This is a genomic window from Lentzea sp. NPDC058436, assembly GCF_042721515.1.
GTDB lineage: Bacteria > Actinomycetota > Actinomycetes > Mycobacteriales > Pseudonocardiaceae > Lentzea.
Map to the genome: position 1 here is coordinate 1 of NZ_JBHXLF010000007.1, position 224,591 is coordinate 224,591.

216 protein-coding genes, 1 tRNA gene, 1 rRNA gene and 1 pseudogene (1 of these 219 running past the window's edge) are annotated in these 224,591 nt (G+C 69.6%); 120 read left to right on the forward strand and 99 right to left on the reverse strand.

The genetic code is table 11. The annotated features are described in order from the left end of the window. A 5S ribosomal RNA gene (rrf, locus tag ACFWN2_RS25075) occupies positions 1-104 on the forward strand; the annotation flags it as partial. Positions 105-268: 164 nt separating this feature from the next. Next, entirely contained in the window at positions 269-433 is a 165-nt protein-coding gene (locus ACFWN2_RS25080; protein ID WP_177230081.1) for a hypothetical protein, read from the forward strand. Between the two features lie 2 nt (positions 434-435). Here ACFWN2_RS25080 and ACFWN2_RS25085 read toward each other — a convergent pair whose 3' ends face one another. Further along, positions 436-1,026, reverse strand: a complete 591-nt coding sequence (locus ACFWN2_RS25085; protein ID WP_382431201.1) for a hypothetical protein — start codon at positions 1,024-1,026, stop codon at positions 436-438. Then, the gene (locus ACFWN2_RS25090; protein ID WP_382431203.1) at positions 1,023-1,382 is read right to left on the reverse strand and encodes a nucleotide pyrophosphohydrolase; all 360 of its coding nucleotides are present in this window, start codon (positions 1,380-1,382) and stop codon (positions 1,023-1,025) included. Before ACFWN2_RS25090 ends, ACFWN2_RS25085 begins: the two co-directional genes overlap by 4 nt. 88 nt (positions 1,383-1,470) lie before the next feature. On the opposite strand from ACFWN2_RS25090, the gene ACFWN2_RS25095 reads away from it, so the two are divergent. Next, a complete protein-coding gene (locus ACFWN2_RS25095) occupies positions 1,471-2,283 on the forward strand; it encodes an NAD(P)H-binding protein (protein WP_382431205.1) in 813 nt (270 codons plus the stop codon). Here ACFWN2_RS25095 and ACFWN2_RS25100 read toward each other — a convergent pair. The 10 genes from ACFWN2_RS25100 to ACFWN2_RS25145 form a co-directional block, all read right to left on the reverse strand. Further along, positions 2,256-3,197, reverse strand: coding sequence for a hypothetical protein (locus ACFWN2_RS25100; protein WP_382431207.1), 942 nt, complete (start codon positions 3,195-3,197; stop codon positions 2,256-2,258). The genes ACFWN2_RS25095 and ACFWN2_RS25100 overlap by 28 nt on opposite strands. 62 nt (positions 3,198-3,259) lie before the next feature. Beyond that, positions 3,260-4,387 (reverse strand): hypothetical protein, encoded by a 1,128-nt coding sequence (locus ACFWN2_RS25105; RefSeq protein WP_382431209.1) that lies wholly within the window; start codon positions 4,385-4,387, stop codon positions 3,260-3,262. 19 nt (positions 4,388-4,406) lie between these two features. Then, positions 4,407-5,375 (reverse strand): helix-turn-helix domain-containing protein, encoded by a 969-nt coding sequence (locus ACFWN2_RS25110; RefSeq protein ID WP_382431211.1) that lies wholly within the window; start codon positions 5,373-5,375, stop codon positions 4,407-4,409. Positions 5,376-5,639: 264 nt separating this feature from the next. After that, positions 5,640-6,272 (reverse strand): hypothetical protein, encoded by a 633-nt coding sequence (locus ACFWN2_RS25115; protein WP_382431213.1) that lies wholly within the window; start codon positions 6,270-6,272, stop codon positions 5,640-5,642. A 179-nt stretch (positions 6,273-6,451) separates the two neighbouring features. Next, positions 6,452-9,079, reverse strand: a complete 2,628-nt coding sequence (locus ACFWN2_RS25120) for an AAA family ATPase (RefSeq protein ID WP_382431215.1) — start codon at positions 9,077-9,079, stop codon at positions 6,452-6,454. Further along, a complete protein-coding gene (locus ACFWN2_RS25125) occupies positions 9,076-9,912 on the reverse strand; it encodes an exonuclease SbcCD subunit D (protein ID WP_382431217.1) in 837 nt (278 codons plus the stop codon). Before ACFWN2_RS25125 ends, ACFWN2_RS25120 begins: the two co-directional genes overlap by 4 nt. Next, positions 9,890-10,306 (reverse strand): hypothetical protein, encoded by a 417-nt coding sequence (locus tag ACFWN2_RS25130; protein WP_382431219.1) that lies wholly within the window; start codon positions 10,304-10,306, stop codon positions 9,890-9,892. The genes ACFWN2_RS25125 and ACFWN2_RS25130 overlap by 23 nt, the downstream gene beginning before the upstream one ends. Next, positions 10,303-12,669: an AAA family ATPase gene (locus ACFWN2_RS25135; RefSeq protein ID WP_382431221.1), complete on the reverse strand. Its 2,367-nt coding sequence runs from the start codon at positions 12,667-12,669 to the stop codon at positions 10,303-10,305. Before ACFWN2_RS25135 ends, ACFWN2_RS25130 begins: the two co-directional genes overlap by 4 nt. Before the next feature lie 155 nt (positions 12,670-12,824). Beyond that, positions 12,825-13,181: a peptidase inhibitor family I36 protein gene (locus ACFWN2_RS25140; protein WP_382431223.1), complete on the reverse strand. Its 357-nt coding sequence runs from the start codon at positions 13,179-13,181 to the stop codon at positions 12,825-12,827. Positions 13,182-13,221: 40 nt separating this feature from the next. Next, a complete protein-coding gene (locus ACFWN2_RS25145; RefSeq protein WP_382431225.1) occupies positions 13,222-14,031 on the reverse strand; it encodes a DUF72 domain-containing protein in 810 nt (269 codons plus the stop codon). A 17-nt stretch (positions 14,032-14,048) separates the two neighbouring features. Between ACFWN2_RS25145 and ACFWN2_RS25150 the strand changes: the two genes are divergently transcribed. Beyond that, a complete protein-coding gene (locus tag ACFWN2_RS25150) occupies positions 14,049-14,783 on the forward strand; it encodes an arylamine N-acetyltransferase (RefSeq protein WP_382431227.1) in 735 nt (244 codons plus the stop codon). Here the strand turns inward: ACFWN2_RS25150 and ACFWN2_RS25155 are convergent. Then, positions 14,738-16,453 carry a glycoside hydrolase family 5 protein gene (locus ACFWN2_RS25155; protein WP_382431229.1) on the reverse strand — a complete coding sequence of 572 codons (1,716 nt, stop codon included), beginning with the start codon at positions 16,451-16,453 and terminating at the stop codon, positions 14,738-14,740. The two genes, ACFWN2_RS25150 and ACFWN2_RS25155, sit on opposite strands and share 46 nt — an antisense overlap. Positions 16,454-16,541: 88 nt before the next feature. Between ACFWN2_RS25155 and ACFWN2_RS25160 the strand changes: the two genes are divergently transcribed. The 4 genes from ACFWN2_RS25160 (at position 16,542) to ACFWN2_RS25175 (ending at position 19,242) form a co-directional block, all read left to right on the forward strand. Then, positions 16,542-17,099, forward strand: coding sequence for a helix-turn-helix transcriptional regulator (locus ACFWN2_RS25160; RefSeq protein WP_382431231.1), 558 nt, complete (start codon positions 16,542-16,544; stop codon positions 17,097-17,099). After that, entirely contained in the window at positions 17,096-18,403 is a 1,308-nt protein-coding gene (locus tag ACFWN2_RS25165; RefSeq protein WP_382431233.1) for an FAD-dependent monooxygenase, read from the forward strand. Before ACFWN2_RS25160 ends, ACFWN2_RS25165 begins: the two co-directional genes overlap by 4 nt. Positions 18,404-18,559: 156 nt before the next feature. Continuing rightward, complete coding sequence (locus ACFWN2_RS25170) at positions 18,560-18,847, forward strand: type II toxin-antitoxin system Phd/YefM family antitoxin (protein WP_382431235.1); 288 nt, start codon at positions 18,560-18,562, stop codon at positions 18,845-18,847. Beyond that, positions 18,835-19,242, forward strand: a complete 408-nt coding sequence (locus ACFWN2_RS25175; protein WP_382431237.1) for a type II toxin-antitoxin system VapC family toxin — start codon at positions 18,835-18,837, stop codon at positions 19,240-19,242. Before ACFWN2_RS25170 ends, ACFWN2_RS25175 begins: the two co-directional genes overlap by 13 nt. Here the strand turns inward: ACFWN2_RS25175 and ACFWN2_RS25180 are convergent. Further along, positions 19,233-19,868 (reverse strand): CPBP family intramembrane glutamic endopeptidase, encoded by a 636-nt coding sequence (locus ACFWN2_RS25180; protein ID WP_382431239.1) that lies wholly within the window; start codon positions 19,866-19,868, stop codon positions 19,233-19,235. The two genes, ACFWN2_RS25175 and ACFWN2_RS25180, sit on opposite strands and share 10 nt — an antisense overlap. Before the next feature lie 62 nt (positions 19,869-19,930). Here ACFWN2_RS25180 and ACFWN2_RS25185 point away from each other — a divergent pair, with 62 nt between their 5' ends. Both ACFWN2_RS25185 and ACFWN2_RS25190 read left to right on the forward strand, forming a co-directional pair. Beyond that, positions 19,931-20,434, forward strand: coding sequence for a DUF2199 domain-containing protein (locus tag ACFWN2_RS25185; RefSeq protein ID WP_382431241.1), 504 nt, complete (start codon positions 19,931-19,933; stop codon positions 20,432-20,434). Between the two features lie 130 nt (positions 20,435-20,564). Next, a complete protein-coding gene (locus ACFWN2_RS25190) occupies positions 20,565-20,891 on the forward strand; it encodes a hypothetical protein (protein WP_382431243.1) in 327 nt (108 codons plus the stop codon). A gap of 55 nt (positions 20,892-20,946) precedes the next feature. Here the strand turns inward: ACFWN2_RS25190 and ACFWN2_RS25195 are convergent, their stop codons facing one another. From ACFWN2_RS25195 to ACFWN2_RS25210, 4 genes are read right to left on the reverse strand one after another with little or no spacing between them, the layout of a single operon-like run. Further along, a complete protein-coding gene (locus ACFWN2_RS25195) occupies positions 20,947-23,055 on the reverse strand; it encodes a 3-hydroxyacyl-CoA dehydrogenase NAD-binding domain-containing protein (protein WP_382431245.1) in 2,109 nt (702 codons plus the stop codon). After that, entirely contained in the window at positions 23,052-24,323 is a 1,272-nt protein-coding gene (locus tag ACFWN2_RS25200; RefSeq protein WP_382431247.1) for a thiolase family protein, read from the reverse strand. The genes ACFWN2_RS25195 and ACFWN2_RS25200 overlap by 4 nt, the downstream gene beginning before the upstream one ends. Before the next feature lie 34 nt (positions 24,324-24,357). After that, complete coding sequence (locus tag ACFWN2_RS25205) at positions 24,358-24,807, reverse strand: ABA4-like family protein (protein WP_382431249.1); 450 nt, start codon at positions 24,805-24,807, stop codon at positions 24,358-24,360. Beyond that, positions 24,804-25,694, reverse strand: coding sequence for a hypothetical protein (locus ACFWN2_RS25210; protein WP_382431251.1), 891 nt, complete (start codon positions 25,692-25,694; stop codon positions 24,804-24,806). Before ACFWN2_RS25210 ends, ACFWN2_RS25205 begins: the two co-directional genes overlap by 4 nt. 69 nt (positions 25,695-25,763) lie before the next feature. On the opposite strand from ACFWN2_RS25210, the gene ACFWN2_RS25215 reads away from it, so the two are divergent. The 3 genes from ACFWN2_RS25215 (at position 25,764) to ACFWN2_RS25225 (ending at position 27,760) form a co-directional block, all read left to right on the forward strand. Continuing rightward, complete coding sequence (locus ACFWN2_RS25215; protein WP_382431253.1) at positions 25,764-26,414, forward strand: MerR family transcriptional regulator; 651 nt, start codon at positions 25,764-25,766, stop codon at positions 26,412-26,414. 99 nt (positions 26,415-26,513) lie between these two features. Further along, entirely contained in the window at positions 26,514-27,020 is a 507-nt protein-coding gene (locus ACFWN2_RS25220) for an RNA polymerase sigma factor (RefSeq protein ID WP_382431255.1), read from the forward strand. Beyond that, positions 27,017-27,760, forward strand: coding sequence for a hypothetical protein (locus tag ACFWN2_RS25225; RefSeq protein WP_382431257.1), 744 nt, complete (start codon positions 27,017-27,019; stop codon positions 27,758-27,760). The genes ACFWN2_RS25220 and ACFWN2_RS25225 overlap by 4 nt, the downstream gene beginning before the upstream one ends. A gap of 39 nt (positions 27,761-27,799) precedes the next feature. On the opposite strand, the gene ACFWN2_RS25230 is transcribed toward ACFWN2_RS25225, so the two are convergent. After that, entirely contained in the window at positions 27,800-31,003 is a 3,204-nt protein-coding gene (locus ACFWN2_RS25230; protein WP_382431259.1) for a S8 family serine peptidase, read from the reverse strand. Between the two features lie 178 nt (positions 31,004-31,181). Between ACFWN2_RS25230 and ACFWN2_RS25235 the strand changes: the two genes are divergently transcribed. Beyond that, positions 31,182-31,670, forward strand: a complete 489-nt coding sequence (locus ACFWN2_RS25235; RefSeq protein WP_382431261.1) for an HIT family protein — start codon at positions 31,182-31,184, stop codon at positions 31,668-31,670. Positions 31,671-31,686: 16 nt separating this feature from the next. Here the strand turns inward: ACFWN2_RS25235 and ACFWN2_RS25240 are convergent, their stop codons facing one another. Together ACFWN2_RS25240 and ACFWN2_RS25245 are read right to left on the reverse strand one after the other, a co-directional pair. After that, complete coding sequence (locus ACFWN2_RS25240; protein ID WP_382431263.1) at positions 31,687-32,184, reverse strand: GNAT family N-acetyltransferase; 498 nt, start codon at positions 32,182-32,184, stop codon at positions 31,687-31,689. Continuing rightward, positions 32,181-32,804: a TetR/AcrR family transcriptional regulator gene (locus ACFWN2_RS25245; RefSeq protein WP_382431265.1), complete on the reverse strand. Its 624-nt coding sequence runs from the start codon at positions 32,802-32,804 to the stop codon at positions 32,181-32,183. Before ACFWN2_RS25245 ends, ACFWN2_RS25240 begins: the two co-directional genes overlap by 4 nt. A gap of 56 nt (positions 32,805-32,860) precedes the next feature. On the opposite strand from ACFWN2_RS25245, the gene ACFWN2_RS25250 reads away from it, so the two are divergent. Beyond that, positions 32,861-33,508, forward strand: a complete 648-nt coding sequence (locus ACFWN2_RS25250) for an O-methyltransferase (RefSeq protein ID WP_382431266.1) — start codon at positions 32,861-32,863, stop codon at positions 33,506-33,508. 121 nt (positions 33,509-33,629) lie between these two features. Here the strand turns inward: ACFWN2_RS25250 and ACFWN2_RS25255 are convergent, their stop codons facing one another. Both ACFWN2_RS25255 and ACFWN2_RS25260 read right to left on the reverse strand, forming a co-directional pair. Beyond that, complete coding sequence (locus tag ACFWN2_RS25255) at positions 33,630-34,886, reverse strand: HRDC domain-containing protein (protein WP_382431267.1); 1,257 nt, start codon at positions 34,884-34,886, stop codon at positions 33,630-33,632. A 70-nt stretch (positions 34,887-34,956) separates the two neighbouring features. Then, entirely contained in the window at positions 34,957-35,610 is a 654-nt protein-coding gene (locus ACFWN2_RS25260; protein WP_181320591.1) for a response regulator transcription factor, read from the reverse strand. A 318-nt stretch (positions 35,611-35,928) separates the two neighbouring features. Here ACFWN2_RS25260 and ACFWN2_RS25265 point away from each other — a divergent pair, with 318 nt between their 5' ends. Next, on the forward strand, positions 35,929-37,071 hold the full coding sequence (locus ACFWN2_RS25265; RefSeq protein WP_382431269.1) for a dipeptidase: 1,143 nt from the start codon (positions 35,929-35,931) through the stop codon (positions 37,069-37,071). A gap of 7 nt (positions 37,072-37,078) precedes the next feature. Here the strand turns inward: ACFWN2_RS25265 and ACFWN2_RS25270 are convergent, their stop codons facing one another. Further along, positions 37,079-37,627, reverse strand: a complete 549-nt coding sequence (locus ACFWN2_RS25270; RefSeq protein WP_229905701.1) for a DUF3000 domain-containing protein — start codon at positions 37,625-37,627, stop codon at positions 37,079-37,081. A 72-nt stretch (positions 37,628-37,699) separates the two neighbouring features. Here ACFWN2_RS25270 and hemE point away from each other — a divergent pair, with 72 nt between their 5' ends. The 3 genes from hemE to hemQ are packed head-to-tail and all read left to right on the forward strand — an operon-like array spanning position 37,700 to position 40,877. Beyond that, positions 37,700-38,734, forward strand: a complete 1,035-nt coding sequence (gene hemE, locus ACFWN2_RS25275) for a uroporphyrinogen decarboxylase (protein WP_382431271.1) — start codon at positions 37,700-37,702, stop codon at positions 38,732-38,734. Continuing rightward, a complete protein-coding gene (gene hemG, locus ACFWN2_RS25280) occupies positions 38,734-40,161 on the forward strand; it encodes a protoporphyrinogen oxidase (RefSeq protein WP_382431273.1) in 1,428 nt (475 codons plus the stop codon). The genes hemE and hemG overlap by 1 nt, the downstream gene beginning before the upstream one ends. Positions 40,162-40,184: 23 nt before the next feature. Beyond that, positions 40,185-40,877, forward strand: a complete 693-nt coding sequence (gene hemQ, locus ACFWN2_RS25285) for a hydrogen peroxide-dependent heme synthase (protein WP_382431275.1) — start codon at positions 40,185-40,187, stop codon at positions 40,875-40,877. A 3-nt stretch (positions 40,878-40,880) separates the two neighbouring features. Here hemQ and ACFWN2_RS25290 read toward each other — a convergent pair whose 3' ends face one another. The 10 genes from ACFWN2_RS25290 to ACFWN2_RS25335 form a co-directional block, all read right to left on the reverse strand. Next, on the reverse strand, positions 40,881-43,958 hold the full coding sequence (locus ACFWN2_RS25290) for a S8 family serine peptidase (protein WP_382431277.1): 3,078 nt from the start codon (positions 43,956-43,958) through the stop codon (positions 40,881-40,883). A gap of 177 nt (positions 43,959-44,135) precedes the next feature. After that, complete coding sequence (locus ACFWN2_RS25295) at positions 44,136-44,507, reverse strand: hypothetical protein (RefSeq protein WP_382431279.1); 372 nt, start codon at positions 44,505-44,507, stop codon at positions 44,136-44,138. Next, positions 44,500-45,318 (reverse strand): DUF692 domain-containing protein, encoded by an 819-nt coding sequence (locus ACFWN2_RS25300; RefSeq protein ID WP_382431281.1) that lies wholly within the window; start codon positions 45,316-45,318, stop codon positions 44,500-44,502. Before ACFWN2_RS25300 ends, ACFWN2_RS25295 begins: the two co-directional genes overlap by 8 nt. Then, positions 45,318-46,085, reverse strand: a complete 768-nt coding sequence (locus ACFWN2_RS25305) for a TIGR04222 domain-containing membrane protein (RefSeq protein WP_382431283.1) — start codon at positions 46,083-46,085, stop codon at positions 45,318-45,320. Before ACFWN2_RS25305 ends, ACFWN2_RS25300 begins: the two co-directional genes overlap by 1 nt. Then, entirely contained in the window at positions 46,085-46,864 is a 780-nt protein-coding gene (locus tag ACFWN2_RS25310; RefSeq protein ID WP_382431285.1) for a TIGR04222 domain-containing membrane protein, read from the reverse strand. The genes ACFWN2_RS25305 and ACFWN2_RS25310 overlap by 1 nt, the downstream gene beginning before the upstream one ends. Positions 46,865-46,875: 11 nt before the next feature. Continuing rightward, positions 46,876-47,679 carry a TIGR04222 domain-containing membrane protein gene (locus tag ACFWN2_RS25315; RefSeq protein WP_382431287.1) on the reverse strand — a complete coding sequence of 268 codons (804 nt, stop codon included), beginning with the start codon at positions 47,677-47,679 and terminating at the stop codon, positions 46,876-46,878. Positions 47,680-47,769: 90 nt separating this feature from the next. Further along, entirely contained in the window at positions 47,770-48,672 is a 903-nt protein-coding gene (locus tag ACFWN2_RS25320) for a TIGR04222 domain-containing membrane protein (protein WP_382431289.1), read from the reverse strand. A gap of 257 nt (positions 48,673-48,929) precedes the next feature. After that, entirely contained in the window at positions 48,930-49,352 is a 423-nt protein-coding gene (gene msrB, locus ACFWN2_RS25325; RefSeq protein WP_382431291.1) for a peptide-methionine (R)-S-oxide reductase MsrB, read from the reverse strand. Between the two features lie 157 nt (positions 49,353-49,509). Next, the gene (locus ACFWN2_RS25330) at positions 49,510-49,800 is read right to left on the reverse strand and encodes a hypothetical protein (protein WP_382431293.1); all 291 of its coding nucleotides are present in this window, start codon (positions 49,798-49,800) and stop codon (positions 49,510-49,512) included. A gap of 332 nt (positions 49,801-50,132) precedes the next feature. Then, the gene (locus tag ACFWN2_RS25335) at positions 50,133-51,086 is read right to left on the reverse strand and encodes an asparaginase (protein ID WP_382431295.1); all 954 of its coding nucleotides are present in this window, start codon (positions 51,084-51,086) and stop codon (positions 50,133-50,135) included. 102 nt (positions 51,087-51,188) lie between these two features. On the opposite strand from ACFWN2_RS25335, the gene ACFWN2_RS25340 reads away from it, so the two are divergent. Both ACFWN2_RS25340 and ACFWN2_RS25345 read left to right on the forward strand, forming a co-directional pair. Beyond that, on the forward strand, positions 51,189-51,842 hold the full coding sequence (locus ACFWN2_RS25340; RefSeq protein ID WP_382431297.1) for a GntR family transcriptional regulator: 654 nt from the start codon (positions 51,189-51,191) through the stop codon (positions 51,840-51,842). A gap of 10 nt (positions 51,843-51,852) precedes the next feature. Further along, positions 51,853-54,174: a helix-turn-helix domain-containing protein gene (locus ACFWN2_RS25345; protein ID WP_382431299.1), complete on the forward strand. Its 2,322-nt coding sequence runs from the start codon at positions 51,853-51,855 to the stop codon at positions 54,172-54,174. Here ACFWN2_RS25345 and ACFWN2_RS25350 read toward each other — a convergent pair. After that, the gene (locus ACFWN2_RS25350; protein ID WP_382431301.1) at positions 54,105-54,488 is read right to left on the reverse strand and encodes an SsgA family sporulation/cell division regulator; all 384 of its coding nucleotides are present in this window, start codon (positions 54,486-54,488) and stop codon (positions 54,105-54,107) included. The genes ACFWN2_RS25345 and ACFWN2_RS25350 overlap by 70 nt on opposite strands. Before the next feature lie 221 nt (positions 54,489-54,709). On the opposite strand from ACFWN2_RS25350, the gene ACFWN2_RS25355 reads away from it, so the two are divergent. Continuing rightward, positions 54,710-56,635, forward strand: coding sequence for a LuxR C-terminal-related transcriptional regulator (locus ACFWN2_RS25355; protein ID WP_382431303.1), 1,926 nt, complete (start codon positions 54,710-54,712; stop codon positions 56,633-56,635). On the opposite strand, the gene ACFWN2_RS25360 is transcribed toward ACFWN2_RS25355, so the two are convergent. The 4 genes from ACFWN2_RS25360 to ACFWN2_RS25375 are packed head-to-tail and all read right to left on the reverse strand — an operon-like array spanning position 56,632 to position 60,259. Continuing rightward, the gene (locus ACFWN2_RS25360) at positions 56,632-57,192 is read right to left on the reverse strand and encodes a LuxR C-terminal-related transcriptional regulator (RefSeq protein WP_382431305.1); all 561 of its coding nucleotides are present in this window, start codon (positions 57,190-57,192) and stop codon (positions 56,632-56,634) included. The two genes, ACFWN2_RS25355 and ACFWN2_RS25360, sit on opposite strands and share 4 nt — an antisense overlap. Positions 57,193-57,211: 19 nt before the next feature. After that, a complete protein-coding gene (locus tag ACFWN2_RS25365; RefSeq protein ID WP_382431307.1) occupies positions 57,212-57,934 on the reverse strand; it encodes a MaoC/PaaZ C-terminal domain-containing protein in 723 nt (240 codons plus the stop codon). Next, positions 57,934-59,103: an acyl-CoA dehydrogenase family protein gene (locus ACFWN2_RS25370; RefSeq protein ID WP_382431309.1), complete on the reverse strand. Its 1,170-nt coding sequence runs from the start codon at positions 59,101-59,103 to the stop codon at positions 57,934-57,936. The genes ACFWN2_RS25365 and ACFWN2_RS25370 overlap by 1 nt, the downstream gene beginning before the upstream one ends. A gap of 10 nt (positions 59,104-59,113) precedes the next feature. Next, on the reverse strand, positions 59,114-60,259 hold the full coding sequence (locus tag ACFWN2_RS25375; protein WP_382431311.1) for an acyl-CoA dehydrogenase family protein: 1,146 nt from the start codon (positions 60,257-60,259) through the stop codon (positions 59,114-59,116). 40 nt (positions 60,260-60,299) lie between these two features. Between ACFWN2_RS25375 and ACFWN2_RS25380 the strand changes: the two genes are divergently transcribed. The 7 genes from ACFWN2_RS25380 (at position 60,300) to ACFWN2_RS25410 (ending at position 67,273) form a co-directional block, all read left to right on the forward strand. After that, positions 60,300-60,899: a TetR/AcrR family transcriptional regulator gene (locus tag ACFWN2_RS25380; RefSeq protein ID WP_382431313.1), complete on the forward strand. Its 600-nt coding sequence runs from the start codon at positions 60,300-60,302 to the stop codon at positions 60,897-60,899. A gap of 9 nt (positions 60,900-60,908) precedes the next feature. Beyond that, positions 60,909-61,910 (forward strand): non-homologous end-joining DNA ligase, encoded by a 1,002-nt coding sequence (ligD, locus tag ACFWN2_RS25385; RefSeq protein WP_382431315.1) that lies wholly within the window; start codon positions 60,909-60,911, stop codon positions 61,908-61,910. A gap of 31 nt (positions 61,911-61,941) precedes the next feature. Further along, on the forward strand, positions 61,942-64,365 hold the full coding sequence (locus ACFWN2_RS25390) for an NACHT domain-containing protein (RefSeq protein ID WP_382431317.1): 2,424 nt from the start codon (positions 61,942-61,944) through the stop codon (positions 64,363-64,365). A 10-nt stretch (positions 64,366-64,375) separates the two neighbouring features. Further along, positions 64,376-65,191 (forward strand): phosphotransferase family protein, encoded by an 816-nt coding sequence (locus ACFWN2_RS25395; RefSeq protein WP_382431319.1) that lies wholly within the window; start codon positions 64,376-64,378, stop codon positions 65,189-65,191. Between the two features lie 77 nt (positions 65,192-65,268). Continuing rightward, complete coding sequence (locus tag ACFWN2_RS25400; RefSeq protein WP_253327825.1) at positions 65,269-65,487, forward strand: hypothetical protein; 219 nt, start codon at positions 65,269-65,271, stop codon at positions 65,485-65,487. Positions 65,488-65,617: 130 nt separating this feature from the next. Beyond that, positions 65,618-66,313 (forward strand): DUF6319 family protein, encoded by a 696-nt coding sequence (locus ACFWN2_RS25405; protein ID WP_382431322.1) that lies wholly within the window; start codon positions 65,618-65,620, stop codon positions 66,311-66,313. A gap of 297 nt (positions 66,314-66,610) precedes the next feature. Further along, the gene (locus tag ACFWN2_RS25410; protein ID WP_382431324.1) at positions 66,611-67,273 is read left to right on the forward strand and encodes a hypothetical protein; all 663 of its coding nucleotides are present in this window, start codon (positions 66,611-66,613) and stop codon (positions 67,271-67,273) included. Between the two features lie 4 nt (positions 67,274-67,277). Here ACFWN2_RS25410 and ACFWN2_RS25415 read toward each other — a convergent pair whose 3' ends face one another. After that, positions 67,278-68,780, reverse strand: coding sequence for an alpha/beta hydrolase (locus ACFWN2_RS25415; protein ID WP_382431326.1), 1,503 nt, complete (start codon positions 68,778-68,780; stop codon positions 67,278-67,280). Between the two features lie 113 nt (positions 68,781-68,893). On the opposite strand from ACFWN2_RS25415, the gene ACFWN2_RS25420 reads away from it, so the two are divergent. Further along, positions 68,894-69,763 carry a DMT family transporter gene (locus ACFWN2_RS25420; protein ID WP_382431328.1) on the forward strand — a complete coding sequence of 290 codons (870 nt, stop codon included), beginning with the start codon at positions 68,894-68,896 and terminating at the stop codon, positions 69,761-69,763. Here ACFWN2_RS25420 and ACFWN2_RS25425 read toward each other — a convergent pair. Together ACFWN2_RS25425 and ACFWN2_RS25430 are read right to left on the reverse strand one after the other, a co-directional pair. Continuing rightward, positions 69,760-70,824, reverse strand: coding sequence for an ATP-dependent DNA ligase (locus ACFWN2_RS25425; RefSeq protein WP_382431330.1), 1,065 nt, complete (start codon positions 70,822-70,824; stop codon positions 69,760-69,762). The genes ACFWN2_RS25420 and ACFWN2_RS25425 overlap by 4 nt on opposite strands. Before the next feature lie 17 nt (positions 70,825-70,841). After that, positions 70,842-71,495, reverse strand: coding sequence for a dihydrofolate reductase family protein (locus ACFWN2_RS25430; RefSeq protein ID WP_382431332.1), 654 nt, complete (start codon positions 71,493-71,495; stop codon positions 70,842-70,844). Between the two features lie 66 nt (positions 71,496-71,561). Between ACFWN2_RS25430 and zapE the strand changes: the two genes are divergently transcribed. Continuing rightward, positions 71,562-72,551, forward strand: a complete 990-nt coding sequence (gene zapE, locus ACFWN2_RS25435) for a cell division protein ZapE (protein WP_382431335.1) — start codon at positions 71,562-71,564, stop codon at positions 72,549-72,551. Here the strand turns inward: zapE and ACFWN2_RS25440 are convergent. Then, entirely contained in the window at positions 72,540-73,691 is a 1,152-nt protein-coding gene (locus tag ACFWN2_RS25440) for a M48 family metalloprotease (RefSeq protein WP_382431337.1), read from the reverse strand. The genes zapE and ACFWN2_RS25440 overlap by 12 nt on opposite strands. A gap of 109 nt (positions 73,692-73,800) precedes the next feature. On the opposite strand from ACFWN2_RS25440, the gene ACFWN2_RS25445 reads away from it, so the two are divergent. Together ACFWN2_RS25445 and ACFWN2_RS25450 are read left to right on the forward strand one after the other, a co-directional pair. Continuing rightward, a complete protein-coding gene (locus tag ACFWN2_RS25445) occupies positions 73,801-74,046 on the forward strand; it encodes a DUF3040 domain-containing protein (RefSeq protein WP_382431339.1) in 246 nt (81 codons plus the stop codon). A 49-nt stretch (positions 74,047-74,095) separates the two neighbouring features. Further along, positions 74,096-75,691, forward strand: coding sequence for an ABC-F family ATP-binding cassette domain-containing protein (locus ACFWN2_RS25450; RefSeq protein WP_382431341.1), 1,596 nt, complete (start codon positions 74,096-74,098; stop codon positions 75,689-75,691). Here the strand turns inward: ACFWN2_RS25450 and ACFWN2_RS25455 are convergent. Then, positions 75,688-76,092: a GNAT family N-acetyltransferase gene (locus tag ACFWN2_RS25455; protein ID WP_382431343.1), complete on the reverse strand. Its 405-nt coding sequence runs from the start codon at positions 76,090-76,092 to the stop codon at positions 75,688-75,690. The two genes, ACFWN2_RS25450 and ACFWN2_RS25455, sit on opposite strands and share 4 nt — an antisense overlap. A gap of 53 nt (positions 76,093-76,145) precedes the next feature. Between ACFWN2_RS25455 and ACFWN2_RS25460 the strand changes: the two genes are divergently transcribed. Further along, positions 76,146-76,772 carry a hypothetical protein gene (locus tag ACFWN2_RS25460; protein WP_382431345.1) on the forward strand — a complete coding sequence of 209 codons (627 nt, stop codon included), beginning with the start codon at positions 76,146-76,148 and terminating at the stop codon, positions 76,770-76,772. Here the strand turns inward: ACFWN2_RS25460 and ACFWN2_RS25465 are convergent. Next, on the reverse strand, positions 76,732-78,117 hold the full coding sequence (locus tag ACFWN2_RS25465) for a DUF2252 domain-containing protein (protein WP_382431347.1): 1,386 nt from the start codon (positions 78,115-78,117) through the stop codon (positions 76,732-76,734). The genes ACFWN2_RS25460 and ACFWN2_RS25465 overlap by 41 nt on opposite strands. A gap of 79 nt (positions 78,118-78,196) precedes the next feature. After that, on the reverse strand, positions 78,197-79,426 hold the full coding sequence (gene rocD, locus ACFWN2_RS25470) for an ornithine--oxo-acid transaminase (protein WP_382431349.1): 1,230 nt from the start codon (positions 79,424-79,426) through the stop codon (positions 78,197-78,199). A gap of 140 nt (positions 79,427-79,566) precedes the next feature. On the opposite strand from rocD, the gene ACFWN2_RS25475 reads away from it, so the two are divergent. The 9 genes from ACFWN2_RS25475 to ACFWN2_RS25515 all read left to right on the forward strand — a co-directional run bounded on the left by ACFWN2_RS25475 (position 79,567) and on the right by ACFWN2_RS25515 (position 88,584). Next, positions 79,567-80,397, forward strand: a complete 831-nt coding sequence (locus ACFWN2_RS25475; RefSeq protein ID WP_382431351.1) for a PPK2 family polyphosphate kinase — start codon at positions 79,567-79,569, stop codon at positions 80,395-80,397. A gap of 190 nt (positions 80,398-80,587) precedes the next feature. Further along, the gene (locus tag ACFWN2_RS25480) at positions 80,588-81,643 is read left to right on the forward strand and encodes a lactonase family protein (RefSeq protein WP_382431353.1); all 1,056 of its coding nucleotides are present in this window, start codon (positions 80,588-80,590) and stop codon (positions 81,641-81,643) included. Positions 81,644-81,692: 49 nt separating this feature from the next. Next, a complete protein-coding gene (locus ACFWN2_RS25485; RefSeq protein WP_382431355.1) occupies positions 81,693-82,415 on the forward strand; it encodes an SGNH/GDSL hydrolase family protein in 723 nt (240 codons plus the stop codon). A 50-nt stretch (positions 82,416-82,465) separates the two neighbouring features. After that, positions 82,466-83,248 (forward strand): HipA family kinase, encoded by a 783-nt coding sequence (locus tag ACFWN2_RS25490; protein WP_382431357.1) that lies wholly within the window; start codon positions 82,466-82,468, stop codon positions 83,246-83,248. Beyond that, on the forward strand, positions 83,232-83,618 hold the full coding sequence (locus tag ACFWN2_RS25495) for a DUF3037 domain-containing protein (RefSeq protein WP_382431359.1): 387 nt from the start codon (positions 83,232-83,234) through the stop codon (positions 83,616-83,618). The genes ACFWN2_RS25490 and ACFWN2_RS25495 overlap by 17 nt, the downstream gene beginning before the upstream one ends. A 76-nt stretch (positions 83,619-83,694) precedes the next feature. Beyond that, entirely contained in the window at positions 83,695-84,714 is a 1,020-nt protein-coding gene (locus tag ACFWN2_RS25500) for an LCP family protein (RefSeq protein WP_382431361.1), read from the forward strand. 294 nt (positions 84,715-85,008) lie between these two features. Continuing rightward, positions 85,009-85,740: an SDR family NAD(P)-dependent oxidoreductase gene (locus ACFWN2_RS25505; protein ID WP_382431363.1), complete on the forward strand. Its 732-nt coding sequence runs from the start codon at positions 85,009-85,011 to the stop codon at positions 85,738-85,740. Positions 85,741-85,750: 10 nt separating this feature from the next. Continuing rightward, positions 85,751-87,043 (forward strand): MFS transporter, encoded by a 1,293-nt coding sequence (locus tag ACFWN2_RS25510; protein ID WP_382431365.1) that lies wholly within the window; start codon positions 85,751-85,753, stop codon positions 87,041-87,043. Continuing rightward, positions 87,040-88,584 (forward strand): helix-turn-helix domain-containing protein, encoded by a 1,545-nt coding sequence (locus tag ACFWN2_RS25515; RefSeq protein WP_382431367.1) that lies wholly within the window; start codon positions 87,040-87,042, stop codon positions 88,582-88,584. The genes ACFWN2_RS25510 and ACFWN2_RS25515 overlap by 4 nt, the downstream gene beginning before the upstream one ends. Here ACFWN2_RS25515 and ACFWN2_RS25520 read toward each other — a convergent pair. From ACFWN2_RS25520 to ACFWN2_RS25540, 5 genes are all read right to left on the reverse strand, one after another. Further along, positions 88,567-90,036, reverse strand: coding sequence for an APC family permease (locus tag ACFWN2_RS25520; protein ID WP_382431369.1), 1,470 nt, complete (start codon positions 90,034-90,036; stop codon positions 88,567-88,569). The two genes, ACFWN2_RS25515 and ACFWN2_RS25520, sit on opposite strands and share 18 nt — an antisense overlap. 2 nt (positions 90,037-90,038) lie before the next feature. Beyond that, positions 90,039-91,508: a GMC family oxidoreductase gene (locus ACFWN2_RS25525; protein WP_382431371.1), complete on the reverse strand. Its 1,470-nt coding sequence runs from the start codon at positions 91,506-91,508 to the stop codon at positions 90,039-90,041. Continuing rightward, positions 91,505-92,935 (reverse strand): aldehyde dehydrogenase family protein, encoded by a 1,431-nt coding sequence (locus ACFWN2_RS25530; protein WP_382431373.1) that lies wholly within the window; start codon positions 92,933-92,935, stop codon positions 91,505-91,507. The genes ACFWN2_RS25525 and ACFWN2_RS25530 overlap by 4 nt, the downstream gene beginning before the upstream one ends. Positions 92,936-93,026: 91 nt before the next feature. Further along, the gene (locus tag ACFWN2_RS25535) at positions 93,027-94,121 is read right to left on the reverse strand and encodes an NAD(P)/FAD-dependent oxidoreductase (RefSeq protein ID WP_382431375.1); all 1,095 of its coding nucleotides are present in this window, start codon (positions 94,119-94,121) and stop codon (positions 93,027-93,029) included. Continuing rightward, positions 94,118-94,438: a bifunctional 3-phenylpropionate/cinnamic acid dioxygenase ferredoxin subunit gene (locus ACFWN2_RS25540; RefSeq protein ID WP_382431377.1), complete on the reverse strand. Its 321-nt coding sequence runs from the start codon at positions 94,436-94,438 to the stop codon at positions 94,118-94,120. Before ACFWN2_RS25540 ends, ACFWN2_RS25535 begins: the two co-directional genes overlap by 4 nt. Positions 94,439-94,557: 119 nt before the next feature. On the opposite strand from ACFWN2_RS25540, the gene ACFWN2_RS25545 reads away from it, so the two are divergent. Beyond that, positions 94,558-95,328, forward strand: a complete 771-nt coding sequence (locus tag ACFWN2_RS25545) for an IclR family transcriptional regulator (RefSeq protein ID WP_382431379.1) — start codon at positions 94,558-94,560, stop codon at positions 95,326-95,328. Between the two features lie 332 nt (positions 95,329-95,660). On the opposite strand, the pseudogene ACFWN2_RS25550 reads toward ACFWN2_RS25545, so the two are convergent. Further along, positions 95,661-96,008: pseudogene (locus tag ACFWN2_RS25550) on the reverse strand (winged helix-turn-helix transcriptional regulator); the annotation flags it as partial. 72 nt (positions 96,009-96,080) lie between these two features. On the opposite strand from ACFWN2_RS25550, the gene ACFWN2_RS25555 reads away from it, so the two are divergent. The 5 genes from ACFWN2_RS25555 to ACFWN2_RS25575 all read left to right on the forward strand — a co-directional run bounded on the left by ACFWN2_RS25555 (position 96,081) and on the right by ACFWN2_RS25575 (position 102,051). Next, on the forward strand, positions 96,081-97,010 hold the full coding sequence (locus ACFWN2_RS25555; RefSeq protein WP_382431381.1) for an NADP-dependent oxidoreductase: 930 nt from the start codon (positions 96,081-96,083) through the stop codon (positions 97,008-97,010). A 154-nt stretch (positions 97,011-97,164) separates the two neighbouring features. After that, positions 97,165-99,531: an FAD-dependent oxidoreductase gene (locus ACFWN2_RS25560; RefSeq protein WP_382431383.1), complete on the forward strand. Its 2,367-nt coding sequence runs from the start codon at positions 97,165-97,167 to the stop codon at positions 99,529-99,531. Then, entirely contained in the window at positions 99,528-100,625 is a 1,098-nt protein-coding gene (gene solA, locus ACFWN2_RS25565) for an N-methyl-L-tryptophan oxidase (RefSeq protein WP_382431385.1), read from the forward strand. The genes ACFWN2_RS25560 and solA overlap by 4 nt, the downstream gene beginning before the upstream one ends. Then, entirely contained in the window at positions 100,622-101,734 is a 1,113-nt protein-coding gene (locus ACFWN2_RS25570; RefSeq protein ID WP_382431387.1) for an aromatic ring-hydroxylating dioxygenase subunit alpha, read from the forward strand. Before solA ends, ACFWN2_RS25570 begins: the two co-directional genes overlap by 4 nt. Positions 101,735-101,778: 44 nt before the next feature. Then, on the forward strand, positions 101,779-102,051 hold the full coding sequence (locus tag ACFWN2_RS25575) for a hypothetical protein (RefSeq protein ID WP_382431389.1): 273 nt from the start codon (positions 101,779-101,781) through the stop codon (positions 102,049-102,051). Positions 102,052-102,054: 3 nt separating this feature from the next. Here ACFWN2_RS25575 and secA2 read toward each other — a convergent pair whose 3' ends face one another. The 5 genes from secA2 to ACFWN2_RS25600 all read right to left on the reverse strand — a co-directional run bounded on the left by secA2 (position 102,055) and on the right by ACFWN2_RS25600 (position 109,495). After that, on the reverse strand, positions 102,055-104,340 hold the full coding sequence (gene secA2 / locus ACFWN2_RS25580; RefSeq protein ID WP_382431391.1) for an accessory Sec system translocase SecA2: 2,286 nt from the start codon (positions 104,338-104,340) through the stop codon (positions 102,055-102,057). Positions 104,341-104,410: 70 nt separating this feature from the next. After that, positions 104,411-104,803: a PIN domain-containing protein gene (locus ACFWN2_RS25585; RefSeq protein ID WP_382431393.1), complete on the reverse strand. Its 393-nt coding sequence runs from the start codon at positions 104,801-104,803 to the stop codon at positions 104,411-104,413. Further along, complete coding sequence (locus ACFWN2_RS25590) at positions 104,800-105,120, reverse strand: hypothetical protein (RefSeq protein WP_382431395.1); 321 nt, start codon at positions 105,118-105,120, stop codon at positions 104,800-104,802. The genes ACFWN2_RS25585 and ACFWN2_RS25590 overlap by 4 nt, the downstream gene beginning before the upstream one ends. Before the next feature lie 58 nt (positions 105,121-105,178). Further along, positions 105,179-106,480, reverse strand: coding sequence for an MFS transporter (locus ACFWN2_RS25595; RefSeq protein WP_382431397.1), 1,302 nt, complete (start codon positions 106,478-106,480; stop codon positions 105,179-105,181). 9 nt (positions 106,481-106,489) lie between these two features. Next, a complete protein-coding gene (locus tag ACFWN2_RS25600; RefSeq protein WP_382431399.1) occupies positions 106,490-109,495 on the reverse strand; it encodes a carboxyl transferase domain-containing protein in 3,006 nt (1,001 codons plus the stop codon). A gap of 181 nt (positions 109,496-109,676) precedes the next feature. Here ACFWN2_RS25600 and ACFWN2_RS25605 point away from each other — a divergent pair, with 181 nt between their 5' ends. After that, complete coding sequence (locus tag ACFWN2_RS25605) at positions 109,677-110,456, forward strand: sporulation protein (RefSeq protein ID WP_382431401.1); 780 nt, start codon at positions 109,677-109,679, stop codon at positions 110,454-110,456. A gap of 97 nt (positions 110,457-110,553) precedes the next feature. Next, a complete protein-coding gene (locus ACFWN2_RS25610; protein WP_253327788.1) occupies positions 110,554-110,826 on the forward strand; it encodes a GlsB/YeaQ/YmgE family stress response membrane protein in 273 nt (90 codons plus the stop codon). Here the strand turns inward: ACFWN2_RS25610 and ACFWN2_RS25615 are convergent. After that, a complete protein-coding gene (locus tag ACFWN2_RS25615) occupies positions 110,819-111,442 on the reverse strand; it encodes a TetR/AcrR family transcriptional regulator (RefSeq protein ID WP_382431403.1) in 624 nt (207 codons plus the stop codon). The genes ACFWN2_RS25610 and ACFWN2_RS25615 overlap by 8 nt on opposite strands. Before the next feature lie 93 nt (positions 111,443-111,535). On the opposite strand from ACFWN2_RS25615, the gene ACFWN2_RS25620 reads away from it, so the two are divergent. The 9 genes from ACFWN2_RS25620 to ACFWN2_RS25660 are packed head-to-tail and all read left to right on the forward strand — an operon-like array spanning position 111,536 to position 119,503. Further along, positions 111,536-112,681 (forward strand): acyl-CoA dehydrogenase family protein, encoded by a 1,146-nt coding sequence (locus tag ACFWN2_RS25620; RefSeq protein WP_382431405.1) that lies wholly within the window; start codon positions 111,536-111,538, stop codon positions 112,679-112,681. 12 nt (positions 112,682-112,693) lie between these two features. Further along, positions 112,694-113,890 carry an acetyl-CoA C-acetyltransferase gene (locus ACFWN2_RS25625; protein ID WP_382431407.1) on the forward strand — a complete coding sequence of 399 codons (1,197 nt, stop codon included), beginning with the start codon at positions 112,694-112,696 and terminating at the stop codon, positions 113,888-113,890. Next, positions 113,890-114,648, forward strand: coding sequence for an SDR family NAD(P)-dependent oxidoreductase (locus tag ACFWN2_RS25630; protein ID WP_382431409.1), 759 nt, complete (start codon positions 113,890-113,892; stop codon positions 114,646-114,648). Before ACFWN2_RS25625 ends, ACFWN2_RS25630 begins: the two co-directional genes overlap by 1 nt. Before the next feature lie 14 nt (positions 114,649-114,662). Then, positions 114,663-115,778 carry a hypothetical protein gene (locus tag ACFWN2_RS25635; RefSeq protein WP_382431411.1) on the forward strand — a complete coding sequence of 372 codons (1,116 nt, stop codon included), beginning with the start codon at positions 114,663-114,665 and terminating at the stop codon, positions 115,776-115,778. Continuing rightward, a complete protein-coding gene (locus tag ACFWN2_RS25640) occupies positions 115,775-117,193 on the forward strand; it encodes a VWA domain-containing protein (protein ID WP_382431413.1) in 1,419 nt (472 codons plus the stop codon). Before ACFWN2_RS25635 ends, ACFWN2_RS25640 begins: the two co-directional genes overlap by 4 nt. Beyond that, positions 117,180-117,887, forward strand: a complete 708-nt coding sequence (locus ACFWN2_RS25645) for a hypothetical protein (RefSeq protein ID WP_382431415.1) — start codon at positions 117,180-117,182, stop codon at positions 117,885-117,887. Before ACFWN2_RS25640 ends, ACFWN2_RS25645 begins: the two co-directional genes overlap by 14 nt. 22 nt (positions 117,888-117,909) lie before the next feature. Next, complete coding sequence (locus ACFWN2_RS25650) at positions 117,910-118,455, forward strand: exonuclease domain-containing protein (RefSeq protein ID WP_382431417.1); 546 nt, start codon at positions 117,910-117,912, stop codon at positions 118,453-118,455. 59 nt (positions 118,456-118,514) lie between these two features. After that, a complete protein-coding gene (locus ACFWN2_RS25655) occupies positions 118,515-119,321 on the forward strand; it encodes a helix-turn-helix domain-containing protein (protein WP_382431419.1) in 807 nt (268 codons plus the stop codon). Positions 119,322-119,329: 8 nt separating this feature from the next. Then, entirely contained in the window at positions 119,330-119,503 is a 174-nt protein-coding gene (locus tag ACFWN2_RS25660) for a DUF397 domain-containing protein (RefSeq protein ID WP_382431421.1), read from the forward strand. On the opposite strand, the gene ACFWN2_RS25665 is transcribed toward ACFWN2_RS25660, so the two are convergent. After that, positions 119,493-120,548: a DUF2855 family protein gene (locus ACFWN2_RS25665; protein WP_382431423.1), complete on the reverse strand. Its 1,056-nt coding sequence runs from the start codon at positions 120,546-120,548 to the stop codon at positions 119,493-119,495. The two genes, ACFWN2_RS25660 and ACFWN2_RS25665, sit on opposite strands and share 11 nt — an antisense overlap. A 38-nt stretch (positions 120,549-120,586) precedes the next feature. Between ACFWN2_RS25665 and ACFWN2_RS25670 the strand changes: the two genes are divergently transcribed. Then, positions 120,587-121,153: a TetR/AcrR family transcriptional regulator gene (locus ACFWN2_RS25670; RefSeq protein WP_382431425.1), complete on the forward strand. Its 567-nt coding sequence runs from the start codon at positions 120,587-120,589 to the stop codon at positions 121,151-121,153. Here the strand turns inward: ACFWN2_RS25670 and ACFWN2_RS25675 are convergent, their stop codons facing one another. Both ACFWN2_RS25675 and ACFWN2_RS25680 read right to left on the reverse strand, forming a co-directional pair. Beyond that, on the reverse strand, positions 121,154-121,606 hold the full coding sequence (locus tag ACFWN2_RS25675) for a MaoC family dehydratase (protein WP_177230067.1): 453 nt from the start codon (positions 121,604-121,606) through the stop codon (positions 121,154-121,156). A gap of 11 nt (positions 121,607-121,617) precedes the next feature. Beyond that, a complete protein-coding gene (locus tag ACFWN2_RS25680; RefSeq protein WP_382431427.1) occupies positions 121,618-122,370 on the reverse strand; it encodes an SDR family oxidoreductase in 753 nt (250 codons plus the stop codon). 128 nt (positions 122,371-122,498) lie between these two features. On the opposite strand from ACFWN2_RS25680, the gene ACFWN2_RS25685 reads away from it, so the two are divergent. After that, positions 122,499-123,299, forward strand: coding sequence for an SDR family NAD(P)-dependent oxidoreductase (locus ACFWN2_RS25685; RefSeq protein WP_382431429.1), 801 nt, complete (start codon positions 122,499-122,501; stop codon positions 123,297-123,299). A 2-nt stretch (positions 123,300-123,301) separates the two neighbouring features. Then, positions 123,302-124,273, forward strand: coding sequence for a zinc-binding alcohol dehydrogenase family protein (locus tag ACFWN2_RS25690; protein WP_382431431.1), 972 nt, complete (start codon positions 123,302-123,304; stop codon positions 124,271-124,273). A gap of 91 nt (positions 124,274-124,364) precedes the next feature. Here ACFWN2_RS25690 and ACFWN2_RS25695 read toward each other — a convergent pair whose 3' ends face one another. The 5 genes from ACFWN2_RS25695 to ACFWN2_RS25715 all read right to left on the reverse strand — a co-directional run bounded on the left by ACFWN2_RS25695 (position 124,365) and on the right by ACFWN2_RS25715 (position 128,007). Further along, the gene (locus ACFWN2_RS25695) at positions 124,365-124,817 is read right to left on the reverse strand and encodes a DUF6319 family protein (protein WP_382431433.1); all 453 of its coding nucleotides are present in this window, start codon (positions 124,815-124,817) and stop codon (positions 124,365-124,367) included. 93 nt (positions 124,818-124,910) lie between these two features. After that, positions 124,911-125,132: a hypothetical protein gene (locus tag ACFWN2_RS25700; RefSeq protein WP_382431435.1), complete on the reverse strand. Its 222-nt coding sequence runs from the start codon at positions 125,130-125,132 to the stop codon at positions 124,911-124,913. Beyond that, positions 125,129-126,292 carry a S8 family serine peptidase gene (locus ACFWN2_RS25705; RefSeq protein ID WP_382431437.1) on the reverse strand — a complete coding sequence of 388 codons (1,164 nt, stop codon included), beginning with the start codon at positions 126,290-126,292 and terminating at the stop codon, positions 125,129-125,131. The genes ACFWN2_RS25700 and ACFWN2_RS25705 overlap by 4 nt, the downstream gene beginning before the upstream one ends. Positions 126,293-126,355: 63 nt before the next feature. Further along, the gene (locus tag ACFWN2_RS25710; protein ID WP_382431780.1) at positions 126,356-127,507 is read right to left on the reverse strand and encodes a cation:proton antiporter; all 1,152 of its coding nucleotides are present in this window, start codon (positions 127,505-127,507) and stop codon (positions 126,356-126,358) included. 26 nt (positions 127,508-127,533) lie between these two features. Beyond that, entirely contained in the window at positions 127,534-128,007 is a 474-nt protein-coding gene (locus tag ACFWN2_RS25715) for a cation:proton antiporter regulatory subunit (protein WP_382431439.1), read from the reverse strand. An 18-nt stretch (positions 128,008-128,025) separates the two neighbouring features. Here ACFWN2_RS25715 and ACFWN2_RS25720 point away from each other — a divergent pair, with 18 nt between their 5' ends. The 5 genes from ACFWN2_RS25720 (at position 128,026) to aroH (ending at position 131,620) form a co-directional block, all read left to right on the forward strand. After that, positions 128,026-129,141 carry a DUF1015 family protein gene (locus tag ACFWN2_RS25720; protein WP_382431441.1) on the forward strand — a complete coding sequence of 372 codons (1,116 nt, stop codon included), beginning with the start codon at positions 128,026-128,028 and terminating at the stop codon, positions 129,139-129,141. Between the two features lie 63 nt (positions 129,142-129,204). Further along, positions 129,205-130,149, forward strand: coding sequence for a hypothetical protein (locus tag ACFWN2_RS25725; protein ID WP_382431443.1), 945 nt, complete (start codon positions 129,205-129,207; stop codon positions 130,147-130,149). Continuing rightward, complete coding sequence (locus tag ACFWN2_RS25730) at positions 130,146-130,886, forward strand: ATP-binding protein (RefSeq protein ID WP_382431445.1); 741 nt, start codon at positions 130,146-130,148, stop codon at positions 130,884-130,886. Before ACFWN2_RS25725 ends, ACFWN2_RS25730 begins: the two co-directional genes overlap by 4 nt. Positions 130,887-130,896: 10 nt before the next feature. Next, positions 130,897-131,226 (forward strand): STAS domain-containing protein, encoded by a 330-nt coding sequence (locus ACFWN2_RS25735; protein WP_382431447.1) that lies wholly within the window; start codon positions 130,897-130,899, stop codon positions 131,224-131,226. Between the two features lie 31 nt (positions 131,227-131,257). After that, positions 131,258-131,620: a chorismate mutase gene (aroH, locus tag ACFWN2_RS25740; RefSeq protein WP_382431449.1), complete on the forward strand. Its 363-nt coding sequence runs from the start codon at positions 131,258-131,260 to the stop codon at positions 131,618-131,620. Here aroH and ACFWN2_RS25745 read toward each other — a convergent pair. The 3 genes from ACFWN2_RS25745 to ACFWN2_RS25755 all read right to left on the reverse strand — a co-directional run bounded on the left by ACFWN2_RS25745 (position 131,610) and on the right by ACFWN2_RS25755 (position 134,005). Continuing rightward, the gene (locus ACFWN2_RS25745; RefSeq protein ID WP_382431451.1) at positions 131,610-132,530 is read right to left on the reverse strand and encodes a homocysteine S-methyltransferase family protein; all 921 of its coding nucleotides are present in this window, start codon (positions 132,528-132,530) and stop codon (positions 131,610-131,612) included. The genes aroH and ACFWN2_RS25745 overlap by 11 nt on opposite strands. A 69-nt stretch (positions 132,531-132,599) precedes the next feature. Next, positions 132,600-133,040: a pyridoxamine 5'-phosphate oxidase family protein gene (locus ACFWN2_RS25750; protein ID WP_382431453.1), complete on the reverse strand. Its 441-nt coding sequence runs from the start codon at positions 133,038-133,040 to the stop codon at positions 132,600-132,602. A gap of 86 nt (positions 133,041-133,126) precedes the next feature. Further along, positions 133,127-134,005 (reverse strand): hypothetical protein, encoded by an 879-nt coding sequence (locus ACFWN2_RS25755; protein WP_382431455.1) that lies wholly within the window; start codon positions 134,003-134,005, stop codon positions 133,127-133,129. A 137-nt stretch (positions 134,006-134,142) separates the two neighbouring features. On the opposite strand from ACFWN2_RS25755, the gene cmk reads away from it, so the two are divergent. From cmk to ACFWN2_RS25835, 16 genes are all read left to right on the forward strand, one after another. Next, on the forward strand, positions 134,143-134,829 hold the full coding sequence (cmk, locus tag ACFWN2_RS25760; RefSeq protein ID WP_382431782.1) for a (d)CMP kinase: 687 nt from the start codon (positions 134,143-134,145) through the stop codon (positions 134,827-134,829). Continuing rightward, a complete protein-coding gene (locus ACFWN2_RS25765) occupies positions 134,826-135,458 on the forward strand; it encodes a lysophospholipid acyltransferase family protein (protein ID WP_382431457.1) in 633 nt (210 codons plus the stop codon). Before cmk ends, ACFWN2_RS25765 begins: the two co-directional genes overlap by 4 nt. After that, complete coding sequence (gene der / locus ACFWN2_RS25770) at positions 135,455-136,876, forward strand: ribosome biogenesis GTPase Der (protein ID WP_382431459.1); 1,422 nt, start codon at positions 135,455-135,457, stop codon at positions 136,874-136,876. Before ACFWN2_RS25765 ends, der begins: the two co-directional genes overlap by 4 nt. A gap of 75 nt (positions 136,877-136,951) precedes the next feature. Then, positions 136,952-137,584 carry a response regulator gene (locus ACFWN2_RS25775; RefSeq protein ID WP_382431461.1) on the forward strand — a complete coding sequence of 211 codons (633 nt, stop codon included), beginning with the start codon at positions 136,952-136,954 and terminating at the stop codon, positions 137,582-137,584. After that, positions 137,581-138,693 carry a sensor histidine kinase gene (locus ACFWN2_RS25780; RefSeq protein ID WP_382431463.1) on the forward strand — a complete coding sequence of 371 codons (1,113 nt, stop codon included), beginning with the start codon at positions 137,581-137,583 and terminating at the stop codon, positions 138,691-138,693. Before ACFWN2_RS25775 ends, ACFWN2_RS25780 begins: the two co-directional genes overlap by 4 nt. 173 nt (positions 138,694-138,866) lie before the next feature. Continuing rightward, positions 138,867-138,940, forward strand: a tRNA-Pro gene (locus tag ACFWN2_RS25785). 788 nt (positions 138,941-139,728) lie between these two features. Further along, positions 139,729-140,388 (forward strand): response regulator, encoded by a 660-nt coding sequence (locus ACFWN2_RS25790; RefSeq protein ID WP_382431465.1) that lies wholly within the window; start codon positions 139,729-139,731, stop codon positions 140,386-140,388. Continuing rightward, a complete protein-coding gene (locus tag ACFWN2_RS25795) occupies positions 140,375-142,606 on the forward strand; it encodes a sensor histidine kinase (protein ID WP_382431467.1) in 2,232 nt (743 codons plus the stop codon). The genes ACFWN2_RS25790 and ACFWN2_RS25795 overlap by 14 nt, the downstream gene beginning before the upstream one ends. 104 nt (positions 142,607-142,710) lie before the next feature. Further along, positions 142,711-143,811: a hypothetical protein gene (locus ACFWN2_RS25800; protein WP_382431469.1), complete on the forward strand. Its 1,101-nt coding sequence runs from the start codon at positions 142,711-142,713 to the stop codon at positions 143,809-143,811. Next, positions 143,808-144,392, forward strand: coding sequence for a hypothetical protein (locus ACFWN2_RS25805; RefSeq protein WP_382431471.1), 585 nt, complete (start codon positions 143,808-143,810; stop codon positions 144,390-144,392). Before ACFWN2_RS25800 ends, ACFWN2_RS25805 begins: the two co-directional genes overlap by 4 nt. A gap of 207 nt (positions 144,393-144,599) precedes the next feature. After that, the gene (locus tag ACFWN2_RS25810; protein WP_382431473.1) at positions 144,600-144,734 is read left to right on the forward strand and encodes a hypothetical protein; all 135 of its coding nucleotides are present in this window, start codon (positions 144,600-144,602) and stop codon (positions 144,732-144,734) included. 91 nt (positions 144,735-144,825) lie between these two features. Next, positions 144,826-145,200: a hypothetical protein gene (locus ACFWN2_RS25815; protein WP_382431475.1), complete on the forward strand. Its 375-nt coding sequence runs from the start codon at positions 144,826-144,828 to the stop codon at positions 145,198-145,200. Then, a complete protein-coding gene (locus tag ACFWN2_RS25820; protein ID WP_382431477.1) occupies positions 145,197-146,120 on the forward strand; it encodes a hypothetical protein in 924 nt (307 codons plus the stop codon). The genes ACFWN2_RS25815 and ACFWN2_RS25820 overlap by 4 nt, the downstream gene beginning before the upstream one ends. 76 nt (positions 146,121-146,196) lie before the next feature. Next, positions 146,197-147,156, forward strand: a complete 960-nt coding sequence (locus ACFWN2_RS25825) for a hypothetical protein (protein WP_382431479.1) — start codon at positions 146,197-146,199, stop codon at positions 147,154-147,156. A 2-nt stretch (positions 147,157-147,158) separates the two neighbouring features. Next, entirely contained in the window at positions 147,159-148,208 is a 1,050-nt protein-coding gene (locus tag ACFWN2_RS25830; RefSeq protein WP_382431481.1) for an ImmA/IrrE family metallo-endopeptidase, read from the forward strand. A gap of 115 nt (positions 148,209-148,323) precedes the next feature. Beyond that, positions 148,324-150,339: a hypothetical protein gene (locus ACFWN2_RS25835; RefSeq protein ID WP_382431483.1), complete on the forward strand. Its 2,016-nt coding sequence runs from the start codon at positions 148,324-148,326 to the stop codon at positions 150,337-150,339. Positions 150,340-150,380: 41 nt separating this feature from the next. Here ACFWN2_RS25835 and ACFWN2_RS25840 read toward each other — a convergent pair whose 3' ends face one another. From ACFWN2_RS25840 to ACFWN2_RS25850, 3 genes are all read right to left on the reverse strand, one after another. Next, the gene (locus ACFWN2_RS25840) at positions 150,381-150,968 is read right to left on the reverse strand and encodes a hypothetical protein (RefSeq protein WP_382431485.1); all 588 of its coding nucleotides are present in this window, start codon (positions 150,966-150,968) and stop codon (positions 150,381-150,383) included. Positions 150,969-151,180: 212 nt separating this feature from the next. Continuing rightward, positions 151,181-152,449 (reverse strand): hypothetical protein, encoded by a 1,269-nt coding sequence (locus ACFWN2_RS25845; protein ID WP_382431487.1) that lies wholly within the window; start codon positions 152,447-152,449, stop codon positions 151,181-151,183. Positions 152,450-152,613: 164 nt separating this feature from the next. Then, the gene (locus tag ACFWN2_RS25850; RefSeq protein WP_382431489.1) at positions 152,614-154,698 is read right to left on the reverse strand and encodes a BTAD domain-containing putative transcriptional regulator; all 2,085 of its coding nucleotides are present in this window, start codon (positions 154,696-154,698) and stop codon (positions 152,614-152,616) included. Between the two features lie 396 nt (positions 154,699-155,094). On the opposite strand from ACFWN2_RS25850, the gene ACFWN2_RS25855 reads away from it, so the two are divergent. Beyond that, positions 155,095-156,870: a tetratricopeptide repeat protein gene (locus tag ACFWN2_RS25855; protein WP_382431490.1), complete on the forward strand. Its 1,776-nt coding sequence runs from the start codon at positions 155,095-155,097 to the stop codon at positions 156,868-156,870. Here ACFWN2_RS25855 and ACFWN2_RS25860 read toward each other — a convergent pair. Next, positions 156,860-158,053, reverse strand: coding sequence for a hypothetical protein (locus ACFWN2_RS25860; RefSeq protein ID WP_382431492.1), 1,194 nt, complete (start codon positions 158,051-158,053; stop codon positions 156,860-156,862). The two genes, ACFWN2_RS25855 and ACFWN2_RS25860, sit on opposite strands and share 11 nt — an antisense overlap. Before the next feature lie 1,070 nt (positions 158,054-159,123). Here ACFWN2_RS25860 and ACFWN2_RS25865 point away from each other — a divergent pair. From ACFWN2_RS25865 to ACFWN2_RS25880, 4 genes are all read left to right on the forward strand, one after another. Continuing rightward, a complete protein-coding gene (locus ACFWN2_RS25865; RefSeq protein WP_382431494.1) occupies positions 159,124-159,489 on the forward strand; it encodes a YbaB/EbfC family nucleoid-associated protein in 366 nt (121 codons plus the stop codon). Positions 159,490-159,644: 155 nt separating this feature from the next. Beyond that, positions 159,645-159,944 (forward strand): hypothetical protein, encoded by a 300-nt coding sequence (locus tag ACFWN2_RS25870; RefSeq protein WP_382431496.1) that lies wholly within the window; start codon positions 159,645-159,647, stop codon positions 159,942-159,944. A 71-nt stretch (positions 159,945-160,015) separates the two neighbouring features. After that, positions 160,016-160,999, forward strand: a complete 984-nt coding sequence (locus ACFWN2_RS25875) for a hypothetical protein (RefSeq protein WP_382431498.1) — start codon at positions 160,016-160,018, stop codon at positions 160,997-160,999. After that, on the forward strand, positions 160,996-161,484 hold the full coding sequence (locus ACFWN2_RS25880) for a DUF6346 domain-containing protein (RefSeq protein ID WP_382431500.1): 489 nt from the start codon (positions 160,996-160,998) through the stop codon (positions 161,482-161,484). Before ACFWN2_RS25875 ends, ACFWN2_RS25880 begins: the two co-directional genes overlap by 4 nt. 83 nt (positions 161,485-161,567) lie before the next feature. Here the strand turns inward: ACFWN2_RS25880 and ACFWN2_RS25885 are convergent, their stop codons facing one another. Together ACFWN2_RS25885 and ACFWN2_RS25890 are read right to left on the reverse strand one after the other, a co-directional pair. Next, on the reverse strand, positions 161,568-162,398 hold the full coding sequence (locus tag ACFWN2_RS25885; protein WP_382431502.1) for a CPBP family intramembrane glutamic endopeptidase: 831 nt from the start codon (positions 162,396-162,398) through the stop codon (positions 161,568-161,570). Between the two features lie 97 nt (positions 162,399-162,495). Continuing rightward, complete coding sequence (locus ACFWN2_RS25890) at positions 162,496-163,041, reverse strand: helix-turn-helix domain-containing protein (RefSeq protein WP_382431504.1); 546 nt, start codon at positions 163,039-163,041, stop codon at positions 162,496-162,498. Positions 163,042-163,384: 343 nt separating this feature from the next. On the opposite strand from ACFWN2_RS25890, the gene ACFWN2_RS25895 reads away from it, so the two are divergent. Beyond that, positions 163,385-164,002, forward strand: coding sequence for a hypothetical protein (locus ACFWN2_RS25895; protein ID WP_382431506.1), 618 nt, complete (start codon positions 163,385-163,387; stop codon positions 164,000-164,002). Positions 164,003-164,006: 4 nt separating this feature from the next. Here the strand turns inward: ACFWN2_RS25895 and ACFWN2_RS25900 are convergent, their stop codons facing one another. Beyond that, positions 164,007-164,765, reverse strand: coding sequence for an aminoglycoside phosphotransferase (locus ACFWN2_RS25900; protein WP_382431508.1), 759 nt, complete (start codon positions 164,763-164,765; stop codon positions 164,007-164,009). A gap of 257 nt (positions 164,766-165,022) precedes the next feature. Here ACFWN2_RS25900 and ACFWN2_RS25905 point away from each other — a divergent pair, with 257 nt between their 5' ends. Together ACFWN2_RS25905 and ACFWN2_RS25910 are read left to right on the forward strand one after the other, a co-directional pair. After that, complete coding sequence (locus ACFWN2_RS25905) at positions 165,023-166,465, forward strand: MFS transporter (RefSeq protein WP_382431510.1); 1,443 nt, start codon at positions 165,023-165,025, stop codon at positions 166,463-166,465. An 86-nt stretch (positions 166,466-166,551) separates the two neighbouring features. After that, positions 166,552-167,100 carry a 2-keto-4-pentenoate hydratase gene (locus ACFWN2_RS25910; RefSeq protein ID WP_382431512.1) on the forward strand — a complete coding sequence of 183 codons (549 nt, stop codon included), beginning with the start codon at positions 166,552-166,554 and terminating at the stop codon, positions 167,098-167,100. Here ACFWN2_RS25910 and ACFWN2_RS25915 read toward each other — a convergent pair. After that, entirely contained in the window at positions 167,081-168,556 is a 1,476-nt protein-coding gene (locus ACFWN2_RS25915) for an MDR family MFS transporter (protein WP_382431514.1), read from the reverse strand. The two genes, ACFWN2_RS25910 and ACFWN2_RS25915, sit on opposite strands and share 20 nt — an antisense overlap. 198 nt (positions 168,557-168,754) lie before the next feature. Then, on the reverse strand, positions 168,755-169,363 hold the full coding sequence (locus tag ACFWN2_RS25920; protein ID WP_382431516.1) for a TetR/AcrR family transcriptional regulator: 609 nt from the start codon (positions 169,361-169,363) through the stop codon (positions 168,755-168,757). A gap of 144 nt (positions 169,364-169,507) precedes the next feature. Between ACFWN2_RS25920 and ACFWN2_RS25925 the strand changes: the two genes are divergently transcribed. The 8 genes from ACFWN2_RS25925 (at position 169,508) to hcaB (ending at position 176,586) form a co-directional block, all read left to right on the forward strand. Beyond that, entirely contained in the window at positions 169,508-170,293 is a 786-nt protein-coding gene (locus ACFWN2_RS25925) for an IclR family transcriptional regulator (RefSeq protein WP_382431518.1), read from the forward strand. 160 nt (positions 170,294-170,453) lie between these two features. Beyond that, complete coding sequence (locus tag ACFWN2_RS25930; protein ID WP_382431520.1) at positions 170,454-171,350, forward strand: VOC family protein; 897 nt, start codon at positions 170,454-170,456, stop codon at positions 171,348-171,350. Positions 171,351-171,381: 31 nt separating this feature from the next. Then, positions 171,382-172,737 (forward strand): Rieske 2Fe-2S domain-containing protein, encoded by a 1,356-nt coding sequence (locus ACFWN2_RS25935; RefSeq protein ID WP_382431522.1) that lies wholly within the window; start codon positions 171,382-171,384, stop codon positions 172,735-172,737. 14 nt (positions 172,738-172,751) lie between these two features. Next, complete coding sequence (locus ACFWN2_RS25940; RefSeq protein WP_382431524.1) at positions 172,752-173,294, forward strand: 3-phenylpropionate/cinnamic acid dioxygenase subunit beta; 543 nt, start codon at positions 172,752-172,754, stop codon at positions 173,292-173,294. A 28-nt stretch (positions 173,295-173,322) separates the two neighbouring features. Then, positions 173,323-173,637, forward strand: coding sequence for a bifunctional 3-phenylpropionate/cinnamic acid dioxygenase ferredoxin subunit (locus tag ACFWN2_RS25945; protein ID WP_382431526.1), 315 nt, complete (start codon positions 173,323-173,325; stop codon positions 173,635-173,637). Between the two features lie 5 nt (positions 173,638-173,642). After that, positions 173,643-174,893, forward strand: a complete 1,251-nt coding sequence (locus tag ACFWN2_RS25950) for an NAD(P)/FAD-dependent oxidoreductase (RefSeq protein WP_382431528.1) — start codon at positions 173,643-173,645, stop codon at positions 174,891-174,893. Between the two features lie 41 nt (positions 174,894-174,934). Beyond that, the gene (locus tag ACFWN2_RS25955) at positions 174,935-175,783 is read left to right on the forward strand and encodes an alpha/beta fold hydrolase (protein WP_382431530.1); all 849 of its coding nucleotides are present in this window, start codon (positions 174,935-174,937) and stop codon (positions 175,781-175,783) included. After that, positions 175,783-176,586, forward strand: coding sequence for a 3-(cis-5,6-dihydroxycyclohexa-1,3-dien-1-yl)propanoate dehydrogenase (hcaB, locus tag ACFWN2_RS25960; RefSeq protein ID WP_382431532.1), 804 nt, complete (start codon positions 175,783-175,785; stop codon positions 176,584-176,586). The genes ACFWN2_RS25955 and hcaB overlap by 1 nt, the downstream gene beginning before the upstream one ends. A gap of 10 nt (positions 176,587-176,596) precedes the next feature. On the opposite strand, the gene ACFWN2_RS25965 is transcribed toward hcaB, so the two are convergent. After that, positions 176,597-177,532: an NADP-dependent oxidoreductase gene (locus ACFWN2_RS25965; protein ID WP_382431534.1), complete on the reverse strand. Its 936-nt coding sequence runs from the start codon at positions 177,530-177,532 to the stop codon at positions 176,597-176,599. 123 nt (positions 177,533-177,655) lie between these two features. Here ACFWN2_RS25965 and ACFWN2_RS25970 point away from each other — a divergent pair, with 123 nt between their 5' ends. From ACFWN2_RS25970 to ACFWN2_RS25990, 5 genes are all read left to right on the forward strand, one after another. Next, a complete protein-coding gene (locus tag ACFWN2_RS25970) occupies positions 177,656-178,150 on the forward strand; it encodes a MarR family winged helix-turn-helix transcriptional regulator (RefSeq protein ID WP_382431536.1) in 495 nt (164 codons plus the stop codon). A 273-nt stretch (positions 178,151-178,423) separates the two neighbouring features. Continuing rightward, entirely contained in the window at positions 178,424-180,349 is a 1,926-nt protein-coding gene (locus ACFWN2_RS25975) for an FAD/NAD(P)-binding protein (RefSeq protein ID WP_382431538.1), read from the forward strand. A gap of 14 nt (positions 180,350-180,363) precedes the next feature. Continuing rightward, a complete protein-coding gene (locus ACFWN2_RS25980; RefSeq protein ID WP_382431540.1) occupies positions 180,364-182,079 on the forward strand; it encodes an AMP-binding protein in 1,716 nt (571 codons plus the stop codon). Between the two features lie 49 nt (positions 182,080-182,128). Then, on the forward strand, positions 182,129-182,548 hold the full coding sequence (locus ACFWN2_RS25985) for a cupin domain-containing protein (RefSeq protein ID WP_382431542.1): 420 nt from the start codon (positions 182,129-182,131) through the stop codon (positions 182,546-182,548). 110 nt (positions 182,549-182,658) lie between these two features. Beyond that, complete coding sequence (locus ACFWN2_RS25990; protein WP_382431544.1) at positions 182,659-183,951, forward strand: MFS transporter; 1,293 nt, start codon at positions 182,659-182,661, stop codon at positions 183,949-183,951. 139 nt (positions 183,952-184,090) lie between these two features. On the opposite strand, the gene ACFWN2_RS25995 is transcribed toward ACFWN2_RS25990, so the two are convergent. From ACFWN2_RS25995 to ACFWN2_RS26080, 18 genes are all read right to left on the reverse strand, one after another. Further along, on the reverse strand, positions 184,091-184,300 hold the full coding sequence (locus ACFWN2_RS25995; RefSeq protein ID WP_382431546.1) for a hypothetical protein: 210 nt from the start codon (positions 184,298-184,300) through the stop codon (positions 184,091-184,093). Positions 184,301-184,446: 146 nt separating this feature from the next. Then, positions 184,447-185,250 (reverse strand): isocitrate lyase/phosphoenolpyruvate mutase family protein, encoded by an 804-nt coding sequence (locus tag ACFWN2_RS26000; RefSeq protein ID WP_382431548.1) that lies wholly within the window; start codon positions 185,248-185,250, stop codon positions 184,447-184,449. Positions 185,251-185,254: 4 nt separating this feature from the next. Beyond that, positions 185,255-186,676, reverse strand: coding sequence for an adenylosuccinate lyase family protein (locus ACFWN2_RS26005; protein ID WP_382431550.1), 1,422 nt, complete (start codon positions 186,674-186,676; stop codon positions 185,255-185,257). Positions 186,677-186,998: 322 nt separating this feature from the next. Further along, on the reverse strand, positions 186,999-188,975 hold the full coding sequence (locus tag ACFWN2_RS26010) for an FAD/NAD(P)-binding protein (protein ID WP_382431552.1): 1,977 nt from the start codon (positions 188,973-188,975) through the stop codon (positions 186,999-187,001). An 88-nt stretch (positions 188,976-189,063) separates the two neighbouring features. Next, positions 189,064-190,122: a 3-deoxy-7-phosphoheptulonate synthase gene (gene aroF / locus ACFWN2_RS26015; RefSeq protein ID WP_382431554.1), complete on the reverse strand. Its 1,059-nt coding sequence runs from the start codon at positions 190,120-190,122 to the stop codon at positions 189,064-189,066. Between the two features lie 98 nt (positions 190,123-190,220). After that, positions 190,221-191,900, reverse strand: a complete 1,680-nt coding sequence (locus ACFWN2_RS26020) for a class I adenylate-forming enzyme family protein (protein WP_382431556.1) — start codon at positions 191,898-191,900, stop codon at positions 190,221-190,223. Continuing rightward, positions 191,897-192,790 carry a prephenate dehydrogenase/arogenate dehydrogenase family protein gene (locus ACFWN2_RS26025; RefSeq protein WP_382431558.1) on the reverse strand — a complete coding sequence of 298 codons (894 nt, stop codon included), beginning with the start codon at positions 192,788-192,790 and terminating at the stop codon, positions 191,897-191,899. Before ACFWN2_RS26025 ends, ACFWN2_RS26020 begins: the two co-directional genes overlap by 4 nt. Beyond that, positions 192,787-194,823 (reverse strand): aminodeoxychorismate synthase component I, encoded by a 2,037-nt coding sequence (gene pabB / locus ACFWN2_RS26030; protein ID WP_382431560.1) that lies wholly within the window; start codon positions 194,821-194,823, stop codon positions 192,787-192,789. Before pabB ends, ACFWN2_RS26025 begins: the two co-directional genes overlap by 4 nt. Positions 194,824-194,857: 34 nt before the next feature. Then, positions 194,858-195,163 (reverse strand): chorismate mutase family protein, encoded by a 306-nt coding sequence (locus ACFWN2_RS26035; RefSeq protein ID WP_382431562.1) that lies wholly within the window; start codon positions 195,161-195,163, stop codon positions 194,858-194,860. A gap of 434 nt (positions 195,164-195,597) precedes the next feature. Beyond that, positions 195,598-196,209 carry a DsbA family protein gene (locus ACFWN2_RS26040; RefSeq protein ID WP_382431563.1) on the reverse strand — a complete coding sequence of 204 codons (612 nt, stop codon included), beginning with the start codon at positions 196,207-196,209 and terminating at the stop codon, positions 195,598-195,600. After that, complete coding sequence (locus tag ACFWN2_RS26045) at positions 196,206-197,423, reverse strand: PLP-dependent aminotransferase family protein (protein WP_382431565.1); 1,218 nt, start codon at positions 197,421-197,423, stop codon at positions 196,206-196,208. The genes ACFWN2_RS26040 and ACFWN2_RS26045 overlap by 4 nt, the downstream gene beginning before the upstream one ends. An 85-nt stretch (positions 197,424-197,508) precedes the next feature. Next, positions 197,509-198,567 carry a histidinol-phosphate transaminase gene (locus ACFWN2_RS26050; protein ID WP_382431567.1) on the reverse strand — a complete coding sequence of 353 codons (1,059 nt, stop codon included), beginning with the start codon at positions 198,565-198,567 and terminating at the stop codon, positions 197,509-197,511. Beyond that, a complete protein-coding gene (locus ACFWN2_RS26055) occupies positions 198,564-199,823 on the reverse strand; it encodes an MFS transporter (protein ID WP_382431569.1) in 1,260 nt (419 codons plus the stop codon). The genes ACFWN2_RS26050 and ACFWN2_RS26055 overlap by 4 nt, the downstream gene beginning before the upstream one ends. Continuing rightward, a complete protein-coding gene (locus ACFWN2_RS26060; RefSeq protein ID WP_382431571.1) occupies positions 199,820-201,055 on the reverse strand; it encodes an ATP-grasp domain-containing protein in 1,236 nt (411 codons plus the stop codon). The genes ACFWN2_RS26055 and ACFWN2_RS26060 overlap by 4 nt, the downstream gene beginning before the upstream one ends. Then, positions 201,052-202,371, reverse strand: coding sequence for an ATP-grasp domain-containing protein (locus ACFWN2_RS26065; protein ID WP_382431573.1), 1,320 nt, complete (start codon positions 202,369-202,371; stop codon positions 201,052-201,054). Before ACFWN2_RS26065 ends, ACFWN2_RS26060 begins: the two co-directional genes overlap by 4 nt. Before the next feature lie 259 nt (positions 202,372-202,630). After that, positions 202,631-202,825, reverse strand: a complete 195-nt coding sequence (locus ACFWN2_RS26070) for a hypothetical protein (protein ID WP_382431575.1) — start codon at positions 202,823-202,825, stop codon at positions 202,631-202,633. Further along, entirely contained in the window at positions 202,822-203,475 is a 654-nt protein-coding gene (locus ACFWN2_RS26075) for a hypothetical protein (protein WP_382431577.1), read from the reverse strand. Before ACFWN2_RS26075 ends, ACFWN2_RS26070 begins: the two co-directional genes overlap by 4 nt. Before the next feature lie 55 nt (positions 203,476-203,530). Beyond that, positions 203,531-204,415, reverse strand: coding sequence for a hypothetical protein (locus ACFWN2_RS26080; protein WP_382431579.1), 885 nt, complete (start codon positions 204,413-204,415; stop codon positions 203,531-203,533). A gap of 188 nt (positions 204,416-204,603) precedes the next feature. On the opposite strand from ACFWN2_RS26080, the gene ACFWN2_RS26085 reads away from it, so the two are divergent. After that, the gene (locus ACFWN2_RS26085; RefSeq protein ID WP_382431581.1) at positions 204,604-204,810 is read left to right on the forward strand and encodes a hypothetical protein; all 207 of its coding nucleotides are present in this window, start codon (positions 204,604-204,606) and stop codon (positions 204,808-204,810) included. Between the two features lie 86 nt (positions 204,811-204,896). On the opposite strand, the gene ACFWN2_RS26090 is transcribed toward ACFWN2_RS26085, so the two are convergent. Further along, complete coding sequence (locus ACFWN2_RS26090) at positions 204,897-207,971, reverse strand: BTAD domain-containing putative transcriptional regulator (protein ID WP_382431583.1); 3,075 nt, start codon at positions 207,969-207,971, stop codon at positions 204,897-204,899. A 162-nt stretch (positions 207,972-208,133) separates the two neighbouring features. Here ACFWN2_RS26090 and ACFWN2_RS26095 point away from each other — a divergent pair, with 162 nt between their 5' ends. The 9 genes from ACFWN2_RS26095 to ACFWN2_RS26135 all read left to right on the forward strand — a co-directional run bounded on the left by ACFWN2_RS26095 (position 208,134) and on the right by ACFWN2_RS26135 (position 219,087). Then, positions 208,134-209,360 carry an MFS transporter gene (locus ACFWN2_RS26095; RefSeq protein ID WP_382431585.1) on the forward strand — a complete coding sequence of 409 codons (1,227 nt, stop codon included), beginning with the start codon at positions 208,134-208,136 and terminating at the stop codon, positions 209,358-209,360. A 108-nt stretch (positions 209,361-209,468) separates the two neighbouring features. Continuing rightward, positions 209,469-210,071, forward strand: coding sequence for a serine O-acetyltransferase EpsC (gene epsC, locus ACFWN2_RS26100; RefSeq protein WP_382431587.1), 603 nt, complete (start codon positions 209,469-209,471; stop codon positions 210,069-210,071). Further along, a complete protein-coding gene (locus tag ACFWN2_RS26105) occupies positions 210,068-211,024 on the forward strand; it encodes a PLP-dependent cysteine synthase family protein (protein ID WP_382431589.1) in 957 nt (318 codons plus the stop codon). Before epsC ends, ACFWN2_RS26105 begins: the two co-directional genes overlap by 4 nt. Next, positions 211,021-212,304, forward strand: coding sequence for an ATP-grasp domain-containing protein (locus ACFWN2_RS26110; RefSeq protein WP_382431591.1), 1,284 nt, complete (start codon positions 211,021-211,023; stop codon positions 212,302-212,304). Before ACFWN2_RS26105 ends, ACFWN2_RS26110 begins: the two co-directional genes overlap by 4 nt. Beyond that, positions 212,301-213,545, forward strand: a complete 1,245-nt coding sequence (locus tag ACFWN2_RS26115; RefSeq protein WP_382431593.1) for an acetyl-CoA carboxylase biotin carboxylase subunit family protein — start codon at positions 212,301-212,303, stop codon at positions 213,543-213,545. The genes ACFWN2_RS26110 and ACFWN2_RS26115 overlap by 4 nt, the downstream gene beginning before the upstream one ends. Beyond that, on the forward strand, positions 213,542-213,679 hold the full coding sequence (locus tag ACFWN2_RS26120; protein WP_382431595.1) for a hypothetical protein: 138 nt from the start codon (positions 213,542-213,544) through the stop codon (positions 213,677-213,679). The genes ACFWN2_RS26115 and ACFWN2_RS26120 overlap by 4 nt, the downstream gene beginning before the upstream one ends. Then, entirely contained in the window at positions 213,676-214,896 is a 1,221-nt protein-coding gene (locus ACFWN2_RS26125) for an MFS transporter (RefSeq protein WP_382431597.1), read from the forward strand. The genes ACFWN2_RS26120 and ACFWN2_RS26125 overlap by 4 nt, the downstream gene beginning before the upstream one ends. Before the next feature lie 145 nt (positions 214,897-215,041). Beyond that, positions 215,042-218,878, forward strand: coding sequence for an amino acid adenylation domain-containing protein (locus ACFWN2_RS26130; RefSeq protein WP_382431599.1), 3,837 nt, complete (start codon positions 215,042-215,044; stop codon positions 218,876-218,878). Next, on the forward strand, positions 218,866-219,087 hold the full coding sequence (locus ACFWN2_RS26135; protein WP_382431601.1) for a tautomerase family protein: 222 nt from the start codon (positions 218,866-218,868) through the stop codon (positions 219,085-219,087). Before ACFWN2_RS26130 ends, ACFWN2_RS26135 begins: the two co-directional genes overlap by 13 nt. Positions 219,088-219,138: 51 nt before the next feature. Here ACFWN2_RS26135 and ACFWN2_RS26140 read toward each other — a convergent pair whose 3' ends face one another. Continuing rightward, complete coding sequence (locus tag ACFWN2_RS26140) at positions 219,139-219,840, reverse strand: TetR/AcrR family transcriptional regulator (protein ID WP_382431603.1); 702 nt, start codon at positions 219,838-219,840, stop codon at positions 219,139-219,141. A gap of 78 nt (positions 219,841-219,918) precedes the next feature. Here ACFWN2_RS26140 and ACFWN2_RS26145 point away from each other — a divergent pair, with 78 nt between their 5' ends. The 5 genes from ACFWN2_RS26145 to ACFWN2_RS26165 all read left to right on the forward strand — a co-directional run. Further along, a complete protein-coding gene (locus ACFWN2_RS26145) occupies positions 219,919-221,400 on the forward strand; it encodes an FAD-dependent oxidoreductase (RefSeq protein ID WP_382431605.1) in 1,482 nt (493 codons plus the stop codon). Continuing rightward, a complete protein-coding gene (locus ACFWN2_RS26150; RefSeq protein WP_382431607.1) occupies positions 221,397-222,119 on the forward strand; it encodes an alpha/beta fold hydrolase in 723 nt (240 codons plus the stop codon). The genes ACFWN2_RS26145 and ACFWN2_RS26150 overlap by 4 nt, the downstream gene beginning before the upstream one ends. After that, a complete protein-coding gene (locus ACFWN2_RS26155; RefSeq protein WP_382431609.1) occupies positions 222,112-223,029 on the forward strand; it encodes an ABC transporter ATP-binding protein in 918 nt (305 codons plus the stop codon). The genes ACFWN2_RS26150 and ACFWN2_RS26155 overlap by 8 nt, the downstream gene beginning before the upstream one ends. Further along, positions 223,026-223,820 (forward strand): ABC transporter permease, encoded by a 795-nt coding sequence (locus ACFWN2_RS26160; protein ID WP_382431611.1) that lies wholly within the window; start codon positions 223,026-223,028, stop codon positions 223,818-223,820. Before ACFWN2_RS26155 ends, ACFWN2_RS26160 begins: the two co-directional genes overlap by 4 nt. Before the next feature lie 214 nt (positions 223,821-224,034). Next, positions 224,035-224,591: the 5' end (the start) of an alpha/beta hydrolase family protein gene (locus ACFWN2_RS26165; protein ID WP_382431613.1), read on the forward strand. The gene runs 874 nt beyond the window's last position; the window shows 557 of its 1,431 coding nt (coding positions 1-557); its start codon is at positions 224,035-224,037; its stop codon lies off the right edge, out of view.

Sequence of the window (224,591 nt, forward strand, 5' to 3'; positions counted from 1 at the left end):
GCGTTGGGGAAACACCCGGTCCCATTCCGAACCCGGTAGTTAAGCCCTTCTGCGCCGATGGTACTGCACTGGTTACGGTGTGGGAGAGTAGGTCGCCGCCGAACTTAATTTGCCCTGCGGGTCGAGCGCCACAAGCGCTCCCCGCAGGGCTTTTTCATGTTCTTTTGCAGGTGGCGCTGTGCTCATTGAGCGGCTGACCGGGTGATGAGACCCCGGCGAGCGGGTGACGCGCCTCAGGCCCGGCTGGTTCCTCCCTACCGTGATCGTCATGAACGAGCAGTGGGCAGGGGAGGCACCTTTGCGGTGGCGAGCGCGCAGGAGGCGGGGCAGGCACGCCCGCGAGCCCGCGCCGTCCTCGCAGTCGGTCCTGCCCGCAGTGCTCGGCGTCGTGCTGCTGGTGTGCCTGATCCTCCTCCTGCTGACGTACCTCTAGTCCTAGCGGGACTGCAGCGCGTCGAGCGCCACGGCCTGAGCGATCACGAGCCGGCGGTCGACGCCAGGATCCTGGATCGTGACCAGGTAGTGGTCGCGGACCCAGGTCTTCTTGTCGACGCTGAACACGGGAGCACCGTTCTCCGTCGCGAAGTCGAAGTGATACCGCATGGGGAACGGTGCATCTCCGATGTACGGGATCCACTGCCACAGCCGGCGGAAGCCCGCGAGCCACTTGTTGCGTTCGGCACCGGTCGCGGTGCCCAGGCCCGGCTGCTCCAGGTGCCAGGTCGACCGCAGCAGCGACTTGCCGAAGTCCTTGCGGAACAAGCCGATCGACCTGCCCTGCTCGTCCGTCACGTCGTAGCCGCTGCCGAGATCGATCACCTTGCGGGCGTTGAACTCGAACAGCACCTGGTTCTTCGACGAGTCGGTGTAGATCGTGATCCGTTCCTTGATCTTGAGCCTCTTCTGCTCGGCGAAGCCCACCAGGGCGCCCGGCGCCCCGTTGTCGTCGAGGAAGACCTCGTAGCGGTTGACCATGAACGTGACCTTCTGGTGCACGTGCAGGGCCTGCGCGTTGTGCAGACTCACAACTCCCCCTTCTCCACCGGCACGGGAGTCAGACTCCCGGTCGGGAACCGCCGCTCGTTGCGGTCGATCTTGGCGAACGCGGCCTCGACGAGGTCGACGTCGAGCTTGTCCGCGAGCCTGGTGAGGTAGTGCATCACGTCCGCGAGCTCGTCCCGGACGTTCCAGGCGAGATCGGGATCCTTCATCGCGTCCTTCGCCTCGTCGGGCGTCAGCCACTGGAACAGGTCGGTGAGCTCGCCGACCTCCGCGGACAAGGCCATCACCAGGTTCTTGGGTGTGTGGTAGCTGTCCCAGTCACGGGCAGCGGCGAACGCGCGCAGGGCGTCCCTCAGGTCCACAAGGTCACGCTGACTCATGCACCACTGACTACCACGTGGACGAACGAGCAAGGACGGCGGCTGATCAAGCATGGATCGTCCGCGTCAACGTTGATTAGCTCTAGTCATGTCAACATTGAGCGCGATCAACACCTCGTCGGAAGACGACACCGTCCTCGTCCTCGGCGCCACCGGCAAGACCGGTCGCCGCGTGACCGCCCTCCTCGGCTCCGCCGCCCGTCCGGCGTCGCGGTCCGCGTCCACGAGGTTCGACTGGTCCGAGCAGGACACCTGGGAGCCCGCGGTCAGAGGCACGACCGCCGTCTACGTCGTGCCGCCGGAGAACCCGGTGCTGCTGAACGACTTCGTGGACGTCGCCGTGAAGGCCGGCGTGACCCGGCTCGTCCTGCTGTCCATGCGCGGCGCACCCGACGACGACCCGTTCGAGGCGGCGGTCAAGGGTTCGGGGACCGAGTGGACGATCCTGCGGCCCACCTGGTTCATGCAGAACTTCGACGAGGACATCTTCGCGCCGTCCGTGCAGCAGGGTGAGCTCGCCGTCCCCGCCGGCGACGGCGTCCACCCGTTCATCGACGTGGTGGACATCGCCGAGGTCGCCGTCGCGGCGCTGACCCAGCCCGGTCACCACGGTCAGACCTACGACCTCAGCGGGCCAGAGGCGTTGTCGTTCCCCGAGGTGCTGGCACGGATCAGCGAGGTGACCGGCAGCCCCGTCCGGTACGTGGACATCGCGCCCGAGGAGTTCACCGCGGTGCTGCGAGAGGTCGGCTACTCGGAGGAGATCGCGGATCTCGTCACGATGCTGATCCTGCTCATCCGCAAGGGAGAGGAGGCGCACGTGTCCGACAGCGTGCGCCGGGTTCTCGGGCGTGAGCCGCGGACGTTCGCCGACTACTTGGGCAGCAGCAAGTTCGCCTGAAGGCCGCGCGTGCCCTCGTTGGTGATGACGGCCTCGCAGAGCGCCCGCCCCGTGCGGGCGCGCCACTCCTGCACGACATCGCAGTAGCGAAGCCCCATCGCATAGGTGAGCTGTCCGATGCTCTCGCCTTCTAGAAGGACTTCGAGAGTGTGTTCACCGGTGTGAGAGCCTCTAGCGATTCTGCAGTCGCGGAGTTCGGCGATGACGTGGGCCGGCGTGCGGCCGTCGACGACGCGGTGCAGCACGTGCTGGTGGACCTGCTCACCGACGACGGCGACCTGGTGTTCGGCGGTCAGCGTCGGTGCCGTGCCGAGCGCCTCGTGGTCGAGCAGCAGGAGCCGCGGGGCGCCGAGGTGCAGGTGCACGCCGAACCGCTGATCACCGCCGATGATGCGCGCCGGGCACGAGCCGACCTCGCCGCGGTCGGCCAGGTCGAGCAGGAGCGGCCGGTAGTCGGCGGCCTGTTCGGCCCGCAGGTAGCCGGCCGTGATCGCGGAACCGTCCCCGCGCAGCAGGTCGACGCGCACCGACGCGTGGTCGTACCGGGTGGCGGGTTCCGGCACCAGCACCGCGGTGGCGGGGACCGTCGAGCCGCCCGCGTCTTCCGGGGTGTTCTCCTGCGTGTCTTCGCGAGTGGCGAGGCGAACGATCTCCGCGATGGCGTCCTGGTGGTGCGACTCGCCGACGATCGAGACCCGCCCGGCCGTGGACAGGCGGCGGAGGCGGGACCGCGTGCGCACAGGGGTGATCTGGTCTGCCGTCTTGTTCTTGGTGCCGACGAACATCAGGGCGAACAGCGCGAGACCGATGACGAAGCCCAGAGGGCCGAAAGCAACGGTCAGAACCAGTGCGAGCACGGCGACGGCGATCAGTACGGCGGCCGGGGAAGGTTCTGTGCGTTGCTGCATCGTCATGGGGCATCCTCACGACTCGGCGTCCCGTCACTCTCAGTGTCGGTCATGCCGGGCGATGCGTTTCACAAATCGCTCGTTTGGCCCAGCGTTGCAGGTCGGGGACTCCAGCCCGTGACGGGAAGCCGGCGCGGATCGGGATCGTCGCTCAACGGCGACACCGGGTTCTCCTCGGTGAGCTTGTAGGTGACGCCCTGGCGGAACCACACGTGCGTCGCGATCCACGCGATGATGCCGAAGAACAGCAAGCCGACGAGGTAGTACCAGCCGTCGGTGAAGATCCGGTAGACGGAGTAGAGCGTCATCGGCGTCGTGAGTGCGGAGATGAGCAGTGCGGACCAGCGGTTCCCGTGGTTGACCTTGCGGTCGTTGCGGACCGGCGGTTCCTGGCCGGCGAGGTCCCACAGCAGCTTGGCGTGGAACCAGCTGCCGTCTTCCAGCGGTGGCCGGGGATCCGGCTTGGCGCGTGCCCTCGACCGTCGCGAGACGAGCAGGCCCACGCCGTCGGCGTCGTCGACCGGCAGCAACCACTCCTGCCCGCCACCGATGATCCGCAGCACCGGGCCGGGCGTGATCGTGAGCTCGCTGGTGTTGGCCAGCCGCCACTGCGCGGGCGTTCGCACGTCACCCGCCTCGACGCTGCTGATCCGGTCGAACCGGAGGGCGACCCGTCCGATCGGGCTCATCGGGTGCACGGGCGGCGGCAGCCGGTCGAGCAGCAGACGCCGGGACTGGACCCGCAACCGACCGCCGCCGCGCAGACCCACGGCGACCTCGACCGCGGATCGTCGCACGTCATCACGGACCGGCCGCGTCACGACCTGAGCGGCGAGCCACGCGAGTCCGAACGCGACCAGCGGCGCCGCGACCCCCGCCGCCGCGTGCTCCCCGCCGTCGAGGAGCCCGAAGACGAGACCGCCGAACGCGGCGGGCACCGACGGCACCAAAGCGATCTTCGGCCACGCCGTGGTCATCCACCAGAACACGACGAGCAGCACGAGCGCCAACGCCGTCGGCCACAGCACGACAGTCTCCGTGAGGGAGTCGCGGAACTCTCCGGCGAAGTCGAACCGACCGTCACGCAGCTCGCGCCGGAACAGGTAGGACGAGACCACGTGGTGGCCGGTCGGCACCCCTATGCCGGCGGCCAGCAGCAACGGCGCGGCCACCAGGAACCGCAGGAACACCAGCACGACTTCCCCCAGAAGTTGATCAGTGCACCAGGGTAAGGCGTGCGCGTCCTCTCGGTCCGGGTTCTCCGCCACCTGGCAGCGCGGTCAGCACCAGCCCGAACACGAGACCGTTGAGCTCCTCCAGCCCCAGGTTCAGTTCCTTGGCGACGTGCAGCGGTGTCGTGCCGTGCTCACGGAGGACCTTGAACACCTTGGTGAGCAGCTTTGACGTCTCGCGGCGCGTCATGCCGCCCTGCACGAGACTGTGGACGTTGGCCCACTTCGTGAACTGGTCCCTGCCCACGTGCCAGTGGCGGTGATCGGTGCCGGCCAGAAGCCGCTGCGGCATGAGGAACTCGGCGGCGAACTCCCGCGGCTCGTCGTGCCCGAGCAGCACGGCGAGCTGGACGGCGGCGTCGAACCGCGCCTGCTCCGGCGTCGCCGTCGGGGTGAGGAACACGAACGGCGTCCCGTTGTGCCAGCAGGAGAACGCCTCCTGCCCGGCGCAGTCGACCGGCAGCGAGAACACCCGCACGCCGTGGGACTCCAGCAGCTGCACCATGTTCGGCGCGGGCCCGGAGGCGAGCCGCCACGAGTCGCGCGTGCTCTTCGGCGGAGTCTTGGGCGCTGGCAGATCGGGCTGGGGCAGCACGAAGAGCCGTTCCAGCCAGCCGTTGAACTCGATCGCGAGCTGCGCCGCGGCCACGGCCTGCGCGTCGAGCGGCTCGGTCCGCGGCACGATCTGGGGCCGGGGCGGCTCCGGCGCGGCAAGGAACGAGGCGGGGAAACCGAGCGCTCCCGCCAGCGACTCGACGGTGGCGGGCTTGGGCGAACGAAGCCCGCGCTCGTACTCCGCGATGGCCCGCGCCTGCACACCGGACTTCCGCGCCAGCTCGGCGGCGGTGAGTCCGCGCCGGGTGCGGGCGAGCGTGAGTCGCGTGGGCGTGAGCATGATCCGGTCATTGTCGCCCTTGGCGTGGCGCGGTGCCAGGCGGGTCCTGGTGCGCACCGGTCAGGTCAGCGGCGGCTCGTCTTGGGCGTGGTTGAGCCGTTGCGAGCGAGGTTTGATCCGTCGGTGTGGGGTGTGGGGTGTGGGGTGTGGGGTGTGGGGTGTGGGGTGTGGGGTGTGGGGTGTGGGGTGTGGGGTGTGGGGTGTGGGGTGTGGGGTGAGGTGGGCGCGTCGAGGTGCGCGGTCTGCGCGTTTCCCAGGTTCGCGGTGGCGTTGACCGCCTAACCGGTGCCCGAACTCTCCTGGCCGGCGCCAGAGCTCCGCTCACCGGCGGAGCGAGATCGGGAAGTCCACCTCCTCCGGACCGTCCACATTGGGCGCCTTGAGCTGCGGGAACTCCATCGGCGGCAACGGGATCCGGCGCGCCCACCGCTCGATGATCTGGTTCTGCGGTGTCGGCTCCGGCTGCGACACCTCGCGCAACACCACGAGCCTGTCCTCCAGCTGCAACGGGTACGTCACCAGGAACCACAACTTCAGCCCCTCGCTGCGCACGTTCTCGAACAGCGCGAACTGGTCGTGGTCGTTGTCCCGCATCATCGCCGCGATGGCAGGACCCTTCGCGTAGTCGCTGCGCAACGGCGCGTCCGGCGACCCCGTTCCCCGGTTGCCCTGCAACGTGCCCAGCAGCACGGGCCGCGACGGGTGCCGGATGAGCCCCGCGTTCCAGTGGTCGAGGCGCTGCCACCCCTCCGCCGCCAGCAGCTGCCGCAACGTGCCCACCCGGTGGATCCAGTCGAGCAGACCCGGCGCGTTCGTCGGGCCGAACGGCGGCGAGGCGGCGCGGGCGTCGATGCCGGCGGCGATCGCGCGGTCCAGGACGGCCTGTCGCAGGCCGAGGTCGGCGAGCTGCTCGTCGCTGGTGGGGGTGAGCTTGCGGAAGGCGGCGTTGGTCATGGGGCGACGGTAGCGACGGGGTCTGACATTTCCGGGAACCGCTACGCCCGGCGGGTGCGATCGTGGGGTTGGACGCGATCGATGGGCGACCACCGTCTGAACTGCGCGTGCAGGTCCGCAGGTGAAGTGAGGTGCCCGGGGGAGAGGCCCGGGCACCTCACCGGCGGCCCGTCTCCCGGTCAGGCCGCCACCGGCGTGAGCTGGTGCAGCACGTCCCGCTCACCCAGTCGCTCCCGCGCCCACTCGGCCACCGCGGTGTCCTGCGCGAACAGCACGATCTGCCGGTCCGCGGAGAGTTGCAGCAGCAGGTCCATGACGGCGTGGGTGCGCACCGAGTCGGCCTGCACGGTGACGTCGTCGAGCAGGAGGGGGCACGGTTCTGTCGCGAGGTGCTGGGCGAGGGCGACGCGCAGCAGAAGGTAGATCTGCTCCGCCGTGCCCAACGAGAGGTGCGAGGCCTCGTGCCACGCGTCGGAGGCCGTGCACACGCGCACGGTCAGGGTTGACGCGTCCACTGCGGCGTCCACGTAACGGCCGTCGGTGATCGAAGGCAGCCACGTGCGGAGCGTTTCCTCCAGGGCCGGGGCGATGGTGCTGTGCACCTTCTCGCGGGCGACGGTCAGGTACTGCGAGGCCAGGTCGATGGCTTCCACCTCGGCGGTCACCTCGGCCAGAACCGCGGCGGCCGCCTGCACGGTCTCCTCGGCGTCCGGGACGCTCGGCAACGAGCGGGCCATCTCCGCAACGGTGGCCGCCAGCGAGTCGGCGGAGGGTGCCAGGGACGGGTCGGCGTCGCAGGCCGTGTACCGGAGAGCTGCCTCCTGCAACGAGACCAGGTAGGTCTGGGCCGCGGAGAGAGTCGCTTCGAGGTCGTCGGGGGTGCCGGAGGCCAGCAGGGACTGGAGTTCCGCCCACGCGTTGCGCTCGTCCTCGGCCTCGCGGAGCAGGCGGTCCCAGTCGCGTTGCCACTCGGCGATCGCGCGCAGCAGGTCCTCGGGGCGTTTGCCGGTGCGGCCGATGGCCTTCACCGCCTGCCGCAACAGGTCCAGCGCTCGGGTGTGGGCGGCGGTGGCCTCGGCCACGGTCGCCTCTGCCAGGCGGCGGTCTGCCAGGGTCTGGGCCAGCAGTGGGCGTTGGGCTGCCATCAACGCCTGGCGGCCGCGCACCTTGCAGTCCGTCTCGTAGTCCACCAGCAGGTCCGGCACGGAGATGGCCGCGTTGGTCTTGCCCCGGGCGGCCAGTTCCACGCGGATGGCCTTCTCGGTGCGTGCGACCTCCGAGACGAGGTCGGCGTGTTCGGCCTCCCACGCGCCGCGGTTCGCCAGGCGCCACAACGTCTCGCGGTCCGCGGGGATGCCCAGGGCCGCGCAGCCGGAGACGGCCTCGTCGTGCACCCGGACTGCCTCGGCCGCCACGGCGCGCTGGCCCTCGGCCTCGGCCAGGGTGCGGTCCGCGGTGAAGAGACGGCCGCGGGACTCGGTCGCGGTGGCGGCGCGTTCGGCGGCGAAGACCACGGCGGCCTCGCGTTCGGGGGCGTTGCCGCGGGACATGGCGCCGGCGACACCGGCCACCAGTGCGGCCACGAGGACTCCGGCGGCCGCGATGTGCTGGTCCGTGAGGATCAGCAGGCCGCCCACCAGAGTCGTCAGGCAGCTGAGAGCCAGCAAGGCGTTGCGCAGGAACGGGTTCGGCATCGCGATCTCCTGCACGTGCGCCGCGGCCACGTCGGCCTCGACCTGCGTGCGGGCCGCGTCGGCCGCCGCCTCGTCCTGGTGCACGCGCGCGGCGTCCACCTCGATCGACGCGCTGGTCAGACGGCCACCGGCGGCGGGGTCGAGCCGCGTGGCCAGGCCGCGCAGCACCGACGGTTCCGCGGTGGTCGGCGGTGACGGCCTGCGTTCGTTGTGCGCGACGGCGACGGCGGACGCGGTCGCGTAGGCCGAGGCGACGACGCGGAGCTCGTCGTCGAGCGCGGTCTCGCCGACCGGAAAGCCCGGCAGGGCGTCGAGTTCCGCCTGCAACGCCTCCGCCGACGGGCCCGTCAGCACGCGGGGGTTCGGTGCGGCGCGCCATGCGGCCGTCGCGCGATTCACGAGGCGCGCCAGTTCCTCCTGCGCGGCGATGCCCGACGGCGGCGAGTCGCCGAAGCGCTCCTGCAGCTCACCGATCCGCGCCACGCGGGACACGAGCGCCTCGACCGACGCACCGTGCTCCTCGACCTCCAGCCGGGCACGGGCGGCCGCCGCGGAACGGGCCTGCGCGCTCAGCTCCAGGTACCGGGCGTGTTCACGGCGCGCCACGGCGAGGTCCGTCTCGGCCTCGCGCACCCGGTTGCGCGCGTCCTTCAACGCGTCCACCGGCGCGGTCAGCCGTTGCAGCGCCTGCTCCACCGTGCCGTCGGTGCCCGCGGTGGCGGCCGCGCGCCGCAGGTGGTCCTGCAGGCCTCCCGCCGCGTCCTGCACGGTCAGCAGCTGCGCCTGGTCCACGCACGCCGTGGCCGTGAACGACGTGCGGTCGAGACCCAGCCGGCGCGACACGTCCGGCACCGAGTCGTCGTTCAGGTCGCGGTCCACCGCGACGACCTCACCGGACTCCAGCGACACCATCGCCGCCACCCGCCACGACTCGCCCTCCCAGGGGCGGTGCCGCGCGGACGGGTCACCGCACAGCGCCGCGCGGATGGCGGCGTGCCACGACGACTTCGCCGACTCGTTCACCCCGGACACCACGGTCAGGCCGGGCGCCAGCGGCAGCGTGCGGTCGTGCAGCGGCCCGAACGCGTGCGCGGTCACGGACTCGATCTTCATCGTTCCTCCAACGCACGAAGGCCGGTGGCGAGCACACGGCCGCGCAGGGCCTCGTCCAGAGCCGCGTCCGCCAGCACGTCGCGCACGAACTGGCCGCGCACGGTCCGTTCCGCTGCCACGGAGTCGAAGTCCAGCAACGGGAACGTCTCCTCGGAGTCCAGCCAGTCGAGCGACTTCGACGCCGACACGTCGAACACCTCGCGCGACACCGAACCGTCGTCGTGCACCGTGCACAGGACGGCTCCGCGTTCGCCCGTCTCGCCCGGCGTCAACGGATCCGGGTTGCCGGGGAACGTGTAGTTCACGGCGTGCTCCGGCGTGTGCACGTGCCCGAGGAACGCGTGGTCCAGCCCGGTGATCGCGACGTCGCCGGGCGCGGAACCGTGGCACAGGGCCAGGTTCACGCCGCCGCGGGTCACCGCGAAGCCGTCGAGGACGTCCCGCGCCGGACCGGGCCCGACGTGCGCGGCGCCCCACAGCGTGACGCCGTCGGCGAGGTCCACGGGCGTCATCGACTCCGACGAGAAGACGTGCACGTTCGGCGTCCAGTCCACCTGCTGGTAGACCGACTGCGGGCCGTACCAGTCGTCGTTGCCGGGAGCCAGGAACACCGGCACGGAGCAGTCGAACGACGACCGCAGGAACGAGGCGGTGGACGGGGAGCAGCGGTCGTGCTCGTACAGGTCGCCGGCGCAGAGCACCGCGTCGGCGCCGGTCTCCCCGGCGAGGTCGACGATGCGGCCCAACGTGTCGCGCAACGCCTTCCGCCGCACCGGACCCGCGCTGGGGAAGCGCGAGTCCAGGTGCAGGTCAGCGAACAGCAGCAGTTTCACCGGTGCCTTCAGGTATGTCGATCGTGCCGGACAGGGTCAGGTGCAGCTGGAGGGCCTCGGCCACGTCGGCGGTGTCGGCGTGCCAGCCGGTCAGTTCCTCGACGGTCGGGGTCAGCTCGTAGCCGTGGTGGCGGATCGCGCGGCTCAGCGCGTGCCACAGCTGCGAGACGTCGTGCGCCACGTCGACGTCCACGTGGGACGCCAGGTTGATCAGCAGTGCCTGCACGGGTTCGTCGGAGTTCTCGGCACCGCACGCGCGGGCGACCGACCGCTCCACCGCGGTGCGCAGAAGCTCGGCGCAGCAACGGATGCGCACGCCGTCGAGCTGGTCCGGGCGCGCCAGCAGGTTCGCCACGCAGGTCAGCCGGTCCTGGACGTCGGAGGAAAGGGTCATCGCTGCAACCATCCCGCGAGCAGTTCGGTGTCTCTGATCAGCACGTCCAGATCGCCGCTGTCACCACCGACCCGGCACGCCTGCAGCAGGTCGACGGCCCACGACCCGACGACGTCCTCCAGGTGCGGCAACAGCTTCGCCGGCTCCCCGAGGTCGTCGAGCACGGCGAGCGCGAGCTTCTGCCTGGTCGTCATCGCGAGCTCGAGCCGGCGTTCGACCTCGGCGTGCGGCATGCCGCGGACGAGCCGTTCGCGCCGGAACCTCGCGTGGGAGGCCGATTCCAGGGCCGTGCGGCAGCACGACGCCACGAGCTCGGCCCGCAGCGCGTCCGGCAGGCTCTCGTCGACGCGCATCGCGCGGGCGTCGCTCAGGCACCTGCCGACGGGGTCCTCGGCCATCCGCACCTGCACGACGGACTCCTCGCCGCGGCAGACCTCCCACACGGTGCTGCTCAGCCGCAACCGCCGCAGCGCCTCCACCAGCCGTTCGTCGTGGGTGAAGACCACGACCTGACGGGTGAGCCCGACGTCCGCGAGCACCTGGGCGAGACCATCCACTTTGGACGCGTCCATCGCCTGCACGGGGTCGTCGATGAGGACGAACCGGAACGGGCTCTCGTCGACCATCGCGCGCGGCAGGAACAGGGCGAGGCCCAGCGAGTGCAGCTCTCCCTGGCTCATCACCGCGAGCGCCGAGTTCGACACGCCGTCGACCGACACGTCCAGCTCGACGTTGCGGGTGCCGCCGAGCCGCACCGCGCCCAGGTCGACGTTGCTCTGCTGGCGCAACCGCTGCCAGATCCGCTGGGACTCCTTGGCGAACGGCGCGCTGCGCTCGGCCCGCAGCCTGGCAGCGGTCTTGCGGATCCAGTTCTCCGCCTCGGTGACGTCGGCGAGCACCTCGGAGTCCGCGAGCGCCTGCTGCGCCTGGGAATGCCACTCGAACAACGCGATCGCCATCGGCCGCCACACCAGGTCGTGGCGCTCGATCTGCTCGCGCGCCACGGACTTCAGCTGCTCCACGGCCTGCGCGAGCTCGGCGTACCGGTCGAACACGACCTGCCGCAGCCGCACCGGGTCGTCGACGGACACGCAGGCCTGCCACGCCTGCCAGGCCTGCACCACCGCCGTCGTGTCGAGCACGTCCTGGACCTCGGTCAGCACCTGCGGCACCGGCTGGCACAACGCCCGCGCGGCGGCGACCGCCAGGTCCAGCCGGTCCGCCGCCTCGTGCAGCTCCGCCGCGGCCCTGGCGAGGTGCTCGGCGCGCTTCTTGGCCTTGCTGAGCCACTTCCCGTCGAGCTTGCCCAGGTTGCAGACCGGGCACTCCTGGTTGCCGCCGGACTCCTGCAGCTGGACCGCGAGCCGCAGGATCTCGCTGCACCGCAACGAGTCCTGCGCGTTGGCCGTCGCCACCTCGGTCACCGTGCCGAGCGCGAGGTCGAGGGCCTCGCGGACCCTGTCGACCTCGTCGGCCGGCGGCAGCGTCACGTCCATGATCTGCTGCAGGAGGCTCGTGCCGGTGCCGACGTCGGCCCGCAGCGCGAGGTCGGCGATCGCGTCGAGGTCGGGGGAGTCGCTGCCGAGCAGCTCGGCGGCGCGGTGGGCGCGTTCGTCCTGCGACGCCGCCAGCTCCGCCCGCACCCGTTCCCGCCGGTCGTAGGGGCGGGCGACGATCTCGGCGAGGCGCTTGCGGTGCTCGGCGAGCGCCTGCTGCGCCTCGGTGATCGCCTCCAGTCCAAGAAGGCGGTGCATCGCCTCGTAGAGGTCTTCGGGCTGTGCGTCGAGCACGGTGCCGAGCTCGCTGTAGGGCAGGAACGGCCGGTAGGTCTCCAGCGCGTCGTGCCACCTGCGGTCGTCGAACGGCTCGTCGTCCTGCGTCCACTCTCCCTGTGTCGGCTCCTCGTGCGGGGCCCAGCGTCTTCGGATCGTCGTCCTGCCCTGCCGCTGGGCGTGGACGAGGTCCAGCTCGACGGCGGTGTCGGTCTGGTGCAGGTTGCGCCAGCCCTGCCGCCACACGTCGTGCCGTGCCCGCGCCCAGCGCGCGTTGTAGCCCGTCAGCGCCAGCTCTGCGGCCTCGGCGAAACTCGACTTGCCCGAGCCGTTGCGCCCGGTGACGACGGTCAGCCCCGGACCCGGTGCGAGCGGCAGGCGTGCCTGGGGACCGATGCCCCGGAAGCCGCGCACGCGGATCTCCGACAGGTAGATCCCCTGGCCGGGGCCGTCGGAACGCTCGTGAGGGGCCTGCTCCTCGGCGGGCACACCGGCGAGCGCGCGGTCCAGCGCCGCCTCGCCCCGGCACGCCGCCAGCACCAGTTCTGCCGCACGTGGGGTGAGTTCGTATTTGGCCAGTCGCCCGGCCATAAGTTCGAGTAACCCGGCTTCACCCGCCACGGTCACATTTCCTCCAGCTGCCACCACTCGATAGGGCGGCAACTTAGGCACGAAAGGGGACCTACTGGTGAGTACTCACACGATCGAGTGGTGTTACATAGGGTGACTAAAGGTGGTCCCGGTCGTTAAGGACCCCACACCTGCAGGCCCCTGATCACGAAGTAGGCGTCCGGCACGTAGGTGCCGTGCTTCGGATAGGTGGTGAACTCGGCCTCCGTCGAGCAGTTCTCGCGCTGGTACACGGTCGCGTCCCTGCTCAGGCGGTTCGCGAACGACTTGCCGGTCACCGTGAGGGTGATGCACTCGCCGGGGTTGGCCGATTCCACGTCGAGGCGCTGCACGGCGCCCGTGTAGTCCGGCCCCGCCCACACGCAGAACTCGCCCTTGTCGCAGCTCTTGTCACTCTGCGCTACAGCGATCCCACTGGAGGCGACCGCGCCCGCAGTGATCGCCAGGGCGGCGATGAGGCTCTTCAACGACATGGGCGCACCTCCGTCGCAGACGAGTGTGCGTCCGTTCGGGTCAATCGGCCAGACGATCTTGGAGCGCCTTCGCGTCACGCGGGGCGTAGGCCTTCGCGTCGTTGTCGAAGTAGACGAACACGTCCCCCTGCTCGCGCCACGCCCTGACCTTCTCCGCCCACCGGTCGAGACCCTCGTCGGTGTAGCCGCTGACGTAGAGCTCGTCGTGGCCGTGCAGACGGACGTAGACGAAGTCGCTCGTCACCTCCTCGATCAGCGGGTACTTGCCGGCGGCGTCGGCGACCACGAGCGCGACGTCGTGGCGCCGGAGCAGGTCGGTGAACTCGCGAGTGGCGTAGCTGTCGTGGCGCACCTCGACGGCGTAGCGCATCGGCCGTTCCGCGTCGGTGGTCGTGTGGGCCGGGTCGACGCGGTGGTCGTGGCGCTTCGCGACCTCGGCGGCCTCGGTGGTGGTGCGGGGGAGGCTCTCGAAGAAGCTCGTGAGCAGGTCCGCGTCGAACCGCAGCGTGGGCGGGAGCTGCCAGAGGATCGGGCCGAGTTTCGGGCCCAGGGCGAGGACTCCGGACGCGAGGTAGTTCGCCAGGAGCTCGTGGCCGTCCTTCAGGCGCTTCATGTGCGTGATGAAACGGCTGCCCTTGACCGAGAACACGAAGTCGTCCGGCGTCTCGGCGGCCCACTTCTGGTAGCTCGACGGGCGTTGCAGCGAGTAGAAGGAGCCGTTGATCTCCACGGAACCGAGCTGCTCGCTCAGGTAGGCCAGCTCGCGCTTCTGCGTGACGCCCTTGGGGTAGAAGACCCCGCGCCAGGGCGGGTAGACCCAGCCCGACGTGCCGATCCTGACCTCACCCATGCGGCTATCGTGACACGGTGGACGACTACCTACAGCGCATCGGTGCCTCGCGCACGTCATCGTTGGCGGAGCTGCACGAACGGCACCTGCTGAGCGTCCCGTTCGAGAACCTCCACATCCACATGGACGAGCGGATCGTCCTGGAGATCCCGTGGCTGCACGACAAGATCGTGGTGCAGCGGCGCGGCGGGTTCTGCTACGAGCTCAACGGGATGTTCGCGGAGTTGTTGCGGCACTTGGGACATCACGTCGACGTGCTCGGGGCGCGCACGATCGGTGAGCGCCGGCCGCTCGGCCCGCCGCTCGACCACATGGCGCTGGTGGTGGACGGCGCCTGGCTCGCCGACGTCGGGTTCGGCTCGTTCACGCTGCACCCGCTCGACTGGAAGTCGCGTGAGGACCAGCACGACCCGTTCGGCGTGTTCCGCCTGGTGGACGTGGGCGACGACGTGGAGGTGCTGATGGACGGCGAACGCCGCTACCGGCTGGAGCGCCGCCCGCGCGAGCTCGCCGAGTTCGTCCCGACCTGCTGGTGGCACCAGACCGCGCCGGAGTCGCACTTCCGCGCCGGGCCGATGGCGTCACTCGCGTTGCCCACCGGGCGGATCACCGTGACGGACAAGAAGATCGTGCGAACGGAGAACGGCCGCAAGACCCTGACTGACGTCGAGGATCCCGCGGCCGCTCTTCTGGAGCACTTCGGACTTCACTTCCGGCAGAGCAACGCGTCCGGCGTCCTGCGCCAGTTGTAGGCGACACCGGCGATGTGCTCGTCCTGCGCGCACTGGCCCTTGTAGTGGCCGTTGGCCCAGTCACCGCCCTGGTCCGGCCGGTTGTCACCGCGGTCGAACCAGAGGACGCGCGTCTGGTTGCCCTGCGCGACGGGCGCGCAGACCAGGGTGAAGTTCGCGTAGCCGACGGCCGCGTTCCCGTTCGGGCACTGGAGCTTCGTGTACCCGGACGCCCAGTCGTTGGTCACGTGCTGCTCGTTGGTGACCCTGGTGGTGTTGCTCCACTGTGGACCGCTGACGCACAGGCCGCGGTTGCCGGTGTGGCTGATGCCGACCAGCTTCTCGCTCTGCGGGCACGATTCCTTGAGCAGCTGGTTGAACCGCGTCTCGCGCGGAACCTGACCGGTGCGGCTCGGAGCGTTGACGAGGCGGTTCCACGCCCCGGCGCGCCAGTCGTCACCGTCGTTGACGCCCATGCGGTTGCCGGCGGCGTCCCAGTGCAGCAACGCCCATCCGTTGCCACCGCGGTCGGTGTGGAAGCCGACCAGCGGCCAGTAGGCGAAGTCGGTGTCGTTCGCGACCAGCTGGTTCACGAACCGCTCGAACCAGTCGCGCGCCTTGAGGTTGTTCTCGCCGCGGCCGCCGACGCCGAACTCGCTGATCCACAACGGTGCGGTGAAGTGCTTCTGCGCCTCGGTGATGAAGAACGCCTGGCGCTGCAGGACGTTGATGTGGTCCTGCGGTGACAGGTCCTGGTAACGCGGGTCGGTCGTCTCGCCGACTCCCGTGGCACCGCTGTGGTTCGGGCCGGTGTAGCCGTAGAAGTGGGCGGAGTACACGAGCTTCTCGGGGTTGGCCAGCGTGTGGCTCAGGAAGCGCGCCGGTTCGAGCGTCGGACGCCCGTGCGCGAACCCGTCGACCGGGATGCCCGTCCAGTTGATGCCCTCGACGATCACGAGGAGGTCGGGCGCGACCTGCTGGAGGCGGTCAGCGGCCTGCTGCGAGGCCTTGTGCCAGTCGTGGTCGTTGCCCCAGCCCCAGTTCGGGTCGTCCCAGACGTTGCGGCGCACCTCGTTGTAGAGGTCCGCGCCGACCACGCGCTTGTTGGCCTTGTAGCGGTCGGCGACGAACGCCCAGTCGTTGATCCACTGGTCGGTGCTCTGACTGGTGTTCCAGCGCTCGTTGCCGTCGACGCCGCAGCACCAGCGCGAGGTGGTGGTGTGGTTGTTGAGGATGACGGCGAGGTTGTTGCGGGTCAGCTCGGCCACGACGGCGTCGTAGACCTCCAGCGGCCGCTTGCCGTTGAGCTGCGCGTCCTTCAGACCGTTGACGGGGTTGGTGTCCTTGAGCATCTGGTTGGAGAACGGCAGCCTGATGCTGTTGACGCCGATCTCCTTGAAACCGCTGATGATCGTGGCCATCGTCGCGCGGTCGAGTCCGAGCGGGACCTGGGCGGCCTTCTCGCCGGAGTGGTGGTTGGCGGGGTCGTTGATGTCGCCGGACCCGGTGTAGGTGCCGCTCGCACCGTGCCAGTTGCCGGACTTGAGCTTGAAGCGGTCGCCGTTGGCGTCGACGATCCATCGGCCTCGGGTGCTGAGGGGACCTGTCCAGGTCGCCTCGTCCGCGTTCGCTTCCGCAGGGGCGGCTTGCGCGGGCGCCACGAGACTCGCGGCCAGGAGCAGGGGAGCCAAGACGCGAATCGTTCTCATATCTGAACAGGCTAGTTGACAACCGGGGTGGCTCCACAAATACTCGGATCCGAGCGATCGGAGCCGAGTGATGAAGAACCCGCTGGGTATGGCGGTGCTGGGACTGCTGCTGGAGTCGCCGCTGCATCCGCACGCGATGGCGTCGGCGCTGCGCGAACGCGGTATGGACAGGGCTTTCAAGGTCACGACGGGGTCGCTCTACGACGTTGTGCGCGCTCTCATGCGCGAGGGGTGGATCGAGGCGCGTGAGACGGTGAAGGTCGGCGCCCGGCCGGAGCGGACGGTCTACGGGCTCACCTCCGCGGGACGCGAGGAGTTCGTCCGCTGGGTCGACCGGCTGGTGCGCGAACCGCAGGCCGAGTTCCCGAAGTTCCTCTCCGCCGTCAGCTACCTCGGAGCGCTCGGGCCGTCCGGCGCGGTGGAGGCGTTGCGGGAGCGGGCGGAGGGGTTGCGGGGGTCGCTGGAGGAGATGCGCGGCGGTCACCGCGACGCGCTGGAGCAGGTGCCCCGGCTGTTCGTCGTGGAGGTCGAGTACGCGGTCCGGATGGCCGAGGCCGAGCTCGGCTGGGTCGAGGAGATCATCGGCGACGTCGAGTCGGGCCGGCTCGCCTGGCCGGAGGAGGGGTGACGGCGGTCCTGGTCGCCGGCGCGGGTCCGGCGGGGTTGCTGCTGGCGGCGGAACTCGCGCTGGCCGGCGTCGAGGTCGAGGTGGTGGACGCGGCGCCCGCCCGGTGGCCGCACCCGCGCGGCTTCACGTTGTCCGCGCGCAGCCTGGAGCTGCTCGACCGGCGCGGCCTCGCCGAACGGTTCCTCGCGGAGGGACCTGTGGTGACGTACGGGATGTTCGTGCCGGGCGTGTTCCTGGACCTGTCCACCATGGACACCGATCACCCGTACACGCTCGGCATCGCGCAGAACCGGGTCGATGAACTGCTGGAGGAGTGGCTCGCCGAACTCGGCGTGCGCGTGCGGTGGGGGAGTGAGGTCGTCGGCTTTTCACAAGACTCCGACGGGGTCGACGTCGTGGTGGGCGACGAGCGCCGCCGCTTCTCCTACCTGATCGGCTGCGACGGTAGCCGCAGCTTCGTGCGCAAGCACGCGGGCATCGCGTTCCCCGGTGTGGACGCGACCTCGTACGGGCTGATCGCGGACGTCGAGGCCGACTACGACGCGCTCGCGACGGGTGAGGTGTTCGTGCTGCCCCGGCCCGGCTACGTGCGGATCGTGCTGGAGGAGCCCGAACCGCGGTCCGGCCCGGTGGAGTTCGAGTACGTCCGCGAGCTGCTGAACGCGCGACTCGGTCGTGAGGTGCCGCTGGGAAGGCCCTTGTGGCTCACCAGGTTCTCGGACGCGGCCCGGCAGGCCGAGCGGTACGTGCACGGCCGGGTGGTCCTGGCGGGCGACGCCGCGCACGTCCACCCGCCGGCCGGTGCGGTCGGGGTGAACGTCGCGCTGGCCGACGCGATGAACCTCGGCTGGAAGCTCGCCGCGACCGTCTTGGGCAGGGCGCCGGCAGGGTTGCTGCAGACCTACCACGACGAACGGCATCCGGCGGGCGCGCGCGTGCTGCGGACGACGCGGGCCCAGTCGTTGTTGGGTGGTGAGACCCTCTCACCGGTGCGAGAGCTGCTCGCAGACCTGAACGGTGTCGCGGGAAAGCATCTCGCTGAGCTCGTCACCGGCGTCGACACGCGGTATGACGCTCGTATACCGGGTGCACACCCGTTGCTCGGCAGACTTGCGCCGAACGTCGCGGTGGAGGTCGGCGGCAGGTCCACCACCGTTGCCGAACTGCTGCGCCCAGGTCGGCCCGTGCTGCTCGACGACCTCGACGGTCACGGCGGTGTGCTGATCCGGCCGGACGGTCACGTCGCGTGGGTGGCCGATCCGGCGACGCTCACCACGGCGATCGAGACGTGGACCGGGCCGTGAGGTCCGGCGCGTTGTACGGCGTCGCGCATGGTGTTGTCGAAGTAGGCGTCGGTGCGGAACGACTCGTGGCGGGGCTTTCAGCACGTGTCGCGGATGGCCGGGACGGCCTGTAGCCACTCTGTAGCACTTTTTGGCGTACTGCGCTACGGTGGTGGCATGCAGCAGCTCAAAGCCATCGGCCAGCGTGAGCTCCGCAACGACAACGCGGAGATCATGCGACGCGTCGAGGCGGGTGAGAGCTTCGTCGTCACCCGCAACAACAAACCCGTCGCCCAGCTCTCGCCGTACCGGGAGGACCCCGTGAGCCGTCCGCCGCTCGGTGACGTGCAGGTGCTCTTCGGCACCCTGCCGCCCGTCGACGCGGACCGCTGGGAGGCCGACCGGCGCGCCGCCGACCAGGTGTTCGGCGAGGACGACCCGCTGGACGACCCGTGGCAGAGCTGAGCTGTCTGCTCGACACCTGTGTGCTGATCAGGCTCGAGCGGGCGAATCTGGGCGAGTACCTCAACGCCCAGCCGTTCCTCAGCGCCGTCACGATCGCGGAGCTCGCGTTCGGGCTCGACACCGAGGACCCGGTCGAGCGGTTCGCGCGCACGGAGCGGTACTACGCGGCGCTGCAGACGTTCGAGGTGCTGCCGTTCGGCGTCGAGGAGGCCAAGGTCTACGGGCAGATGGCGTCGCTCGTGCGGCGGGCCGGCCGTAGCCCGCGGCCGCGGCGGATGGACCTCCAGATCGCGGCCACCGCGGCGGTCGCGGGTCTGCCGGTGCTGACGATGAACGTCAAGGACTTCAAGGACGTCGCCCGGCTCGTCGAGGTCGTGCCGATCCGTCAGGTCTGAGCTCCGTGGAAGAAGTACTGGCCGAGGCCGACCGTGAACACGAGCACGCCGTACAGCGCGTGCTCGACCGACGCCGCCAGAAGTGACCGAGTGCGCCGGTAGCGGGTGGCGAAGAGCCAGCCGCCCGCTGCCGACAGCACCACGGACACCCAGCTGCCGAACACGATGTGCACGAACCCGAACGCCGCCGCGCTCGCCGCGACAGTCCAGGTGCCGAACGCCGGCCCGTAGCGTTCGAACAGGAACGCGCGGAACACCAGTTCCTGCGGGTACACGCTGAGCAGCGGGTAGAACACCATCACCGCCAGCCACAGCAGCGGTTGCTCCTTCGGCAACTCGAACAGCCGGTCCGGGAACAGCGCCGCGACGACCGCTGTGGCGGCCACAGCGGCGACGGCCCAGAGCGTCAGGATCGGCCTCAGCCCGACTTCCTCCCCGCGCCACAACGATCTGCGGTCGAACGCGGGGGAGCGCAGCAGGTACGCGACGCTCGCGCCGCCGAGCACCAGCAGCACGGGGATCGGGCTCGTGCCGCGTGCCAGGAAGAAGTAGACGAGGGCCAAGCCGAAGAAGACGGCGACGTACTCGGCCGTCAGGTAGGCCCGGCGCTGCGCGGTGATCGGCACGGCGGTGAGGGTAGGTGGGCGAGGTGAACTGGAGGCGTCCGCGAACCTCTAGGCTGCCCGCCATGATTTCTCCGGCGTTCACCTGCGGGAGCTGTGGTCAGGTCCACGACGGCCTGCCGTTCGCCTACTCGATGCCCGCTCCCGCGTACTGGTCGGCCGAGATGGCCGAGAACCCGGCGAGCGTCCTCGGCGAGGAGCAGTGCGTGATCAACGACGAGCACTTCTTCGTGCGCGGCCGCATCGTGCTGCCGGTGCGCGACGCCGACGAGGACCTGGAGTGGGGCGTGTGGGTGTCGCTCTCGCCGGCGAACTTCTCCCGCATGGCCGAGGTCTTCGAGAACCCGGCACGGGTGCACGAGCCGCCGTACTTCGGGTGGCTGTCGACCGTCCTGCCGGGGTACGAGCCGACGACGCTCAACCTCAAGACCAACCTGCACACGCAGGAGATCGGCGTGCGCCCGGTGATCGAGCTCGAACCCACCGGCCACCCGCTGGCCGTGGAGCAGCGCGAGGGGATCACGGTCGCGCGGGTGCGGGAGTTCGCGGAGATCGCGTTCCACCAGTGAGGAACGCGGACGAGTCCCACCCCGAGACCGGAAGAAACCGTACGTACGGACGGTTCGGTGCCGCGGAACATGACCTGATCGAAACATCCGAAGTGCTAATGATCCGGCCATTGATCCCGATACGTGACACATGACTGTCACGGACATCGCGGCGTGGAGCACGGCGGACCACGTGCGAGCCGCGCTCGAACGCCACCTCGAAGGCGCGCTGGTAGAAGTTCCCGGGGACGAGGAATCGCCCCGCTGGGCGTTCGGCGAGGCGCTGCGCAGGTCGTTGATGCTGCGCCAGACGCACCCGTTCGACACCGTCGCCATCGGCCTGCCCGACCTGCCGCGCTACCGGGAGCTGGTGGCGGGCTCCGAGGTGACGCTGCGCGCGACGAACATCGACGCCTACTTCATCTGCAAGGCCGGTGAGGTCGAGCTCCACGAGCCGGAGATGGTGCCGGAGGTCTAGACGTGGCGAAGCCCCGGCTCCGTCGAGGAGGAGCCGGGGCTTCGGCTGCCCGGAACTAGGCGGGCACGGAGGCCACGCCCGGCGCCAGGAAGCGCCTGCCCGTGACCTTCTCCGAGATGCCGGTGCGGTCCAGGTACGGGGTGATGCCGCCCAGCCAGAACGGCCACCCGGCGCCCAGGAGCATGCACAGGTCGATGTCCTGCGCCTCCGCGACCACGCCCTCGTCGAGCATGATCCGGATCTCCTCGGCGAGTGCCTCCAGCGCGCGGTTCTTCACCTCGTCGCCGGTGAGCGGCGCCGAGCCGAAGTCCCACAGCGCCAGGACCTCGGGGTCGACGGTCTGGTTGCCGGACGAGTCCCACTGCCAGACGGCGCCCTTGCCCGCGGCGACGAACTTCTTCATGTTGTCCGACACCGAGAAGCGGTCCGGGAACGCGCCGTGCATCGTCTCCGACACGTGCAGCGCGACGGCGGAACCGACCAGCTGCAGCAGGATCATCGGCGACATCGGCAGGCCCAGCGGCTCGGTGGCCCTGTCGGCGACCTCGAACGACGTGCCCTCGTCGACCGACTTGATGACCTCGCCCATGAAGCGGGTCAGCAGGCGGTTCACGACGAACGCGGGCGCGTCCTTCACGAGCACCGAGGACTTCTTGAGCTGCTTGCCGATCGAGAACGCCGTGGCGAGAGTGGCGTCGTCGGTCTGCTCGGCGCGCACGATCTCCAGCAGCGGCATGACCGCGACCGGGTTGAAGAAGTGGAAGCCCACGACCCGCTCGGGGTGCTTGAGCTTCGACGCCATGTCCGTGATCGACAGCGACGACGTGTTCGTGGCGAGGATGGCCTCCGCGGAGACGTGCTCCTCGACCTCGGCGAACACCTGCTGCTTCACGGCGAGGTCCTCGAACACGGCCTCGATCACGAAGTCGGCGTCGGAGAACGCGGCCTTGTCGAGCGAGCCGGAGACCAAAGCCTTCAGGCGGTTCGCCTCGTCGGGCGAGACGCGCTTCTTCGACGCCAGCTTGTCGATCTCGCTGTGGACGTAGCCGACGCCCTTGTCCACGCGCGCCTGGTCGATGTCGGTCAGCACGACCGGCACGTGCAGGCGGCGGATGAACAGCAGCGCCATCTGCGAGGCCATCAGGCCCGCACCGACGACACCGACCTTGGTGACCTTGCGCGCCAACGACTTGTCGGGAGCACCGGCCGGCCGCTTCGCGCGCTTCTGCACCAGGTTGAACGAGTACAGGCCCGCGCGCAGCTCGTCGCTCATGACGAGGTCCGCGAGGCCCTCGGTCTCGGCGGCGTAGCCCTTGTCGAGGTCGTTCTCGCGCGCCAGCTCCAGCAGCTCCAGCGCCTTCAACGCGCCGGGCGCCGCGCCCTTGGTCTTGCCGTGCACGATGCCCTTGGCTCGCGCGACGGCCGCGTCCCACGCGTCACCGCGGTCGATCTCCTTGCGGGGCACGGAGATCTCGCCGCGCACGACGCCGGACAGCCACAGCAGCGACTGCTCCAGGTAGTCCGCGGAGTCGAACAGCACGTCCGCGATGCCGAGGCCGAGCGCGTCCTTCGGCTTGAGCATCTTGTTCTGGTTCAACGCGTTCTCGAAGATCACCGTCACGGCGTCGTTGGCGCCGATCAGGTTCGGCAGCAGCTGCGTGCCGCCCCAGCCGGGGAACAGGCCCAGGAACACCTCGGGCAGTGCGATCGCGGCCGCGTTCGACGCCAGCGTGCGGTAGTGGCACGAGAGCGCGAGCTCCAGGCCGCCGCCCATGACCGCGCCGTTGACGAAGGCGAAGGTCGGGATGTCCGAGTCGGTGAACTTCTTGAAGACCTCGTGGCCCAGCTTGCCGATCGTGACGCCCTGCGAGCGGTCCGTGGCCTGCTCGACGGCGGTCAGGTCGGCGCCGACGGCGAAGATGAACGGCTTGCCGGTGACGGCGATCGCGGCCGGTGAAGCCGCGTAGGCCTCGTCGAACGCGGCGCCGAGCGACACCAGCGACTGCGGACCGAACGTCGACGGACGCGTGTGGTCCAGGCCGTTGTCGATCGTGATGAACGCGACCGGCTTGTCGAGGCCGGGCACGCTGATCAGACGAGTCTTGGCGTGAGTGACGACCTCGTCGGGGAAGATCGCCTTTGCTTCCTCAGCGGTGATGGTCACTTGCCACTCCAGTTCGGGTTCTCCCAGATGACCGTTCCACCCATGCCGATGCCGATACACATGGTGGTGAGGCCGTAACGGACGTCCGGACGCTCAGCGAACTGGCGCGAGAGCTGCGTCATCAGGCGCACGCCGGAGGAAGCCAGCGGGTGGCCGGTCGCGATCGCGCCGCCCCACTGGTTCACGCGGGCGTCGTCGTCGGCGATGCCGAAGTGGTCGAGGAACGCGAGCACCTGGATCGCGAACGCCTCGTTCACCTCGAACAGGCCGATGTCCTCAATGGACAGACCGGCGCGCTGAAGGGCCTTCTCCGTCGCGGGAACCGGGCCGATGCCCATGACCTCGGGCTCGACACCCAGGAACGAGTAGCCGACCATCCGCATGCCGACGGGCAGGCCGAGCTCGCGCGCGGTCTCCTCCTCGGCGAGGATGCAGCCGGTCGCGCCGTCGTTCAGACCGGCCGCGTTGCCCGCGGTGATCCGGCCGTGCGGGCGGAACGGCGTCTTGAGCTTCGCCAGGTCGTCGACCGTGGTGCCCGGACGCGGCGGCTCGTCGGCCGTCGCGAGGCCCCAGCCGTTCTCCGCGGAACGGGTCGCGACGGGCACGAGCTCCGGCCCGATCTTGCCGTTCTTCAGCGCGTCGGCGTACTTGGCCTGCGAGGCGGCCGCGTAGGCGTCCGTGCGCTCCTTGGTGATGTGCGGGAACCGGTCGTGCAGGTTCTCCGCGGTCTGCCCCATGACGAGCGCGCTGGTGTCGACGATGCGGTCCGACAGGAAGCGCGGGTTCGGGTCGACGCCCTCGCCCATCGGGTGGCGGCCCATGTGCTCGACGCCGCCCGCGATGGCGATGTCGTAGGCGCCGAACGCGATGCCGCTCGCGGCCGTGGTCACGGCGGTCATCGCGCCGGCGCACATGCGGTCGATCGAGTAGCCGGGGACCGACTTCGGCAGGCCCGCGAGCAGTGCGGCGGTGCGTCCGAGCGTGAGGCCCTGGTCGCCGATCTGCGTGGTCGCGGCGATGGCGACCTCGTCGACCCGCTCCGGCGGCAGCTCGGGGTGCCTGCGCAGCAGCTCCCGGATGACCTTGACGATCAGGTCGTCGGCACGGGTCTCGGCGAAGATCCCCTTGGGACCGGCCTTGCCGAACGGCGTGCGTACGCCGTCGACGAAGACCACGTTCCGAACGCGTGCCGGCGCTGCTGGTGCGGCCACGGCGTCTCCTCCACTTGTGGTGACAACTCTGTCCACTCCGGCGGGGGAGCGCGACATCCCTACCGGTCGGTAACGCCAACTCTAGCCCTAGTTACTGGTGAGTAACCACAGCGGTACCCCTGTTCTTTGCGTCACACACCTTGCGCACGATCAGGAACAGCGGCAACCCGACCGGGGCCAGGAGGATGGTGATCACCAGAACGGGTGCCATCACCAGCGGGTGGACGTCGAGGCGGCGTCCCTCCAGGTACATCCAGCGTCCGACGAACAGGTCCCACGCGAGCATGTGCGCCCACACCAGCGCGGTGCCGGCCGGTGTGGCCAGGTAGTCCGCCAGCGGGCCGATCTCGGGCCGGGTGACCAGTGGCAGCACCGTGGTCAGCTCCGGGACCAGCAACACGACGTAGATCAGGGCCGGTGGCAACACGATCAGGTACGACTCGGCGATCCTCTTCGTCCACGACCACTTCGGCGCGAGGATCATGAGCGCCCAGAACGGCGCGGCCACCAGGAACGTCAGGTCGAACAGCAGGGCGGTCATGCGGACACGAGCTCCTTCTTCGGTTCACGCGCCCACACCAGTCCCAGTGCGGTCGCGACGACGATTCCGGCCAGCGCGAGCAACGTCGTGCCGTCCGGCTGGACGAGGGACTGGCCGCGCAGCGCCTGCCAGGTCACGAGCAGGAAGATCCCCAGGAACGACGCGCTGGTGACCCAGGCGATCTTCGTGTTGGCGCGGGCGCCGAGCAGCGCGATGATCACCGGCAGCACCTGCAGCGCGTGCATGCCGACGAAGTGGCCGACCCGCAGGTCGCCGTGCTCGGTGCTCCACCCGGTGATCGCCATGTAGGCGCCGCCGTCGGCCGCGCCGATGGTGTGCGAGCCGAGGGTGTCGCCGTCGAGCGCCTGGCCGGGCTTCGGGCTGGTCATCAGGAACCCGACGCCGAGGCCCAGGAACGAGATCAGGAGCCCGAGCCGGATCGACCACGCGAGCGCCTTGTTCTCGAACTCGGTGCGCCACAACAGGATCGCGACGATCGCGTGGGTCACCCACAGCACGACGATGGTGGAGCCCATGATCGAGAACAGCGTCGTGTCGAGCGGCGTCTCGAAGTTGAAGTGGCTGCGCCGACCGCGGATGACCTGGCCGACGATCACGACCATCTCAAGGGCGCCCGCCGCCGCGAGGATGGTGCCCGCCCACCATCCGACGCGCTGGAACCTCTTCAGGTAGGTCAGCAGCCACGCCAGCGTGAACGCGTAGAGAGCGAGCGACACGGCGAACTTGAACGGCTTGAGCCAGATCGGCGAGTTGACCACCGTCCGGTCGTCGAGCAGCAGTCCGACGAGCGCGATCGGGATCAGGAGCACCATCAGTGATCCGAAGACCACTAACGGCCGGTGCCAGTTCTGCGCTGCCTTCAGCATTCGAGCCCCCTCGAACGAATGGATAGCGGCACTCTCCGCTATCGACAAACGGGAAGGTACACTATCCATATGCGTGTTGGCGAGCTTGCGAAGCGAAGCGGCGTCCCGGTGCCGACGATCAAGTACTACCTGCGTGAGGGACTGCTGCCCGCCGGCGTGCTGACCAGCCCGAACCAGGCCCACTACGACGAGGAGCACCTGCGCCGGCTCAAGCTGGTCCGCGCGCTCATGGAGGTGGGCGGCCTCTCGATCGCCACCGTGCGCGAGGTCCTGACCGCGATCGACACGCGCGACGAGTCGCTGCACCACAAGCTCGGCGCGGTGCAGGAGGCCATCAGCCAGCCCGGCCCGGCCGAGCTCGACCCGCTGGCGATCAAGGACGTCCAGGAGTTCTTCGGGCGCCACGGCCAGACCGAGTGCGTCGACGTGACCGAGTCCAACGTGACCCACATGCTCGCGGCGGCCCTGTCCGCGGCCCGCTCGCTCGGCCACAACGACTTCAGGGACCTCCTCGACCCCTACCTGGAGGGGCTGCGGATCATCGCGCAGGCCGACCTGGAGTACGTCGTCCGGCACACCTCGCCCGACGACGTCATCGAGGCGATGGTCGTCGGCACCCTCATGGGCGACACGGTCCTCAAGGCCGTCCGGCGGCTCGCCCACGCCCAGGTGTCTGGTGAGGTGCTCAGCGACCGGATCGTGCCTGGTGAGGGCGTCTGACCACCGTGACACCCTCTAACTGATATATCGGCCGACTGATATATCGGCGCGGGGGTGAAAGAGCGGGCGTCCTGCCGGACATGACCTGGGGTGGAGCAGGTGGACGTGGAACCGCGCCAGACGGGGTTCGAGGCCGTCGCGCAGGAGCTGATCGAGCCGCTGCGCCGGTACCTGGCGCGGCGGACCGACGCCGCGACCGCGGACGACGTGCTGTCCGAGACGCTGCTGGTCGCCTGGCGGCGCCGCGACGACATGCCGGCCGAACCGCTGGCCTGGGCGTACGCGGTGGCGCGCAACTGCCTCGCCAACGCGGAACGGTCGCGGCGCAGGCAGGACCGGCTGCTCGTGCGGATCTGGCAGCTCGCCAGACCGCCGGAGCACGCGCCGGCGCGCGACGACCCGGATCCGGGGCTGGCCGGAGCGCTCGCGCGGCTGTCCTCCGCGGACGCCGAGCTGGTGCGGCTCTGGGCGTGGGAGGAGCTCGGCCCCGCGGAGATCGCCCAGGTGGTCGGCATGAGCGCCAACGCCGTGAGCATCCGCCTGCACCGGGCACGCCGGAAGTTGAAGTCCCTGCTGGACGAGCAGGCGGAAGGAGAGCGGCCGTGACCGACGACGACCTGCGCGACCGGATGCGCCGCGCCGATCCGGCGCGCTCGTTGCGGCCCCTGCCGGAGGACGAGGCGCGGCGGCGCGTCGCCGGTGCCGCGCTCGACGTTCCCGTCGCGCCGAGATTCCCCTCGCGACGGCTGCCGCTGCTCGTCGGCGCCGCGGCCGTCATCGCGGTGGTCGCCGGAGCGTTGGTGCTGACCGGCGGGGACTCCGAGCGGGCACCGCGGCCGGACGTCGCGTTGCCGACGACGACGCAGCCCGGTCTGGAGAACGGGCACGGGCTGCCCGACACCAGCGGGGGACGGCCGGCGACCAGCGCTCAGCCGTCGCCCGGCACCAGCACGTCGCAGGCGCCGGCGACGACCACGACGTCGTCCAGCGGCCGCAAGACCACGATCGCCGTGCTCACGGCGGGGCCTGCCGACGGGGACGTCCGGTGCCGTCAGCCCGAGGCGGCGGTCCTCGCCGAGCAGGCGCAGATGGCGTTCGAGGCCACCGTCCTGCGGGTCGAGGGCGACGTCGTGACGCTCCAGGTGCATCGCGCCTGGACGGGGGAGGCCGACCTCGTCGAGGTCAGGAACACCACCGGCGCGCCCGTGCTGCTCGGGTTCGAACCCGAGACCGGCCGGAGGTACCTCGTCGCGGCGAGCGACCTCAAGGTGATGGGCTGCGGGTACAGCGGGATCGACGAACCGTCGTTGCGCGCGCTCTACGACGAGGCGTTCCCGAAGCGCTGAGACGGCGGGCGCCCGGTCCGGGCGCCCGCCGCACTCGCACTACTTCGTCAGGTAGGCGTTGACCACGGTCTGGGTGACCGACTCACCGCTCCTGCCGACGGCCGTGGCCCGCAGCGAGACGCTGCCGCCCCGGCCCGGGTTGATCACCAGCATCGAGTCGCCGACGACCAGTGTCCGCTGCCAGGTGCGGCCCTTGTCGTAGGACACCTGCGCGGACAGCGACTTCACCTTGCCCTGCACGGTCAGCGGGATCGGCTGGACCCGGTACGCGGGCAGCGTCCCGTCGAGGCCGAGCGCCGGCGTGAACCGGACCATCGGCAACGACAACTGCGTGACGGCCGGCGTCGTGGCCGAGTCGAAGCCCCACGTCGTGGTGACCGAGGTGCTGATCGCCGCGACGCCCGAGCGGTTCGCCGTGGTGGTCAGCTCGAACCGGCCGGGAGCCTGCGGCAGCGAGAAGAACGTCTCCAGGTCCAGCGGCCGGTCGGTCGAGTCGACCACCTTGCCGCCCTGCCGCAGCACCGTCGACCCCGAGTCCACGACCGAACCGCCGGAGCGGCCCTGCCCGTCGGCGAAGAACGGCAGGCTGCCGAAGAGGACGTCCCCGTCGCGGTAGAGGCCGACGCGGCGTTCATTGGTGAGCGCGGGGCCGAAGACTCCGGTGTTGAACGTCTTCTTGTAGGTGCGGCCCGGCTTGAACTGCTCGTCCTCCGCGGCCCAGTACGCCTCGGTGCCGGCGCTGCCGTCCTGCTCGAAGCGGAAGCCCCAGGTGTGCTTGGGCGAGTAGAGGTACATCTTCCTGGTGTGCGGCAGGGCGTGCCCGAACGCGACGCCGAACAGCGGGCTGTCCCCGACGGCGGCGCTGGCGAACAGGTAGCCGGTGCGGTCCGGCGCGGTGGTGCCCGACGCGGCCTCGATGGTCACGACGTCCTGGGACCTCAGCTGCTTGCGGTAGCCCGTCCAGAACTTCGTGAGCGTCGTGGACTGGTCGGCGAGGTGGAACTCGTCGCGGCCGGCGCCGGTGTAGGAGGCGACGAGCAGCTCGTTCATCTCGCCGGCCTTGCCCTCCGGACCGACGTGCGCGGTGCTGAGGAACTGCAGCGGCACGCCCAGCAGACCGAAGCCGTACTCCGTCACCGGCATCTTGTGGCCGACCCTGATGTACGAGTGGCGCTCCTCGGGGGTGCCACTCGGCCAGTCGACGTCGACGGGCTTGGCCTGCCGGGAGTCGAGCGTGATCGAGGTGTCGGCCTTGATGTCGATGTTCGTGCCGTTGAACCAGTTGTAGTTCGGGTTCGGCTGGTCCGGCGAGACCCACTGGCGGCCGGTCAGCAGGTAGCGGCCCTTCGGCACGCGCAGGGTCTCCAGGCCGGTGCCGAGACCGGCGAAACCGCCCTGCGCGTCCCCGGTGACACCCTGCAGCTCCGCCCGCCAGTCCGCGGCGGGCTTGCCGTCGCGGCCGATCGCCTTGATCGTGAGGGTGTAGCGCTCGTCCTCGCGCGTCACGGCCGCGGGGGTGACGACGGACTGGCCGCCGCCGCTCGCGTTGACGTACGCGCTGAACGCGCCGGACGCGTCGCCACCGATCTTGGTGTCAGTGGTGAGCGTGGTGGTGGCCGTGCCGTGCGCGGGCACGGTCAGAGTGGCGTCCTTGAGCGTGAAGAAGCCCTGCGGTGCCGCCGTGTCGAGCTTGAGCGCGAGCGTGACCGGCTGGTCGCCCTCGTTGCGGTAGACGACGTCGCGCGTCATCGGGACGTCGTCGTGGTGCGGCCACAACGCCGTGCCGAACGAGACGGAGTTCGAGGTGACGGTCTGCTTGATCGCCTTGGCGACGTCCGTACGGCCCGAGCCCTGCTCGAACGGGGTGTACGCGCCGGGCTTCGCGCTCGCCGTCAGCGCGGCCTTGATCTGCTCGCCGCGCCAGTCCGGGTGCACCTGGGCCAGGATCGCCGCGGCGCCCGCGACGTGCGGGGTCGCCATCGACGTGCCGCTCAGCGCGATGTAGCCGTCGGCGGGCTTGGGCCTGGTCTCGCCGAGCGCGCCCGCCGCGGCCGCACCGATCTCGACGCCGGGCGCGGTGATGTCGGGCTTGATCGCGCCGTCACCGTTGCGGGGACCGGTGCTGGAGAACGGCGCGAGCTTGTCGTCGCGGCCCACGGCACCGACGGTGAGCGCGGCGTCCGCGCTGCCGGGCGAACCGACGCTGTTCGGCCCCGCGTTGCCCGCCGCGATGACGAAGAGCGTGCCGGTCTCCTGCGAGAGCCTGTTGACCAGGATCTCCATCGGGTCGAGCAACGGGCTGTCGTCGCCGCCGAGGCTCATGTTGACGACGTCCGCCTGCTGCTCGACGGCCCACTCCATGCCCGCGAGGATCCCGGACTCGAAACCGGACCCGTCGTCCCCGAGCACCTTGCCGTCGAGAATGCGCGCGCCGGGAGCCACGCCCCTGAACTTCCCGCCCGACTTCGCCCCGGTGCCGGCGGCGATGGACGCGACGTGCGTGCCGTGCCCGACGCGGTCTTTGTTGTCAGGGGACTCGGTGAAGTTCTTCTCCGCGATCTCCTGCGTGGCGAGGTCGGGATGCGTGTTGTCGACACCGGTGTCCAGCACGGCGATCTTCACGCCGGTGCCGTCGAACCCGGCCTGCCACGCCTGCGGCGCGCCGATCTGGGCGGTGCTGCGGTCGAGCGCGGCCTTGCGGACGGCGTCCAGCCAGATCGTGGTCTTCGCCGCGCGGGCGTTCGTCAGCGACTTCCACACGTCCGGCGCGGTCTCGGCCGTCACCGTGACGGCGTCCACGCCGATGCGGCTGAACTGGCGTGCGTTGCGCAGGCCGGTGCCGCCCGAGACCAGCACGCCGAGACCCTTGCGCTTGGTGTACTCGGGCCTGCTGAGCAGCGCGAGGTCGAACAGGCGCTGGTCCAGCCTGCCCTCGGTGATCATCGCCTCGACGTCCTGAGGCACGGCGTAGAGGTGCTCGCCGTCCTCTCTTGTGGCGACCATGACGTGTTCACGGCCGGGCGCGGGCTTCCACTGCTTCGGCTTGCCCTTGGCGTCGGTCAGCACCTGGTCGCCGGTGATCAGGGTGATCCACTGCCCGGACGCCGGCTGGTCTGCGGGGGCGGCGGTCGCGGACGTAGTCGCTGCGGTGGTCGCAGATGTTGTCGCGGCGGCGGGGGTGGCGCCGCTCAGGGCTGTGGCCAACACGACGCCGGCCACGGCGAGGGGGAGGTTTCGCTTCAACGGAGGCCTCTCTGGGACGGACAACTCCTCGGCGGCATATGTCCGTCAGCCGGCCCCGATATTTCGCAATGGCAACTGTCAACAGTTCCGGCAGCGCTTCCGGGGTAGTGCAGTGCTTCCGGCGGTGCGTCTGGCAGTGCTTCCGACATCGCCGTTGGCACGCGGGTAGACGTGGATCATGACCACTCGTGTGCCCTGGGACACCGACGGCTACCTCGCGCTCGCCCGGCGCGCCTGCTTCGTCTGCGAACTCCTCGCCGGCAACCCGGACTACCCGCACCACGTCGCCCACCGGGACGACGTCGCGATCGTCTTCGCGAGTCGGTTCCCGTCGGTGACCGGGCACTTCCTCGTGGCGCCTGTCGAGCACCGCGAACACGTCGTCGCCGACTTCACGCCCGACGAGTACGCCGCTCTGCAACGGGTCGTGCACCGGGCGGGCAGCGCGTTGAGCGAACTGCTGCCCGTCGAACGGCTCTACGTCCTGTCGCTCGGCAGTCAGCAGGCCAACCGGCACGTCCACTGGCACCTCGCCCCGCTGCCGCCGGGCGTGCCCTACGAGGACCAGCAGATCGCCGTGTTCGAGGCTTCTCGCGGGCACCTCGAGTTGCCCGACGACGACGTCGCGGACCTCGCTCGCAGGCTCGGTGAGCGCATGGCCGACTGATATATCGGCCGATATATCAGTCCGCGTGTGGCGGGGTGAGGTGGAGCAGCCAGCGGACTTCGCCGTCGTGCACGTCGCCGGTGGCGGTGAGGCCGGCCGAGGCGGCGACGGCGGCGGACGCGTGGTGCTCGGGGTGGACGTGGGCGATCACGGTGCGGACTGACTGGGTGCCCAGCCACGTGACGAGGCCTCTGGCCGCCTCGCGGGCGATGCCCCTGCCCTGCCACGGGGTGCCGACGACCCAGGCGATCTCGGCGGTCCCGCCGTCGACGGTCGCCTGGACGGTGCCGGCGAGGCTGTTCTCGTCGCGCAGGCTGATCACCCAGTTCAGCCAGCGGACGGCGGGGTCGGGGGAGCCCGCCACCAGTCGTTCGTAGCGGGCTCGGAGTGCTTCGGCGGTGAGCGGGGCGCCGCCGGTGAAGGTGTGCAGGGCCGGGTCCGCGAGCACCTCGGCCATCTCCGCGGCGTGCCGGACGGCCAGCGGGACCAGGTCCAGGCGGTCGGTGCGGATCATCGCGGGCCGTGCTCCCAGGCGTGCAGGAACGCGGCGACGAGGGCGTTGGTGAACTCGCGGGTGACCGGGGCGCCGGTGACCAGGACGCGGTAGTAGATCGGGCCGACGAGCCGGTCGAGGGCCAGGTCGACGTCGAGGTCGGCGGGGAGGTCGCCGCGTTCGACGGCGCGGCGCAGGGGGAGGGCGTCGCGGGCGCGCTGGTGGCTGAGGTGGTCGTCGCGCAGGCGGGTGGCGAGCTGCGGGTCGTGCTGGGCCTGGCCGGTCAGGGCGCGGAACACGGCGCCGGGGTCCGACTCCGTCAGGAACTCGGCCAGGCGGGCCAGGTGGACGCGCAGGTCGGCGCCGAGGTCGCCGAGGTCCTCGGGGGTGAGGTGCTCGGCCATGTCCTCGGTGAACGCCTCCAGCAGGACGTCGACCTTGGACGGCCACCAGCGGTAGATCGTCTGCTTCGCGACGCCCGCCCGTGCGGCGATGCCCTCGATCGTCACGCCGGCGAAGCCGCGTTCGGCGAGGAGGTCGTCGGCCGCTTCGAGGACGGCCTGCCGGGCTTCCTCGCTGCGGCCGTGCCTGTTGCCCCGATGTGTACCGGTGCTGCTTGTGCCGGCCCTGCTGCTCGCCATCGCCCAACCTTAGTGTGATCTAGTCAAGACGCAACGTTGCGTCTAGTCTAGCCGCCATGGTGAACACATTGCGGGAGCCGCGGGTGCGAACGGTGCTCGACCGGCTGTTCGGTGCTGCCGACGGCGACGACGACACCTTCGGGGCGCTGGAGTGGGACGCGGTGCGGCAGGCCGGGCCGCAGGAACGAGCCGATCTGCTGGCCGGGGTCTACATGCCGATCTCGGCGCGTGGCGGGGACCTGCTCTACGCGCTGGTGCGGGCGAGCAGGCCGGAGACCGTCGTCGAGTTCGGCACGTCGTTCGGCATCTCGACGCTCTACCTCGCCGCGGCGGTCGCGGACAACGGCACAGGGCACGTGTACGGGACGGAGATGTCCGAGGTGAAGGTCGCCACGGCCAGGAAGAACCTCGACGAGGCGGGGCTCGGCGGCGTCGCGACGATCCTGCCCGGCGACGCGCGCCGCACGCTCGCGGACCTGAAGGGGCCGATCGGGCTGGTGCTGCTCGACGGGTGGAAGGACCTCTGCCTGCCGGTGCTGCGCGATCTCGAACCACGACTCGCTGACGGCGCGATCGTCGTCGCCGACGACATCGACCAGGACTCGATGGCCGGCTACCTCGCCTACGTGCGCGACCCGGCGAACGGGTACGTCAGCGTCGCGTTTCCCGTCGAGGACGGCATGGAGATCAGCTGCCGGGCGTGAGCACGGCAGCGCGGGGGAGCGCGGTCGACGTGGTGACGACGGCGCTCGGCGGCGCGCCGGGACTGTCCCGGCGCGAGTCGAGGCCGTCGTCCACCCTCAGAAAGTACTGATATATCGGATATCAGTTGTCGGGCGTGGGCGCTGATGCGGCCAGCGCCTTCGTCAGTGCTTCCAGCGTGAGGTCGATCTGCCACGACCGGGCCCCGCCGTCGCGCAGCACGGCGGCCACGGATTCGGGGGAGAGGTCGGCGGGCGGTTGCCAGCAGGTGCGACGCACCAGGTCGGGCAGCAGCAGGTTCTCCACCGGGAGGGTGTTGGCCTCGGCGATGGTCGCCAGCGCCGCGCGGGTCGCGGTCAGGCGTGCCGCGGCGTCCGGGTCCTTGTCCGCCCAGCGGTTGGGCGGCGGCGGGCCGTCGTGCTGGCCCGCGGGTTCCGGGAGCTCCGACTTGGTCAGCGCGCCCGCCTTGCGCAGGGCGTTCATCCACACGCCTGCCATGCGGCGCTGGGAACGGCCGCGGAAGACGGGCAGGGCGAGCAGCTCCGCCTCGTTGGCGGGGTTGCGGGCGGCGGCCTCCATCAGCGCGGAGTCCGGGAGGACTCGGCCGGGAGCGATGTCGCGTTCACGGGCCACGGTGTCGCGGGCTTCCCACAGGCCGCGCACGAGGGCCAGTTGCCGCTGGTTGCGCACGCGGTGGATACCCGATGTGCGCCGCCAGGGGTCGGTGCGGGGACGCGGCAAAGGCGCTGTCCGCACCGCCTCGAACTCTTCGAGCGCCCAGGCGAGCTTGCCCTGGCGCTCCAGTTCGGCTTCGAGAACGTCGCGCAGCTGCACGAGCAGCTCCACGTCGAGAGCGGCGTACGTCAGCCAATCGGCAGGAAGGGGCCGGCGCGACCAGTCGGCCGCGCCGTGCCCCTTCTCGAGCCTGTAACCGAGTAGCCGTTCCACCAGCGTGCCCAAGGCGACGCGTTCGAACCCAGCCAGCCTGCCCGCCAGCTCGGTGTCGAACAGCACGCCGGGACGGAGACCGAGTTCGGCGAGGCACGGCAGGTCCTGAGACGCCGCGTGCAACACCCACTCAGTGCCCTCCAACGCCTGCACCAGCGGGTCCATCCGACCGCCCAGGGCGATCGGGTCGACCAACCACGTGCCGGCGCCTTCCCGGCGCAGTTGCACCAGATAGGCACGCTGTGAGTAGCGATAGCCCGAGGCTCGCTCGGTGTCCACCGCGACCGGGCCCTTCGCCCCGGCGAGCGCGTCAGCGGCTCGCCGGAGCGCAGCTGGATCGGCGACCACTGGCGGGACCCCATCAGCAGGTTCCGTCAGCGGTACCGGTTCTGGTCCGGTTGGTGCGGTTGGCTCGTCGGCGGGTACATCCACAGCGGATGACCCTACGACGATCGCACCACTCACAGGTGTTCTCGGCCGGTTCAGTGCTTCAAACCGGTATCTAACGGATCACGCCGGCACGCATGGCCAGCGCGACCATCTGAGCGCGATCTCCTGTGCCCAGCTTCCGGCCGATCCGCGACAGGTGAGACTTCACCGTCAACGCGGACAGGCTCAGAGCCTCGCCGATCTCCTTGTTGCTCTGGCCATCGGCGACCAGCTGGAGCACCTCGACCTCACGCGCGGAGAGTTCCCGCGGCGTGTTGTCCGTGCCCGGCACCCGAGTACCCGCTGCGAGTACTGGTGCCACGCTCGGATCTGCGTAAACGCCGCCGTCGAGGACCCTGCGCACCCCGTCGGTGACCACCATCGGCGAGGCGGACTTCAGGAGGTACGCCTGGGCGCCCGCCTGGAAGGCCGACCTGACCGCGTAGGGGTCGTCGGAGGATGCGAGGACCACGATGCGGGGCCAGCCCTGGGCACGGAGTTCCGTGACCAGGTCGATGCCGGTGCCATCCGGCAGGCCCAGATCGAGGATCGCGAGGTCGCAAGGACCGGTTGCAAGTGCCCGCGCCCGAGCCTCTGCCACCGATGCGGCCTCATGCACTGTCCCGGCTCCCATTTGGGTGAGCCGAGCTGATATCGCCTCCCTCAGCAGTGGGTGGTCGTCGACCACCAGCACTGAAAAAAGCTCTTCCCGCGGGTGCGGGACCATGTTCGCCGGCAACGAGCCGGCTGGCGTGGTACGAACGGCCTGACCTAAGCCGACGGCAGCCACGTCACTACCTCCCTGGAGTCGGTCGTGCCCCCCGACCGGCACCGGAGACTTTCGTCCAATCAGCCGCGCCACTGATCGACCGAAAGTGGTGTCGTCTGGGGCAGCGTAGCCGCCCATGCGGGTCTACGGGACGATCAATCGGGTATCTATCCCTATTGAGTTGTGACAGATGGCCTCATGTGTCACACGATTGGATGACAACTGGATAGGGGGTGTAACGCGAGCACCTCTCAGAACGACATCTAGGAGTTGGTTGTGCCGAGCAGTTCAGGTCTCGAACGAGCGCGGGCTTTGCTGCAGCGTGTGCCCCTCGTCGACGGCCACAACGACCTGCCGTGGGCTCTCCGCGAGTTCGGTGAAGGAACGGGCGAGGACGTCTACTCGACGGCCGCCAAGATCGATCTGACGGAACGTCATCCCAGCCTGCACACGGACGTCGTGAAAATGCGCGAGGGCGGCCTGGGGATGCAGTTCTGGTCCGTCTGGATTCCCGGCAGGCTGGCAGGAGACGGAGCCGTCACCGCCGTCCTGGAGCAGGTCGAACTGGTCTACGAGCTGGCGGAGCGGTACTCCGAACACCTCGGCCTCGCGACCACCGCCGCCGAAGCTGAAAATGTTTTCGCCACCGGGCGTGTCGCGTCCCTCCTCGGCGCCGAGGGCGGACATTCCATCAACTCTTCACTCGGTGTTCTGCGCGCGTTGCGCCGCCTGGGCGTCCGCTACATGACACTGACCCACAACGACAACACCCCGTGGGCCGACAGCGCCACTGACCAGCCGGAACACGGAGGCTTGACCGAGTTCGGCCGCGACGTCGTGCGCGAGATGAACCGGATCGGCATGCTCGTCGACCTGAGCCACGTCGCGCCCAGCACGATGCACGACGCGCTCGACACCAGCGTCAAGCCCGTCATCTTCAGCCACTCGTCGTGCCGCAAGGTTGCGGACCACCCGCGCAACATTCCGGACGACGTGTTGATCAAGCTGAAGGCCAACGGCGGTGTGGCCATGATCACATTCGTTCCGGACTTCGTCTCACCTCGTGTCGCTGAATGGGACGCAGCCCTTCGTGAGGCCATGACGGAGGCCGGCGCGAGCCACGCCGACATGGACGAGCGCAGGACGTTCGCCGAGAAGTGGGCGGTCGGGAACCCGAAGCCGGCCGCGACGCTCGACGACGTCGTCCTGCACCTCGAGCACGCCCGCGAGGTCGTCGGCGTCGACCACCTCGGCATCGGCGGCGACTACGACGGCGTCCAGTCCCTCCCACAGGGCCTGGAGGACGTGTCGACCTACCCGAACCTCTTCGGCGCGCTGCTCGACGAGGGCTGGTCCGAGGACGACCTCGCGAAGCTCGCGGGCGCGAACGTCCTGCGGGTGCTCCGGGACGCCGACTGACCTATTACTAGGGCTGGCGCTGCCCGAAGAGGGTGACGCCGACCGGCGGCAGCCCCACGGCCGTCGCCATCAGCTCGTAGAACGCGGTGCCGTGCTCGGCGAGTTCCCCGTCGAGCGCGGTCCACGACGCGCGCAGCTCCAGGTCGTCGGTGCGCGCGGGACCCGCGATGTCGCCGAACCGGGCCGACGACGTCTGCGTCACGGTCCCGCCCAGGGCGGTGAACCCGGCGCCGGACTGCTCCAGCGCCTCGGTCAGCCACGACCACCCGACCTCGGGCAGCAGGGGATCCGACGCCAGCTCGTGGTCCAGCTCGACGCGCACGTACGCCACGACGCGCAGGACACCGCCCCACGCCTCGTCGCCGTCCGGGTCGTGCAGCAGCACGAGCCTTCCTGTCGACAGTTCGTCCGACGGGCCGGTGACCTCAGCCGTCAGCGCGTACGCCCACGGGGCGAGCCGCTGCGGTGGGCGAACTTCGGTGAGTTCGATCTCGGGCCTGTGGCGAACCGACTTGAGCGTCCCCACCGCCCGGCGGAAGATTTCCGGCTCGGTCACACAACTGACTGTATGCCTCGCAATCCGGCCGAGTGACGGCGGCACGCCGGGACGTGGGACCATGAAAGAGATATGAGCACTCAAGTTCCCCTCCTCGTGGCCGCAAGTGGCGGCACCCCGTCGCACACCCCTGTCTGGTTCATGAGGCAGGCGGGACGGTCGCTGCCCGAGTACCGGGCTCTCCGCCAGGGCACCGCGATGCTCGACGCGTGCATGGACCCGGAGATGGTCTGCGAGATCACCATGCAGCCGATCCGGCGGCACGGCGTCGACGGCGCGATCCTCTTCTCCGACATCGTCGTGCCGCTCAAGGCCGCCGGTGTCGACCTCGACATCGTCGCGGGCACCGGTCCCGTGGTCGCGAACCCGGTCCGCACGCTCGCGGACGTGCAGGCGCTGCCCGAGCTGCACGCCGAGCAGGTCCAGCCGGTCCAGGACGCGATCGGGTTGCTGCTGAAGGAACTCCCGGCCGAGGTCGCGCTGATCGGGTTCGCCGGAGCGCCGTTCACGCTGGCGAGCTACCTGGTCGAGGGCGGCCCGAGCAAGAACCACGAGCGCACCAAGGCGCTCATGCACGGCAACCCCGAGCTGTGGCACGCGCTGCTCGCCAAGATCGCCGACGTCACGGCCGCGTTCCTGCACGCGCAGCTCGACGCGGGCGTGCAGGCCGTGCAGCTGTTCGACTCGTGGGCGGGCGCGCTGTCCGAGCGCGACTACCGCGAGTTCGTCCTGCCGCACTCGACGCGCGTGCTGGAGACGATCAGCACCGTCCCGCGCATCCACTTCGGCGTCGGCACGGGCGAGCTGCTGCCCGCCATGCGCGAGGCCGGCGCGGACGTCGTCGGTGTCGACTGGCGAATTCCCCTCGACGTGGCGGTCGAGCGACTGGAGAAGGCGGCTCCCGAGCTGCCGAAGCCGGTCGTGCAGGGCAACCTCGACCCGGCGCTGTTCTTCGCGGGCTTCGAGGCCGTCGAACGCGAGGTGCGCCGCATCCACGCCGAGGGCAAGGCCGCCGCGGGCCACATCTTCAACCTCGGCCACGGCGTGCTGCCCGACACCGATCCGGAGATCATCACCCGGACCGTCGAACTGATCCACAGCTTGTAATGCACGCCAGAGCGCCGCACGTCGCTGTAGTCGGAGGCGGAGTCTCCGGCCTCGCCGCCGCACACCGGTTGCGCATGCTGCTCGGTCCCGACGCCAGGGTCACGGTGATCGAGCAGTCCGACCGGCTCGGCGGCAAGCTCCGCACGACCGAGCTCGCGGGTGTGCGGTTCGACGTGGGCGCGGAGGCGTTCCTGCACCGCAAGCCCGAGGCGCAGGAGCTGATCGCCGAGATCGGCCTGCAGGACCACGTCGTGCACCCGACGGACGCGAAGGCGAGCGTCCACGCGGCCGGGCGCACGCACCAGCTGCCGGCGCACACGTTCATGGGCGTTCCGGCGAGCGTCGAGACGGTGCGGCACATGCTGTCGTCCGAGGGCGCGCTGCGCGTCGAGATGGAACCGACGCTGCCGCCGGTCGAGCTCAGGGGCGGCGACGTCGCCGTCGGCACGCTGATGAAGGAGAGGTTCGGCCCGGAGGTCGCCGACCGCCTGGTCAGCCCGCTGCTGGGCGGTGTCTACGCGGGCCGCGCGGACGAGCTGGGCCTGCGCGCCACGATGCCGCAGATCGCGACGCTGCTGGACAAGGGCGTCGGCTCGCTGCTCGCGGCCGCCGCGACGATGATGCCCGCGCCGCCACAGCCCCGCGCCGCCCGTCCGCCGGTGTTCGCCAGCCTCGCGAACGGTGTGTCGTCGCTCGTCGACCGCCTCGCCGAGATCGCGCGGCCCGAGGTCCGGCTGGGCCTGCCGGTGCGCGTGCTGTCGTGGCTCGGCGACGGCTGGCGCCTGGAGATCGGCTCGGCCGCGACGCCGGAGTACCTGGAGTGCGACGGCGTCGTGCTCGCGGTCCCGGCGCCGTCCGCGCGCAAGCTGCTGCACGAGATCGCCCCGCAGGTGTCCGCCGCGTACGGCAAGGTCGAGGTCGCCTCGATGGCGGTCGTCGCGCTGGCGCTGCCGCCGGGCACGGAACTGCCGCGGCGCTCCGGGATCCTGATCGCGGAGGGGGAGCGGTACGGCGACCGCATCACCCCGTTCACCGCCAAGGCGTTCACGTTCTCCAGCCGCAAGTGGTCGCACTACGGCGAACCGGTCATCCTGCGCGGCTCGGTCGGCAGGCACGGCGAGACGGCGCTCCTGCAGCGCAGCGACGCCGACCTCGTCAAGGCCGTGCGCAACGACCTGCAGGAGTTGACCGGGATCAAGGCCGCGCCGATCGACTACGTGGTGCAGCGCTGGGGCGGAGGACTGCCGCAGTACGGCGTCGGGCACGGCGACCTGGTGGACACGATCGAACGCGGCATCGCCGACGTGCCGGGCCTCGCCGTCGCGGGCGCCACGCTGCACGGCGTCGGCGTTCCGGCCTGCATCGCGACCGCCGACGCGGCCGCCGCCCGTGTCGCAGCACACCTGCTGGGCCGCGTTCGCCGTTGAGGGCCGCGTGCCAAGATGGACGTATGGCGCGCCTGAACTACAACGAGCTCAACGACACCATCCGCTACACGATGTGGTCGGTGTTCCGGGTCGAACCCGGCAAGCTTCCGGACGACCGCTCGGCGGCCGCCAGCGAGACCCAGAACTACCTGGACGCGTTGGAGGGCAAGGGAGTCGTCGTCCGCGGCGTCTACGACGTGGCCGGTCTGCGCGCCGACGCCGACTTCATGATCTGGTGGCACGCCGAGGAGATCGAGCAGGTGCAGCAGGCCTACACGGGCTTCCGCCGCACGCCGCTCGGCAAGGTCTCCACGCCGGTCTGGTCGCAGGTCGCGCTGCACCGCCCGGCGGAGTTCAACCGCAGCCACATCCCCGCGTTCCTCGCGGGGGAGGAGGCGCGCAAGTACATCTGCGTCTACCCGTTCGTGCGGTCCTACGAGTGGTACCTGCTGCCGGAGGCCGACCGCCGCAAGATGCTGGCGGACCACGGCAAGGAGGCGCGCGACTACCCGGACGTGCGGGCGAACACCGTCGCGTCGTTCGCTCTCGGCGACTACGAGTGGCTGCTCGCGTTCGAGGCCGACGAACTGCACCGCATCGTCGACCTCATGCGGCACCTGCGCGGCACCGAGGCGCGGCTGCACGTGCGAGAGGAAATCCCCTTCTACACGGGCACCCGCGTCCCGGCGGCCGAGCTGGTTCTCAACCTGCCCTAGGGATCAGGATCCGACCTTGTAGGCCCGGATCACGGTCAGCTCGACCGTTCCACCCCTGGCGTCCGTCGCAGTGGCCTTCAGCGAAGTCCACTGCGCGTTCGCCGGGTTGTACACCAACGCGCTGTCGCCGACGACACCCGCGCGACGCCACGTCTTGCCGTCGTCGTGCGAGTACTGGACTCCGGTGACGCGCACCTTGCCCGCGTCGCCCTGCGTCTGCGTGAGCAACCCGATGCGCTGCAACGTGCCCGCGGGCACCGCGCCGTTCTCGTCGAGCCTCGGTTCGAAGCGCACGACCGACAGCGGCGGCGACTCGACCTCGCCCTCGACACCCTGGGACTTGAACGTCCACACCGCGGACACCTTGGTGCTGAACTCGAACTGCGAGCTCCGGTCGAGGCTCACCTCGGCGCGGAAGTCGCCCTGAGGCAGCGGCACGTTCGAGAACAGGCCACCCGGCGTCGTCGTCTCGCCGAGCAGCACGCCGTTGCGGTACAGGGCCGCCCTCGCGCTGTCCACAGTGGACGAACCGGTGCCGTGCGTGCCGTCGCTCGTCATCGGCGGGCTGACGTAGAGCTGCGAGCCGTACCGCTCGACGAACCCGTACGGCGACTCGGGCAGCCCCGGTGAGAACACCGGCCGGATCTCCCGTTCCTGATAGGTCTTGCCCGCCTTGTACTTGCGGATCCCCGAGGTGATGCGTTCCTGGGATCCGTTGGCGTGGCGCGTCATGACCGCCGACTGCCAGCGCACGTCCTCGGTCGACACGTAGTCGACCGAGGTGGCGCCGACGGCCACCGGGTAGAGCGCGGTGCCGCTGCTCACCCCGAGCGCGGTGACCGGCAGTTCGCCCTTCTGAGCGGTGCTGTCCGGCTTCAGGCCACCGATCGTGGACTCGACCCTGGCCAGGTCCTTCCTGGCCGGCGCCTTGTCCAGGCCGACCGGGAAGCCACCGGGAACCGGGTAGGCGAGCCGGTAGAACGTGTGCGGGTCGGCGGTGGTGTTGGCCTGGAGCATCGCGACCGAGGACAGGTCGGCGGGCGGCAGCGGTCCGCCGGCCTGGGCGACCGAGAGGCCCTCGAAGCCGCCGAACATGAACAGCGTGCCTCCCAGGCGGTCCTGTCCGTTCACCGAGCGGCGGAAGCTGATGACGCCCAGCGTGAAGTCACCGGTCTCCTCCGGCGCCTTCACCGACACCGGCCGGGCCTGGCGGGCGTCCTGCGTGATCGTCAGGTCGCGGGTGAGTTCCACGTTCGGCTGGTACAGCAGGTCGAGGCCGCGCTCGCCGTTGGTCAGGGAGGTCTCGACGAAGTACCTGCCCTTGGGCAGGCGCACCTTCAGGTCCCCCGCCCCGCCGACGGGCTTGAACACGCTGTTGTCCAGGCCGACGAGGAGCGAGAACGACTCGGCGGGGTCCGCGCCGTCGCGGCCGGTCGCGTCGATCGTGAGGGTGTAGCTCTCCACCTCGCGGTCGATGCCGACGAGCGTGCGGACGGTGTGCGTGCCGGACGTGGCGACGACCTCGCCCGAGTACGCGGCGTCCCGCGTGCCGACGCGGGTGTCCCCGGTGACGTTCACCGACGCGGTGCCCTTGGCCGGCACGGTGACCTTCGTGGCGCCCAGCGCGAACAGGCCCGCCGGGGCGGTCGTCTTCAGCGCGAGGTCGAGAGTGATCGCCGCGTCCGTCGGGTTGGAGTAGGAGATCGGCTTGGTGACCGGCTTGTCGTCGCCGTGAGGCCACTCCTGCAGACCCAGGTTGACGGTCACCGTGCCGGTCAGCACCTGGTCGATCGCCTTGGCGACGTTGATGCGGCCCGCGCCCTGGTCGAACGCGCTGAGGCCCTCGGTGGGCTTGGCCGAGGTCGCGAGCACCGACTTGAGCTGCGCCGGCGTCCACTCGGGGTGTTGCTGTTTGAGCAGCGCGGCGGCGCCCGCCACGTGCGGGGTCGCCATCGACGTGCCGCTGAACGCGACGTGGTCCGAGGAACCGGCCTTGGCGGCGACGATGTCGACACCCGGTGCGGTCACCTCGGGCTTGAGGCCGCTGTCTCCAACGCGAGGGCCTCTGCTGGAGAACGGGGCGATCTTGTCGTCGCGGTCGACGGCGCCGACCGTCAGGGCCGCGTCGGCCGAACCCGGTGAGCCCACCGAGCCCGGCGAGCCGGAGTTGCCCGCCGCGATGACGAACAACGTGCCGTACTGGGCCGTCAGGTCGTTGACCGCCTGCTCCAGCGGGTCGACCTCCGGCGAGTCCGTGCCGCCGAGGCTCATGTTGATGACCTGGGCGCCCTGCTCGGCGGCCCAGCGCATGCCGTCGAGGATCCAGGACTCCTGGCAGCCGAACTCGACGCAGACCTTCGCGTCGATCAGCTGCGCGCCCGGCGCGACACCGCCGTACTTCGCGTCGTGGCTCGCGACGGTCGACCCGACGTGCGTGCCGTGGCCGACGTTGTCGGTGTTGTCGGGGTCAGTGGTGAAGTTCTTCTCCGCGATCTGCTGACCTGCGAGGTCGGGGTGCTTCTCGTCGACGCCCGTGTCGACGATGGCGACCTTGATCCCCTTGCCGGTGATGCCCTTCTGGTGCGCGGCCGGCGCGCCGATCTGGGCGACGCTGCGGTCCAGGCTCGGCTTGCGGATGCCGTCGAGCCACACCTTCTCGCCCTGCTGGGCCGTGGACTTGAGCGCCGTCCAGTCGTTCGACGACCTGGCGCCGAGTCTCGCCCGGCCGTCCACGATCAACGGCATGCGGTCGCGGTAGCCGAACTCCAGCAACGTGGTGACGTCGAAGAGTCTGCGGTCGAGCCGGCCCGCCGCCAGGGGCTCGAAGGCGTCCTTCGGCACCACCATCTGGTGTCCGTCCGCGGTGCGGGCGGTCTTGAAGACCATCTTCTGGCGGCCCTCGCCGGGCTGGATCGCGACGACCTGCCGGTCGTGGCCCAGCAGGACCTTGTCACCCGTGACGAGCGTGACCTCGTCGACGGCCCTGCCGGGTGCGTTCGCCGGTGCCGCTGTGGCGACGGCCGGCGCCGCAGTCAGGGCGAGCGCCGCGACGGCGCCCAGCACTTTCGTTTTTCCGCGCATTCGAATCCCCTCGACGGTTCGAATTTCTGCGCGCTGTGGTCCGCGCAGGCCGGAAGGGCCTTGGCGGCGAAGATGACGCAATGGAAAAAGGGCCCCCCGACCCTTTTGAACGTATCGATGGAGGTCTGGACCACACAGGGCCGAACGGGGGATTCTGGCCCCCGAATCGTTCGCCCGTCAGTTCGACCGCCAGAACTTCCAACGCACCTTGCGCTTCTCCGGCAGTTCTCCGCGGGCGCGGCACCATTCCGCGAACGCGGCGGCGTCTTCGCGCGCGCGAGAGCCCGCGCGACGTGGGTGTTCGACGGCGTAGGCGTCGAAGAGCGGCCGGAACCGGTCGCCGAGCTCGTCGGCGACCGCCGGTCCGAGCATCCGCACGATGCCGCGCCGTTTCGACAGCAACGCGCGGCGTTCGACACCCAGCCGTTGTTCGTCGAATCCCGCCGGAGCCGGACCGTTCGCGAGCAATGCGTTTAGCAGCTCGGTCTGCCGGGTGGCAAGCCTTTCGCGTGCAACCGAAAGTTCATTCTCGTTCACAATTTCAGCCACGGTGCTTGTCCACGACGGCGCGGATCGCGGCCAGTTCGCTCGCGATTTCGGTGTCGGACGGGTAGTTGTCGTCGCGTTCCAGCAGAACGCCGGGTGGCGCGACGCGAGAGCACAGTTCGTCCAGCACTCCGAGCACCTCCGGCAGAACCGCGTGGGCGTGCGTGTCGTGGTAGATGTCGCCGTGCTGCTCGCCGCCGGCCACGTGGACGTAGGCCAGGCGCTCCAGCGGGATCTCGTCCAGGAACCGCTCGGGGTCCGTGCCGATGTTGCGGGCGTTCGCGTACAGGTTGGCGACGTCCACCAGCAGCCAGCAGTCCGTGCGCTCCACCAGTTCGGCGAGGAACTGGCCCTCGGACAGCTCGCCGTCCGGCCACTCCAGCAGCGCGGCGACGTTCTCCAGCGCGAGCGGGACGGGCAGGTTCGCCTGGGCGAGCTTGACGTTCGCGACGAGCACGTCGAGCGCGTCCCTGGTGCGCGGCACCGGCATCAGGTGGCCGGAGTCGAGACCGCCCGCCCGCACGAAGCACACGTGGTCGCTGACCATCGGCGCGCCGACCGCCTCGGCGACCGCGCCCAGGTGCTCGACGCGGTGCAGGTCGACGGGATCCGCGCCGCCCAGCGACAGCGACACGGCGTGGGGGAGCACCGGGACGCCGCGTTCCAGCAGCAGCGTCACCGACTCCGGCAGGTGTCCGATGTGGAGGTTCTCGGCGACGACCTCGACGAAGTCCACGCCGGGCAACCGTTCCACGGTCAGGTCGATCTCCGAGCGCCAGCCGATGCCGACGCCCAGGTCCTTGATGCCCGCCATCAGTCGCCTCCACCTCCGCCGCCACAGCTGCTGCTTCCTCCACCGCAACTGCTGCCTGACGAACAACTGCTACTGCTACCACAACTGCTGCCGCCACACCCGCTGCCGCATCCCGCGGTGCTCGTCGCGGCGCCGCCGCCGGCCCTGCCCTTCCTCTTGCGGGGCAGGGTCTTGACGACGCTCTGCGGGAGGTCGAAGAGGTCACCGACCGGCCGGCCGCTGACCTTGCCGCGGAAGCCTTCCAGCGCCACCGCGATGACCCGGTCGCGCGTGCTCGCGCCCTCCAGCGCCGCCCTGCCCGCCCTGGTGAGCGGTTTCGCGCCGTACGTCCACCAGGCGGTTCCCAGGAAGCCCACCGTGCCGATGAGCAGCCACACCTGCGTGAGCGAGGCGAGGGCCAGGACACCCCCGATCACGAGGAAGATCCACCACACCGAGAGCTGGGGACGGGCCTTGCGGGTCAGCCCCTCGGCCCGCAGCCGGTCGTGCAGGTCCCGCATCTCCTTGCTCTTCGCGGCGTTGCGCACGACCGCGTCGAACCGGGCGGGCTTGTTCAGGCCGGTGAGGATGCGCACCTCGACCGGCGTGGTGGTGTCGTAGGAGCCCTGGTGCACGGCCGAGACGAGCCCGTCGCGCGACACCCGGACCAGGCCGGCGTCGAGCAACCTGGCCAGCGCCGTCTCCGCCGCCCTGCCGGGCCCGGCCGTCAGGTAGCCGATCCGCTCCGGGGGAACGCGGGTTCCCCTTTCCGTCGCCGGTGTCGCCATCAGTCTCCTCCGCCACCGCCGCAGCTGCTTCCGCCGCCGCAACTGGAACCGCTCGAACCGCCGCAGCTACTGCTGGAACCGCCGCAGCCACTGGAAGTGCTACCACATCCGCTGACGTAACCCGCCGTGCCGCACGAGCCGCCGTACGAAGAGGACCGCCGCTTGTCCTTGCGCGGCATCATCTTCACGATCGGCCGCGGGAGCTCGAAGAGCTCACCGACGCTCTCGTCGCCGACGTTGCCGGAGAACCCGTACAGCGCCACGGCGTGCACCCTGTCGTGCGCGATCACGTTCTTCAGCGCGTCTTTGCCCGCCTTGGTGACCGGGCTCCTGCCGTACTGCCAGACGAAGAACCCCAGTGCGATCGGCACCCCGAGGAAGAACGCCGGTGCCGCGAAGCCCGCCAGGGTGAGCAGACCGGCGACCGCGAGGGAGAACCACCAGCCCTCGTTGCGACGGCGCGGCCGCTGCATCAGTCCGCAGTCGAGCAGGTGCCGGTGCAGCCGCGTCATCTCGGCGCTGTTCGTGGCGGACCGCACGATCGTGGTGAAGCGGACGGAGGTCCGCGCGTGGCTCAGCATCCGCGCCTCGACCGAAGTGGTGGCGCCGTGACCGTTCTGGTGCACGGCGGAGACGAACCCGTCGCGCGAGACCCGCACCAGTCCGGCGTCGATCAGCCTGGCCAGCGCCGTCTCCGCGGCCCGCCCGGGACCGGCCGTCAGGTAGCCGGCCTCCTCCGCGGACAGCCGCGTTCCCCGCGCCGCTGTCGGTGTTTCCATCAGTTCCCCCTCTAACTGCTGGAACTGCTGCAGCTGCTGCTACTGCTGCTGCAACTCGAACTGCTGCTGCTACAACTGCTGCTACTGCTCGAACAACTGCTGCTCGAACTGCCGCAGCCGCTGGAACTGTTGCAGCTGCTGCTCGAACAGCTCGATGAACCCCCGCAGTTGTGGTGGTCCCAGTCGTAGGAGCTGCAGCTGCTCGCGACGTACGAAGTGGACGTTGCCGCGTTCATGCGCTGTTTGCCCCTGCGCAATCCGAACAACGCCACCGAGTCCGCACCGCTGCGCGGATTCCTCAGCGCGTGCATCCACACGCTCTTGCCGTTCCTGGTGAGCCTGCCCGGTTTGCGCAGCAGGATCGCGACGAACACCAGCAGTGCCGTCAGCAGGAACAGCCTCGTGTCGATCGCGAACGCGACGAAGATCGAGACGAACGCGAGCAGGAACAGCACCACCCGCAACGCGATCTTGCCGCTGCGGGGCCGTCCCCATTGGCGGTGCACCATCCCGCGCTGCACGAGGCTCTCGTGGAGGGCGCCCATCTCGTGGCTCGCCATCGCGACCTGCACGACCTGCTTGATCGGACGGGCGGTTCCCCTGAGTCCGGCGAGGACGTACGCCTCCAGCGGGCTCGAAGCGCCGTAACCGTTCTGGTGGACGGCGGTCACGAGCCCCTCGCGTGAGATGCGCACGAGACCGCCGTCCAGCAACCGGGCGAGGACGGCCTCCGCCGCCCTGCCCGGTCCCCCTGACAGGAACCCGATCTCCTCAGCGGACCACGTGGCCCGGTGAGCTGCCGAAGACTGGGACATCAGCACTCCCCTCACTGGTGTCAGTGCATCTTCGACGTGAGATCTACCCCTGGGTTCCAGTCGTTACCTGAACAGGACCGAACGAACGGATCAGCTGCCGCCGCCGCAACCCCCGCCGCAGCCGCCGCCACCGCCTCCGCCGCCACAACTGCTTCCGCTCGAACACGAAGAAGAACTGGTCGAACACGTGCTGTAGCTACCACTGCTGTAGCCGCCGGAACCGGAGGAGGCGAGCAGCGAACTGCGCACCGCCAGGTCCGGGTAGACGACGAGGCCGCCGAACAGCACAGCGCCGGCCGCGCCCGTGTACATGACCTCGTCCAGCGTCCCGGCCCGCGCCTTGGAGCTGTTGCTCGTGCGGGCGGCGTCGAGGACGCTGTTGCCCTTGCTGGTGCGCATGACCTTCTTGCCGCGGCGCGTGAGCAGCAGGATCAGCAGGCCCGTGAGGACGAGCTGGAGCGTGAGCCAGCCGATCGCGGCACCGAGCGCGATGCCGTTGACCCAGCGGGCGATCCCGATCGCGAGCAGCACCCACAGAGCGACGGATCCCTTGCGCACCGCGCTTTTCACGACGTCCGGGTTGACCAGGAGACCCATGTCCTCCAGTCGCCGGCCGATCCCCGTGACCACGTCTTCCTTGGCCACCGCGGGGATCATCAGGTTGACGGTGCGGTTGGTGTAGCGCTGGCTGTCGGTGACGACGGCGCGGTCCACCGCGTTGAGAGACTGGGTGCTGGACGTGACCTGAACGGTGCCACGCCGTGAAGTCCTGAGCTCACCCGCGGTGAGCAGCCGCGCGATGGACGTTTCGACCACGCGCCTTGGACCGCCCGCAAGATATGCGAGCTCGTCCATGTCCAGGGAGCGCACGGGCTGGGTGCTCCGACCCGCCCGCACGCGTACCCGGACGACGATCGAGACCAGCACCGCCAGCGCCAGCCCGATCCAGTACAGCTGAAGGAACTCCGGTCCGGACAACCCCCAAGGCTCCATGCGACCCACCCCCTGACTGCCCCGAAAATGCTTCGGTGAGTCAATGGTGTGGTCCGTGCCACAGGCTCACAAGCCTTGTTGACGAAGCCTTAGGGTTCTCGGCCGTCTGCCCTCGTCTTGCGCTTATGGCTCGCTCAGCGGCTAGCTGGACGAACCGCCGTCGACTCCGCTGGAGCCTTCACCGTCGGTACCGAAGAAGATCATGATGCCTCCCAGGGTGTGTCCGGCCAGGGGGTGGCCGCACTGAGCCCAGTCTCCTATTCGGACGGAACGAGTTTCAAGGAGACGGAGTTGATGCAGTACCGCTGGTCCGTCGGAGTGGGGTACCCCTCGCCCTCGAAGACGTGCCCGAGGTGGCTGTGGCACGCGGCGCAGAGCACCTCCACGCGCTTCATGCCGAGCGCGCGGTCCTCGCGCAGGATGACCGACTCACCGGCCAGCGGGGAGAAGAACGACGGCCAGCCGCAGTGCGAGTCGAACTTGGTGTCGCTGCGGAACAGTTCGGCTCCGCACGCACGGCACTCGTAGAGGCCTTCCGTCTTGGTCTCGGTGTACTCGCCGGTCCACGGACGCTCGGTGCCTGCCTGCCGCAGCACCGCGTACTCGGCGGGGTTGAGCTGGGCGCGCCATTCCTCTTCGGATCGCACGACTTTCGGGGTGGCGCCGACAACAGGTTCCATGACTCTTTATAACTCCGCGAGGGTCGTTGAGCTTCCCGGGCAGGGGTTGCCCGCTTGAGGCTGTAAGACGTCGTTAAGGAGTCGTTCTCGTTTGGTCCGGAAGGTCTGGCCGGGCCTGGGCGGTCCGGCCTGGGAGATCTGGCTCGCGCGATCTGGCTCAGAAGATGATCGCGATGATGTCGCCCAGGGCGAACCAGATCGTGAGCAGCACTCCCAGCAGGATGAGGCCCACGACGATGACGGCGACGAGCCGTTGGTGGCCCGTCGTGCGGTTCGCCGAGTCGGCGAAGTCCTGCACACCCCGCAGGTACCCCTCGACGGTGTAGCCGGGGCCCTGCCGCTGCATCCGGTCCAGGTGGTCGGCGAACGCCTTCGTCTCGGGGTCGTGGGGGTCGAGGCCGATCAGCTCCTCCTGGAACTTCTCGCTCTCGTCCTTCGAATCGCCCATAACCCCCAGCCTAGTGGGAGGGGGAGGAGGTTCCCGTGTGCCGGACGTTCACGTCGGGTGTGACGGTCAACGTTGACGCGGTGGTCGACAGGTTGATTGGCAATGTTGACTGGACGGACATGTTGACGCGTCCAGGTGCAGGTGGACGCGTCAACCCCGGATCAACCCTTGTCAGCGGCCGATCAACCTCGCGTCAACTCAACGTCGACCGATCAACCCCGCGTCAAGCCCACCTCGGTCGGATCAACCCCGCGTCAAGTCAAGGTCGACGGATCAACCCCCACATCGACTTGACGTCGACTCGACGTTGACCGATCAACCCCGTGCCGGACTCAGCTCGCGAGCGCCAGCGACGGCTTGACGGCGCCGACCGCGCGGCCGTGTCCGAGGACCGGCACCGTGGCGAGGCCCTCGACGTCGCTGACGTCCACCCCGAGGCGCTTGAGCACCGCGATGACGACGACCGCGCGGGCGCGAGACGAGCCGTCGGCGATCTTCAGGGCCACGCCCTCACCGGTGGGCAGGCCGACGGCGTAGACGCCCTCGGCGCCGTCCTTGGCGATGACGCCGGGCAGGGCGTCCATGAGCGCGGTGACGTCGCGGCCGGTGCCGCCGACCCACTGGGGGTGGGCGTTCATGGCGGCGGCGACGCGGTGTTCCAGCGTTCCCCCGGGGGCGCTGGCCAGGCGGCCGAACGCGCGGGCGAGGCCCGTGAGGCTGATGGCGAAGATGGGGGCGCCGCAGCCGTCCACGCCGACCTGGGCGACGGGCTCGCCGGCCACGTCCTCGATCGTCTCTCGGGTCGCGACCTGCAACGGGTGAGTCGGGTCCAGGTAGTCGGACGTGGACCAGCCGTTGGTCACGCAGGTGGCGAGCATGGCGGCGTGCTTGCCGGAGCAGTTCATGTACTTCGGCGCGGCGGTCAGGCCTGCGGCGAGGTGCTGGGCGCGCGCCGCCTCGCCGAGCGGCAGGTCGGGGGTGCACTGCAGGGCGTCCTCGGTCAGGCCAGCCGAGGCCAGGATCCGCAGGGCGCCGCTGACGTGGAAGTCCTCACCCGAGTGGGAGGCGCAGGCCAGGGCGAGCAGTTCGCCGTCGAGGTCCAGGCCGCTGCGCAGCATCGCGAGGGCCTGCAGGGGCTTGTTCGACGACCTCGGGAACGCGACGTCGCCGGGGCGGCCGACCGAGAGCACGGGGGAGCCGGACGGATCGGTGGCCACGACGGTGCCGTGGTGCACGGACTCCAGGAAGTCGCCCCGCCAGACCTCTGCCAGCACTTCGTGTCCCATGTCGCCCTCCCAGTCCCGAGTAAAACTGCCAACTGTCGACAGTTGACATGTTCGCTAGTTTAGCGGGAGGACGGCCGGTGCCGTCCAGATCAGGAGACGAAGGTGACACCCCCGACCCCACTGCACCTGAGCCTGGCCGGACAGGCCGTGGACGTGCTGCGCGAGCAGGTGCTCACCGGGGAGATCCCTCCCGGCTCGCGGGTCAACGAGGTCGAGGTGGCGCAGAAGCTCGGCATCAGCCGCGGTCCGCTGCGCGAGGCGATCCGGCACCTGGCCTCCGAGGGGTTGCTGACGCTGGTGCCGCACCGGGGCGCGTTCGTGCCGGACGCCAGTCCTGAGGACGTCAAGGCGCTGTTCGAGCTGCGCACCGCGCTGGAGTGCGCGGCCGCGGAGCTGGCGGCGTCGCGGCGGACCGACGTCGACCTGGTGCGGTTGCAGGACGTGTGCGCGGAGAGCCGGCGCGACTACCGGACCGGGCAGCCGTTCCCGTACCGTCTCGACCTCGCGTTCCACCGGACGCTGCTCGACGCCGCCCGCAGCCCGTACATCGCCGAGCAGGTGCGGCTCGTGCAGCAACGCGTGGTGCTCCTGCGCAGCGCGTTGGACGACGACCCGCCGCACCAGCAGGCGTCGCTGGACGACCACGACGAGCTCGTCAAGGCGATTGCGCACGGCGACGCGGCGAAGGCGTCGACGGTGATGCGCCGGCACCTCTCACGGGTGTGTGCGCAGATGCTCACGAGTTTGAACCACTAACTTCCGTGACATGACCTTCGGCGTCCGGCTCCTGCGGCACCGCAAGAGCGCCGGGCTCAGCCAGGAGGAGCTCAGCGAACGGTCCGGCGTCAGCGTCCGCGCCATCAGCGACATGGAACGCGGCCGGGCCCGTTCCCCGCAGCGCCGCACGACCGAGGCCCTGCTCGACGCGCTCGGGCTCGACGAACGCGACCGCGCCGAGCTGCGCCGCCTCGCCCGCACCGGACGGGTCGCACCGGCGAGCCCGGTCTGGTCGCTTCCGCTGTACGTGGCAGACCTCGTCGGCCGTGACGCCGAACTCGACGTCCTCGCCCGCAAGCCCCACGGGCTCGTGGTCGTTCATGGGGCCGCGGGCTCCGGTAAGACGAGTCTCGCCGTGAGGGCCGCCCATCTGCTGGAGGGTCGCTTCCCGGACGGTCAGCTGTTCATAGACCTCGAAGGCGCCGCGCAGCCACTGCAGCGGTTGCTCAAGGACCTGGGCGTACCCGCCGAGCACGTGCCCGAGGACGTCAACGGCCAGACACGGCTCTACCGGTCGTTGACAGCCGGCAAGCGCTTGCTGCTCGTACTCGACGGCGCGCGCACGGAGGACGAGATCCGCACGCTCAGGGCGGATCCTGGCTGCCTCACGATCGTCACGTCCCGCCACAGGCTCGCCGGCGTCCCGGGCGCCACCTGGCTCCGGCTCGGCGGTCTCACCGAACCGTGCGCCGTCGAGCTGCTCGCGTCGATCGTCGGAACGGACCGGGTGGACGCCGATCCCGCGAACGCACGACGGCTCGTCCGGCTGTGCGGGACGTCGCCGCTCGCCCTCCGGATCGCGGGCAACCGGCTCGCCAGCCGTCCGCGTTGGCCCCTGAGCCACCTCGTGGAGCAGATCGAGGAACGCCGCCTGGCCGCGCTCACCGCGGGCGACCTCGACGTGCGCGGAGCGTTCGAGGTGTCGCTGGCCCACCTGCCGGACCTCGCGCGGCTGCTGTTCCGGCGGCTCGGCCTGCTGGTCGGCACCCACGTCACGCCGGACCTCGCCGCCGAACTGGCCGGCCTCACCACCGCCGAGGCCGAGCAGGCGTTGGACGAGCTCGCCGACGTCAGCCTCCTCGACCCCGACGACCGCGGCTACGCGATGCACGGCCTCGTCCGCACGTTCGCGAACGGCCTGATCGACGCCACCGACGCCGGCGCGGACCGCCGGATGCTCGCCTGGCTGCTGGAGACGACGGTGGCCGCGGGCGTCCTCTTCGGGCAGACGGGCGACGCGCGGAGGGTGAGTCCGCGGCGGACGCCCTTCCCCGACGTGGCGACGGGACGGCGCTGGCTGGACGCGCACCGCGACCTGCTGCCCGAGATCGTCGAACGGGCACAGGCCAAGGACCTGCACGACGAGGTGGCCCGCGCGGCGATCGCACTCTCGCACTACGCCGCCATCGAACCCGGCCTGGTCTGGGAACGCGTCTACCGCCTCGCCCTCGCCTCCGCCCGCGAGCCGTGGCAGGAGGTCGTCGTGCTCGGCCAGCTCGGCTGGGTGCTGTTCGACGTGGCGCACCGGCCAGGACCGGCGCTGGAGGTGCTGACCCGCGCCGCACGGGTCGCGGAGGAGTCAGGGGAGACCGGGCACCTCGGCTGGGTGTGGCTGATCGCGTCCGCCGCGCACAGCGGACTCGGTCACTTCGACGAGGCCGAACGCGTGTGCCTCAAGGCGATCGACTCGATGCACGAACCCATGGACGAGCACTACGCGCGGTCCGTCCTCGGCGTGCTGTGGCGCTTGATGGACCGCCCGATCGCCGCCGTGACCGCTCACGAAGAAGTAGCGAAGGAACAACGCGCCTACGCCGGCACCATCTACGAACTCTCCGCACTGGGGCGCACGCTCGGATGGCTCGGCCTCGCGCTGATAGACGTCGACAGGCCGGACGAAGCTGTGGCGGCACTAACGGAGGCCGAGGACGTCTACAAGCGCGCACAGATGGCTTCATGGCTCGCGACGACGTCGTGGCACCGCGCCCTCGCGCACCGCGCGGCGGGCCGGCTCGCCGACTCCGACGAGGACCTGGGCCGGGCGCTCACGGGGTTCCGCGCGATCGGTGACGGCGCCGGGGAGATCGAGATCCTGCGGGCGCTCGCGGACAGCGCCGAGTCACGGGGCGACCAGAGCACGGAGCACCGTCATCTGCGAGACGCGCTCGCGGCGTGCGACCGGTGGGACACCGACGCGACCCGCGAGATCGCCGCCGAGGTGCGGAAGCGGTTGGCGGGTGGTCAGCGCAGCACGGTGCTCAGGAACGCGTCGGCGTCGAACCGCTCCGAACCGGGCGGCACGAGCCGGTAGGCGGCGTCGAGGAAGTTGCGCAGCGTGTCCCAGGGCAGCCGGAACACCGTCATGTGCCGGTCCGAGACCAGCTCCAGCAGCAGCACGCGGCTCGACAACGGCCGCAACCGCACGTCGCCGTCGCCCGCCTTCATGCCGAGGCCCTCGGCGAGCAGGTCCCTGCCCATGACCCACGTGGCGACCTTGCCTCCCGAGCGGAACCGCATCGTCACCGCGAACGGGTCTTCTGCCTGGTAGATCAGCTCGGTCTCGACCGGGGCGGTGGAGCCGTCGGGCCGGACGAAGTCGAAGACGGTGCGTGACGCGACCCGCATCGGAACTCCCCTGAGGTTTGTGATGCCTACCTAAGACATCACGTAATGGACGTCTAATTGGTTCAGAGTCTGTTGTTGTCATTACCAATTGATTGGTCGAAATCTTTTCGCGTTCGCGCGGGTGCTTCGGCGGCCGATGCTGTGCGAAGGGGCAGACCTGCGGAACTTCTGCCGGTGCTTCTGCATGGTCCCGTGCGGCCACCCGCGATTTGCTGGTCGGCATGGTCACCCCACTTCGCCCCGGCCTCGTCGGCAGCGCCGTGCGCCACGCGGGTGGGCTGCTCCTGGGCCGTGAGCGGGAGATGGCCGTGCTGACGGACGCGTTGAGCGGTGGCGCCCGGTCCTGCGTTGTGCATGGCGCGACTGGTATGGGCAAAAGCGCATTGCTGTCCGTTGCTTCTTCGATCGCGGTGCGCAGCGGGTCGCGGCCGGTGCGCGGATTGCGGGCGTTGACCGGCGTCGACCGTCACGCGGTGCTCGTGGTGGACGACGTCGAACGGCTTTCCGGCGACGAGGCCGAACGGCTGGCGCGATTCCGGGGCGCGGTGCTGCTCGCGGGGGACTGCGATCCGGACGTCCTGCCCTTCGTCGACGCCGTGCGGGTGCCGTTGCGGCCGATCGGCGCCGAGGCCGTGGCGGAGATGATCCGGCGGCGGTTCGACGCGGAGGCGCCTTCTGACGTGGCCGCGCTGTGTCTGGAGTTCAGCGGCGGCGCGCCCGGCGTGCTGAGCGACGTGCTGGACGTGGTGCCGGACCTGGACTCGCTGCGCGACGTGCTGCCCGGGCTGCGGCTGCCGCGCCTGCTGCGGGCCGTGCGGCGGAGCTGGGAGGTGCTGGACGCCGAGGCGGTGGCCGTCGCCCGCGCGCTGGCCGTGCTCGGGACCGCGTCGCCGGACGTGCTGTGCGAGGTCGCGGGAACGGGATCGTTCCGGACGCTGGCCGCGTTCGAACGGCTCGTCGACGCACGTCTCGCCGTCGCCGGCCCGATGCGCGTGCGTTCGCCGGCACTGAGCCACGCGATCCGGCACGAGATGGCACCCGAAGACCGCGAACGCCTGCACCGCGCGGCCGCCGGGGTCTTGCACCGGCGATGTGATCCGTCCGCCGCCGAACATGTGGTGGCGTGCGCGGAACCCGTCGGGTCCTGGGCGGTTCCGGTGCTGCGCGACGCGGCACGCGTGCACCGGGCGGGCGGACGGCCCGAGCAGGCGATCAGGCATCTGCGCGCCGCCCTGCGCGAACCGCCGGCCGGTGAGGCGGAGCGGGTGGCGGTGGCGATGGCGGATCTCCACCTGCGGTGCGGGATCGCGCCCCGAGCAGGCGAGCTCGCCCGGCAACGCGGCGCTTTGGGGGAGTGGTTCGACGCCGTCGTCCTCGACTGGCAGTGCGACGAGGACCTGCTCGGCTTCGCGAGCACTCCAGTCCTTCCCGACGATCCCGAACGGGTGCTGCGTGACCTTCCGGAGAGCGGACCGCGAGTCGTCTCGCTGGCGCTGGCCGGATTCGGGCTCCTGCAACGGGGTTCCGAGAAGGTCGTGCTGGATCTTGCGCCACAACTCCGCCCGCGTCTCGCCGGCGCGGAGCGGGACTGGCTGACAGCGCTGGAGATGTGGGCGCTGCGCGACGACCACACCGCGGTGTCCCGGCTGATGCGCGAACTCGCCCAAGCGTCACCGTTGCGCGGCTGCGTGGCGTTGGGCGCGGCGGCGTTCGTGGCGTCCTGTGTGGATGTTGGACGGCCCGGTGAGGCGCGGGAGATGTTGGTACGGCTCGGTTACACGGGATCGTTGCCGCCGGTGTGGACGTGCACGACGTTGTTGACGCAACGCGCCCGCATGCATCTCGCCCTCGGCGCTCCTCGTGCCGCACTGGCCGACGCTGAACGGGCGGGAGCCACCGAGCTTGCGGACCAGGCGAGGGCGGCACTGGTCCACCGGCCACGCCCGATGCGGTCGGCGGCGTGGGACGGGCTGACACCGCACGAGTCGCGAATCGTCTCGCTGGCGCTGGAAGGCGAGACGAACCGCGCCATCGCCGAGAGGTTCAACGTCACGCCACGAGCGGTCGAACTGCACCTCACCCGCGTCTACCGCAAGGTCGGCATCAGCAGGCGAGTGCAGCTCTCGTCCGTCTTCGGCACCGCCTAGAGCAGACCGGACCGCAGCGCCCACGCCACCGCGTGCACCCGGTTGCGCAGCCCGAACCGTTCCAGCAACTGGTGCAGCGCGTACTTCACGGTCCGTTCCGAGCAGAACAGCCGCGCGGCGACCTCCGCGATCGTCGCCCCGTCGGCCAGCAGCCGCAGCAGCTGCAGGTCGCGGTCGTTGAGCACCGGCGCGCGTTCCTGCACGGCCTGGCCGCCGACGAGCAGTCTGGTCAGGCGTTCGGCGTTGACGTCGGCCCGCCGCAACGGGACCGCGAGGCCCGCCTGGGCCGCGATCGACGGGGTGAGGTCGTGCACGCGGGCGGCGATCACCACGATCCTGGACGAGCCGCAGGCGCGCAGCCGTGCGGCCTGTTGCGCGCACAGCTCGTTCACCAGCGCCAGCAACACGTGCGCGTCCGTGCGGTCCTGCACCACCCGCACGCGCGGCGAGCTCTTCAACAGGTGCGTCACACCGGCCGCGCTGATCAGGTCTCGGGACTCCACCGCCACGCGCACCGGTTCGATCCCGGAGTCCGCGGTCGCCAGGGCAGCACTCATGACACGATCGTGCGGATTCTCAGCGGCCGTCCACTTCGGAAAACCGAACCCATCCGATCAGCACCTGTTCACCGTTCGCGAAGGTGCGGAACTCGCCGGTCGGCCAGCGCTCGATCCGCAGCTCGTCGCCGGGGGTCACGGGCGCGGTGAACCGGGCGTGCAGCTCGGTGAAGTCCAGGCCGCTCACGGTGATCCCGAGCGTGCACAGGCCGTGCAGGATGGGACGGGCGAACCCGGCTCGTCGCGCGAAATCCCGGTCGTGGTGCATCGGGTTCACGTCGCCGGTCTCGCGGTACCGCAACGCCTGGTCGCGCGTGGTCTGGAAGAAGCTGATCTCGTGGAGCTCCTCGGGGACGGTGAACCGGCGCGTCGCACCGCGTTCGCCGCCGAACCCGCCCTCGCCCTTGATGAAGCACGACGAGCGGGTGGTCGCGTGGTCCGACTCCCACCTGCTGACCACGAGAGCGCCGGAGTCCTTGTCGTGGATGTGCTCGACCGTCTTGGTGACGATGGACGACCCGTGCGCGGGCAGCCTGCCGTGCAGCCACAACGACTGCTCGGCGTGCAGCACCTGCGTCATGTCGGCGCCGGTCAGCCCGAGCTGCGGGCCGCCGTGCTGCAGCAACGGGATGGCGAACGCGGCGGAGTAGCCGCCGGTCGCCGCCGCGTACACCTCGGCGTCGCCTGCCGACCAGGTGCGCACCTGTCGTTCGACGACGCCGAGGATCGTGTGGTCGAGCACTAGCCCAGTGTGCCCCGGATGCTCGCGTGGCCCTTCAACAGGTTGCGGGCGATCGTGCGGCGCTGGATCTCGTCGGTGCCCTCGTAGATGCGCAGCAGCCGCAGCTCGCGGTACCAGCGCTCGATCGGCAGCTCGCGGGTGTAGCCCATGCCGCCGTGGATCTGCAGCACGCGGTCGACGATCTCGTTGGCCTTGATGCCGCCGTAGAGCTTCGCGATCGACTGCGCCTGCCGCGAGTCCTTCTTCTGGTCGACGAGCCACGCGGCGTGCAGCACGAGCCAGCGCAGCGCCTCGATCTCGACGGCCGAGTCGGCGATCATCCACTGGATGGCCTGGTACTCGGCGATGGGCTGGCCGAACGTGACGCGGTTCTTGGCCTGCTCGATCGCCATCTCGACCAGGCGTTCCACCGACCCGAGCGCGCGGGCGGGCAGCAGGTAGCGGCCCTGGCCGATCCACTGCATGGCCAGGTTGAAGCCCTTGCCCTCCTCACCGAGGATGTTCTCGTGCGGCACGCGGACGTTGTCGAACACGAGCGCCGCCGGACCCCACTGGCCCATGGTCGGGATGGGCTCGGACTTCCAGCCCATGTCGCGGTCGACGAGGAAGCACGTGACGCCGCCGTCGGCGCCCTTCTCCTTGTCCGTCACCGCGAACACCATCACGAAGTCGGCCTCGTTGCCCTGCGTGATGAACGTCTTCTCGCCGTTGATCACCCACTCGTCGCCGTCGCGGACGGCGGTGGTGCGGATGGCCTTGGCGTCACTGCCGGCGCCGGGCTCGGTGATCGCGAAGCACGAGACGCGTTCACCGGAGATCGTCGGCAGCAGGTAGCGCTGCTTCTGCTCCTCGTTGCCGTGGAACAGGATGTTGTCCGCGTAGCCGCCGAAGCGGAACGGCACGAAGCTGCGGCCCAGCTCGGCCTCCAGGAGCGCCGTCATCACCGCGCCGAGGCCCATGCCGCCGTACTCCTGCGGCGTCAGCACGCCGAAGAACCCGGCCTGCTTCGCCTTGTCCTGCAGCGCCTTCAGCTCCTCGCGGGTGAGACCCGGCTGGCCCGCGCGTTCGCGGCGCAGCACCTCGGGCTCCAGCGGGATGATCTCCTTGCGCACGAAGGTCCGCACCCAGTCGCGGATCTCCTTCTGCTCCTCGTCGAGCGTGAAGTCCATTGCTTTCCTCTCAGATGAACGCGTTGACGCCCGTGAGCGCGCGACCGATGAGCAGTTTCTGGATCTGGCTGGTGCCCTCGTAGAGGGTGGTGACCCTGGCGTCCCGCAGGTACTTGCCCACGGGGTACTCGTCGATGTAGCCGTAGCCGCCGAAGACCTGGATGGCGCTGTTGGCGACCTTGACCGCGGCCTCGCTGGCGAAGAGCTTCGCCATGCTGGCCTCCGTGCCGAACGGTTCCCCGCGGTCGGCGAGGTCCGCGACGCGCCACGTCAGCAGGCGGGCGGCGTCGGTCTCCACGGCCATGTCGGCGAGCAGTTCCTGGACGAGCTGGAAGCCCGCGATGGGCCTGCCGAACTGCTCGCGTTCCCCGGCGTACTTCAGCGCGGCTTCGAGGGCGCCTCGCGCGGCGCCGACACAGCCCGCCGCGACGGACATGCGGCCCTTGTCGAGCGCGCCCATCGCGAGCTTGAAGCCCTCGGTGCTGAGCAGGGCGTCGTCCGGCACCTCGACGTCGTCGAGGGTGATCTCGGCGGTGGCCTGCCCGCGCATGCCGAGCTTGCCCTTGATCTCGGTGGCGGTGAAGCCGTCGGTGTCCGTGGGGACGAGGAACGCGCTGATGCCCTTCGGACCCGGTCCGCCGGTGCGGGCGAACACGAGCGCGACGTCGGCCCACGTGCCGTTGGTGATGAAGACCTTGCGACCGCTGATGCGGTAGCCGTTGTCGGTCTTGGTGGCCTTGCTGACGAGGTTGCCCGCGTCGCTGCCGGTGCCGGGTTCGGTGAGCGCGAAGCAGCCGACCAGCGTGCCCGAGGTCAGGCCGGGCAGCCAGCGCCGCTTCTGCTCTTCCGTGCCGTGCTTGGCGATCGACTTCGCGACCAGGCCGAGGGAGACCGAGATGATGCCCCGCACAGCGCTGTCCCCGCGCGCGACCTCTTCGAGGACGAGGCAGTAGGCGAGGTTGTCGCCGCCACTCCCTCCGTACTCCTCGTCGATCCCGAGCCCGAGGAACCCGACCTCGCCCAGGGCGGGGACGAGGTCCCTGTCGATCGCCTCGTCGCGGTCCCAGCGCGTGGCGTGCGGCACGATGCGATCGTCGGTGAACCGCCGGGCCAGCTCCCTGAGCTGCCGGTGTTCGTCCGAAAGCGTTAGATCCACGAACCCTCCCGACTAACCGAACAGTGTTAGGTTAACTCACATGCCCCGGCCGAGCACCCCTCTGCTGAGCCCCGATCGCATCAGGTCGGTGGCTCTGGCCATCATCGACCGCGACGGCCTCGACGGCCTGTCCATGCGCAAGCTCGCCGCCGAGCTGGGCGTGCAGGCCGCGTCGCTCTACGGGCACGTCCGCACCAAGGACCAGCTGCTCAACGACATCGCGTCGTCGATCCTGTCCGCGGTCGACGTCTCGGGGTTCTCGGTCGACTGGCGCGAGGGCCTGATCCGATGCGCGCGCTCGTACCGTGCGGCGCTCTCATCGCACCCGAACATCGTGCCGTTCCTCGCGTACGGCCCTGCCGGTCGTGACGAGTCGCTGCACCGCCTCGACCTGCTGCACGGCGCCCTGGTCGACGCCGGCTGGTCGCGCCGCGAGGCCACGATGATCGCCGCGGGCCTGATGTACATCGTGTTCGGCTCCGCGCTGAGCTCGTTCTCCAGCGGGTTCTCGTCCGACCCCGCGGACTACGTCGACCGCTACCCGCACCTCGACCGCGCCCACCTGCTGCCGGGCGTGGCCCGCGAGCTCGACCGCGACAGCTTCGAACTGGCGCTCGCGGCGTTCGTCCGGGGCCTTTAGTGTGCTGGCGTGGCTTCCAAGGCGATCGAGCTAGAGGTCGGTGACCAGCTCGTCCGGGTGTCCAACCCGGACAAGTCGTACTTCCCCGCGCGCGGCATCACCAAGGGACAGGTGGTCGAGTACTACCGCACCGTCGCGCCCGCGCTGCTGTCGGTGCTGCGCGACCGCCCGGTGGTGTTGAAGCGCTACGTCGACGGCGTCGAGGGCGAGGCGTTCTACCAGAAGCGCGTGCCCAAGGGCGCCCCCGAGTACGTGGAGACGGTGCAGGTCCGCTTCCCCTCCGGCCGCCCGGCCGACGAGATCTGCCCGACCTCGGAGGCCGTCATCGTGTGGGCCGCGAACCTCGGCACGTTCGACTTCCACCCGTGGCCTGTCCGCCGTACCGACGTCGACCACCCGGACGAGCTGCGCATCGACCTGGACCCCCAGCCCGGCACGGACTTCTCCGACGCCGCCCGCGTGGCGCTGGTGCTGCGCGAGGTGCTGGCCGACGCCGGCCTGACCGGCTACCCCAAGACCTCCGGCGGCCGCGGCATCCACGTCGCCGTGCGCATCCGCCCCGAGTGGGACTTCATCGACGTCCGGCACGCCGTGATCGCCCTGGCCCGTGAGGTCGAGAAGCGCGCTCCCTCGCTGGCCACCTCGGCGTGGTGGAAGGAAGAACGCGGTGAGCGCGTCTTCATCGACTTCAACCAGGCCGCCCGCGACCGCACGATCGCCTCGGCGTGGTCGGTGCGCGGCACCCCTCGCGCGACCGTCTCCACCCCGGTCCTGTGGGACGATCTGTCCACTGTGGACCCGGACGACTTCGACGTGCTGACCGTGCCGCAGTACCTGAAGGAGCGCGGCGACCTGCACGCCGGGCTGGACTCCGAGGCGTTCGGCATCGAGACGCTGCTGGAGTGGTACGCGGCCGATCCGCGCGGTGAGATGCCGTACCCGCCGGACTACCCGAAGATGCCCGGCGAGCCGATGCGCGTGCAGCCGTCCCGGGCCCGCAAGCAGGAGTAACAGGAGACCGTTTGGTGCCGATCCTGTCTGCGTGACAGCGATCGCGACCGTCGTCGGCTACCTGGCCGAGACCGCCGTGCGCTGGGTGAACGCCTCGTCCGCGCCGATGTCCGGTCTGCTGCGCGGCCGCGTCGAGGCGTACCTGCGCGGGCCAGACTGCGCTTCGCTGCTGGAACTGCTGTGTCAGCTCGACTACACCGAAGAGGGCAAGTTCTACCAGTCGGTGGACCGGGGAGAGCTCGCCGAGGCGTTCCGCCGCGAGTTCCAGCGGGCCGTGCGCAACGAGAGCGCGAGGTCCGCCGACTTCGCGGCGTCGTTGTGGTCCGTCGTCGAGCAGGACGTGCCGTTCCGCGCTGTCGACAGCCGCGACCGGATCCGGATCAACGTGACGGGGCCCGACCGGCCGATCGCGGAACGGCTCGGCCTCGCCGCCGACGTCGGCAGGTGGGCCGCGGCGCGTGCCGCGGGCGAGGTGATCCGTGCCGCGACGGGCCGCGTCCACGGCCGGTTGGTCATGCCGCACTCGAAGGCCGACTTCCGCTTTCCGGTCGACCAGATCTACGTTCCGCGCAAGCTGCTGTGCGGCGACTCCCTCGTCGACGAGGACGAGGTGGCCGACCGGCGGTTCGTGGTGGTGGGGAATCCCGGTGCGGGCAAGAGCACGTTCATCCGGCGGTTGTTGCACCGCGCGGCCTTGGTGCCGTTGCTGGTGCAGCTCAAGCAACATCAGAGGCCTGCCGGCGACTTCGTGACGATCATCGCCGAGGAACTGCGCACCCTGACCCAGCGGGTCGAGGATCCCCGGCACGTGGCGGACCTGCTGGACGCAGGGGAGGCCCTGGTGGTCTTCGACGGGCTGGACGAGGTCGGTGACATCCAGGCCCGCCGCGCGGCGGTGGCGGCGATCGAGGCGTTCGCGGCGCGCTTTCCGCTGGCGCGCATCGTGGTGACGTGTCGTCAGGAGAGCTACCCGGTCGCGAAGCTCGACGCCACGACGTTTCCCGTGCACTGGCTGCCGGACTTCGAACCCGATCAGGTCGCGCGTTACGTGCGCACCTGGTTCGGCCTGGTGTACGCGCCGATGCGGGCGAAGGCGTTCCTGCGCGACAGCGAGCACCTGGCCGATCTCCGGTCGAACCCGCTGATGCTCTCCCTGCTGTGCATGCTCTACCAGAACGACGGCTACATCCCCGAGAACACGGCCGACGTCTACCGCGAGTGTTCCGAGCTGATGCTCGTGCGGTGGGACGCCGTGAGCCAGGTGCCGTCGGTGATCCGGTCGGTGAAACTCGCGAAGTTCCTCGTGCAGGAGTTGGCACAGCACTTCTTCTTCGCTCTCAACGGACAGGGGGACGAGGGCGAGAAGACGCTGGAACGCCTCGTGGTCGCCCACCTGCGCGAGCGTGAGGAGGAGGGCAGGCAGTCGTACCACCAGCAGGCGCGCGAGTTCCTGGACTACTGCGCCGAACGCGCGTGGGTGCTCACCCAGGTCGACACCTCTTTGGACGGTGAGCGGCGGTTCGGCTTCACGCACCGCACGTTCATGGAGTACTACACGGCCTGCTACGTGTTGCGTGCCGAGGAGACCGCCGAGGACATCGTCGAACGCCTGCTGCCGATGATCACGTCGGGCAAGAGCATGGTGGTTCCGCAGATCGCGTTGCAGCTGTACGACAGCTATCGCGCCGATGGTGGTGACATGTGCATCGGACTGCTTCTGCAGAAGGCGAAGCGCGACCCCAAGGTCACCACGTTCTGCGTGGCGTTCCTGGAGCACAACAACCTGCGCAGGGCGACGGTGGAGTCGTTGCTGGAGCACGCTTTCTGGATGCTGGGGCGCACGGGTGACGAACGCCTGCTCGCCGCGCTCAAGGCGGTGCGGCGAGTGAAGCGGACGCGCACCGCCAGCGTCGGACGGGCCGTGCTGGCCCGTGCCGAGCCCGGCAGTGATCTCCGGCTCGGTGCCGCCCTGGTCGTCCGCGTGCCGTCGCTCGCACACGAGGTGCGGCTGGGGGAGGCGCGGCACGGCCTCATGTCGGCAACCGAGTTCGTGCGGGCACACGGGATCCAGGCCGCGGTCTACACCCGTCTGCCTGGCGTCGACGGCTACGTGCCCGGACCCGCCGCCAAGTCGTACGGGGACAGCTGGATGGCGAACGACCTGTTCCGGCACCTGCAGACGAGCTGGCACCTGGTGCTGCCGATTCCCGCCTCCGTGCTGCCCGCGATCAGCGAGGAGCTCCGGCGACCGAACCGGGCCGCAGCGGCCGCGTCGCGCACGCCGGGGCCGCTGATGTTCGTCGCGATCGTCGAGGCCGCGATCGCCGGTCCGAGTCCCGAACTCGCCCGGCAACTGCTGGAGCTCTGCCCGGTGCGCGTCGAGCTGGAGCCGTTCCGCGTCATGGTCGAGAGGTGGGGGCGCGGAGAGGTGGCGTTCGTCGATCCCGATCGGTGATGATCACGGCATGGATCCGGGGCCGCAGGACGCCGAGGCGTACCGCGACAGGCTGGGTCTGCACGGCGACGTGGTGCGGTTCGAGGACGGGTCGCTGCCCGTCTTCGCCATCGGGGACGAGCTGGTGCTCAAGCTGTTCCCGCCGCGGTACCACGACGAGGTGGCGGTCGAGGTCGCGGTGATGGAGGCGGTGCACGGCAGGCTGCCCGTGCCCACGCCTCGGTTGCACGACACCGGGTTGCTCGACGACTGGGCGTACGTGCTGATGTCGCGGCTGCGCGGTGACGAACCCCGCGTACCGGACGTCGAGGTCAGCGCGCAGGTCGGTGACATGCTGAAGGCGCTGCACGCGATCGCGCCGCCGGAGGTGCTGGGGCCGCGGGACTGGGCGGCGTTCGTGGGGGAGCAGCGGGCCACATGCGTTGAACAGCAACGGAAACACGGTCTTAACAGGTTGTGGTTGGAACGGATCTCCGAGTTCCTCGACGGTGTCGAGTTCGGTGACGAACCTCCGGTTCTGTTGCACACCGAGGTGATGAGCGCGCATCTTCTGTCGCGGAACGGGAGGCTGTCCGGGCTGTTCGACTTCGAGCCGGCGATGCGCGGGGCGTTCGAGTACGACTTCGCCAGCGTCGGTGTGTTCGTGACGAAAGGCGATCCGCGCTGCTGGAAGGCTTTGGTGGACGCGTACGGGCGGGTGCCGCGGCCGGAGCGCGTGATGGCGTACGCGTTGCTGCACGTGTACTCGAACATGCCCTGGTACATGCGTGAGATGCCGGGCGGTGACTCGTTCGGTGAACTCGCCGCGCGGTGGTTCGGTGCGTGAGTGAGCCAACCGGCTGTATCGGGAACGGATCTACTCGCCGTTCTCGTAGACTGGACGAAACGCGAGAGGAGGTCGTGATGTCCCAGCCTTATGTCGTGCGGTACGTCGGCGGTCCCCTCGACGGCAGGGTCGACTCGCTGCCGTCCACGCCGGACGACCCGAAGCAGACCGTCACGTACGTGCACCTGCACGGCGGGCCCAAGATCGTGCACGTCTACGACCTGTCGTACGCCGTCGAGTACGGGTGCGAGTACCGGCTGCGCGCCGAAGAGGTCGAGAAGGCCGAAGAAGCCTGACCCTCCCAGTCGTGGGAGCGCTCTCGCGACTCTTTCCCCTGATGATGATCTTGAGCTTGACCCTGTGCTCAGAATTGTCGGGGGTGTAGGGCATGCTGGGGCACAGGTGTTCGATTGGGGAGGCAGCGCGATGGCGAAGAAGAGCGGGCTGTCGGTGGAGGACGTCGCCGATCTGCGCGCGCAGTTGGACGAGGGCACTCAGCCGATGGTGTGGTTCACGGCGGCCGCGGTCGGCATGGAGGAGGGCAGGTCGGCGAAGCTGCTGGCCGTCACGGATCCTCCCGAGGGCGACTTCATCCAGGTCCGGCCCACGGGCTCGAAGGACGAGATGTCGTTCGGCCTGGCCGAGCTGACGCTGGAGAAGCCCCCGCCCCGCAAGAAGCCGGCCACCCCGCCTCCGGCGCCGGTGGAGCCGCCGCGCGAGACTGAGGTCATTCATCCCTACGTTCCGGAGGCGCCGGTGAAGCCCGCGGCCCCCAAGCCGAAACCCGCACCCGCTCCGGCTCCTGTCGAGCAGGCGCCGGTGAAGCCCGCCCGCAAGCCCGCGGCGAAGAGCGCCACCGTCCCCGAGGTCACCGTCACGCTGGTGACGACAGGCGAGGGCGAGTGGTCCGTGGAGGTGCTCCAGGGCACCCGCAGGGCGGTCAAGCCGACACCGGTGCCGCCCGCCGCCGTGGCCCAGGCCGCGAAGCTGCTCACGCCCGAGGTCGCCGAGATCGTCGAGGGCGTCCTGAACGCGGCGCGTGCCCAGCAGCTCGCTCGGGTGGAGCAGTTGCGCGCTGAACTGGAGGCAGCCCAGAAGGCCCTGGAGGACCTGGGCGCGTAGCGGTATCACGCGCTGCGACGCCCCGGTGGTTGTGCGGACGCGTTCGGGTGAGAGGGGTTCCCAGGGCTGGTGCCGGGGCGGACCGTGAGGTGCGCGGATGTCCCGCGGCAGGTCCGGCTTGGAGGACGGGGAGGCCCTGATGGGTACGTGTGGGTGCTGTTCCGGGTGCACGGGTCCCGGCTGCGGCTGCTGTTCCAGCTGCTGACACGAGGATTTGGGCGGGGAGCCTTCAACGCGTCGTGGTCACGCGAAAGGCTCCCCGCGCCATGTCCGGGGCGGGACTGCTTGGATGGCGGGGTGACCGCGTACGACGTCGCCCAGCGCCTGCCCGCCATCAAGGAACTCCGCGCGCTGTGTCGTGTGCTCGGCGCGCTGGACGTGGTGCTCGACCCTGAGAGCGAGGACCGCTACCACCTCCACGACCTCGCGTGGGCTCCCGGACAGGAGCTGGCGTCGATGCGGGACGGCTCGGGCAACGAGTACTCGATCGTGTTCACGGCCGCGGGGGCGTACGTGCGCGGGTTCGACCACGAGTCGCCGATGAGTCCTTACGCGACCGACGACGAGCAGCCGTGGCCGGGTGTCCTCGACTCGGTGCCCGGCGTGTTCCGCGAGTGCGTGGAGGAACCGGCGTTCTCGGACGAGTCCGGCACGCCGTACGTCACGGTCTGCCTGTGGCGCGAGCACGGTGACACCGCCTGGCACCACGGCGACATCACGTTTCCCGAGACCGGCCAGGACGGGGCCGACTGGCTGTTCGGCCTGCTGACCGACCGCACGCCCGAGGCGTTCCGGAAGTGGGCGCAGGACTACTACGAGATGCCGGTCGACCTGGACGCCGTGCGGCACGTCTACGCCGGGCGTCCGCTGACCGAGGAGGTCGTGACCGCGCTCAACCCGGCCACGACCCTCGCCGCCGTCGCCGACGAGGTCGCCGCGACCGGTCACCCGGTCGGCTGACCGGTCAGGGCGGGCAGACGGTGCCGTTCGACGGCACCTTCGCGTCGACCAGGTAGTCGCGGACCGCCGTCGTCGCGCATCCCGACAGGCCCAGGGCGCCGTGCCCGCTGCCCTGCCAGCCGATCAACGACGACCCCGGCAGCCGCTGCGCCGCGTGCTCGGTGCCCGGCGCGGGGGTGGAGACGTCGTTGGCCGTGCTCAGGACCACGATCGGCGGCGCGCTCTTCAGCGGCTCGACCTTCTCGGCCTTCGGCGGCACGAACGGGTTGCAGTGCAGCAGCTGGCGGGCGAACAGCGCGCCGAACATCGCGTGCTTCGACTGCCAGTCGGCGGTGAGGGCCTTCACCCGGTCCGGCGGGATGCGGGTGGAGGTGTCGTTGCAGCCGATGATCAGGCCCGCGTCGAAGCGCGGCGGGTTCTCGTCCAGGTCGTTGACCAGCGGGTCGAGCAGGGCGAACAGGCCCGTGCTGTCGCCGGCGCGTGCCTTCACCAGCGCGTCGGCCAGCGCGGGCCACTTCGCGCGGTCGGCCAGGCCCGCGACGATCGCGTTCAGCGCGGAGCCGGGGGTCATGTCGATGTAGTCGCCGCGCACGCGTCCGGAGCGCAGCTGGGTCAGGAGCGCGGCGACGTCCTCACGCGGGTTGGCCAGGGCGCAGCCGCGGGTCTTGCAGTCGCGGGCGAACGCGTCGAACGTCGCCTCGGCCGCGACGGCGCGGGACTCCAGGACGCCGACCTGGTCGAGCGACGGGTCCGGGGCGCCGTCGAGGACGGTGCGGCCGATGCGGTTCGGGTAGCGCTGCGCGTAGGTGGTGATGACGCGCGAACCCTCGCCGAGGCCGATGGCGTTGAGTCGCTCGGAGCCGAGGAACTCGCGGAGCCGTTCGAGGTCGGCGGCCGCGCGCCACGAGTCGAACGCGGTCAGCCTGCCCTCCAGGTCGAGCACGCACTCCTGCGACGCCTCACCGGCGGCCACCACGAGGTTCGACTGCTCGGTCTCGGCGGGGTCGTACTCCATGAGCAACGCGCGCGTTGCCGGCGGCACGCACGACATGCCGTCCGAACGGCCCGTGCCACGCCGGTCCATGCCGATGATCGTGTACGTGCTGAGGACGTCCTTCGGCAACGCCGCAGCCAGCCGCGCGGCCTTCAGCGTGCCGGGCTCACCGCCGGGGTCGTTGACCACGACCAGCGCGCTCTTGCCCGTGCCGATCCGCGTCAGCGCGATGCCGAGCTGACCGCGGCCGGGACGTCCCGGCGGGTCGAGCACGGCGGTCATGCGCGCGCATTCGTACTTCTGGTCGCCCTGGGGAGCATCCGGGCCGAAGCGGTCCTTCATCTGCTCGTTGCACTGCGACCACTGCAGCGAGTCCGTCTTGTACTCGCCGAGCGGCGGCACGGGCTGAGGCCCGGCGAGCGCGCTCTGGTCGACGGGCTGGTTCTCCTCGCCCTTGACCGCGATCACCGGCCGGTTCGAGGGACCCGCGCTGCACGCCGTCAGCACGCTCACTGCCAGTAGGGCCAAGGCAGCGCGACGCACAGATTTCCTCACTCTCATCCACACTCCGGGAGGCCGAGCCTCGCATGCCACAGGTGAATTGAAGGTGAGACAGGATGGGGGGCATGGATCACGCCGACCGGCTGCCCGTCGCCCGTCTCACGGGCGGCGTCCCGCCGACGGCGCTCGTGCTGCTCGGCATCGTCAGCGTGCAGGTCGGCGCCGCCTTCGCCAAGCAGCTGTTCGCGGTCGCGGGCTCGGCGGGCACGGTGACGTTGCGCCTGGTCATGGCCGCGCTCATCCTCGTCGCGATCTGGCGCCCGTCGCTGCGGCTCGACCGCAGGACGCTCGTCACGATCGCCACCTACGGCGCGGTGCTCGCCGCGATGAACCTCTGCTTCTACGCGTCGCTCGCCCGCATCCCGCTCGGCGCGGCCGTCACGATCGAGTTCCTCGGCCCGCTCGCGGTGGCCGTCGCGGGGTCGCGGCGCTGGCTCGACGGCGTGTGGGTGCTGCTCGCCGCCACCGGGGTCGTGCTGCTCACGGGCGTGCAGGGCGGTCTGTTGTGGACGGGCGTGCTGTTCGCGCTGGCCGCGGGCGGGTGCTGGGCGGCGTACATCCTGGTGACGGCCAAGCTCGGCAGCCAGACGACGGACGGCAAGGGGCTCGCGCTCGCGATGGTCATCGGGTCGGTGATCGCGCTGCCGTTCGGCATCACGTCGGCGGGCACCGCGATGCTCGACCCGGTGCTGCTCGCGGCGGGGTTCGCGGTCGCGCTGATGTCGTCGGTGATCCCGTACTCGCTGGAGCTGGAAGCGTTGCGCCGCATGCCACCGCGTGTGTTCGGGATCCTGATGTCGATGGAGCCGGCCGTCGCCGCGCTCGCCGGTCTGCTGCTGCTCGGCGAGCACCTGAAACCCGCGCAGTGGGCCGCAGTCTGCTGCGTCGTGATCGCGTCCGTCGGTGCGACGCGATCGGCCAAACCGGACGTCTAACGGGCTCGGAGCTCACCCTTCAGCACCGACGCCACGTCGTAGCGGGCCGGGATCTCCAGCTGGTCGTAGCGGCACGACAGCGGTTCGCGGTCCGGCCGCCACCGTGCGAACTGACCGTTGTGCCGCAGCCGCACCGGGTGCTCGCCCTCGGTCTGCGTGTAGTGGATCTCCAGCACCCGCTCGGGTCGCAGCGCCACGTACTCGGCCTGCTTGCCGCGCCACCGGTTGATCTCGCCGGGAATCCGTTGCCCCTGCTGGGGATTCGCCCACGGGTGGTCGTCGCCCGTGGTGATCAGCGGCGCCAGTTCGGCGGCGAGCTCACGCCGTTCGGCCGCCTTGAACGAACCGCACACGCCGATGTGGTGCAGCAGGTCGTTCGAGTCGTACACACCGAGCAACAACGAGCCGACCGCCGTGCCCGGCTCCGTGTCCTTGTGCCAGCGCAGGCCCGCGAGCACGACGTCGGCGGTGCGGGCGTGCTTCACCTTGATCATCGAACGCTTGCCCGGCGTGTACGGGCCGTCCGACGGCTTGCCCATCACCCCGTCCAGCCCGGCGCCCTCGAACAGCGTGAACCACTGCTTCGCCGTCTCGACGGACGTCGTCGCGGGCGTCACGTTCAGCCCGCCGAGGTTCAGCAACGCCTCGCGCCGCGCGACCGTCGGCGACTCCAGCAGCACCTCGGACCCGAGCGCCAGCAGGTCGAACGCGACGAACGTGGCCGGCGTCGACTCCGAGAGCAGCGCCACCCGCGAGGCCGCCGGGTGGATGCGCTCGGACAACGCGTCGAAGTCCAGCTCGTCGTTCTTCGCGACCACGAGCTCGCCGTCGACGACCACGCGGTCGGGCAGCACGTCGAGCATCGACGCGGCGACCTCGGGGAAGTAGCGGTTGAGCGGCTTGCCGCTGCGCGACTGCAGCAGCACCTCGTCGCCGGCGCGGAACACCACGCACCGGAACCCGTCCCACTTCGGTTCGAAGAACAGGTTCGCGTCGTCCGGGATCCCGTCCACCGCGGTGGCGAGCATCGGCTGCAGAGGTGGCGTCAGCGGTAGGTCCACGCGGACATCCTGCCTCTTCAGCTGGAATTTCGCCGCTGGTAGCGCAACAACAGCACGTCGTCCGCGCGCAGCACCGACGCCAGCGCGAGGTCCACCGGCGGGGTCACCGAACCGTGCGCGATCCGCGACGCGTCCCCGACCGCGAGCACCGGCGCCACGGTGAGGTTCAGCGCGTCCACCAGCCCTTCGGCCACCATCGACCCGAACAGCCGCGGCCCGCCTTCGAGGTTGATCCGGTGCAGCCCGCGTGCCGCCAGTGCGGCGACGGCCAGCCCCAGGTCGACCTCGGTCTCCCCGGCGACGACCACGTCCGCCGGCAGCGCGGGCAGGTCCGCGGCCTCGGTCGTGATCACGATCGGCGGCACGGCGGTGTCGGTGAACAGCGGCAGGTCCGGCGTCAGCGACCCGCGGGCCGTGACCACGGCGATCGGCAACGGCCTGGCGCGCCGCGCACTCCGGTACCCCTCGGCCAGCACGGTCCCCGCACCCACCAGCACCACGTCCGCGAGCTCGCGCCCGAGCTGGTAGATCCGCTTGTCCGCAGGCGACCCGAGACCCGCCGATCGCCCGTCGACCGACACCGCACCGTCCACGCTGGACACGAAGTTCGCGGTCACCCACGTCCGGTCCGGCGGGTAGGCGTAGAGCGACTCAAGCGCTGTGTCGGTCATCTCAACGCCCGGTGAGGGCCACAACATCTCCACTGAGCCATCCCATCACGCCGATAAGCTCCCGGCATGCGCTTGTCCGACCGGGATCCCGTGATCAGTCCAGACGAGCTGATCGAGAACCTGGTGCCGCCACCGAGGTTCGACACCGTCAGCTTCGACACCTACATCCCCAACCCGGACGAGCCCTCGCAGGCCGCCGCGGTCGAGGCGGGCCGCGTGTTCGCCGCGCGGGTCAGCACCCGCCGCAGGAAGTGGTCGCTCTTCGGCTCCCGCGACGACGAACCGGGCAAGCTCGGCCTCTACCTCGACGGCGGCTTCGGCGTCGGCAAGACCCACCTGCTCGCCTCCCTCTGGCACGCCGTCCCCGGCCCGAAGGCGTACGGCACGTTCGTCGAGCTGACGAACATGGTCGGCGTCCTCACCTTCCCCGAGGCCGTGAAGCGGCTGTCGGCCCACAAGCTGCTCGCCATCGACGAGTTCGAGCTCGACGACCCCGGCGACACCATGCTGGTCACCCGCCTCATCAAGGAGCTGATGGCGGCGGGCGTCCACATCGCCGCCACCTCGAACACGCTGCCGGACAAGCTCGGCGAGGGCCGCTTCGCCGCCGCCGACTTCCTGCGCGAGATCCAGTCGATGTCGTCGAAGTTCGACGTCGTCCGCGTCGACGGCCCCGACTACCGCCACCGCGGCCTGCCGGACGCCCCCTCACCGATGTCAGACGGTGAACTGGTCGTTAGAGCCTCTAACACCGAGAACTCGACCCTCGACGACTTCGACGACCTGTGCAAGGCGCTCGGCCGCATCCACCCGTCGAAGTACGGCAGGCTGCTCGACGGCGTCAGCGCCGTGCACCTCAAGGACGTCAAGCCGGCGCCCGACCAGAACGTCGGGCTGCGGCTCGTGGCGTTCGGCGACAGGCTCTACGACCGCGACATCCCGGTGGCGGTGTCGGGGCAGCCGCTGTCGGAGCTGTTCACCGACGAGATGCTGCGCGGCGGTTACCGCAAGAAGTACTTGCGGGCGGTGTCGCGGCTCGTCGCACTAAGCCGCTGACCAGACGACGTCACGGCCCGCGCGGGCGTAGAAGCGGTGCAGTTCGGCGTCGATCCGCGCCGAGTCCGCGTCGCTGAGCACGACCGACGGGTCGGTGTGCGGCCACGATCGGACGATCCGGGCGCGCAGCCCGGCCGGTGGGTGTTCACGCCACAGCGAGGACTCGGCGATCGACTTCTCCGCCGCGGCCTCCACGTCGACCGAAGCGCGCCACGCGTTCACGGCCTCCCGCCACCGCGCCGCGCCGGGGTGGTTGCGGCGGGCCGTCTCGGCGTTCGCCTGCGTACCGCGCTCGGCGGCCGCGATCGCGCCGCGGAGTTGTTCGCCGGTGGTGAGGTCCGTCATCAACGCCGCCGTGGCGGCCGACCCGGCCAGGCGCACGGCGAGCGCGTCGGCGCAGTACTCCGCTCGCTGGTGGTCGCGCGAGGCCACCGCCATGACACCGATGGCGAGGGCCACGAACAGCTTCTCCAGCAACACCTGGAACGGCCACAGCGCGCGCTCGGCCAGCTGGCTCAGCAGGTTGTCGCTGACGAACGAGTCGGACGGCCGGACCAGGTCGGCCAGGATCAACGGTGTGCGCACCGCGGGTTCTGTCAGCAGGCCGCGCGACGGGTCGCCGTTCACGAAGTGCCCGAACTCGTGCCCGAGCAACGCCACCCGCTGCTGCGGCGAGAGCACACCGAACAACGGCAGCCCGATCGTCAGCGTCCGCCGCCGGAGCCATCCGTGGGCGCCCGCCGAGGCGTTGAACTCGGCGTCCAGCGCGATCCGGTCCGGCAGCCGCGTTCCGGCCGCCGCCGCGACCCGGTCGAGCAGTGCGAACAACACGGGCGCGTCGTCGCGGTGCAGCTCGTGCCACACGTCCTCCGGGCTCCACAGCCGCGGTCGCAGCGCCCAGGCGACCAGCAGCAGCGGCACTCCGGCGACAATCGGGAAGAACGACGGGAAGTCCCGCGTCACGAGCCACACGCTGAACATGGCGAGCGCGGCGACCGAAGCCACCAGGACCACGGAGATGGCGGCCAGTGCCGCGCGTGCCGCGGTCCACTGCGGGCGGGTGGGCGGAGTGCCCTCGTACGCGGCGTACTGCGCGGCGTCGAGTCTGAGCGCGAGCTTCTTCGAACATCCCCCAGGCATGCGCGGGAGTATGACTGAACCCGTTCGGCGAGTTTGACTCCGGCGGCGTTCGAGTATCCACTGGAAGCGGGCGGGAATGATGACGTCCCGACGCCCTCCGGAGGCACTGATGCTGAGTGAAGCCGAACGCCGCTCGCTCCAGGAGATCGAGCAGCGGTTGCTGGCGGACGAGCCGAGACTCGCCCGCACGATGAACCGCCAGGTGCGGCCCTGGCTGTTCTACGGACTCCTGCTGGTCTTCGGCGGCCTCGCGGTGCTGCTGACGGTGATCGGCGCGTTCGGCCCCGCCTTCCAGTGCCTGCTGGTCACGGCGGCGGTGCTGGCGTTCCGCAAGTTCCCCTACCGCATCCGCTAGCCGCGAAACTCGCTGGCTTTCCCGGCCTCTGCCCCCGACCATCTCGGGCGTGGGTTATCTGGAAGCGAACGGGCTCGCGTACACCTTGCCTGACGGCAGGGAGCTGTTCCGCGACGTCTCGTTCAAGGTGAGCGGCGGGACCGTGGTCGCGCTCGTCGGCGCGAACGGTGCCGGTAAGACGACGCTGCAGCGGATCCTGTCGGGGGAGCTCACCCCGAAGCAGGGCAGCGTGCACGTGCAGGGCGGGCTCGCGGTGATGCCGCAGTTCATCGGCTCGGTCCGCGACGACAGCCTCGTGCGCGACCTGCTGCTCTCGGTCGCTCCGGAGGCGCTCCGCAGGGCCGCCGAGGAGCTCGACCTGGCTGAGCTCGCGCTGATGGACACGGACGACGAAGCCGCCCAGATGCGTTACGCCAACGCCCTGACCAGCTACGGCGAGGCCGGCGGGTACGACGTCGAGGTCCTCTGGGACACCGTCTCCGTCGCCGCCCTGGGGCTGCCCTACGACCGGGCCCGGTTCCGCGAGGTGCGCACTCTTTCGGGTGGAGAGCAGAAGCGGCTGGTCCTGGAGACGCTGTTGCGCGGCCACGAGCAGGTCCTGCTGCTCGACGAGCCCGACAACTACCTCGACGTCCCCGGCAAGCGCTGGCTGGAGGACCGCCTCAGGGCCACCGACAAGGCCGTGCTCGTCGTCAGCCACGACCGCGAGCTGCTGGCCAACGCCGCCACGCACGTCGTCACGGTCGAGGCCCACTCCGCGTGGACGCACCCCGGATCGTTCGGCACCTGGCACGCCGCCCGCGCCAAGCGCATCGAGAAGCTCGAAGAGGACCACCGCCGCTGGAACGAGGAGCACGCACGGCTCAAGGAGCTGGTGAGGACGCTCCAGGAGCAGGCCAAGTTCTACGAGTCGATGAGCTCCAAGTACCGGGTGATGGTCGGCAGGCTGCAACGCTTCGAGGACGCGGGGCCGCCGCCGGAGATCGCGACCGACGAGAAGGTCACCCCTCGCCTGAAGGGCGGCCGCACCGGCATCCGCGCGATCACGTGCGAGCAGCTGGAGCTGACCGGCCTCATGAAACCGTTCTCGCAGGAGATCTTCTTCGGCGACCGGGTGGCGGTGCTGGGCTCGAACGGCTCCGGCAAGAGCCACTTCCTGCGGCTGCTCGGCGGCGACGACGTCCGGACGTCGGGTGCCTGGAAGCTCGGCGCGCGGGTCGTGCCCGGCCTGTTCGCGCAGACGCACGAGCACCCGGAGTGGATCGGCCGCACGCTCGTGGACATCCTCTGGCACGGCGAGGGCCAGCGCACCGGCAAGGACCGGGGCGCCGCCATGGCGGTGTTGCAGCGCTACGGCCTGCACCAGGCGGGCGACCAGCGCTTCGAGAACCTCTCCGGCGGCCAGCAGGCGCGGTTCCAGATCCTGCTGCTGGAGCTGTCCGGGGCGACGTTGCTGCTGCTCGACGAGCCGACCGACAACCTCGACCTGGCCTCGGCGGAGGCGTTGCAGAACGCGTTGAACGACTTCGAGGGCACGGTCGTCGCGGTCACGCACGACAGGTGGTTCGCGAAGTCGTTCGACCGGTTCCTGCACTTCCGCGCGGACGGCAGGGTGTCCGAAGTGGACGAACCCGTCTGGACCTAGAGCTCCCAGGAGACGAAGGCGCCGTCGTCGACCGACCCGCCCGCCTTCTTGTAGGTGGCCTGCGCCGCCGCGTCCCCCGCGGCGGCGCCGGTCCACATCGCGTAACAACCCCGTTCCACCGCAAGGGCTTTCAACGCCTCGACCAACGCGGTGCCGATGCCGCGCCGCAGGAACGCGTCGTCCACGCCCAGCTCGTAGAGGAACATCTCGGTGCCCTTGTCCGGGTGCGTGGTCTCCACGCCGGACACGAACCCGGCCGGCCGGTCGCCGACGTACGCGATCAGCAGGTGGCTGTGATCCTGCGCCACGAACCGGGCGGTGGCGTCCGGCCGCGGCGGCGCGTCGAACAGGTGCGCGGCGGCGAACACGTCGTCGGCGGAGGCGGCGCGGCGGATCTTCATACCGTCAGGCTAAGCAATCTCGGTGTTCATCTCCGTGCGGTAGAACCGCTGGCGTGTCGGTCGACGCCTACTGCGAACGCCTCGGACCCGGCCTGTGGGCCGAGCCGCTCAACGCCCTGACGAACCTCGCGTTCCTGCTCGCGGCGCTCCTGCTGCTCAGGAGGCAGGCCCCGCCGAGCCTGCGAGCGCTCCCGGTCCTGCTCGCCCTCGTGGGTGTCGCGAGCCTGAGCTTCCACACGTTCGCGACCCGGCTGACCGGGGCGCTCGACAGCGCGTTCATCGCGGTGTTCGTCCTGTACTACGTGGTCGTGTTCGCGCACCAATACCGCAGGATCCCCTGGTCACAGGCCTGGATCGCGGCACCGGTGTTCATCGTGTTCGCGATCGTTGTCGGCCTGCTGGTGCGCGTGGGCCCCGGCATCTACCTGCCCGCGTTGCTCGCCCTGCTGGTCCTCGCGCCGCTGTCCGGGCGCGACTGGAGGTGGTTCGCGGGCGCGGCCGCCGTGTTCGCGGCGTCGCTCACGCTCAGGACCCTCGACGACCCGCTGTGCGGCGCGATCCCGAGCGGCACGCACTTCCTCTGGCACGTCCTCAACGCCGTCACGCTGTGGCTCGTGTCCGAGGCGATCATCCGCCGGGTCAGCGGTCCTCGACGAGCGCGGGCAGCTTCCCGTTCCTGACGAGCTTCGTCAGCTCCTCGTGGTCCGCCTCGGTCTGGTCGGCGTAGTCGAACGCGTACTTCGCGAAGGCCTCGTCCAGGTCGTTGCCGCCGCCGTTCTGGAAGTACCCGGCCAGCAGCCGGGGGTCCAGCGAACGGGTGTGCGCGCGGGCCAGCAGCGCGCCGGCGAAGCGGCCGTAGTCGTCGAGGTCGTCGCGCTTCAGCGTCGTGGCGTCGATCTCGCCCTTGCGGTTGCGGAACTGCCGCACGATGAAGTGCCGGCCCTCGATCGTGGTCCAGCCCAGCAGGATGTCGGTCTCCGCCTGCACGAGGCGGGCACCGTGCACGATCCGCTTGCCCTCGTGCTTGGCCGGTTCGACGTCCAGGAACGGCTGCAGCGCGGAGGGCCTGGCCTCCTTGGCCTGCAGGACCAGGGCCTCGGAGCCGTTGCCGTGCAACAGGATCAGGTAGTTGCGCAGGCCGACGCTGCCGGTGCCGACGACGCGGAACGCCACGTCCGACACGCCGTAGCGCATGATCAGGTTGGTCCGCGACTCGCGCAGGGTGTCCACGTAGGACGGCAGCGAGGCGATCACGGCCGCCGCGGTCGGGGCAGTGGCCTCGGTGAAGGTCGGCGGGTTCGTGATGAACCGCCACTTCTCACCGTCGTGCGCGGTCCACTTCGCGGCGAACTTCGCGCTGGTGTTCTTGCGCGACTTCTCGGCGGCCTTGGAGAAGTCGTTGATCAGGTCGTCGGCCTTGACCTTCGACAGCGTCGACTCGTCGCCGAGAGCCGTCCACGAGTCCAGGAACGGGACCTCCGCGAGCTTCTTGATCACCGCCCGGTAGGCGCTCACGGCGTCCTCGGCGGCGTCGCGGCAGCCCTTGTCGGACACGCCGCCGACGCGACCGGCCAGCACCAGCGAGGCCACGAGCCGCTTGAGGTCCCACTCCCACGGGCCGGGCAGCGTCTCGTCGAAGTCGTTGATGTCCATGACGATCTGGCCCTCGGGCGTGCCGTAGAGCCCGAAGTTCGCTGCGTGTGCATCACCGCACAACTGAGCGTGAAGTCCCGTCGAGCAGCCGGCGGCGAGATCACCCGCCTGCAGCCCGGCGGAACCGCGGAAGAACGCGAACGGGTTCTCCAGCATCCGGCCGATCCGCAACGGGATCAGGTTCTCCAGCCGGCCCTCGTTGGTGGCGCGCAGGAACTCCAGCACGGACGGGCGCGACGCGGCGAGCGACATCGAGCGGTGCGCCTTGAAGTCCACTGAGGACCGCAGCGCGCGTCCCTCCGCGTAGACCTCTTCCGGCTCAACCCATCTGCCCAGAGCGGCAGCGGCCCGCGCACGCACCCTTTCACCCATACAGGTCATGATGCATGCGGCGGACGGGCAACGTGGCCCGTCCGCCGCATTTGTGACCTAGCCAGGCGAAGAAATCGCCCTAAACAGGACGAACGACGTCCGCGATCGCCTGCACGCCCAGGTCGATCTCGTCACGGGTGATCACCAACGGCGGCGCGACGCGCAACGTCGACGCGTGCGTCTCCTTGCACAGCACCCCGCGCGTGGCCAGAGCCTCGGACGCGGCACGACCGACCGGCCCGCCCGGCGCGATCTCGACACCGGCCCACAGCCCGCGCCCGCGCACCTCGGCCACCCCGTGCCCGACCAGCTGACCGAGCGACGAGTGCAGGTACTCGCCCATCGTGCGCGAGCGCTCCTGGAACTCGCCGGTCGCCAGCAGCCGCACGACCGCGCGGCCGACGGCGCAGGCGAGCGGGTTGCCGCCGAACGTCGACCCGTGCTCGCCCGGCTTCAGCACGCCCAGCACCGCGCGCGACCCGACCACGGCGGACACCGGCAGGATGCCGCCGCCCAGGGCCTTGCCCAGCGTGTAGAGGTCCGCGCGCACGCCCTCGTGGTCCAGCGCGAACAGCTCGCCGGTGCGGCCGAGCCCCGACTGGATCTCGTCGGCGATCATCAGCACGCCGTGCTCGTCGCACAGGCGGCGGATCCCGGCCAGGTACCCGGCGGGCGGCACGACGACGCCGGCCTCGCCCTGGATCGGTTCGAGCAGCACGGCGGCGGTCCTGGGCGTGATCGCGGACTCGATCTCGTCCAGCGCGCCGTACTTCACGACCTTGAAGCCGGGCGTGAACGGCCCGAAGTCGTTGCGCGCCGTCTCGTCGGTCGAGAACGACACGATCGTCGTGGTGCGGCCGTGGAAGTTGGAACCCGCGACGATGATCTCGGCCGTGCCCTCCGGCACGCCCTTGACCTGGTAGGCCCACTTGCGCGCGACCTTGATCGCAGACTCGACGGCCTCGGCGCCGGAGTTCATCGCGAGGACCATCTCGGTGCCGGTGAGCTGGGCGAGCTCCCGGCAGAACAGGCCGAACTGGTCGTGGTGGAACGCGCGGCTGGTCAGCGTGACGCGGCCGAGCTGCTCGACGGCGGCGGCCACCAGGGCGGGGTGGCGGTGCCCGAAGTTCAGCGACGAGTAGCCGGACAGGAAGTCCAGGTAGCGGCGGCCCTCGACGTCGGTGACCCAGGACCCCTCGCCGTGCGAGATGACCACCGGCAGCGGGTGGTAGTTGTGCGTGCTCCACTCCTCGTCGAGTGCTACGAAGTCCGCGCTGGTGGTGGTGTTGTGCTCAGCGATGGCGGTCATCCTCCAAGGCTAGGGGCCGGAACAAGCGATTTCAGCCGCCAAGCATTGCGCACGGCCTCAGTTCGTTGCGTAGATTCACCATTCGGTGGTGATGTCTTGCACAGCAGGCGGACTGGACGGTGAATCGCTACGGTCTGGTGATGGCTAAGAAGTCGGTGCGTGACGCCCTGCGACTCGATGAGGTGGACCTCTCCACCCTCGACCCGGCCGGTCGGCCGGTCGGCCCCAAGAACAAGAAGGAGGCGGCCGAGGACCTCGCCGCCACCGGAGCCGAGCTGGACGCCCTGCAGGAGGCGCTCTACGCGGAGGATTCTCGCGCGGTCCTGCTCGTGCTGCAGGGCATGGACACCTCCGGCAAGGGCGGCGTCGTCAGCCACGTCATGGGTCTGGTGAACCCCCAGGGCGTGCGCATCGCGTCGTTCAAGAAACCGACTCCCGCCGAACGTCGTCAGTACTTCCTCTGGCGCATCAGGAAGGTCCTCCCCGAGAAGGGCCGCATCGGCGCGTTCGACCGCTCCCACTACGAGGACGTCCTCGTGCCCAAAGTAGAACGCCTGCTCACGGCCGCGGAGATTCGAGGGCGTTACAAGGAGATCAACGCCTTCGAGCAGGAGCTCGCGGACAACGGCGTCGTGCTCGTCAAGTGCTTCCTGCACATCTCGCCGGAGGTCCAGAAGGAACGGCTGCTCGCGCGGCTGGACGACCCGAAGAAGAACTGGAAGTACAACCCGGCCGACATCGACGTCCGGTCGAAGTGGTCCAGGTACCAGGACGCCTACACGCAGGCGCTGAAGAACTGCCGGGACACGCCCTGGTACGCCGTTCCCTCTGACCGCAAGTGGTACCGGAACTGGGCGATCAGCCGGTTGCTGCTGGAGACCCTGCGCGAGATGGACCCGAAGTTCCCGCCGCCCGCCTACGACCTGGAGGCCGAGAAGGCCCGGCTGGTCAACAACGACCCGTTGAGGTGAACGAGACGGACCGTCTCGTCTCGTCGGAAACGTTGCGCTGACTGCAATCTTGATTGCACCTATTGCCTGGCCGTAGTGGTCTAGGCCAGTGTGGGCTGCGCCGCCGCCGAAAGTTGATCCCGGAGGTGCGGACGTGGGTGTGGACCGGCGACGTTTTCTCGGAGCCATGGGCGTAGGAGCTGGACTGCTGATGACCGGAGGAACCGCTGAGGCGGCTGCCGCCACCCGGAGAGTGTTCTTCGGCGCCTACACGACGTGGAGCGGGGGCGCTAAGGGCATCGGCATCGGCACCTACGACACCGCGACCGGGCAGCTGAAGTCGACGGGCGTGATCCCGGGCGTGGTCAACCCGTCCTTCGTGATCGAGTCGAAGGACGGCAGGTTCCTCTACGCCGTCAACGAGAACACCGCCGGCGAGGTCACCGCGATCAACGCGGCCACGCTGAAGGTGATCAACAAGCAGGCGACCGGCGGCGCCGACCCGTGCCACCTCACGCTCGACCCGTCCGGGAAGTTCCTGATCACGGCCGACTACTCGTCCGGCTCGCTCAGCGTCTTCCCGGTCAACGCGGACGGCAGCCTCGGCGCGCGCACGCAGAAGGTCCAGCACAAGGGCTCCGGCCCGGACCCGGAGCGCCAGCAGGGCCCGCACGCGCACCACATCGTGTTCGACCAGGCGGGGAAGTACGCGGCGGCGGTCGACCTGGGCGCGGACTCGGTGTTCGTGTACTCGTTCACCGGCGGGAAGCTGACGCAGGTCTCGCAGGCGAAGGTCAAGCCGGGCGCAGGACCGCGGCACATCGCGTTCCACCCGGACGGCAAGACCGCGTACGTCGCGAACGAGCTGGACTCGACCATCGTGACCTGCGCGTACGCCGACGGGAAGCTCGCGCCGGGCCAGGTGCTGCCGACCGCGCCGTCCGGTGGGGTGAAGAACTACCCGGCCGAGGTGCTGGTCTCTGCCGACGGCAAGTTCGTCTACCTGTCGAACCGCGGGCACGACAGCGTCGCGCACTTCGCGGTCGACGGCGCCGGGCTGACGCTCGTCGGCACCACGCCGGTCGGTGGCAAGTACCCGCGGCACATCACGTTCGACCCGTCCGGGTCGTTGCTGTTCGCAGCGAACCAGAACTCGAACAACGTCACGTCGTTCAAGGTGGACAGGGCGACCGGCAAGCTCACCCCGTCCGGCACCGCGCTGCAGACCGCCATCCCGGTCTGCGTGCTGCCCACACGTCTGGGTTAACCGACTACAAGTCGACCGTCCACAGTGGTAGTCCGGCTTCATGGGTTTCATGGCTGGAGTACTCGCTGTCGCACTGCTGGCGCCCGCACCGATCGCACCGGAGTACGTCGCACTCGGCGACTCCTACGCGTCCGGGGCGGGCGCCGGTTCCTATGTGGAGGGCTCGTGCCGCCGCAGCTCGAACGCCTACCCGGCGTTGCAGGGCACGGAGTTCCCGTCGTTCAAGTTCGTGGCGTGCAGCGGCGCGACCACGAAGTCGCTGAAGTCGCAGTTCCGCGCGCTCACGGCCGCCACTACGCTCGTCACGATCACCATCGGCGGCAACGACCTGGGGTTCGCCGACGTCCTGACCGCGTGCACGCTCAAGGGTGACGCGGCCTGCTCGGCGCGGGTCGCCACGGCGGTCGCGTTCGCCCACGAGCAACTGCCCGGCCGGCTCGACACCACCTACGCCACGATCAGGGAGACCGCGCCGAACGCCAGGCTGGTCGTGCTCGGCTACCCGCGGCTGTTCACGCCGGACGACGACTGCCGGACGCTGTCGGCGGTCAAGCGCGCGGCTCTCAACGACGCCGCCGACCAGCTGTCCGGCGAGATCGCCAAGGCCGCCGAACGGGCCGGCGCGCGGTACGTGGACGTGAGGGAAGCGTTTGCGCACCACGGCGTGTGCTCGCCCAAGCCGTGGATCAACGGGTTGACCAACCCGACCGCCGACTCCTACCACCCGAACAAGGCAGGTCAGGCCGCGTACTTCCAGGCGCTGGCGGCCTAGGGCCTGAATCCCGCTCGGCTTCGGGAGGGTCTTCGTGTGATCATGCGCGGGTGAGTCTTCTGAGGGAGGTCACGGCCACCCGCTACGTCACCCCGTTCCGCGAGGGCGGGTCGATGCCGGGACTGGTCGAGGCCGACGACCTGGGTATGTACGTGGTGAAGTTCCGAGGCGCCGGACAGGGCGTGAAGGTGCTGGTCGCCGAGATCGTCGTCGGTGAGCTGGCGCGCGGGCTGGGCTTCCGGATACCCGAGATCGTCCTGGTGCACCTCGACCCCGAGCTGGCGCGCGCCGAACCCGACCAGGAGGTCCAGGAGCTGCTGCGGGCCAGCGGCGGCCTCAACCTCGGGCTCGACTACCTGCCCGGCTCGTTCGACTTCAACCCGGTCGTGCGCGACCCCGGCGTCGAACTCGCCACGAGGCTGCTGTGGTTCGACGCGCTGGTGCTCAACGTGGACCGCAGCTGGCGCAACCCGAACATGCTGCTGTGGCACCGCGAACCGTGGCTGATCGACCACGGCGCCGCGCTCTACTTCCACTACTCGTGGAGCGAGGGATCCCGGCCCACCCCAGAATGGAACATGCGCGACTACCGCTACGACGCCTCGGACCACGCGATGCTGCCCAACGCGGCCTCGGTGTCCGAAGTGGACGCCGAGATGGCGCGGCGGGTCACGCCGGAGCTGCTCGACGAGGTGCTCGCGCTCGTTCCCGACGAGTGGCTCGAAGGCGATCCCACCGAACTCCGTCAGCGCTACAAGGACTTCTTCACCTACCGCCTCGCGAACCGCGGCTGGGTCGACTCGCTGGAGGCCGCGCGTGCCGCACGTGTTTGAGTACGCGCTGCTGCGGGCCGTGCCGCGGCAGGAGCGCGGCGAGTTCATGAACGTCGGCGTCCTCGTCTACTGCGCGCCGCTGGACTTCCTGTGCGCCAAGACCTATGTGGACGGTGACCGGCTGAGGGTGCTGGACCCGCACCTCGACGTCGAGATGCTCGAAAGCAGCCTGGAGCACCTCACCAACTCGTGCGACGGCAGTCCCGCCGCTGGTCCGGTCAGCGGGACGACGATCGGGCAGCGGTTCCGCTGGCTGACCGCGCCCCGCAGCACCATCGTGCAGACCTCACCCGCTCACACTGGCTGGACCGACGACCCGTCCGCCGAGGTCACCAGGCTTTTCGAGGCGTTGGTGCTGCCACCCCGGTAGGTTTCCTCGCAACCTAACGGGACGAACGGCGTCCCTAGTTGCAAAGCGAAACTGATGCGATCGGGGTTGGCGACACATGAGCGCTGGGTATCACCACGGCTACCAGCAGCCGCGGCGTCCCATGCCGCCGCAGCGGCCGATGAAGAAGAAGAGGCGTCCGGGACGCGTCATTCTGGTGCTGCTGCTCGTCCTGGTTCTGGGAATCGTCGGATTCGGGTTCTACGTCGACTCGACGCTGACCCGGATCAACGCGCTGCCGGACTACGAGGGCCGGCCGGCCGAGACGCCGGGCACCACCTGGCTGCTCGTCGGATCGGACGCGCGGGAAGGCCTGACGCAGGAGCAGAAGGACGCGCTCGCCACCGGTGACGCCGGCGGACGGCGTACCGACACCATCATGATGCTGCACCTGCCGGACAACAGCGCCGCCAAGCCGGTGCTGGTGTCGATCCCGCGTGACTCCTACGTCGCGATCCCGGACAACGGGCGCAACAAGGTCAACGCGGCGTACGCGTTCGGCGGGCCGCAGATGCTCGTGCAGACCGTCGAGGGCGCCACCGGCGTGCGGATCGACCACTACATGGAGATCGGCTTCGGCGGGTTCTCCGACATGGTCGACGCGGTCGGCGGTGTCGACATCTGCCTCGACGAGCCGATCAAGGACCCGCTGGCCGGCATCGACCTGGCAGCGGGCTGCCAGGAGCTCGACGGGCCGCAGGCGCTCGGGTTCGTGCGGACCCGCGCGTTCGCGACCGCCGACCTGCAGCGCGTGCAGAACCAGCGCAAGTTCCTGTCGGCGCTCTTCGAGAAGGTGAAGAGCCCGGCGACGCTCGCGAACCCGTTCCGCGTCATCCCGCTGATGAACGCGGCGTCCGGAGCGGTGTCGGTCAACGAGGACGACCACGTGTGGCACCTGGCCAGCGTCGCGTTGAACATGAGCGACGCGACGAGCGGAACGGTGCCGGTCGGGTCCACGCCGACGGTGCCCGGTGCGGGCTCGGTCGTGCAGTGGAACAAGGAGAAGGCGTCCGAGCTGTTCGACCTGATCAGCAAGGACCAGCCGGTGCCCGCCGAGCTGATCGCCCCTCCGAAGTAGTTCCCTACGACTTGACGGGCTCGGGAGTGGGCTCCGAGTCGGTCAGACCGGCCTCCTGCGCGATGCCTTCGAGCTCGCGCAGGAGGTCGTCGTAAATGGGTGTTGTCGACATGGGTGTGTCCCCCTCGTAAAGATCTTCCCCCGTTCAGGTGACGGGAGCCTACGCCTCTTTACCCAGTCGCCCGGCACATATGCCTATTTCCTGCTAAATGTCGACTAAAGCCACCCGTTGACCAGGCGTTATGTGGGTGAGCCACATGTCACGTCCGCCCTGACACGCCTACCGTTCTCGGCATGTCGAGTGTCACGGGTCACACCGCGCTGGTCACCGGAGCCGCGAGCGGCATAGGCCTCGCCTGCGCTCGCAGGCTGGCCGACGAAGGCGCCGAGGTTCATCTGGTCGACCTCGACCCCGAGGTTCACTCCCTCGCGGAAGAACTCGGTGGCGTCGGTCACGTCCTCGACCTGACCGGACCGGTCGACTCGCTCCCCACCGGGATCGACGTCCTGGTCAACAACGCCGGCGTGCAGCACGTCGCGCCCATCCACGAGTTCCCCGTCGAGCGCTTCTCGATGATGCTCGACCTGATGGTGGGGGCCGCGTTCCGCCTCACCCGCCACGTGCTGCCGCACATGTACGACCGCGGCTGGGGCCGGCTGGTGCACATCACCAGCGTCCACGGCATCCGCGCGTCCGCGTTCAAGTCCGCCTACACCGCCGCGAAGCACGGCCTGGAGGGGTTCTCCAAGGTCGCCGCGCTGGAAGGCGCGCCGCACGGCGTCACGTCCAACTGCGTGGCACCCGGTTACGTGCGGACCCCCTTGGTGGAGAAGCAGATCGCGGACCAGGCGAAGGTGCACGGGATCCCCGAGTCGGAGGTCCCGGAGCGGATTTTCCTCCAGCGCAGCGCAGTCAAACGGATGATGGAGCCTTCCGAGGTGGCCTCCGCGGTGCTGTGGTTGTGCGACAACAGTTTTGTCACCGGTACGTCGTTGGCCGTCGATGGCGGCTGGTCAGCTCAATGAGGAGTTGTCGATGATCAAAAAAGTGGTAGGCGCTTCGCTCATCGGAACAACTGTCGAGTGGTACGACTTCTTCCTCTACGGCTCGGCAGCCGCTCTGGTGTTCAACAAGCTCTTCTTCCCGACGGCGGACCCGTTGAACGGCACGCTGCTCGCGTTCACGACGTACGCGATCGGCTTCCTGGCGCGGCCGCTGGGCGGTGTGGTCTTCGGCCACTTCGGCGACCGGCTGGGGCGCAAGAAGTTGCTGGTGCTGTCGTTGCTGCTGATGGGTGGCGCGACGATGCTCATGGGCGTGCTGCCGACCTATGCGTCGGTCGGCATCCTGGCGCCCTTGCTGCTGACGTTCCTGCGCCTGGTGCAGGGTTTCGCGCTCGGCGGTGAGTGGGGCGGGGCCGTGCTGATCGTCTCCGAGCACGGTGACGCGAAACGACGCGGGTTCTGGGCGTCGTGGCCGCAGGCCGGTGTGCCGTGCGGGAACCTGCTGGCGACGGGTGTCCTCGCGATCCTGGCGGCGGTGCAGTCGGACGAGGACTTCCTGGCGTGGGGCTGGCGCATCCCGTTCCTGCTCTCCGGTGTGCTCGTGGTGATCGGTCTCTGGATCCGGCTGACGGTGTCCGAGTCGCCGATCTTCCTGGCGGCGCAGGAGAAGCGCGCGAAGGAGCCCGTCGAGGAGAAGGCGCCGGTCCTCGTGCTGCTCAAGCACAACTGGCGCGAGGTGCTGATCGCGATGGGCGCCCGGTTCGCCGAGAACGTGTCCTACTACGTGATCACCGCCTTCATCCTGGTCTACGTGGTGACAGGGCTCGGGTTGTCGAAGTCGGTGGGGCTCAACGCGGTGCTGATCGCCTCGGCCGTGCACCTGGTGTCGATCCCGGTGTGGGGTCATCTGTCCGACAGGTTCGGGCGGCGGTCGATCTACCTCGTCGGCGCGGTCGGCATGGGCGTCTGGATCTTCGCGTTCTTCGCGTTGCTCGACACGAAGGACCCGGTGCTGATCACGTTGGCGACGACGATCGGGCTGGTGCTGCACGGCGCGATGTACGGGCCGCAGGCGGCGTTCTTCTCGGAGCTGTTCGGGACGCGGGTGCGGTACTCGGGCGCGTCGGTCGGCTACCAGCTGGCGTCGATCGCGGCGGGCGCGCTGGCCCCGTTGATCGCGACGGCGTTGCTGAAGGAGTTCGGGGCCTCACTGCCGATCTCGATCTACGTGGTGGCCACGTGCGTGATCACGGTGATCGCGATCCTGCTGGCCAAGGAGACCCGTGGTGCGGATCTGGAGGATCGTGACAGGGTTGGGGTGTGACACGACGGCGTGAGGCCGAACTGGCGGCGTTGTTCGAGACCGCGTCCGAGCTCGCGGGCATCCGCGACCCGGACGCGGTCCTCCGCTCGATCGTGCGCAGAGCGCGGACGCTGCTCGGGACGGACGTCTCGTACCTGTCGATGAACGACCCGGCCGGCACCTACATGAGGGTGACGGACGGGTCGTTCTCGCCGTTGTTCCAGAAAGTGCGGCTGGGGCTCGGCGAGGGTCTTGGTGGACTCGTGGCGCAGACCGCCCGTCCTTACGCGACCGCCGACTACTTCGCGGACGCCCGGTTCAACCACACCCGGCCGATCGACGTGGCCGTGCGCGACGAGGGCCTGGCGGCGATCCTGGGCGTGCCGCTGAAGCTCGACTCGAAGGTCATCGGCGTGCTGTACGCGGCCGACCGGACCTCGCGGGAGTTCCCGCCCGAGGAGGTCGCGCTGCTGCAGTCGCTGGCCGACCACGCGGCCATCGCGATCGACACGGCGTCGTTGTTCGCGACGATCCAGTCGCACAACCAGGCCATGAAACGGGCCGAGGAGGCCCACGACCGGCTCACCGACCTGGTGCTGCGCGGCGGTTCCTCGGCCGAGGTCGCCGCCGCGGTGGGGGAGTTGCTCGGCGGACCCGTCGACGTGTTCGACGTCGTGCCTCCCGCCGCGGTGCGGGCCAACGGGCGCGCGGTGCTGCTCGGCGAGGTGTGGGTGTGCGCCGTGCTGGCCGGGTCCGAGCTGCTGGGCGGGATCGCGTTGTCCGGCCGCCCCGACCTGACCGACGCGGACCGCAGGGTGTTCGAGCGGTCGGCGGCCGTGACGGCGTTGCTGTTGCTGCTGCGCCGGACCGTGGCCGAGGCGGAGAACAAGGTCCGCGGCGAGCTGATCACCGACATCCTGGACGGGCGGGACGCGACCGGGCTGCTGGCGCGAGGGCGCCGGGTCGGGGTGGAGCTGTCGGAGCCGCACGTGGTCCTGGTGGCGGACGGCAACCTCTCCGGTGCCACGCACTACGCGTCGGTCCACAGAGGACTGGCGGGGTCGCGCGGGCGGGACGTCGTGCTGGCGCTGCCCTCGGCGTCCACGGACGTCGCGCGTGAGGTGGCCAAGGCGCTGGACGCGACGGTCGGCGCGTGCGGTCCGGTCGCGGGACCGGCGGCGATCGCCGAGGCGTACGAGGAGGCGCGGCGGTGCCTGAAGGCGTTGCGGCAGCTGGGCCGGGAGAAGGACGCCGCGACGATGGCCGACCTCGGGTTCGTCGGCGTGCTGCTCGGTGATCGGGCGAACGTCTCCGGCTACGTGCGGTCGGTGCTCGGGCCGGTGCTCGACTACGACGCCGAACGCGGTACGGACCTGGTGCACACGCTGGAGGTCTACTTCCGCTGCGGCGCGAACCTCAGCCGTGCCAAGGCGGAGCTGCACCTCCACGTCAACACGGTCACGCAACGGCTAGATCGAGTCACGTCGTTGCTCGGCGACTGGCAGTCGCCCGACCGCGTGCTGGAGGTGCAGCTCGCCCTGCGCCTACTCCGCCTGCAGTGAGTCCTTGACGGGTACCGCATCGCCCGCGGCCGCGTCGGAGTTGCCGAACGGCTTGGCGATCAGCATGTACACCAGGCCGATGCCGACGACCAGGACACCGCTCAGGATGACGATGTAGTTGTCGTACCAGGGTGCGTCCGGCGTGCGCGGCCACACCATGTTCACCATCGCCGCCACGCCGTACGCGAGCGCCAGCACGTTGACGACGAGACCCCACCGGCCGAGCGTGAACTCGCCCGACGGCGTCCAGCCCTTGAGCCGCGCCCGCAGCGCCGCGAACACGACCATCTGGAAGCCCAGGTAGATGCCGAGCGTCGCGAACGACACGATCTTGTCCAGCGCGTTCGTGGACAGCATCGACGCGACCACGATGACCGCCGGGATCACACCGGCGAGCGCCAGCGCGTACGGCGGGATGTGACGCTTCTTGTTGAACCTCGCCAGTGCCTTGTGCCCGAACACCATCTTGTCGCGGGCGTAGGAGTACGTCAGCCGGGAGGCCGCCGCCTGCAACGACATCGTGCAGGACAGGAACGAGATCAGCACGACACCGATCACGATCTTGTAGCCGACCGGGCCGAACGCGTTGGTCAGGATGTTCGTGACCGGGTCGGCGTCCTCGCCGCTGATGACCTTGCCGAAGTCCGGCACCGCCAGCAGCAGCGACAGGCACGCGAACGTGGCCGCCGCGCCGCCGATGTAGATGGTGCGGCGCATGGCCTTCGGGATGACGCGGCCGGGGTCCTTGACCTCCTCCGCGGTGTCCCCGCACGCCTCGAAGCCGTAGTACTGGTAGAGGCCGATGATGCCCGCCGCGAAGAACGCCGGCAGGTAGCTGCCCGAACCCTCCGCGCCGAAGCTGTCGAACAGCACTCCCAGGCCGTGCACGCGGTTGTCGACGAGCAGCCAGATGCCGACCACCAGCGCGCCGACGATCTCCGCGGCGAACCCGAAGATCGCGGCCCAGGACAGCACCTTCGTGCCCGCGTAGTTGATCAGCGTCGAGACCGCGATGATCGCGATCGCGCACAGCACCGTGTTGCCGACGTTGGCCGTGTAACCGAGAAGCGTTGCCAGATAAGGGCCCGCGCCGTAGCTGACGGACGCGATGGTGACCAGCAGGGCGATCATGTAGACCCAGCCGGTCATCCACGCCCAGCGCTTGCCCCACAGGCGGCGCGCCCAGGGGTACACGCCGCCCGCCACCGGGTACTGCGCCACGAGCTCGCCGAAGATGAGCGCGACCAGGAACTGGCCGACGCCCGCGACGACGAAGCTCCAGATCATCGGCGGGCCGCCCAGGGCGAGGGCGACGCCGAACAGCGTGTACGTGCTGACCACGGGGGAGAGGTACGTGAACCCCAGCGAGAAGTTCGCCCAGGGACTCATGTCCCGCTTGAACTCCGACGTGTACCCGAGGTCCTTGAGCCGGTCTTCGGCTGTCGCCGTCATCGTCACGCCCCCTTGATCAGGTCTGCGGCGCGTTCTCCGATCATGAGCACCGTGACCATGGGGTTCACGGTGGGCATGGTCGGGAACACGGACGCGTCGACGACGCGGAGGCCTTCGAGTCCGATGACCTTCAGGTCACCGTCCACAACGGACCCGATGGCGCACGTGCCCGCCGGGTGGTAGACGGTGTGCGCCGCCTTCCGGCCGTACTCGGAGAGGGCCTCGTCGCTCGTGACGTCCGGTCCGGGCGCGATCTCCCGCTTGAGCCACGACTTCAGCGGCTCCTGCTCGGCGATCTGGCGTGCGATCTTGAAGCCGTCGACGAGGGTCTGCTCGTCGTAGCCGTCCGGGTTGGTGAAGTACCCGAAGTCGAGCGCGGGCTTCTCGGCCGGGTCGTTCGACTTCAGCCACAGCCTGCCCTTGCTGTGCGGCCTCGGGATGTTCGGCGTCATGCAGACCCCGTGCTCCACCGCCGGGTAGCCGAGGCGTTCCGTGTTGGTGGTGAAGGGGATCTGGTAGAAGTGGAACATCAGGTCCGGCCTCGGGTCGGACTCGTCGCGCCGGACGAACAGGCCGGCGTCGGAGTCCATCACCGAGTTCTCCGGCAGCGGTTTCGTGGTCTCCCAGACGATCACCGACTCCGGGTGGTCGAGCAGGTTCTCGCCGACGCCGGGCAGGTCGTGCTTCGGGGTGATGCCGATGCTGTTGAGGTGCTCGGCGTCGCCGACACCCGAGAGCATCAGCAGCCGGGGCGTGTCGATCGCGCCCGCGCAGAGCAGAACCTCTTTGTTGGCCTCGACATAACCCTTGTCGGTGTGCACCCCGATCGCGCGGTCGCCGTCGAACTCGATCCTGCCGGCCCACGTGTTGAGCAGCAGCGTGAGGTTCCTGCGTTCGAGGATCGGGTGCACGTAGGCGGTGCTGGCGCTGGACCGCTGGTTGTTCTTCTCCGGGTGGTAGGCGATGGAGAAGAAGCCGACGCCGTCCTCGAACGGCGCGGCGTTGAAGTTGTCGACCTCCGGGACGTCGACGGCCTTGCGCGCGGCCGCCACGAAGTCCTTGGCGATCGGGTTCCTGTCCTTCTCCACCACCGGGATGATGTTGAGCTGGACCTTGTCGAAGTACGGGCCGACGGCGTCCCACGTCCAGCCGTGGCCCCAGTCGTCGAGGTCCTGCGGCAGCGGCTGGAAGCAGATCAGCGTGTTGTGGCTGGAACACCCGCCGAGCACCTTGGCGCGGCTGTGCCGGATGTGCGAGTTGCCACGCGGCTGCTCGACCGTCGGGTAGTCGTAGTCGTACTCGGTCTCCAGCAGGTTGATCCAGTTGCGCAGGTTCAGGATCTTCTCGTCACCGACGTCGGACGGCCCGCCCTCGATCACCGCGACCGTGGTCGAGGGGTCCTCGGTCAGCCTCGCGGCGAGGACGCAGCCCGCGGTGCCGCCGCCGACGATCACGTAGTCGTACGCGGTCACTGGGAGTCCCTTCGCGCGAACCAGTTCTGGGGTTGTGGCTTGAGGTTCTGGTACACGTGCTTGGGCTCTGTGTACTCGTGCAGACCGGCGGTGCCGAGCTCGCGGCCGACGCCGGAGCGCTTGAAACCGCCCCACTCGGCCTGCGGCAGGTACGGGCCGAACTCGTTGATCCAGACCGTGCCGTGACACAGCTTCTTCGCGACGCGCTGCGCCTTCTCCAGGTCCTGGCTCCAGACGCCGCCCGCGAGGCCGTACTCGGTGTCGTTGCCGAGCCGGACCGCCTCCTCCTCGGTGTCGAAGCGCTCCGCGGTGATGATCGGGCCGAACGTCTCGTCCTGGACGAGCCTCATGTCCCTGGTGCAGTCCGCGTAGACGGTGGGGCGGAAGAAGAAACCGTTCTGCAGCTCGGCTTCGTCGGGGCGTTTGCCGCCTGCCTTGAGGGTCGCGCCCTCCTGCTTCGCGATGTCGACGTAGCTCTCGACCTTCGCGCGGTGCTCGGCGCTCACCAGCGGACCGGACTCGGTGTCCTCGTCGAAACCGTTGCCCAGCTTGATGAGATCGGCCCTGCGCGCGACCTCGTTCACGAAGTCGTCGTAGACGCTGCTGTGCACGATGAGCCTCGTGCCCGACGAGCAGACCTGGCCCGCGTGGAAGAACGCGGCGGTGAGCGCGTAGTCGACGGCGACGTTGATGTCGGCGTCCGCGAAGACGATGTTCGGGTTCTTGCCGCCGAGTTCGAGGGCGACCTTCTTCACGGTCTTCGCGGCCGACGCCATGATCCGCTGACCGGTGGCGAGGCTGCCGGTGAACGAGATCAGGTCGACGTCCGGGTGCTCGGACAGCGGAGCGCCGACCTCCGGCCCGGTGCCGAGCACGAGGTTCGCGACGCCGTCGGGCAGCCCGGCCTCCTGCAGCAGCTCGAACAGCTTGATCGTGCTCAGCGGGGTGATCTCGCTGGGCTTGGCGATCAGCGTGTTGCCCGCGAGCAGGGCCGGCGCGATCTTCCAGGAGACCTGGAGCAGCGGGTAGTTCCACGGCGCGATGAGGCCGCAGACGCCCACGGGTTCGTAGTCGATGCGGCTGATGACGTCGTCCGGCACGCCCTGGACGACCTTCGGGTGCAGCAGCCCGGCGAGGTTGCCGTAGTAGCGGAACACGGCGGCGACGTCGTCCACGTCGATGCGGCTCTCGACCAGCGTCTTGCCGGTGTCGAGCGTCTCGGTGCGGGCGATGTCCTCCTTGTCCCGCTCCAGGAGGTCCGCGACGCGGTGCAGCACGGCGGCGCGGTGCTCGGGGCTGGCGTGCGGCCAGTCACCGTGGTCGAAGGCGTCTCTGGCCTTCCCGATCGCGGTGATCGCCTGGTCGCGGGTTTGGTCCTCGACCTCGGTGAGAACACTCTGGTCATAGGGGTTGATGATCTGCCGCACCGGCGACACTCTGGCCTCCCTGTTCGTCTGTCCACGAAGGACATCGGGGTGTAGCCGGTCGCCGGTGGCGGTAAACCGTGACGACCGTCTCCTACTTCAGGTTCCTGCGGAGCCTGGTGAAAAGCCGTGCGTTGCTCATGGCCACGATGCCGACGACGCCGTCACCGTCTCGATAGGTCGCCACGAACTTCCTGTCCTCGATGGACCCATCTTCGACGCGAACGTCACGCGTCGCTCGTCCGATGAACTGGATTCGCACGCCGTACTGATCCGACCAGACGTATCCGCCGCCGGTGTGGGTCGTGACGGTCTCGCCCGCGAGCAGGTTCCGGGTGGCAACTTGTGCCTGTTCGGTCGCGGACGTCCAGTGCTCGGCGCGATGGCCCGCGCAGTTCGCGACGTCGCCGACCGCGACGATGTTCTTCACGTTCGTCACGCCGCCCGCGTCGCACAGGACGCCGTTGTCGAGGCGGACCGGCCCGCCGGCGAGCCAGTCGGTCGCCGGACGCGTGCCGATGCCCGCGACGACGACGTCAGCGTTGACTTGACGGCCGTCCGCGAGGTTGATTCCGCCGTCAACGTTGACTGAATCAACGTTGATTCCAGTAATCAACGTTGATCCATGGTCGCCGTGCAGATGTCCACATGCGGCACCCATCTCGGCGCCGAGAACGCGCGTGAGAGGCGTGGGAAGCGCCTCGACGACGGTCACGTCCTTGCCGAGAGCGCGCGCACTGGAGGCGATCTCGGCACCGATGAACCCGGCGCCGATGACACCGACGTGCTGCGCGGTGCCGAACGCCTCGCGGAGCTTGACGGCGTCGTCCAGCGTGCGCAGGACGTGCGTGCCGGGGATCGTGCGCGGCAGGCCGCCCGTCGCGATGACGATGCCGTCGGCCTCGACGGTCGAGTCGTCGCTGAGCGCGACCTCGCCGGTGGAGAGCAGCCCCGTCGCCCGCACGCCGAGCCGCCACTGCGCGCCGAGCGCGTCGATGTCCTCCTGGTCGGCGAGCGGCACCGCCTCGACCTTGCCGAGCAGGAAGTCCTTCGAGAGAGGAGGCCGGTCATAGGGGAGGTGGATCTCGTCGCCCACGACGACGAGCCGTCCGTCGAACCCCTGCTGGCGCAGTGCCTGCGCCGACCTCAGACCGGCCAGTGATGCGCCGATGATCGCGATCGTCTTCACGCCACGTCCTTGTTCACTTCGACATCGACATAGACCTCTCCATCTTTAACAAAAACGGAGTAGGTCCTCACCGATCTTTTGGCGGGCAGACAAGTCGGCTCGCCGGTGCGAAGGTCGAAGGCGGCGGCGTGCAGCGGGCACTCGACGAAGCACCCCTCCAGCCAGCCCTCGCTCAGCGAGGCGTCCTGGTGCGTGCAGGTGTCGTCGATGGCGTAGATGACGCCGTCGGCGTTGAAGACCGCTATCGGCGCGTGAGGACCGACGATGCGAACCGCCTCCCCTGGGGGCAGGTCCATGAGAGCGCAGGCACGGATCATCGTCGGCCTCCGTTGCGTAACACGGCACACGTTCCGAATGACGCAACACAATGTGCGGCCCAGACGACCCGCCGTCAAGAGTCCAGCAGACTGTTTTGCCTGTCGATTACTGTTGCGCGATGAGCAACTCCGACTCGGCAGCTCAGGTGCAGTCCGTGGACAGGGCCATCAGCGTGCTCGAACTCCTCGCCCAGGGCGAGGCCGGTATCACCGAAATCGCCGGTGAGCTGGGCGTGCACAAGTCCACGGTGTCCAGACTCGTCTCCGTGCTGGAGTCGCGCGGCCTGGTCGAACAGCTCGGTGAGAGGGGCAAGTACGCCATCGGCTTCGGCGTCGTGCGGCTGGCCGGCGCCGCCACCGGCCGCATGGACCTCACGAAACTCGGCCAGCCCGTCTGCCAGACCCTCGCGGACTCGTTCGGCGAGACCGTGAACATCGCCGTGCACGACGCCGGCGTCGCCATCAACATCACCCAGGCCCGAGGCTCGGCGGCAGTGTCCGCCGTGAACTGGATCGGCCAGCGCACACCCCTGCACGCCACGTCGTCCGGCAAGGTCCTGCTCGCGTACCTGCCGTCGGACGAACGCCGCCGCCTGGTCGCGCTGCCCCTCGACTCGTACACCGAGAAGACCGTCGTGGACGGCGCGACGCTTTTGAGCGAGCTGGACGCGGTGGCGTCCCAGGGGTTCGCGGCGTGCTTCGAGGAGCTGGAACTGGGGCTGCACGCGGTCGCCGTGCCGGTGCGCGGGCACCGGGGTGAGGTGGTCGCGGCCATGAGCGCGTCCGGGCCGTCGTACCGGCTGTCTCGGCAGCGGGTGGAGGAGATCGTGCCGACGATGTCGACGGCGGCGGCGGACCTGTCGGCGCAGCTCGGGTACTTCGCCGGGTAGGGGCGGGGAGCCGGGAGCAGGGGCTCAGCGTTCGCCGGCGACCGGTTCAGGATGGCTGGCGGGTGTCGGGATGGGCTGGCGGCGGGCTCGGGGCGGCTGGTGGGCTCACGGGATGGGCTGAGGTGCTCGGCGGACGCGTTGGCTCGTTCTCCCGGCGGGCGCTGTGGGGCCGGCCCGGGGTTGCCGCCGAGCACCGGATCGCAGCCTGCCGGGCGTGGGTCGAGCAACTGCTAGGAGTGGCCGGCGGGAGCGTTGGGCCTTGACCCGGGGTGGCCGGCGGCCGAGTCGGGCGCCGGCACGTGGTCGCCTTCGAGCACCGGTCCCCGCTCCCCGTCGAGAGCGTCCAGCACCGCGTCGCCGTTCGCCCTCGCCCAGTCCGACAGCGCCCTGATCGGGTCGATCAGCGTCGCCCCCAGCGGCGTGAGCTCGTACTCGACGCGGGGCGGCGCCTCGGCGTAGGCGTGGCGGCGGATGAGGCCGTGCGTCTCCAGCCTGCGCAACGTCTGGGTGAGCACCTTCCGGGAGATGCCGCCGATCAGCTCGACCAGCTCGCCGTGGCGCACCGGGCCCTCGCTGAGGCCGGAGAGCACGACCACCGTCCACTTGTCGGCGATCAGTTCGACCGTCAAGCGTGCCGGGCAGTCGGCGAGAAAAGGCCCGCCGGGGCCGAACCCGCTCATGACCTCGAAGGGTACCCGCGGGTTCCTTTCGGCTTCCTAGCGTGGGGTTTTCCCTCACTGCCAAGGAGAGTCATGCGAGTCATCACCCAGCACGCGCTCGGCGGTCCCGAGGTGCTCACCGTCGTGGACGCGCCCGAGCCCCGGCCCCTGCCGACCGAGGTCCTCGTGCGAGTCAGGGCGATCGGGCTGAACCCGCTGGAGGCACGGCTGCGGGCCGGTGAGTTCCCGCTGATCGGGCGGCCGCCGTTCGTCCTCGGCTGGGACGTCAGCGGCGTGGTCGAGGACGCGCCGCAGACGTGGCGGTTCAGGCCCGGTGACGAGGTCTTCGGGATGCCGCTGTTCCCTCGCGCGGCGGGCGGGTACGCCGAGGTCGTGGCTGCGCCGGCGTTGCACCTCGTGCGCAAGCCCGCGTCGCTCTCGCACGTCGAGGCGGCGGCGCTGCCGGTCGTCGGGCTGACGGCGTGGCAGGGGCTCGTCGACCTCGGCAACGTGAGCGAGGGCGATCGGGTGCTGGTGCACGGCGGTGGTGGAGGGGTCGGGCACGTCGCGATCCAGATCGCGAAGGCACTGGGGGCGTACGTGATCACGACGGCGAGCAGGGGCAAGCGGGAGTTCGTCGAGAGGTTCGGGCCCGACGAGGTCGTCGACTACGGGGCGGTCGACTTCGCCGAGGTGGTCCGCGATGTCGATGTCGTCCTCGACACGATCGGTGGTGAGACCGTCGAACGATCGTTAGAGGTTCTCAGGCCCGGTGGACATCTGGTGACGGCGACCGCCGAGGACGACCCTGCGCTCATCGCCCGGTACGAGGCGGCCGGGATGCGCTTCAGCGGGGTGGCGGTCGACCCCGATCCGGTGGCACTGCGCGGTCTCGTCGACCTCGTCGAGGCGGGCCGGCTCCGCGTCCACGTGCAGCGGACCTTCCCGTTCGACCGCGTCGCCGACGCGCATCGGGTGCTCGACGGCGGCCATCTCCAGGGCAAGCTCGTCCTCACCGTCTGAGCCTGCGGCGAACCTTCCCGTTTGCCCGGTTTCACGCAGCGTCAGACCCCGGACGCGCGAACGGCGGTATTGACAGCCGGACGCGCTGGCCGCAATTTGTTGCTGATAGCGGAACGAGTTCTGCGACTCGCAACTGCGGCGAAGGGGTGTCCTGATGCCTGGTGAAGTGCCTCGCGTGGTGCTCGTGGGTGCGGGGATCGTCGGATGCGCGCTGGCCGACGAGCTCACCGAACGGGGCTTCACCGACGTCACGGTCCTCGACCAGGCCGCCGGTCCGGCGGCGGGCGGGTCCAGCGGGCACGCCCCCGGCCTGGTCTTCCAGACCAACCCGTGCCGCAGCATGACCCAGTTCGCCCGCTACACCGTCGAGAAGTACACCGCGCTGGGCTGCTTCGACCAGGTCGGCGGCCTGGAGATCGCCACGAGCCCCGACAGGCTCGCCGACCTCTCCCGACGGCACGGCTGGGCCACGTCGTGGGGCGTCGAGAGCCGGCTGGTCGACGCGGACGAGGTCGCGCGGCTGCACCCGTTGCTGGACCGGGAGCAGCTGCTCGGCGGGTTTCTGATCCCGAGCGACGGCCTCGCGAAGCCGGTGCGAGCGGCCGAGATCCAGGCGCAGCGGGCGATCGAACGCGGTGCGCGGTTCGTGTACGGGCAGAAGGTCGTCGCGATCGAGACGAGGGGCGACCGCGTCACCGGCGTGCGGACCGAGACCGACGTGTTCGAAGCGGACGTCGTCGTGTCGTGCGCCGGGATGTGGGGACCGGTGCTGGGCGAGATGGTCGGGCTGACCGTGCCGCTCGTACCGATGGCGCACCAGTACGCGTTCACCGGCGACCTGAACGCCGACGCGGACGCGTTGGCACGCCAGCCGATCCTCAGGCACCAGGAAGCCGACCTGTACTTCCGCTCGCACGGCCAGGCGATGGGCATCGGCGCGTACGGGCACAAGCCCATGCCCATCGCAGCCCACGACATCACCGGCTCCGAGCTGCCGTTCACGGAGGAGGACTTCAAGGCCTCCTGGGAGTCGGCCGTCGAGCTGATCCCCGCGCTGGCCGAGGCCGGGGTCGACCGCGGCTTCAACGGGCTGTTCTCGTTCACCAGCGACGGGATGCCGTTGCTGGGCGAGCACCCCGGCCTGAAGGGATTCTGGGTCGCGGAGGCCGTGTGGATCACGCACTCCGCGGGCGTCGCGCGGTCGATGGCCGAGTGGATCGTCGACGGGCAGCCGGAGCTGGACCTGCACTCCAGCGACCTCAACCGGTTCGAGCAGGTGCAGCTCGCGCCCGACTACGTGCTGGAACGCAGCTGCCAGAACTTCGTCGAGGTCTACGACCTGCTGCACCCGTTGCAGCCCATGGAAAGCCCGCGGCCGATCCGCACGAGCCCGTTCTACAGCAGGCAGCAGGAGCTCGGCGCGTTCTTCCTGGAGGCGTCCGGCTGGGAGCGGCCGCACTGGTACGAGGCCAACGCGGACCTGCCGGAAGTGGCCGAGGTACCGGAACGCGACGAGTGGGCGAGCCGGTACTGGTCACCGATCTGCGGCGCCGAGGCCTTGGTGACGCGCAAGCGGGTCGCGCTGTTCGACATGACCTCGTTGAAACGGCTGGAGGTCAGCGGTCCGGGCGCGCCGGAGTTCCTGCAGCGCATGACGACCAACAACCTCAATCGCAAGCCCGGCGCGGTCGTCTACACGTTGCTGCTCGACGAGCAGGGCGGTGTGCGCAGCGACCTCACGGTCGCACGTCTCGACGCCACGACGTTCCAGATCGGCGCGAACGGCAACCTCGACCTCGACTGGCTCACCCGCCACGCGCCGGACGACGTCTTCATCAGGGACATCACGGCCGGAACGTGCTGCATCGGCCTGTGGGGCCCGCTCGCCCGCGACCTGATCAACGACATTCCGCACACCCTGGACACGAAGAAGGGCTATTTCACCGCACAAAGGGCGTTCGTCAAGAACGTTCCGGTGACGGCGCTGCGACTGTCCTATGTGGGCGAACTCGGCTGGGAGCTCTACACCACCGCGGACCTCGGCCCGAAGCTGTGGGACACGCTGTGGGAGGCGGGACAGCGGCACGGCGTCATCGCGGCCGGGCGCGGCGCGTTCAACAGCCTGCGCCTGGAGAAGGGCTACCGCTCCTGGGGCACGGACGTGACGACCGAGCACGACCCGTTCGAGGCGGGGCTCGGGTTCGCGGTGCGCCAGGACAAGGAGTTCCTCGGCAAGGGATCGCTGCACAACCTCACCTCGACCAAGAAGCTCACCTGCCTCACGATCGACGACCCGCACAGCGTCGTGCTGGGCAGCGAACCCGTGTTCCACCAAGGCGAACCCGTCGGTTACGTGACGAGCGCCGCCTACGGCTACACGACCAGCCTGAACATCGCCTACGCCTGGCTGCCCAGCGAGATCGACGACGAGGTGGAGATCGAGTACTTCGGACGCCGCGTCACCGCCCGCCCGGCCCCGGAACCGCTGTTCGACCCCGAGATGAAGCGGCTCCGCGGATGACGTACGACGTCGTCGTCATCGGGCTCGGCGGCATGGGCAGTGCCGCCGCGTACCGGCTCGCCCAGCGAGGCCTGCGCGTGCTGGGACTGGAGAGGTTCACGCCCGTGCACGCGCGGGGATCGAGCCACGGCGGGTCGCGCATCACGCGGCAGGCCTACTTCGAGGACCCGGCGTACGTGCCGTTGCTGCTCAGGGCCCACGAGATGTGGGACCAGATCGAACGGGACAGCGGCGAGCGGATCTTCCACCGCGTCGGCGGCATCATCGTCGGCGGGCCGGACTCCGAGGCGATCGCGGGCAGCAGGGCCAGCGCCGAACAGTGGGGCATCAGGCACGAGCTGCTCGACGCGGGGGAGATCCGCGTCCGCTTCCCCCGGCTGAACCCCTGGCCGGACGAGATCGCGCTGTACGAGGACGGCGCCGGGCTCGTGGTGCCGGAAACGGCCGTGCGGGCGCATCTCGCGCTCGCCGAACGGGCAGGCGCCGAACTGCACTTCGAAGAGCCCGTGACGCACTGGGAGCCCGGCAGGGTCACGACGGCCAAGGCGACCTACGAGGCCGAGCACGTCGTCGTGTGCCCAGGCCCGTGGGCGCCGGAGTTGTTGGGACGCCTGGGAATCCCGTTTGAGATCGAACGTGCCGTCCAGCACTACTTCACGCCGGCCGAGGACTTCCGTGACCACCCGATCTACATCTGGGACCGCGCCGACGGCACGAAGTTCTACGGCTTCCCCGAGCTCGACGGCGCGGTGAAGGTCGCGTTCCACCACGGCGGACAGCCGTGCACGGCCGACACCGTCGACCGCACCGTGCACGCCCACGAGGTCGAGGCCATGGCGAACGCGACGAGGTCGCCGATGCCCGGCCTCGCGGGATCGTTCCAGCGCGCCGCGACCTGCCTGTACACCAACACCGCGGACCGGCACTTCGTCATCGCCCGCGAGGAGGGCGTGACGGTGGCGTGCGGCTTCTCGGGGCACGGCTTCAAGTTCGTGCCCGTCGTCGGCGAGATCCTCGCCGACCTCACGATCGACGGGGCCACGCGGCACCCGATCGCCCTGTTCGACCCTGCTCGTCTGAGAGGCGGAGCATGACCGGCAGCCTGATCTCCACCCTTGAGGGCCGCTACTACACCGATCCCGCGATCTTCGCGCGGGAACAGGCGGCCATCTTCGAGCGGATGTGGTTCTGCGCCGTCCGCTCCGGCGACCTCCCGAACGCCGGCGACTTCCGCACGGTGCAGGTCGGCCGGGAGAGCGTGCTCATCGCCCGTGACCGCAAAGGCGGCCTCAACGCGTTCCTGAACGTCTGCCGGCATCGCGGCGCGCGGATCTGCGTCGACGAGGCCGGAAGCGTCAAACGCGCGTTCCAGTGCCCTTACCACGCCTGGACGTACGCGTTGGACGGAAACCTGATCGCCGCACCCAATCTCACCTCGATGCCGGACGTCGATCGCGTTGCGTACGGACTGACGAAGGTGCACTTGCGCGAGTGGCTCGGGTACGCCTGGGTGAACCTGGCCGACGAACCTCCGAGCTTCGAGGACGACGTGCTGAGCGCCGTCACCGAACGTTTGGGAACGCTCGACGGCATCGACGGCTACGAGATCGACCAGTTGTCCGTGGGCAAACGAATCGTCTACGACGTCAAGGCCAACTGGAAGCTCATCATCGAGAACTTCATGGAGTGCTACCACTGCGCGACGATCCACCCCGAGCTCACGGAGGTGCTGCCCGAGTTCGCCGACGGCTACGCGGCGCAGTACTACGTCGGGCACGGCGCGGAGTTCGGCGACGACATCAAGGGTTTCACCGTCGACGGCAGCGAGGGATTCGAGAAACTCTCCGCCCTGGAAGAGGAACGCGACAGGAAGTACTACGCCATCACCGTCAAACCGCAGGTGTTCATCAACCTCGTGCCGGATCACGTGATCGTCCACCGGATGTACCCGCTGGCCGCGGACCGGACCGTCGTCGAGTGCGATTGGCTCTACGCCAAGGAAGTCGTCGACACCGGCCGTGACGTCACTCGCTCGGTCGAGCTGTTCCACCGGGTGAACGAACAGGACTTCGAAGCCTGCGAGCGATGCCAGCCGGCGATGGCCTCCCGCGCCTACGCGCAGGGCGGGGTGCTGGTGCCGTCGGAGCACCACATCGGCGGTTTCCACGCGTGGCTGGTCCACAAACTGGAATCAGCCGACTAGGGGATCGACTCGTCACCCGTGCACGGCGAAAGCTGGCACGGGTGATGGAGCAGAGCAACCTCTTGCTCCCCCAAGGGGAGCCCGATCTCCTCCGCCGCATCCGGCTGTTGGCCGAGCGAGCGGAACGGACGGCGCACGACAGGTCCAACTTCGTGGGACCGCCGCCGTCGCAGGAGCACCTTGACATCCTCGCGGAGATCAAGAAGCTGACCGACGAGATGACCGCGGCCGCGGTGCCCGGAAACGTCAGACGGGCCGAGACGTTGCCCCGGCCCGCCAGACCCGCGGACGACCTCGTCGTCCCCGGGAAGATGTAGCTGTCAGCGGCGCTGCCCGCGCACCATCTTCACGAGACCCTTCATCGACTCCTCGAGCCCGGAGCCGAACGGGTTGTCGTGCACCAGGTACGTCCACGTCGAGCTGGGGCGCTTCACCCCGGCGTCGGCGAGGTCGTAGCCGTCGTCGGTGATCTTGGCCGCCTCGTACTTCTCCTTGGTGAGCTCCCACGACTCCGGCACGATCTTGTTGAACGCCGGGATGGCCTCGCGGTGGAACTCGTCCAGCGGGTTCTGCCGCGCCAGCGCCCGCAGGTGGATGCCCTCGCGCAGGTCCGACAGGAACGTCAGGTGGTGCGTCCACAGGTCGTCGAGGAAGAACAGCGTGATCTTGCGGGCGGCTTCCGCGGCCACCTCGTCGGACGCGCCTTCCTTCTCGCCGACCTTCTCGAACGCCGCGTCGGTGCGCAGCACGACGTCGCGGTGCCGCAGCAGGATGTCCCGCTGGTGCTCGATCAGCTTGTTGTAGCGCCACGTGTTGCGGTGGATCTCCAAGTTCACGCCCTCGGCCACGCGCTGGGCGTGCTCGAAGGTGTGCAGCAGGCCCTTGTCGTGCACCCGTCCGTCGTTGTCCACTTCGGACGGGTCCTCGGCGTCCGGCGCGTACTGGGTGATCAGGTCGTCCTGCATGGACGAGAAGAACACAGAGCCGCCGGGGTCGCCCTGACGACCGGCGCGGCCGCGCAGCTGGTCGTCCAGGCGCGACGACGAGTGGCGCCCCGAGCCGATCACGTACAGGCCGCCGAGCTCGGCGATCCGGTCGTGGTCCTCGCCCTCGTGGCCGCCCAGGCGGATGTCGGTACCGCGACCGGCCATCTGCGTGGAGACCGTGATGCGCTGGTACGAACCCGCGTCGGCGATGATCGACGCTTCCTCGGCGTCGTTCTTCGCGTTGAGCACCACGCACTCGATGTCGGCGGCGCGCAGCTTCGAGGAGATCCGCTCGGACTCGGCGACGTCGAGCGTGCCGACGAGGATCGGGCGGCCCGTCTCGTGGACCGTCTTGATCTCCTCGACGATCGCGTCTTCCTTCTGCTCCAGCGTCGCGTAGAGGCGGAAGTGCTCGTCCTCGCGGATGTTCTCCTTGTTCGGCGGGATCACGAGCACCTCGAGCTCGTAGAACTCCCGCAGCGTCTCGGCGACGGCGACGGCGGTACCGGTCATGCCGCAGCGCGTCGGGTAGCGCGACAGCAGCGCCTGCACCGTCATCGAGTCGAGGATCTCGCCCGACTCGGTCGTCTGGACGTTCTCCTTGGCCTCGACCGCGGCCTGCAGGCCGTCCGGCCACCGCTGCAGCTTCGCGACACGGCCACGCGTGTCGTTGATCAGGTGCACCTTGCCGTCACGCACGATGTAGTCGACGTCGCGGTGCAGCAGCACCTGCGCGTGCAGCGCAACGTTGACCTTCGACAGCGTGGACGTGACGTGCTCCTGCGAGTACAGGTCGATCTCGCCGAGCGCGCGCTCGACGGCCTCCGACCCCGCACCCGTGAGGAAGACGTTGCGCTCCTCGTCGTCGATCTCGAAGTGCAGCTCCTGCCGCAGCCGCTTCACCAGGTCGGCGATGACGGGGTCGGCCGCCTCCGCGCTGGTCGAGCCGGCGAGCACGAGCGGCACGCGCGCCTCGTCCACGAGCACCGAGTCGGCCTCGTCGATGAGCGCCACCTGCTGCTCGGGGACGATCTGGTCCTCGGGGCTCGTGACGATCCGGTCGCGCAGGACGTCGAACCCGATCTCGCTGACCGGCGCGTACGTGACCTCGCACTGGTACGCCTCGCGGCGCTCCTCGGCCTTCGACGAGCCGTTGATCCAGCCCACCTCGACGCCGAGCAGCCGGTACAGCGGCCCCATCCACTCCGCGTCGCGCTGGGCGAGGTAGTCGTTGACGCTGACCACGTGGACGCGCTTGCCCTTGATCGCGAACCCGGCCGCGGCCATGGCGCCCGCGAGCGTCTTGCCCTCACCGGTCGCCATCTCGACCACGAGGCCGCTCAGCATGCCCAGCGCACCCAGCACCTGCACGTCGAACGGCCGCTGCCCGATGGCGCGTTCCGCGGCTTCTCTCGTGAGGGCGACGAGCTCGGTGTCCGTGCTCTTCTCACGCAGCTTCTTGGCGTGTTCCGTCAGCTCCTCGTCGCTGAACGCCTTGAACGCGTCAGCGTGTTTCTCCACGTCCGCGAGCATTGCCTGGAACGGGGCGAGGTCGACAGAGCCCGGTTTCTGCGCGAACCTGCGCATCCGCTGCTTGAAGCGCGCCATGAGAGTGGTCACGACGCGCCAACGTACGGCATCGGCTCCAGGTTCCGCAGAGGTCTTGACTGTGAAGGCCCGATTTGTCCCGTCAGACGACGATGAGAGGGACTTTCACGCCTGCGGCGTCCGCGAGTTTGCCCATGTCACCTGGGTCTGAGGTGAGCACGGCGCAGTTGTGGCTGACCGCCGCGATGACGACGGCCGCGTCGACCACGTCCGACGTTCCCGCCAGCGCGAGGAGCCGGCCGACCGCCTCCGCGACGTCCTCGGTGAACGGGACGGGTCTGCACATCCGGCGCAGCATCGACACCGGCGCCTGCCTGGCGGTTCCGCGCCAGACCTGGGCGAGCACGACGCTGGGCAGCAGCGCGCGGGTGCCGGAATCCAGGGCGTCACGGCACGCCCCGTAGACGCGGCCCCTCGGGTTTCCCTCCACGTGGATCAACGCTCCGGCGTCCAGGACGAGGCCTCGTGCGCTCACCTCGCCTGCCTTTCCTCCGGCAGTCCCAGGAGCCGTGCCAGCGCTGCGGCACGTTCGGCGGCGTCGGCCGGCGACTCGGGAGCACCGACGCCCGCCTCCGCCAGGTCCGCCCGGATCGCGTCCAGTTCGGCAGGATCGGGCTCGCCGAACTTCTCGGCGTAGTCCTGCGCGGCCGCCTGCGCCTCGGCGAGGTCCGCTGCGGCTTCCGCCGCTTCGGCGAGCCAGGTGGACAGCGGCACGCCTGCCCGGTCCGCGGCGCGCCTCGCCCTGGCGACGACCACGCCGGGCATGGACACGCTCAACTTCTCCACCGCCATGGTTCTGATGGTAACTCGATTGGTGCTACCACGGTAGCACCAATCGAGTCGCGTGCTGTCAGGCCCGTTCCGGCTGGTGGGTCTCCGGCAGCTTCAGCACCGACACCAGCGTGCACAGACCCATGACCAGCAAGAACGCCGAGACGGACATCGACGTCCCGGTGGCCCCGAGCAGTGCGGTCATCACGAACGGCGTGCCGCCGCTGACCAGGATCGACGCCAACTGGTACGCGAGAGAGGCGCCCGAGTACCGGACGTGCGGCGCGAACAGTTCACCCAGGTAGGCGGCGATCGGCCCGTACACGAGAGAGGACGCGATGCCTCCGACCGTGTTCGCGACGAACAGCAACACCAGCGAGCCCGTGTCCACGAGCAGGAAGTACGGGAACGCCCACACGATGAGGCCGACCGTGCCCGCGATGATCAGCGGACGCCGTCCCAGCCGGTCGCTCAGCGCACCGGCGTAGAGGATCACCGGGACGCTCACGAGAGAGGACAGCAGGCTCACGACCAGCACGGACTCGCGAGAGAGGCCGAGCGTCGTGGTCGCGTACGACAGGACGCCCGCGATCGACACGTAGAAGATCGCGTTGGACGCGAACATCAGGCCCGCGCCGAGCAGGATCGGCTTGCGGTGCGTGCGGAGGGCCTCCTTCAGCGGTGCGTGGACCACGGCCGGTGCGTCCGCACGGCGCTGTTGCATCTCCTTGAAGACAGGGCTGTCCTCGACCTTCAACTGGATGAACAGCACCACGGGGAAGAGGAGTGCCGACGCGAGGAACGGCACGCGCCAGCCCCACGACGCGAAGGCTTCCGGCGAGAGAGAGGTCGTGGCGCTGATGAAGGCGACGTTGCCCAGCAGCACGCCGATCGGGACGCCGGCCTGTCCGAACGTGCCCGCGAAGCCGCGTTTGCGCGGACCCGCCGACTCGGTCAGCAGCAGGACCACGCCGCCCCACTGCCCGCCGACCGCGATGCCCTGCAGGAACCGCAGCAGGACCAGCAGCACGGGCGCGCCGACGCCGATGGACGCCGTCGTGGGCAGCAGGCCGATGAGGAACGTGGCCGCGGCCATCAGCGCGAGGCAGATGACGAGGGCCGGCTTGCGGCCGACCCTGTCGCCGACGTGCCCGAACACCAGGCCGCCGAGAGGGCGCGCGATGAAGCCCGCCCAGAACGTGCTGAAGCTGAGCAGCAACGCCACGATCGGCGTCGCCTCGGGGAAGAACAGCTTGGGGAACACCAGCGCCGCGGCTGTCGCGTAGATGAAGAAGTCGTACCACTCAAGACTGGACCCGACGAGTCCGGCAGCCATGAGTTTGCGCAGGGTCTTCTGTTCCGCAGGGGCTACGCTGACCACGGAATCTCCTCACCACGTGTCGATGAACGGGCGTTTCTTCCCTTGGGGACGGGAAGTTGCGGGGGCCAGCGCCGTGGCGATCCAGCGGCGGGTGTCGGCCGGGTCGATCACGTCGTCGATCTCGAAGACCGAGGCGACGTTGAGGGCTTTGCCGTGCTCGTAGGCCATCGCGACCATCTGGTCGTAGCGCTGCTGACGTTCGCGCGGGTCCTCGATGGCGTCGAGCTCTTTCCGGAAGCCGAGTTTGATGGCGCCTTCGAGGCCCATCGGGCCGAACTCCCCGGTGGGCCAGGAGATCGCGAACTGCGGCACCTTCAGGCTGCCGGCCGCCATGGCCTGGGCGCCGAGGCCGTACGCCTTGCGCAGCACGACGAGTCCGAAGGGGACGGTCAGGTTCGCGCCCGTCACGACCATGCGGGTGAGGTGGCGGACGGTGGCGGTGCGTTCGGCCTCCGGGCCGACCATGAACCCCGGCGTGTCGGCCAGGGAGACCACGGGGAGGTCGAACGCGTCGGCGAGCTGGAGGAAGCGGGCGCACTTGTCGGCGGCGTCGGCGTCGATGGCGCCGCCGTTGACCCCGGGGTCGTTGGCGATCAGGGCGATGGGTCGGCCTTCGACCCTGATGAGTGAGGTGACGATGGCCCTGCCGAAGCCGGCGCGGAGTTCGAGGACGCTGTCGGTGTCGGCGAGGGTGGTGATGAGGGCTCGGATGTCGTAGGCGCGGAGGCGGTTCTCGGGGACGGCGTGGCGGAGGAGGCGCTGATCCGCGCAGCTCCAGGAATTGTCGGTGCTGTCTGGGAGAATTGAGTTCAGGGGTCCCCCCGGCGGCGCGGACGAAGGCTGCGCGCTCGGCGAGGGGACGCCTGCGGGAGCCTGGAAGTACGAGAGGTACTTCTTCGCGACGGCCACCGCTTCTTCCTCGGACCCGACCACGACGTCCACGACGCCGTTGGGCACCTGCACGTCCAGAGGCCCGATCTCCTCCGGCCGGAACACCCCGAGCCCGCCGCCCTCGATCATCGCCGGCCCGCCCATGCCGATGTTGGCGCCCTCGACCGCGATGATCACGTCGCACGTGCCGAGCAGCACCGCGTTGCCCGCGAAGCACCGCCCCGCGACCAAGCCTACCAGCGGCACCTGTCCGCTGAGCTGGGCGAACGCGTGGAACGAGCCGCAGTCGAGGCCGCTGACCATGCTGTGGTCGGTGTCGCCGGGGCGTCCGCCGCCGCCTTCGGCGAACAACACCACCGGCAGGTTCTCCTGCTGCGCCAACGCGAAGAGCCGGTCCTTCTTCTGGTGGTTGCGCAGGCCCTGCGTGCCGGCGAGCACGGCGTAGTCGTAGGACATCGCCACGACCCGAGAGCCGTTCACGACACCGATGCCCGCCACCATGCCGTCGGCGGGCGTGCGTTCGATCAGGTCCGGTAGCGAACGGCGTGCGCGTTGGGCGGCGATCGCGAGGCCGCCGTACTCGACGAAGTCCGAACAGAGGTCGGCGATGTTCTCCCGTGCGGTCCGCCCGCCCGAGGCGTGCCGACGAGCGGCAGCCTCCGGGCGGGAGAAGTCGTGCCGCGCCAACACCTCGGCGAGATCCGGTCGCACGACCCCAAGATCCGCCGCTACGACGTCCTCAATGGACTCACCGACGCCGGACGCCAGCACCTGACCCTCGGACACGGTGTCGCCCACCGACACCAGCACCTCGCCGGACACCCGCACGACGTGCTGCATCTTCATCGCTTCCAGCACCACGGAGTCAGGAGAAACGTCCACCACCGTGCCGGCCAACGGCGCCCGCATGCCCGAGACCGGTTCCTCGACCACGAAGTCGGTCGTCGCGCCCACGACATCGCGCTCCAAGAGCCCCCGGAGGAACTCCAAGTTCGTGGGAACGCCCTCGATCCGGAACTCGCCCAGCGCACGCCGCGCCCGGTTCAGCGCGACGTCCAGGTCCTCGCCGTGCACCACGAGCTTCGCGAGCAGCCCGTCGTACCGCGTCCCGACCCGGTAGCCGACGTACCCGTGCGTGTCGACGCGGACACCAGGCCCGGACGGAAGCGCGAAGGCGCCGAGAACGCCACCAGAGGTCTGGTTGACCCGCACCTGCACGGCCGCGCCGCGATCCGACGGCGTGAAGTCGACGTCACCGCCCCAGGCGAGCAGGAGTTGCGTGCGCACGAGGTCCACTCCGGACACCATCTCGGTCACCGTGTGCTCGACCTGCAACCGCGGGTTCACCTCCAGGAACGCGAACGAGTCCCCGGACACCAGGAACTCGACCGTGCCGACCCCGGTGAACTCGACGGCCGAGGCGATCGACACCGCCGCCGAGTGCAAGGCCTTGCGCAGCAACGGGTCCAGCAGGGGAGCGGGCGCGATCTCCACGAGCTTCTGGTGCCGCAGCTGCAACGAGCAGTCGCGGTCGCCGATCACCGAGGTCCCGACCAGCTGCACCTCGACGTGCCGGGCGGCGGGCATCAGCCGTTCGAAGTAGACGTCGTCGTTCCCGAACGCCGCCAGCGCCTCCGCCCGGCACGCGGCGACGGCGTCGTCGAGCTCCTCCGCCGAGAACACCGCCCGCATGCCCTTGCCGCCACCACCGGACACGGCCTTCACCATCACCGGGAACGTGTCGGGAGGCGCGTCCAGCACCGGAATCCCCAGCGAGGCAGCCAGTTCCCGTGCTCGCCGTTTGTCACCGAGCAGTTCCAGAACGTCAGCGGACGGCCCCACGAACGTCAGTCCGCGCGCGGAACACGCCCGAGCGAACGACGCGTTCTCGGACAGGAACCCCCACCCCGGATGCACCGCGACGCACCCGTCGGCGGCGTCAAGGATCTGCTCCACGTCCAGGTAGGGAGCCGGGCCGCGCAGCGCCACGGCACGGTCGGCGAGGGACACGTGCAGCGAGGAAGCGTCGTCCTCCGCGTACACCGCCACGGTGCGTATCCCCAGGTCAGCTGCCGCGCGCAGCACGCGGACGGCGACCTCACCCCGGTTGGCGACGAGCAGCACGGGCAACCTCCTGAGCGACCGCTTAGTATGTGACGGCGGTCGCATGTTGCCATCTGAAGTCAACGGAAGTCCATACGGAACCGATCGTGGTGCTGAGGCGTCAACGGAACACTTCGCCGCGAATGGGCGATCCAGTTGGCAGACTCCCCGCAAACATGCGAAGGGCATTCAGGAGGCCGCAGTGGTGTTCAAGAGGATGATGCGCGCGTTCGGTGTGGGCGGGCCGACTGTCGACACGGTGCTGACGAACCCGAACGTCCGGCCCGGCGAGGTGCTGTCCGGCGAGGTGCGCATCGCGGGCGGCGACCACCCGGCCGAGATCGACCACGTCACGCTGGCGCTGCTCACCCGCGTCGAGATCGAGAGCGGCGACAACGAGTACAACACCAACATGGAGTTCCACAAGTTCTCCGTGGGTCAGCGGATCCTCGCCCAGCCGCACCAGAACCTCTCGCTGCCGTTCCAGTTCCAGGTGCCGTTCGAGTGCCCGATCAACGTCGTGGGCGGCGGGCAGTTGCACGGCATGCAGCTCGGCCTGCGCACCGAGCTGGAGGTCCGCGGCGCCGTCGACCCCGGTGACCTCGACCCGATCTGGGTGCACCCGCTGCCGTCGCAGGACGCCGTGCTCCAGGCGTTCGGGCACATGGGCTTCCGCTTCACCAAGGCGGACAACGAGAAGGGCCGCATCTACGGCGTCCCGCAGCAGCTGCCGTTCTACCAGGAGATCGAGTTCTACCCGCCGCCGCAGTTCTCCGGCCGCCTCAAGCAGGTCGAGCTGACGTTCGTCACGACGCCGCAGGAGCTGCACGTCATCCTGGAGGCCGACAAGCGCGCCGGCCTGCTCCGCTCCGGTGGCGACGCGTACGGCCGCTTCGCCGTCTCGCACCAGCAGGCCGTCGGCACCGACTGGACCGCGACGATCAACCAGTGGATGGCGCAGGTCTCCGGCAGCCGCTGGTAACCCGAACGGTCGATGACGTTACGCCTCACGCTGCGTGATCTGTGCTCTGAAGGGATGATCTCGGCCAAGATCCGAAATCATCGCGGAGGAGGCGGTCATGGGCATCGGCAGCATCATCGGTGCGCTCGTCATCGGTCTGATCCTGGGCGTGCTCGGCCGGCTGTTCGCGCCGGGCAAGCAGAGCATCCCGATCTGGCTGACGATCATCGTCGGCATCGTGGCGGCGTTCATCGGCACGTGGATCGCGCGGCTGCTCGGCGTGGAGGACACGCCCGGCATCGACTGGATCGAGCTGATCGTCCAGATCGTGGTCGCCGCGGTCGGCGTGTCGGTCGTGGCCGGCGTGTACGGCCGCAAGTCGGTCAGCTAGCCGGACGGACCATCCTCAGGACGAGGTCGGCGTACATCGCGCCGATCTCGTCCGGGGTGCGTTTTCCCTCCGGCTGGTACCAGCGCGCGACGTCGATGCACAGCGACAGCACGGCCAGGGTCGCGCCCTTGAGGTCGGGCACGTCGAACACGCCCTCCCGCACGCCGTCCGCGATGTAGGACCGCATCCGCTGCTCGATCTGCCGGCGCAGCTCCGCCACCTGCCCGTGGTGTTCCGGTGAGAGCGCGCCCAGCTCGTACTGCACCACCCTCGCCGTCGTGTGGAACTCCGCGTGCCATCCCGCGAACGCCGCCACGGCGTTCTTCAGCCGCTCCACCGCGCCGTCGCCCTCGATGCTCGACAGCAGCGCGAGCGACGTCTCGTGGCCGACGAGCGAGATGTTGAACAGAAGCTCCTCTTTGGACCGGTAGTGGATGTACACGGCCGCGGGGGACATTCCGGCCAGTGAGGCGATGTCCCTGGTCGTCGTGGCGTGATATCCCTTGCCCGCGAACGCCTGGACGGCCGCGATGAGCATCCGGCGGGCGGCCTCGGGCGTGACGGTGCTCCACGTCTTGTCGAGCAGCGCGAACCCGTCCAGTCCGGTCGTGGTCATCGGGCGGCTCCTAGCGTGTTGACAGGTGATGGATCGTACTGCACGCTAAGCGTGCGCTTAGATCTAAGCAACCGCTTAGTATGGAGGTTAGTCGTGCAGCGGACGCTGTTCAACGAGGATCACGCCGCGTTCCGGGAGTCGGCGAAGGCGTTCGTCGAGCGCACGATCACCCCGAACGTCGAGAAGTTCATCGAGCAGCGGGTGATCGACCGCGACGTGTGGCTCGAAGCCGGACGCCAGGGCCTTCTGGGTCTGGAGATCCCGGAAGAGTACGGCGGCAGCGGCGCGAACGACTACCGCTTCAACACCGTGTTCGCCGAGGAGCTGTGCCGGGTCAACGCCGCGGTCGCCTCGTCGCTGGGCATCCACGGCGACGTCGTGGCGCCCTACCTCGTCGACCTGTGCACCGAGGAGCAGAAGCAGCGCTGGCTGCCCGGCATGTGCACCGGCGAGATCAAGACCGGCATCGCGATGACCGAGCCGTCCGGCGGCTCCGACCTCGCGGCGCTGAAGACCAACGCCGTGCGCGACGGTGACGACTGGATCCTCAACGGCTCCAAGACGTTCATCACCAACGGCTACACCGCCGACATGATCGTCGTCGCGGCCCGCACCGACCCGTCCAAGGGCTCGCGCGGCATCTCGCTGTTCGCCGTCGAGACCGGCATGGCGGGCTTCGAGCGCGGCCGCAAGCTCGACAAGGTCGGCCAGCACCCGTCCGACACCGCGGAGCTGTTCTTCTCCGACGTGCGCCTGCCCGCCGCCAACCTGATCGGTGACGAGGGCCAGGGCTTCATCTACATGATGGAACGCCTGCCGCAGGAGCGGATCGGCGCCGCCATCTCGAACCTCGCGCACGCGCAGGGCATCTTCGACGAGACGCTCGAGTACGTGAAGGAGCGCAAGGCGTTCGGGCAGTCGATCGGCAAGTTCCAGCACAACAAGTTCCTGCTGTCCGAGCTGCGCACCAAGCTCGACGTCACGCAGGCGTTCGTCGACACGCTGACGATGCAGCACGTCCGCGGCGAGCTGAGCCCGGTCGAGGCGGCGCAGGCGAAGTACTGGAGCGCCGACATCGAGAACGAGGTCATCGACGCCTGCGTGCAGCTGCACGGCGGCTACGGCTACATGACCGAGTACCGCGTCGCTCGCGCGTGGATGGACGCCCGCGTCACGAAGATCTGGGCGGGCTCCAACGAGATCATGAAGGAACTCATCGGCCGCGAACTGGGCCTGTAGGAGGAGAACGACATGCCGGAAGCAGTCATCGTCTCCACCGCCCGGTCACCGATCGGCCGTGCCCGCAAGGGTTCCCTCGCGTCGATGCGGCCCGACGACCTGGCCGCGCAGGTGATCTCGGCCGCGCTGGGCAACATCCCGGCGTCCGAGATCACCGACCTGCACCTCGGGTGCGCCGAGCCGCAGGACGAGCACGGCCAGAACATCGCGCGCCGCGTGGCCGTGCAGCTGGGTCACGACTCGCTGCCGGGCACGACGGTCAACCGGTTCTGCGCGTCGTCCGTGCAGACCGCGCGCATGGCCTTCCACGCCGTCAAGGCGGGGGAGGGCACCGCGTTCATCTCGGCCGGCGTCGAGTGCGTCTCCCGGTACATGCACGCCGGCGCGCCCTCGTTCAACCCGCTGTTCGCCGAGGCGCAGCAACGGACCCTGGACACCGCCGCGTCGAACGCGCCGTGGACCGACCCGCGCCTGGACGGCCAGGTGCCCGACTACTACATCGCGATGGGCCAGACGGCCGAGAACGTCGCGACGCAGCTCGGCATCTCGCGGCACGACCAGGACGAGTTCGGCGTGCGGTCGCAGAACCTCGCGGAGAAGGCGATCGCGGACGGGTTCTTCGCCCGCGAGATCACGCCGGTCACCCTGCCCGACGGCACCGTGGTCTCCGCGGACGACGGACCGCGTGCCGGGGTGACCTACGAGGCGGTCTCCCAGCTGAAGACCGTCTTCCGTCCCGAGGGCACCATCACGGCCGGCAACTGCTGCCCGTTGAACGACGGCGCGGCCGCTGTCGTGATCATGAGCGACGTGCGGGCACGTGAGCTGGGCCTGACCCCGTTGGCGCGCATCGTGTCCACGGGCGTCTCCGGCCTCTCGCCGGAGATCATGGGCCTCGGCCCGGTCGACGCCACGAAGCAGGCGCTGGGTCACGCCGGTCTGTCCATTTCGGACATCGACCTGGTGGAGATCAACGAGGCGTTCGCGGTGCAGGTGCTCGGCTCGCAGCGCGCGCTGGGCATCGACATCGACAAGCTCAACGTGCACGGCGGCGCCATCGCGCTCGGGCACCCGTTCGGCTCGACCGGCGCGCGGATCATGACGACGCTGATCAACGGCATGCAGGCCCGTGACGCCCAGTTCGGCCTGGAGACCATGTGCGTCGGCGGCGGCCAGGGCATGGCGATCATCCTGGAAAGGCTTTCGTAGTGGGAATCCTCGACAAGTTCCGCCTCGACGGGAAGGTCGCGATCGTCACCGGCGCCTCTTCGGGGCTCGGCGTCGCGTTCGCCAAGGGCCTCGCCGAGGCCGGGGCGGACATCGTGCTCGCGGCCCGCCGCGCGGACAAGCTGAAGGACACGGCCGCACTGGTCGAGGCCACCGGTCAGCGCGCGCTGGTCGTGCAGGCCGACGTGTCGAAGCCGGAGGACTGCCGCGAGGTCGCCCGTGCGGCGGCCGAGTTCGGCACGGTCGCAGTTCTGGTGAACAACGCGGGTGTGGCGTCGGCAGTGCCCGCGTCGCGGGAGACGCCGGAGGAGTTCCGCGGCGTCATGGACGTCAACCTCAACGGCGCCTACTGGATGGCCCAGGCCGCCGCGTCGGTCATGAAGTCCGGTGGCTCGATCATCAACATCTCCAGCGTCCTCGGGCTCGTGACCGGCGGTATTCCCCAGGCCGCGTACTCGGCGTCCAAGGCGGGCCTGCTCGGCCTGACGCGGGACCTGGCGCAGCAGTGGACGGGCCGCAAGGGCATCCGCGTCAACGCGATCTGCCCCGGTTTCTTCGAGTCGGAGATGACCGACCAGTACCCGCCCGGGTACCTGGAGAAGATCCAGGCGACTCTGCCATCCGGGCGAATCGGTGACCCGGAGGAGCTCGCTTCCGCCGTTCTGTTCCTGGCCTCCCCGGCGGGCGGTTACGTTACGGGCGAGACGCTCGTCGTCGACGGTGGTGCCGTGATCGTCTGACTCCAGGGGGAGCCGTGCGGGAGCCCGAGTTCAAGGTCGTCGACCCGCGAAGACGGTTCCTGCTGTGGTTCGTGCCGCCGCTGGCGGTGTTCGTGTTCGGGCTGGTGGTGCTGCTCGTTTCGGGGCACGTCACCGGCCCGTTCCGGTCTGTGACGGTCGTACGGGCGCTGTTCGCCTCCAAGCGCGACTTCTTCCAGGACGAGCAGGTCAAGCGGATCCTGATGGCCCGCGGCTACCAGGTGCACGTGACGCCCGTCGGGTCCCGCGACCTCGCGAACAAGCCCGACCTCGACTCGTACCACTTCGTCTTCCCGTCCGGGCACGTGGCGAACGAGCACGTGAAGTCGCGCCGCGCGGGCAAGCACGTGGTGCCGTACCGGCCGTTCTTCACCCCGGTCGTGCTGGCGACGTTCCGCGAGTACGCCGAGGCACTGGTGCAGGCCGGCGCCGCGACCCGCAACGGCGACCTCTACTACGACCTCAAGATGGACGAGTTCAAGAAACTGGCCGACGGCCGCAAGCGGTGGAACGACTACGGCCTCTCCAACGAGAACCGGATCACCGTGCAGTCGCCGGACCCCTGCAAGGCCTACTCGGGCGCGACGCTCGTCGGGTTCTTCGCCACCGCCTTCGGTGACGAGCCGCCGCAGACCGTCGAGGCGGCGGAGAAGCTGGCGCTGGAGGTCAAGCCGTACGTCGACGCGCAGGGCCAGGCCGGCGAGGACATGGCCCCGAAGTACTTCGTGCCGGAGGGCCGCACGCACGCCGTCATCGCGGTGATCTACGAGCACCAGTTCATCGCCTACCAGTTGCGGCAGAAGAACGTCGACACCGAACGCGTCCTGCTCTACCCGGAGAAGCAGCACCAGAGCACGCCGGAGCTGATCTCGTTCACGCCGGAGGGCGACCGGATCGGCGAACTCATGATGAACGACCCCGAGCTGCGTCAGCGCGCGGTCGAGCTGGGCTTCCACTCGCTGGGCTGGAACGGGGAGACCGGCGCCGACTTCGGGGCCTACATCGCGTCCCGCGGACTGCCGGAACCGCCGGCAGGGGCGAAGGGCAGGGTGGAACTGCCCAAGGCGGAGCTCTTCGAGCGCATGCTCGACGTCGTCGGCGAGTGCAAGTGAGGGTGCTGGCGGCGGTTCTGCTGCTCCTGCTGACGGCGTGCACGTCCAGCACGCCGCCGGTCCGGCTGAAGGTGCTCGCGAGCACCGAGCTGGCCGACCTCGGACCGGTGCTGGCGGAGCTGAAGAAGGCCACCGGCGTCGAGCTGGCCGTGGAGCACCGCGGCACCGTTGAGGCCAGCAGGTCGCTCGACGGGTTCGACCTGGCGTGGTTGTCCACCAACAGGTTTCTGCGGCTGCGCGGTGCCGAGCCGGAGCTGGCGGCGAGCATCATGACGTCCCCTGTGGTGCTCGGGGTGAAGCGCGGCAAGCGGGCGGTGCTGGGAGAGCGGCCGACGTGGGCGGACGTCGCCGACCGGGCCGCGCTGGGCCAGTTCCGCTACGGAATGGCCGATCCGCGCGTGTCCGGCGGCGGCATGGCGGCGTTGATCGGCGTCGCGACGGCGGCCGCGGGCACCGGTGCGCCGTTGCGTCCCGAGGACGTGAGCTGCGACCGGTTGCAGGGATTCCTGTCCGGACGGGCGTTCGACGTGCCGGACCCGGTCGCGGAGTTCGCGCGCCGGTCCGATGTGGACGGACTCGTCGCGCACGAGTCGGAGTTGTTGTCCCTGAACGCCTCCCTGCCGGAACCGCTGGAGATCGTCTACCCGCGCGACGGCATCGTCCTGTCGGACTACCCGCTGATGCTGGTCAAGCCCGAGCACCGAGCGGTGTACGACCGCGTTGTCGAATGGCTTCGAGCGCCTGCCGCCCAGCAGATGATCGCCGACCGCACGTGGCGCCGACCGGTCGAACCCTCGGTGCAGCGCAACGAGAAGCTGCGCGCCGACCTCGGCACAGCCCTGTACTTCCCGGACAGGCCCGAGGTGATCGACCGGCTGCTGCTCTTCCACGACCGCGCGGGCGAGGGCCGCCAGGTGGTCTTCGTGCTGGACTACTCGACGTCCATGCGGGGCCCGCGCCTGGCCGGGCTGCGCGAGGCGTTCGCGTCGCTCAACGGTTTCGACCGCTTCTACGTCGGAGAGACCGTGACGATCGTGCGGTTCGCGGGCACGGTGCTGGAGGAACGCTCGATCACCGTCCGCGGTCGCGAGGACCTCGACGCGCTGCTGGCCGTCGTCGCCTCCGAGGACCTGCGGGACAACACCGCGATCTGGGCCGCGCTGGAACGCGGCCTGCAGCTGGCGAGAGGCGAGACGGCGGTCGTGCTGATGACCGACGGCGAGAACAACGCGGGACCGTCCGTGGACGAGTTCCTGAGGGTCGGCAGGGGAGAGGTGCCGGTGTTCCCGATCCGGTTCGGCGAGGCCTCCACGGCGGAGCTGGACCGGGTGGCGCAGGCGAGCGGTGGCCGTCTCGTGGAGGCCGGCGCGAAGTCGTTGCTGGAGGCGGTGAGAGAGATCCGTGGCTGTCGATAGGGCTTTGTGGTGGTCGGTCTCGTGGGGCTGGATCCTGCTGTGGGTGGCGACGCTGCTCGCGTTGATCGTGGTGGTCGGTCTGGGCTGGCGGTGGCTGCGCCGCCGTGAGCCGGAACCCGAGGTGCCCGGCCTGCTGTTCTACGTGCACGGCCAGCGCATGATCAACCTGTGCAAGGTCGGCCGCTACGACGACGCCGTCACCCGGCAGTTCGTCAAGCAGATCACCGTCACCAAGGGCGGCAAGCTGCAGGTCGGCCCCAGCGAGTTCGGCATCGGCGTCGACGGCTCGGTCGTCGAGCAGAACACCGACACCTACGAGAAACCCGCCACGGAGATCGACGTGATCGGCGTCGTGCTGGCCGGCCTGCGCGCGGGCCACGGCGTGGTCGACGTCGACCTGACCACCCGGACCATCACCGCCGACGAGTCGTGGCGGCGGGGAAGAGCGCGGCGCCTCAACGACATCCGCGACTACGTGTCGCTGCACGGCCGGTTCGAGGCCAGCGCCGACGAGGACCCGGCGGTGCTCATCGCCCCCGTCGGCGAGCACCGCGTCCGGGTGGAGTGCGACCGCGCGAGCCTGCGCGACACGTTGCCACCGGGCCAGTTCAACGCCCGATGCCTGGGGAAGGTCCAATCGTGGAACGCGGCCACCGGTGAGATCGTCGTGCTGCCGGTCGTCGTATTCCAGTAGACGCGTGGGGGACGATCAGCGCGTGCTGGTTTCATTGGACGAGGTACTCGTGGTCGACGTCGAGTCGACGTGCTGGGAGGGCTCTCCGCCTCCCGGCGAGGTGTCGGAGATCATCGAGATCGGGATCTGCCCGCTCGACGTGGCCTCGGGGAAGCGCGGGGAGCGTCGTTCCGTGCTGGTGCGGCCTTCGCGGTCGTCCGTCAGTCCTTTTTGCACTTCGCTGACGACGCTGACCGCCTCGCAGGTTTCGGACGGCGTCTCGTTCGCCGAGGCGTGCGCTCTGCTGCGCAAGGAGTTCCGGTCGGATCGCCGCGTGTGGGCGTCGTACGGTGATTACGACCGGAAGATGTTCGAGCGGCAGTGCGCCGACTTCGGCGTCCGCTATCCGTTCGGGCCGCGGCACCTCAACGTCAAGACGTTGTTCGCGCTGACGCACGCGTTGCCGCGCGAGGTCGGGATGGCCGAGGCGGTGAAGTTGACGGGGCGGAAGATCGACGGCACGCACCACCGCGGGCACGACGACGCGTTCAACATCGCGGGCCTGCTGGCCGGGTTGCTTCGGCGCTGAGTCCTCATCGGACACGCCGTGATTCACGGATGTCGGATCCCGTCCGTAACGTTTGGGACATGTCCGACCCCACGTTCCGGCAGGTGCGCCTCGGCGAGGCCCTGAAGAGGCTGCGCGAGCGAGCCGGGCTGAGCCAGCGTGAGGCGGCCTACCGGCTCCGCTACAACTACCAGAAGCTGAGCCGCATCGAGAACGGCCAGTTGCCGGACTTCCACGGCCTCCGGGCGATGCTTGACCTCTACGGCGTGCTCATGTCGGAGGAGTCGCCGTACATCGAGATGTGGGAACGCGCGGTCGAGAAGGGGTGGTGGCACCCCTACGGCATCGAGGATCACGGCTACATCAGCCTGGAGCACGATGCCGTCCGGGTCAGCGCGTTCTCACTGGGCTACATCCCGGGCCTCCTGCAGACCGAGAGCTACATGCGCGCGGTGTTCCGGGGATGGCAGGTCCAACGCTCGCGCAAGTGGATCGAGAACCAGGTCGCGGTCAGGCGACGGCGGCGGGAGCGGCTGGACGACGGACTGCAGTACCACGCGGTCATCGCCGAGGCGGCCTTCGCGCAGGCCGACCGCGAGCAGCTGTTGCACATCAACGACATGGGCGCGCGACCCAACGTGTCGGTGCAGGTCCTGCCGAACGCCGCAGGTCTGAACGACGGGTATAACGGATCGTTCCTCCTGCTGGACTTCTCCTACCCCGGCGACATGACCGTGCTCTACGTCGAGCACCCCGGCGGAGCCGCGCACGTCGAGAACGTCGCGCAGGTGAAGGCCAGTAAACTGGTCTTCAAGCACCTCTCGAAGCTGGCGCTGACTCCAGACGAGTCCGCCGAGTGGGTCGGGAGGTTGGCTGCCGAGAGGTAGGGATTGACATGTGGCGCAAGAGCAGCCGCAGCAATGGCGCGCAGGGTTCCGACTGCGTGGAGATCGCCCTCGACGGTTCCGCTGCCCGCATCCGTGACTCGAAAGGCGAAGCGGACGCCACCGTCGCGGCGCCCGCCTGGAATGCCTTCCTCACCATGGTCAAGAACGACCTCAGAAGCTGATCACGTCGGCGGTGTCCGGGTTCGCCCTGCCCGCCAGCACCGCCTGCCATACGTCGACCAGCTCGTCCGGCCCGCTGTGCCGCGCGACCGCGACCCAGTCACCGGCCTGGGCCGTGAAGCCCCGCCAGGCCTCGCCGAACCGCTGAGCGAGCCCGTCCGAGCCCCAGTCCGCGGTGCGCTTGCGCAGCTGGTCCGGCGCGAAGAAGAACTCCGACCGCGAGTCCTGCGACGGCGCCTTGTGGGTCAGGCCGATCGAGATGTCCTTCACGAGGTCCGCCCCGAGCCGTGAGTGCAGCGCCGAACGCACGTCGGCGGACCCGCTGAAGTCCAGGTACACCGAAGGCTCGACGTCCACGGCGGCGTCGTAGGGGAGCACGGTGTCGTAGAGGCCCAGGCCCTTGGTGAATTCCACGTTGCGCGGCGATGTCAAACCGACCAGCCGGACGCCGTGCGCGCGCAGGCATTGGGCGGTGCCGAACGCGGTCTTGCTGGAGGCGGAGGAGATCACGACCGTGCGGGCGCCGTGGAAGTCGTTGTCGGCCAGCTGGTCCGCGAGCAGGAACGACGTGAGGAACAGCGGCCGGTACAGCACCTGGAGGTCTTCCAGAGCGTCGTCGTAGGCGGGATCGGACGACGTCACGAGGTAGCTGTTGTACACGCCCGGCAGTTCGGCGCGGTGGTCCGCCGTGTCCGCGAAGCCGGACGACGTCAGCTTGGCGCGCGCGACGAAGTGGCTCGCCATCGGCAGGTAGCCGTAGACGCGGGTGCCGGCGGGCAGTGCGTCCACAGTGGAGTCGACGACGTCCGCGAAGCCCCACACCGGGATGACGCCCTGGCCGGGACCGCCCGCGGGGAAGAACTTCCAGTAGCCGATGACGTCACCGATCACGCCGTAGGTGACGTTGTTCGCGGTGAGGCCGACGTGGCTGGTGCGGAGCAACACCTCGCAGTCGGACAGGTCGTGCGACTGCGGCAGTTCGTCGTGCAGGACTTCGGTTTTGGTCAGGTCGTCGCGGTCGACGACCACTGTCCAGCGACTGATCATTGCCTGGGTTCTCCTTGGTAGCGAGGTACGCTCCGGTCGTGACCGTGCCTGAAAGACTGATCGACGCCGCCACCCGCCTCTTCGCGGACAAGGGGTACGAGCGGGTCGCCGTGCAGGAGATCGTGGAGAGCGCCGGAGTCACCAAGGGCGCCATGTACCACTACTTCGGGTCGAAGGACGACCTGCTGCACGAGATCTACGGGCGGTTGCTGCGCTTGCAGACCGAACACCTGGAGAAGATCGCGTCGAGCACGGGGCCGGTCACCGAACGGCTGCGCGAGGCCGCGATCGACGTGATCGTCACCAGCGTCGACGACTTCGACGCCGCGAAGGTGTTCTTCCGTTCGATGAACCACCTCTCCGAGGAGAAGCAGCGGGAGGTGCGGGCGGAACGGCGGCGCTACCACGAGAAGTTCCGCGGCCTGGTCGAGGAGGGGCAGCGGGACGGGACGTTCCGAGCGGACGTGCCCGCCGACGTGGCCACGTACTACTTCTTCGGGTCGTTGCACCAGCTCGGCACCTGGTACCGCCCGGACGGGGACATCCCGCCCGAGCGGCTGGCGCAGCACTACGCGGACCTGCTGATCCACAGTCTCAAGGCCTGATCAGGGCACGATCACGCTGACGATCTCGGCGACGCAGGCGGGCTTCTCGCTGCCCTCGATCTCGATGACGACCTTGGTCACGAGCTGCTTGCCCAGCGCGATGTCCGTGACGTCCAGCAGCTCGACGCCGCCGCGCACCCTGGCGCCGACCAGCACCGGCTGCGGGAAGCGGACCTTGTTGCTGCCGTAGTTGACGCCCATCTTGATGTTCTTGACGGTGTAGACGTCCCGCACCAGGTACGGGACCAGCGACAACGTCAGGTAGCCGTGCGCGACCGGTCCGCCGAAGGGGCCCTTGGCCGCCTTCTCGACGTCGATGTGGATCCACTGGTGGTCCAGCGTCGCGTCGGCGAACAGGTTGACCTGCTCCTGCGTGATCTCGTGCCACTCGCCGAAACCGAGGTGCTGGCCCTTCGCGGCCACCAGCTCGTCGATGTTCTCGAAAGCGCGCATGGTGGGCGTCCTCAGTCCTTCGGTCCGCCGGCGACGTAGATGACCTGGCCGGACACGAACCCGGCACCCTCGCTAACGAGGAACGACGCGGTGTGCGCGATGTCCTCCGGCTGGCCGACGCGCGCGACCGGGATGGCCTGCGCGGAGCCGTTGATCAGGTCTTCGAACGAGATCTTCATGCGCTCGGCCGTCGCCTTGGTCATCTCGGTGACGATGAAACCGGGCGCGATCGCGTTGACCGTGACGCCGAACTTGCCGAGCTCGATCGCGAGGGTCTTCGTGAACCCCTGCAGACCGGCCTTGGCGGCGGCGTAGTTGGCCTGGCCGCGGTTGCCGAGCGCGCTGGTGCTCGACAGGTTGACGATGCGGCCGAAGCCCTCCTTCGTCTGGAACGCCTGGACGGCCTTGCTCATGAGGAACGCGCCGCGCAGGTGCACGTTCATGACCGTGTCCCAGTCGCTCGCGGACATCTTGAACAGCAGGTTGTCGCGCAGCACGCCCGCGTTGTTGATGAGCACGGTCGGCGCGCCGAGCTGCTCGGCGACCTTCGCGACGGCGGCGTTGACCTGCTCCTCGTCGGACACGTCGACCTTGAGGCCGATGGCACGCCCACCGCCCGCGACGATCTTGTCGGCGCCGTCGAGCACGCCCTGCTCGTCGAGGTCGAGCAACGCGACGGCCAGTCCGTCCGCGGCGAGGCGCTGCGCGACCGCGGCACCGATGCCACGAGCCGCGCCGGTGACGATCGCAACCCTGTCGGCCACGGGTCCTCCTTCGATTCCGGTGGTGAGCTAAGCAAGCGCTTAGTAACGTACCTATCAGTCCGCTTGACGTCCAGGTCTGTGCGGACGACCATACCGACTGGTCGGAATGTGGCAATTCGAGGAGGCAGGTGCCCGTGGAACTCACCGGCAAGGTCGCGCTCATCACCGGCGGATCCAACGGCATCGGCGCCGCGTCCGCCCGGCGTCTGGCATCGCTCGGCGTCCGCGTCGTGATCGCTGATGTGGACGCCGACCAGGGCAAAGCCGTTGCCGATGAGGTCGGCGGCGTGTTCGTGCGGTGCGATGTGACCGTTCCTTCGGACTCCGCGGAGGCCGTCGCGGTCGCCGTGCGGGAGTTCGGCGGGCTGGACATCGTCTTCCTGAACGCCGGCATCGGCACCGGCTGCTCGCTGGGCGACGACTTCGACGTCGAGGTCTACCGCCGCGCGATGGCGATCAACCTGGACGGTGTCGTCTACGGCGCGCACCACGCGTTGCCCGAGGTGCGCAAGCGCGGCGGTCAGATCATCGCCACGGCCTCCATGGCCGGTCTGATGGCCATGCCCGGCGACCCCGTCTACGGCGCCAACAAGGCCGCCGTCGTCGGCCTCATGCGCTCGCTCGCCGGAGCACATCCGGACGTGCGCGTGAACGCGCTGTGCCCTGGGTTCGCCGACACCAACATCATCGTGCCGCTGCGTTCGACGCTGGAGGAGATCGGCATGCCGATCATCCCGGTGTCCGCCGTGGTGGACGCCTTCATGTCCATTGTGGAGGGTTCAGGGACCGGCGAGGCCTGGTTCGTCCAGGCAGGCCGCCCGTCGGAGCCGTTCGGCTTCCGCAACCCGCCCGGCCCGCGCGCCGCCGACGGTTCGCGCATCGGCGCCGCTTCGCTGGACCCCGTTTCCATCGCGCTTGAGGAGAACTGACCGTGCGTGCCATCCAGATCACCGAGTTCGGCGGGCCCGAGGTGTTGCGGCAGGTGGAGCTGCCAGACCCCGTCGCGGGTGAGGGCGAAGTGCTGATCAACGTCTCGCGCGCCGGGCTCAACTACGCGGACACGCACCAGGCGGAGAACTCCTACCTGGCGAAGATGGAGCTGCCGCTGGTGCCCGGCGGTGAGGTCGCCGGGGTCACGGCGGACGGGCGTCGGGTCGTGGCGCTGACGAAGAACTCCGGCGGGTACGCGGAGAAGGCCGTCGCGCCTGCTCTGACGACCTTCGACGTTCCCGACGGCGTGGACGACCTGACCGCGTTGTCGTTGATCGTGCAGGGGGCCACCGCCTGGTTGCTGCTGCGCAAGTCCACGCACATGGAGCCCGGCGAGTCGGTCGTCGTGCACGCCGCCGCCGGTGGTGTGGGGACGATCGCCGTGCAGCTGGCCAAGTTGTGGGGTGCGGGGCGGGTGATCGCCACCGCTTCTTCCGAGGAGAAGCGGAAGTTGGCTTTGTCGCTCGGGGCGGACGTCGCCGTCGACTCGCGCGCCGAGGACATGACCGCGGTGCTGAAGGAAGCCAACGGCGGGCGTCGCGTCGACGTCGTGCTGGACATGACCGGAGGGGCTACCACTGACCAGTCGCTCGTGGCGCTGGCTCCGTTCGGGCGCCTTGCGTTTTATGGGATGGCCTCGCGGGAAAGGCCGAAGCCGGTTGACCTCGGGGCGCTGCTGGTGCACTCCACGGCCGTTGCGGGTATGTGGCTGCCCCACGCGTTGAAGGTTCGCGACGCCGAGCACGGGACGCTTGCACATCGTGCGATGGCCGAGCTGTTCCAGCTTGTGGTGGACGGCAAGCTGAAGGCCGTTCCCGGTGGGGAGTACGGGATGGGTGAGATCCGGCAGGCGCACGAGGACCTGCGGTCGCGCAAGACGGCGGGCAAGCTGCTGCTCGACCCGGCTCGCTGACTCGAACCAGTAAACCTGCGATCAACAGTCGCCTGAAACGCCGAGAGGGCGGTCCGCCGAAGCGGGCCGCCCTCTCGTTCGAGCTCCAGACCTACTCGGAGAGCTCCGCCAGCTGGGCCTTCACCTTGGCCAGCTCGGCCTCCAGCTCCTCCATGCGGGTGCGGTGCTGGTCGCGCGCCGCCTCGAGCACCGACTCGATGCCCTCGGCGATGTCCTCGTGCAGCTCCTTGGCCGCCTTGGCGACCGCGACGGCCGGGATGACCAGGCCCGACACGACGCGCTGCGTGCCGTGGACCAGGTCGGCCTGCCACTCGCCCTCGGCGGTGCCGGTCACCGTGAGCGTGAGCTCCACGGTGCGCGTCTTCTTCGCCGTGCTCTTCGGGCGGCCGGCCTTCGGCTTCTCAGCCTTCGGGGGCGCCGGCGCCTCGACGGGCTTGGGAGCCTCGACGGGCTTCGGGGCCTCGGCCTCGGGGGTGGCCGGCGCCGGAGTCTCCTCCACGACGGTCTCCTCGACTGCCTGAACCTCGGTGAGCGTGTCCGACACGATCAGGTTTCCTCTCTCCACAACGACGTGACCCCGAGCACAGCATAGAACACCTGTTCGATCAGCCGTGAATGGGGTCAGTGGAGAGCCTAGTCAGTACGGCGGGAGCTGCACGCGCCACTGCCGTTCGACGTCGAGGACGCCGGGTACCGCCTGCAACGCCGGGATGGCCCTCACCTCGGCCGTGCCGGTGACCACGCCCAGTGCCGCGAGGACGGTGTCGACCACCAGGCCTGCCTCCCGCAGGTCGTCGAGGACCTGCGGGAGGCTGCCGTCGGTCACGGAGACCATCACCTGGTCGACCGGAGCGGTCATGGTGCCTGGACGAGTCCGGCGCCGATGTCCGTGGACGGCAGCGGCAGACGCAGCGCCGCTCCGACCAGGCGGGCCCACAGCTCGTAGCCGCGTGCGCCGGTCTTCTCCGCGATCAGCACGGCCACGCCCGCCGCGTGCGGGGTCGCCATCGACGTGCCGCGCAGGCGCTTGTACTTCTCCGGGAGCTTGAAGGAGGAGTACACGTCGACGCCGGGGCCGCACACGTCGATCTGGCCGATCTTGTCCGCCGAGCCCGACGAGAACGACGCGATCGCGCGGTTCACGTCGATCGCCGCCACCGCGATGATGCTCGGGCACCGGGCCGGGTGGCCGACCGGTGCGATGCGGCCGGGACGCGAGGAGGCGTTGCCGGACGCCGCGATGATCAGCGTGCCCTTGGCCAGCGCGCGCTGTGCCACGGTCTCGTAGATCTGCGAGTACGGCGTGCCCGCCGGGACGTCGGCGCCCAGCGACATCGAGATGACCGCGCAGCCGTTCGTGATCGCCCAGTCGATGCCCGCGAGGATGCCGCCGTCGGAGCCGGAGCCCGCGTTCGACAGCACCTTGCCCGCGAAGATCTCCGCCTCGTACGCGACGCCGTAGCCGGGCAGCGTGGCGGGCTTGCGCGGGCCCGCGGACGTGCCGATGCAGTGCGTGCCGTGGCCGTGGCCGTCCTGCACGTCCTCGCCGGCGATGAACGACTGCGTGGTGATCGCGCGGCCCGCGAAGTCCGGGTGGTTCTTCTCCCAGCCCGTGTCGAGGACGGCGATCTTCACGCCCTTGCCGGTGGCCGTGCTGACGTCCGCGCCGACCGCCTGCAGCCCCCAGGTCAGCACCGACTCGTCCACGGCCTGCGCCTGTGCCTCCTCGGCCGGCGCGGCGTCGTCCTGGAACGCGTGCACGACGCGTTCCGGTTCGACGATCTGGACCGGGCCCGGGCGCTCGGCGGCGCCGTTCAGCTCGGCCAGCAGGTTCGGGTCGGCGGACACGACCGCGACACCGAGTTCGGGGAAGACCTGCACGGTCTCCGGGTCCAGATCGCCGCTGTTGAGGTCGAACCCGGCGATAGCGCCGAGCTCGGCCACCCCCTCTTCGATCGCGTCTTCCTGCAGCAACACCAGGAAACGGCCGGTGGTCTCCACTTCCGCGGGTTCGGTCATGACGTTTCGCCCCTACTCTCCAACTTGCCCTCACTAGAGAGTCGTCACATCGGGGCTCTTGTTTCAGGCCATTTGCCTTCTGCGTTGAAAGAATTCACCGATCGGCTCAACGTACTTGGCGGCGATCGGCCCCAGGATGGCCATCAGCAGCACGTACGCGGTCGCGAGCGCCGCCAGGTCGTCGTCCACCTGCCCAGACGCGACGGCCAGGCCTGCGATGACGATGGAGAACTCACCGCGCGCCACCAGTGCCGCGCCCGCACGCATGCGACCCATCTTGCCGATGCCCTGCCTGCGCGCCGCCCACCAGCCGGTGAACACCTTCGTAGCCGTCGTGACGGCGGCCAGCGCCACCGCGATTCCAAGAACGGGTGGAATCGAACGCGGATCGGTGTTCAGCCCGAACACGACGAAGAACATCGCCGCGAACAGGTCCCGCAGCGGTTCGAGCAACCGCGTCGCGTTCTCGGCGGTCGACCCGGAGATCGCGATGCCGAGGAGGAACGCGCCGACGGCGGCGGAGACCTGCAGCTGCGACGCGATGCCGGCGACGAGCAGCGCCGAGCCGAGCAGCTTGAGCAGGAACACCTCGTGGTCGGGACTGTCCACGATGGCCGAGATGAACCGGCCGTACTTCAACGCCACCACCAGGACCACGGTGATCGCGAGCAGCGAGATGCCCACCGACGTGAGTCCGCCGAGGAAGCTCACGCCCGCCAGCACCGCCGTGAGCACCGGCAGGTAGACGGCCATCGCGAGGTCCTCGAACACCAGCACCGACAGCACGACCGGCGTCTCGCGGTTGCCGAGACGACCCAGGTCGCCCAGCACCTTCGCGACGATGCCCGACGACGAGATGTAGGTGACGCCCGCCATCGCCAACGCGCCGACGGGACCCCAGCCGAGCAGGATCGCCGCGATCGCACCCGGTGCCGAGTTCAGCACCAGGTCGAGCACGCCCGCCATCCACGACTTCTTCAGCCCGGTGGTGAGCTCCGACGCCGAGTACTCCAGGCCGAGCAGCAGGAGCAGCAGCACCACGCCGATCTCACTGGCGAGGTGAGTGAACTCCTCGATGCCGTGCAACGGGACGAACCCGCCCTGACCGAACGCGAGCCCGCCGATCAGGTACAGCGGGATCGGGGAGATGCCGGCACGCCGAGCCACACGACCCAGCAGGCCGAGGCCGAAGAACACCGCGCCGAGCTGGATCATGGCGATTGTTGTCTCGTGCACTGTGCTTAACCGCCGTGGAGGATCTCAGCGGCGGCGTCGAGGCCTTCCGCGGTACCGACGACGACCGCGAGGTCACCGTTTTCGAAGATGAAGTCGGGGCCGGGCGACGGATGGGCGTTGCCCGCGCGCACGACGGCCACGATGGACACACTGGTCCTGGTGCGCAGAGCGGTCTCGCCGAGCGTGTGGTTCGCGAAGGCGGTGACCGGCAGCTGGCGGGTGGTGATGCCCGCGATGTCGCGGGTCTCCTCGCGGAGGTGGGCGACGAGCTGCGGCGCGCCGAGCAGGCCCGCGAGCGTGTTCGCCTCTTCCGGCGAGAGGGGTATCGAGGCGGAGCAGGAGTCCGGGTCGTTCGCCTTGGAGACGATCAGTTCGAACTTGCCGTCCCGATAGGTGATCACGCCGACTCGACGTCCGGCGCGGATGGTGAAGTCCTGGCGCGTCCCGATGCCCGGCAGGGGCGTGATCTCTACGTTCACACAGATCATGATACGTGGATGTCCCAAACTTCGAGGACGCTTCGAGTACGCCCCGTGCGTCGCGGCTGGGTGGTACGCGATCGCGTGCCCGGACCCGACGTCGACGAGTTCGCCGAACCCGGCCAGGTGATCGGGGCGCTCGCGAGAGCCCCGCACGGCACGTTGCTGGCCGTGCAGCACCCCCACCGCACCCCCGCGGCGCTGGCCGCGGGCACCGGGCTGCTCGACGCCCTCCCGCACGCCCGTGCCGAGCTCGCCGCGCTGATCAGGCGTGCATACGTCGAGGTCAGCGACGTGGTGGCGCCGTACCGGGTGGACGGACCGGACGGGACGGCGTGCGGCGTGCTGTGCCTGGTCGACCCGGACGGGATCGCGGACACCGAGGACGTCTACCCCGACGTGGTCGCCGAACGCGGCCGGGTGCTGGCGTCGCTGGGCATCGCCACGAGCGCCGCCATGCTCGTCCCGATCACGCCGCACGACGCGCTGACGGACCTCGTGCTCGGCATGACCGAGGAGCCCGCCGTGTCACTTGTGGACTCGGGCGGGCGGCGGCACTGGGTGTGGCTGGTCGGGCCGGGGGAGAGGCAGGACGCGTTCCTCGACGCCGCCGGCGCGCACCCGTTGCTCGTCGCGGACGGCAACCACCGGGTCGCGGCGGCACGGGAGGCGGGGCTCGCCGGGTTGCTGGCGCTCGTCACGTCCGGGCCGGGGCTGCGGGTCGGGCCGATCCACCGCGCGATCGTCGGCAGCGGGCTCACCGCGTCCGATCTGGTGACGGCGTGGGAACGGGTCGGGCTGGCGGTGTCGTCGTTGCCGTACGTCGTCGATCCGGAACCGGGTGTCGTCGTGGTGCGGTGCCCCGGCGAGGTGCTGCGGGTCGAACTGCCTGCGGGGCAAGGGATCGACCACGCCGTCGTGGAGTCGTTGCTGCTGGACACCGCCCTCGGGCTGGATCCGGAGAGCCCGTGCGTGCGGCCGGTCGTGGACCCGTCGGTCGAGGCCGAGGCGGTGCTGCTCATCGCGCCCGTGCCGCTGCGGGAGGTGCTGGAGGGCACCAAGATGCCGCGCAAGAGCACCTACTTCACCCCTAAGCCGCGCAGCGGACTTCTGCTGGCCGACCTGTCACCGTAGGGCCCTGTCCGGCGGGTTCGTTCGGCCCTGGTCGCTCGTCGAACACGTGTTGAAAATCGAGCGATGCACTACGACGCCTCACCTTCGCTGCCGCCGCCCCATTCCCGGATCGGACTGCTGCACGTCAGGCATCTGAGGGTGATGACGTCCGCGTTGCGCTCGGTCGACTACCGCTACGGCGGCGGGTCGTGCCGGACGCAGGTGCAGGCACTGTTGTCGTGGTGTGACAAGGCTTTCGCGCACTCGGCCAGTGCCGCCGTGCGCCGCGACTTCCGGTGCGCCATCGCGGAACTGCACGCCCTCGCGGGGTGGACCGCCTTCGACGCCGGGCTCGGGGGCTCCGCGCACCGCCACTTCCTCCTCGCCCTGGACTTCGCCCAGGACGAGGACCTGGTGGCGAACATCCGGTACCGGATGGGGCGGGTCCACCTGCACCACGGTGGGCCCGCCGAGGCGCTCGGCATGTTCCGGCTCGCGGGGATCGTCGCGCGGAGCCACCACACGAACGCGATCCTGGCGGCGAACCAGGCGTGGTGCTACGCCGAGATGGGGGAGCGGGTGTCCGCGCTGGCGTTGCTGGGGCGTGCGCACGACGAGTTCGCACGAGCGGACGTGGACCGTGCGCCGCCGTGGGCCGCGTTCTTCGACGAGCACGACCTCGCGGGCATCACCGGTGCCGTCTACACCTCTCTCGCGCGCACGGTCGACGCGAGTTACGCGAGACCTGCCATCACGGCGTTGCTCCGGGCGGTCAACGGCTACCGCGACGACATGGCGCGCAGCCGGACGTTCGCGCTGATCTCGTTGTCGCTCAACCACCTCCTGCAGGGTGACGCGGACGAGGCGGCGGCCGCGGGGATCCTGGCCGTCGCGCAGGCGGGCGACGTGATGTCCGCCCGCACGCGCAAGAAGCTCGAACCGCTGCACGCGGAAGCGGACCGGCGCCGCGCGACCACGCTGCGAGAGCTGATCACGCCGTTGCTGATGGCGGGGTCGCACGCCGCATGATGAGCGAGCGGACCCGGTGGTTCCCGGCGGTACCGGGGTCGCTGCCGGAGATCCGGGACTTCGTGCGGGAGCTCGCAGGCGAGTCCGGGCTGCGTGGCGACGACGCGCGGGACGTGCTGCTGGCGGTGTCGGAGGCGGCGGACAACGCGGTGCGGCGCGCGGGGGCGTCCGTCGTGGGGGTGACGTGGGAACCGCGCGACCACGCCGTGCTGCTCACCATCGAGGACGACGGCGTGTTCGGCCACGGCACCGGGGCCGTCCGGGCGCTGGGGCTGCCGCTGCTGTTCGGCGTCGCCGACGAGGTCCAGGTGCGTCCGGGCAGACCGACCTGGCCCGGCACGGTCGTGCGGGCGCTCGTGCGGGTCTGGTCGCGGGCGGGCGTCCCGGACCTGCCCGCACCGCGCTCGAAGGTGCTGCTGGTGGACGGCGACCGGCTCTCCGGGCAGGCACTGGCCGTGTTCCTGCACACCGAGGGCTACGAGGTGTCGCTCGTGACGACCGTCGCGGCCGCCCAGGAGGCCATTCAGAGTCGACCGGCTCTGGCGGTGGTCGACCTGCTGACGTCTCATGGGGAGGGGACGAGGTTCGCGGTGGCGGCGCGAACCTCCGGCGTACCGGTGGTGGCTGTCTCGGCGATCGAGCCCGCCGCCCACGTCGCCGACGCCTACCTGGCGAAACCCGCACACCCGCTGCGCGTGCTCGCGGCGGTGCGCGACCTCCTGTCTCCCGACCCGTGAGGCACCGACGATGACACCCCACCCAGGCCAGTTGGAGGTACGCCGCCACGGCGCGGTGGTGACGCTGACGGGCGAGGTCGACATGAACACCAGCGACCTGCTGCGCTCCGAGCTCGCGCTCGCGTGCTCGTCCGGCGACGGCCTGGGTGACGTCGTGGTCGACTTCACCGGTCTGACGTTCATCGGCTCCAGCGGCCTGCACGTGCTGATCGAGACCGCCGGCCGGCTGGGCGACCGGCGGCTCGTGCTGCTCGGCGGCGGGTGGGCCGCCTACGTCGTGAACCTGCTGGGGCTCACCATGAAGTTCCCGAACATCGTTGTGGACCAAGACGTCGGGTGATGTCCACTGAGGACGCTGTAGGGTCGGGAACATGGCGGTGCGAGCGATCAGGGGTGCCACGCAGATCGACGCGGACTCGCGGGACCTGCTGCTGGAGGCGACGGCCGAGCTGGTGCGGGAGGTGTTGTCGTGCAACGCGTTGACGTCGGACGACCTGATCAGCGTGGTGCTCACGGCCACCCCTGACCTCGTGTCCGAGTTCCCCGCGTACGCCGCGCGCCTGGCCGGTCTGCAGGACGTGCCGCTGCTGTCCGCCACCGAGATCGCGGTGCCCGGTGCCATGCCGCGCGTGATCAGGTTGCTGGCGCACGTCGAGACGGACCTGCCGCGGTCGTCGGTCAAGCACGTCTACCTGCGCGGCGCGGCGGCGTTGCGGACCGACCTCAACCACTGAAGGCGCGGCTGATCGCGTCCACGTGCCGGTGGTCCGTGCCGCAGCAGCCGCCCAGAACGGTCAGTTGGGGAAAGCTCTGCCGCAGCTTGCGGTAGTCGTCCGCGAACTCCTCGGGGTCGCCGCGGTCCAGGGTCTCGGCCTCGTCCAGTTCGGCGTGGCTGAGCTTCGACGCGTTGGCCCTGATGCCCCTGAGCCGCTGCGTCCACTCCGCGCCGGGGTCGAGCGCCGGCGCGATGTGGGTGGGGTGCGCGCAGTTGACCATGTAGTAGGCCGGGTAGCCGTTCGTGTCGCGGTCGACCTCCGCGATCGCGTCGCCGAGCGCCTGCCCGGACGGCAGCCTGCCGTCGGTCTCGACGGTGAACGAGATGACGACCCGCGCGTTCGCCTCGCGAGCGGCGTCGACGATGCCGGTGGCCTCCGGGACGTTCGTCAGCGTCATGGCGGTGACCAGGTCGGCCTCGGTGTCGGCGAGCGTCCTGATCTGCGTGGAGTGGTAGTCCCGCGCCTCGTCCCTGCTCATGATCGTCTCCGGCCGGTACGCGTCGCCGCGAGGCCCGACGCACCCGCTGACGACCACGGTCGTGGCGAATCTTCGGCGCACGTCCAGCAGCAGGTCGACGGCGGCCCGGTTCGCCCGGTCGAGGCGCTTGCCGTCGTAGCCCAGCCGCGCGGCCCAGTCGGGGCTGGCGCGCCAGGTGGCCGTCTCCAGCACGATGCCGGTGCCGTCGCGTTCCGCGATGCCCGCGTACCGCTCGAAGTACCGGGTGAGCGCCGCCCTGCCGTCCGCGTCGTCGAGCAGCGGGAAGGCGGCGAAGTCGGGCAGGTCGATGCCGTCGTCGAAGATCAGGGTGGTCTCGGCGCCGCCGTCGGTGAGGAAGAGACCGGCGTGGAGCTGGGGCAGCTGCGTCATCGGGTGCCTCCAGGTCGGAGGCACCAGTGTGCGACGCCTCGCGCGGGCGCGCGAGGCGTCGCGGTGACCTCAGGCGCTGAAGTCCTTGCCGGGCAGCCACCCGTTGGGGATGTCCGTGACGCGCCACGACGGCACCGACACCTTGACCGTGCGGATCGGCGTGGCCAGGAACGGCCCCGCCTCGGGCACCTTCGCGACGAGGTGCTGACGCACGGCCTCGTCCTCGGCGCCCTCGACCACCGCGGCCGTACCGCGCGCCTGCAGGAACGGCTCCATCGGCGACCCGGTCGACACGACCAGCGCCACCTCGGGGTTCTCCTTGATCGCCTTGAGCGTCCGGCCGCGCTCCTCCAGCACGAGCACCAGCGTGTGCGGCCCGTCCTCGGCGAAGTAGACACCGCTCACCCACGAGCCGTCCGAGCCCGCCGTGGCGAGGAACATCGACTTGTGCGCGGCCAGCGTGCGGTGCAGCAGCTCCTCGACGGCGCCGCGCTGTTCAGTGGTGGTCACTGAGTCCTCCATGAATTCCGGTGATGCGCTCACCAGATCGGCCGGGAGGGGACTCGTCTTTCGCTGATTCCACCGATCGATACCGCCTACCGGCTCAGGGCGCCGGCGATCGGCTTCAGTTCGACCACCGCGGCCCGCCCGACAGGAGCACCGGTCTCCCGGATGATCTCCTCGTAGTCGTCCGCGCGGCAGGTGAGCACCATCGGCCTGTGCCGGCCGACCGCGCGGACGATGCCGCGCACGGCGTCGACCCTCAGCGCGACCTCGTCCAGTCCGTCGAGCACGGGCAGGACCAGCCCGCGCTCGACCAGGTGCCGCGCGACGTCCGGTCCGTGCACGCCGCGAGCGCGGAACACCGGGTGGTCCACCGCCATCCGCCGCGCCATCCAGGCGTCGAGGTCCTGCCTGCCGGGATCCCACGAGGCGAGCGGGAACAGCACCGGCACCAGGTCACCGGGCTCGCGCCGGCCGAGCAACGCCAGTGTCAGCGCCGTCGCGGCGCTCGTCTTGCCGGAGCCCGGTTCGCCCAGGACCACGAGCTGGTGGCCGGGCAGTGCGCGCAGGGCGTCGGCCAGGTCACCCACCTCGCCGCGCAGCTTCAGCCTGATCGGCCGGCCCGCCACGGCGCCGCCGACGACGTCCGCCGGGTCGGGGGCGACCGGCCGCAGCGTGGACGCCCACCTCACGTCGAGGGGGTCCGCCTCGCGTTCCCACCGCTCGGTGACGAGACGCGCGAGGTCTTCCAGCGCCTGCTCGGAGTCACGTGCCGAGCGCGTCCTGGAGGCCGCGCGCAGGCCCAGCACGACGGTCGCGATCAGCCCGGCCACGGCCAGCGCCAGTCCCGTGATGCTCCAGAGCCCGTTGCCCTCGTCCACCACGTCGTCCGAGCCCGACGCCCACACCACGAGGCCGGTCACCGTCGCCGCGAACGCGCCGATGACGAGCCACCACCTGCCCAAGTTCACCGCGACATGATTCCGGATGATCGGCACCGTCCCCGCCCTGGACCGTCCCGGTGCCGGTGTGAGCGTCCGCACCAGGCACAATGTGGACCGTGGGTGTCTCGGAGGGAGCTGCTGTGGGCCAGGGTCAGTTGCGCGGTGTGGTCGCTCTCGACGGACCGGCCGGCACCGGCAAGTCCACCGTGGCCAAGCGCCTCGCGATGGCGCTGGACGCGCGTTACCTCGACACCGGCTCGATGTACCGGGCGATCGCGCTGGCCGTGCTGCGCGCCGGCGTCGACCCCGCCGACCAGGACAAGGTCGTGGCGGTCGCGGAGAACGCGGTGCTCGTCGTCGGCACCGACCCCCGCCAGCCGGGCATCACGCTCGACGGCGACGACGTGGCGTCCGACATCCGCGGGCCCGAGGTCTCGCTGGCCGTGTCGCCCGTGTCCGCGACCGGGCACGTGCGCGAGCTCCTCGTGGCCCAGCAGCGCGCGATCATCGCCGACGCCGTGGACCACGTGGGCGGGATCGTCGTCGAGGGGCGCGACATCGGCACCGTCGTGACGCCCGACGCCCCGTTGAAGGTCTACCTGACGGCGTCGGCCGAGGCGCGGGCCGCGCGCAGGACCAAGCAGGACAGCGCCGCCGGACGTACGTCCACTGTGGACGCCGCGCTCGCCGACGTGCAGCGCCGCGACAAGTACGACTCGTCGCGCGCGGTGTCGCCGATGAAGGCCGCGGACGACGCGGTGGAGCTCGACAACACCGACCTCGACCTCGCGGGCACCATCACCGCGTTGCTGGAGCTCGTGGAACGCCGTGGGCTGCGGGTGACCGGGTGAGCGTTCCCGAGGGGACACTGCCCTGGCTGTTCGACCTCGGACGCTGGATCGGGCGGGTGCCCTACTCCTGGCAGTTCCGGATTCGGGTGCACGGGCGCGACCGCGTACCCTTGAGCGGCGGCGTGGTCGTCGTCGCCAACCACAGCTCGATGGCCGACGGGCCGATCCTGTTCGGGAAGTTGCCCCGGCGCGTGACGTTCCTGATCAAGCAGGAGATGTTCAAGGGCGTCGTCGGCTACCTCCTCCGCAAGATCGGTCAGATCCCCGTCAAGCGGGGAGAGGCCGACCGCACTGCGCTGACCAGCGCGTTGTCCGTGCTCAAAGCCGGTGGCGTGATCGGGATCTTCCCCGAGGGAACGCGCGGTGAGGGCGACGTGGCGAGCGCGCAGAACGGCGCCGCGTGGCTGGCCAAGACGTCCGGCGCGATGGTGCTGCCGATCGCCTGCCGCGGGACTTATCAGGCCAAGGGCTGGCGGCCCGAGGTCGACGTGCTGATCGGTGAGCCGTTCCACCTCCCGGAAGGGAAGGGGCGAGCGGCCCTCGGCGTTGCCACCGAGCAGGTGCGCGATCGCCTGGCGACTCTGGTCGCCGAACTCGATGGACTTCGTGTGAGTGAGGGAAGACGATGACGGACCTGGACGGCACCTGGGAGGACGAGGCCGACTGGTCAGCCTTCGACGACCTCGACGGCGGTGACGGCGAGGAAGCGGCGCCGCCACAGCCGGTGCTCGCGGTGGTCGGACGGCCGAACGTCGGCAAGTCCACGCTGGTCAACCGCATCATCGGCCGCCGTGAGGCCGTGGTGCAGGACGTGCCCGGCGTGACGCGTGACCGAGTGGCGTACGACGCGCTGTGGAACGGCCGCAAGTTCACCGTGGTCGACACGGGCGGCTGGGAGCCGGACGCGGTCGGGCTGCAGGCCTCCGTGGCCGCGCAGGCGGAGCTCGCGATGGCGACCGCGGACGTGATCCTGCTGGTCGTGGACGGTTCGGTCGGCGCGACGTCGACCGAGGAGGCCGTCGCGAAGGTCCTGCGCCGCTCCAAGAAGCCCGTGATCCTCTGCGCGTCCAAGGTCGACGACGACAGGCTGATGGCCGACATCGCGTCGCTGTGGTCGCTGGGCCTCGGCGAGCCGTTCCCGGTCTCTGGCCTGCACGGCCGCGGCTCCGGTGACCTGCTCGACGTGATCCTCGACCGGCTGCCCGAGACCCCGCGCGACGACTTCGGCGGCCGCGGTGGCGGTCCCCGTCGCGTGGCGCTGGTCGGCAAGCCGAACGTCGGCAAGTCGTCGCTGCTCAACCGCCTGACGGGCGAGGACCGCTCGGTCGTCGACTCGGTCGCGGGCACCACCGTCGACCCGGTCGACTCGCTGGTGGAGCTCGACGGCGAGATCTGGCGTTTCGTCGACACCGCCGGCCTGCGCAAGCGGGTCAAGTTCTCCGGCGGTGCCGAGTACTACGCGTCGCTGCGCACCAAGTCCGCGATCGAGACCGCCGAGGTCGCCGTCGTGCTGCTCGACGCCCACGAGCCGTTGGCGGAGCAGGACCTGCGCGTGCTGACGATGGTCGTCGAGTCGGGCCGCGCGTGCGTGCTGGCGTTCAACAAGTGGGACCTCGTCGACGAGGACCGCCGCACCGAGATGGTCCGCGAGCTCGAACGCGGCCTCGTGCGCGTGCCGTGGGCGGACAAGGTCAACATCTCGGCCCTGACCGGCCGCGCCGTGCACAAGCTCGCCCCGGCCCTGCGCACCGCGCTGAACTCGTGGGACACCCGAGTCCCGACCGGCCGCCTGAACCAGTGGCTGACCGAGCTGATCGCCGCGACCCCGCCGCCCGTGCGCGGCGGCAAGCAGCCGAAGGTCCTGTTCGCGACGCAGGCCTCGACCCGCCCGCCGACGTTCGTGCTGTTCACGACGGGCTTCCTGGAGGCGTCGTACCGACGCTTCATCGAACGCCGCCTGCGCGAGGAGTTCGGCTTCGAGGGCAGCCCGGTCCGCATCTCCGTGCGCGTGCGCGAGAAGAAGAAGTCCGGCGCCGGCAAGAAGTAGTCCCTTCGTAGTTTCTACGGGTGACGACCCAGCCAGCTGGTTGCCCTTTGTCATGGGGTGCGGTTGGTTGGGTCGGTGGCCGTACGCGTGGTGCTAGCCGACGACGAGGCCCTGCTGCGGCGGGGCCTGAAAGTCCTCCTCGAAGCCGACGGCAGGGTGGAGGTGGTCGGCGAGGCGGCCGACGGCGCCGAACTGATCGAGGTCGTCCTGGCCCACCTCCCGGACGTGGTGCTGGTGGACGTCCAGATGCCGGGCGTGGACGGCCTGGAAGCGGTCCGCCGCCTCAGGACGTGGGCCACCCCACCGGCGATAGCCGTGCTCACCACGTTCGACCTCGACGACTACGTGGCGACAGCCCTGGACCTGGGCGCCCAGGGCTTCCTGCTGAAGGACGCGGAACCAGAAGCCCTCGTCCGCGCGGTGATGGACCTGGCGGCAGGCGGCGCCGTCCTGGACCCGCGCATCACCGCCCGCCTGCTCCCACGCCTGCGAGGCTTCCGAGCCAACCGGCAGCTGGACTCCCTCTCAGCCCGCGAACGCCAGGTACTCGAACTGGTGGCGGCGGGCCGTTCGAACCACTCGATCGCCGAGGAACTCTGCCTGTCCGAAGCGACGGTGAAGAGCTACGTCTCCACCGTCCTCACGAAACTGGGCGTCGAGAACCGGGTGCAGGCGGCTCTCGTCGCCCACCAGGTAGGTGCCTGGTGAAGACCGTCCTGCGCGAAGTCCTCACCGTAGGTCTGACCACCGGCATCCTTCTCCTGACCCAGGACCGCCCGTACCCCTGGTCCCTGTGGACCGCCATAGCCGCGTGCCTGCTGCTCTCCGTGCGCCTCCGCTGGCCGTGGCTGGCCTCACTCCTCTGCGTCCCCGCGGTAGCAGGCGGCCTGGGCTGGGCGCCGGCCCTGGTCGCCCAGTTCCGCCTGGGCCGCAAGGAGAAGTCCCTCCCGTTCCAACTCTTCTGGGTCCTCCTGCTCACCACAGCCGCGATAGCCCCCGTCCTGCTCACCGAGACCATCCCCTGGGGCACCCTGCTCCTGGCGTTCGCCTTCGCGTTCGGCCTGGCAGCCGCCCCCACGGCCCTGGGCGCACTGGTCACCACCCGCAAGGAACTGACCCGCTCGCTCTACGAAACCCGCAGAGCACGAGCCGCCGAACTGGAAGCCCGCGAAACCTCGGCCAGAGCAGCGGAACGAGCCCGGATAGCCCGCGAGATCCACGACGCGGTGGGCCACCACGCCACCCTCATCGCAGTCGAGTCAGCGGCCCTGGCCGCCACCGCCCCAGACGACACAGTCCGGGAAACAGCACTGAGACTCCGCGCCCTGGCAAAGGAATCGCTCGCCGAGATGCGAACAGCCCTGGCCCTCCTCAACTCCGACACCGCCTACCCGTCCCTGCAGGAACTGGTAGACCGAGCCCGAGTGGCCGGCGTCGCCGCAACCCTGTCGGAAACAGGCGACGCCCCGTTGTCCCCAGCCGTCTCAAGAGCACTCTTCCGAGTGGTGCAAGAAGCCCTCACCAACGTGACGAAACACGCTCCAGGCGCAGCCGTGACGGTGACAGTGGACAGATCCTCACCAGTACGGGTGACAGTGGTGAACGGCCCAGGCGACCTGCCGTCTCTCGCCGACGGCGGAGGAGCGGGCCTGCACGGCCTCTCCGAACGAGTCCGCCTGGCAGGCGGCACCCTCACCACCTCGTACAGGGCAGACGGAGGCTTCAGCGTCAGCGCGGTCCTACCGCCCGGTAAGCCGAAGGATGACGGTCAAGACTCGACTTTCGGAGGTGGCGCCGCAGCCGCCGCCACCGCATAGTTCAGGGCGTCGGTCGAGGATCGGGGGATCGGTCGGACCGAGGGACGCGGGGACCCGAACTTCGGGTCCCCGCCGTATTTTCGCAGCTAGGGGGCTGTATCGGGGGTCGTTTTTGATCTCTGTGCGCGGTGTTGTAGGATTTCTCATGCACGCCGGGAAACCGGAAGTGTGGCCGGGACGTGGCGCAGTTTGGTAGCGCACTTGACTGGGGGTCAAGGGGTCGCAGGTTCAAATCCTGTCGTCCCGACGGCCAAGAGGGCTTTCGCAGGTCAGACACTGCGGAGGCCCTCTTTTTGTGATCTTGCCGAGGTTTGCCGGATCGAGCACGCCGATCAACGACCCCTTTACTCCGGTAGTTGCGCCTGTATTTCGTTGTCTTTCGCGCGTGCTCGGCTTGCGGGACGAGGCGTCTTCGTCCAAGTAAGGAACCGGGGACCACTTTACTGGCCATGTGGCAGGAGTTAAGGGCGTGCCTGGCCGCCGCAACATGTCGGGGGAGAGTCGAGTGCCGGGTGACCTATGTCATCGCGCTGATGATCATCGGGACCGGCGCGGTTGCGCCGCCTCACCGGGAGAGTGCCCGGCAGGTCGGCAAGGTCGGCCGCTTAGAACTTCAGGGCAACCGTGGTCGGCTAAGCGCTCGGACCACTTCTCCCAAGGGCACACGATGTCGCGAGTGGCGACCTGCCGTTGCTCAGCGCGGTTGACCGGACTTGCTGTCCAACCGTTCTTGGGAGGCTTCGCACCGGCGTCCACCACCAGCACGGTCACCTTGCCGCGCCCGTCGACGGACACCACACGAACGCGAGCGACCAAAGGCGCGGTGTCGTAGGGCTTGTACGTCGTGTAGGCCTACTCGTTCCTGACGTGCAGGTCAGCCTCTTTCACGGTGTAGCAGCGTCTCATGAACCACTGACAGTTTCGCGGTGTCTGCTGGTGCGTTGTCGTCCAAACGGGTGTAGTTCGCCGAAGCCGCTCACGTTCCCGCTGGCAGCGCCGACGTCCTAGACGTTGAGCGAGTGAGGGGCGGCGAACGTGATCACGACCGGAGCGATCGACGATCATCCGATGCTGCTGCGAGGGTTGGGCGCCTATCTGGCCGACCACGCGCCGGACGTGCGGCTGGCGGCTGTGTGTCCCTCGGTATCGGCGTTGCTGGAGGTCCAGCCCGTGCCTGAGGTCGTCCTGCTGGACCTGCTGCTCCCCGATGACGAGCCGGTCGAGAACAACGTCCGGCGGCTGCGCGAAGCAGGCGCCCAGGTGGTCGTCTACACGTCGGACTCGCGTCCCGGCTACGTCCACCAGGCGTTGAAGGCGGGTGCCGTGGGCCTGGTGCTGAAGGGCGATCCCGAGGACCGGGTGGTCGAGGCGATCCGTGCCGCGGCGGAGGGGCAGAGCTCGTGTTCGAGCCGGCTGGCTCACGCGATCATGGAGGACCGCCGGGCGCTCATCCGGTTCTCCCAGCAGGAACGGGACGTGTTATCGCTCATCGCGAAAGGCCTGCCGCGGAGGCTGGTCGCGAAGGAACTGGGGATCAGCGAGAACACCCTGCCGACCTACCTCAACCGGGCTCGCGAGCGCTATCGGGAGGCGCTGGACGTGCCCGTACCACCGAGCCCAGGGGAGATCATCGCGTTCGCGCTCGAAGATGGGCACATCGAGCTCCCGTACCGGCACCGCGATGACGAATCCTGAATCGGCCGACACCTACGGGTACAGCGTCGAACGGGGCATGCAGCGGTCGTTCGCCGCGCTCGCCGTGATCCTCGTGGGATCGCATCTGGGCACGATCCTGCCGACGCACGAACGGTTGCCGGCGTTGGTGCTGGTGACCTCGGCAGCGTTCGTCGCACTTCTGGCGGTTACGGCCACGCGGGCATGGCACGTCCGGCTCGGGCCTGCCGACAGCGTCGCCGCGGCAGTCCTATCCGTGATCAGTGCGTTCACTTACCTGTTGCCCGCCGAGCAGGTGTTGCCGATGGCCACCAGGAGCAACGCTATGGTCGTGGCTGGCATCCTGGCCGCTGGCTTCCATCGCACCAAGCCCGCCGTTAGCATCTGCACGGGTCTTGTCGTTGTGTACGTCCTGACCGCGATGCGGGTGGACGGGCTCGGGGGAGCCCTGCTGGGAACGTGGCCGTTGCTGGCCGCACCACTCGCCGCGGGGGCAGTGAGCAAGGTGCTTAGGCAGACGGCGATCAGGGCGGACGCCGCCCGGCGAGCAGTGCACGAGGCAGAGGTCCGGGCGGCGGAGGACGAGGCGAAACGGGCGGCGCACAAGCAGTTTCAGCGCACCCTCCACGACGACGTGGCGTCCGCGTTGCGCGCGGCTGCCACCCCAGGTTTCGCCCCGGCTGAGGTTCGCAGCGCCTGTGCGGCGGCGATCAGCCGAGCCGAAGCGGCGCCCGCGCCACCGTCGACCGCGCAGGAGGATCTGCGCGCACGTCTCGATCACCTGCCTGAACCTGGTGGTGTGCTGATGATCCGCGAGTTGAGCACCGCGGTGTTCGCGCCTGCCCACGTCGTCCAGGAAGTGACCGACGCGGCGGCCGAACTGCTGCGCAACGTCGGCAAGCATGCCCACGCCTCCACCGTCTGGATCACGTTGTCGGGTGACGACACCGGGTTCACGCTGCTAATTCGCGACGACGGCGTGGGGTTCGAAGCTGGCGCGGTACGCGCGACCTCGCTCGGGCTCCGCCGGTCTGTTGCCGGGCGGCTCGCCGAGATCGGCGGCACTGCCGAGATCAGCTCACGGCCTGGGCAGGGCACCACGGCGGAACTGCGGTGGCAGCGCTCCTCCGCTGATCAGCCGCGACCAGGGTTCTCCCGGATGAAGGGCATGCGGTCGGCCGTGGACGATCTCCGGCAGCCGCTTGCGGCGGTCTGCCTCCCCTACCTGTTCAGCATGGCTCTGCCCGTGGTGCGCAACCTCGATGCCGCGTCCGGCATGACGTGGCTCGCCGCCTGGTACGCGCTGATGGGAGCGGCGACCGTGTGGCTGATCCTGGAGGCCCGCAGGCCGCCTCCGCTCTGGGCCGGTGTGCTCGCGGCCGTGTGGACGGCGGGCGGCGCGGTGGCCGGTGTGCTGGTCATCCCGCCGGACAGCCTCACGTCGTTCGTGTCGTGGCCGGTCGGCGCACCGGGACCGATGCTGGTCGTGCTGGCCACGTTGTGGCGCTGGCCGTTGGCGGTGCTGACCTTGCTCGTGGAAGAGGTCGTGCTGATCACGCTGGTCCTGCGCGGCAGGTTCGTCACCGAGGCGTTCACCGACGCGGCGCCGGCGATCACCGCGCCCGTCCTCGCGCTCGCGATGGGGATGGTGATCGCTAACACCATCGCGCGGCTGGGCGGAATCGTGCTCAAGTCGGGGGCCGAGCGCACCGCGATCGCCACAGCCGCGGCGGCACGGGAAGCCCGAACTTCCCTGCACGCCAGCAGGATCGCCGACATCGGTGCGGAGATCCTGCCGTTCCTGCGGCGGCTCGCAACGGGTGACGACGCGTCGATCACCGCCCAGTCGACTCGCACGCGCGCCCGCAGACTGGAGTGGATGGCACGCGACGAGCTGCACATCCCCGGGGTGCTCGACCCGGATCTCCGGCACCGCATGATGGACGCCAGGGCGGACGGGTGCGTTGTGGTCGTGCAGGCCGACACGGACACGATCGACCCGCCGCAGGCCGTGCGCACGATCCTTGCCGCCGCGTTGTCGACCACGCCTCTTCCGAAGGAGCTGACCCTAACCCTGTCCTCGGCGGACGACGTCGTCACGGTCAACCTGCTGTGCCAGCCCAATGACGCGGCACGGGTGGCAGCGTTGAGAACCGCGTTGCCGGTGGCCGATCTGAAGGAGTACGACGACGAGGCGATGAACGTGGAGCTGGCTGTGGTTCCCGCAAAAGTGTCCTGACTTTCGCGGACAGCGCCGAACGTCCCCGCTGAGCGACTCTGGTGTCACCGGCCCACCGGGACCGGGCACAGGGACTCACCAGGGGAGTGGACACAATGGATTCCTTGCGGGAAACCTTCACCAGCCCTCAGCACGTCGGTAAGCTCGTCATGCACGTGACGCTGACCGACGCCGCGGCAATGAAGAAGCTCAGCGACGCGCACTGGCTGCCGACCATGGGCTGGTTCTACGACCAGGTCGGTGACGCGGTCACCGGGCAGGGCGGCACGATCTGCAAGTACCTCAACGACGGCATCGTCGCGACGTTCTCACTGGACCTCGGCGCGGAGGCGATCAACGCCGCGATCCAGGTGCAGGAACGAATCGCGGAAGCCCAGCGCGACAACACCTATAGGTGCAACTGCGCCATCGGCATCGCCGCTGGCAAGGTCGTCGAGTTCAGCAACGGCGTCTACGCCGACTACATCGGCACCGTCGTCGATAGGTCGGCGCGACTGTCCACGGCGGCGAACGCCGGAGCGATCTTCGTGGACACCGGCACGGTCGACGCGTCGAACATGATGCGGGTGTTCTCCAACTACGGCAACGTGATCAACCGGGAGGGTGGCCAGTACCTGGCGCAGGTCGAGGAGCTGCCGGCCGCCGACTTCCCCGAGCGGATCAAGTACCGCGAGATCCTGTGGGCAGCCCAGCCGTTCAGCGTGCGGGCCCGCGAGGTCACCAAGATCGTGGACCAGCCCGCACCACCGGTCCAGCAGGTCCAGGGCACGCCGCAACGCCGGGAGTGGTTGCGGGGAACGGTGACCCGATGGGTCGAGGACCATGGCTTCATCACCGCCGCGGACGGCACCACCTACTTCCTGCACTGCTCGCACGTACTGGGGCAGAACTCGAAGCCCTCCACCGGCACCACCGTGTTCTTCCTCGAGGAAGCGGCGCACGGCGACGGCAAGCACGCGAGAGCCGTGTGCGTGCTGCTTTTCGGCTCGGAGCTCACGGTGACGGTGGACCGGGTCTGCGCGTCGTTCGGCTTCCACCAGCTGAGCGATTCCCGCGGCTTCGGCCAGAGCCTGTTCATCCACCTCGGCGCGGACGCGCAGGCCCGGTTCAGAACCGGTCAGCAGGTCGACGTCCGGATCGAGCAGAACTTCAAGGGCCCGGTGGGTGCAATCGTGCTGGCCGGACCGCAGGCTCTGTCCGCATGACAACCCGGCAACGCCGGAACGGCACCCGCTTCGCGATGGTGGTGTCCATCGCGGGCGGGGCCGCCGTCGTGGCGGGAGGGTTCGCCGACGGGTACGCCCAGTCGGTCGCGCTTGAGCTCGGTGCGGCATTCCTGCTGGTGGCTCCGCTGGTTTGGGCGGAACGCGCGCTGACGAGCCGGGTCAGGCGCCAGATCTCCGACAGCGTCGCCGAGGCGTTGAACGGCGCGTCCAGCTCCGCCCACCCCGACGACGTCACCCGCGTCCGCAATCACCTGCTGAGCCGGCTCGACGGCGATGGTTCGTGGCAGGCCGTCCGACCCGAACGCGCGACCTTCGACCTCGTGCTGGAGAACGGATTTCGCCGGGTCGCGGTCGCGATCAAACGGACCCCGTTCGCCCTCGACTCGGCAACAGTGGCCAGGCTGCGCGCTGAAGCCAAGCGCGACGGCATCCCGGAGCTCGTGGTGATCAGCCTGACCGAACCGACCGATCTGGCCAGAAGTCTCGCGTCGAACACGCCGGGCCTCGTGTTGCTCGACGAGTCGGAGGCGCTCGACGCCTGGTTGAAGCAGCAGGCCTGACCTGACGTGGGGAAGTAGGAGTCGCCACGAACGGGTGAACTTGCCAAAGGGTCCGGAAATGTGCTCAACCGACGTGGTGCAGTGCGCGTCGACTTGAGAGACGTCACCGCCGTGAGCGGCCATCGTGCCGTCGTGGACACACGCGTGCGGTTCGCCGTCTTGCCTTGGCGAGCGCGCAAGGGCGCGCGGGCCGAGAGGAGGTGAGAGATGGCTAAGGGCAAGCAGACCGGCAAGGCGGCGGCGCAGGCGGCCTCCAAGGTCCTGCGCGACGGGCGGACTGGGAAGGCGTCGAAGACGGCCGCGGGGTCGGCGCTCGCGCAGACGCCCCGCAAGGGCAAGTAGGACCGAAGGCGGGCCGCATCGGGCGGCCCGCCTTCCTCAAGATATCGGACAGGTCGAGCTAAAGTCGGTCCACCAGAGAGGGGACAAGTCCGTGGCGGTCGTACTGCCTGCGGCCAACTCGCACCCGAGCGGGGTGCCGCGCGTCGGCGACATGTTCTGGGTCGACACGACCGTCTACGGGGGCAACAAGAAGCCGACCCGGCCCGTCGTCGTGGTCCGCGTCCCGAACGACGTACTCCCCGACGCGTTGGTGGTGACGAGGACCAGCATGGACGAGATGCAGGGGAGGCACGTGAAGCACCCGGCCGATCCGGGGCTCGCTCTCGACAGGGACGGAGCGTTCGCGAAGCTGTACCAACGCCGCATCGACGTTCGGTTCTTTGCGATGCCGCAGTACGTCCGATACCAAGGTCAGCTACCCGAACCATACCTCGGTCAGGTCCTGCAGATGGTGGGGATGGCGTGAGCACCCTCAACACACTTCTGACCACCGGCGCCCTCGACAACGCGGGGGCGCGGCTGTTGTACGAGACGTTCGAGCAGACCGGGCGCACACACAACCATCCCCCGCCTGCGGGTTTCCGCACGTGGAACCGGGAGGCGGCCGTCACTGCCGCGCACGACTTCCTAACGGGAACGCGCAGTACGGAACGCTTGGTGCAGATTGCCGCGCAGGCCTATGACGACGAGTCCTTCGTGCGCCTGCTGCAGACCACGGTGTTGAACTACCTGCGCGACGTCGCTCGAGCCACGGTGGTCGGCACGCAGGTCCGCCGGATCAAGGACGTTGTCGCCGACGAGCCCGGTCTGCTTGTGGAGGGCGAGCGAGTGCGGCTGGCCGACGGCCCGAGCGACCCCTTCGGTGGCGACGAGGTCATGCTCGTCCGTGCCGCGATGAAGGTCGACGTCACGCGCCGCAGGTGGAAGCCGGACGCGAAGCGGGAAGGCCCGCTGGCTGATCGCGCGGACATGGTCGCGCTCGTGCGCGCCGTGCTGGTAGCCGCCGAGGGCAGCATCACCTTCGCGATGATCGCCCGCGTGGTCGCTCGCCGTTTCGACCTGGACGTCCTGCCCGTCACGGTTCCGCTGGACGGACTCGACCCGCCTGCGGCTTCGGACTTCGCGCGGATCGAGATCGCGGACCAGGTCGAGGCTGTGATGGCGCAGCTGACCGAGCGGGACAAGGACGTGCTGCCGTTCCTCGACGAGAGTTCCCGCAAGGCGGCTCCGCACATCGGCCTCCGTCACTCCGCGGTGGCTCTCGCCCAGGCGAAGCTCAAGTCCCTGCTGGCAGTGGTGCTTCCGCCTGGGGACGAAGGCGTCGCGGTGCTGAGAGCGCTCACCGAGCGCGTGGAATCCGCGCGCCGCAGTCGCGTGGACAGTTGAGCCGGGTTCGCCGTCCTAGCAATGCGTGCTCGTTGAACAGCGATCTCGATGGAGAAGATGTGGACAACCGGGAGGCATGATGCGTGCTGACGACTCCGCGAGCCGCAGTAGCTTCGAAGCTTTCCAGAGTCGGCTTCAGCCGTCCGCAGAGGCAGTGGCGGCGTTGCGGGAGCTGGGGCGTGCGTTGAAGCGTTCGCTGCCCAAGGTCGAAACAGGGCAGGTGTGGCGAGCTGTCTGGGACGGTGAGTCGGTTGTGGGCGCCTTGCTGGAGATCGACGAAGGCTTTGCGATGTTCGCTCCGATCACCGTTGACGTCGATCACGCGGATCCGTTCACCGCGGTGCTGGCCGTGGAGGAGAGTCCGCTTCCGGTGTCCGTTGCTGTGTTCGTCGGACTGGCAACACCTGTGCCGCTGTTCACGCTTCAAGCGTGTGTCGGCGAAGTCGGCCCTCCAGCGATGGACGACTGCCTGGCGTTGTGGCGTGCGAGCGTGATCGGGCAGATCATCTCGACTGGACGAAGTACGGGCGGACTCGCCGCTGATGGTGTGGAGGCAAGGCGCGAGCTGTACAACCAGTTGTCGTTCCAGCTCGCTCGAATCGCCATGGCGGAGCTTGAGGACGAGGCAGACTCGGACGAGCGCGTATCGCTGCCTGATCTGTTGCGCAAGGCGAATCTGTCACCGTCACGGCTGGTGCGGTTGCTGGACGTGGATCTTGCGGATGCTCGCGCGATCGCCGGCGGGCACGGTCGGCTCACATTGGCCCAAGCGGATCGGCTTGCCGCCGAGCTCGACGGAATCGAGGCACTCGACCTGGTTCGTTCGGCAGAGCCGCTGCCGGAGAGCCTGAAGCAGGCGCTCAACGATCCAGAGCGGTTCAAGGTCGTCCGAAAGCTCGCCGCTGACCGTGACATCGACCTAACGAGCGCCGCACAGCTGGTTCCATCGTTGTACGCCGCACGTCGCCAGGACGTTGAACGAGATGACGTTGCTTTCTGGACAGAAATTCTGGACAAACTCGGTCGGGGAGACTGACCTTGCCGAAGAGCAAACACTCCTCCGCCCACGTTCAGCAGCTCGCCGTCGAACTGTTGCAGTGCAGGGAAAACCTGGAACCAGGCTTGACGGACGCCCTGCGTTCGGATCTGTACGGGACAATCGTCGTCCGCTCGGACGTGCGTCTGCAGCACGACAACGTTCAAGCCGGCGCCTCGTCCTGTTCGATCGCCGCCGCCTACCTGCGAGACACGAAGCCGCCGCGAATCATGCTCAACGAGACCGCCAGTCCCGGACGCGAACTCTTCAGCCTGGGCCACGAGTTCGCCCACTTCCTCATCGACCACGACGAAGTGCTCGCGGACGCGCTCTGGGCCGACGATGAGCGCGAGGATCTCGAAGAGGACATCTGCAACGCGTTCGCCGCACTGCTTCTCCTCGGCGAAGACGCGGTCGAGCGTGCACTTGACGGTGGCGGAGTCACGGCCTCTGCCGTGCGGCGTTTGTTCATCACGTCCGAGGCCAGCCGGGAAGCGGTCGCGGTCGCGATGGCGCAGCGGTTGCGGACGCCGGGCTATGTCATGATCGCTTCGGTCGAACCTGACGAGGACATGAACAACCGGGCGGTGGCCCGCTTCACCGCACGGGCCAATGGCGCCTTGCCCATTCGGCGGGACACACCGCAAGACGGCACTCTCATCGCCGCGAGCTTCGTTCGCGGCCGCGCTCGAGGGGAGGAGCAACTGCTGTTCCCCTCGGGCGCTCGGACCGAGGCTCTGCATTGCGACATCCTGGTGAGCAACGGATATGCCTTTGGCGTGTTCGTGACCGACCATCCTCCGTGGGGCGGGCTCTCCGTGCTGGCTCCGTCGCCGGCCGGGCACCAGACGTCGTGGTGTGAACACTGCGGTGCGGACTTCCGCCCGAGTGGCGCAGCGTGTCGTGGTTGCGGTGAGCACGAGTGTCCTACCTGTCGTCGGTGCTCGTGCGTGGCTGCCGCAGCGCCGCAAGCCAGGCTCTGCCCGGGGTGTTTCACCGAGAAGCCGGGACATTCGTTCGTCGGCGACAAGTGCAGAGAATGTGTGGAATGAATGGAATTCGGTGGTGTCGCGTAATCGTTCTGCCAAGGCGCCCAGGACAACGCAGTACCTGAGCGCGCTTCCGGTTCCGGTGGAGGCACTCGGGGTCCGGCGTGGCGTTGACGGAGTGCTTCGCCTGCCGGATCCGGACCTGGGAATGCTCGCGGAGTTGAGGCCGTACTTCGACCACTGGGCATCGGCTGCCCGCGAGTCGCTCGCACCGTTGCGCGCCGAGCTGATCAGTGGCATCCGGCGGTCCGATCCGATCCGCCTCTACGGACAACTACAGGTTCTGGATGCCCTGCGGCGTAACGAACATCGAGGCGATGCCATCTTCGGCAGCGACGCCGCCGTCGAGTTCTTCGGAGGCCTGATCGCCGCGCTTCCCCGCGAGGAGCTTGTCGCGTTGACCGCGCCTCGGAACCAGCCGTGGGAGGACTACGGGCTGGTGCGTGAGATGGACGAGGTGTTGCGCAGGTTCGCGAGCGCTGACATCACCGAGATGATGGCGGCGGCCGCCGAAGGTCCGGACCGAACGGAGGTCGGCTTCGTCCGAGGTCAGTTCTTGCTGGAACGCGGGTTCAATCGAATGGAGGGCTACGAGCCCCACCTGCGTGCTCTTCTCGCGGATTTGCTCCTACCGCTGGCCGAGGCCAGTCGCGCCGTGCTCGGATTCTCCCTGGCTGACGTGGTTCGGCTGGCCGATGCGCACGTCACGCGGGTGGAGCGGCACCTGGACGATTTGCTGAGGACGCGCGGGATGCAGCAACTCGGGGACTTCGTCAGCGCCGCGGCGTTTCCCGCGACGGCAGAGCTGCCCGCACTGCTGGCGACGGACACAGGGCTGTCCGAAGCGGAAGTCAGTGCCGCTCTCGAGCAGTTGGGAACGCGCATCGGAGGGCAGCGCGAACTCCTGCGCATGACGTCCGACAACTCCCTGCGCCGCCGACCGGTCATGATCACTCCCGACGGTCGGTACCTCTGGCCACGCCCGGCGGACTTCCTCCACAGCGTTCTCGACTGGCTCGACATCGTCTGCGCCCCGCACGACGAGCTGCTCAAGTTGGTGAACCGCAGCCGTGAACGCCTGTGCGAAGTGATGTCCTACGACGTGCTGGCAAGGATCTTTGGAGCAGACCGTGTGTGGGCCAACCCCACCTATCCCGCGAACGGCCAACAGCCAGACATCGATGTACTCGTCACGGTGCCTGGCGCTGCCATCGTTGTGGAGGCGAAGTCCGGCCGTCTGACCGAGGCCGGCCGCCGTGGCGCGCCGGACCGGGTTCGCAAGAAGATCGCCGAGTTCATCGAGAAGGCCCAGGCCCAGAACGCCCGCACGGTTGCCCACCTCACCGGCGCACAACCGCGCCTGAGGGTCAAGAAGAAACCCCTCGAACTCACGACCATCCCCGTGGTCGTGCCGATCGTGGTGACCCTGGAACGCCTGGATCCATTGGCGGCCAACCTTCCTGGTACACAAGGCGAAGATCAGCACACCGAGCGCCCCGTGTCATGGATGGTGGGATTGGCCGACCTGCTCATGGTGGCTGACGTTCTGCCGAGTCCTGAGGAGTTCTTCGCATACGCCGAGATGCGTGCGCGGCTGGCCGCGTCGCCTGGCATCTCCGCGTGCACCGAGGCGGACGTCCTCGGCTTGTGGTGCGCGAAGCGAATCGATCTCAGCGCGTCTTCCTCACCAGCAAGGATGTTTCCCAGCTTTCCGACGATCGGTCATCAGTCGGACGACCTCAACCGGTACTACACCGCGGTGACCATCGCGGCCGGAGCTGCACGTGCCTTTCCAGAGGAACCACCTCTGCCAATACCCCCACGGCCGGCCAGTGCGTTGCCTGCCGCCGTGCTCGCCGCGCTCCAGGCGATCTCGAAGAAGAACGATCCTGAGTGGGCTTCTGTGACGGCAGCGGCTTTGGCGGTCACCCCGGACCAGTGGACATCAGTGCGAAGATCCTTGAAATGCGTGTCGACGCCCGGAGACTCGCGCAAGGCGCGACGGCGTGCCCGTCAGGCCGGAAACGGGATCATCATGCCGACTGGTCTCGTGGTGGGCATCGCGCTTGATGAAACCCGGCAACCGGTCGTGAGTCTCCGCCTTGCACCAGAACCGGCAAGGGCACACGGCTGACCGAAGGTGATTGAGCCCAGCGCCGCCGGAGCGCCTCACTTTCAGCGGCGGGTCGTCGTCTTCTGGTGAGGCTGCTGGGTGTCGTCATCGGCGGAAGTGCGCCGAATCGGACCGGGCGGGTCTGCCCGGATAGCGGCCGCGACGCGGGCGCGAAGGTAAGCGGTCAGCACGGCGTGGTATTCCATGGCGGCGTTGTGCTGACCGTAGCGCGGATCGACCAGCTGCCGAACTTCTCCGCCGGGTAGAAGCTCGAGCACCGAGCTGAAGAACGCGACGTTGTCCAGCTTCTCGTTGTCGTTGGGATGGATCAGCGAATTGCGGATCTCGCGCAGACTGGGCAGCACATCCTCGAACGCGCGCTGCGCGTCGAGCAGTTCCTGGGGCCGGCCGAAGACCCTGATGACTGACTTGCCGACTTCGTTCAGCCGTGCCAGTTCGAAGATGTAGTAGTCGAGGTCGTTGCCCTCATCGCCGGTCAGGTCGATCACCTCGTGGGGGCTGCCGGGCAGCAGCCGCGGTGCGTTGTCCGCGCGGTCGAGGATGCGTTCGCGTTGACGGACGATGCCCGCACCGATGCGGCGCAAGGCTTCGAGGAATCTGCTCGCCGCCCTGTCGTAGTCCCTGGCCATAATGGCAGGCTACCTGCAGAGGACATGGCGAGCTGTGCATTTTCGCCAGCGGCGATTCGTTGTCAGGCGATCAGGGTGATTTCGCGCGATCGTGTTTCGATCCGATGCGGCCGTTGTTCGCGCTGTGCAAGGCTTTCGGACGGGACGGGGTGCGCTCGCGCGTCGTGGTGGGCTGGCTCGCGCCTGAGGTTGTTGCCGGGCAACGAGATCGCCTACTCCGGGGCCTTCTTCGTACGCTCGGGCAGCAGGGAGAGCAGGTGTTCGGTGACCGAGGCGATCCGTCGGCGCAGGCCCTGCTCGTCGGCGTCGAGGCGGCTGATCTGCAGATCCTGCAACGCACCCGCCCACATTCGCACCGCCTCCGTGTGAGGAGCGCGAAGGGACTCGAGCAGATCGACGAGATGATGTGCCCGTTGCGTCGGCGGAAGCCTGTAGTTCGCCAGGGCGGGTTGTGCAATCGGCTCGGGAAACCGGGCGAAGTGCTGCGCGACAGCTGTATACACGTCCTCGTCGCCAGAAACTTTCAGCGACAGCGACAGCGCCAAGGGGTGGAGCACGCCGGAGCGGTCCTCGTTCAGCGCGGCGGTACAGCGCTGAACGAACGGCATGCCCAGGAGGTCGTGCAGCATGTAGATGACTTCGATGCCGTGCGTTCCGGCCAACGTCTCGTTCGCCACGCGGTCGACGAGATCTTTGATCTCACCGACGGCCAACAGGTCGGGTCGCTGCCGGACGAGCTCCAGCGCCATGCGGAGCCCGGAGCCGCCGTTCCGCAGCCGATCCGCCACCACGTCGCTGGTCCACTCGACCGAAGAGTTCACCGCGGTGTCCTCCAGCAGGAGCTGTTCCGGCACCGCCTGATCGAGCCACACCTGGACTGAGGGGAACATGTGGGCGCGGATCTCCGCTGTGTTGCGTGCGGTCAAACGGACCGTCGGCGAGAGATCATCGGTGAGGAAACCGATGATCGCCAGGTCGGCGTCCTTGTCCGGTCGTCGCGGGCACAGCGCGCGCAACCCGTTGACGACTGCTTCGCGTGCGGCCGGATCAGGGTGCCCGCGCCACTTGCCGTCCAGCAGTTCGGCACGGGCCAGGTCGTGGCCTGTCCACCCGAGCAGCTGGGCGTTCGAACGGTCAGGGTGAGAGGTGAAGCGGTCGATCAGCACTCGCACATCGTTCTCGTCGAAGTGACGCAGAGGCATGCAGTCCGATGACTCGACCGCGTGGCCGTTCCGCACGATGCGATCGCGCAGTGCGGTCACGCCGCGGTCTGGAGCTGCTTCGTACAGCAGTTTGCCGGCGCCGTTCGGATCTGGCTCGTCCGCGACTGCCTGCTCTAGGCGGACGAGGCCGTCCTCGCCGCACAGCGCCATCGCCTGCCAGATCTCGCGTGCGGGATGGCCCACCACCCCCAGTCGGTCGATCATGCGGACCGTCCTGGCCAAGTCGACACCTGGGATCCGCACCAGCACCTTGGCCATCGCGACGGGGGTGAGGAGACCGACCGCGGCCAAGCGGATCACACGTTCGATCGTCTCGGGCGTGGTCGTGCCCGTCCCGCTCTCCACGAGCAGAGCTGTGTACCACCCGAGGTCGTCGGACTCGGCGGCCCGGCGCGCGAGCCTGTCGGTGAAGCGGCGTTCAGTCACGTCGGCAGTTGCTCCAGCTCCGAGGCGAAGAGGAAGGTCGCCTCCCATTCGGGACGGTGCAGCCCATGATCCAGCCAGTGGTCGATCTCGTTGTCGGGCAACGTGATCAGCCTGTGGGCGGCAAGGTACTCGTGCACCGTGGGGTGGACCCAGGTGATCGGGCTCTCCCAGGACGAGTATGGGTCGCCGCCCAGTCGCACTAGCAACCCGTGAATCGTGACCAGCTCGGCTGTGCGGGTCCACCCCGGCAGGCCGTCGAGCTTCGTCGCGAGGAGTCTTTCGCACTCCTCGTCGTCCACCGCGTCCCGCCACGTCGCGCCTTCGGTAGACATGTGCCACGCGAGTTGTTCGAGCGCGTGCCGCACCTGTTTCTGTCGCAGCGGATCCTGCCGAGTGGTGCTGTTGATCGTCGTGCGTTCGCCCTGCTTCCACCACGAAGCGATGAACCGCCGAAGGACCTGCTCGTAGAGCCCTACGCGAGTTCGAGCGGCCGGGACCACTTCGGCGACCCACGCGCAGAACGCCGCGATCAGCGGGACGCGGACGTGCTCGGCGAGCGGGCTGCCCGGGGTCAGGAGCGGGAGCAAGCGATCTTCGGGGAAGTCCTCCTCCCGATGCGCGAACCAGTTCCGCCACAGTTCGAGAACCTGGCCGGAGGTGAGTGCGCCCAGCGAGAGGTGGTGCACGGGCACCTGCCTGCGGTCAGCCGCCCGCTGACGGGTCCGGAACGGGTTGCGGTAGCCGACCGGCCGGCTCGTCACCACGACCCGCAGGTGTCGGCCAGCATCGACCCGCTCGGCCAGCCACGAGAGCACGGCCGACGACTCGTCCTGGGCGTCGCTGTCGAAGAGCTCGTCCAGCGCGTCGACCAGAACGTGGAGGCGACCCTCGTCCACCGTCATCCCGCGAACGAGAGATGCGCGCAGGCTCGGGCTGATCGCCTCGGGGCTGTTAGCCACGATCTCGCTCGCTGCGCGGATCACCTGATCCGCACGATCACTCGAGTCGCGGGCCGAGATCAGTGAGCTCGCGTGCGCCCACAGTGGTATCTCCACGGCCATAGGGTCGGCTCCCGCGCGCAACGCAGTGATCGCCCGGTCGCACAGTTCGACGCCGTGTGCGCGCAGCTGCCAGGTCTTTCCGTACCCGGCGTCACCCAGCACCACGACCAGCCGTGCGAGCTCCACCGCATCCGCCCACGACTGGTCTCCGCGCACGAGCTCCCTTCGACGACGGTGAGAGCCGCCGTCGGACGATGAACTCGCGGAGGGGTCGCTGTCCGCACGGACGGAACGCTCGCTGAACGTTGCCGCGATGTTCTCACCGGGGTGCCAGCGCATCGCACGACTCAACGCGGACTGCAGGGCCCGCAGGTATGTAAGGAGTTCTTCGGTGCGCACGACCGGAGGCGTAGCACCGAACCACGGACCCGCGTCCGGCAGCGCGGCGATCTCGTCGGCGCGGCCGACGGACGTCAGCACGTCGGCGGCCAAGTCCCGTGACGGCCGGTGCCTGGGGTTCGCCCTGCTCAGCTCTACGACCTCGTCGACGACCTCGTGCTCACGCCCTTTGACCACGCTCAGCCGCAACCGTTGGTAGCGCACGTCGCGGTGCTGCGCGTTCAGCTTGGTGCGCCACTCGTCGATCTTGCCACCGCTCAGGTCGCCGAACGGCGTCCCGGTCCACTGCTCCAGGCAGTCGTCGAGGAGCGTCTCCGCGTCCTCTGCTCCGTCCTGAACCGAACGCAGGGCGACCTCGGCGGCATCAGAGAAGCGGTGGACGTCGACGCGCCGACGGTCGAACACCAAGTAGTCGTGCTTGCCGGAGACGGAGACCAAGCCGATGCCCGGCACCTTGGACAACGCCGACCGGAGGCGGGAGATCGTGCTGGTCACCGTGCGCGCAGACGGCGTGTACCCCCAGACCTGCCGGACCAGGTCTGCCCGCTTGATCTGCTCGTCCTTCGACGACTTGAGAAGTACGACCAGCATCCGGCGTTGGATCTCCCCCTCCAGCCCGACCGGGACACCCCCCGACGTGAGCTCCACCTGCTTGAAGAGGGCGATGTCGTAGTCGTCCAACCAGGGCACCTCCGGCTGCGCACAGACGGCCCCGTCTTCCCAGGGCAGTACACGGGCCTGGGAAGTGCGGCCAGACTCAGGAGGGTAACCACCGCGTGATCGGAGGCAGGATGGACATCTCTGAACACTTGCCGAGCGAGAGCGTCAACTGCGCTGCCGCAAGCGTGATCGGCACGGTGGTGCAGGCGCACGTCGTCAACGGTGGGCTTCACCTGCATCCAGCTCCGGCCGCGGCACCACCACGGCAACTTCCCTCTGCTCCCGCTCGGCTCGTCGGTCGCGATGTCGAGTTGGGGGCGATGGACGACGCTGCGGCCGAGACGTCGCTGCTCGTTCTCACCGGTCCCGCGGGCGTGGGCAAGAGCGCGCTGGCGCTGACGTGGTCGCACCGCGTCCGTGCGGAGGTTTCCCGAAGGCCAGCTGTTCGGCGATCTCCAGGGGTATGCCGGTGGGCGGACGAGCTCAGCCAAGGGGATGCTCGGCCGGTTCCTGCGCGCCCTGGGAGTAGCACCGGACGCCGTGCCGGCCGACCTGGCCGAGCAGGGCGCCCTGTTCCGCTCGTTGACGACCGATCGCCGGATCTTGGTGGTGGTGGACAACGCCACGGCCGCGCGCGACGTCCTGGCGCTGCTGCCAGGACCACCACACGCGCTGGTCGTGGTCACCAGCAGGCACAGGCTGCCGGGTCTGGTGGCACGCGGAGCCAGGGTCGTGGACGTGGCGCCGCTCGCTCACCGCGCCGGGTTCGACCTCGTGGCCGGCGTGCTGGGAGAGAACAGGGTCGCGGTGGAGCCGACCGCGCTCGATTCGGTGGTGCGAGCGTGTGCGGGCCTGCCCCTGGCGTTGTGGCTGGCCGCGGCGCAGCTGGCGAGCCGGCCGCTGAGCCTGGCCGCCGACCTGGCCGCGCGCCTGACCGGTAGTCCCGGACCGCTCGACTCGCTCGAGGTCGAAGACCTGTCGGTGCGCGCCGCACTCGACCTGTCCTACGAGAACCTGCACCCGGTCGCGGCTCGCGCACTCGCGCTGGTGAGCGGATATCCCGGCCCGGACTTCACCGTCGCGGTCGCGGCGGCCGCCGCCCAGCTCGAACTCGACGAGACCGAACGGTCCCTCACCCTGCTGAGCGACGTGCACCTGGTGGAGGAGTTAGGGCGTGATCGGTTTCGCCTGCACGACCTGATCCGGCTGCACGCGCGCGAGCGCGCCGAGCGTTGCTGGGGCATCGTTGAACGGGACGCGGCGGACCTGCGGATGGCGCGGTGGTACCTCGCGGCCGCTCTGGCCGCCGACAAGGTGATCATGCCGACGCGCCGTCGGCTGGAAGCGACGGGCAGCTCTCCGGCACCCGTCCCCGCCTTCTCCGCCCCTGGCACCGCACTCGACTGGGCGGAGGCGAACCTGCCCCACTTCCTCGCCGTTGTCTGGCGGCACGCGGCCGAGTCGCTGGGCTACCGGATCGTGGAGGCGCTGTGGGGGCTCTTCCTCCACCGGAAGCATTACACCGCGTGGCTGGCCAGCCATGAACTCGTGGTCGGCACCGCCGGAGCCCAGGGCGACGTGCTCGCGGAGACGCTGCTGCTCAACCATCTGGGGCTGGGGTTTCACGGCGTCGGCCGGCTCGCGGACGCCGCCGACGTCTTCACCCGCGCGCTCGGTCTGCACCGCGCCGCAGGGGACCGGGTCGGCGAGGCGACCGCCCTTAACAGCCTGGGGCTGGTTCTGTTGGGAGGAGGTTCACTTCTTGAGGCTGCCGAGCACTTCCGGCTCGCGCTGGACCTGCAGCTCGAACTCGGTCAGCTCCGGGGAGAAGCCCTGACCAGGCTGAACCTCGCGACCACCGCGCTAGCTCGCGGCGAGACGAGCCTCCAGGAACCGCATCTGCGGCTCGCCGAGTCGATCTTCAGGTCGATCGGCGATCACTACAACGTCGCCCGCGTCGAGATGGAATCGGCGGCGCTCGCCGTTCGAGCGGGCCAGTTGGCTGCGGCCCGTGAGCTGCTCGACTCGGCCCTGACCGCCATGTCGTCGCTGAAGGCCGACAAGGAGCTCGCCCGGATCCATCGAGCTCTCGCCGACCTCGCCGTGCAGTCCGGTGACATGATCTGCGCACGGCGGCATCTCGACGCGGTGGCTCAGCACGAGAGCCGCCTGTCTCCGCCCCTCACCGGCTGAGCAGGCGCGGGATCGTCAGACCGGGCAGCCGGGCCGGCACGACTGGTTCAGGCACGCCGAGCACCGAGTGCACTTCTCGCCGCAGGTCGGTGGCGAAATGGCCGACGCGCGAGCTCAGGTGCTCCTTCTCCGAGGCGTACCGGGCGACAACCTCGGACCGTGCCGCCGAGATCAGTTGTTCTTCCAGCGGCCGGTCTGCGGTAAGCGACGGGACGAGGCCGCCCAGGGCGGCGCGGGCTGTTCCATACGCGACCTCGTCATGCGCGAACCCGGCCGTGAGCAGAGTGGCATCGGTGAGGGTTGCGTAGTGCAACACCGAGCCGTGGTCGCCGATCACCCAGTCGGCGGCGATGAGCGGCACGGCCCAGTCCTGGTCGGCGGGCACCACGCGCAGCCCTGCTTCGAACGACGTGCGCAGTGCGACGTCCAACTGCGACCCGAAGACGTGCCGAAGATGCGGGTGCAGCACCGCGAGCACGCGATAACCCTCCGCGGGCAGCTCCGTCGCGAGGCGGTACAGGAGCTCCGGCCGGTCGAGCCACAAGCAACTCCGGCCGGCGGTCGACGTGACCACCACGAGTCGTGCACCAGTCGGGATGTCGAGCTGTCGGCGGTAGTGCTCGCGCTGGTGCAGATGCGCGCTGATCTGGTCCACCACAGGGTCGCCGAACACCCTCGCCTGCGCGCGCAGCACCGGATCGAGTGCTGCGAGGTCGTTGTCGTGGGACAGCACCGTGCGGGACGCCACGGTCCTGCCGTCCCTGATCATCCGTTCCGGACTCAACCCGTGCCGATGGCGTGGCATTTCGGCGCCCGCACCAGCCCGTCTGGGCGTGGCCTTCTCGTGCAGTGCGCCGTGCGACAGCTTGACCACGGGCATCCGCAGCTTGTCCAACCCGCCCCACGCCGCGGCCAGCGTGATGTCGAAGTGACCTTGCACCTCGTCGACCAGTCGCGACCACTTGATCGTCTCGATGCCCCGGTCCTCCAGAAACCGTCGTACACCGCTGTTGTAGTCGTCCGGCGGAACGGTGAACGACCACAGGATGCGCGGATTGCAGTCCGCCAGCATTTGGTAGATCGGCAGGAGACGGGTGGCACAGGGGATCGTGTGCACGGCGATGAGGCCGCGGCGGACGCCATCGACCTCCGGCCGCAGCAGGATCCGGCCACTCGACTTCACCCGGCGCTCCCACCGACGCGCGAAGCCGATCAGAGCCCCGCTGGTGGGTCGAGCTTTGTGCGGCGGTGTCACCCGCGATGTTGACGACGGTGTTGCAGTTGTCGGCTGAGTGTTGCGGATTGCGGTGCTTGCCGTGATAGTCGGTGATGCTGTCCCGGCCTGGCGAATGACAGCTCGTCACGAGCATGGCAAAGGCTCATGGTCGCGAAGCGATGCCGTCACCTGCACCATGTACAACGTTTGCGGTGGGTCGCCTTCATCGCCTCGACCCTGATCCAGTCGTCGAGCAGGTGGAACCTTCCCGACAGTGCCGGATGTTCCGTTCGGGCCTTTGGGATCAGCGACTCCTTTACTCGGCCGGTTACACTCAGAGACGACCTGGAAGAACAGGCTGGAGCACGCCGCTCAGTCGTTCCACGACTGGGGGTCAAGGGGTCGCAGGTTCAAATCCTGTCGTCCCGACGGCCAAGAGGGTCCTCGCAGGTCAGATACTGCGAGGACCCTCTTTTTGTGATCTTGCCGAGTTCTGCCGGGTCGAGCACGCCGCTCATCGACCCCATTACTTCGGTAGTTGCGCCGATATTTCGTTGTTCTTCGTGTGGGCTGCGGCGCGCAGGACGAGGCATCTTCATCCGATAAGACAGCCGTGAACCCCTTTGCCGGCCATGAGGCAGGAGTCAAGGGGCACGCCCTGTTCATGGCGAGAGTTGGGCAGCGGCTGACCTGTGTCGGTTCCGCGGGGTGGAGTGAGGGCTGACAGCTCATTGGGCCGGATTCGGATCGGGTGATCATGATGGCGCGCTTCGCGGAGACCCACATGCACGTTGTACTGAGCCAGCGTCCCGGTCCGAAAAGGTGGACACGAACATCGAAACCCCTGTGAGGTGTCTGGGCTGCTCAGTCGTGATTCTGGTTGCTGTCGGCCAGTCGTTGCCGTGGACTCAAGCGGCTCGCGATGCTCATTGTTTTGGTCGCGAACCCGCGATATCAGGATTAGGTGATTGGGCTGCACGGCAGCACGGTCCGTTACAGTCTGCTCGCGTTGAGTAAGAGGTGACCCTGGGGGACGCATGATCGATCCTGAGCAGCTGCTCAGCCAGTACGAAGGCAAGCTCGCGCAGGCGCAGGCCAAGAGTGATGCCATCCGCGAGAACCTCGCGCACCTGCAGGTCACCGAGAGCAGTCCTGACGGGCAGATCACGGTGACCATCAATGACGCCGGCAACCTGGTCGCATTGCAGCTTGGTCAGGCGTTGCAGCGCAAGGACGGTGCAGCCGTCGCACAGGACGTCATGCGCACTCTGCAGGCGGCGCAGAGCCGTATAGCGAGCGTTGTCCAGGAGGCGATGGCGCCGCTGCTGGGTGCCGACTCCGAGACCATGCACTTGATGATGGACAAGCTGCGCAGCGCGCAGCCACCGCCTCCTCCGGAGTAGTACGTGCCGGGAAACGGAGGTTGGGGTCCGACAGAGCCCCGCTTGGGCTCCATTGAGGACGACACGCCACCACCACCGCGGCCGCAGCAGGCTCCTCGTCCGCCCCGGCATCGTCCGGTCGATGACGACGACTTTGGCAACGGGAGCATCCTGCGATGAACTACCGCATCGATCTCGCCGAGATGGACGCTCACGCCAAGCGTGTAGACGAGATCGGCGGGCGCATCGGCACCGCCATCGGAGCGGGCAGCGCGGCCTCGAACCCCGAGGCGTTCGGCCTGCTCGGGATTCCGCTCGCGGCCCTCTGTTCTGCGGCGCAGTACATGGCGATGAACACCCTCAACGACGCTGCCGAGGCCGCGCTCGACCACCACAGGCGGGTCAAGGCATGGCGTGAAGACGTCAAGAACAACGAAGAAGAGCAGACCAGCCGCTTCAAGACGGGCGATTCATGAGCACTCCTAGCGTTGGGCCTGCTCCGGCCCCCGTCGAGAACCCGTTGGTTCGCAAGGGCCAGGACACTCCGGTGACCGAGGGCGCCGGGCTGTTCCACGATGTGACCGAGGCAGTGAGCGGCTTCTCCGACGGCAACTGGGCCGAGGGCCTGCTCAATCTCGCCAGCGCCGCAGGTGACATCGGCAAGATGCTGACCGATCCGCTGGCGTACCTGTTCAGCGCGGGCTTCGGCTGGATGTTCGAGCACATCAGCTTCCTCAAGGAGCCGCTCGACTGGTTGACCGGTGACCAGCAGACCCTCGACGGAATGGCGCAGACGTGGTCGTCGGTGTCGAGCTACCTCGACGAGATCTCCACCGACCTCAAGAGTGCCGTCAACAGCGACGCCGGGCAGTGGGTGGGCAGGGACTCGGCGAAGTACCGCGAGTTCGGTGCCGACCGCGCGGACACTTATGGCGCGGTCGGCACGGCTGCGCGTGGCATGTCGATCCTGATCACGATCTGCAAGACGATCCTCAAAGTGGTCCGCGACATCGTGCGCGACCTGATCACCGAGGCGATCGGCAAGCTGATCAGCATCTGCATTCGGTGGGCGCCCGCCATGGCGGCGCTGGGCGCGGGTATCGCTGGTGCCGTCGCCGAAGGTGTTCCAGTTGCGGTGCGCTACGCGCAGAAGTGCATCGAGTGGTGCCGCAAGCTCACCAGCGCGTTCGGCAAGGCGGGCGGTCTGTTCAAGAAGCTCGACGACGTCCTCGCCAACGCCAGCGTCAACCTCGCCAAGCGCGGCGACGACTTCGTGACGGTGCTGAAGCAGGGCGCGAACGCGGACATCGCTCGGGAGATGAAGAACTTCAACGTCGGCGCCATGCTGAGGGATGCGGGAGCCGGTGCGAAGAAGGTCGTCGTTGATGGCGTCACCGGCCTTCCGAAGGACATCGGCCCCGCCATGGCTGAAGAGTTCCGCAAGGAGGGTGCGAAGATCGTCGACAACCGAGGCTGGAAGGACTGGCGCGAGCTGAAGGCAGACCAGGACAAAGAGGAGCGGGGCGGGTGAACGCCCTCCGGCGGGTCCTCGTCGCCCTCATCGTTCCGCTGCTGGGCTATCTCCTCGGCGCCACGATCTTCAACCACTTCTGGAACCAGGTCGAACCAGGTGATCTGGCGAAGGCGGATCTGGTGGCCACGGCGAAGTCCTGCGAACGCCGCGGCCCGGTGGCATTGCGGGGCTTCGGCTTCTACCACGAGTGCCAGGCCGAGGTTCGGGTCAGGTCCAGCGGAGAGACGTACACGTCGACCGTGACGGGATGGTTCACGCCCTCGGACATCGGCAAGCAGTATGCCGTCCACACCGTGCGGCACGGCAGGCCGTTGCAGCCGGACGTGCGGTCGCAGGGCCAGGTGTTCCTGGGCTGGTTGTGCACCTTCGTCTTCGCGATCGCGTTCCTCTTCCTGAACGTCTGGATCGCACGTCACGTGTGGCCCGATGCTCCTCGGCGCAAGCGCCGCACGCCGATCAGATACGAGCCGCCTCGGCCGTGAGCAGTCACGTCGGTTCGATGCGGATGGCAGCGCCGAGATGCTGTGAGGCGCACGCTTCAACGGGTCGTGCGGCTGCGGGCGTGTCAGGCGAGAGCGGCGTGGTGTGTGACCGCGAGGCGGGTTCGGCGCAGAGCGAGGGGCACCGCCACCATGAGCTGCACGGCGAGAACCACCGCCTGCGTCGTGGGGGAGTAGGCGGTCAGGACTGCTGCCGTCGCGTTGACTCCGAAGTGGACGGTGACGGCGGCGGGGACTCCGCCGAGCTCGTAGGCGAGTCCGGTCAGCAACGCCATCGGGAAGACGCTCAGGCTGAACAGCAGTCCGCTCCAGCTGAGCAGTCCGAAGCTCGATTGGACGGTGCCGGTGACGAAGAACAGCGGCAGGTGCCAGGTCGCCCAGGCCGCCCCGAGGATCAGGCTGGCCTGGACGCCTCCTGTGGTGGCGAGAAGGCGCGGGTAGGCCGTGCCTCGCCAGCCCGGTTCTTCGGCCAGGGGGCCGGCCACGAGCATGCTGATGAAGAACGGGGCTGCGCCGCCCGCGCTCGCCATCAGCTGCTGTCCGCTGTCCAGGTCTACCGCTGGACCGCCTAACGCCTGTGCCAGCAGTGCGCCGCCGGCCACTGTGCCTGCCGCCAGGGCCAGTAGAGGCAGTGCCCACAGCAGTCGCGTGTTCAGGCGGACTCGCACGGTGTGGTGGGGGATGGGCTCACCGAGTTTGCGGCGGCGGAGTCTGACCGCTATCGCGCCGAACACCGGGCCGAAGCCGCCCAGCAGGAAGGGGACGACTGTCGGGAAGGTTGTCGGCGGTTCGCCTAACAGGATCGCGATCGACCAGAAACCCCAGGTCGTCGCGAAGGTGACGGTGAAGAAGGTGGCGAGGCCGCTTGCCCTGCCGGTGCTTGGTGCGCTGTCCATGGGTCGCCGCCAATGGTCTCATTCTCACGAATATTCTCACTTCTGAGAACAAGTTAGTGGGCCGTTGGCGCGGATGGCAACTCGCTGAAGTCCGTGACTAGCCGGCGACTGCGGAACCTGGTTCGTCCGGCACCACTACGAGGCTGACGACTCGGCGCCTGCGGCCGCCGTCGCGCTCGCCGCCCGTTCGCGACATCACCGCGTGCCTGATCTCGTTGACCATCGCGGTGAACTCCTCGTCGGTGAGCCAGACCGCGGCCTGCTGGTAGACCACGCCGTCTGCGTTCGGGTCGGTGCCGGGCTGGGTCAGGTAGCGGTCGAAGTCGCCCATGAGTGAGGCTACGAACGTCGAGTACGCCCGCTGGTGGTCCGCGCGGGTCATCGTGGCTCGTGCGTCCTGGCCCACGACGGCCTCTTCCTTGCGGACGCGGTAGCTGCGCTCGACCGTGCCTCGCACTCGGCGCTCCTCGACGACCTCCAGTACGCCGTTCTCGGTCAGGACGGCGATGTGCCGGTACATGGTGGCGGGTGCGATGTCCGGCAGGCGTTCCCTGAGTTGGGTCGTCGTCAGCGGGTCGGTCTCGAACAGCGCCTGCAGGATGCGCATTCGCACGGGGTGCAGGAGAAGATCCGCGGTGGCCATGGATCGATCATCTCATGTGCGGTAATGTTCTCAGGATTGATAATGATCTCTGGTTGGTCGGATGAAAGTGTGGTGGTGGTACTTTTTGTGTGCCTCAAGCGATCTTCAGTTAATGAATTGATCTGCGGTCGATCGAATGTGACTGCGGTTTGACCTGCGCGCCCAGGGAAGCTGTTGCTGTCTGTAGCGGCGCGCTCACCAGGGGAATTGTGAGTAGGAACACTTCCCGTGATGTTCTCGTGTTCATTTCGTAATATGGCGGGCCGTGTGATGCCCTGTCCCCGACGCAAGGTGTTCCCGAATGCCGGGCCGACATAGAACGAAGCCGACAGCCAGCCGGAAGTTGCCCATCGCGGTCGCCGCCGCGCTCTCCGTGGGCCTGGTCGCCACCTTCTGGGTGGTCCGTGTTTCCGACCAGCAGGTTGATCCGACCGGAGCCGCCGCCAATCTGGCCGCGCCGACGACCGCTGTCAGCCAGGAGTTGCCGTCCGTCGCGTCGTCCGCCGCGCCGTCGTCCTCGCCGCCTCCGGTCACCACCACGGAGCCTCCGGTGACCACGACCACGACGACGCCGCCCCCGCCTCCTCCTCCACCACCGCCTCCGCCCTGTCCGACCACGCTGGACGGCGTCAAGCCTCATGCGGCGCAGGTCGGGCACCACGTCGCGGGCAAGTTCGGTGTCGAGGACATCGGTGGCGCCGCCGGCCGGGGTGGGTCTGGCGACCATCCCATTGGCCTGGCGCTCGACTTCATGGTCGACACCGCCACCGGCAACTCCCTGGCCGAGTACGTGCTGGCCAACAAGAAGGCGTTCGGCGTCACCTACGTGATCTGGCGCCAGCGCTACAACGACGGCAGCGGCTGGTCGGTCATGGAGGACCGGGGTAGCCCTACGGCCAACCACATGGACCACGTGCACGTGTCGTTCGCGGCGAATGCGACCGTCAACGTCACCTGTTGATCTCTCACAGGCTGTTGATGTGCCTTCTTAATGGTGCCGCCAGTTCTGCGTGGTCGCCTCTGTCGATGCGGTGGAGCAGCTGGGCGGCCACGTAGAACTGGGCGATCAGTCCGGCGTCGGTGGTCAGGACGTCGGCGAAGGTGTCGCGCACCCGCTCTGCGGTGTGCGGTACCAGGAGGCTGTGGCTGAGGAGTGTGGCCGCGTCTGTTCCTTTGGGACCGCGGCCCCACGACTTCCAGTCCAGCAGGGCGAACCTCGGCGCCATGAGGTTCGCCCAGTGCAGGTCGCCGTGCACCGTTTCCCATTCGTGCACAACGGGGTTCACCGCGTTGCCGAACTGCTGTTGGATGCGGCCCGTCACCAACGCCTGGTCGGCGTTGACGCGGGTTGTCGGCATCGTCGCGATCGACTTGGTCGTTCGGCGCAGCTCCGCCCACCAGTCGTCCGGGTGGTGCAGGACGTCGCCGCAGGGCGAGCCTGGCACCAAAGTCATCAGCTCTGCGCGTTGGTGTCGTTCGTGTTCCCACTCGTAGACGTCGACCACGTGAGGCTCGAAGAGGCCTGAGAAGGCGTTCGCCTCCAGGTTGCCGGTCCAGAACTCGCCTTCGGTCCACTGCCTGTCCTCGGACACGACTCGTAACCACAGGCGTTCGTCGTGGCCGATCACCAAAGCGCTGATCGAGCGGTCTTGCCAGCCGTGTCGTGGTTCGCCGGTGACGGTGAGGCCGAAGTGTTTCGCGGCGCCGGCCAGGTTTTCGCGCATGCGGTGACGGAACTGCGCGTCGACCGCGTCGTCGCCTGGTTGTGCTGACACTGGATCCCTTCGACTTGAGCGCGTTGTGCATGCTCCGCAACTCGTTGTACTGCTTGGAGTTGCTCCAACGCGAGGGCGGGACCAGCGCGCGGCTGTGTTCCGCATGTCAGAACGTTCTGCTTCGTTCGCGCGTGTGCCCGATCACATACTCCGGCCCAGCCTTTCACCGGGAACCGCGGAGGCGGTCGGACAGGACGAGGTCGTCAATGGCACACAGCGCAGAGCAGTACGACACACCAGTAGCCGAGCAGTTCGTCCCGGCGCGAGGGCGTGGGCCCCTCATCGCCGTCACCATCGTGACCGGGTTCACCGCTGCCGCCGTCACGTTCATGCTCTCGCCCCTGCTTCCGGTTCTGCTGCGCGACTTCCAGCTCACGGTGGGGGATGTCGCGTGGGTGTTCACGGCGCTGCTGATCGGCAGTGGCGTCAGCACGATCCTGTTGCCTCGCTTGGCGGACGTGCTGGGGGACCGTGTCGCCACGACGCTCGGTGCCTTGTTCCTCGCCGTCGGCACGGCGGTACCTGGGGTGGTGCACACGTATCCGGCGTTGTTGATCGGTGCGTCCGTGATGGGTGTCGGGGCGGCCACCGGTCAGCTCGGTGTCGGGGTGTTGCGCCGGCATCTGCCCGGTGAGTCCGTGCGCACGGCCGTGGTGGTCACGCAGTTCGCGCAGGCGAGTGGTGCCGGTATCGGGCTTGTCGCCGGTGGTGTCGCGCTCAGCCACATCTCCATGCAGCAGTTCTTCCTGTCGGCGATGGGGTGTTACCTCGTCGTGGCCTTGCTGGCGTGGTTGGTCATCCCGTCCAGTTCCAGGGACCGCACGGTGGGTTTCGGCGTCGGCAACGTCGTGGGGCTGGTGGCCTGGATGGTGGTGCTGCTCTACGGCATCAACACGGCCGGGTCCGAGGGCATCACGTCGCTCAAGGCGATCGGGTTCGCTGTCGCCGGGCTTGCCGGGGCCGGGATCTGGGCCGTTCTCGAGAAGCGGTCGAAGGCGCCGGTGTTCGACCTCGCGCTGCTGCGGTCCGGGACCGTCGCGCGGACCATGCTGGCGGGCCTGACGATCGGCATGGCGATCCAGTCGGTCACGTTCCTCATCCCGTTCTACGTGCAGACGCCGCACGCCGTTGGTTACGGCCTCGACTACGACGCGCTGCACACCGGGCTGATCCTGCTGCCGTACTCGGTGGTCGGTGCTGTGGCAGGCATCGTGGGTGGAGTGATCGCCGCTCGCACGCGGCCGCTCGCGGTCGCCGGCATCGGTGCGGTGTGCCATGCGATCGCGGCTCTGTGGTTGATCACGAGCATGCCGGACGCCTCGGCGACGGCCTTCTTCGTGGCGGCCTGCGTTTACGGTGTGGGCAGCGGCATGGTCGGTGTCGGGTTGTTCGCGTCGATGCAGAGCTGCGTGCCGCCGAGCCTGACGGGCATGGGGACGAGCATGGTCGGGATCATCGTCACCATCTCCGGGTCGCTGGGACCGGCGATCTACTCGACCATCCTGCAGTCGAAGAGCCTTGCTGCCGCGCCGGGTGTTCCCGCCGAGGACCGGTACCAGCTCTGCCTGCTCGTGGCGGGTGTCTGTGACGTCGTGGTGGCGGCGATCTGCCTCACGGCGCGCAGGAAGGCCGCGGAGTCGACGAGCTGACGGGTGTGCGGAACAGGGTCTGGCCCTGTTCCGCACAACGGCACGGAGCGCTCGTGTGAACCGCCGGGGCCGAGCAGAGTTGTTGTATGACAAGAGTTGACCAGGTCGTCGGCCGCAGGATCGAGCAGGAACGGATCAGCCTGCTGTACGACGACATGGCGTTCATCGGCGGCGACACCATCCCCGCCGGAAGGCTGCCGCAGCCGCGGGTCGTTCCCGCGATCGCCTTCGTGCTCGGGAACGATCTCGCGGACGGGCCCCTCGACCACGCGCAGGTTCGTGAGGCGGTCGACTACGGGGTCGCTGCCCTCGACGTGGTCGCCGGCAACGCGTCGGGGAGTGTGTTCGTCACCGGGCCCAGACGCGTGGCGTTGCGGGACCTCGACCTGACGCAGGTGCGGATGTGCTTGCAGATCAACGGCATTGAGGTCTCAGCCGGCAGCCAGAGATGTCTGGACGACCCGCTTGATGCGCTGGCCTCGCTGGCGCGCTGGTCCCGCGAGCGAGGAAACCCCTTGTGCGCGGGAGAAGTGGTGCTGGCCGGAGCGACCGGACCGATGTGTCCTGTCGCTCCGGGCAACGTCGTCACCGCGCGGCTGTCCGGACTGGGAGCGGTCAAGGCGTACTTCGGGTGACGGCGTCGCTCCTGCCCGGTAGCCGCAACGCCGGTAGTACGGCCAGCACGGTCAGCGCGACCGGCAGCCACGACAGCGTTCCGAACGCGTGCGCCAGCGGGGCTCCGAGTTCGGTCAGCGCGGCGCTGTCCAGCTCTGCCAGGGCATCGAGGCCACGCCCCTGGGTGACGTCGTCGAGCTGGTGCTGCAGCAGCACCGCGACGACGGCGGTGCCCAGGGCGCCGGACACGTACTGGTTGATGCTGATGAGCGTGGAGGCGTTGGGGATGTCCTTGCTGCGCAACGTCAGGTAGCTCGCGGTCGTCAACGTGGTGGCGGCCGCACCCACCCCGACGCCGCGGACGAACCACGCCGCCGACAGCCACAGCTCGCTCGTGTCCGGTCCGACGAACACCAGCGGCAGAACGCCGAGCGCGACCATCGCGAGTCCGGAAAGGACGATCGCGCGGGCGCCGAACCTCTCCAGGAGGCGCCCGGCGACCAGCAGCACGAGCATGGCACCCAACGCGGACGGGGCGACCAGCACTGCCGACCGCAGGGCACTGGCGCCGCGCGCGAACTGGTAGTAGAGCTGGATCAGGAACAGGATCGCGTTGGTGCCGGCGAGGTAGAGGAACATCGACGATCCGGCGGCGCGGAACGCGCGGTTCTTCAGCAGCCGCAGGTCGAGCAGCGGGTGATCTGTCCGCAGCGCGTGGAACGCGAACCCGGCCAGCAGCGCGACGCCGAGCCCGCCGCTGACGGCCACCGGGGCGGTCACCGCGGTCGTGCTGCCGAAGTCGGTGATGCTGTACACCAGCAGCGCGAGACCGGGTGGCAGCAGGCACAGGCCGACGACGTCGATCTGCCGCGACTCACCGAGCTCGCCCCGCCTGAGCACCACCGCGGCGAGAGCGAGGGCGACCGCGCCGACCGGCAGGTTCACGATGAAGATCCACCGCCACGAGAACGAAGACAGGATCAGTCCACCGAGGATCGGGCCCAGCAGCGGGCCGAGCATCGCAGGGATGCCGACGATCGCCATGACCCTGGCTAGCCGGGCGGGTCCGGCGTGGCGGGCGAGGATCGACTGCCCCGTGGGCAACAGCATTCCGCCGCCCAGGCCCTGGACCACCCTGGCGGCGATGAGCAGGGGCATCGAGTCGGCGAGTCCGCACAGCAGCGAGCCGAGGAGGAACATCGACATCGACGCGATCCACGACCGCTTCAGGCCGAACCGGTCGTTCGCCCACCGCGTCAGCGGCACGACGCAGGCGAGCGCCAGCAGGTACGCGGTGCTCACCCACTGGACGGTCGACAACGACGTGTCGAAGCCGCGGACCAGTGACGGCACCGCGACGTGGACGATGGTCGTGTCGAAGATGACGATCAGCGAGCCGAGCACGGTCACGGACGCGACCAGGACCATCTGGCGGTCGAACACCCGAGGGCGCGGCTCGGCGGAGGTCGAGCTCATCGGCGGACACCTCGCGCCGGCCGGTTCGCCTTGGTGGCGAAGGACTTGCAGCCTCGACGACGTGTCATGAGCACTCCTCCTGGTGTGGTGCCGGCCGCCGGTCAGGCGGTGCCGCCCACAGCGGCAGGAGCAGTCTGCTTCGGAGATTCGCCTTGCGCCGCAACGGTGTTCCGGCAGGCAGAAAGGGTCGGTGATCTCTCAGCGGGGGATGAGACCGTCGAGCAGCAGCTCCATCGCGCGCCTGGCGCCCGCGCGGCGCACGGACTGCCGGCTCTCGCGGATGTCGGCCGCGAACGTCAGGCCCGTGACCACGCCCACGAGCTCTTCCGCGGTGAGATCGGCACGGATCCGGCCCGCTCGTTGCGCCGGCAGCAGGAGCTCCGCGACGACCGGGACCACCTGGGCGCGGCCCCACTGCGCGTTGGCGCTCGGATCGGTCTCCTCCAGTCCCTGCGACACCAGGACGGTCAGCACGCTGTGCGACTCGACGCTGAAGTCGATGAACTCGTTCAGCCACAGCAGAAGCGCGTCCATTGGCTCGTGGACGGCGCTCAGCTCGGGCGCGTGTTCGAGCACCCTCAGCATCCGCGAGCGGTACACGGTCTCGAACAGGTGCATGCGGCTGGGGAAGTGCCGGTACAGCGTCGCCGGTGCCACGCCCGCGCGTTTGGCGACCTCCTCCAGAGAGACGGCGGGGCCGTGCTCCTCGACCAGGGCGTGCGCGGCCGTGACGATGCGGTCGATGCTGCGACGTGCGTCGGCGCGCAACGGCCGTACCGGCGCTGCGGTGCGGAGATCGTCCGTCAACTCCCCGTTCCTTCCCTCTTGCGCGGTGACCACCGTCACCTTAGTGTGCGTCTAACTGAGAGTACTGCTCTGACTTAGGGAATGGTTGCACGGGTAAGGCTCAAGTCGCCCGCCGCCGTGGGACTTGCGGAAAGAAGCGTCAACGTGGACGAGCAACGGCAAGGAGTGGTGCCCGGCGGACGTGACACGTCCGTCGGCAAGGGGCTGAGCGTGCTGGACGCCTTGGCCACGTCCCGGGTGTCCCTCGGGGTCTCCGAGATCGCCCAGCGCACCGGCATGGCCAAATCCACCATCCACCGCCTCCTGGCGTCGATGATCTCGCACGGGTACGTGGCGAAGGCCGAGGACAGGTACCTGCTGGCCGATCGCCTGTTCGAGGTCGGCAACCAGGTCCAGGTCGGTGAGGTCGAGGGTCTGCGCGAATCGGCGGCGCCCTATCTCGCGGAACTGTTCGCGCTCACCCGCCAGACCGTTCATCTCGGGGTGCTGAGTGGATCGGACGTCCTGTACGTGGACAAGGTCGCGGGAACGAACGGCCCGCGAATGGCGACCCGTGTCGGTGGACGCCGGCCGGCTTATGCCACGGGGCTCGGCAAGGCGCTTTTGGCGTTCGCCAGTCCTCCGGTCGTGAATCGGACTCTCGCGGGATCGTTCAAACGGTTCACGGCCTACACCGTTCCCGACGCACAACGGATGAAGCAGTCGCTGGTGCGCGTGCGGGAAACCGGTCTGGCGACGGACTACGAGGAGTCGTTCCTCGGGGTCGCGTGCCTGGCCACGCCGGTGTGGAGCGCGGACCCGACCCACGCGGTCGCGGCCATCTCGTTGTCGTCCAGCGTGTCGGGACGGTCCCCGGCACGGTATCGAGCGGCTTTGAACGACATCGCCCGGCAGCTTTCGACCGCGTTGGCGAGTGGGTCCCGAAGCTAACCGAAAGAACTACCGCAGCGGCGTCCCGAAGGGGCGATCCGCTGGTTTCCGCTGCGCATTTCAAGAAAAACACGGCATTCTGCCTGGCGGAACGCGGAGCTTGAATTCACGGCGCGGCTCAACAGAATCAGGGGACCACCCAAACCAAGGAGCGTCGAACGTGGGACACATCAATGCGCTCGGCTACATCGGAATCGGGGCGTCGGACCTCGACGCATGGAGCGACTACGCGACCGACGTCCTCGGCCTGCAGGTCACCCGCGGCCGTGACGACCACGACGTCGAGACCCTCTTCCTCCGCATGGACGACCGCCACCACCGCATCGCGGTGCGGGCCGGTGACGACGAGCTCACCTACGTGGGCTGGGAGGTGCCCGACGAGCTCGCCTTCGACGCGCAGGTGGCCGACCTGGAACGGCAGGGCGTCGCGGTGAAGGAGGACGCCGACCTCGCGTCGCTGCGCGGTGTCCAGCGGCTCGCGCGCTTCGCCGACCCCGCGGGCTTCCAGCTGGAGCTCTACTTCGGCGCCGGCGTCCTCTCCAGCCCGTTCGTGTCGCCGAAGGGCGTGCGGTTCGTGACCACCGACCCGGCAGGCAACGACCTCGGGCTCGGGCACATCGTGCTGCAGGCGCCGAACACGGACGAGATGATCGACTTCTACCTGAACGTGCTGGGCTTCAAGGTCAGCGACTACATCGTCATGAAGCAGTACGGCATCTCGCTCACCTTCACGCACGTCAACCCGCGCCACCACTCCCTGGCGTTCGGCCCGGCCGAGGCGGGCAGCAAGCCCGTGCTCAACCACTTCATGCTGGAGATCGACACCCTCGACGGCGTCGGCCGCGCGCTGGATCGCGTGCGGGAGAAGAAGATCTCGCTGACCGCGGCGCTCGGACGGCACACGAACGACGGGATGCTCTCGTTCTACATGGAGTCGCCGTCCGGCATCGGTGTCGAGTACGGCACCGAGGGCAAGCTCATCGACGACGAGACCTGGACCGTCACCGCGTGGGACGCGGCACAGCTCTGGGGCCACGACCGCTCGCACACGCACTGACTTCCTGCCCCAGTCACCCAAGGAGTCCAGCATGACCGACGTTCCCCGTGTCATGGACCAGCTCGACGACCTCGTCCGCCTGGACACCGGCGAGCTCGACCGGCGCATCTTCAGCGACCAGGAGATCTTCGACGCGGAGATGAAGCACATCTTCGGCCGCGCGTGGCTGTTCCTCTGCCACGAGACGCAGATCCCCAAGCGGGGCGACTTCTTCGAGGCGCCGATGGGGTCGGACAACGTTCTCGTCGTGCGCCAGCGGGACGGGAGCATCCGCGCCTTCCTCAACACCTGCTCCCACAGGGGAAACGCGGTCTGCCGTGCCGAGGAGGGCAACGTGCGCAACTTCATGTGCACGTACCACGGCTGGACGTTCGGCCTCGACGGCCAACTGGTCGGCGTGCCCGGCAAGTCGATCTTCTACAAGGACAAGCTGGACCTGTCGAAGCACCCGCTGCGCAAGGTCGCGCAGCTGGACTCCTACCGCGGCTTCGTGTTCGCCACCTTCGACGAGACCGCACCTCCGCTGGAGGAGTACCTGGGCGCCACCGGCCGCCTAGGCCTCGACATGATCGCGGAACGCGGCGACATGGTGGCCGTCCCCGGCGTGCAGAAGTTCACGGTGCAGACCAACTGGAAGTTCACCGTCGACAACGTCTTCGACTACTACCACCCGCAGATCACGCACATGTCGGCGTTCTCGGTGGGACTGATCCCCGCGCCACCGGACGACTTCGTCGAGGGCGGGGCCAAGTCGGACACGGGAGCGGACCTCGAAGTTCCCTTCCTGCCCACCGATCTGCACAACTTCGTCGTGGTGGGGGAGTACGGGCACGCCATCTCCGGTCCTGACCAGGAATCCCTTGAGGTGACGGCCGGCACCGAACCGTTCGCGTGGCGCCACAAGCCCGAGGTCGAGGAACGGCTGGGCCGCCACGGCGGTCGCGTGGCGGGGCACCCCCACATCTTCCCCTCCACCTGGGTCACGACGAACGCGCAGCTGAGCCTGCGGGTCCCGCGCAGCCCCGACGTCACCGAGATCTGGTGGTTCTCCTTCAGGGACAGGAACGGTTCGAAGGAGGAGCAGGCCGCGTCGCTCGACTCGCAGATCCACTTCTTCGGGCCCGCGGGCATGCTGGAGCAGGAGGACGGCGAGAACTGGGCGCAGTCGACGTTGCAGACCAAGGGGCTCAAGAGCCGTGAGGTCCCCCAGCTGCTGAAGATGGGGCTGGGCACGTCCGAGGTCGTCAAGGAGGACGGACTGGCCTTCATGGACGCGCCGATCAACGAGCACGCGCAGCTGTGGACCTATCACGCGTGGCGCGAGTGGCTGCGCAACCCGAGCTGGGAGGAGCTGCGCGAGCGCACGATCCCCAGGGACCGCTACTAGGCCGAGGTGGACCAATGACGATCGACGCTCTGCCCGCCACGCAGTCCACAGTGGACGCGATGGTCCTGCAGCACCAGGTCGAGCAGTTCCTCTACCACGAGGCCGCGCTGCTCGACGGCCACCGCTACGACGAGTGGGTCGAGCTCTTCACCGACGACGCCCACTACTTCATGCCGTTGCGGCGGACGATGACCCGGCGCCAGCTCCACCTGGAGTTCACCAAACCCGGTGAGATGGCGTACTTCGACGAGAACAAGACCTGGCTGGAGACCCGCGCGAAGAAGTTCGCCACCGGGACCTCGTGGGCGGAGGACCCGCCGTCGCGGACGCGTCACCTCGTCACCAACGTCCGGATCGTCGAGGACGACGGCGACGAACTGGCCGTGCACAGCAACTTCCTGCTGTACCGCACCCGGCTGAAGAACGACGTCGACCAGTGGGTCGGCCGCCGCGAGGACCGCCTGCGCCGCGTCGACACCGGCCTGGCCATCGTCAAGAGGTTCATCTACCTCGACCAGACCGTGCTGCAGTCGGGAAATCTCAGCACGTTCTTCTGATCCGCACTCACCGAAGGTTTCGACGACCATGCCCTGGATTCGTGCTTGCTCCGTTGACGAACTGGACGACGGCGACGCCCTTCAGATTCCGACGACCCCGCCCGTCGCCGTGTTCAGGACCGACGGGGAGTTCTTCGCCCTCGACGACACCTGCAGTCACGGCCAGTCGTCGCTGGCGGACGGGTACGTCGAGGGGGACCAGGTCGAATGTGCCTGGCACCTCGCCAAGTTCGACCTGAGGACGGGCGCCGCGCTGACGCTCCCCGCGACGAAACCCCTGTGCACGTACAGGGTGAGGGTCGACGGCGACGACGTCTCGGTCGAAGTCCCCGATCGGGGGTGAGCCGGATGCACAGGTCCAGCTGCGTCATCATCGGGGCGAGCGCCGCGGGGATCTCCGCGGCCGTGGCGATGCGCCGGCTCGACTACCGGGGCACGGTCACCGTCGTCGACGCCGACCCCAACCCGCCCTACGAACGCCCGCCGCTGTCGAAGGCCCTGCTCGACGACACGACCGGTCTGGTGCCCATCCTGCCGTGGTCGACGTACGGCGACCTCCAGATCGATCTCCGCCTGGGGGAGCGGGTGAGCGCGGTCGATCCCGGCTCGCTCAAGGTGCACCTCGAAGGCGGGGACCGGCTCGACGTCGATCGGCTGGTGCTCGCCACCGGCGTCGCGGCGCGGCATCTCGCCATTCCCCATGCCGACGCGGACAACGTGCTGACGTTGCGCGATGCCGCCGACGCGGGACGGGTGAGCGCACAACTCGCCCGCGGCGGTCCGCTGGTGATCATCGGCGCGGGTTTCATCGGGCTCGAACTCGCGGCGGTCGCGCGGCAACGCGGCATCGACGTCACGGTCGTCGAGGCACAGCCCCATCCGCTGGCGAACGTCGTGGGCTCCGAGGTGGCAGGTCTCGTCGTCGACCTGCACCGCGGACACGGCGTGCGCCTGGTCACGGGCGCCACCGTCGAACGTTTCGTGGCCACCGGATCGACCGTCGAGCAGGTCGTCCTCTCGAACGGGCAGCGCGTCGACGCCGCGACCGTCGTCGTCGGCATCGGGGTGAGGCCGCGCACCGAGCTCGCCGCGTCGGCACGGGTGGACGTCGACCACTGGGGTTTCCCCGTCAACGAGTTCGGCCAGACGAGCCGGGCGTGGATCTTCGCGGCCGGCGACGTCGCGAGCCAGGCGCACCCGCACCTGGCCGCGCGCGGACGTCTTGAGCACTGGGACACCGCACAACGGCACGGCGCCGCGGTGGGGTCGACGGTGGCCGGGGAACCGGTGCCGTACAAGGAAGTCCCGTACGCGTGGTCGGACCAGTACACCGGCACGTTGCAGATCGTCGGACGCCCGCGCGGCACCGACCGGGTGGTGATCCGCGCCGGTGCGACGCCGGAACGCTTCCTGGCGTTCTGGTTGCGCGACGGCCGCCTGGGTGCCGTGGCCGGCATGGACGCGTCCCGCGAGGTCGGCCTCGCCCGGCGCGTGGTCGCCTCGACCATGCCGGTGGACGAGGACGTGCTCGCCGACGCGGCCACGGACCTGCGCAGCCTGTTGCGGCCACACCGCTCGCCCGCCCGACTCGTCGGCTGACGCCCGACTTCCTCTTTCCCGCCAACCGAAAGGCACGCGCAGTGACCACGGCCATCAGCAACGAGTCGACGTACCGGCTGATCGACACAGCGGACTACCAGATCCAGATCAACGAGGCAGGGCAGGGACATCCGCTCCTGCTGATCCACGGCACCGGCCCCGGCGCGACCGGCTGGTCGAACTTCGAACCCAACATCCGGGCGCTGTCCTCGTCGTTCCACTGCATCGCCGTGACCATGCCGGGCTGGGGCGACTCCTGCGAGCAGAGCGTGGCGACGGGACGTGACCAGGGCCGGGCGACGCTGCAGCTGATGGACGCTCTCGGCATCGACCGGGCCGCCGTCATCGGCAACTCCATGGGCGGCGGCATCGGCACCGTCCTCGCCACCGAGCACCGCGAGCGCGTCTCGCACCTGGTGATGATGGGCGCCGGCATCTGGGGCCCCAACGTCATGTCGCCCAACGGTCTGTCGGAGGGCATCCGGACCATCTTCGACGCCTACGAGGACCCGTCGGTGGAGAACTTCGAGAAGCTCGTGCGGGTCATGTGCTTCGACCCCGCGTTCGCCACCCGCGAGCTGGCCGAGGAACGGTCGCGCAACGCCATGGCCAAGCCGGAGCACCTGAAGAACTGGCTGGAGGTGATGCGGGCGGGCGTGGGCGCCCACGGTTTCGCCGAGGCGGGGCAGAAGATGGCGCAGTCCGACGTGCCGACGCTGATCATCCACGGACGTGACGACCGCACCGTCCACTTCGAACTCAGCATGCGCGCGCACGCCGTCATCCCGGACTCCCGGCTGCTGATGTTCAACCGGTGCGGGCACTGGGCGCAGCTGGAGCACGCCGCCGAGTTCAACTCGACGGTGAAGCACTTCCTGGACACCCACTGATGTCCCGCGACGGCCGGTTGGCCGGTCTGTCTACTCTCGTGACCGGCGGCGGTTCCGGCCTGGGCCGCGCGATCGTGAACCGGTTCGTCGCCGAGGGCGCGACGGTCACGGTGCTGGAACGCTCCGCCGACAAGATCGCCGGCCTGGTCGGTGAGCACGGCGACCGCGTCCGCGGTGTCCAGGGCGACGTCACGTCCGCGCGCGACAACGCCGAGGCCGTCAGCACCGCCGTGGCGGCGTTCGGCGGCCTCGACACCTTCGTCGGCAACGCCGGGCTCTGGGACTTCGGGCGCGAGCTGCTGGCCATGAGCCCGCCGGAGCTGGAGCGCGGGTTCGACGAGCTGTTCGGCGTGAACGTGAAGGGCTACCTGCTCGGCGCGCGGGCCGCTGCGGACGCTGTCGTCGACCGCCGCGGTTCGATGATCTTCACGCTGTCCAACGCCTCCCTCTACCCGCGGGGCGGGGGCGTCCTCTACACCGCGTCGAAACGGGCGGGCGCCGGTCTGGTCTCCCAGCTCGCGTACGAGCTGGCGCCCCACGTCCGGGTCAACGGCGTCGCGCCCGGCGGGATGGCCACCGACCTGCGCGGGCCCCGTTCGATGGCGCTGGGTGACACCGCGATCGCCGACGTGCTGGGCGGCGGGGAGTCCCTGAGCAGGTACTCCGCGCTCGACTTCGCCCCGAGCGCCGAGGACTACGTGGACTCGTACGTGCTGCTCGCCGCCCGCGGCGAGTCGAGGACGGTGACCGGTGCCGTTTTCGACATCAGCTCGGTGGGCACACCGCGGCGCCCTGACCTCTGAGCCCTTCACGTCAGACGACGAAGACGACCTTGCCGCGGACCCCGCCCGACGCGGCCTGGGCGTGGATCGCCGGCACCTCGGTCAGCGGCACGCGCCGGGCGACGTCGACCCGCAGGTCACCGGAGTCGACCAGCGCCACGAGCTTCGCGAGCTGCTCGGCGTCGCTGCGGACGTAGACGTTCACACCGCGCACGTCCCGTTCCTCGTCGGTCGGAGCGGGCATCCAGATCGTCGTGTTGACGACGGCTCCTCCGGAACGGACGAGCGAGGGCAGTTGGGCCAGGACGTCCGGGGTGACCGGTGCGAGGTTGAGCACGAGGTCGACCTGCTCGGTCACCGCCGAGAACACGCTGGTGGTGGTGTGGTCGACGACCTCGTCGGCGCCAGCGGTCCGCACGGCCTCGGCACTGCTCGGGCTGGCCGTGGCGATGACGTGGGCGCCGGCCTGCCTGGCCAGCTGCACGGCGTAGCCGCCGACCGGTCCGCCCGCGCCGTTGACCAGGACCCGTTGCCCTGCCTTCAGCTCGCCGTGGTCGAAGAGCGCCTGGTAGGCGGTGAGGCCGACCAGCGGGAACGCGGCGGCGTCGGCCAGCGGGATCGCCTTCGGAGCCGGCGTCAGGGCGGCGGCCGGGGCGAGGACGTGCTCGGCGGCGGCACCGGGCCGGGTCATCGGAAGGAAGCCGATGACCTCGTCACCGACCGCGAAGCCCTCGACGCCCTCGCCGAGCGCGGCGACCGTGCCGGCGACGTCGAGACCGGGCGTGTGCGGCAGCTCGACCGGGATCGCCCTCTGCATGACGCCCAGGCGGATGTTGCCCTCGACGGGGTTGAACGACGTCGAGGTGACCTCGACCAGGACCTGTCCGGCGGTGGGAACGGGCTGCTCCACGTCCTCGTACCGCAGGACCTCGGGGCCGCCGAACTCGTGGAAGCGCACTGCCTTCATGACTGTTCTCCCTCAGGTTTTGCTTCGAAGTTGAAGCAACTGGAACCGAGGGTAGACCTGCTTCGAATTCGAAGCAAAGTGACGTGCGGCACTGCTTCGAACTCGAAGCAGTAGGCTGGGGGCATGTCCGACTCGCCGTCGCTCGACCCCGTCCAGCTGGGCGCCTACTTCGCCCTGGTCGAGGTGACCAGCCTGCTCCGCCACGCGGTCGAGCAGCAGCTCAAGGACGCCGGCGACCTGAGCTACGTGCAGTTCCAGCTGCTGGCGCGGCTGGGCGACTCGCCGACGGGCAGCCATCGCATGACCGACCTGGCCGACGGCGTCGTCTACAGCCGCAGCGGCCTGACCTACCAGGTGGGCCTGCTGGAGAAGGCCGGCCTGGCCGAGCGGGCGCCCTCCGCGGACGACGAGCGCGGCGTCACGGTCACCATCACCGACGCCGGTCGCGCACTGCTCGCGGCCGTGCTGCCCGGTCACGTCGAGGTCGTCAGCGGCCTGCTCTTCGAACCGCTCTCACGCGACGACGTCCGGACGCTCGCCGGTCTGCTGGCGCCGGTGCGCGACCACATGCGCTCGACACCACCCCGTTCGGCCGCGCCGCGCCGCCGCAAGGGCTGATCGCGCCCCTTTCCGCCTGACACCAGCCGTGCGTCCACTGTGGACCGCACGGCTCCTTGTGCTGCCCTGGACGGGGACCCATACCTGATCGATAGCGGGTCGACAGCCCGGATGCCGATCGTGGCAACAGAAAGCCCGACCTGATCGGGAGACGGCGGAACGGGACGCATCTCCGCCTTCTCCCCGCCCGGCCGGGGCCGGACCCGTGTCGATAGGGCCGGCCGTCGAGAACGCGGCGGCCGGTGGAGACGTCGACCCCTGGAAAGGAAAGCCATGACTGACTTCGTCCCGCGAGCGGACCTGGATGTGGTGATCGTCGGCGCGGGTCCGCGCGGACTCTCCGTGCTGGAGAGGCTCGTGGCGCGCTTGACGGACACGCCCAGGGAGGGCGAGGTGCGCGTGCACCTGTTCGACCCTGACGAGGCGGGGACCGGGCGCGTCTGGAGGACCTCGCAGTCGGTGTGCTTCCTGATGAACACCGCCGCCGGCGAGGTGAGCGTGTTCTCCGCCGCGCCCGACGGCGGTCCCACCAGGGCGGGGTCCGGGCCCTCGTTCTCGGACTGGCTCTCGACGCACCCGCGCTGGTCCGACGTCGGGCCCGACGACTACGGGCCGCGTGCCGTGTACGGCGAGTACCTCCGGATGGCGTTCGAGGCGATCGTCGCCAACGCGCCGGAAGGCGTGACGGTCCGGCACGTGGCGGAGAAGGCCGTGTCGCTCACCCGCCAGTTCGGGCTGACGACGGTGACCGGGTCCGGGGGCACGGTGGTGACCGCCGACAAGGTGGTGCTGACCACCGGGCACCCGCAGGTCCGGCCGGACGACGGGGAGAAGGAGCTCCTGACGTTCGCCCGGCACCGTGCCGGTCTGACCTACCTGCGCGGGGACTCCGCGGCCGACATGCCGCTGGGGGTGATCGCGCCGGGCGAGCAGGTCGGGGTGATCGGGCTCGGGCTGACGTTCTTCGACGTGCTGGCGGAGCTGACGATCGGGCGCGGCGGCAGGTTCGTCGAACGCGACGGGCAGACCGAGTACCTGCCCAGCGGACGGGAGCCGCAGCTCGTCGCGGGTTCCCGCAGCGGGCTGGTGATGCTGGCGCGTGGCCGCAACCAGAAGGCGCCGACCTACCGCTACCAGGCCAAGTTCGTCACCGAGGACGCCATCGTGCGGGCCCGGCGCGGTGCCCAGCGGATCACCGGTTCCGCGCAGCTCGACTTCGTGCGGGACGTGTTGTCGTTGCTGCGCCTGGAGGTCGAGCACGTCTACTACACCGCGCACGTCCGGCGCCGGCACGGCGAGGAGGCGGCGCAGTGGTTCGCGGCCGGCCACCTCGCGTCGGACGACCGCGAGGAACTGCTGGCGGCGTGGGATCTCGGGGACGTGCCCCCGCTGGACCTCGAACAGATCGCACGCCCGTTCGTCGACAGGGAGTTCGACAGCCCGGACGCCTTCCACGACGAGCTGCTGGAGCTGTTGCGGCAGGACGTCGCTCAGGCTCGTGAGGGCAACGTCGACAACCCGCTCAAGGCGTCGCTGGACATCCTGCGCGACACCCGCGGGATGGTCCGGCAGGCCGTCGACTTCGCCGGGCTGCGGCCGGAGTCGCACCGCGAGTTCGTGTCGTGGTTCAACCCCATCAACACGATGGTGTCCGCCGGTCCGCCCTGGATCCGGGTGGACCAGGCGGCCGCCGTGATCCGCGCCGGGCTGCTGACGGTGGTGGGGCCGGGGACGTCCGTCAGGCCGGACCACGAGAGCGGCAAGTTCGTGCTGGAGTCCTCGTGCGTCAACGGATCGCGGCGGCAGGTCTCCACGTTGATCGACGCGCGCATCCCGCGAGCGACCCTGTCGTCCAATTCGGACTCGCTCATCGCGGGTCTGGTGGCGGACGGGCTGATCACCGAGATGGTCAACGCCGACCTGTCGAGCGGCGTGCGGTTCCGCGCGGGCAGCGTCGCGGTCACCCGGCGCCCGTTCCACGTCATCGACGTGCTGGGCAACCCCGACCCCGACCTCTACGCGCTGGGCGTGCCCACCGAGAACACGCGGTGGTTCACGCAGATCGGCACCGGCAGGCCCGGTCCGATGACCGGCTTCCACACCGACGCCGACGGCATCGCCGAGGACGTGCTGCGCCACCGCGCCGCCGCCCGGTCGCCCAGGGCGTCCGCCACCCCGCACCCGGCCGCCGCGATCTGAGGAGAAGACCAGTCATGTCACCGAGAACAGCCACCGAGAAGTTCCGCACCGCCCGGGACCTGCTGCTGGAGCTCCGCGACGACCACGACCGCGCGCACGCCGAGTTCCGGTGGCCGGAGTTCGACGAGTTCAACTGGGCGCTCGACTGGTTCGACGCCGTGGCAAGGGGAAACGACCGCACGGCACTGCACGTGGTGGGCGGTCAGATCGAGGAGAGGGTCTCCTACGCGGAGCTCTCGGAACGGTCCGACCGTCTCGCCAACGGCCTGCGCGCCGCGGGTGTGCGGCGTGGCGACCGGCTGCTCATGATGCTGGACAACCAGCTCGCGGTCTGGGAGTCGCAGCTCGCCGCGATGAAGCTGGGCGCCGTCGTCGTTCCGACGTTCACCACCGTGTCCGGCGCCGACCTGGTCGACCGCGTCGAACGCGCCGCCGTGCGGCACGTGCTCACGACACCGGAGCTGACCGAGGGCTTCGAGTGGCTGCCCGGTCACGTCACGAGGATCTGCGCGGGACGGGTGCCCGGCTGGGTCGCGCTCGACGACCTGCGGTCGGCCCCGGCCGGCTTCACCCCCGACGCACCGACACGTGCCGACGAGACGTTGTTCCTGTACTTCACCTCGGGCACGACCTCGCGCCCGAAGCTGGTGCGGCACACCCACGTCAGCTATCCGGTCGGGCACCTGTCCGGCATGTACTGGAACGGCGTCCGCCCGGGAGACGTGCACCTCAACGTCTCCGCGCCCGGCTGGGCCAAGCACGCGTGGAGCTCGTTCTTCGTGCCGCTCAACGCCGAGGCGTCGGTGCTGAGCGTGACCACCCCGAACGGCAAGGACCTGATGGACCGCATGGTCCGCCACGGCGTGACGACGTTCTGCGCGCCGCCGACGGTGTGGCGGATGCTCATCCAGGAGGACCTGCGCCACTGGCAGGTTTCCCTGCGGGAGGCGGGAAGCGTCGGCGAACCGCTCAACCCCGAGGTGATCGAACAGGTCCGCGCGGCCTGGGGCGTCACCGTGCGGGACGGGTACGGGCAGACCGAGACCACGGCCCAGATCGGCAACAGCCCCACACTGCCGGTCCGGCTCGGGTCGATGGGAAAACCGTTGCCCGGCTACGACATCGTGCTCGTCGACCCCTCCACGGGCGCGGTCGGCGACGACGGCGAGGTCTGCGTGAACCTCACGCCGCGACCGCTGGGCGTCATGCCCGGCTACGTCGACGACGACGAGAAGAACGCCAAGACGTTCGCCGGCGGCTACTACCACACCGGTGACATCGCGCACCGCGACGAAGACGGCTACCTGCACTACCTGGGACGCACGGACGACATGTTCAAGTCCTACGACCACCGGGTCTCCCCGTTCGAGCTGGAGAGCGTGCTCCTGGAGCACGACGCCGTGGCAGAGGCCGCGGTGGTGCCCGCTCCCGACCCGGTCGGCCTGGTGGTGCCGAAGGCCTACATCGCGCTCGCGGCGGGCGAGGTGCCCGACGCCGACACCGCGCGCCGGATCCTGAGCCACGCCAGCGCGAACCTGGCTCCACACCAGTGGGTTCGCCGTCTGGAGTTCACGACGCTGCCGAAGACCACGTCCGGGAAGATCCGCCGCAACGAGCTGCGGGCCCGCGACGTCGAGCGGGCCGCGGGGACCGAGTTCCCCGGCACGACCGAGTACCTGGCCGACGAACTGCTGGAGACCGCGCTGCCCGCGGCTCCCGGAATCGGCTGAGAGACACCAGTTCCACCACCCGCACCACGACACCGAGGAGAGAACAGCCATGCGCGACATCAAGATCTACTCGTCCCTCTTCACCGGCGGCCTGCACAACGGCCAGATCAAGTGGGAGGAGTACGTCCAGCCCGGTCGCAACGAGGTGGACGTGGAATGGCTCTACACGGCGGCGGAGACCGGCCCCACCGGTGCCGAGGCCTACATCGCCCACTTCAAGCCCGGTTCGCACGGCGATCTGCACGAACACCTCGGTTTCGAGCTGCTGCTGATCCTCGAAGGCGAGCTGCACAACGACAACGGCGACCGCTACCCGGCGGGAACGATGTTCATCGAGAAGCCGGAGAGCGTCCACCAGGTGTCGTCGCCGACCGGGTGCTACGCGCTCGTGGTGCGGGAGAAGGGCACCCGGCGGCTCACCGACGACGAGGTGAGCGCCGCCATCGCCGGCGCCGCCACCGCCGACTAGCAACCCCCTTCGCGGTGGGGCCGGGCTCCGGCCCCACCGCACCACGCCCGTGTCCTCACGACCGGCGACCCCGCGCAACGACCCCGCGCAACGACCCAGGAGACCATCCGATGTCCCAGCAGACGCAGGACCGACCACTGACCACCCCACCTCCGCAGTCCGACGACATCGTCATCGGGCGCACCGGAAAGAGGCACTCGTCCCGCTACCGCTGGGGCATCCTCGGCATCGGGATCTTCGCCCAGGCGGCGTTCAGCGCCGCGTTCCAGGGCATTCCCACGTCGGGTTCCATCCTCGCCGACGCCTACGGCTACTCCCTGTCCCAGCTGGGACTCGTGCTCGCGGCCGTGACGGCGGGCATCTTCATCACCGACGTCTTCTGGGGCATCCTCTCCGACCGCATCGGTGAGCGCACCGTGCTGATCGTCGGTCTCGGCGGCACGACCGCCACGCTCGCGTACGTCACCGCATTCCTGGTTCCCAGCGGGGAGACGGCTCCCGCGGCGTGGGCGCTGGCCGCCGTGCTGTTCCTGTCCGGCGCGCTCGGCGGTTGCGTCAACGGAGCGTCCGGACGGGCGGTCATGGGCTGGTTCCCCGCCAACAAGCGGGGCTTCGCCATCAGCCTGAGGGTCGCCGCCGTGCCGCTGGGCGGCGCGCTCGGTGCCGCCATCCTGCCCTCGCTCGCGCTGGGCGCCGGCTTCCGCTGGGTGTTCGCGTTCCTGACGGTGTTCATGCTCGCGGCGACCATCGCGGTCGTGCTGTGGCTGGACGAGCCGCCGATCGCGCGCACCAAGGCCTCCGGTGGCATCGCGGCCACGACGACCGTCAGCCCGTTGCGCCGCTGGGACATCTGGCGCGTCGCCATCACCGCGTTCCTGCTCGACCTGCCGCAGTTCACCGTCCTCACGTTCGGCACGGTGTTCCTCACCTCCGAGATCGGCCTGCCGATCGAGGGTGTCGTGGTGGCGCTCGTGGTGGTCCAGGTCCTCGCCGCCGCCTCGCGGGTGTGGAGCGGCCGGTGGACCGACAACCGGGGAGGCCGCTACCGCAGGACCCTGGTGCGCGTGTACAGCTGGGCGATCGCGGCCGCGTTCGCCGGTGTGGCGGCCTACTCGTTCGCGCCGACGTGGCTGGTGATCGCGCTCTTCGTCACCGCCGGGTTCCTCGCCTGCGGCTGGCACGGCGTGCACTACGCCGAGATCGCCACGATGGCCGGCGCCGAGCGGTCGGGTACTGCTCTCGGGCTGGAGAACACGATGGTGTTCGGCGGCGCGTTCGTCACCCCGCTCATCATCCCGGTCGTGCTGTCGGCGTCGTCGTGGCCGGTGGTGATGCTGGTCGTGGGCGCGGTGCCGGCGGTCATCTCCGCGCTGATGATGCCGAAGGAGCAGCCGGTCGGCTGACCTCGCTGAGCCGGAAGGGCCGGGAAGCAGCTGCTTCCCGGCCCTTCCGGCTGTTCGGTCCCAGGTCGTGAAACACGAAAAACCCCCGTCCTGAGAGTTCAGGACGGGGGTTCGTCAGGCGGTTCGTGGTGGCGCAGGTTCACCAGTGGGTGTCCTCGACGCAGACCTGCAGGTCGGTGCTCCAGTGGGTGTCCTCGGGGCAGTTGCCGGGGCCCTGGGTGGTGGTGGCCGGAGTGTTCCAGTGCGTGTCGTCCGCGGAGGCCGTGCCACTCGCGATTCCGAGGATGGCGAGCGTGGCGATGATCAGCGAAACCAGCGTGGTGGCGGCGGACTTGCGGCTGGCGAACATCTTTACCTCCGGTGTTTTCGGGGGCGTTCCCCCTGGCTGACACCAGTTCAGCCACCGGCTCTTTAGGTCCTCCCTCCATGCGCTGTCGGTCTGGACAGGGCGGTTCGATAGCGAGTCGATAGAGGTGGAGACGGGTCTATTTCTGATCAGAAAAGCGCGTTGAGAGTGCTGTAGTCGACACCCCCTTCCAGTTCGGAGCAGGTGCCCTTGGACAGGAGCTCTGCGGCGGCGCGTTCGGCGACGGCGTACGCGGCCTGGGCGACGAGCGGGCCGACGCTGAGCCTGCGCACGCCCGCCGCCTCGAACTCGGCGGCGGCCGGTGCACCGGGGAAGGCCAGCGCGTTGAGGGGCAGCGGGGACGCCTCGGCGATGTGGCGGAGCGCGTCGAGGTCGCTCAGCCCGATGACGTAGAGGCAGTCCGCTCCGGCCTCCGCGTAGGCGGCGGCACGGGCCAGCACCTCGTCGAGACGGCCCTCCGGTGCCCCGATGCCGAGCAGGTAGACGTCGATCCGGGCGTTGACCAGCAGTTCGGGCAGGCCGGCCGAGGCCGCCGCGGCACGGGCTGCTGCCAGGCGCTCACCCTGTTCGGAGATGCCGAACAGGGTGCCGTCGCTCTGCGAGTCCTCGATGTTGACGCCGACCGCGCCGGCGCCGATCACCTCGCTGACGGTGGCTTCGAGGTCGTCGTAGCCGCCCTCGACGTCCGCGGTGACCGGCACGTCGACCGCGGCGGCGATCCTGCGGACGGCCTCGACCGCCTCGTGCCGGGGGAGCTTCTGGCCGTCGGGGTGGCCGAGTGACCACGCGACGCCCGCACTGGTCGTCGCGATCGCTTTCGCTCCCGCCCGTTCGACCAGTGCGGCACTGGCGGCGTCCCACGCGTTGGGCAGGATCAGCAGGCCGTCGTCGTGCAGGCTCCGGAACGTCGTCGCTCTCTGGTTCAACTTCATCGCCTCATTCGGTGTCTGTGCGGGGCCACGCCAGAGCGGCCAGGGTCTCGTCGACCAGGCCCTGCGCCGCACCCAGGTAGCCGCTGGGGCGGGTGAGGTCGGCGAGTTCGGTGGCGGACAGGTGCGCGGTCACCGCGGGGTCGGCGGCGAGGACGTCGTGCAGCGGCGTCCTCGTGTGGTGGGCGGTGAGGGACGCGGCGCGGATCGCCGTCGCTGCCTCGGTGCGGCCGAGGCGCGGCACGAGGGTGGCGGAAAGGCGTTCCGAGACGATCAGGCCGTGCGTGAGGTCCAGGTTGTCGCGCATCCGTTCGACGTCCACGGTCAGGCCTTCGACCAGTTCCACGGCGGTCTCGGCGGCGCCCGCGGTCAGCCGGAGCAGTTCGCGCAGCGGGTGCCACTCGGCGTGCCAGGCGCCGGCGGGACGTTCGTCCTCCGCGGGCAGGCACGACGCCAGGGTCGCGATCAGGCCCGGGGTCTGGGTGGCGGCGGCGCGGATGAGGGTGGCCAGCGCCGGGTTCCGCTTGTGCGGCATGGCGGACGACACCCCGCGGCCCTCCGCGAACGGTTCGGCGACCTCGCCGATCTCGGTGCGCGACAGCACCTGCACGTCCACGGCGATCTTGCCGAGCACGCCGGTGACGAGCGCCGCGGCGAACCCGGTCTCGACGACGGGAATCCTGTTGGTGTGCCACGGGAGCAGCGGTGCCGACAGCCCGGTCTGCTTGGCGAACTCCTCGCCCAGCAGTCGCGCGTAGTCCGCGGCGATTTCGCCCGACTCCGCCTTCGCGCTCTCCAGGTAGCCGGCGAGGGTGCCGGCGGCGCCGCCGAGCTGGATCGGGAGGGTCAGCCTGCTCAACCGCTTCGCGGCGTCGTGCACCGCCGTCGCCCAGCCCGCGGCCTTGAGGCCGAACGTGACGGGGACGGCGTGCGCGCCGAGCGTGCGGCCGGCCATCAGGGTGTCGCGGTGTGCCGCGGCGAGCCGCAGCGCGGCGGTCTCGACCCGCCGGAGGTCTTCGAGGATCTCGGTGTTGGTGCGCGCCACGACGAGCATGGCGGCGGTGTCCAGGATGTCCTGGCTCGTCGAGCCGCGGTGCACGTACTGCGCGGCCGCCGGGTCGATCTCCGCCACGGCCGTGCCGAGCGCGCTCACCACGGCCACCACGGGGTTCGCGGCACCGCGGGCCGCGCGGGCCAGTGCGACGACGTCGAACTCCGCGGTGGTGGCGACCTTCGTGATGACGTCCGCCGCGTGGCGCGGTGCCACGCCGAGCGTCGCCTGGGCGCGCACCAGGGCGGCCTCGGCGTCGAGCATGGCGCGCAGCCACGCGGCGTCGTCGGTCAGCGGCGCGGCGACGACGCCGGCGCGCACGGGGGCGAGGAGCCCGCTGTCGAGGGAAGCGCTGTCACGGGAAGCGCTGTCGGGCATGACGGACTCCTGGGTGGAAGGGGGTCGGATGACGGTGAGGAGCGGGGCGGAGTCAGGTCAGGGGCGACTCCGATCTGGAGGTGTGAAGGGAGCTGGATGGGGAGGGCTGGGCGGAGAGGGGGCAGAGAGGGGTGAGGTGGCGTGGGAGCTGGGGTGGGGAGGAAGCCGAGGGGTGAGGTTGGCGGGAGCGGCGAGAGCAGCGGAGAGGGTTGAGGTGAAGTGGGAGCGTGGGAGCTGGGGTGCGGAGAAGCCGAGGGGTTGCGGTTGGAGGGAGCGGGGCGCCGCCGGGGGAGGTGCGGCGCCCCGCGGGATCAGGGCGAACTCAGAAGCCGGCGATGAGCGTCGACCGCGGCACGGCCACCGCCACCGCCACGCACGCCTGGGCGACCGCGTCGGCGTCGGCGAGGATCACCGAGTTGACGCCCGGACGGATGCCCGCCGCCGTCACCCAGTGCACCGTCTCGGTCGGCACGCCGAAGGCGAACCGCCTCGGGTGCGGCACCCGGCCGGGGCCGAGCACGGGGTACGGGCGCGGGCCGACGGCCAGTCCGCCGGTCTCGTAGTAGCCGCCGCCGGAGATGGGGATGCGGTGCAGCACGCACTCGCCGCGGGCGAGCAGTCCGCCCAGCAGCGGGTCCGTGGTGGTGCGGATGTCCGGCTCCGGCAGCCGCGCCTCGATCAGCGTGGTCACCTGGACCGGTTCTCCCGGCACCTGGGACGAGCTCACGAGGAACGAGGCGCCGTCGGGCGCCGGGCGGACCTCCATGCCCGGTCCCATCACGCGCAGCACGCCCGCCTCGATCAGCGCGATCATCTCCTCGATCCGCCGCACGGGCGGGCCGATGGACACGAAGGCGTTGAAGGGGGTGTACCACTTCTGCAGGTCGTCGCGGTACGAGTCACCGCTGATGCCGGAGTGGTCGACGATCTGGCGGATCTCGTTGCGCAGGTCGCGCATGGCGTCCAAAGCGGACTTGACGGGGCTCTGCACGTTGCCGCGCAACGCTTCCCGCACGTCCTCCTTCAGGTACGACACGAGCCACGCGCGGTAGGAGTCGGCGTCCTCGAACTCCAGGTCGCCGTACGGCTTGGCGATGGCGTTCCAGTCCCAGCGGTCGGCCTCCGCGATGCCGAAGCGGTCGAGGAGCATCTTCTCCGCGTCGGACCTCTGCTGGTCGAACGGTTCGCCGATGGGGGTGTTCGCGAACTCCTCCTCGCACACCGCGCGGTACCGGCGGGAGAACACCTCGGACTCGCAGGAGCACGAGCGCTGGGCGACCAGTGCCGTGTAGTACACCGAACGGACCTCGCGGTCGATCAGCGGCCAGACCTCCGTGCGGAAGTCCGCGGGACGGCCCCGCTCCGCGCGCCGGCGCAGGGTGCGGATCACCCACGGTGTCAGGAAGAGCGGTTCGTGCCGGCCGAAAGCTCCCTTCTGGTTCTCGCCGCGAGCGGTGTACGGGACCCCACGCCGGGAGCCCGCGATCAGCACCGGTTCCGTGCCGGAGGGGTGGTAGGTGAGCGATCCGTCGTCGGAGCGGGCGAACCGGCCGCCGCGTCCCGTGGTGAGCAAGGCCATGTGGTCGAAGAAGTTGAGGCCCATGCCGCGCAACGCGATCTCGTCGCCGGGCTGGACGAACGACAGGTCGGCGTTGGCGGGGTTGCCGGGGGAGACGTAGTTCAGCCCGTTGCGGGCGGCGTGCTCGGCGAGCTCGAACTCCGACTCGGACATCATGGTCGGCAGGTGGCCCTGGCTGAGGACCACCGAGTCGAGTCCTTCGAGGACGGTGCCGTCGTCGAGCTCGACGACCTGCGTGCCGTCCTCGGCGTCGGTCAGGTTGACGGCGGTGACGGTGTGCAGGGTGATGGTCAGGTTGGCCGGCGCCGTCCGCAGCAGGTGCCGCAGCACCCAGCGCAGGTAGTGGCCGTACAACGCGCGGGTGGGGTAGGTGTCCGCACCGAGGTCGCGGCATTCGGCGCGCACCCAGTCCGGCAGCTTGTCCTCCGGGCCGAGGTGCTCGGCGAACCGCGCCCACTCGTGCAGGCTCGGTCCCGGCACGATCGGCCCGGCACAGGTGACCGTCTCGTCGGCGAACATGGTGATCTGGGCTGCGACGGTGTTCATCAGCAGCTCGCGGGACTGGTCGACGCGCCACACCGCGCTGCCGCTCAGCAGGTTCGGGTCCACGACGTGGACGGTGATCGGCTGGGGTGGGTTCTGCGCCGCGGCCGTCGAGTGCAGGCGCTCCAGCACCGATAACCCGCGCGGCCCCGCGCCGATGATGCAGATGTGCGTCACGGTGTCCTCCAGAGGGCACGACCACACTCGGCCCATCGCGGTGTGGGGGAGTCGGTCGGGAAAGAAAAAGGGTTGGGGATGGGAGAGATCAGCGCTCGACGTCGGCGAGAACGGGGCGCATGACGCCCGCCATCTTGCGGCCCAGCCCCATCGCGAGGAGCTCGAGCTTGCCCATGAGAGAGCCGAAGTCGTCCGGCAGCAGCGCCTGCTTGCCGTCGCACAGCGCCTGCTCCGGCGCGACGTGCACGTCGATCAGCAGGGCGTCCGCGCCGGCGGCCGCCGCGGCCATCGAGACGGGCTCGACGAGTGCGGGGATGCCGACGGAGTGGCTCGGGTCGACCATCACCGGCAGGTGCGAACGCTGCTTCATCAGCGCCACCGCCGAGATGTCGAGCGTGAACCGGGTGGCGTGCTCGAACGTCCTGATGCCGCGCTCGCACAGGATGACCTGGTCGTTGCCCTGGGCCAGCACGTACTCCGCCGCTGCCAGCGTCTCGTCGACGGTGCAGCCGAAGCCGCGTTTGAGCACCACCGGCCGGCCGGACTTGCCGACCTCGGTCAGCAGTTCGAAGTTCTGCATGTTGCGCGCGCCGATCTGCAGACCGTCGGCGATCTCGGCGACCCGCTCGACGTGGCGGGGGTCGAGCACCTCGGTGAGGATCGGCAGTCCGGTGTGCTGACGCGCCCCGGCGAGTAATTCCAGACCGGCCCACTTGAGGCCCTGGAAGGAGTACGGCGAGGTGCGGGGCTTGAACGCGCCGCCGCGCAGGCCGACCGACCCGTAGTTGGCCGCGACGTCGGCGCAGGCGAGCAGCTGCTGCTCGTTCTCCACCGCGCAGGGACCGGCGAACACGTTGAGCGAACCGTCGCCGACGGCCGCGTCGCCGATGCGCACGATCGTGCCCTGAGGGCGCAGCTCCCTGCGGCCCAGCCGGAAGTCCCCCGTCACCGCGACTTTCGCCACCGGTGCGGTGAACGACTCGGGCGCCCTGGTATCGACTCCCGGACCGTGAGCGATGATCACCGGCGTGTCGCCGAGGAACTGCTGGTGCGCGGTGGTGCCGTTGGTGTCGAAGAACTGCAGCCACTCGTTGAGGCGGGAAGCCGGGGTGCCGGGGGCGAACGACAGGATCGACTGACTGGACATGGTGAGCCTCCTGGGCGCGGAAGAAAGTCTGGAGTGGACACTCGTGCCCCGCGGCAACGGACCACCGCGGGGCACGAGCAGGGGGTGGGACCGACCGGTCAGGCCTGGACGGTGGCGAACGACCGGGGGTCTGCGGACGTGGTGTAGGCGGGCAGGTCGGCGTACTTCTCGCGGAGGTTCCGCTTGAGCACCTTGCCGGTGACGCCGACCGGGAAGTCGTCGTCGGTGCGGGCCAGCTCGAGCGCTCCGAGCATGAGGTGGCCCGCGCGGGCGAGCTCCTCGTTGGCGAACCGCAGCATCTTGTCGGGATCCGGGTCGGTGCCCGGCTGGGGAACGACCACCGCGACCGGGACGACGATCCCGTCGGCCCGGCCGGCGACGACCGCGCAGTCCACGACGTCCGGCACGTCGGCGAGCAGGATCTCCTCCATGAACACCGAGTAACCGGTGCGCTCGGGGGTGACCAGCGCGTCGACCGTGCGGTCGACCAGGAAGTGGTCGCCGTTGGAGTCGCGGTAGCCGTTGTCGCCGGTGAGCCAGTAGCCCGACAGGCGGCTGCTGTAGTTGAGGCCGTGGTTGTCCCAGTAGCCCGGCGTGATGGCCGGGCCCTTGGCGGCGAGCAGACCGACCTCGTTGTCGTCGGCGTACGTGCCGTCGGGACGCAGGATCGTCACTTCGGCGACCCCGACCGGTTTGCCCGCACAGCGGTCGTTGCGCTCGGTGTCGAGCGTGCGGATCTTGAGCAGCACACCCCAGCCGAGCTCCGTCGTGCCGAGCCGGTCGAAGAACGCCGACTGCGGCAGGTCCGGGCTGCGCCGGCCCAGGATGTCCTTGATGTGCGCCTCGTGCACCGCGTCACCGATGGACACCCACACGTTCACCGAGTCCAGCGCTCCCGGCGCCAGGTCCAGCGCGGGGATCTCGGAGTAGGCGTGGGCGAACGACATGACCGTGGTCGGCTTGAACTCGGTGACCGCCTCGGCCAGCTCCTCGCCCGGACGGTCGAAGCCCGCGGTGGTCTGCGAGCCCGACAGCACCGCGTACACGGTGTAGGCGATGCAGCCCAGGTGCGACTGCGGGAGGCTGGTCATGGTCATCGCGCCCGGCTGTTCCTTGAAGTCGACCAGCCGGAACTTCGGGCCCGCGACGATGGAGCCGTGGGTGTGGATGGTCGGCTTCGGGAGACCGGTGGTGCCCGACGAGTGCAGGACCGTGACCGGGTCCTCGTCGTTGTGCCGGAACTTCATCTCCGTCGTCAGCTCGGCCTTCGGCGGGTAGGGCTGTTCCTCCGCCACCTGCGTCCACCGGACGGACGGCAGCGTCGCCGCGAAGTCCGCCAGAACGTCCATTCGGGACTGTCCGGCGAAGATGCCGACCGGGGTGGTCTGACCGGTCAGCGACTCGGCGATCTCCTTGGAGGCCTTGGTGTTGATCAGCACCGCGATGGCGCCGAGCTGGGCCAGTGCGTAGAAGTGGACGTGGTAGGCGAAGGTGTCCTCGATCCACACGACCACGCGGTCGCGCGGGCGGACACCCTTGACGTCGTAGTACCAGACCGCCCAGCTCTGCACGAGCTCGTCGAGCTCCAGCAGGCTGAACTCGTTCTGCGGCTCGCCCTTGGTATTCAGCAGCGGCCTCAGGGTGCGCAGGAACGGCTGGTCCGGAGCGGGGCTCGCGGCGATGGCCGATGCGAGCAGGTTGCCTCCGCCGATCGTGGGGTCGGCGGCGACGACGGCGCGCTGTTCGACGTTGAGAACGGTGGGAGCGAACTTGGTCATGTGGGTTCCCTTCTCGCGGTGATGACAGGTACTTCGCTCTGGCCGGCTTCGTTCTGCGTCTGGAACATCTGGGCGCAGAGTGCGCCGTAGCCGGGCAGTCGATCGCCCAGAACGGAACGCAGAGCCGACAGAAGATCGGTGAACTCGGCCTCTCCCGCGCCGACCGCGGCGGCAAGGGTGGCCGTGCCCGCGCGCAGAGCGTCGCGGGCGGTCTCGGCGAACGGGTTCGCCGACTGGACGTCCCAGTAGACCTCGGGAGTACCGCCCGCGATCCGCGCCAGCAGTGCCAGCAGGGTCGCGTGCGGGGGTGGGGCGAGCGCGGCGAGCTCGTCGGCGGTGACGCCGAGCTCGGCCAGCGCCGCGCCGAACGACAGGACGGCGGCGTGGGTGAGCGCCTGGGTCGCCGCGGCCAGCCGGTCGTGCCGGTCGGCCGTCACGCGGACGACGCGGGCACCCGCGACGGCCAGCAGCGTCAGCAGCTCCTCGGTGCGCGGGCCGCCGCCGAGCTCCACGGCGGCCACCGGCCGGCCGGGGAAACCCAGTGAGGGAGCGAACATCGGGTTGAGCCCAAGAAGCTCCACATCGGACCGCACGGTGGTCGCCGCCTCGGCGTACCGGCTCTTGACCGACAGCGTGTCGACGACCAGCGCGCCGGGCGAGAGCACCGCCGTGACCGGCCCGAGTGCTTGCAGCGCCACGGTTTCCGGCACCGCGAGCACCACGACGTCGGCCATGGCGAGCTCGGCGGCGAGCAGCGCGTCCGGAGCGGTGATGTCGGCTCCGGACGCGCTGTCCGCCACGTGCACCTCGGCGCCCGAGGCCGTCAGCAGTTCGACGAACAACGTGCCCACCGCGCCGTCGCCGCCGGCGACGACGCAGCGGGTCGTCATGCCACGTCCCCGAGCGCGGTCTCGAGGGCCGTGTCGACGATCGCGGTGATCATCGCGCGGGACTTCACCGCGGTCTCGGCGAACTCCTCCTCGGCGTCCGACAGCGCGATGATCGCGCCGCCGACACCGAAGCGGACACCGGACTCGGTCGCCACCAGCGTGCGGATGACGATGTTGAGGTCCACCGCGCCGCTGAGGCCGAACCAGCCGATCGCGCCGGAGTAGACGCCGCGCGGGCCCTCCTCCAGCCGGTCGATGATCTCCATCGTGCGCAGCTTCGGCGCACCGGTCATCGAGCCGCCGGGGAACGCCGCCCGCACGCAGGACACCGCCGACTGGTCGGCCCGCAGCGTGCCGCGGATCGTCGACACCAGCTGGTGGACCGGCGCGTAGGTCTCGACGTCGAACAGCTTCGGCACGTGCACCGAGCCGATCTCCGACACGACGTTGAGGTCGTTGCGGATCAGGTCGACGATCATGAGGTTCTCGGCCTGGTCCTTCTCGTTGGAGAACAGGTCGGCCTTGAGGGCCTCGTCCTCCTCCGGTGTGGCGCCACGCGGCCGCGTTCCCTTGATCGGCTTGGCTTCCGCGACCCGGTCCACGCCGATCGACAGGAACCGCTCCGGCGAGGCGCTCATGACCGACACACCGGGGAAGTCGAGGAAGGCCCCGTACGGCACGGGACTGATGCCGCGCAGGTACGTGTAGGTCGTCAGCGGGTCGATCCGCACGTCCATGCTCACCTCGTTGGTGAGACACACCTCGTACGACTCGCCGTGGTCGATCTCGTGGAAGCACTCGTTGATGCGCTTGAGGTAGGCGTCGTGGTCGTGCCGCAGCACGGCGACCTTGCGCGCCGCCGGCGAGTTCATGTCGGACCACTGCGTCGTCCGCGGAGCCTTCTCCGCGGCCCTCGACGTGGCGGCGACCTGGTCACCCGCGACCGACAGCCAGGCCAGCGCGTCGGCGTCGGCGCCGTCGAGGCTCAGCGCCAGCAGGTACGTCTCGCCGGCGACGTGGTCGACCGCGACCAGCCGGTCGGCGAACACCATGGCGGCGTCCGGTTCCTCGGCCTCGTTCACCTCGTGCGCACCGGACTCGACCTTGAGCTCGTAGCCGAGGTAGCCGACGTAGCCGAGGTTGAAGTCGAACGGCAGCCCCTCCGGTGTCGGGATGGCGCGCTCGGCGAGCTGCTGGTCGAGGTACTCGAAGAAGGGCGACTCGACCTGTGTCGTGGTGCCGTTCTTCTCGACGGTGACCGTGTTCCCGGAGATCCGGTAGCTCAGGTACTCGGCGAGCGGCCCGGAGGCGTCACCCATGTACGAGAACCGCGACAGGCCGTCGATCACCGAGCTGCTGTCGAGCCAGAACGGGCGGCTGCCGCCGGCGAAGAGCTTGCGGAACAACGCTTCCGTGTCCGGCAGCGCCGCCACCTTGCGCACGTGCACCTGGTACCCGCGGCCGCGGGACAGCGCGAGGTCGCGGAAGTTGGCGAGGAGCTCGCGGCCGTACTCGCTGCTGATGGACTCGGGGTGGAACTGCACGCCCCAGATCGGCAGGCTGCGGTGCCGGACGCCCATGATGATGCCGTCCGTCCAGGCGATCGGCTCCAGGCAGTCGGGCAGCGTGGTCGCCGCCAGCGAGTGGTAGCGCACCACGTTGTACGGCGAGGGCAGCCCGGCGAAGACGTCCACGCCGGTGTGCTCGACCGGGAACACCCGCCCGTGCACCGGAGCAGGCGCCAGCCCGACCGTGCCGCCGAAGAGGTGGCAGATGCCCTGGTGGCCGAGGCAGACGCCCAGTACCGGAAGTCCGCTCTCCAGGATCGCCTTGGCGCTCACCCCGAAGTCGGTGTCGACGTCCGGGCTGCCGGGGCCGGGGGAGATGACGACCGCGTCGAACTCGCTCACGTCGATCGACGACCAGTCGACGTCGTTGCGGACCACTGTGGGTGCCACGCCGTTGACCTCGCCGAGCAGCTGGAAGAGGTTGTAGGTGAAGGAGTCGTAGTTGTCGATCAGAAGCGTGCGCATGGTGGGGCCGCCCTTTCGCAGCTCTCGCGGTGGCTCAGGCGCCGATGACCTCGTCCTCCACGCGGCAGGTCTCAGCGATGATCAGGTCGTAGAGGTTGCGCAGGAAGTCCAGGTCGACGCCGTGCTCCAGGCCGTAGTCGGCCGCCCGGCGCTGGACGATGCCTATCCGGTGCGGCTGCATCATCGGCACGTCGTGTTCGCGCTTGTGCACCGCGATGTCCGCGCACACCCCGATGCGCCGGCGCAGGGTGTCGAGCAGCACGACGTCGATCGCGTCGAGCTTGGCGCGCAGGGCCTCCAGGGCGTCGTCGGTGACGGGGGCCGTGCTGGGTGCGGTCATGTCAGGACCTCCGGGTGTGCGACGAGGCCTCCGGCTCGTGCGTCCGGAGGCCTCGTCGGCGGGGATGTGGGGTCTGGGGGTGTGCGGCGTGGCCCCTGGCTCGTGCGTCCAAGGGCCACGCCTGCGGGAGGTGTGGGGTCTGGGGTGTGGCCGCTGGGTGGTGCGTCAGCGGGGTTGTTGGTGTGGCCGCTGGGTGGTGCGTCAGCGGGCCGCGCCGGCCGGGTGTGCGGTGTGGCCGCTGGGTTCGTGCGTCCAGCGGCCACACCGAAGGGGCATGCGGCGCCCCTGGCTCGTGTGTCCAGGGGGCCGCCGTCCAGATGTGCGACGAGGCCTCCGGCTCGTGCGTCCGGAGGCCTCGTCGGCGGGAGGTGCGGGGTCTGGGTACGCGGCGAGGCCCCTGGGTCGTGTCTCCCAGAGGCCTCGCCGGTGTGGTGTCAGCTGAAGTCGAACTCGCCTGTGCGGGTCCGCTTCAGCTCGAAGAACCGGGGGTACGCGGCCAGCTCCACCGCCGCGTCGAACAGGCGGGCTGCCTGCTCGCCGCGCGGGATCGACATGAAGACCGGGCCGAAGAAGGCCACGCCGTCGATGTGGATCGTCGGCGTGCCCACCTCCTCGCCCACCGGGTCCATGCCGCGGTGGTGCGACGCCCGCAGCTTCTCGTCGAGGGCGTCGGAGCCGGCGGCCTCGGCGAGGGACGGGTCCAGGTCGAGCGCGGCCAGTGCCTCCGCGATGACGACCGGGTAGTCCTTGTTGCCGCCGTTGTGGATCCTCGTGCCGAGCTCGGTGTAGAGCTCGCGCAGGACCTGGTCGCCGTACTTCTCGGCGGCGGCGATCGCGACCCGCACCGGGCCCCAGGCCCTGTTGCAGAACTCGCGGTACCAGGGCTCGATCTCCTTGTGCTCGTTGAGCACCGAGAGGCTCATGACCTGGAAGGACAGGTCGATGTCGCGGTGCTGCTCCACCTCGAGGATCCAGCGGGACGTGATCCAGGCGAACGGGCAGGCCGGGTCGAAGTAGAAGTCGACGCGCGGTTTCTGGGCCGTCATGAGGGTGTTCTCCGGTTCGGTTGCGGTTCGGCGGCTTCCTTCACGACGCGGGCGAGCCTGCGCACGCCGATCGTGATGGCATCCGGTTCTGGATATGAATACGACACCCGGAGGTGGTCGTCACCGTTGCCGTCGGCGAAGAAACCCGTTCCGGGGACATATGCCACACCTTCCTGGATCGCCCGCGGCAGCATCGCCTTGGCCCGCACGCCGTCCGGCAGCGCGAGCCAGAGGAAGAAGCCTCCCTCCGGCACCTGCCACCGGGTGCCGCGCGGCATCAGCGCCGAGAGCGCCGCGACCATGGTCTGCCGGCGTTCCCAGTAGAGCTCGCGCAACGCCTTCACGTGGTCGATCCACGGTTCGTCGGCCAGGTACCGGGCCACGGCGACCTGGGCGAGTCCCGAGTGGCAGAGCATCGCGGCCTCGGCGGCCAGCACCAGCTTGCCGGTGACCTCCGCGGGGGCGAGCGCCCAGCCGACCCGCAGGCCCGGCGCCAGGATCTTCGAGAACGACCCCAGGTACACGACGCCGGGGTGTGCGGCGCGCATCGCCGGCAGTGGTTCGCCTTCCAGGCGCAGCAACCCGTACGGGTTGTCCTCCACGACCTGCAGCCCGATCCGGTCGCAGGTGGCGAGCACCTCGGCCCGCCGCGCCGCGCTGAGCGTGACGCCGGACGGGTTTCCGAAGTTCGGCACCGTGTAGAGGAACGCCACGCGCCGGCCCGACCTGCGCGCCCGGTCCACCACCTCGGCGATGGCGGGGCCGCTGAGGCCGGCGCCGTCGTCGGGGACGTGCCGGACGTGGACGCCGTGCGCGGAGAACGTGGCCAGCGCGCCGACGTAGGCGGGCGACTCGGCGAGCACGACGTCGCCGGGGTCCGCCAGCACGGCGGTGACCAGGTCGAGCGCCTGCTGCGCCCCGGTGGTGATCACGACGTCGTCCGCGTCGGCGGTGATGCCCTCCTGGGCCATCACGCCGCAGATCATCTCGCGCAGGCCGGGAGCGCCCTGCCCGGTGGCGTACTGCAGCGCGCCGGGCTCCGCGGCGACCTCACCGAGGATGCGCGCCAGCACCTGGCTGGGCAGCGCGTCCGCGGCCGGCATGCCGCCCGCCAGCGACACCACGCCGGGGCGGGCCGCCACGGCGAACAGCGCCCGGATCTCCGAGGCGCGCAGACCGTTGCTGCGGTTGCTGAATCTCTCTGAGGGATCCATCGCGGACTCCTCCTCTCAGTGTGTCGCGGAATCGTCAGGGCGCTCGTGCGAAGCCCACCTCGGCACGAGCGCCCTGACGACAGCCCTAGTGGCAGCGGGAGTGGTGCTCCGCCACCGCGAGGAAGGCGTCGTTGGCCCTGGTGTCACCGATCGACACCCGGACGCCTTCGCCGGGGAAGGCCCTCACGGCCACCCCGGCCGCCGCACACGTGGCGGCGAACGCGACCGACTCCTCACCGAGGGGAAGCCACACGAAGTTGGCCTCGGACTCGGGCACGGTGCGGCCCTGGTCGAGCAACGCGGCCCGGACGCGGGCCAGCTCCTTCACGGTGGCCTCGACGCGGGCGGTGAGCTCGTCGCCCGCCCGCAGGGACGCCACGGCGGCGGCCTGCGCGATCCGGTTCACACCGAACGACAGGCTGGCCGTGCGTGCCGCACCCGCGAGCCGTTCGTCCGCGACGAGGTAGCCGACCCGCAGGCCCGCCAGGCCGTGCGCCTTGGAGAACGTGCGCACCACGGCCAGCGACGGCCGTCCCGCCAGCAGCGTCAGGCCGTCCGGTGACTCCCGGTCGCGGACGTACTCGAAGTACGCCTCGTCCAGCAGCACCAGGACGTCCGGCGGCAGTGAGTCCAGAAAGGACTCCAGCTCGGCGCGGCGGACGCTGGTCCCCGTGGGGTTGTTGGGGTTGCACACGATCACCGCGCGGGTCCGCGGCGTCACCGCGGCCGCCATGGCGGGCAGGTCGTGCCGGTTGTCGAGCAACGGCACGGGCACCGGGTTCATGCCGGCGAGCTTGGTCATCGTGGGGTAGGCCTCGAAGGACCGCCACGGGAACACGACCTCGCCGCCGGGTTCCTCCACCGCGGACAGCAGGTTCGCGATCACCCCGCACGACCCGCAGCCGACCGCGACCTGACCGGTGCCGACGCCGAGCGACGAGGCGATCTCGCCGACCAGCTCGGCCGAGGTGTAGTCCGGGTAGCGGTGGACGTCCGCGGCCGCGCGGGAGATCGCGGCCGTGACCGACGGCAGCGGGCCGTCCGCGGACTCGTTGGCGGCCAGCAGGAACGTCTCGCCCGAGGGGGAGACGACCGGTGGGCCCGGCTTGAAGGTCGGTAGCGACTCGACGACGGGACGGATCATGAGGGCACTCCCACCTGCTCGGCGACCGGCCTGCCGGCCAGGACGAACCTGTACTGCCACACGATCACCGCGCCGAGCGCGACGTACAGCGCGGCCATGCCCCAGGCCGGCACGAGGGCGCCGAGCGTGACGCAGGCGGCCGCGAGTCCTTGCGCGACACGGATGTTGAGGTTGTACACGGCCATGTAGCGGGTGCGGCTGTGGTCCGGCACCAGGTTGGCGAGCAGCGCCTGCTTGACCGGCACGCTCATCAGCTCGCCGACCGTGAACACCAGGCCGGCGGCCATCAGGATCCAGCCGGACGTGCTCACCGCCATCACCGCGTACCCGCCGGCGAACAACGCCGTGCCGAGGTACAGGCCGGTCCGGTCGGACACCCCGCGGAAGAGCACCGTGGAGAACAACGCCAGAATCACGACCAGGATCGTGTTCTCGGCCCGCAGCAGGCCGATCATCCCGACCCCGTCCACGGCGGGCGCCCACGACAGCAGGTGCTGCGAGGGGAAGTCCGTGGCCAGGCGGACCGCGATGTGGTTCACGAGCTGGAACTCGACGGCGAGCGTGAGCGTCCCGGCGACCATGAGCCGCAGGAACAGCTTGTCGCGCAGCACCAGCCGGTAGCCCTCGCCGAACTCCCGCAGCACCGCGCGAACCCCTTGCGGGCGTTCACGGACGACACCGGTGTCCGGTTTGGACTCGGCGATGAGGAAGTACGTCGTGGCCAGCACGGCCAGCGTCGCTCCCGTCGCCACCGCGAGCACCACGGCGAACCGCGAGTAGAGCGCCGCGCCGGCGAGCGCGCCGATGGCGAGCGCCAGGTTCGTCGCCCAGAAGTTGATCGTGTACACGCCCTTGCGCGTCTCCGGCGAGGTCAGGTCCACGATCATCGCGTCGTTGGCCGGCAGCGCGACGCTGGCGGCGAACTTGTTCGCCACGTAGGCCAGGTACACCAGCAGCGCGCTCGACAGCACCGGCGAGTCGGCCAGCGCCATCACGCCGAACGTGACCGCCGCGCCCGCCTCCGCGGCGAGCAGCGTGCGCCGTCTGCCGTGCAGGTCCGCGACGTGGCCGCCGAAGAGCATTCCGGCCACGCCGAGCGCCACCACGACGATCAGCAGCAGGCCGGCGGCCGCCACGCCCCAGGCCAGTGCGAGGTGCACCGCCATGAACGACGTGATCATCGAGTCCACGAGCCGGTTGACGAACCCGACGCCGATGCGGACCCGCAGGCTCGGTTGCAGCGTTCTGAGGTTCATGTCGTCACCTCCGCGAGACCGTCCACGGCCACCTGCAGGAGCGCTTCCACGTTCGTCACGCGCCGTGCCGCCTCCTCGTGCGAGGCGGCGGACACGACCACGAAACCGTGGCGCGAACGCCAGTCCACGGTGAACGGCACCCGCGCGCCGGGCTCGAACGGGAACGACAGCTCGTCGACGTAGGGCAGCGCCCGGATCTCGTCGAGGCCGCCCACCGACCGCAGCACACCCGGTGGCAGCGCGAAGTAGTGGATCCACGCCACGTCGTGGCGCGTGCGCGGCGCCGGGTCACGTCCGGCCAGCGCGGCGAACACCGCGCGCTCCAGGTCGATCCCCGTGGCGAGCTCCACCAGTCGCGGGATCCGGTCGCCGCCCAGCCGGGCCTGCGACTCGATGATCCGCGGCCCGGCCGGGGTGACGCGCAGCTCGGTGTGCGCCGGACCCGTGAGGTACCCGGCGGCGTCGAGCATCGCCGTCACCACGGCACCGATGGCGTCGGTGTCCGCCGACTCCGGCGCGGGGTGGGCGTGGCCGGCCTCCACGAACAGCGGTGGCGCGCCGAGCCTCTTGTGCGTCACGCCGATCACGTGGTGCCTGCCGTGCGCGCTGACCGTCTCCACGCTGTACTCCTGGCCGGTGAGGTACTCCTCGACCAGCACGGGACCGGTGTAGCCGGTCTCGTCCAGCGCGGCGCCCCAGGTCTCGAACTCGGCCAGGTCGCGCACCAGCACGACCCCGCGGCTGCCGGACAGCTGCGTGGGCTTCACCACGACCGGGAGCTCGAAGGCGGGCAGCAGCGCGGCGGCCGACCGCCAGTCGGGCGCGTCCGCGTGCCGGACGGGGGAGAGGCCGTGCTCGTCCAGCAGCCGGCGCAGCGCGACCTTGTCGTTGAGGCTGTGCACGGACTCCGCCGGGTTCGCCGCGAGACCGAGGTCCTGCGCGACCCTGACGGCCAGGCCCATGCTCTCCTCCTGGCCGACGTGGCAGATCAGGTCCGCGCCGAACTCCCGCGCCGCTTCGCGCAGCACGCGTTCGTAGCCCGCCGGGTCGGCGAAGTCGGCCTCCCAGAACGCGTCGGCCTGCGCCCGCACGTCGTCGAGGTACCGGTCGGCGAGCCCGCCGAAGATCTCGACCGCCACCTTCGGGTCCCAGACGGCACCGACCCGGAAGCCCTCGGCCTTCGCCTTGGCCAGGTAGGCGCGGTACGGCATGACCATCAGCAGGTTGCTCATCTCGACGCCTCCTCGGGTGTTGTCGTCGTCGTGCGGATGTCGATGGCGCGCCGGACGCGTTCGGTGATCTCGTCGAGCTCCGCCGCGGTGGGCGCGTCGACGAGGAACGTGACGGAGCGGTCCTCGGAACAGGTGATCGGGCCCAGCACGGCGCCGCGCTCGGCGTGCACGTGCACGGCGTGCAGCGTGGCGGGAGCGTCCGCCGGCAGCGGTTCGGGCTGCTCCCAGACACCGGCCTCGCCGACCCACTCGACGCGCACGCCGGGCCAGTCCACGAGGACGTCGTCGAGCACTCCCTCGGGGTGCTCCAGGTAGACCTGCCGCGTGTAGCGGTGCGGCGCGGGGTAGTCGGCGTGCTCGCCGAGCGCGATGCGCAGCACCTCGCTCTCCAGCGGGCGGCCGGTGGCCAGTTCGTAGAGCGCACACAGGCCGTCACCCGGAGGGCGGGCCGCGATCTCCATCAGGACCGGCCGCCCGTTCGCGGTGACCCGCCACTCGGCGTGCGTGATCCCGTCGCGCACGTCCAGGCGGTCGAGCACCTCCTGGTTGGCGTCCAGCAGGAGCTCCGTCACGGCCGCGTGGTCGCTCGGCACCGTGTGCCCCAGCTCCACGAAGTGCCTGCCGTCGTGGTCGTTGGTGTCCTTGCGGGTCACCGACGCGAAGATGGCCTTCCCGTGCTGCACAAGGCTTTCCACCGAGTACTCCGGGCCGACGATCTTCTCCTCGACGAGCACCGTCTCCTGCTCGCCGTACGCGGCCAGCTCGGCGCGCAGCGACTCGGCGTCCGTCACCGTGACGACGCCGGAGCTGGAGTGCCGGCCGGACGGCTTGACCACCGCCGGGAACCGCACGCCGGACAGGTCGTCACCGGCGAAGGCCACCTGCGGGCTGAACTCCGGCAGGTACCAGCGCTGCAGGTACTTGCTGCGGCACACGCGGCTGGCGCGCAGGCCCGGTCCCGGCACGCCGAGCGCGTCGGCGATCAGCCCTGCCGGTTCCACCATCGTCTCGCCGACCGCGTAGGCGCCGACGACGTCGTACCGGCTGCGCCAGGCGAGCGCCGCGGCGATCGGGCCGGCGATGAGCGATCCCTCGTGGCGCACGCCACCGTCCACGAACGCGATGTCCTCGACGCCCGCGAGCGGGTGGCCGGAGTCCCCGGCCACCCGCTCCGCCTCGGCTCGCCAGTTCGCCGAGGTGATCAGCAATACCCGAAGTCCGCGCTCGCGCAGTTCCGCGAGATAACGCGGCGCGCGGCAGACGGCCAGCAAGGAGCCGGCCAGGATGAATGCTCTCGGTAACGACGGTTCGGACATGGCGGCGCTCCAAACAAAGAATCAAGTGAGTGCAGTCATCTCCACAACGCGCATCCAGTCGCGTGGGAGGAAAGGAATCGGGGTCAGTATCGCTGTCTGTCCACCGTGTGGGCAAAGCGGTGCCCCGAGAACAGCGTGACATCCCGGCGAGGGTGGGTCAACACTTTGTTCGAGAAATTCGCTGTGGAGTTTTTCGCCTGTTTTCGGGAACGCGAACAGGGGCCCTCCCATATGGAAGGACCCTGTTCGTGACCGTTTCTCAGGATGCAATTCTCGCTGCGTTCTCGCGCAGAATCTCACGCAACTCGTCGAGGCTGTACTCGGCCCTGTTCCGACTGCCGTACCGGGTGAGCTTTCCGCGGCTGGCCCATTTGCGGATGGTGGCGGCCGAGACCCCGGCGGCGAGCGCCGCGAGGTCGGTCGGCACGGTCCGCCCGCGCGTCCGCTGTTTCATGCCACGGTCCCCTGCGCGGAGTGCTGCTGGGCGTCGTCGGACTCCTCCAGCAGCAGCCACTGGCCGGCCGAGAGGTGGTGGCCTGCACCGCAGGAGGCGGCGTGCGCACCCGCGTCGGCGCCGGAGCCGATCGCCGCGTAGACGGTCATGTTGCAGCCGGCCTCGCCGCAGGGGCCGAGGTCGAGGCGCTCGCTCATCGACGGGTCCAGCACGGCGCGCGCCGCGTCGGCCAGGTCGGTGATCTCCTCGGCGAAGTCCTGCGCCACCTCGTGGTTCAGGATCCAGTCGAGGTTGCGGTAGAGGAACGTCGACAGCACGTGCACCCGCCGCGAGGGCGGTTTCATGGTGCCGGTCTCCTCGATGACCATCGACGACCACGAGGCCAGCACGCCGAGGATGCTCGTGCGCACCGAGACCGCGGTCAGGTTGAGGCTCATGCCGCCGGGCACGCGGGTGTTCCTGATCTGCACGACCTCGGGCCGACGACCCGGAGTGAGCGACTGGGCGCACTGTTCGTGCAGTCCGGGCAGTGCCCGCAGCTCGTCACGCAGGGCCTGGCGGCACTGGTCGCAGCTGCGCAGACCGGACTGCGCAGTCGAGGTGCAGGAAGGGACGATGCGCAACTCGCAGTGGGACTGGGACACGGACATGGTCGGCTCCTTGGGTATCGGCTGCTCGCCGCGAACGGACATTTCTCGGGTGGAATCAGTTGTCAGCGAAGGTTCCAAGTCCGGCCGCGGCGGCGGCTTGGTGGATGCGGCCCGCGAGGACGGGGTCGAGCTCCGTCCCGCCGCCGATCAGCTCGACGAGCAGGACGTGGTCGTGGTCTGTGCGGCCGGGGTGTTCGCCCGCCAGCACCCTGCCGAGGTCGGCGACGACGGACGGGGACCTGTGTCCTCGGCCGCCCCTGCGCGTTGCCCGGTGGGTTCTGACGAACGTCCGGTCGCTGTCGGCGAGGCCTTCCTGGTCGTCGACGAAGACCGCGTGCACGCCGTCGAGCAGAGCGACGGGCAGGTCGACACCGGTGGTGTTGACGAGCACCGCGCCCTTCGCCAGCCGCAGCGCGCCGAGCCGGGTGGCCCCGGCCAGCACGACGAGGTTGGCGCCGAACATCGCGTCGGCGGGGGTCTCCACCAGGGAGAACCCGATGCCGTCGCGGTCGAGCCGGTCGAGCACCGCCCGGTCGGGCGGCTGGTTCCCCTGCGTCGCCACAGCTATGTGGCTGACGTTGGGGACGTGGGTGCGCAGGATCGTGAGCTGCAGTTCCAGCGCGAGCCCCGAGCCGATGACCGAGGCGGTCACGACTCCGGGCACCACCAGGTGGCGGGTCGCCAGCGCGGTGAGCACCGCGAGCCGGTACTCACGCAGGCCGGCGGCGGACATCGCACACAGCTGCCGGTCCTGCGCGGTCTCGTAGATCGCGGTCTCGCCGTCGTCGTGCACGGCGGCACCCTCGTCCGCGAGGCCGGTGAGGTCCTCGCGGCCGGCGGACCGGGCGATCAGCGCCGTCGCCATCGCCTGAACCGCGTCGGCGTCCTCGACCACGTGTCGAAGGTCGTCGTTGCTGAGGCGGAGCGTCGTGGCGTTCATCGCCGGTCCCTCCCGTGTTCGTTGAACTCGACGGGACGAACGTTGCAGGGCGGGGCTGTCGATCGACTTTCAAGGTTCTATCGACCGGGTTAAGGCACCTCGATGGCGGACGGAACGAGGACCGAAGGAGCCGGTGGCTGAACTGGTGTCAGCCAGGGGGAACGCCCCCGACAAAACCGGAGGTAGAAATGTTCGCCAGCCGCAAGTCCGCCGCCTCGACGCTGGTTTCCGTCTTCATCGCGACGATCGCCATCCTCGGAATCGCGAGCGGTACTGCCTCCGCTGACACCCACTGGAAGAACGGCGTCGTCACGGTTCAGGGACCGAACGACTGCCCCCAGGACACCCACTGGAGTGCCGACCTCCAGGTCTGCGTCGAAGACACGCACTGGTGATCAGGAAAAAAATGCTGACGAACAAAACCAGCGACCGCGCGACGGCGCGACCCGGAACGTTGAATTCAACGTTCCGGATCGCGCTGTCACACGGAAGAGGAGAGCGCGGCGCGGGTCATTTCCACTTCGGCCAGAAGCTGAGCGGATTCCTTGGAACCGATCGGCGTGAGCAGCTCGGCCGCGCGGAGCACGGCCACCAGCGCGTCGTCGCCGGCGTCGTAGGCCTCGGACAGCGCGAGAAGGGTCTTCGCCTGCCAGAGCGCCGAACCCAGGTCCTCGAACAGCTGCCGCGCGCGTTCGAGGTGCGTGGTGCCTGCCGTGCCGCCGCCGCGGGCCAGTGCGATCTGCCCCAGCGAGTACAGCGTCTTGGCCTCGATCAGCCGCTCGCCCATCTTGCGGGACAGGTCGAGCGCGTGCACCAGGGTCGTCTCGGCGTTGTCGAGGCGGCCTTCCTTGTGCCGCACCACACCCAGGCTGTAGAGGGCGTAGGTCTCGCCGATGCGGTCGCCGGTGTCGCGCACGATCTGCAGGACGCGGTGCAGCGACTTGCGCGCCTGGTCGATCTGGCCGGTCACCACGTGCAGCTCGGCCACGCGGTGCTCCACCTGGGCCTCGGCGCGCAGGCAGTTGACCTCGCGGGTGATGCCCACAGCGTCGTCGAGCAGCGCCCGCGCGGTGGTCGTGTCGCCCTCCTCCAGGTGGTGCTTGGCGAGGCTGCGCAGGATGTGCGCCTCACCGATGCGGTCGCCGGAGGCGCGCATGGTCACGAGCGCAGCGCCGTACTTGACGAGCATCGACCCGACGTCGCCGCGCAGTCCGTCGACGTGGGCGTCGTTGCGCAGCACCAAGGCCTGGCCGTGCTCGTGACCCGCCGCCCGGAACCCCGCCAGCGCCTCGCCGAAGCACTGCGCGGCCTCCTGCAGGCGGGTCTGGAACATGTGCAGCGTGCCGAGCGAGTACCGCATCGCCGCGACGCCGATGTCGTTGCCCGCGACCCTGGCGACGGACTCGGCGGTCCGCGCGCACTCCAGCCAGTCGTCGAAGTAGCCCTTGGACTCGAACAGCGTCACCGACGTCAGCGCGAGGTCCCAGCACAGCTCGTCCATCCCCGCCTTGGCCGCCTGGCGGACCGCGGCGACGAGGGAGCGCCGCTCGCTCTCCATCCAGTCGATCGGGTTCGCGGTCAGGCCCACGTTCGCCCACGTGGCGTCCGCCCAGCGGGGAGCCTTGCCGTGCATGATCGTGTAGTCGCCGCCGTACTCGCGCCGGTGCGCCTCCTCGGCGAGCGCGAGCCACGCGCCCAGCAGCCGGCCGAGGGCCTCGGTGCGTTCCTCCTGCGTGGTGGACTCGGTGAGCTTCTCCCTGGCGTAGACCTGGATCAGGTCGTGGAAGCGGTAGCGCGGGGCCGTCGCGTCGGCGTACTCGACGGTGTCGACGAGCTGTGCGTCCACGAGGCTTTCGAGGATGTCCTCGGCGTCGTAGATGTCGATGTCCAGCAGCGCGGCCGCCGTCCACGCGGGGAACTCGGGCGCGCGGATGAGCGAGAACAGCTGGAACAACCGCTGGGCGTCCGGGGCGAGGCCCTTGTAGGTCAGGCCGATGTTGGACCGCAGCTCCAGCCCGTGGTGCTCGAACTCGTCGAGCCGCCGCGCCTCGTCGCGCAGCCTGCGGACCAGTCCGTCGATGCGCAGGTGCGGCCGCGACGCGAGCCGGGCCCCCGCGATGCGCAGCGCCAGGGGCAGGCCGCCGCAGAACGTGATCAGCTCGACCGCCGCCTCGGGTTCGGCGTTCACCCGTTCCTGGCCGATGATCCGCGCGAGCAGGTCCGCGGACTGGTCGACGTCGAACACGTCCACGTCGAACCACTGGGCGCCCGGCAGCCCGGACAGCCGCGCCCGGCTCGTGGTGATCACCGCGCAGGACGCGCTGCCCGGCAGCAGCGGCAGCACCTGCGCCTCGCTGGTGACGTCGTCCAGCACGAGCAGCAGCCGCTTGCCGGACACCTTGCTGCGGAAGAGCTCCACGCGTTCGTCGACGTCGTCGGGCACCGCCGTGCCGGGCACCCCCAGCGACCGCAGGAACCGGGCGAGCAGCTTCGCGGTCCGGTCGTCACCGCTGTGCACGCGCAGGTCGGCGTAGAGCTGGCCGTCGGGGAACCGGCCGGCGACCTCGTGCGCCACCCGCACCGCGATGCTGGACTTGCCGACGCCGCCCTTGCCGGAGATGGCCATGATGGGCACGGCGTAACGGGCCTCGTCGGACTCGGTCGCGAGTCCCGCGCGCAGCACCTCGATCAGGTCGTCGCGCCCGGTGAAGTCGGTGATGCTCGCGGGCAGCTGGTGCGGGATGGTCGCCGGCGCCTCGGCCGCGGGCGGAGCGGCCTGGCCCGCCGCGGCCTTCTGGCGCACGGGCGGGGCGTTGAGGGAGGGGGAGCGGTTGAGGATGGCCTGTTCGAGGTCCTGCAGCTCCTGGCCGGGCTCGATGCCGATCTCCTCGATCAGCACGGTGCGTGCGGCGCGACCGACTTCGAGCGCGTCGGCCTGCCTGCCGGCGCGGTAGAGGGCCAGCATGAGGAAGCCGTGCAGCCGTTCGCGCAACGGGTTGTCGTGCACGAGGGTGCGCAGCTCGCCGCAGATCTCCTCGTGCCTGCCGAGCATGAGGTCGAGCCGGATGCGTTCCTCCACGGCCGCGAGGCGCTGGTCGTCGAGCGGCAGCGCGGCGCGCTGGACCATGTCGCTCGCGACGCCGGACAGCGCCGACCCCCGCCACAGCGCCAGCGCGGTGCGCAGGGTGGCGGCCGCGACCTCGCCGGAGCCGGCGTCGCTCTCCTCCCTGGCGCGCGCGACGAGCGCGGCGAACTGGAGGCTGTCGAGGCCGTCGTCGGAGATCTCCAGGATGTAACCGGGCGGTCTGGTGCGGATGGCGTCGGGGACACCGGCGTCGGTGAAGACCTTGCGCAGGGCCGAGATGCAGATCTGGATCTGGCCCTTCGCGGTGGAGGGAGGGGAGCTGTTCCACACCGCGTCGATGAGCTGGTCGACCGGGACGACGCGGTTGGCGTTGAGGCCGAGCATCGTCAGCACCACCCGCTGACGAGGCCCGCCCAGATCGAGCGAGCGCTGGTCCACCACCAGTTCCACTGGTCCCAGAAGTCTCAGCATTACTGGTCCGCCCCTCAACTGCCCGCCACTGCAGTCCGATTTGTCTCTTCGGTTCTGAATGAACCGGACATGCGTTCGCTCCGTGAGCCGATGTTGACGATCCGCTCACGGTGCCGACTGTCCCCGAGTGATGATGTCATGTGACGAGGAAAAAGGAGCGCGATGTTAAGAAAATTGCTCCCCCCAGCAGGGCCGTCTCATAGTTTGGCCGTTGCGCAGCTGACCAATGCGATTGGTGATGGTGCCTATTATGTTTGTTCAGTCCTGTATTTCACCCGAATAGTCGGCTTGACGCCGACGCAGGTGGGCCTGGGTCTTACCGTGGGTTGGACGCTGGGAACGTTTGCGAGTGTCCCGCTCGGGCATTTGGCCGATCGGCGTGGTCCGCGTGGCGTGGCGGTGGCGCTCGCGACGGCCACGGCGATTGCCGTCGCGGCATTCGCGCTGGTGCGTTCGTTCCCCGCGTTTCTGGTCGTGGCGTGCATCTATACGATTTGCCAATGCGGGTTGGTAGCTGCCCGTCAGGCACTTCTCGCGGGTGTGGTCGACGCGGCCGGTCGGACGAAGGCGCGCGCGTACATGCAGTCGACGGCGAACGCCGGTATCGCGATCGGCGCCGTGATCGGCGGTGTCGCGCTGCAGTTCGACACCGAGGCCGCGTATCTGATCGCGTTCGCGCTGGACGCCGCGACATTCCTGGCTGCGGCACTCGTGTTGAGACGCCTCCCTCGCGTTCCGGGGGTCGCCAGGGCCGAGAAAGGCGAGCCGGTGCTCGTGGTGCTGCGTGATCGTCCGTATGCGGTGCTGACGGCGCTGAACTCCGTGCTGATGCTGTACATGCCGTTGTTGAGCGTCGTGCTGCCGCTGTGGGTCGTCGGGCACACCGGGGCACCGCGCTGGATGGTGTCCGTGCTGATGGTCATCAACACGGTGGCCGTGGTGCTGTTCCAGGTCACGGTGGCGAACAAGGTGCACGACCTCGCCAGCGCGGTCCGGATCGTGCGCCTGTCGGGGCTGTTCCTCCTCGCCGCGTGCGTGGTGTTCGCGTTCTCGTCGGGCGACCAGGCGGCGTGGGTCGCGGCGGTGGTGCTCGCGGCGGGCGCCGTGCTCCAGGTCGCGGGCGAGATGATGCTGGCCTCCGGCTACTGGGAGATCAGCTTCGGTCTCGCGGTCGAGGGCAAGCAGGGTCAGTACCAGGGGTTCTTCGGCAGCGGCATCGCGGTCGCGAGGACTCTGGGCCCGCTGGCGCTGACCGCGCTGGTCATCGACGGCGGTGCCGTGGGCTGGCTCGCGCTCGGCGGGCTCTTCCTCGCCGCCGCGCTGGCGACCGGTCCCGCGGTCGCCTGGGCTCAGCGCAGCCGTCCCGTGCCGTCTGACCAGGCGATTTAGCTCTATCGATCCGCTATCGGTCAGCGTCCCGCTGCCGAAAGCCGACACAAAGGGCCTCCGCCCACCCTGAGGTTGCTGACAACCGACGGATGGGAGGAGGCCCTCACTATGGAGCGGGTCACCACAGCCGCGCCGGCACCGGGCAAGGAGCTCGGACTGCTGCGCCTGTGCGGCGAGGACTGGGACACCGTGGTCGAACGGGATCCATCGATCCGCGGCCACGTGGAGGGACTGCTGCACCCGGCGCTGCCCGCGATGTGGGCCCATCGCGTCGCGCATCGCCTGCACAACCGCGGACTCCGGCTGAGCGCGCGCGCACTGATGCTGCTCGTGCGCGCCACGACCGGGGTGGAGATCCACCCCGGCGCGCGGCTGGGCCGCCGGGTGTTCATCGACCACGGCACCGCCGTCGTCATCGGGGAGACGGCCGTCGTCGGTGACGACGTGACGATCTACCACCAGGTGACGCTCGGCGCGGTCGGCTGGTGGCGCGACAACCTGCGCCCGTCCGGCGAACGCAGGCACCCCGAGATCGGCAGGAACGTCGTCCTCGGCACCGGTGCCACCGTGCTCGGCCCGATCAGCGTCGGCGACGACGCCGTCATCGGGGCCTGCGCACTCGTCGTCAGGGACGTTCCCGGCCGTGCCGCGGCGCTCGCGCCGACAGCGGCCGTGTCCACCAGCCACACCATCCGGAGGACGGCGTCATGACCACGACCCTGGGCGGCCTGCGGGTGGCCGAGTCCATCGACGACCTCGTCGGCAACACACCACTGCTGCGGCTGCCCACCGCGAACGCGACGGTGTTCGCCAAGCTGGAGTCGGCCAACCCCGGCTCCAGCGTCAAGGACCGGGCGGCGCTGTGGATGCTGCGCGGCGCCGAACGCGACGGCCTGCTCACCCCCGGATCCGGCACCGTCATCGAGGCGACGTCCGGCAACACCGGGATCGCGCTGGCCGCACTGAGCGCCGCCCGCGGCTACCGGTGCGTCATCGTGCTGCCCGACAACGCCACCCGTGAGCGGATCGGACTGCTCCAGGCGTTGGGGGCGAGGGTGGAGCTGACCCCGGCGGAGCTCCGCTACCAGGGCTGTATCGACCGGGCGAAGGAGCTGCACGAGGCGACGCCCGGCTCGTGGTTCCCGCAGCAACACGCCAACCCCGACAACCCGGCCGCGCACTTCGAGTCCACCGGGCCGGAGATCTGGGCCGACACGGCGGGCACCGTCGACGTCCTCGTCGCCGGCATCGGCACGGGCGGCACGCTCTGCGGCACCGCGGCCTACCTCAAGTCGCAGAACCCGTTGGTGCAGGCCGTCGGCGTGGAGCCGGAGGGATCCCCGCTGCTGTCGCGGGGGTACGCGGGCAGCCACGCCATCCCCGGCCTCAACGGCGGGTTCGTCGCCGACACCACGGACGTCGCGCTGATCGACGACGTGCTGACGGTCACCGACCAGGACGCCGCGAACACCGCGCTGTGGCTGGCCCGGCAGGCCGGTGTGCTCGCCGGGATCTCGTCCGGTGCCGCCGCCTTCGGCGCGCTGCGCGTCGCGGAGAGGCCCGAGAACGAAGGCAAGACGATCGTCACCATCCTGCCCGACACCGGTGAGCGCTACCTGAGCGTGCTGACGTCGGACGGCATCACGAGGGGAGCGGACCGATGAGCACGCTGCTGCTGGTCGGAGGAACCGACGACACGGTCGTCAAGGCGAAGGAGCTCGGCATCACGGTGCTGCTCCTGCAGCACCCGACCAAGATCTCGGCGATCCAGGAGGAGGCCGCCGACGTCGTCAGGGTCGTCGACTTCACCAGCTGGTCCGAGGTCGAGCCGGTGGCCGAGGAGCTGTGGGACCTCCACGGCTTCGACGTCGCGTTGTCGCTGACCGAACCGGGGCTCGACAACGCGGGCCGGATCAACGACAGGTTCGGCCTGGGCGGCACCGGTCTGGAGGTCACCCGGCTGTTCCGCGACAAGCTCGCCATGCGGGCGCACCTGGCGCTGCACGACCCCTCGGCGGTGCCGGCGGCGCGGCTGGCCGAGCGCGGCGACCTGGACGCCTACGCGGCACGCCACGGCTTCCCGTTCATCGTCAAGCCGACGGACGCGACCGCCGGGATCGGGGTGCTGAAGGTCGAGGGGCCGGACGAGCTCGAACGGGCCTGGGAGCACGTGTCGCGGCTGCGGGGGACCCGCACCGACCGCGTCTCGACGCTGTTCCTGCTGGGCGAGTTCCTGATGGAGCGCTACATCGACGGCGCGGAGTACAGCGTCGAGACGTTCAGCTTCAACGGGCGCCACGTCGTGGTCGCGGTGACGGAGAAGTGGGTCGACCCGCGGTCGTTCGCGGAGGTCGGGCACGTCGTGCCAGCGCGGATGAGCGAGGCCGACGAGGAGCTGATCCGCGCGGCGGTGCCGAGTTTCCTGACCACCATGGGGTTGCGCGACGGCGTCGCGCACACCGAGGTCAGGGTCGGTTCGCGCGGGGTGGCGGTGATCGAGAGCCACAACCGGGTCGCCGGCGACGCCATCACCGACCTGGTCGAGGGCGCCTACGGGATCGACCTGATCGCGTACTCGGTCGGCTGGCCGTTCGGGCTCGTCCCCGAGCTCCCGGAACGCCCCGTGGCGCACGCGGGCGCGAGCACCCGGTTCGTCGTCGGGACACCCGGCCGCGTCGTGTCGGTCTCCGGTGTCGAGGCCGCTGCCGCCGCACCCGTGGCCCTGGTGGTGCGGGTGAGCGCCAAGCCCGGTGACGAGGTCCGTTCCCTGCGCGACAACTGGGACCGGCTCGGGCTGGTCGCGGTCACCGGTCTCGACGCGGACGACGCCATCGCGAACGGCGCCAGGCTGATCGAGTCGGTGATCGACATCCAGGTCGAGACGGAGGACGGCACCGTCGTGCGCGCGGGTGCCGCCGAGGTCGTGGAGGCGGTGCCGGCATGAGCCTCCTCATCATCCACCGCAACCCGTTCGAACCGTTCCCGTACCGCGAGTGGCTGGCCGGGTACGACGCCGACGTCGTCGTCCTGGCCGCCCGCGACCGGATCATCGGCGCGGGCGAGCGGGAACCGGACGATCACCTCGGACTGACGCACCTCGAGGTCGTGCCGGACTTCCACGACGAGGACCTGGTCTTCGAGCAGGCGCTGGAGCTGGCGGGGAAGTTCGACGTCACCCATGTCATCGCGCACCACGAGGCCGACCTGCTGGTGGCGGCACGGGTCCGTGAAGAACTCGGCCTCGACGGCGCGTGGACCGCGGACACCGTGCCGTACCGCGACAAGTCGGTCATGAAGCGGATGCTCGTCGCCGCCGGGATCGAGGTCGCGCGCCACGCGGTGGTCTCGACCGCCGCGGAGGTGGAGGAGTTCGCGGCGGAGCACGGGTTCCCGGTCGTCGTGAAGGACGTCGCCGGGTTCAACTCGATCGGCCTGCGCGTGCTGCACGGGCCGGAACCGCTGGAGCTCAAGGGGCCCGCGCTCGTGGAGTCGTTCGTGCCGGGCCGGATGTGCCACGTCGACGGCCTGGTCGTCGGCGGGCGCGTCGTGCTGGCGTGGGCGTCGCAGTACCAGTACTCGCTCTCGTCGTTCGGCTCCGATCCGGGTGCGCGCGTCGACCTGACGCTCGACGTGGCGGACCCGTTGTCGGTGCGGCTGCTGGACCTGACCGAGCGCGCGGTGACCGCGTTGCGGACGTCGGACCGGCACCTGGAGCACGCCTTCCACGCCGAGGTGTTCCACACGCCCGACGACCGGCTCGTGGTGTGCGAGATCGCCGCCAGGACCGGCGGGGCCAAGATCCGCGAGGTCGGTGCCGCGATCTTCGGCATCAACCACGGCGAGTACCTGACGCGCGCGCAGCTGGGCCTGTCCCTGCCGCTGCTCGCGGACACCCTCGCTGGCGGGCCTCCGCCCACACCCGCCCGGATGTCCGGGCAGGTGCTGATGATGAAGCGGCCGGGTCTCGTGGAGGCGCTGCCGTCGACGCTCGTCGAGTCCTGGGTGGCGCGGTTCTGGCGCTACGCGGCCGTCGGCGACGTCATCCCACCGGCGGCGGGGTCCGCGGACTTCCTGCTCGCCGCCGTGGCCACCGGCGCCGACCGGGCGGAGGCGGAGTCCCGCCTGCGCGCGCTCGGGGTCAGGTTCGAGACCCAGACCCGCATAGTCCAGGAGGGATCGTCGTGAAGAAGCACACTCTGCCGGAGATGGACGTCCTCAACCCCGTCGACCTGGTGCTCGTCGTCGCCAACCCCAGCGGTGCCCGCGTGCAGCGGCCCGCACCGCGGATTCCCGAGCAGCGGAGGAAGGACCGGCGATGAACGGCTGGAAGACCCGGTACCTGACCGGGATGGTCGTCGACGCGACCGGCGCGGGCATGTACCTGCCGTTGTCCCTGCTGTACTTCCACCACGTCACTGGGCTGCCGATCGAACGGGTCGGCGTGCTGATGACGGCGGGCGCGCTGTTCGCGTTGGTGGGCAACCCGATCTCGGGTGTGCTCGTGGACAGGTTCGGCGCGCGTTCGGTGGTCGTCGGCGGGTATCTGTTGCGGGCCTTCGGGTTCGGGCTCTACCCGTTCGTGGACTCGGCGCTGGGCATGTTCCTCGCCGTCGCGCTGGTGGCGGTCGGTGACGGCTCGTTCTCGCCGTCGATCCAGTCGCTGGTGGCCGACATCGCCCAGGGCGCGGAACGCGACAAGCTGCTTGCCGCGCAACGGAGTCTGCGCAACGCGGGCCTCGGCGCCGGTGGTCTGGTCGCGGCCGGCGCGCTGACGCTCGGCAGTGACGCGGCGTACCAGGTGATCGTGCTCGGCACGGGCCTCGCGTTCGTGCTGGCGGCGGTGATCGTCGGTTCCATCCGGTACCAGCCGGTGGCGCCCCAGGTGAGAACGCTGGCGCGCGGCGGGTACCGGACGGTGCTGGCGAACAAGCCGTTCCTCGCCCTGACCGCCTTGAACGTGCCGATCGCCTTCGGATACATGGTGCTGGCGGTGGCGTTGCCGGTGTACATCACCACGCAGCTCGGCGCGCCGACCAGTCTGGTGGGCACGTTGTACGCGGTGAACACCATCGGGATCGCGTTGCTGCAGATCCCGGTCACCCGGTACCTGGTGCGGTACCAGCGCACCAGGACCACGGCCGCGGGCGCGGTGGTGATCGGCGTGTCGTTCGTCGTGTTCGCGGCGCTCGGGGTGGTGTCGTCGTCGACGGCCGTGCTGCTGGCCGGCGCGTTCGCGGCCACGGCGCTGTTCACGCTGGGAGAGCTGATGCACGGGGCGACCGCCTCGGCACTGGTGTCGTCCGCGGCACCGGCCGAGACGCGCGGGCGTCATCTGTCGGTGTACCAGTTCTCCTGGGCGATCCCGACCGCCACCGCACCGGCCGTCCTGACGTGGCTGATGACGTTCTCGGCGACGGGCATGTGGCTCGTGCTCGCCGCGGGGGTGACCGCGTCCGCGTTCGCCCTGGTGCGCCTGGAGCCGAGGCTGCCGCAGGACGCGGTGCGCATCGCCGCGCCGGTTCCACAACCGGCCTGACACTCCTTTGTGGACCGAAACGCCCGGCGGGTTCTCCCGCCGGGCGTTTCCGCTTCTCCGCCGTCCATACCGGACCGATAGCGCATCGACAGCGGACTTTCTGAACCTGACAGGGAGAAGGGCCGCTGCAACGAAGGGGGTCGACGTGAAACGCGCCTTGCTGGACGCCGATGCGCACACGCGGGAGTTCAACCGGACCCTGCGGGATCTGCCGGACCGGACGCTGGTGGACCTGCTCGACGAGCAGGTTCGCCTGCGCGGTGACGACATCGCGGTGGTGCACGGCGACGAGCGGCTGACGTTCACGGAGCTCTCCGCGCGTGCCGCGGCGGTGGGCGCCCACCTGAGGACCCTGGGGGTGCGGGAGGACGACTGCGTCGGACTCTTCGTGCACCCGTCGTCCGACCTGATCGTCGGCGCCTGGGGCGTGCTGCACGGCGGCGGCGCCTACCTCCCGCTGGCGCCGGAGTACCCGGAGGACCGGCTGCGGTACATGGTCGAGGACTTCGGCGGCGAGCTCGTCCTCACCCAGCGGGAACTGGCGGGCAAGCTGCGCCGCATGGTGCCGCCGGGGATCACCGTCGTGGTGATCGACGACATCGACGCCGTCGAGGGCCCGCCGGCACCGCCGACGCCGGGGGACCTTGCCTACGTGATCTACACGTCCGGCAGCACCGGCAAGCCCAAGGGCGCGATGATCGAGCACCGGGCGATCGTGAACCAGATGACCTGGCTCGCCGAGACGCACGGCATCGACCAGCGCAGGGTCGTGCTGCAGAAGACACCGATGAGCTTCGACGCGGCCCAGTGGGAGATCCTGGCCTCCGCGTGCGGCAGCACGATCGTCATGGGCGCGCCCGGCGTGTACCGGGACCCGGAAGGGCTCGTGGACACCATCAAGGCGTACGGCGTGACGACGCTGCAGTGTGTGCCGACGCTGTTGCAGGCCATTGTGGACACCGAGCGGATCACCGAGTGCACAACGCTCCGGCAGGTCTTCTGCGGCGGTGAGGCGCTGTCCCGTTCACTCGCCCAGCGGTTCTTCGCCGAGTTACCCGACCGCGAGCTGGTCAACCTCTACGGGCCCACCGAGTGCACGATCAACTCGTCGTCGCACCGGGTGGACCCGGCCGTGGTCGCGGAGGGCCCGCCGACCGTGCCGATCGGGGCACCGGTGCTCAACACGCAGTACTACGTCCTGGATGGCGACCGCAGACCGGTCGCCATCGGCGAGATCGGTGAGCTGTACATCGGCGGGCTGCAGCTCGCGCGCGGCTACCTCGGCAAGCCGGACCTGACCGCGGACCGGTTCGTGGACAACCCGTTCCAGGAGGACTTCGGTTCGCCGCGGCTGTACCGCACCGGCGACCTGGCGTACTGGAACCCCGACGGCACAGCGGTCTTCGTCGGCCGCACGGACAACCAGGTGAAGCTGCGCGGGTTCCGGGTCGAGCTCGACGAGGTCCGCCTCGCGCTGGAGACGCACGAGTGGATCAAGCACGCCGCCGTGGTGGTGCGCGACGACCCGCGCACGGGGTTCCAGAACCTCCTGGCGTTCGTCGAGCTGAACCCCAAGGAGGCCGCCCTGATGGACCAGGGCAGCCACGGCGCGCACCACCAGTCCAAGGAGGGCAGGGTGCAGCTGCGCGCGCAGCTGTCCAACCTCGGGTGCCGGGAGTCCGGTGAGCTGAGCGGCAAGCCGGCGCTCGACCTGCCCGGCCGCGAGCCGACGGCCCTTCAGCGCCGCACCGTGTTCGCCCGCAAGACCTACCGCTTCTACGAGGGCGGTGACGTCACCAGGAACGACGTCCTCGAACTGCTGCGGACGCGCACGACCGCGACGACCTCACGTGACCCGGCTTCGTTGGGACAGGAGGAGTTCGGCCGCATCATGCGGTACTTCGGGCAGTTCCACAGCGTCAAGCGGCTGCTGCCCAAGTACGGCTACGCCTCGCCGGGCTCGCTCTACGCCACCCAGCTGTACCTGGAGGTCGACGGTCTGTTCGGTCTGGAGCCGGGGTTCTACTACTACCACCCGGTCGAGCACCGGCTGTACCTCATCCAGCCGAAGGCGGCCGGTCAGGAGCCACGTGCCCGCGTGCACTTCGTCGGCAGGCGGCGGGCCATCGAACCGGTGTACCGCACCAACATCCTGGAGGTGCTGGAGATCGAGGCCGGGCACATGGTCGGCCTGTTCGAGCAGATCCTGCCGCAGCACGGGCTGACCGTCCGCGCGGCCGGGCACGCGCCCGAGGTCATGACGCACCTCGAATGCGCTTCCGACGACTACTACCTGGGCGCGTTCGACTTCGCGCCCGCGCTCCCGGAACCGGCCGAGGAGCCCATGGACGTGTACGTGCAGGCGCACGGCGACCGCGTCCCCGGTCTGCCGGCGGGCCTGTACCGGTTCGCGGAGAACGGTTTCGAGCAGGTCGCGGACGGCGTGATCGAACGCAGGCACGTCATCGCCATCAACCAGCAGGCCTACGAACGTTCCGCGTTCGGCGTCGCACTGGTCAGCCGCACCGGGCAGGACTGGCTGTCCTACCTGGAGCTCGGCCGGGTGCTGCACCGCTACCAGGCGGTGCGCGGCCTGGGGCTCATGTCCTCCGGCTACAGCTCGAAGAGCGGCCACGACCTGCCCTCGCACCGGCGGCTCACGTCGTTGCTGGAGCAGCGGGGACTGCCGGTCGGCCCGTCGTACTTCTTCATCGGAGGCAAGGTCAGCGCGGAGCAGATCCGCCACCGCGGCATGAAGGAGGACGCGGTGCACATGAAGGGGCCGACCGAGCTGATCCGCGACGACCTGCGCTCGTTCCTGCCGGACTACATGATGCCGAACAAGGTGATCGTGCTCGACCGCCTGCCGCACACGGCGAACGGCAAGATCGACACGCGCTCCCTCGCCGAGTCGGACCTGGCGGCGGCGGACTTCTCCGACCAGCCCGTCGTCGAACCCCGCACCGACACCGAACGGCGGATCGCCGAGATCTGGGGAAGGCTCATGAAGATCGAGACGGTCTCGGTGCAGACCGACTTCTTCGCCGCGGGCGGCAACTCCCTGCTGGCGGTGGGACTCGTGAACCGCATCAACAGGGACTTCGACCTGTCGCTGCCGCTGCAGGTGCTCTTCGAGGCGCCGACCGTCGAGGCACTGGCGAAGGTCGTGGAGGGCGACACTGCGGACGCGGCGTCGCGGCTCATCCGGCTCTCGGCCGCGGGCACGCTGGAACCCGTGTACTGCTGGCCGGGCCTGGGCGGCTACCCGATGAACCTGCGCCAGCTGGCCGCACGCGCGGGCCGCCCGTTCTACGGCGTGCAGGCGCACGGCGTGAACGCGGGTGAGACCGCGTACCCGTCGATCGGCGAGATGGCCGCGCGCGACTTGGAGTTAATACGCCGCAGGCAACCCAGGGGCCCGTACACGTTGTGGGGCTACTCGTTCGGCGCGCGCGTCGCGTTCGAGGCGACCCACCAGCTGGAGCGGGACGGGGAGCGCGTGGAGCAGCTCTTCCTGATCGCGCCGGGCAACCCGAGGGCGGGCGGCGCCGACCGGACACCGAGCTGGCGCAGCCGCGGCTATGTCACGATCCTGTTCTCCGTCTTCGCGGGCGCGGTCTCCGGCGACCTGCTGGAGGAGTGCCTGCGCGCGACCCGGGACGAGGCCACGTTCACCGCGTTCGTGAGCGCCCGCCTGGACCTCGACCCGGACCTGGTCCGCCGCATCGCGCGCGTGGTGCACCAGACGTACCGCTTCGACCACACCGACCGCGACCTCGCGCTGCGCTCCATCGCGGCCCCGGTCACCGTGTTCCGCGCGGTGGGCGACCAGCCGTCGTTCATCGAACGGCCGGCGGTGCGCGCTTCCGTGTCCTATGTGGACGTACCGGCGGACCACTACGGAATGCTCCGCCTCCCGCTCGTCGAGTCGCTCGTCGAACACATCCGTTCCGTCCAAGGAGGTCCGCAATGCCGCACGTGACCGTCAAGCACTTCCCCGCCACGCTCTCGCCGGAGCAGGAGGCAGCGCTGTCGACCGCGCTGACCTCGGCCATCACCGAGGCCTTCGGGTGTCAGGAGAACGTCGTCTCCATCGCGCTGCGGCCGGTGCCGGCCGAGGCGTGGGACGAGCAGGTGTACCAGCCGGAGATCGCCGGGCAGGACTCGTTGCTCAAGCAGCCGCAGTACTGAACCCCGCTCCGTGAACGGCCTGCCGACTTCGTCGGCAGGCCGTTCGGCGTTTCACCGCCGTGGGCCGAGCGTCGCGAGTCCCGACTCGACGAGGTGCGCCGCCCGCCGGACCTCGTCCGCCACCTCCTCGCGGGTGGAGCCGACGTCGCGCGCGTCCGCGAGGTGCCTCCTCAAGGCTCTGGCCTGGACGTCCCACAGGCCGATGAGCGCGATGGCGGCGATGTGCGGCTCGGGCGCGTCGTGGGCCAGGCCCGCGCGTTCCGCCAGGATCTCCGCGACGACGGAGACGGCCGCGTCCAGCGAGTCCCGCTGGTGCGCCCGCAGTGACGGCGCGGCGTTGGTCAGCTCGATGAACCTCCACATCCTGTCGCACGCCGACTCGGGGTCCGGCTGCGCCGTCACCCAGGACAGGAGGTCGTCCAGCTCGGTGTCGAGGACTCGCCGCACTGCCTCGACGGGCGGGACGTCGTGGTCGCGCAGGCTCTGGCGCAGTGACGCCGTCGTCGCCTCCCAGCGGTCCAGCACGAGGGCTTCCTTGCTGGGGAAGTAGTTGAACACCGTCTTCTCCGACACCCCGCAGGCCGCGGCGATCTCGGACACGCGGACCGCCTCGAAGCCCCGTTCCACGAACATCTCGGTCGCGGTGTCGGACAGCTGCTGGCGCATCAGGCGCTTCTTGCGCTCCCGCAGGCCCTCACCGGAGGCCTCCTCCGGCGAGTGGGGGGTCGTCCATGCCACCGATCGCGAGCTCATGCTCCTCAGCTTAGTTCATTGACAGAATTTTTACGGCTGCTGTAAAAATACAGTCACTGTAACTTTGGGAGGAACGACATGACCAAGCCGCGCATCGCGATCATCGGAGCGGGCCCGGGAGGCCTGCTGTGCGCTCGTGTGCTGCAGATCCGCGGATTCGAGGTGGCCGTCTACGAGGCCGACGCCTCGGTGAGCTCCCGTGACGCGGGAGGCACGCTCGACCTCAAGGCCGACTCCGGGCAGATCGCGCTGGAGGACGCCGGTCTGCTCGACGGGTTCCGCGCGGTGGCGCGGAAGGAGGGGCAGGCGAAGAGCAGGCTCGACCAGCACGGCGCCGTGCTGTCCGCGTTCGTCCCGGAAGAAGAGGACGAGGCGGCGAACGAGATCGACCGCGGACAGCTGCGGGAGCTGCTCGCGGCGTCGCTGACCCCCGGAACCGTGCGGTGGGGCCACAAGTTCGTCGGCGCCACCGAGTTCGGCGACGGTGTGCGCCGCCTTGAGTTCGGCAACGGCGCGGTAGCCGAGGCCGACCTGCTGGTCGGCGCGGACGGTGCCTGGTCACGGGTCCGCCCGCTGCTGACCGACGCGACGCCGCACTACACGGGCATCTCCTTCCTCGACGCCAGGTTCGACGACGTCGACGAGCGGCACCCGCGGGTCGCGGCACTGGTCGGCGACGGCCACATGTTCGCCACCGACAACGCCGGCCGTGCGCTCATCGGCCAGCGCAACAGCAACGGCCACGTCCGCGGGTACGTCGCCCTGCGCACGGAGGCAGACTGGTGCGAGCGCGCCGGGCTCGACCTGGAAGACCGCGAGGCCGTGCAACGGTTCCTGCGCAAGGAGTTCTCCGGCTGGTCCGACGACCTGATGCCGTTCATCACCGGCGGGGACGGCGCGTTCGTCAACCGGGCGATCCACGCGTTGCCCGCGCCCCTCACGTGGCAGCCCCGGCCCGGCGTGACCCTGCTCGGGGACGCCGCGCACCTGATGTCCCCGTGGGGCGGCTTCGGCGTGAACCTCGCGATGCTCGACGGAGCCGAACTCGCGCACGCCGTCGCGGAGGAGTCCACTGTGGACGCGGCGGTCGCGCGGTACGAGGCGGGCATGCTGCCGCGGGCGGGTGAGCACGCGGTCGGCGCCAACGACGCCATGGACCGGTTCTTCAGCACCAGGGAGTTCGACCCGTCCCAGATCCCCGACACCGCGGCCGAGCACCGCGACTCGGTGGCCGCCGCGGCCGAGTACCGGCGCCGCCACCCCGCCGCGCGCGACCGGATCGCCGTGTGGACGCTGAGCTTCGAGACGCCGGGCGGCGCGAAGCGGTACGACCTGGTGCTCGACTCCGGCGCCAGCGCGCTCACCGGAACGCTCGACGGCGTGCCGATCGAGGACGCGGCGCGCTCGGGGGACGAGCTGAGGTTCAAGGGCAAGGTCAGCTCGCCGTTCAAGGTCACGTTCTCCTGCACGGCGACCGTCGACGGCGGCAGCATGACCGGCACCGCGAAGGCCATGATGATGTCGATCCCGTTCACCGGCGTGCTGAGCGTGACGCCGTGATCGCCTCCATGAACATCCTTGTGCTGCAGCCCTATCCGGAGCTTCCGCTCACCGTGCGCGAGGCGGGACGGGGACGGCCGGTGCTGGTCCTGCACGGAGGCGGGGGACTGGAGGTCATGGCGGACCTGGTCGAGCACCTCGCCGCGGACCACCGCGTGATCGCCCCGGTCCACCCCGGCTGGGGCGGGACGCCCAGGCCTGACTGGTTCACCGGGGTGGACGGGCTCGTGGAGACCTACCTCGACCTGCTCGACGACCTCGGACTCGACGACGTGACCGTGGTGGCGAGCTCGTTCGGCGGCTGGATCGGCGCGGAGATGGCGGTCCGCGACCGAGGTCGCCGCATCGGCCGGCTCGTGCTGCTGAACGCGGCGGGTCCCCGGATCACGGGCGCCCCGCTGGGGTTCGGGCCGGGATCGCCCGCGCGCGGCGACGGACCACCGGCCGCAGCGGTCCAGTTGATGCTGCCGTACACCGGACCTGCCCTGCAGGACCCGAAACTCGCCACCCGCCTCGCACGCGTCGCGGTGCCGGTCCTCGTGGTCTGGGGCGAGGACGACGTCCTGCTCACCCCCGGCTACGGCCGTGGCTACGCCGCCGCGATTCCGGAGGCGCGGTTCGAACTCGTTCCCGGCGCGGGCCACCTGCCGTGGCTCGACCGGCTCGACGACGTGCTCGCCGTCGTCGCCGAGTTCCTGAAAGGGGATCGTGATGATTGAGGTGAGGGATCTCGTCAAGAACTACGACACCACGACCGCCGTCGACGGGGTGAGCTTCACCGTCAGACCTGGTGTGGTCACGGGGTTCCTGGGCCCCAACGGTGCCGGGAAGTCCACCACCATGCGGATGATCGTGGGCCTGGACCGCCCGACGTCGGGCAGCGCCGAGGTGAACGGCCGCCCGTACCGCGAGCACGCCGCGCCGTTGGGCGAGATCGGCGTGCTGCTGGAGGCCAGGGCCGTGCATCCGGGCCGGTCGCCGCGAGACCACCTGCTGGCGCTCGGAGCGACGCACGGCATCGGCGCCCGGCGGGTCGACGAAGTGCTCGACCTCGTGGGCCTGAGCGCTGTCGCCCGGCGCAGGGCCGGTGGTTTCTCGCTCGGCATGGGGCAGCGGCTGGGCATCGGGGCGGCGTTGCTCGGAGACCCCCGGACCGTGATGCTCGACGAGCCGGTCAACGGGCTCGACCCCGACGGGATCCGGTGGATCCGCGCACTGCTGCGCGGGCTGGCGGAGGAAGGCCGCACGGTGTTCATCTCCTCGCACCTGATGAGCGAGATGGCGCTCACGGCGGACCACCTCGTCGTTCTGGGGCGTGGCCGGTTGCTGGCCGACCTGTCCGTCGCCGATCTCGTGGCGTCCGCCGCACGGGGTGTTCTCGTGCGCACCCCGATGGCCGGAGAACTGGTGCTGCTGCTGGAAGGTCAGGGCGCCGTGGTGACCCGGCAGGAGGACGGCGGCCTGCTCGTGGCCGGCGCCGGGGCGGAGGAGATCGCGATGCGCGCGCTGTCCGCCGGCATCCCGTTGTTCGAACTGACACCTCAGCGCGCGTCTCTCGAAGAGGCCTACCTGGAGCTGACCGTGGACTCGGTGGAGTACCAGGGCCACAACGGAAGGACAGCCGCATGACCACCCTCCTGAACGACCGCGTCGCGCGCGCGGTGTCGTTCGCCGGAGTGGTGCGCGGCGAGTGGATCAAGCTGATCTCCGTGCGCTCCAGCACGATCTGCCTGGCCAACGCGGCGGTAGCGATGCTCTTCGCCGTGGTGATGCTGCCGGTCAAGTCGATGGCGTCCGCGGTCGTGGTCGACGACGACCCGGTCGCCACGGTGCTCAGCGGCGCCGAGTTCGCGGGCCTCGCGGTCGGTGTGCTGGGGGTCCTGATGGCGAGCACCGAGTACGCCACGGGAATGGTCAGGGTGGTGCTGACCGCGGTGCCGTCCCGGTTGCCGGTCCTGTTCGCCAAGATCGTCGCGTTGGTGGCGCTGGTGTTCCCGGCCATGCTGGTGATGAGCCTCGTGGCGTTCTTCGGCGGCATGGCGGTCCTGGACGCCACCGGCGGCGCGGTGATCGGCCTGGCCGATCCGGGTGCGTTGCGCGCGGTGGTGGGCGCCGCGGTGTCGCTGGCGGGCGTCGGGGTGATCGGCATCGCGCTGGGCACGCTCCTGCGCACCACGGCGGCGGCCGTCACCGCGGTCATCACGCTGGTCTTCCTGATGCCCAACCTCGGCGACCTGCTGCCGCAGTCGTGGCGGGAGAACGTGCTGAAGTACCTGCCCGCCAAGGCGATCGACGCGTTCGTCCACACCGTTCAGGACCCGGCGCTGCTGAGTCCTGCCGCCGGTGCCCTGGTGTTCGGAGCCTGGATCGTCGTGGTGGTGGGCGCCGCGGTGGTCCGGCTGCGCGGCCGCGACGTCTGACGATGCTGTATCCATAGCAACTGGTTTTGATGTTGCTTGTTGTTTTTGCTATAGCATTGAGCTAGGGTGGCGCTCAGTTACCGGCTGGTAACCAGAAGTGGAAGTCAAGCCGTGGCGCGATCGGGGTGCCGGCGTGGCGGAAGAGCCCCGGCTGCGTGCCGGGAGCCCTCCGCGCACCTGGTCGCGCCTTCGAAGATGGAGCAGATCCTTGGACATGTCTGACGCACGCCGCGCAGCCGGTCGACGGGTGGCGGCGCCGATGGCGGTGCTCGTCGCGACGCTCGCCGGCCTGCTGGGCCCCGCGCCCGTCGTCAACGCCGCCGGTTCGTCGGCCGCCGTTGCCCCGTGTCCGGCGAACGTGGGGGAGAAGGCCACCTGTTACACCGGCCAGGACGCGAACGGCGCCTACTTCACGATGGCCGTTCCGAAGAAGTGGAACGGCTCTCTGGTCGTGCACGCCCATGGTGGTCCCGACTTCGCCTACGACTCGTCCAGCACGGACGAGGAGTTGGAGCGCTGGGCGGTGATGGTCGACGAGGGGTACGCGTGGGCCGCCTCCTCGTACCGGCGTGGCGGGTACGGGGTAAGGATGGCCGCCGCCGACACCGAGAACGTCCGGCAGTTGTTCGTCGAACGGTTCGGCAAGCCCGCGCGCACCTACCTGCACGGCCAGTCGTTCGGCGGCAACGTCGCGGCCAAGGTCGCGGAGACCTACGCGAAGAAGCCCGGCCTCTACGACGGGGTGCTGCTGACCAACGGGCTCCTGGCCGG

What these genes read in the sequence shown, in the direction of transcription:
- ACFWN2_RS25420 (WP_382431328.1), top strand. Translation starts at nt 68,894, where the DNA reads ATGGATCACGCCGACCGGCTGCCCGTCGCCCGTCTCACGGGCGGCGTC.
- pabB (WP_382431560.1), bottom strand. Translation starts at nt 194,823, where the DNA reads ATGCGCACGCTTCTGATCGACAACTACGACTCCTTCACCTACAACCTC.
- ACFWN2_RS26105 (WP_382431589.1), top strand. Translation starts at nt 210,068, where the DNA reads ATGACCACGACCCTGGGCGGCCTGCGGGTGGCCGAGTCCATCGACGAC.
- ACFWN2_RS25900 (WP_382431508.1), bottom strand. Translation starts at nt 164,765, where the DNA reads ATGCGCGAAAACCTGGCCGGCGCCGCGAAACACTTCGGCCTCACCGTC.
- ACFWN2_RS25370 (WP_382431309.1), bottom strand. Translation starts at nt 59,103, where the DNA reads ATGGACTTCACGCTCGACGAGGAGCAGAAGGAGATCCGCGACTGGGTG.
- ACFWN2_RS25905 (WP_382431510.1), top strand. Translation starts at nt 165,023, where the DNA reads ATGGCACACAGCGCAGAGCAGTACGACACACCAGTAGCCGAGCAGTTC.
- ACFWN2_RS26090 (WP_382431583.1), bottom strand. Translation starts at nt 207,971, where the DNA reads ATGCTGAGACTTCTGGGACCAGTGGAACTGGTGGTGGACCAGCGCTCG.
- ACFWN2_RS25290 (WP_382431277.1), bottom strand. Translation starts at nt 43,958, where the DNA reads ATGCGCGGAAAAACGAAAGTGCTGGGCGCCGTCGCGGCGCTCGCCCTG.
- ACFWN2_RS26060 (WP_382431571.1), bottom strand. Translation starts at nt 201,055, where the DNA reads ATGAGCAACCTGCTGATGGTCATGCCGTACCGCGCCTACCTGGCCAAG.
- ACFWN2_RS25725 (WP_382431443.1), top strand. Translation starts at nt 129,205, where the DNA reads ATGCACTACGACGCCTCACCTTCGCTGCCGCCGCCCCATTCCCGGATC.
- ACFWN2_RS25945 (WP_382431526.1), top strand. Translation starts at nt 173,323, where the DNA reads ATGCCCTGGATTCGTGCTTGCTCCGTTGACGAACTGGACGACGGCGAC.
- ACFWN2_RS25235 (WP_382431261.1), top strand. Translation starts at nt 31,182, where the DNA reads ATGACCACTCGTGTGCCCTGGGACACCGACGGCTACCTCGCGCTCGCC.
- ACFWN2_RS25625 (WP_382431407.1), top strand. Translation starts at nt 112,694, where the DNA reads ATGCCGGAAGCAGTCATCGTCTCCACCGCCCGGTCACCGATCGGCCGT.
- ACFWN2_RS25995 (WP_382431546.1), bottom strand. Translation starts at nt 184,300, where the DNA reads ATGTTCGCCAGCCGCAAGTCCGCCGCCACCACGCTGGTTTCGCTGATC.
- ACFWN2_RS25950 (WP_382431528.1), top strand. Translation starts at nt 173,643, where the DNA reads ATGCACAGGTCCAGCTGCGTCATCATCGGGGCGAGCGCCGCGGGGATC.
- ACFWN2_RS25260 (WP_181320591.1), bottom strand. Translation starts at nt 35,610, where the DNA reads ATGGTCCCGCACCCGCGGGAAGAGCTTTTTTCAGTGCTGGTGGTCGAC.
- ACFWN2_RS25655 (WP_382431419.1), top strand. Translation starts at nt 118,515, where the DNA reads ATGTCCGACCCCACGTTCCGGCAGGTGCGCCTCGGCGAGGCCCTGAAG.
- ACFWN2_RS25080 (WP_177230081.1), top strand. Translation starts at nt 269, where the DNA reads ATGAACGAGCAGTGGGCAGGGGAGGCACCTTTGCGGTGGCGAGCGCGC.
- aroF (WP_382431554.1), bottom strand. Translation starts at nt 190,122, where the DNA reads ATGTCCAGTCAGTCGATCCTGTCGTTCGCCCCCGGCACCCCGGCTTCC.
- ACFWN2_RS25700 (WP_382431435.1), bottom strand. Translation starts at nt 125,132, where the DNA reads ATGACCGCTCCGGTCGACCAGGTGATGGTCTCCGTGACCGACGGCAGC.
- ACFWN2_RS25615 (WP_382431403.1), bottom strand. Translation starts at nt 111,442, where the DNA reads ATGACCACGACCGGACTGGACGGGTTCGCGCTGCTCGACAAGACGTGG.
- ACFWN2_RS25245 (WP_382431265.1), bottom strand. Translation starts at nt 32,804, where the DNA reads ATGGCGAGCAGCAGGGCCGGCACAAGCAGCACCGGTACACATCGGGGC.
- ACFWN2_RS25395 (WP_382431319.1), top strand. Translation starts at nt 64,376, where the DNA reads ATGGATCCGGGGCCGCAGGACGCCGAGGCGTACCGCGACAGGCTGGGT.
- ACFWN2_RS25825 (WP_382431479.1), top strand. Translation starts at nt 146,197, where the DNA reads ATGATGCGTGCTGACGACTCCGCGAGCCGCAGTAGCTTCGAAGCTTTC.
- ACFWN2_RS25170 (WP_382431235.1), top strand. Translation starts at nt 18,560, where the DNA reads ATGCAGCAGCTCAAAGCCATCGGCCAGCGTGAGCTCCGCAACGACAAC.
- ACFWN2_RS25115 (WP_382431213.1), bottom strand. Translation starts at nt 6,272, where the DNA reads ATGACCAACGCCGCCTTCCGCAAGCTCACCCCCACCAGCGACGAGCAG.
- ACFWN2_RS26140 (WP_382431603.1), bottom strand. Translation starts at nt 219,840, where the DNA reads ATGAGCTCGCGATCGGTGGCATGGACGACCCCCCACTCGCCGGAGGAG.
- ACFWN2_RS25555 (WP_382431381.1), top strand. Translation starts at nt 96,081, where the DNA reads ATGCGAGTCATCACCCAGCACGCGCTCGGCGGTCCCGAGGTGCTCACC.
- ACFWN2_RS25300 (WP_382431281.1), bottom strand. Translation starts at nt 45,318, where the DNA reads ATGGCGGGCATCAAGGACCTGGGCGTCGGCATCGGCTGGCGCTCGGAG.
- ACFWN2_RS25940 (WP_382431524.1), top strand. Translation starts at nt 172,752, where the DNA reads ATGACGATCGACGCTCTGCCCGCCACGCAGTCCACAGTGGACGCGATG.
- ACFWN2_RS25400 (WP_253327825.1), top strand. Translation starts at nt 65,269, where the DNA reads ATGTCCCAGCCTTATGTCGTGCGGTACGTCGGCGGTCCCCTCGACGGC.
- ACFWN2_RS25380 (WP_382431313.1), top strand. Translation starts at nt 60,300, where the DNA reads ATGCCCCGGCCGAGCACCCCTCTGCTGAGCCCCGATCGCATCAGGTCG.
- ACFWN2_RS26085 (WP_382431581.1), top strand. Translation starts at nt 204,604, where the DNA reads ATGTTCGCCAGCCGCAAGTCCGCCGCCTCGACGCTGGTTTCCGTCTTC.
- ACFWN2_RS25185 (WP_382431241.1), top strand. Translation starts at nt 19,931, where the DNA reads ATGATTTCTCCGGCGTTCACCTGCGGGAGCTGTGGTCAGGTCCACGAC.
- ACFWN2_RS26050 (WP_382431567.1), bottom strand. Translation starts at nt 198,567, where the DNA reads ATGATCCGTCCCGTCGTCGAGTCGCTACCGACCTTCAAGCCGGGCCCA.
- ACFWN2_RS25705 (WP_382431437.1), bottom strand. Translation starts at nt 126,292, where the DNA reads ATGACCGAACCCGCGGAAGTGGAGACCACCGGCCGTTTCCTGGTGTTG.
- ACFWN2_RS25145 (WP_382431225.1), bottom strand. Translation starts at nt 14,031, where the DNA reads ATGGGTGAGGTCAGGATCGGCACGTCGGGCTGGGTCTACCCGCCCTGG.
- ACFWN2_RS25570 (WP_382431387.1), top strand. Translation starts at nt 100,622, where the DNA reads ATGACCGGCAGCCTGATCTCCACCCTTGAGGGCCGCTACTACACCGAT.
- ACFWN2_RS25795 (WP_382431467.1), top strand. Translation starts at nt 140,375, where the DNA reads ATGACGAATCCTGAATCGGCCGACACCTACGGGTACAGCGTCGAACGG.
- ACFWN2_RS25305 (WP_382431283.1), bottom strand. Translation starts at nt 46,085, where the DNA reads ATGGCGACACCGGCGACGGAAAGGGGAACCCGCGTTCCCCCGGAGCGG.
- ACFWN2_RS25440 (WP_382431337.1), bottom strand. Translation starts at nt 73,691, where the DNA reads ATGCCTGGGGGATGTTCGAAGAAGCTCGCGCTCAGACTCGACGCCGCG.
- hemQ (WP_382431275.1), top strand. Translation starts at nt 40,185, where the DNA reads ATGGCGCGCCTGAACTACAACGAGCTCAACGACACCATCCGCTACACG.
- ACFWN2_RS26035 (WP_382431562.1), bottom strand. Translation starts at nt 195,163, where the DNA reads ATGACCGCACCCAGCACGGCCCCCGTCACCGACGACGCCCTGGAGGCC.
- hemG (WP_382431273.1), top strand. Translation starts at nt 38,734, where the DNA reads ATGCACGCCAGAGCGCCGCACGTCGCTGTAGTCGGAGGCGGAGTCTCC.
- ACFWN2_RS25330 (WP_382431293.1), bottom strand. Translation starts at nt 49,800, where the DNA reads ATGGGCGATTCGAAGGACGAGAGCGAGAAGTTCCAGGAGGAGCTGATC.
- ACFWN2_RS25320 (WP_382431289.1), bottom strand. Translation starts at nt 48,672, where the DNA reads ATGGAGCCTTGGGGGTTGTCCGGACCGGAGTTCCTTCAGCTGTACTGG.
- ACFWN2_RS25910 (WP_382431512.1), top strand. Translation starts at nt 166,552, where the DNA reads ATGACAAGAGTTGACCAGGTCGTCGGCCGCAGGATCGAGCAGGAACGG.
- ACFWN2_RS25510 (WP_382431365.1), top strand. Translation starts at nt 85,751, where the DNA reads ATGATCAAAAAAGTGGTAGGCGCTTCGCTCATCGGAACAACTGTCGAG.
- ACFWN2_RS25405 (WP_382431322.1), top strand. Translation starts at nt 65,618, where the DNA reads ATGGCGAAGAAGAGCGGGCTGTCGGTGGAGGACGTCGCCGATCTGCGC.
- ACFWN2_RS25140 (WP_382431223.1), bottom strand. Translation starts at nt 13,181, where the DNA reads ATGTCGTTGAAGAGCCTCATCGCCGCCCTGGCGATCACTGCGGGCGCG.
- ACFWN2_RS26075 (WP_382431577.1), bottom strand. Translation starts at nt 203,475, where the DNA reads ATGTCCGTGTCCCAGTCCCACTGCGAGTTGCGCATCGTCCCTTCCTGC.
- ACFWN2_RS26000 (WP_382431548.1), bottom strand. Translation starts at nt 185,250, where the DNA reads ATGAAGTTGAACCAGAGAGCGACGACGTTCCGGAGCCTGCACGACGAC.
- ACFWN2_RS25965 (WP_382431534.1), bottom strand. Translation starts at nt 177,532, where the DNA reads ATGAAGGCAGTGCGCTTCCACGAGTTCGGCGGCCCCGAGGTCCTGCGG.
- ACFWN2_RS26160 (WP_382431611.1), top strand. Translation starts at nt 223,026, where the DNA reads ATGACCACCCTCCTGAACGACCGCGTCGCGCGCGCGGTGTCGTTCGCC.
- ACFWN2_RS26145 (WP_382431605.1), top strand. Translation starts at nt 219,919, where the DNA reads ATGACCAAGCCGCGCATCGCGATCATCGGAGCGGGCCCGGGAGGCCTG.
- ACFWN2_RS25520 (WP_382431369.1), bottom strand. Translation starts at nt 90,036, where the DNA reads ATGACGGCGACAGCCGAAGACCGGCTCAAGGACCTCGGGTACACGTCG.
- ACFWN2_RS26055 (WP_382431569.1), bottom strand. Translation starts at nt 199,823, where the DNA reads ATGAACCTCAGAACGCTGCAACCGAGCCTGCGGGTCCGCATCGGCGTC.
- ACFWN2_RS26080 (WP_382431579.1), bottom strand. Translation starts at nt 204,415, where the DNA reads ATGAACGCCACGACGCTCCGCCTCAGCAACGACGACCTTCGACACGTG.
- ACFWN2_RS25720 (WP_382431441.1), top strand. Translation starts at nt 128,026, where the DNA reads ATGTCCCAAACTTCGAGGACGCTTCGAGTACGCCCCGTGCGTCGCGGC.
- ACFWN2_RS25980 (WP_382431540.1), top strand. Translation starts at nt 180,364, where the DNA reads ATGTCACCGAGAACAGCCACCGAGAAGTTCCGCACCGCCCGGGACCTG.
- ACFWN2_RS25430 (WP_382431332.1), bottom strand. Translation starts at nt 71,495, where the DNA reads ATGACCGACACAGCGCTTGAGTCGCTCTACGCCTACCCGCCGGACCGG.
- ACFWN2_RS25745 (WP_382431451.1), bottom strand. Translation starts at nt 132,530, where the DNA reads ATGACGCAGCTGCCCCAGCTCCACGCCGGTCTCTTCCTCACCGACGGC.
- ACFWN2_RS25975 (WP_382431538.1), top strand. Translation starts at nt 178,424, where the DNA reads ATGACTGACTTCGTCCCGCGAGCGGACCTGGATGTGGTGATCGTCGGC.
- ACFWN2_RS25100 (WP_382431207.1), bottom strand. Translation starts at nt 3,197, where the DNA reads ATGACGATGCAGCAACGCACAGAACCTTCCCCGGCCGCCGTACTGATC.
- ACFWN2_RS25990 (WP_382431544.1), top strand. Translation starts at nt 182,659, where the DNA reads ATGTCCCAGCAGACGCAGGACCGACCACTGACCACCCCACCTCCGCAG.
- hcaB (WP_382431532.1), top strand. Translation starts at nt 175,783, where the DNA reads ATGTCCCGCGACGGCCGGTTGGCCGGTCTGTCTACTCTCGTGACCGGC.
- ACFWN2_RS26065 (WP_382431573.1), bottom strand. Translation starts at nt 202,371, where the DNA reads ATGTCCGAACCGTCGTTACCGAGAGCATTCATCCTGGCCGGCTCCTTG.
- ACFWN2_RS25485 (WP_382431355.1), top strand. Translation starts at nt 81,693, where the DNA reads ATGGCTGGAGTACTCGCTGTCGCACTGCTGGCGCCCGCACCGATCGCA.
- ACFWN2_RS25970 (WP_382431536.1), top strand. Translation starts at nt 177,656, where the DNA reads ATGTCCGACTCGCCGTCGCTCGACCCCGTCCAGCTGGGCGCCTACTTC.
- aroH (WP_382431449.1), top strand. Translation starts at nt 131,258, where the DNA reads ATGGCGGTGCGAGCGATCAGGGGTGCCACGCAGATCGACGCGGACTCG.
- ACFWN2_RS25505 (WP_382431363.1), top strand. Translation starts at nt 85,009, where the DNA reads ATGTCGAGTGTCACGGGTCACACCGCGCTGGTCACCGGAGCCGCGAGC.
- ACFWN2_RS25090 (WP_382431203.1), bottom strand. Translation starts at nt 1,382, where the DNA reads ATGAGTCAGCGTGACCTTGTGGACCTGAGGGACGCCCTGCGCGCGTTC.
- ACFWN2_RS26005 (WP_382431550.1), bottom strand. Translation starts at nt 186,676, where the DNA reads ATGCCCGACAGCGCTTCCCGTGACAGCGCTTCCCTCGACAGCGGGCTC.
- ACFWN2_RS25475 (WP_382431351.1), top strand. Translation starts at nt 79,567, where the DNA reads ATGGCTAAGAAGTCGGTGCGTGACGCCCTGCGACTCGATGAGGTGGAC.
- ACFWN2_RS25310 (WP_382431285.1), bottom strand. Translation starts at nt 46,864, where the DNA reads ATGGAAACACCGACAGCGGCGCGGGGAACGCGGCTGTCCGCGGAGGAG.
- ACFWN2_RS25610 (WP_253327788.1), top strand. Translation starts at nt 110,554, where the DNA reads ATGGGCATCGGCAGCATCATCGGTGCGCTCGTCATCGGTCTGATCCTG.
- ACFWN2_RS25840 (WP_382431485.1), bottom strand. Translation starts at nt 150,968, where the DNA reads ATGGCCAGGGACTACGACAGGGCGGCGAGCAGATTCCTCGAAGCCTTG.
- ACFWN2_RS25130 (WP_382431219.1), bottom strand. Translation starts at nt 10,306, where the DNA reads ATGACCCTTTCCTCCGACGTCCAGGACCGGCTGACCTGCGTGGCGAAC.
- ACFWN2_RS25360 (WP_382431305.1), bottom strand. Translation starts at nt 57,192, where the DNA reads ATGAGTGCTGCCCTGGCGACCGCGGACTCCGGGATCGAACCGGTGCGC.
- ACFWN2_RS25805 (WP_382431471.1), top strand. Translation starts at nt 143,808, where the DNA reads ATGACAACCCGGCAACGCCGGAACGGCACCCGCTTCGCGATGGTGGTG.
- ACFWN2_RS25205 (WP_382431249.1), bottom strand. Translation starts at nt 24,807, where the DNA reads ATGACCGCCCTGCTGTTCGACCTGACGTTCCTGGTGGCCGCGCCGTTC.
- ACFWN2_RS25845 (WP_382431487.1), bottom strand. Translation starts at nt 152,449, where the DNA reads ATGGCCAAGGTGCTGGTGCGGATCCCAGGTGTCGACTTGGCCAGGACG.
- ACFWN2_RS25665 (WP_382431423.1), bottom strand. Translation starts at nt 120,548, where the DNA reads ATGATCAGTCGCTGGACAGTGGTCGTCGACCGCGACGACCTGACCAAA.
- ACFWN2_RS25250 (WP_382431266.1), top strand. Translation starts at nt 32,861, where the DNA reads ATGGTGAACACATTGCGGGAGCCGCGGGTGCGAACGGTGCTCGACCGG.
- ACFWN2_RS25870 (WP_382431496.1), top strand. Translation starts at nt 159,645, where the DNA reads ATGAACTACCGCATCGATCTCGCCGAGATGGACGCTCACGCCAAGCGT.
- ACFWN2_RS25480 (WP_382431353.1), top strand. Translation starts at nt 80,588, where the DNA reads ATGACCGGAGGAACCGCTGAGGCGGCTGCCGCCACCCGGAGAGTGTTC.
- ACFWN2_RS26020 (WP_382431556.1), bottom strand. Translation starts at nt 191,900, where the DNA reads ATGACCAAGTTCGCTCCCACCGTTCTCAACGTCGAACAGCGCGCCGTC.
- ACFWN2_RS25215 (WP_382431253.1), top strand. Translation starts at nt 25,764, where the DNA reads ATGCGTGTTGGCGAGCTTGCGAAGCGAAGCGGCGTCCCGGTGCCGACG.
- zapE (WP_382431335.1), top strand. Translation starts at nt 71,562, where the DNA reads ATGCGCTTGTCCGACCGGGATCCCGTGATCAGTCCAGACGAGCTGATC.
- ACFWN2_RS25210 (WP_382431251.1), bottom strand. Translation starts at nt 25,694, where the DNA reads ATGCTGAAGGCAGCGCAGAACTGGCACCGGCCGTTAGTGGTCTTCGGA.
- ACFWN2_RS25315 (WP_382431287.1), bottom strand. Translation starts at nt 47,679, where the DNA reads ATGTCCCAGTCTTCGGCAGCTCACCGGGCCACGTGGTCCGCTGAGGAG.
- ACFWN2_RS25335 (WP_382431295.1), bottom strand. Translation starts at nt 51,086, where the DNA reads ATGGGACACGAAGTGCTGGCAGAGGTCTGGCGGGGCGACTTCCTGGAG.
- ACFWN2_RS25200 (WP_382431247.1), bottom strand. Translation starts at nt 24,323, where the DNA reads ATGTCGCGCTCCCCCGCCGGAGTGGACAGAGTTGTCACCACAAGTGGA.
- ACFWN2_RS26110 (WP_382431591.1), top strand. Translation starts at nt 211,021, where the DNA reads ATGAGCACGCTGCTGCTGGTCGGAGGAACCGACGACACGGTCGTCAAG.
- ACFWN2_RS25345 (WP_382431299.1), top strand. Translation starts at nt 51,853, where the DNA reads ATGACCTTCGGCGTCCGGCTCCTGCGGCACCGCAAGAGCGCCGGGCTC.
- ACFWN2_RS26125 (WP_382431597.1), top strand. Translation starts at nt 213,676, where the DNA reads ATGAACGGCTGGAAGACCCGGTACCTGACCGGGATGGTCGTCGACGCG.
- hemE (WP_382431271.1), top strand. Translation starts at nt 37,700, where the DNA reads ATGAGCACTCAAGTTCCCCTCCTCGTGGCCGCAAGTGGCGGCACCCCG.
- ACFWN2_RS26115 (WP_382431593.1), top strand. Translation starts at nt 212,301, where the DNA reads ATGAGCCTCCTCATCATCCACCGCAACCCGTTCGAACCGTTCCCGTAC.
- ACFWN2_RS25500 (WP_382431361.1), top strand. Translation starts at nt 83,695, where the DNA reads ATGAGCGCTGGGTATCACCACGGCTACCAGCAGCCGCGGCGTCCCATG.
- ACFWN2_RS25710 (WP_382431780.1), bottom strand. Translation starts at nt 127,507, where the DNA reads ATGATCCAGCTCGGCGCGGTGTTCTTCGGCCTCGGCCTGCTGGGTCGT.
- ACFWN2_RS25730 (WP_382431445.1), top strand. Translation starts at nt 130,146, where the DNA reads ATGATGAGCGAGCGGACCCGGTGGTTCCCGGCGGTACCGGGGTCGCTG.
- ACFWN2_RS25865 (WP_382431494.1), top strand. Translation starts at nt 159,124, where the DNA reads ATGATCGATCCTGAGCAGCTGCTCAGCCAGTACGAAGGCAAGCTCGCG.
- epsC (WP_382431587.1), top strand. Translation starts at nt 209,469, where the DNA reads ATGGAGCGGGTCACCACAGCCGCGCCGGCACCGGGCAAGGAGCTCGGA.
- ACFWN2_RS25810 (WP_382431473.1), top strand. Translation starts at nt 144,600, where the DNA reads ATGGCTAAGGGCAAGCAGACCGGCAAGGCGGCGGCGCAGGCGGCCTCC.
- ACFWN2_RS25240 (WP_382431263.1), bottom strand. Translation starts at nt 32,184, where the DNA reads ATGATCCGCACCGACCGCCTGGACCTGGTCCCGCTGGCCGTCCGGCAC.
- ACFWN2_RS25590 (WP_382431395.1), bottom strand. Translation starts at nt 105,120, where the DNA reads ATGGCGGTGGAGAAGTTGAGCGTGTCCATGCCCGGCGTGGTCGTCGCC.
- der (WP_382431459.1), top strand. Translation starts at nt 135,455, where the DNA reads ATGACGGACCTGGACGGCACCTGGGAGGACGAGGCCGACTGGTCAGCC.
- ACFWN2_RS25985 (WP_382431542.1), top strand. Translation starts at nt 182,129, where the DNA reads ATGCGCGACATCAAGATCTACTCGTCCCTCTTCACCGGCGGCCTGCAC.
- msrB (WP_382431291.1), bottom strand. Translation starts at nt 49,352, where the DNA reads ATGGAACCTGTTGTCGGCGCCACCCCGAAAGTCGTGCGATCCGAAGAG.
- ACFWN2_RS25675 (WP_177230067.1), bottom strand. Translation starts at nt 121,606, where the DNA reads ATGCGCGCTTTCGAGAACATCGACGAGCTGGTGGCCGCGAAGGGCCAG.
- ACFWN2_RS25935 (WP_382431522.1), top strand. Translation starts at nt 171,382, where the DNA reads ATGACCGACGTTCCCCGTGTCATGGACCAGCTCGACGACCTCGTCCGC.
- ACFWN2_RS25465 (WP_382431347.1), bottom strand. Translation starts at nt 78,117, where the DNA reads ATGGGTGAAAGGGTGCGTGCGCGGGCCGCTGCCGCTCTGGGCAGATGG.
- ACFWN2_RS25190 (WP_382431243.1), top strand. Translation starts at nt 20,565, where the DNA reads ATGACTGTCACGGACATCGCGGCGTGGAGCACGGCGGACCACGTGCGA.
- ACFWN2_RS25135 (WP_382431221.1), bottom strand. Translation starts at nt 12,669, where the DNA reads ATGGCCGGGCGACTGGCCAAATACGAACTCACCCCACGTGCGGCAGAA.
- ACFWN2_RS25095 (WP_382431205.1), top strand. Translation starts at nt 1,471, where the DNA reads ATGTCAACATTGAGCGCGATCAACACCTCGTCGGAAGACGACACCGTC.
- ACFWN2_RS25890 (WP_382431504.1), bottom strand. Translation starts at nt 163,041, where the DNA reads ATGGCCACCGCGGATCTTCTCCTGCACCCCGTGCGAATGCGCATCCTG.
- ACFWN2_RS26135 (WP_382431601.1), top strand. Translation starts at nt 218,866, where the DNA reads ATGCCGCACGTGACCGTCAAGCACTTCCCCGCCACGCTCTCGCCGGAG.
- ACFWN2_RS25560 (WP_382431383.1), top strand. Translation starts at nt 97,165, where the DNA reads ATGCCTGGTGAAGTGCCTCGCGTGGTGCTCGTGGGTGCGGGGATCGTC.
- ACFWN2_RS25735 (WP_382431447.1), top strand. Translation starts at nt 130,897, where the DNA reads ATGACACCCCACCCAGGCCAGTTGGAGGTACGCCGCCACGGCGCGGTG.
- ACFWN2_RS25160 (WP_382431231.1), top strand. Translation starts at nt 16,542, where the DNA reads ATGAAGAACCCGCTGGGTATGGCGGTGCTGGGACTGCTGCTGGAGTCG.
- rocD (WP_382431349.1), bottom strand. Translation starts at nt 79,426, where the DNA reads ATGACCGCCATCGCTGAGCACAACACCACCACCAGCGCGGACTTCGTA.
- ACFWN2_RS25350 (WP_382431301.1), bottom strand. Translation starts at nt 54,488, where the DNA reads ATGCGGGTCGCGTCACGCACCGTCTTCGACTTCGTCCGGCCCGACGGC.
- ACFWN2_RS25445 (WP_382431339.1), top strand. Translation starts at nt 73,801, where the DNA reads ATGCTGAGTGAAGCCGAACGCCGCTCGCTCCAGGAGATCGAGCAGCGG.
- ACFWN2_RS25915 (WP_382431514.1), bottom strand. Translation starts at nt 168,556, where the DNA reads ATGAGCTCGACCTCCGCCGAGCCGCGCCCTCGGGTGTTCGACCGCCAG.
- ACFWN2_RS25120 (WP_382431215.1), bottom strand. Translation starts at nt 9,079, where the DNA reads ATGAAGATCGAGTCCGTGACCGCGCACGCGTTCGGGCCGCTGCACGAC.
- ACFWN2_RS25575 (WP_382431389.1), top strand. Translation starts at nt 101,779, where the DNA reads ATGGAGCAGAGCAACCTCTTGCTCCCCCAAGGGGAGCCCGATCTCCTC.
- ACFWN2_RS25455 (WP_382431343.1), bottom strand. Translation starts at nt 76,092, where the DNA reads ATGAAGATCCGCCGCGCCGCCTCCGCCGACGACGTGTTCGCCGCCGCG.
- ACFWN2_RS26155 (WP_382431609.1), top strand. Translation starts at nt 222,112, where the DNA reads ATGATTGAGGTGAGGGATCTCGTCAAGAACTACGACACCACGACCGCC.
- ACFWN2_RS26045 (WP_382431565.1), bottom strand. Translation starts at nt 197,423, where the DNA reads ATGGATCCCTCAGAGAGATTCAGCAACCGCAGCAACGGTCTGCGCGCC.
- ACFWN2_RS25660 (WP_382431421.1), top strand. Translation starts at nt 119,330, where the DNA reads ATGTGGCGCAAGAGCAGCCGCAGCAATGGCGCGCAGGGTTCCGACTGC.
- ACFWN2_RS25355 (WP_382431303.1), top strand. Translation starts at nt 54,710, where the DNA reads ATGGTCACCCCACTTCGCCCCGGCCTCGTCGGCAGCGCCGTGCGCCAC.
- ACFWN2_RS25540 (WP_382431377.1), bottom strand. Translation starts at nt 94,438, where the DNA reads ATGATCCGTGCCTGCGCTCTCATGGACCTGCCCCCAGGGGAGGCGGTT.
- ACFWN2_RS26025 (WP_382431558.1), bottom strand. Translation starts at nt 192,790, where the DNA reads ATGACGACCCGCTGCGTCGTCGCCGGCGGCGACGGCGCGGTGGGCACG.
- ACFWN2_RS26070 (WP_382431575.1), bottom strand. Translation starts at nt 202,825, where the DNA reads ATGAAACAGCGGACGCGCGGGCGGACCGTGCCGACCGACCTCGCGGCG.
- ACFWN2_RS26040 (WP_382431563.1), bottom strand. Translation starts at nt 196,209, where the DNA reads ATGACGGCCCAGAAACCGCGCGTCGACTTCTACTTCGACCCGGCCTGC.
- ACFWN2_RS26095 (WP_382431585.1), top strand. Translation starts at nt 208,134, where the DNA reads ATGTTAAGAAAATTGCTCCCCCCAGCAGGGCCGTCTCATAGTTTGGCC.
- ACFWN2_RS25885 (WP_382431502.1), bottom strand. Translation starts at nt 162,398, where the DNA reads ATGGACAGCGCACCAAGCACCGGCAGGGCAAGCGGCCTCGCCACCTTC.
- ACFWN2_RS25545 (WP_382431379.1), top strand. Translation starts at nt 94,558, where the DNA reads ATGAGCAACTCCGACTCGGCAGCTCAGGTGCAGTCCGTGGACAGGGCC.
- solA (WP_382431385.1), top strand. Translation starts at nt 99,528, where the DNA reads ATGACGTACGACGTCGTCGTCATCGGGCTCGGCGGCATGGGCAGTGCC.